Raw genomic sequence first — 230,686 nt, forward strand, 5'->3', positions numbered from 1 at the left:
CGGGACGGGCGTCGGCTCCGACGGCGGACTCGGCGGCCTGGACGACGGCGGACTCCCGCTGGGCGGGATCACCCCCAGCGGCTTCAACGGCGGCACCGGAACCGGCGGGACCGGCAGCCTGCCGCTCGGTGACGAGCTCGCGGCCGACCCTGGCACCTGGTCGGACACCCTGCCCGCCGACTTCCCCGGCAGCACGGGCACCGGCGGCGTGGGCAGCCTGGGCGCGGACGACGGGCTCGGCGCCGGTGACGGGCTGGGCGCGGGTGACGGCCTCGGCGCCGGCCTGGGCAGTGGCCTCGGCGACCCGGCCGCCTTCCCCGGCGGGCTGTCGACCGAGTCCGGCCTGCCCGAGGGCGTATCGGGCTCGGCCTTCCCCGGTGGGACCGACACCGCCGGCAGCGGTGCCGACGGCGGGATGCCGTACATGCCCGGCATGGGCGGCTCGGGTGCCTCCGGTGCTGGTGCGGGCGGTGAGCGCAGCGACGCCTCCGGCCTGCTCGACAGCAACGGCGAGCCCTGGACCGGGTCGCCCGACACCGGCGACGAGGTCGGCTCGCCGCTGGGCACGGACGCCGGCGGCGAAGGACTGGGCGGACTCCCGCTGGGCGAGAGCGGCACCGCCTTCCCCGGCGGGACGGACACCGCCGACGGTGCGGCCGGCGACGGCGCTGCCGGTGACGGGATGCCGTACATGCCCGGCATGGGTGGCTCGGGTGCGTCGGGCGCGGGCGCGGGTGGCGAGCGCAGCGACGCCTCCGGCCTGCTCGACAACGAGGGCGAGCCGTGGACCGGCTCCCCGGACGCGGGCGACGAGGTCGGCTCGCCGCTGGGCGCGGACTCGGGCGGCGAAGGGCTCGGTCTTCCGCTGGAGGGCGAGGGCGAGGGCGAGAGCGAGGGCGGGCTGCCGACGGCGACCGGCGCCGAGGGCGCCGAGGAGGCCGGTGACGGGATGCCGTACCTCCCGGGCACGGGCGGTTCGGGCGCACCGGGCGCGGGCGCGGCCGGCGAGCGCAGCGATGCCTCGGGCCTGCTGGACAGCAACGGCGAGCCGTGGACCGGCGGGCCGGAGGCGGGCGAGGAGGCCGGCTCGCCGCTGGGCGCGGAGACCGGAGGCGTGGGACTCGCCTTCCCGGAAGGCGGGACGGCGGCCACGGCCGAACCCTCCGCCGAGGACGGCGGGATGCCGTTCCTGCCCGGCACCGGAGCCGCCGGCGGTACCGCCGCCGAAGCCGGGGCCGAGCGCAGCGATGCCTCCGGCCTCCTGGACACCGACGACGACGCCTGGAGCGGCGAGATCGACGCCCCCGACGGTGCGGAGGCGGTCAACAGCACCGACCACCCCGGCTCCGAGCCGGCCGCCGCCGAGGCCGCGTTGGGCGAGGTACTCCTGCTGCAGGCGGCCGTCGCGGCGACCCCCGTCGGGACCACCACCGGACCGGAGGTCCTCCCGGACGAGGAGGAGACCGCGCTGCTCCCCGACGACCGGGTGGCGGTGATCGTCCAGGAGAGCGGTGGCGAGCACGACGAGACCTCCGGCTGGGACCTGGCCGGTGAGGCCCTCGTACCCCTGCTCTGGGGCCTGACCGGCGAGGACGAGCGCGAGGTCAAGGTCACCGGCTACGGCACGGAGGAGGACGAGACCTGGTCCGAGTACGGCTCGGCCGCGACCACCGCCGGTGCCGCACTCCGCACCGAGCCGGACGAGGACGCCCCGGCCTGGGCGACCTGGCGGCCCAACCGCACTCCGCTGCCCGGGAGTTCGGGCGCAGCCGGATCGGCCTTCCCGGGCGGCGCGCCGCTGTCCTGCGCGGCGGGCTCCTTCGAGGAGTTGGAGGAGGAACCGGCGGCGGACGAGGAGGAGCCGGAGGAGGCCGGAGCCGGCCGCAGCATCGCCGACCTGCTGGTCCAGGACGGCGACACCTGGGGAAGCACGAGCGGGGCGGACGACCGCGCCGCCTTCTGACGGCACCGTCCAGACACTCGAACACGCGAAAGGGAACGCGGCCGGATGAGCAGCACACCGTACGACCAGGGCATCGAGGACCTCCTCGCGCTCTATCAGCAGCAGCGCGCCGAGGTGGCCGAGACCCGGCGCCGGATCAACGAGGTGACCGGAACCGCGACGGCCCCACGGCAGACCGTGAAGGTGACGGTCGGCGCCCAGGGCGACGTGACGGCGATCGAGTTCCCGACCGGGGCCTACCGCCGGATGGCGCCGAAGGAGCTGGCGGACGCGATGCTCGCCGTCATCGCCCAGGCCCGCGAGAAGGCGATGGAGCAGGTGGCCGAGCTGACCGAGCTCGGCCTGCCGTCCGGAGTCAGCCCGGCCGACCTGCTGCAGGGCAAGGCCGACCCGACCGTGCTGCTCCCGGAGACACCCGCCATGCCCGACTCGGTCCGCGACTACATCGACAGCGGCCGCCCCGACGGCCCGCGCGGCACCTCGCGGTGACGCGTCGCGCCCCATCCCCATCCCCTTCCCTTGCCGCATCCGTCCAAGGAGGTTGCCTTGCCCAGTAATTCGTTCTCGGTGAACACCGACGGCCTGCACAACCAGATCCCCTACATGCAGGAGTTGGCCGAACAGGTCCGGGGCATCGGAACCGGTCTCCAGGCGCGGATCGAGGAGTTGGGGGACTGCTGGGGCGACGACGACACCGGCCAGCAGTTCTACAACCAGTACGCCACCCCCCGGGACCAGATCCTGGAGGGAGTGAGCGGTACCGGCGACGTGCTGGACAGCACGGCCGACGGCATCAAGACGATGGCGACCCAGTACCAGCAGCTGGAGGACGAGAACGTCTTCGCCGTCCGGCAGTTGCAGCCCGGCGACAACAGCGGCCCCGACGACCCGGACGGGCCCGGCCGGGGGTACGAACACGAGTGAGCATCAATCTGCCCCCCGAGCTGGACTGGGTCGCCAAACTCGCCGTCGGCCAGAACTGGCCGCAGGGCGACGAGGACAAGATGCTGGCGCTGGGCGACGCCTGGAACGATGCCGCACAGCAGTTGGCGAACGTCACCAGCTCCATCGACCCGGCGACGAGCGGCGTGCTGTCGAACCTGGGCGGCTCCGTCGCCGACCAGTTCGAGTCATTCGTCCAGCAGTTGCAGTCCAACATCCCGGCCATGTCCCAGACTTCGGGACAGTTGGGTGATTCGGCGCGCAACACCGGGGTGCAGATCGAGTATGCGAAGTACATGATCCTGGCCCAACTCGTCTGGTTGGCAGCCGAGATCGTGCAGTTGATGTTCTGGGCCCCGGAGGCGGTCCCGGTCGCGGTCACCTCGGCGCGGCTGATCGTGCAGCTGATCCTGCGCCGGCTGTTCACGTCCATCGTCAGCGGCATCGCTTTCATGGTCGGCATGGACGTGGTGATTCAGAGCATTCAGATGCTCAAGGGCGACCGCACCCAGTGGAGCCTGCAGAACACCCTGTCGGCACTGGAGAGCGGGGCGATCGGCGGGGCGATCGGCGGGGTCTTCTCGGGCGCGGGTGAGGCGTTCGTCCCCAAGTTCGCCGGCTCGCTGCTGGGAAAGGCCGCGATCGGCGGCGTGACCGGAGTCGTCAGCACGGTCGCCATGGACGGAATCTTCGGCGGCAACGGCGACTTCGGCGCGTCGCTGAGCGCGGGCATCGTCGGAGCGGTCACCGGGGGCGGCGGCGGAAAGCGCCGCTTCGGCGGGGGCGACGACACCGAGGTCGACGACCTCGACCTGCACCTGCCGGACGAGCCGGACCTGGACCTGAAGCTGCCCGACCTCGGCGACGTCCGGTCCCCTGCGGCCCAGGACATCGGCGGCAGCCTGCTGCACAGCGACGCCCCGGAGGACTTCCCCGACACGTTCTCCGACAGTGCCTCCAGCAACGACTCCAGCACCGTCTCCGACCCGGCCCGCACCGACGTCGCCGACGACGAGTCGGACACCGTCGAGCACGGCGCGGGCGCGGTGTCGACCGTGCCCGCCGTCAGCACGTCGTCGGTCTCGGCTCCCGCCCGAACTGTCACCAGTACCGAGGGCACCGGCAACGCCGAGGGCACGGGCCACGTGCAGACCGAGACCGGGACCCCGACCCAGACCGTGACGCAGACTCAGACAGTGAGCAGCACGGGACAGCCGGCCCCGATCAGCGAAGCCCACAACTCCACTGTCGACGGGAACGAGACGGTTTCGAGCTCGCCGGTCCAGCAGACGGTTTCCACGCCGACGCCCGTCCACCAGCAGGTTGGTGGCTCCGACGTGGAACAGCAGCCGGAACCGGTGGAGTCGCAGTCGTCCCTGCCGAGCAACCTGCCGACGGAGTCGACGTCCACGCCGCCCACCTCCGTCGCCACGGGGCAGGGCCTCCCGGGCCCGACGGTCGAGCACCAGAGTCCGCCCGAGACGGCCCTGCCCGTCCAAGGCGTGACGCCACAGCCGACGCACACCGTCACCGAGTCCCCGGCACCGAACCAGTCCACGAGTCAGCCGTCGACGAACCAGGGGCAGCCGGTCCTCACCGGCGGCGATCAGACTCGGTCGAACTCGAACCTGACCTCCGCCCCGACCTCGTCCACGGAACCAGTCGTCCACACGGAGACGCCACCGACGACGGTGACGACCGAGTCGACCCCGCATGTGCCCACGTCCACGTCCACGACGACGACCGCGACCGAGGCCGTGCCTCCGGTTGTCCAGACGCACGAGTCGACGGTTTCGGACGTCACCACCAACCACAGCGAGCCGCCCGTCGTCGAAGAGCAGTCGACGACCCCGCTGCCGACGACCCCGCTGCCGAAGACCACGCCGCCGACCAACGCCACGTCGCCGAGTTCTCCGCAACACCCGCTGACCACCGACTCGTCGGCGACGCCGGGAGGCGGCACGCCGCTGCGGGAGGCCTCGTCCTCCACCACGCCCCCGGACACGCACGTGGTCGACAACGATCCGCTGCCGACGACCGAGTCCGACAGCACCGTCACCCCGCAGACCGAGACCGCACTCCCCAAGGAGTCCGAGTCCTCGGCGATCCAGCCCGCCACCACCCCGGTCACCGGCCAGGGGATACCACCGAAGCCGACCAGGGCTGCCCCGGTCCCCCCGGTCACCCACTCGTCCGAGCAGTCGTCCGTGGAGCCGACCGAGCAGGTGACCGAGTCGGTCACTCCGGTCGACCCCAAGCCGTCGACCGAGGCCGTCACCGTCACGACGGTCACCGATCCGCCCCCTGTCACGGACAGGACCGCGTCGGCCGAGCACGAGGCTCCGACCACCACCACGCAGACGTCGACCTCCGCCCCCACCAAGGTCGATGAGCCACCCGTCGATCCCGTCGACCAGCACACCGCCACCACGGAGCCGGTGGACAAGCCCGTCGTCAAGCCCGTCGAACCGGTCGTCAAGCCGACCGAGCCCACCGTCCCACCGACACCCGTTGTCCAGCACGCCACCACCGCCACCGATACGACGGCGACCACGCCCACCGTCGCTCCCACGCACACTACGGATCCCACACACACCACGGATCCCACCGACCCCGTTGTGCGCGTGCCCGTGGCCACGCACACGCCGCCCGAACCGATCTGGGCCACGCACCATCTCCACGACCCCGCCTTCGCGCCGCACGACCCCCCGCCTCCGGGCAGCGTGCGCCGGCCGCCGGTCCGCATCACCCAGGACCGGCACCTGGGCGCCTCGGACCTGGTGGTCAGCCTGCACGGCGGGGACGACGCCGTGGTCCGCCGAATCGGGGACCTCTTCGGCAACGCCCTCGGCGACGACCGGGCGGGGCAGACCATCGCCGGCCACTTCTTCGGCGACGCCAACGTCAAGCCCCGGCTGTCCTCGCTGTCGCGCGGCGACGTCGTCTCCGCGCCGTTCAAGGCCAAGGGGTGGTCCGGCAAGGTCACCATGAAGGTGGAGGTGGACGAGCACCTCTACCTCGCCGATACGAAGAAGAACATCGAGTTCGAGGGCGGGACCGAGCAGCAGATCGTCCTCGGCCGGACCGGCGACAGCCGCTGGCGGTTCTTCGGCGGGCTGTCGACCAAGTTCAAGTTCGCGCACCACGGCGGCGACCTGACGATCCCGCCGACCTACACCTACGACCGGATGACGGGCAACCTGCGGACCGGCGGTGGGCGCACCATCGCGCGCGGCAAGACCACCGAGGCGGGCTCGCTCTTCGGGGCGGGCTTTCGGCTGACCCTCGACTTCTCCGACGTCACCCGCCACGGATCGCACTTCGAGATGGGCCCGGACGGCAGTTCGCACTCGATGGACATCGGCGCCACGGTGGCCGTCCCCAAGCGGGACACCTCGGATGCGACCGGTGTGGCCACGCCGCCGGCCAAGCGGTTCGCGCCGCCGCAGCGGATCGTGGACAGCCACCGGATCGGCGGCTCGGACATCGTCCTCGACGTCTCGGCCGACCGGCGTGCCACCCCGGGCGGTCCGATCACCACCCGGGGGGTCGACTCGGTGCTGTCCGACGTCGACCAGGAGGGCCGCCGGGTCTTCGGCTCCGGCTGGCCGTCCGTCCGGAAGCAACTGGGCTCCGACCTCGACCTCGGGGAACTCCAGTACCGGCTCAAGGGATTGATGTCCGGCGACCGGATCCGGATCGAGGTCCCCGGCGCCGCCGGCATCCGGAACGTGGTGGAGATCCACGCCTCCGTGCGGACCATGCAGCACTCGGGCAACACCGAGACGACCGAGTTCAACGTCGGTACCGGGGTGATCCGCTCCGAGACCGGTCAGCGCACCCGGAGCCATCTGCTGCAGTTCTCGACCACCGGCAACGGCACCAAGTGGCTGCCGGGACTGTTCGGCGGCACCGCCTCCGAGCAGCGCGGCAGGGACGCGGTGAGCCTGTCGGGCGCGACCAAGGAGGTGACGGTCACCACCAAGCTCAAGGCCCCGGGGGCGGTCTTCGACGGCGAGAGCACCCTCCACCTGGACTTCAAGCAGATGTTCGGCAATCGGGTGATCCGGCAGGGGCAGCCGACCTCGCACGTCGACTTCACCACCCTGGTCGAGCAGAAGGAGGCCCGGGACCTCGCCACCAGTCCGAACCCCGAGCCGGCCCGCAAGACCTGGGCGGCCGGCAGCACGGTCGCCGCCCCGCCCGACCACGTCTTCGGCGCCCCGCGCCCCACCGCCCCGCGCCCCACCGCTGCACGCCCCACCGCTGCACGCCCCGGCGGAGCCGCGACGGGGGCACGCGGCACCGGCGGTCGGTCGACCGGCCCGGGGGGGAGCCGACGGAGCGACGGGCCGACCGGCCTGGGCGACACCGTCACCACGCGAGACCTGGGCGACGTCACCGCCCTCCACAACGAGCTGGACCGGATCGGTCGGCAGCAGCTGGGCAGCGACTGGGAGGACATCCGCGAGGACGTCTTCGACACCTTCAGTCACACCATGCTCGCCTCGCACCTCACCTCGATGACGCGCGGACTGACCCTGGAGACGCCCGAGCTGAAGTCGGCGCTGCTCAAGCACGGGATCAAGGTGTCGGCGACCGCGCGGGTCGTCGAGATGGAGTACCGGCGGAACGAGGCGAAGAGCGAGCTCAACCCGGTCCAGGAGAGCAGTACCTTCGAGTCCGACCGCACGGTGTTCTCGAAGAACCACGCCGGTACCGGGACGGGCGGCGGCGAGGTGGACCTGGACCACGGCGGCGGCGATGTGATGGACATCCAGGGCTCCTACAGCCACCAGCGGCGCAACCGCATCGGCTGGCGCTCCGGCGCGAACGGCAAGGTCTATGCGAACGGCAAGTACAACCAGCCGCAGGCCATCTTCCGGTCCAAGGTCGAGATCGACCTGAGGCTCAGCCGGGGCGACGACAGCGTGGACGCGACGGTGCCGATGGACGCGGAGTTCAGCCTGGACTCCCGGGACACCCTCGCGCACCAGCTGCAATCGGAGGGCCCGGCCGTCTTCACCCGCCCGAACCCGACGCCCGTAGCGGCGACCGCCCACCCCGCCACCGCCGCCCACAACGCCACCACCGGTACCACTGGTGGTACCGGGACCACCGCGCACGGCGGCGCCACCGGCACCGATCCCGCCGATCCGGCGCAGCCGCACGACCCGAACGCGCCCACCACCGCCGCGGTCACCCCCGCCGCTGGGCCTCCCGCGCCCTTCGCCGCGCGGACACCGCCGCCGACGACCCACACCGCGCCGGACCGGATCCGGGTCAACGGCCGGATGGGTGCCTCGGACGTCCTGCACAGCCTCGGTCCGAACGACACCAGGCTGCTGCACGAGGTGGAGCGCACCATCGTCCAGCGCTTCGGCGGCAAGCTCCCGGACGACCTGCACATGCAACTGCGGCAGGACCTGGACCCGTTCGCGCTCAAGGGGCGGCTGTCCCAGCTGTCGCGCGGCGGCGCCATCACGGTGAAGGTGGACACGGGCGGCGTGCCGGGCCTGCGCGGCACGATCACGGTCCGGGCGCGGCTGCGCAACTTCACTCACCAGGAGACCGTCGACAGCTTCGAGTTCGAGCTGGGCAGCCAGTACCGGACCACCACCGGCATCTCGCGCGACCACCGCGACCGCAATATCTTCGGCATCCCGGTCAAGGTCAAGGTTCCGCACACCCAGATCAGCGCGTCCTACACCCGGACCCTCGACTCCGCGCGCAGCCTGACGGCCGATCAGGCGGGCTCCACCGCGAGCCGTGGCAAGACCACCGAGCCGGCGGGCCTGTTCACCGGGGACGTCGACTTCACCGTGGACTTCGACCTGAAGAAGGGGCTCAGCACGCTGGAGGGCGGCCCCACCACGGTGACCCTCGACCACACCACCGTCGCCGTGCCGCTGCGCGACGCACCCGCGCCGGGCGCCACCACGGTCAAGCCGGTGGCCAGGCCGACCGCCGTGCCGAGCCGGATCGAGTCCACCCAGCGGCTGGGCTCCTCGGACATCGTCACCAACGTCTTCCCGGTGCACGCCGCCACCGACGGCCGGACGCCGTTGGAGGTGACGGTGGACCAGGTGTCCGCCACCGGACGAAGCGCCCTCGGCGGCGACTGGCCGGGCATCCGGCAGAAGATCATCGCCGCACTGGACGGCGACAAGCTGCTGCCGATGCTGAAGCCGATGATGTCCGGCGACGAGATCGTCATCCAGCACGGTCGCAGCGAGGTCCGGATCAGCTCGTCCGTGGACCGGCTGAAGCAGACCGGCGAGACCGCGCAGACCGAGTTCAACATCGGCACCGGAAACCAGCGGTCCTACGCCCGCGCGGAGGACGACGACAGCGGGGCCAACGGCAGCCGGAGCCACACCGTCGCGGCCTCGGCGCTGGCCACGACCAACCCGTTTCCCGACGGCGTCGCCCTGGTCGCGGGCGGCGGCGGCAGCCACGGGTGGGGCCACGACGACACCCGGGCCATGGCCGACTCGGCGTCCACCGGCATGGCGACCAAGACCAAGCTGGAAGGGATCACCGCGACCGGCCAGGCCCAGCTGCGCTTCACGATGACCCGCAAGCCGCTGGTGGGCATCGGCGGCAAGGACCGGATCGTGCCGGAGCCGATGTCCCAGGCCTTCAAGGACCGGCTGGGCGCGGGCGCGCAGGGCTTCGGCGGGGACGGACGCGCCCCGCAGCCGGTGCGGGTACTGCCGCCCGACGCCCCGCTGCAGGACCGCTTCTCGGCCTCGGCCGCTGCGACCGGCAAGCAACTCGGGGACCTGGGAAGGAACTTCTCCCGCCAGGTGAGCAGCGTGGTGTACGGCGACCACAGCAGCGTGATCCGCTCCATCCGCCGCCTCGGCACCCCGAAGCGGACGTCCGCAGTGACCGAGATCGGCTTCGAGGCCACCCTCCAGCGCTCGGAGGCGCGCCCGACGACCGGGGACCAGCCGACCGAGTTCGTCGCCCGGCCGGCTCCGGCCGGACCGCAGCCGACCGTCCGCGCCCCGGGCGGCGTCGTGGTCACGGGGGACCACACGCCGCCGACGGACGTCCCGGTCCGGGTGCCGCCGTCACGGGTCTGGGACGGCGGTCTGCGCGACATCGACGTCACCCGCTGGGTCGGCGACAGCTCCGGCATCCAGGACATCCTGCGGGTACGTGGCCCCAAGTTCTTCGGCGCGCGGACCTGGGCCCGGATGAACGACCTGAGCCGCCGGACCGTCGGCCACAGCCAGCTGTCCGCCGACTTCAACGCCGCGACCCGGGGCAACGACCTGAGCACGCCCACGCCCGGACACCAGTTCCCGGCGTCCAAGACCCAGGTGGCAGCGTCGGTGAAGCTGGTCAGCCTGGAGTACCAGACCAGCGACTCCAAGGTCGAGCTTGCCCCGTCCAACGAGACCGGCGGAGCGGTGCGTCACACCGCGCTGGACTGGAGCACCTGGAGCGGCCAGGCCCAACTCGGCTTCCAGGCCGACGCCGGCACGGCCGAGGCGACCACCCTCGGGACCGCCGGCATCCAGCACCGGGGCCGCACCGGCTTCACCTCCGACGAGGGCGGCCGGGTGATCGCGAGTGCGAAGTTCAACACCCCGATGGCCCGCTTCACCGGCCACGCCGAGGTGACCCTGACCTTCCGGGACGGTGACCGACAGGTCCAGGAGAAGGGCATCGTCCCGGTCACCATCGACATCCCGGAACACGAGACGACCTCCGGCCTGGTGAGCAGCGACCACTACCTCCGCTTCACCCCGGCGGGCCGCGATGGCACCCCCGTCCCCCTGGTCCGTACCCCGGCGCCCGCCGCCGGCGTTACGGCCACCACGCACGGCAGCGCCGTCGTGAACTCCACGCACGGCACGGACCCCTCGACCACGGGTACTGTTCCGGATTCGAGTGCGGTGACGACGTCGAGTTCGGTCAAGCCGCTGTCTGCCGCTGATGTTACGGTCACCACGCATGACACTGCCGTCGTGAACTCCACGCGCGACACGGACCCTTCGACCACGGGCACTGTTCCGGATTCGAGCGTGGGTACGACGTCGAGTTCGGTCAAGCCGCTGTCTGCCGCTGACGTTACGGTCACCACACATGACACTGCCGTCGTGAACTCCACGCACGGCACGGACCCTTCGACCACGGGTACTGTTCCGGATTCGAGCGTGGGTACGACGTCGAGTTCGGTCAAGCCGCCGTCTGCCGCTGACGTTACGGTCACCACACATGACACTGCCGTCGTGAACTCCACGCACGGCACGGACATCTCGACGGACGCCGAGAGTCGGGCCACGAGCACTGTTCAGGATTCGAGCGCGGGCCCGAAGCCGAGTTCGGTCAAGCCGGTGCCCTCGTCCCCGAAGGTGCCCGCAGGGGAGGTGCCCGCAGGGAAGGGGCCTGCCGGTGGGTCGCACGAGGCGTCGCCCCACTCCTTCGCCCCCGTCGACAGATACGTGGACCGGAGCTGGTCCCAGGGCGTAGCAGGGGATGGCTTCTGCCTTCTCAACTCGATCCACGTCAGCGACCGCGACTGGGTCGAGACCAGGGACGGCTACAACAATCTGAGCACCGCTGCGACGCCCCCGGCCCAGCGGCTACGGGCAGTGGTCCTCGACTATCTCGACCGCACGCCGGTCAGGGAACTGCCGGCGGAGATCCAGGCGTCCGTGCGCCTGCACAGGAACGATTCCGAGGGGATCGACGGTCTGAGCGACAGGGAGCTGATCAACCGGATCGTGGCGACGGACTCCCACCCAGGCCTGACGGAGGGGTGGTTCCGCGAGGGGCTGCGGTCCCTCCCGCACAACCAACTGGTCGACCGGGTCGTGCGGTCGCGGCCTCTCACCGAAGACGACCGGGTGGCTCTCCGCAGGCTCGCGGAGCGTTGGAACAACACCTGGTCGACCGACCAGGCCGACGCCTTCCCGTCGCTGGCCGCCCATGCCCTGGGCATCCGGCTGGCCATCTACCGGGACCAACAGGATGCCGAGGGCCTGAGGCATTTGAATGCCGTCGGTCCGGAGAACGGGCATGAGATCTCGGTACTCCACAACGGGTTCAACCACTACGACGCCATTGTCCGGCCCCGTACAGCGAGCCGGAGCACCACGACCGACGCACCGACGGTGCCGAAGCCGACCACCAGCAGGCCCAGCACCAGCACGCCCAGCACCAGCACGCCCAGCACCAGCACCGCCCGCCAGCGGCCGCAGCAGAACGGCAACCGCGTGGCCGTGTCCGGCCGCCCGTACCAGCGGCCGGTACCACCCCACCGGCCGACGCTCGATCCACTGCCCGAGAACCAGGGCGAGTCCTCGTACGAGATGGAGGACATGCCCTACACCGGCAAGGGCAAGGAGCCGATGTACAGCAGCCAGCCCCTGGCCACGCCTCCCCGCATCCAAGCCGTCACCGAGACGCCGAACCGTGGGACCACTTCGACGTCGACCAGTGTCCCGGCGAACCGGCCGGTTGACCGGCCGGTGACGCCGAAGCTGCCTCCGGAGATCGTCAAGACCGACACCGTCACCGGGACGACGAGCCAGGAGAGCACCTCCACATCGACCGACGTTCCGGCGACCCATCAGGCAGACATCCCCGAGCCCGTCCCGACGCCGGCCCGTGATCCGCTGCACGATGCCGTCACCCCGCCGCTGCCCCCGGTGACCACCAACACCGGCACGACAACCCTGACCACCCACACCGCGCCGCCCACCCGGACCACTGACGATCAGAGCCCTGTCGAACCCGTCGAGCCCGTCGAACCCGTCGAACCGTCATCCGCTCCGACCGTCCCCACGCCGTTGGTCCAGCCCCTGGCCCCGGTGAACCAGCCGCACCAGGTCACGCCGCCGGTCACCCCCACCCATCGCTCGGAAAGTCTCACCGACAGCCCGGAGTTGTCACCGACCCCGCAGTTCATCACCCTCGCGCACACGGCCCCGAGCTCTCCGGTCGGCTATGGCGGCCCGGGGGAGTGGGGGCCGCCGGCCTCCCACAGCGGGCCTGCCTCGCCCACCTCGCATCACGCCCCGCCACCGGCAACGCACCTCGGCCACGACGACGTGCTCGACCAACTGGTGATCCCCTCCCCACACGAATCCGCCCCGGTGGTCGACCAGGTCGTGCACCAGGAGGTGGAATTCGAGGAGGGATCCACCGATCTGACTGAGGATCAGCTCGCGTCGATCCGCACGGCGGCCGCGCAGGTCGCCGTATCGAGCGTGCAGAGCGTCCGCAGCGGTGGAGACACACCCGACGTCGTCATCGAGGGCCACGCCGTCGTCGAGCAGAACGGCCTACCGCACTTCGGCCGGTCGATGCAGCTGGGCCGGAGCCGGGCCCAGTCCGTGGCCGAGTCGTTCACCAGCGCCCTCAGCACCCACCTGACGGACCTGCAGACCGCGACCGGCGGGGGCCCGCCCGTCGCGGCCGACGACATCAACGTGATCGTCCGCTCACGCGGCAGCCAGCCACCCCCGTCCACCTCGACACCACCGCCGCGCACGCCCAGCCCCGACCGCGTCACCATCAACGTCGAGCTACCACCGCTACCCCCGTCCCCGGATACAACCGAGGACGCTGTCTGAGTTGGGTCCCCTCGGTCGCCACAGCATCCGGCTTCCACAGCCGTCACTCAGCGAAAACGCCGATCGCGGATCGGAGTCGCTCACTGAACAATCCCCCTGCCAGGGTGATAGCTCGATCGGCAAGCATCATCTGGAGTTGACGGCGTCAGTACACAAAGGGGGCGGCTTGGGCAAATGTCAGCAAAATGGGCTACGCGGTCTCTGGCCAGCTGTTATGAGGCCTCGTAATTCGAGGGTGACCTGGGATGATCGCGCGTATCGTGATCGCTGACCACGGCCTACTGGCCCTCAGTACGAAAGTTGGCAGCTTCGTGAATTCGTCCTCTTCCTATCTGCCGAGCACCAGGCGAGCCCTCGCGACCATGGTTGCGCTCAGCGTGCTGATGGCCGTCGCCGGCGCCATCCAGCCCATCGCAGCATCGGCGACGACGCAGGGGCAGGCCTCCAGCTCCACTCAAGGCGTGTCCGCCACGACCTCGCCCGACCTCACCGACGGTGACCTCACCGGCGACGGTATACCGGTACCTGGTCACCATCGGCGCACAGAACGGCCTTCCCTCGGGCCTGTGGCTGGCACAGGGCGCGGGCAACGGGCACGTGGCGGTGTCGCCGATCGACATCGGCATCAACGGCAACGGGTTCAGCTCCACGGGCTCGCCGTCCGACTTTGACGGGGCCACCGTCATCACCGGACGCTTTACCGCCGGCACCAACCAGGACGTCCTGCTCTACTACCCGGCCGGCATTCACGCTGGATCCGGTGAGATTCTGCGCGGCAATGGCAACGCCTCCGCGCTTACCCCCGGCGGTGCGCCCGTTCTTTCGGAGGGCTCGCTCTCGAACTTCAACGGCGACAACCCCACTCAGGTCGTCAACGGTGGCAACACCTCCGGAAAGAACACTGGCCTCCCGGACCTGCTCGGCATCCTGGGGGACAGCGCCAACGGGTACGGTCTCGACCTCTACAGCGCGGGCGCTCCCGGAACCTATGGGTATCCCGTCACACTGACCGTCAACACGCCCGACGGAACAGCTGACTGGAACAACTGGACCATTGCCGCCACCCAGTTGCCGACCACCGGCGGCGGCACCAGCACCGCGATGTTCCTGTGGAAGAAGTCCACCGGAGCACTGGACCTTTGGGAGAACCTCGCGGCCAACACCAGCACCGGTACGCTCACCTACGACGCCTACCCGGTCGCCACCCGCTGGAACACCGGCGCAACCATCACCCTTCAGGCCGCTGACATCAACAATGACGGAGTCCCGGACCTGTGGACCGTCGGCGCGGGCCGGAAGGTCACTGCCAACCTCTTCAGCCACCTCTCGGCGACCAAGTCGGCCACGCTGAACAAGGCCACGGAGACCCTCGGCTGAGCCGGCCACCGCGCGGGGGCCTCGGCCTCCGGCGGTCCAAGGAATTCATCGAGGCCCCGGGAGGACGCCCGGCTCAGTGACGACAGTTGCGCCGCCACTGCGTGTTGTCGCTTGAGCAACTGGTGACGTCAGTTGGACAAGGTGCGGGCGGGGCAGCTGTGTGGCTGCCCCGCTCCCGTCGGCACAAGGCTTGCCCTGGTGACGGGATGGAAGGACCGTTCCTGCCGGGTCCGCGATGCCGCCCTGGACATCGCTACCCCAGCAAAGAGCGGGAAAGGGGCCGGCCTGCCCCTGCTCACGGGGAGTCGGTGCTGTCGGCGATGGCGACCAGGGCTGTGCCGCGCGCGGTGGGGCAGCACCAGTAGACCCGTGGGGCGCGGTGTTCGACGACTGCGGGGTGGAAGTGACCGGGGCAGGTCGGGAAGGGGAGCGGGCCGAGTGCCTCCTGGACCGCGTCGGCCATTGTGTTCGCGCAGGTGGCCGCGCGCACGTCGGGGGTGTCCCGGTCGAGGAGGAAGAACTGGAACTCCTCGCCGCCCGCGCGCCCGGTCACGGACACCTCCTGCGGACGGGGGACGTCCGGGTCCACGGGCAGGCCCAGGGCGCGGATCGCGACCCGCTGCTCCTCGGTGCCGTCGAACGGCTCCACCGAGGTGATCTCCAACGGGACCGGGGTCAGGCCCCGGAGGGACTGGAGTACTTCCTGGAGGAGCCGCTGCGCCTGGGGCACGAACCCGGCCGGGGCACTGGAAGACAACGAAGGTACCTCCGATGGTGAGCTTGGCCCTTCCGGGCACCCCGGCGGCCTGTACCGGGAACTGAGCCCATCATCCCAGCTGTGGTTGGTACGGGCCTCGGAGGCCGCCCTGGCAGCGCCTCCACCAGAACACGTGGTCGGATGATGCGCCGGGGGAGCACGGCGCGCGGTCGGGTTGACGCCCTCTTCTGATTCTCGTCGTTGCGGCGCTACGGTGCGCGGCATCCCGGTACGGTCCGGGGGAGCGAAAGGTGATCACCATGAAGCTCAAGTTCATCGGCACCACGTCCGAGGACGGCAACTGCCCGACGCTGTACGAGATCGAGGGCGACACCGAGCGAGTGGTCGTCCAGGGCGACATCCTCGACGACCCCGAAGCACTCGCACAGCTCCGGAACGTCCTGCCCAGGGAGACCTTCGTGATCGTCCCGAAGGCCCTGCTCACCCGTTTCGCCTCCAAGGAGTAGCCGCGTGGCCCAGTTCATCGACGCCAACGCCATCACCGAGTTCTTTCGCACCGGATTCCAGCACAGCGCCTGGAGGCTGGAGGCTCGTCGGGAGTACCAGGTTGACTACGAGAGCGACCGGTACAAGACGTTCCTGCGCGGCGAGGACCCGGGGATCGCGGGACGCGAGAGGTGGCTCGGCACGATTCGCGCGATCACGGAGCGCGGCCTGCGAGTCGAGCGTGTTCGCCTCGTCGACGAACCACCGACCGACTACCAGCGGTTTCTCCTCTGGGGGACCGGGCACACGGTCGAGGCCGGCGAGGACATCAGGTACCTGACGCGCGCTCGGTCCGAAGAGGTGGGACTGCCTGCCCGCGACTTCTGGTTGTTCGACTCGCGTGTGCTTGGTCGGTTTCGCTATGAGGGTGATCACTCGCTCGGCATGGAGCTGACCGAGGATCCCTCGGAGGTGCTGGTGGGATGTCAGATCCGTGACGCCGCGTGGCACTACGCGATCCGCTACGAGGAGTTCAAAGCGCGGGTACCTTCCCGAGTGTGACGACTGACTTTCAGCGTGCTCGGGAGTCCCTCGGTGCGCGGCTGCGGGAGCTGCGCACCGAGGCCGGCCTCAGCGGGCGTGAGATGGGGCGCCGCCTGGAGTGGCCCCCGTCGAAGGTTTCCAAGCTGGAGACCGGCAAGCAGACGCCCGCCCCGTCCGACCTTGAGGCGTGGGCGCGGGCCGTCGGGAACGCGGATGCCGGCGCCGAGCTTAAGGGGCGTCTGCGCGGGCTGGAGACAAGCTATCGGTCCTGGCGCAGGCAGCTCACCACAGGCCATCGGGCCCGCCAGGACGAAGCGCTGGTTGAGCAGCGTGCGGCTGGGACGATCCGCGCATACGAGTCGTCCGTTGTCCCGGGGATCTTCCAGACCCCCGACTACGCTCGTCATCTGCTGATCCACAACGCTGAGCTGCGTCAGACGCCACGGGACACGGAGGCGGCGGTTCGCGCCAGGATGAAGCGGCAGGAACTGCTGTACGAACCGAACCACATGTTCCGGGCTCTGATCTGGGAGGGCGCGCTGCGGGTCCTGCCATGCCCGGTCGACGTCATGATGGGCCAGTTGGACCGCCTGGCCGGCCTGATCGGCATGAGCACGGTGACATTGGGAATCGTGCCGTTCGGCGCATCCATGACTGTCACGCCGCGACATGGATTCTGGATCTATGACGAACGCCTTGTGATCGTGGAGACGATCAACGCTGAGATGTGGTTGGACGACTCGGACGACATCGCGCTGTACGGACGCGTCTGGGACCGCCTCGACCAGGTGGCCGTGTACGGCCGTGCTGCACAGCGTCTGATCTCCCTGGCGCGGTCCGGCTTGGAGACATTGTGAGCAATCCGGCGAAGCACTCGGGACTGGATTCGAAATTCCGAGAAGCACTGAAGTTTTGGAGAAGCACTCGGCTCTAACGTGCTGCGTATGGCAGATTCCCAGTCTCCAAACCTCGGCAGGCGGCTGTGGCCCGCGCTCGGATGGGTCGTCCTGCTCACTGCAGGGAAGGGCGTGGCAGTCGCGGTCACGCTCCGGAGCACGGCCGATCAGAGAAGGGGTCGACATGCTTCAAGCCACCGCCGACACGTCCGCGACTGAACCAGAATCCCGCTTGCTGCCGTCGCAGAAGTTCCGGCTGACCGTCGCCCGAAACGACATGGCGCAGGCCGAGGCGCTGCTCGCGGGGCTGCCCTCGCGGGAGGACCTCCTGCACACGACCGGGGCCCTCGTCGCCTCGCTCTACAACGTCCTGCAGATCGTCGAGGACCTGGCCGCCGGGGAGGAGTCGTGATCCCTTTCGCGGAGCACCGTCCGGCGTCCGTCTACGAGAGCACGTGGCTGGAGTACGTGCGGCTGATGACCGCCGCCAGTTACGGGAAGCTGACACCGCCAGGGGTGGCGCGGCTCGACGAGATATATGCCGCAGCGCCCGAGATCCTCGCCGCCGGGCGTGACATCGACTTCGGGCCGAGGTGCAGCAGATGACCGAGCAGTCGGCCGTGAGCGACGACAGCGTGACCGGAACCAGTCCGGAGACAGCGCCGGGGATCTGCTGCGAGTGCGGCGAGCGCACCGACCACGGTCGGGTCCTCGGCGACGTCGACCAGGGGTCCGGAGCAGGCTGGACGGTGCTGATCTGCCCGCCCTGCGACCTGGAGCCGAAGCCGCGCCCCGGCCGGGGCCGGAGCCGGTCGCTCTGAAGTGACCGCGCAACGAGCAGGGCATGGTCGCGGCGATCAGCCGGGCCGCCGACCGGCGCGACACCGTCGTGCCCGACGAGCTCGACCTCATCGGCGGCATCCTGACCTTCCCTGCACCCCGCCAGCCGCAGTCGACGCCTACCGCTCCGCCGGGGAAGCAGAGCGGGCCTACGGCGACGAAGCCGGGGCGCACACCAATCTCGCCCTGACCCGGATCGCCGACGGCGACCTGGACGGCGCGGTCGAGGAGGTTCACGCGGTTCTCGACTTGCCGGCCGCCCAGCGTAGCCACGGGATCGTCGTCAGCGTCCAACGGGTCCACCGAGCGCTGACCGCCCCCCGGGTACGCATGGCCGAGCCCGCTCGGGACCTGCGGGCCGAGATCGAGCTGTTCACCAACAACCCCATTCCCGCCCTCCCGCGCTAGAGTCCGGAGTCATGTACCCCGTCCTGCGCACGTCAGCGCGCCTGCGACTGTCCGAGTTCTCCGTCTCGGACGCCGCAGCCGTGCAAGCCGTCTACGGCAGCCCGGCGGTGACCGAGCATCTGTCGTTCGAGGCGCGTTCACCGGAGCAGGTCACCGCCCTGGTGAACGGCTGGACGGCCACGGCTGGACAAGAACCGCGTACCGAGTACGCCCTGGCCGTGCGCGAGGCTGACCGAGGACCGCTGATCGGTGTGCTGCGCCTGGCCACCGACCCGCATCAGCAGCGTGCCGCCACCGTCGGGTTCGCGCTGCGCCCCGATGCCTGGGGCAAGGGACTCGGCACCGAGACACTGCGCCTCGGCCTTGCCCTCGCATTCGAGGACCTGGGGCTGCACCGGGTCTGGGCGGCGCGGGCCCCGCTCAACACGGCGTCGGAGAAGACGCTGCTCGCGGCGGGGTTCCAGCAGGAGGGCGTCATCCGCGAGCACGTCCACACCAGAGGCGCGTGGCGGGACTCCGTGGTCTACGGCATCGTGGAATCCGAATGGATCGTCGGCCGGTAACCGCGTCCGGATGGAGTGATGCCGCCATGCCGAGCCGGATCGACTACTACGACGACCCCGCCGCCCCCGCTGCGAACAGCAGGGTTCCGGCCGTCAATGTCATCGTCACCGACAATCGGGGACGCATCCTGATGATCCGTCGGACCGACAACGGTAACTGGGCCGTGCCCGGGGGCGCGATCGACCTCGGCGAGTCCATGGTCCAGGCCGCAGTACGGGAGACGCTGGAGGAGACCGGCGTCGAGTGCGCGATCACCGGGCTGGCCGGCGTCTACACCGATCCCAGGCACGTGATCCACTACACCAGCGACGACGAGGTCCGTCAGGAGTTCTCCCTCGTCCTGACCGCCCGGCCCACCGGTGGGGCGCCTCGCACCAGTGGGGAGTCCAGCCAGGTGCGCTGGGTGGAACCCGATGACCTGCCCGGCCTCACCATGGACCGCTCCATGCGCCTGCGGCTGGAGCACCACCTCCGCAGCGACGGGCACCCCCACCTCGGTTGACCCACAGCCAGCCTGAGGACCAGGGAACGGAGCAGACGCGTGGGCAGGATCGAGTACCTCAACGACCCCGGCGCCCCCAGGGCCAACACCCTCATCCCGGCCAGCAACCTGCTGGTGGTCAACGACGGCGGCGAGATCCTGCTCCAGCGGCGCCGGGACACCGGCCAGTGGGCGCTGCCCGGGGGCGCTCAGGACATCGGCGAGACCGCAGGTCAGTGCGCGGTACGCGAGTGCCTGGAGGAGACCGGGGTCCTTGCCGAGGTCACCGGCTTCCTCGGGGTCTACTCCGACCCTCACCACATCGTTGCCTACACCGACGGCGAGATCCGCCAGCAGTACGAGAACGCCTACATCGGCAGGCCGCTGGGTGGCGAACCGACCGTCAACGACGAGGCGGACGGCGTGCGCTGGGTGCACCCCGAGCACCTGGGCGCCCTCGACATCCACCCGAGCATGCGCCGGCAGATCGGCGACTACCTCAGCGGGAACTACCCCTACCTCGGCTGAGCGGCCCGCGCCCGGCCCGCGCCCGGCCCGCACCCAGCGTGATGCTCTGTGTGCGAGGCACTGTTGGGTTGATGATCACCTGTGCGTCTTCTGTCAGCCCCTTCCTGGCCGTGCTCTCCGGGCAGCGTCGATCTTGTCCAGACAAGTTCGTAAAGAAATGGGTAGGTGTATGGGCTCCTCGGAAGCTTCTTCCCAGCTCGGCCGTCGTAGGTTCCTCCAGCTCGGAGGGGGTGGCGCGGCTGCTGCCGCCGGGCTGACGATGTTTCCGCCCGCCATCGCCAAGGCGATGGCGATGCCGGCGATCTCGCGCACAAAGTCGATCAAGGACGTCCAGCACGTCGTGATCCTGATGCAGGAGAACCGCTCCTTCGACCACTACTTCGGCACCCTGCGCGGGGTGCGCGGCTACGCGGACCCGCGTCCCGACCTGCTGCCCAGCGGCAAGCCGGTGTTCCACCAGCCGACCGCGTCCATCAAGATGCCGCGCTACCAGGGCCGCAATCTGCCGGCCGGCGAGACGGAGGTGCTGCCCTGGTACATCAACCCGAGCGTCACCACCGAGTACACCGCCGGCACCGACCACGGCTGGGCCAGTGGCCACCAGGCGTGGAACGACGGCCGCTGGGACTCCTGGGTCACCCAGAAGCAGGACGTCCTGACGATGGGCTACCTCAAGCGCCAGGACCTCCAGTACCACTTCGCCCTGGCGGAGGCCTTCACCATCGGCGACGCCTACCACTGTTCGGTGCACGCCGACACCCTCCCCAACCGGATCTGTCTGTGGACCGGCACCACGGACCCGCGCAACGTCTACGGGAAGACCAAGCTCAACGGCCCCGCCACGGACGAGCGCGACGGGACCGACGGCTACACCTGGACCACCTACGCCGAGCAGCTGGAGCAGGCCGGCGTCAGCTGGAAGGTCTACCAGGGCGGCAGCGGCGTCGCCGGGCAGCCCACGGACAACTTCACCGACAACTCGTTGATGATGTTCCACAACTTCCAGCCCGACGACGGGGCCGACCCCAACAGCCCGCTGGTGCAGAAGGGCGCGTCCGACCACACCCTGGTCGAGTTCGCCGACGACGTGAAGAACGGCACCCTGCCGCAGGTCACCTGGATCGTCCCGCCGGCGATGTACTCCGAGCACCCGTCCTCCTCGCCCACCAACGGCGCGTACTACATCAACCTGGTGCTGGAGGCCCTGACTTCCGACCCCAAGGTGTGGGGGAGCACGGTCCTGCTGCTCGACTACGACGAGAACGACGGACTGTTCGACCACGTCGTCCCGCCGGTGCCGACGCTGAACAGCACGCCCAACGGCGAGGGCATGGTCTCCGGCTCGCTGGTGGCCAGCCTGGCCGACGAGTTCATGGACATGGACAACTTCCCCTGGACCAGCCCGGCCGGAACGCTCGGCCCCGGGGGACTGCAGCCGATCGGCCTCGGCCCGCGCGTGCCGATGATCGCCATCTCGCCCTGGTCGCGCGGCGGTTACGTCTGCTCGGAGACCTTCGACCACACCTCGGTGCTGCGCTTCCTGGAGAAGCGCTTCGGCGTCCGCTCGCCTTACATCAGCGACTGGCGCCGCTCCGTCTGCGGTGACCTGACCTCGATGTTCGACTTCGAGTGCAAGTCCAATGCCGCGCCCCCGCAGTTCAAGGTCCCCGCCCCGATCTCCAGCCAGGGCCTGCCCTACAGCGTCGGGATGCCGCAGGCGATGCCGGTGCAGGAGACCGGCACCCGTCCGGCCCGTCCACTCGGCTACCGGGCGCTGGTCAACGAGGGCACGCGCAGCGCCGGTGCGCTGCACCTGACGCTGCAGAACCACGGGCGGATCGGCGCGGCCTTCCACATCGCCGACCGGATCAACACGTCCGCCGCGCCCCGTCGTTACACCGTCGCCGGCGGCGACGCGCTGCGGGACGTGTGGAACCTGGCCCCCGGTGCCGGCTACCAGCTCGCCGCCTACGGGCCGAACGGCAGCTACTACGAGTTCCAGGGCCAGGAGGGCGACGGCCTGCTGGTGGAGTTCGACCACCAGGGCAAGGACCATGTCCGGGTGCGCATTCAGAACCTCGGCAAGGGTCGGCGCACGGTGCAGCTCGCCAACGCCTACCAGCGGGGCGGGAAGGCGCAGGCCACCCGGGTGCTCCGGGGCCACGACAGCATCGAGTACACCTGGCAGACCGGTGGCCAGGGCAACTGGTACGACGTCAGGGTGACGGCGCTGGACGGCGCTTCGTTCGTCCGCCGCTACGCCGGACACCTGGAGAACGGCGAGGCCAGCATCAGCGACCCGGGCCCGCTGCAGAAGTGACGCCTGGTCACCTGCCACCCGGGTGACCACCGGGCCGATGCGGGCCTGTCGCCGCGCTGTGGGGGTGCGGCGGCAGGCCCGTCGGCGTTCGGCGGCCGGTGGGGGTGGGCGTGGGCGACGTCGGGGTGGGGCTCCTGCGCTGCGGAGGCCGCATGCAGTACTGTGGTGGCCAGAACAGCGAACGCTGATCGCAGTAGATGTGGGCGCGAGGCGCCGGCACCCGGGACGAGAGCTGAGGACACGACCGTGGCACTGCTGGGAACGCTGCTGAGGAACAAGCGCGCGGGCGAGGCTCGACTGGCCTGGAACCGCCCGGCCCTGGCCGGACTCGGGACGCTCGATCTGAGCAGCCCCGAGTTCGAGCACGAGCGCCGGCTGGCACTGTCCCACGCCGGTCGCCGCGTCGGCGGGGAGGACCGCTCGCCCGCTCTGGGTTGGCGCGCGGTGCCGGCGGAGACCGCCCAGCTGCTGCTGGTCGTCGAGGATGCGGACTCGCCCACCAAGTTCCCGATCGTTCACTGCCTCGCGCTGCTCGAACCCGGTCTCGGCGCGCTGCCCGCCGACGCCCTGCGTGCCGACGCGCCGGCCCCGGGGGTCCGGGTGCTCCGTTCGGAGGTGGGGCGCGGCTACCGGGGCCCGGGGCCGATCAAGGGCCACGGTCCGCACCGCTACGTCTTCCAGCTGTTCGCCCTGGCGACCCCGGTCGCACCGGCCGCCGGTGGCGGGGACCTGGAGTCGGCCAGGCCCCGGGCGGTGCTGGACGCGATCGCCGGCCCCGTCCTCGCCCGGGGCCGACTGGACGGCTTCTACACCCGCTGACATCGAAGGTCAATGCCCCGCCAGGATTCCCGAATCCTGGCGGGGCATTTGTTTGTTGTGCGATCAACTGATGTGCGATCAGACCATCCGTACCACAATTGACCTTCCGCGAGTTGCTCGTTGACTCGTTAGTTTGTGTACACCAATACTGGGCGCACCGAACGGAGGGAACTGATGGACGACGCCGTGAACGGCTGTGCCCGGGCAATGCCGTGCGCCCTCGGGCCGACCGGTCCGTTCAGCCTGCGCTGAGCCCGGCGCCGGGCCCGTCCCGCGCCGAACCGGCCGACCACACCGTGCCGCTCCACCGGACCCACCGGCTCACCGCCGGTCGGCTCCGGTCGGCTCCGGTCGGTCGCGGGCCTCGACGGCTGCCCCGGCGTGGGCCGCGCCCTCGTCGGAGCCGGGCCGGTCACCGTCGCTTCCCCCGGTTCCGTCCGATTTTCCGTATCCAGTAACGCATGCACCTCGAAACCGATTGAGAGCCGATGACCATCACCAGCGAGCTGACCTCCATGCCTGCCCCGGCCGCACCGCTCGACCTGTCGCCGCCGTCCCGGGCCACGGCCGTGTCGCGTTCGGACATCCGCGCCATCACCAGCGTCGAGGTGAACGGTGAGACCCACCTGCTGGGCGAGCACCGCGACTTCCGCCGGAACCAGGCGCTGTCCGCGTTCCTGCCCGAGCACGGCCGGTTCTCGCCGGCCTGGGTCCGGCTGCGCAACGGCGAGCGCCTCGAAGTCCACCAGCACCCGACCAAGTCGATGGTCATGGTCTGCCGTGGCTCGGTGCGCTTCATCGGCGACGACGAGCGGCAGTTGACCGAGGGCGACACCGTCTGCATCCCGGCCGGGGCCCGGCACGGCTTCGCGACCGCGCCGGGAGAGGAGTTCCACGGCCTGTCGGTCCAGTTCGAGGGGGCCGGCCTCTACGAGGACGAGACCGCCCCCCGGGTGCGGTACGCCGACGCGGGCTCCGCCGCCGGTGCCGGTGCCGAGCGGGGCTCCTTCGCGGAGCTGCAGCGGCTCGGCGCGGAGCGGCTGCGCCGCTATGCCGAGCGGCACCCGCTGTTCCGGCCCTTCGACGACGGCCGGATCGCGAACGACCCGCGGATGCGCGAGCGCTTCCTCTCGGCGCTCTACGTCTGGTCGGTCTACTTCCAGCGGATGCTCTACGCCCGGCAGTCGGTCTGCACCGACCCGGTGCTGCGCGAGCTCTACGCCGACCACCTGCGCGAGGAGTTCGGCCACGACGTGCTGCTGCGCGAGCGGCACGGGGTCACCGAGACGGTCTACGACCCGGCGCTGGAGGCGGCCGGGAACTGGTTCCTGATGCAGATGCACGGCGCGGACGAGGCCGCGAAGATCGTGATCGTGCACCTGGTGGTGGAGTCCAGCTGCCAGGTCTTCGGCGAGCGCACCGCCCCCGCCTTCGCCGACCGCACGGCCGACACCACCTCCTACTTCGAGCTGCACGCCGAGGTGGACGAGGACCACAGCGAGCTGGGCATGGACCACCTGCGCAGCCTCGCCCCGGAGCAGTTCCCGGCGCTGATGCGGGTCTGCAACCAGGCCTGGGACCAGCTGGAGCTCGCCCACGAGCGCATCGCCGCGTACCTGCTCGGCTGAGCCCGCCGGAGCCGCGACCTCGGACCGGCGGCAGCCGGCGAGGTCGACGGCCCGGCGCCGCCCGGCACCGCGTCGGCAGGACCGCCCCGGCGCCGCGCCGTCAGGACCGCCCGGAGGACCCGCGCCGACGCGCGGCCTCCGGGCGTCGGCGTCCGCGCCGCCGGCGGGATCGGCGGCTCAGGCGGCGTGCTGCCCCTGCGGTCCGCCGAACTCGCGCAGCGCCCCGGCCACGATCTCGTCCAGCCGCGCGTGGTGCGCCCCGCGCCAGTAGACCTGCCCGCAGTCCTCGCACTGGGCGAAGGCGTCGTAGGAGTGCTCGGTGCCGTGCTCGATCCGCTCCTGCACCGCCGTCTTCTCGGCGTCCCGCAGCAGCCCGTTGCAGGCGGTGCAGCGGGTCCACGGCGCCAGCGGGGGAGCGAAGCGCGACAGCACGTCCCGCAGCTGCTCCGCCGGGCGGTGGCTGTAGATGTACGCGCCGGCCCAGAGTTCGCGGCGGCGCAGCAGGCCCCGGTCCCGGGAGAGCATCACCCGCTGCTCGGCGGCGGAGCGGGCGGCCAGCGCCGCGTCGCCGATGTCGGGGTTCTCGTAGCCGGCGTCGATGCCCAGCAGTCGCAAGCGCCGTACCAGGGTGCCGAGATGGATGTCGAGCAGGAAGCGGGCCGGCCCGGGCAGCGGCTGCGGCCGGACCACGCCGTGCACGGTCACCGCCTCGCCGGCGGCGGGGATGTGACCGGTCTGCACCTCGCGTCCGTCCACGACCAGTCGGCCGACCTCGGTGAGCGGGACCCCGATGGACTCCACCACATGTCCGAGCGTCGAGACGCCGTCGGTGCGCACCGGGCCGAATCCGCTCCGCCGCTTGGCGGGGACGAAGACGTGCAACTCGGGGGCGAGGCTGAGGGAGATCTCCGGTCTGTCCACCGGCCCAGGATGCCAGGGCCCGGTGACGGGGGCCAACGGATTGTCCGGGCGCCGGTCCGCGGCGGCTGCCGCCGATCGGCGGAGCAGCGGACTCCTTCGGGTGGCGTTGCCGCCGGGGTGGAACGGGCGGACGCGGCGCTCGTTGCACCGGACATGATTAACTTCGGGCGGGGTGTCCCCTCCGCCGATCTCATCGATGTCGCCGGACTGGCGCAGGCCGCGGGCGCTGCGTCGACCGCCAACGCGGACGCCTCCTTCGGTTACGGCTCCCCGGCCGGCTACCAGCCGCTGCGCGAGTGGATCGCGGCGCGGCACGGTGTGGACGCCGGTTCGGTGCTGGTCACCCCGGGCGCGATGCAGGCCGTCGCGCTGGCGGTGGACCTGCTGGTGGGCGGGGAGGACGACACGGCCGGCGAGGTGCTGGTGGACCGGCCGACCTACGACATGGTGCTGAGGGCCCTGGCGGCCCGCCCGGTGACGGTCCGACAACTGGCGCTCGGACGCGAGTGGGTGGAGCCGGTGGCGGCACCGGGGGCGGCGGCGGTCCGGCGCTGCGTCTACGCGGTGCCCACCTTCCGGAACCCGGACGGGGCCACCATGGCGCTGCCCGAGCGGGAGCTGCTGCTGGAGCGGGCCGCGCTGGAGGGCAGCGCCGTCATCGAGGACGACCCCTACCAGGAGCTGCGGTTCGACGGTCCGGCGCTGCCGCCGCTGTGGCGGCTCGGCGGCCTGGAGCAGGTGGTGCACGTCTCCTCGTTCTCCAAGACCGTCTGCCCCGGGCTGCGGGTCGGCTACGTGATCGCGGACGAGACCCGGATCGAGGGACTGATCGCGGCGGCCAACCGCACCTACATCACCCCGAGCATGTTCGCCCAGGCCGTCGTCCACCGCTATCTGCTGGACGGCGGGCTGGACGCGCCGCTCCAGCGGATGCGGACGGAGCTGGCGGCTCGGGCGGAGCTGCTCTGCGAGCTGCTGTCGGAGCAGCTGCCGCAGGCTCGGTTCGAGCGCCCGCAGGGCGGCTACTTCGTCTGGCTGCGGCTGCCGTCCACGCTCACCGCGAGCACGCTGGCCGCGGCGGCCCAGCGGCACGGGGTGGTGGTGGCGCCGGGCTCCGGCTTCCTGGTCGACGGCGGCGGCGAGCACTGCGTACGTTTGTGCTTCGCGGCGGAGCCGCCGAACCGGATCGCCGAGGGCGTCCGCCGACTCGCGGCCGCGGCCCGGGAGGCCGACACCCGGGAGGCCGACACCCGGGAGAGCGGCGCGCCCGGTGGGTCACAGCAGGCAGCGGGCCGTCCACAGCTCGGGGAAGAAGCGGTGCTCGCTGACCCGGCGTAGCCAGGCCACGCCGCTGCTGCCGCCGGTTCCGGGCTTGCTCCCGATCGTCCGCTCCACGGTGAGCAGGTGCAGGGCGCGCCAGCGGGACATCCCCTCGGCCAGGTCGACCAGGCCCTCGGCCAGTTGGAACAGCGGATCGGCAGGGGAGAGCTCGCGGTAGACCTCGGCCCAGGCGCGCTCGACCGTCGGGCAGTCGGGTCGGGGTCCGGCCGGGTCGCGCAGCAGGGTGCCGGGGTCGATCTCCGCGCCCTGCCGGGCGAGCAGCGCGACGGCCGCGTCGTAGACGCTGGGCGCCCGCAGCGCCTGCTCGACCTGCGCGCGGACCGCCGGCACCCCGTCGTGCGGCGCGGCCAGGGCGGGCTGCTTGTTGCCGAGGGCGTACTCGACCATGCGGTACATGTAGGACTGCAGTCCGGAGGCGTCGCCGAGGTGGTCGCGGAAGGCGTTGAACTCGGTCGGCGCGAGCGTGCCGAGCACGTCCCAGGTGCCGGTGAGCAGTTCGACCACGCGCCGCAGCCGGCGCAGCGACCAGACCGCCGCGCCGATCCGGTCCTCGTCCAACTCGGCCCGGATCCGGCGGAGTTCCTCGTAGATCAGCTTGAACAGCAACTCCTTGACCTGGCCCATGACATAGAACGGCAGTTCGGCGGGGGCATCCGAGCGCGGCTGCTGGAGCGAGAGCAGCACGTCGATGCTCTGGTAGTCGATGTAGGGGGTGCTCGGCCCCTCGAAGCTCAGCACCGGGCAGCCGCCGGTGGACGCGGCCCGCGCCGAGCGCTCGGCGTCGCTGGAGCGGCCGAGGTCGGGCGCGGGGAGGGTGGACGTCCGGGGCGTGGGCTGGGTCATCGGGATTCCTCGTCGGCGGCGTCGAGCGGCCAGCGCGAGCTGGCGGCCTGGAACAGTTCGGTGAACAGCGGATCGGGCACGCCGCCCTGGGCGTAGCGGGAGCCGAAGCGCTCGCGGTAGCAGCCGAAGAGCTGCGGGTCTCCGTGCAGGAAGAGCACGTCGTGGAAGGCCATGTGACGTATGGCCAGCATCGGCAGCGGTGCGCGGGAGACCGGGAAGTCCGGGTTGCGGGGCGCGCGGTCGTTGCAGCGAGGATGGAACTGGCCCAGCATCAGGCCACGGGCCACCAGGTCCGGTTTGGCCGTCAGCTGCAGCCGGTCGAGCTGGGTGTGCCGGTCGGGGGTGAGCCCGTCCAGGACGACCACCAGCGCGCGCAGGGTCGGGTTGGGCGCGCCCCAGTCACCGGGTTCGAAGACCTCCACCATCCGGTCGACCACGGCGCGCAACTCCTCCGGCGTGGCGGCGCCGCCGACCGGCCAGCGCTCCAGCCGGAGCGAGCCCCCGGCCAGTGAGGGTTCCACGAACGGGCAGACCGATCCCTCACGGCCGATCTGCGGGTGCGGTTGGGCGACGTACTCATGGAGCCAGGCGAGGGCTTCGTCCGCCACCGTTTCGATGTTGACTGACGGCATGTCGGTCCCGCTTTCGTCGGATCGGGCTTGTCCCCCCAACCCCCGGATCGAGAACCCTCCTTCGGCCTGTTGTGCTCAGGCGCTCACCAGGTCACCGGCAACTGCTGCGGTCCGCGCAGGATGTCTGCGGTCCGCCAGGCCAACTGATCGTCGGGGACCGCCAGTCGGGCGGTCGGCAACCGGGTGAGCAGCGTGCCGACGAGGGTGCGCAGCTCCATGTCCCCCAGCGCCGACGCCGGGCAGCGGTGCGGGCCGTGGCCGTAGGCCAGGTGCTGGTTGCCGTGCCGTCGGAGGTCGATCCGGGCCGGGTCGGGGAAGGCCCGCTCGTCCCGGTTGGCCGAGGCGTAGGAGACGTAGACCGCTTCGCCCCGGCGCACGGTGACACCGCCGACCGTGACGTCCTCGGTGGCGATCCTCTCGACGCCGAGTCCGGCCAACCGTGGCGTGTAGCGCAGCAGTTCGTCGACCGCCGCCGGCCAGGCCGCCGGCCGTCCGCGCAGCCGGGCGGCCAGGTCGGGGCGGCTCAGCAGGATGTACAGCAGGTTGCCGCCCTGGTTCCGGATCCCGTGCCAGGCGGCCTGGGTGACGTGGTACGCGGCGGCCACCACCTCCTGGTCGGTGAGCTCGGCGTCCGCCCCGGCCAGGGCCGTGATCAGCCCTCCGGGGCGGACGCCGGGGGCCTCGGGCCGCACCGCGCGCGCCGTCGAGACCAGCTCCTGGAAGAGCTCCCGCAACGCGTCCTGGGCCGACCGGGCCTCTTCCGGGGCCGAGCGGATGGAGAAGACCGTCTCGAAGCGGTCGCACAGCTGCCGGTCCCGGTACTGCTCGGGCACGCCGACGAGGCGGCCGGCCAGCTCCAGGGCGTAGGGCGAGACCAGGTCCGCGACCAGGTCGGCGGGCGGCCCCTGGGCGAGGACGGCGTCCATCAGCGAGTCGCAGATCCGGACCGAGACCCGCCCCAGCACCTCGATCCGGGCCGGGGTGAGCACCTTCGCCAACTGCCGGCGGATCCGGGTGTGGGCGTCGCCGTCCTGGTAGGTGAGGTCCCCGTCGAGCAGCAGGCGCAGCTGGGTCAGCCGGGTGGCGTCGGCCTCGCGCACCGCCGCGCGGCTGAACCGTGGGTCGCCGGTGACCGCCTTCACCTCGTCGTAGTGGGTGAACACCCAGGCGGGCTCACCGCCTTGGGGAAGTGCCACGCGCACCGGGCACTCCTCGCCGAGGAGTTCGGCCATCATCGGGTGGAACTCCACGCCCCTGAGGTCGACTCGGGGCCAGGTCCTGACGTCCCTCACCTGCTGTGGCATGCGGCCGGTCCTCCTGGCCTGGGAGATTCACTGGTGTCGGCCAGCGGCGGGCACACCGAACAGTCGTGCACGAATCACCGCATCGCGGGCCTTGTACCGATCATCACGTCCGTCCCCGCCACCCCACCAGTCCAGTGGTCCATCCGAGCCGTCAGCCCCGAGGGCTCGCGGCGCTGCCGGCGGCGGCCGGGCCGATGTCCGCGGGCAGTAGCGCCGCGACCCGGGCCACGGCCTCCTCGGCGCTGCCGAAGGTCTCCCGTTCGCGGCCGGAGCGGTGATGGACGACGTGGTGCCGCCCGTCCCGGAGCGGCTCGATCAGCGGCGTGAGCCTGAGGTGCGGATATTCGACGCAGCCGCTGAGCCACAGGCTGAAATGGCTGGTGACGGGGAACAGCCGGCGCAGCCGTGGTTCGGTGTAGCCGGCGATGAGCAGCGGGAGCTGGTGCGACCAGACGGGGAAGTGGCGTGCCCGCACTTCGTTCATCCGCCACTTGACTGCCACCGCCTCGGCCGGACCGCGCCCCATCGCCGCCCGGAGATCGCCGGATTCGAGAAACGGGCAGAGGGTGTGCACGGTGGCGAAGGAGGCTCCGCTCCGCCAGGCATGTGCGACCTGCGCCACCTGTCGGAGGTCGGCCATCGGCCCCTGAACACGCTCCCCGCCCCTGGACCACAGGGAGATGTCGAACGGCAGCACCGTCGACCCCTCCCGTAGGGCGAGGAAGCGCTCGCCGGTGACCCGGCCGTCCACCTCGGTCCGCACCCCCGCCCCCTCCTGCACCACTGGCCCGAGATCAACCCCGAGCTCCGCAGCGGCTCCAGTCAGTGCGGTCGCCAGCTGCGATGGGTGCTCTTTTGCTGCGCCAGCCTCGTTCGAATCCATCGCAGCAGTGTGACGCCCTTCAGGCAGCGGCGTGGGGCGAGAAGGAGAAGCGCGAGGACTCGTCGTCGAGGGCGATGTTCAGTGTGGCTTCCATTGCCTTCGCCAAACGGGCGAGCAGTGGCAGCGTGGGTACCATGCCACCGCTCTCGATGTTGGAGATCTGCGGCTGCGTCATGCCGGCCCGCCTCGCCACCTCCGCCTGCGACAGGCCCAGCGCGGTTCGCCGGTCGAAGACCGCCTGGCCGAGCGCGAAGGCGTATCCAGCCTCGACATAGGCGGCGGACTCCTCCACCTGCTCACCGAGCAGCGCGCGCGTACGTCGAGTTCTCCACTCCGAGTGATTCAATGCTCCTCCGTCTCGGCTCGATCGTACGCGTGGGCTGCGGCAGAGTGCTCCGCCTCGCACACCTTCTGTGCGAGCTTGGCGCGGTCGACCTCTTCGGTCTCTCTTATCCGTGTCTTTCGGAAGACGGTCAGGAGCACGACGCGCTGGTCGGGTGCGAGCCAGTACGTCAGCCGTACGGCTGTGCCGTCAAGACTGAAGCGCAACTCGCGCACCTTGCCGCCCAGGTGACGGGAGTAGGGCTCGCCCAGGGTCGTAGCACGTGCGGCGAGCATGTCAGCGGCGCGCTCGGCCTTGTCGTAGTGGGCATCCGGGAGTAACTCCAGCCACTGCCGGACCTCAGGCTCGATTTCGATCGTCCAGAGCATGCTCACAGTGGTGACTATACAGATATCTGTATGAGCGGGCATTGCCCGGAGGGCCGGTCAGGAAACTTCGCGGAGAAGGTGGCGGAGGAAGCATCCGGGCGCCGGCAGTCAGCTGTCCGGGCCGGTGAGGTGGGCGAAGACGACGACGTTGCCGAGGTAGCCGGTGGCCTTGGTGTAGCCGCCGCCGCAGGTGATCACCCGGAGCTCCGGGTAGGTGGTGCGGCCGTAGACCACGCGGTTGGGGAAGGACTTCGCGGAGTAGACGTCGATCGCGTCCACCGAGAAGACCGCGGTGCGGTGGTCGCTGCGCTCGATCTCGATCGACTCGCCGATCTGCAGCGAGCCCAGGCCGTAGAAGACGGCCGGGCCGTGGGCGTTGTCGACATGGCCGGCGATGACCGCCGGGCCCGGCGAGCCCGGGGCGGGCCCGCCGGCGTACCAGCCGGCCAGATTGCTCCTGTCGTCGGGAGGCGTGGTCAGTCGGCCTTCGGGACCGAGGCCGAGCCGGTCCAGCGGTGCGTCGACGCCGATCGAGGGGATCTTGATCCGGGTCGGCGCCGAGACGGACATCGCCGGAGCGCCCGGGATGTCCGCCATCTCCTCGCCCGCGACGTAGTCGGCGGCGGACGGCTGGGGCGGTGCTCCGGCGGCCATCCCGTGGCTGATGAACGCCAGTCCGGCGATCAGCAGGACGGCCGCGCCCGTCCGGCGGGGACTGCTCCGGGTGCCGGGATCAGCCCCCATCGTTGCTGCGCCGGCGCCGCAGCACCAGCCCGCCGGCCCCGGCGACCAGGGCCGCGCCCAGCGCCACCTGGGTGGTGTCGCCGCCGGTGATGCTGCCGCCGAGGCCGGTCCTGGCCGTGCCCTGGGGCATGGTGTAGCCGTCGTCGGTGGCGGTGATGGTCAGCCGGCCCTCGAAGCCGGAGTTGCTGTCACCCGACGCGCAGGCGCCGGTGACCGAGTAGCTGCCGCTCTGCAGCGTGCTGCTGATGGTTGCCGAGCCGCTGAAGAAGCCGGGCTGGCCGTTCATCGGCTGGAGGTCCACCGGCCCGTCGAACGCGGTCGCCGAACGCCAGGTCGGGGCGGGGCTGGAGTAGGCGGAGCAGTCGAGCTGGATGGTCACGGTGTCGCCCGGATGCACGGTCGAGGGCGAGAGTCTGACGTTCGCGCCGCTGCCTTTCCCTCCGTCCTTTCCCCCTCCGTCGTCGGAGACCAGGGTCGGGGGCGGGGCGGCGAAGGCCGGCGCGGCGGCGGCTGTCAGGGCCGCGAGCGCGATTCCGGCCGCGGAGGCGATGGACAGTACGGGGCGCATGGGGCACCTCTCCGATGTCCGGTGCGGACCGCGGGCGGGGGAGCCCGGGTGCGTGGGACACACCGAGACGATCGGGCCTATTCGTCACCGTTCGTATTCGATCGTAATCCTGTGCGAGCGGGCTGCACCCGGATGGCGGACACCTCGGCGTGTCCGGGTTCCGCTGCCCCGGTCGGTCGGGTCGACCCGCTAACCTGCCGCGTCGCACCGGATCCGGTCGGATCCGGGGCGGGCGGGACCGACTCGCACGCGACCCCGGGTGACTGTTTCCGGACGCTTGTTCGTGCATCCAGGATCCGGCTCGAACAAGGGATCGGGGTCCGGGCGCACCGGCCCCGCCGGTGACGGGTCCGGGTGTCCGGCGGCGTTCCGTGCTTCGCTGCGGTGCTGCTGGGGACGGGTCCGGGCGGGCGGCTCCGAATGTCCGCGACCTCTCCCCGGTCGGCCCTGGTCGGTCCGGTCGGCGCGGTCGGACCCCTGCTCGGGTCTTCCCGTGCCGGGGCCGTCCTCGGCGTTCCGGCTGGGCGTCGGGCCGGGGGTCCGGCAAACCCGCGCGGCTCGGGTTGGCCGGTTGTGTGCGAACGGCGAGCGAGTGGTTGCGTGCTGCAACTGGGGATCGTTAGCGTGCGCATGATGGCTCGGCCGCACGGGACGCGGCCTGGGCCGCGTCCCGTTTCTGCGGGACCGACGAACCGGAGAGGAAGCCGCCCTCATGTGCGGAATCACCGGATGGGTCGCCTACGACCGAAACCTCGGCGGTGAGCGCGGCACGCTCGCCGCGATGACCGAGACCATGGCCTGCCGGGGCCCCGATGCAGCCGGCCTGTGGCTGGACCCGCATGTGGCCTTCGGCCACCGCCGACTGGCGGTGATCGACATATCCGGCGGCGCCCAGCCCATGGCCGTCGAGCACGACGGCCGCACCCTGCTGGTCACCACCTACAGCGGTGAGATCTACAACTACCGCGAGCTGCGCGCCGAGTTGGAGGCCCACGGGCACACCTTCAGGACCAGCAGCGACACCGAGGTGGCCCTCCACGCCTACCTCCAGTGGGGCGAGGACTTCACCGCCCGGCTCAACGGCATGTACGCCTTCGCACTCTGGGACCCGCGCACCGAGGAACTGCTGCTGGTCCGCGACCGGATGGGGATCAAGCCGCTCTACTACTGGCCCACCCGGGACGGCGTGCTGTTCGGCTCCGAGCCCAAGGCCATCCTGGCCCACCCCGAGGTCCGCGCCGCCGTCGACGCCGAGGGCATAGCCGAGCTGCTGGCCTTCACCAAGACCCCCGGCCACGCCGTCTACCGGGGCATGTTCGAGCTGAAGCCCGGACACACCCTCCGCGTTCGCCGCGGCAGCATCACCGAGCGCCGCTACTGGGCCCTGGAGGCCCGCGAGCACACCGACGACCTGGACACCACCATCGCCAGGGTGCGCGAACTGCTCGACGACATCGTCGACCGGCAGCTCGTCGCCGACGTCCCGCTGTGCACGCTGCTCTCCGGGGGCCTCGACTCCTCCGTGGTCACCGCGCTGGCCGCGAAGTCGTTGACGGCGGACGGCCGGGGCCCGGTGCGCTCCTTCGCGGTCGACTTCGTCGGCCAGACCGAGAACTTCCAGGCCGACGCGCTCCGGCCGACCCCGGACGGCCCCTACGCCCGGGCCCTGGCCGCGCACGTCGGCTCCGACCACCGCGACATCGTGCTGGACACCGCGCAGCTGATGGACCGGGCCAACCGGGAGCGGGTCCTCTTCGCCCGCGACCTGCCGTACGGGATCGGGGACATCGACACCTCGCTCTACCTGCTCTTCAAGGCTATCCGCGAGGAGTCGACCGTCGCCCTGTCCGGCGAGTCCGCGGACGAGGTCTTCGGCGGCTACAGCTGGTTCCACGACGAGAAGATCGTCCACACCGACGCCTTCCCCTGGCTGGCCGCCACCCGGGGCGCCTTCAGCGGCTCCGACATCGGAACGGACCGCGAGGCGCTGCTCGCACCGGGGCTGCTGGCCAAGGCCGACATCCCCGGCTACCAGGACCGGCGTTACCAGGAGGCGCTGGCGCAGGTGCCCCGGCTGCCCGGGGAGGAGGGCCTGGAGCGGCGGATGCGCGAGATCAGCTACCTGCACCTGACCCGCTTCGTCCAGTTCCTGCTCGACCGCAAGGACCGGGCCAGCATGGCGACCGGACTGGAGGTCCGCGTCCCGTTCTGCGACCACCGGCTGGTCGAGTACGTCTTCAACGTGCCGTGGGCGATGAAGACCTTCGACGGCCGGGAGAAGTCGCTGCTCCGGGCGGCGGCCAGGGACGTGTTGCCCGACTCCGTCGCCAACCGGGTCAAGAGCCCCTACCCCGTGACCCAGGACCCCCGGTACGCCGAGGCCGTGCGCGCCCAGCTGCGCGTCGTGCTCGACGACCCGGACAGCCCGGTGCTGCCGCTGATCGACGTCGCCGCCACCGCCCGGGCGGTCGACGAGGCACCCGGCTCCGACCTGCGCACGTCCGGCGAGATCGTCATGGCGCTGGACTCCTGGCTGCGCAACTACGACGTCAGCCTGGACATCTGACAGCTGACAGCTGAGAGCTAGTCACCGACTGATGCGGCCCGGCGGGCGACGCCGGCGCTCCGCCGCTGGGCGACGATGCTGGACAGGCCAGGGCCTGCCAGCGACCTCGTCCGGGCCGCGATCAGGGTGCGCAGGCCCTGCTCGGCCGTGGCGTCGGCGGGCGTGACCACGACCAGCCGCTGGTCGGAACCGTCGAGTGCGGCCATGGTGTCGTAGCAGACGGCCAGTTCGCCGACGAGGTCGTGCCGGATCCGCTTGCTCCCGTGGGCCCGCTCCTCGACCGTGTGGTCCTCCCACCAGGCCGCGAACTCCGGGCTTTCGGACCGGAGTTCCGCGATCAGGGCGAGCAGCTCCTGGTCGTCACGGTGGCGGGCGAGGTTGGTCCGGAGATTGCCGACCGTCTCGCGGGCGATCCGCGCCCAGTCCAACTGGGTCGAGCGCACGTCCGGATCGGCGAAGAGCAGCCGGGCGACATTGTCCGCGCCGGGTGCCGTGCCGAAGGCCGCACCGAACAACGCCGACGCCGCACGGTTGTGGGCCAGGACGTCGAAGCGGAAGTCGATGACATAGGCGGGCAGCAGCGGCATGCCGTCGAGCAGGGTCCGCAACGAACGCCCCACCGGTGCCGGGACATGCCGCTCGGTCGGCGCCTCACCGCGCGCGATCAGGTGCAGGTGCTGCCGCTCCGCAGGCGACAGGCGCAGCGCCGCAGCGACGCTGTCGAGCACGGTGACGCCGGGCGTGCCGACCCGCCCCTGCTCCAGTCGGATGTACCAGTCGACTCATCGACTACGCCCGCATGACGGTGAACGCCCGCCGCTGACCGGCTGCGCCGCGCCCCGCTGCTCGTAGGCTGTCCGGGTGGGTACCGGAACAGCAGCAGGGCGGAGCGTGACGGAGCCGGCGAACAGCTGGCGCTGCACCGGGGCGCAGTGGACGGCGGACGGCCCGGGGCTGGGCTGGACCTCGCCCCGGCACGGGGAGCGGCAGTCGCCGCTGCTGCTTCCCGGCGGGCCGCTGGCCTTCGCCGTCACCGGCGGGCGCCGGTGCGTCGGCGTGCCGCGTGCCGGGCGGCGCGTCGACTGCCCCACCGGCACGGAGATCCCGCCGAGCGCCGCGAATCCGCTCTGCCCGGCCTGCGCGGCGGTGGACCGACGGCACTCGGTCGCCGCCGACACCGCGCTGGACGACCCCCAGCCGTACCGCCTCTACCTGGCCTGGTTCGGTCCCGGCCTGGTCAAGATCGGCATCACCGCCGCCGGGCGCGGCGACCGACGGTTGCTCGGCCAGGGCGCGCTCGTCCACACCTGGCTCGGCGAGGGCGCGCTGCCCGGCGTCCGCCGGGCCGAACGCGTCCTCGGCACGGCCCTCGGCCTGCCGGACCGGATGGCCCATGCGGCCAAGGCCGCCGCGCGGAGCGCCGCCCCTCTTCCTGCCGCTGCTGCTGCCATCGTCGGAGCTCCCGACCCGGCCGCTTCCACTCCGGCCGCTTCCACTCCGGCCACTCCCGACCCGGCCGCTTCCGACCCGGCCGCTTCCGACCCGGCCGCTTCCGACCCGGCCGCTTCCGCCCCGGTCAGCCCCGACCCGGCCGCCGCCGAGCTGCAGGTCGTGCACCGCGCCGCGCACGGCCACGCCGCCTGGCCCGACACCGTGGCCAGGCTGCCCTTCACCGCCCACGACCACACCGCTGCCTACCACTTCGACCGCGCCCGGCCGCCCCGGCCGGACCGGCTGATCGGTCGGCTGGCACCGGGCGCGACCGTGGCCGGGACGCTGGCCGCGATCGTCGGTCCGGACGCCTACCTCCGCCCGCCCGGCATCGGCCCGCTGCTGCTGGTGGACCTGCGCCTGCTGGCCGGCTGGCAGCTCACCCGCACCGACCCCGCCGCCCCGACCACGGCCCCGACCGTCCCTTTCCCGTACCCCGCCGTTCGCGACGAGCCCCCGGCGCTCTTCTGATCGGCCGTCAGTCGGTGGGCGTGAGGCGCAGGTCGGTGTAGGGGACGGTGTCGCCCGGCAGGAGGTAGGTCTCCACCTCGGCGAATCCCCGGGAGAGCGCGAAGCGCAGCCCGTCCGGGTTGGTGGCCAGGACCACCGTCTCGATCACCCGGGCGCCCAAAAGTCGGGCCTGCTCCAAGCACTGGGCGTAGATCAGCTCGCCGAAGCCCTGGCGGCGGTGGGCGGGCAGGACCCGGGCGATGACCGTCGCCGTCTCGCTCCCCGCCTCGGGCGGTCGGAGCGTCGAGCAGCCGATGAGGGTGTCGCCGAGGTGGGCGACCGCCAACCGGTGGCGCCCGGAGCGTTCGCGCACCTGGTCCAGCGAGAGCACGTCGGTGGGGATGATCACGTTGTGCACGTGCTGCCACTCCCGGAGCCCGGCGTCGCCGGCTGCCGGGCTGATGCGAAGATCCGTCATGGCAGCATCGGACCGTGCGCGCGGTCGGCACGTCAACCGGATTGTGGCGGCAGGAGGGCGGGGCCATGGCGCGGAACGGTCGGCGGTCGCGGCGGCTGGTGGTCGGAACCGAAGAGCTGTGGTGGTTCCTCGGCCATCGGCACCGGGAGAGCGAGGGACCACCGGTGGACTGCTGCGAGCTGCTGACCGTCCGTCGGCGCGCGGACCACGGCGGACGGCTGGTCGTGGCCTTCCCCGCCGGCCCGGGACGGCTGGTGCCGGACGGTTTCCTGCCCGGGGGCACGGTGGGCCTGCTCGGCGGGGAGCCGGTGAACCTGCACCGGCCGGGCGTGGTGCGGGCGCTGGTGGACGCCGCGCTGGCGCGCGGTTGGGATCCGGGCAGCCGCGCCGTGCTGGAGCTCGACGGCTGGGGGCTGCTGCCGACGACGGGCCGACCGGACGGGCCGACCCGGTAGCCCGGGTCGGGCTACCGGGTCGGGGACGATCAGCTGTGCCGGCCTCGGCGGCGGACCAGTACCCGGGTGCCGAGGCCGCCCAGCAGCAGGGCGCCGGCCGTGCCGAGCAGCAGCCCGGTGCCGTTCTGGCCGGTGTCCGGGAGGGTCTCGCCGCCGCTGGGGTAGGGGCGCGGCCGGTGGGTGGTGTGGCTGGGCCCGGGGCTCACCGAGTGCGTCGGGGAGTGCGAGGGGGTGGGCGTCGTCGAGCGGGAGGGCGTCGGCGTCGGCGTCGTGCAGTCCGGCAGGTCGCCGTTGAAGGGGTAGGCGTGCAGTTCGTAGCCGCCGACGCCCTCCTGGATCAGGCTGCCGGCCAGGTAGACCCGTCCGTTGATGCCTGCGGTGCCCAGCGTGGTGACCCCGTCCGGCCTGCCGGCCAGGATCGATCCCTGGAACTGGGAGCCGCCGGTGATGCGGACGGTGGCCGCGTTGGGGAAGTTCCACAGCAGCTTGGGCCCCAGCTCCGTCAGCTGGTCGCCCGGCTGGCCGGTCCCGGTGTAGGTCTTGATCACCGGGTCGGTCGTCTGCATGTTGACGATCACGGTGGCGCCGGTCGGGATGCCGGTGAAGACGAGGCCGATCTGGTGCTCGCTCGTGCCCAGGCTCTGGTCGACGTTGAAGACCTGGCGGCTGCTGTGGCCGTCGCCGTTGAAGGTCGCCTCGCTGTTGGTGATCGTGACGGTACCGGTGGCCTCGGCCTTGCCGGTGCAGGCGGAGAGCGCTTCGATGACCGGCCGCAGGTGGGTGTAGCGGGCGGCTGCGGCGGGGTTGTGGAGGTGCTGCCCGTCCGGGGTCATGGTGACGATGCCGGTGGTGGTGCCGCCGTAGGGGAAGTCGCCCCAGGCGGTGGTGGTCGCGTCGGAGCCGCCGACCAGCACGTGGTTGTTTGGCGCGACATCGACGTTGCCGCCGACGACCACGAAGTCCGATCCGGTGGGCGGTGGCACCCGCGAACCCACGCCGACCACGGACATGTTGAAGGCGCCACCGCCCTCGGACTTGTCCACGCTGAAGTTGCCGAGGGTGACGACCCGACCCTCGACCTCGGCGGCCCGGCCCACCACGGAGTAGTCACCGCCGACGAAGACATTGATGTTGGAGTCGCGCCCGGCGAAGTTGCCGTTGTTGGGGGGCGGGTAGTTGGACGGGCACTCGGGCCCGCCACAGGGGCCGAGCGGCGCCGGCATCGGCGCCGCCGCAGCCGGTGTCCAGGCCGCCGCGAACAGGGCGGCAGCCACTCCGGCCACCAGTGCGGACCTGCGCAGATCCCGCATTCCTCAGCCTCCACAGTTTGCCGTCCGGGCCGACGCGGAAGCGTCGGCGGCCAGGGCGGCCGCGCGGCCGGCTCCGGCCATACCGACGTCAGCAAAGCAACTGGCCGCCCGGCAGCGACGTCACCGCGCCGTCCGGGGCGGGATCTCCCCCCGAACGGCGCACCGGTGCCCGGAACGGGCGCGCGGGTCCGCGGCGCACCGGTCAGCGCGCGGAGCGGGCGCCGGCCGCCGCCGGGAGCGGCTCCGGCCCGGCGGCGGCCGGCGGGACCGGCGTCCGCATCGCGTCCAACCGCCGCAGGCTGAAGTGGCGTTGAGCCACCGAGAGGCCGGCGACCGCGGCGCCGAGCAGCAGCCAGCCGACCGGTCCTGCGGTCATCACCGCACCGGTCAGCAGCAGCGGCCCGGCGGACTTCTGCACGGACTGGGACATGCCGGCCACACCCAGGTAGGACGCTCGCGCCTGCTGGGGTGCGAGCGAGACCGCGAGCTCCCAGGAGGTCACCGACCGCAGCAGCTCCGCTGCGGTGACCAGCACTGCCGTGGCGAGCAGCGCGGCGGAGGCGGTCCAGGCGCCGCCGCCGGTCGCGGTGGCCAGGAGCGTGCAGAAGGCGAGCGTGGTCACCCCGTAGACCACGACCGCCGTGGCGGCCTGACGCGGAGTCCGGACCCTTGCCGAGAACCGCAGTTGCAGCAGCACCACCAGCACGGTGTTGAGCACCAGGAAGGTCGGGACGACGGCGCGCGGGGCCGAGGTGTGGTGCACCAGCCACAGCGGCAGCCCGACGTTGAGGACCGAGTCGTCCAGGTTCATCGGCGCGTCCAGCAGGACGAACAGCAGGTAGCGGCGGTCGCGCCACGGGCTCGGCGCGGGCGGCCCGGCTGCGGCGGCGGGAGCCGTCGCGGGCTGCGGCGGCGTCGCCGGTCCAGAGGCGTGCGGTTCCCGGGTGCGCCGGACCAGCAGGGCAGCGGCGAGGAAGGACAGCGCATCGGTCAGGATCAGCGCGTCGTAGGCGTCGCGGGTGCCCACGGCCAGTCCGACGGCGGCGATGCCGGCGCCGAGGGCGTAACCGGCGTTGGCCGAGCTGCGTGACAGCGCCTGGTAGGTGGAGCGCTGCTCGCCCGCCGCCCGCGTGGCGAAGAGCATCTCCAGGGTCTTGGCCGCCCGGTCGCCCAGGTAGGTGGCGGCCACCACCGGCAGCAGCAGCCCGAAGCCGTTGCAGACCAGCAGCAGGCAGAGGGTCACCAGCCGCAGCAGGTGGCAGCCGATCAGCAGGGTGCGGACAGGCAGGTGTCCGGCCAGTCGGCCCGCCAGCGGGGAGCCGGCGATGCCGGCCACACCGGCCGCGCCGAGCAGCAGGCCCAGCTGCCGCGCGTCCAGGCCGGCCACGAAGGTGAAGTAGAGGACCGAGGCCGCGCCCCAGACACCCGAACCGGTCCGGTCCAGGAACTGGGCGAGCAGCATGATCCTCGCGTCCCGCCCGCCCGGCGGTCGGCGCAGCTGCGCCACCAGGCCGTTCCTGCCCGTCCGGGACTGCCGGCTCACTGTCCGACGCCGCATGGCCGACCTCCGATCCGCTGCTGAGGTATCTCGACATCAAGAGATTCGGGGGGTAGCCTGCCGAAGATGAATCTTGATGTCAAGAAACTTGATGTCAACAGTCCTTCTGGCCTGCGGCGAACGCTGTCGCTGTGCACCTACTCGCTGGTAACTTGTAGCCATGACCGACACCCGAGAGTCGGACGGCCACCCGTCCATCGCCGAACTCCTGCCCGCCACCGTGCCGATGGTGCGGACGCTCAACCTGGAGTTCCTGGAGTGCACCGCCGAGCGCGCGGTGCTGCTCCTGCCCGACCAGCCTGAGTTCCACAACCACCTCGCCGCTCCGCACGCCGGAGCGATGTTCACCCTCGCCGAGTCGGCCAGCGGGGCGATCGTCCTGGCCGCGTTCGGCGACCAGCTCGGCCGTGCGGTGCCGCTCGCGGTCAGCGCCGAGATCGCCTACCGCAAGCTCGCGCGCGGACCGGTCACCGCCACGGCCGTGATCGGCCGCCCGGCAGCGGACGTGGTCGCGGAGCTGGACCAGGGCCTCCGGCCCGAGTTCCCGGTCGCGGTCACCCTCACCCGTGGGGACGGGGCGGTGACGGCGGAGATGACCGTGGTCTGGACGCTGCGCCCGCAGAGCTGACCCGGCGCCGCGCCCGCCGCGCGCTGTCGTCCGCGCCCCGCGCTGTGACGCGGGGCGCGGGGCGCGGACACAGGGGGTGTGACGTTGCTCAGCCGATCTCGTACTCGAACCAGAGCCGGTGGGTGCCGTCGGTGTCGACCGACAGGCCGCCGGCGCCGGTGATGCCGGCCAGCTCCCCGGTGCCGCTGCCGGGCACGATGGTGAAGAACTCCGCCGAACGGTCACTGCCGGAAGTCGTCGCCGAGTGGGCGAAGTTCAGGGTGCCCTCCAGGCCGTTGACCGAGCCCTCGAAGGACTCCATCGCCACGTAGGTGCCGCAGCCGCTCTCCTGGTCGAAGGCTGCGGTGAACAGGGTCGAGGCCCGCCCGGTGATCTCGCCCTCGAAGGCCTTCTCCATCGTCGCCACGCCGACCGGAGTCCCGGTGGCGACGGCCGGCTTGGGCTCCAGCTCGGTGGGGACGAAGGACTTCACGGTGAACGTTCCGGCGGCTCTCATGCCGTAGATCGTAACGGTGCGAACCGACCGGTTGCGGCAACTCACCGGGCGCGAAAAGCCGGTGGCGCGCCGTCGGACCGTGGTCGACGGGGCGCGCTCAGCCCACCCCGGCCACCCTGCCCTCCGCGCCCGCGCGGGGCATCCCGTCGACGCTCAGGCAGATGCCGAAGACCCGGTCGTAGCCGGTCCAACCGTTGACGCGGCCACGATTGTTGCTGATCTGCACCCGCCGGCGGGCCGGGTCCACCGCCGAGACCAGGTGCAGGTAGACGGTCCCGGCCACGCGGGCGAGGACGATGTCGCCGACCACGACCCGCGCCGGGTCGGCCGGCGCCACCACGACCTCCTGCCGACTGCGGATCAGCGGCACCATCGACGATCCGCTCGGCCGGAAGGCGACGGTCGCGCCCCCGGCCACCCGCTGCGCCAACGCGTCCAACATGCCCATCCGCCGATCCTGCCCGATCCGGCCCGCTCACCGCGACGCGATTTCCGCCGAGGACGGCGACGGTCGGCTTCGGTCGGCGACGGTCGGCGTCGGACTACGATCCGGGGGTGGAGCAGCGGATCGGGATCATAGGTATCGGGCGGATGGGGACTCCCATCGCCGCCCGGTTCGTCGACGGCGGGCTGGCAGTGGCCGTTCACGACGTTCGGGCCGAACGCGAACAGGCCGCGCGGGACTGCGGCGCCGAGTGGCGGCCCTCGGCGTGCGCGGTGGCGGCCGACGCGGAGGTGCTGATCACCGTGCTTCCCGGGCCGGCCGAGGTGGCGGCGGCCGTGACCGAGGAGGTGCTCGCGGCCCTGGCTCCCGGGGCGACCTGGATCGACATGTCCAGCAATGCGCCCGCCGCTGCCGCGCCGCTCCGCGAACGGGCGTCGGCGCGCGGGATCGGGGTGCTGGAGGCGCCGATCGGCGGCAGCCCGGCCGACGCGGCGAGCGGCTCGCTGCGGCTGTTCGTGGGCGGGGACGGCGAGTTGCTCGCCCGCCACCGGGCGCTGCTGGAGCTGGTCGCGGACCCTCGGCGGATCGCCCTGGTCGGCGGCCCCGGCGCGGGCTACACGGTCAAGCTGCTGATCAACCTGCTCTGGTTCGGCCAGGCGGCGGCCACCGCCGAGGCCCTGCTGCTGGGACAGCGGGCCGGTGTCGACCTCAACGTGCTGCGCGACACCCTCGCCGAGAGCGCGGCCGGCAGCGACTTCATCCGCCGCGACCTGTCGTCCCTGTTCGCCGGCGACTACCTCGCCTCCTACCCGCTGGACCGCATCCACGACCAGCTCGCGGTGGTGGCCTCGATGGCTGCCGAACTCGCGACGCCGCACACCATCACCGAGCGGGTACGCGGTCTCCATCAGGAGGCACTTGAGCGCTACGGCCCGGTCGACGGCGAACTCCTCGCGGTCGCCCTGCTGGAGGAGCAGGCGGGCACCCGGCTGCGCGGCTGAGCACACGTGCGAACGGCCGGTGCTGACCGGAAAACAGTGGCAGAATTCCGTCAGCGAACGATGAACTCACCCTGCGGCAAGAGGAGTTCCCACCGTGGCCGGCTCATCCGCACAGCTCTTCGCGCAGATCTCCGACGCCCTTCCGCCCGCCAGGGGCGGGATCTCGCTGCGCCGGGCCGTCGTCCTGGGCGGCAGCGTCGCCGGGCTGATGGCCGCGCGGGTGCTCAGCGAGCACGCCGAGGAGGTGGTGATCGTCGAGCGCGACGGCACGGCCGGTACCGGCGGCCCGCGCCCCGGGGTGCCGCAGGGCAGCCAGGTGCACGCGCTGCTCCCGGCCGGCGTGGTCCAACTGGAGCGCTGGTTCCCGGGGTTCGCCGCCGAGGCGGTGGCCGCCGGAGCGGTGACCCCGCCCCGGGACGGCTCCCGCGAGTGGTTCTACACCGACGGGCGACGGTGGGTCACCGCGCCGATCGACCAGGACTGGACGGTCCTGGTCAGCACCCGTCCCTTTCTGGAGGCCCTGATCCACCGCCGCACCCTCGCGGTCGGGAACATACGCCGGGTCACCGGCCTGGCCGAGGGACTCGACTTCGACGGGGACCGGGTGGTCGGCGCCCGGTACACCCCGTTGGGCTCGGACCAGCAGGTCACTCTGGAGGCCGAGTTGGTGGTCGACGCGATGGGCCGCTCCAGCCGGCTCGGCGACTGGCTGGACGAGAGCGGCTGGGAGCGTCCGCCGATGCGACGGATGCCGATCAAGTTGAACTACGCCACCTCCGTCTTCCAGCACGACGGCGCGGTAAGCGAGGCCTGGAACGTGGTCTCGACCGCCGCCGCCGACCCGGCCGCTGGCAGCCCGCCCCGGATCGGCGGGGTGATCCTGGTCGAGGACCACCGCTGGATGGTGCTGGTGGCCGGCTACGCCGACGACCGCCCCAGCCGGGACGCGGTGGAGTTCGGCAGGCGCTGCCGCGAGGACTTCCCCCAGGTGTTCGGCGACATCGCCGAGCGTGCCAAGCAGGTGAGCGAGGTGGTGACGTACCATCAGGCCGACAGCAGGCGGCGGGACTTCCACGAGCTCCGACGGTTCCCGGCGGGGCTGGTCGCGACCGGTGACGCGGTGGCCTCGTTCAACCCCGTCTACGGCCAGGGCATGACCTCGGCCATGCTGCACGCCTCCTGCCTGTCGGCCTACCTGCACGCCCCGCGCACCTCCCTCCGCGAACCGGCGAGCGGCTACTTCGAGCAGGTGAAGGTGGTCGTCGACGCCGCCTGGCAGGTCTCGACCTTCGCCGACCTGGAACTGCCGCACGTGGACGGGCCCTACCCGCGCGGCTACCGACTCATCCGGTGGGTGGGTCGGCTGCTCTTCGAGCTCGCGGTCACCGACGCCGTCATCAGCGAGCGGGTGGCCCGCACCACGACCATGCTCGCCCACCCCGACTCCCTGGCCAGCCCCCGGCTCCTGGCGCGCGCCCTCCGCCTCCGGCTCTTCCGCCGCGCGCCTGCCGCGCCCGCCGCCGATCCCGATGCCTCGGCGGCGTAGGCGCAGCAGAGGCAGGTGAAGGGTGGTGCGACCGGGATCTGAGATGCTCGGGGGATGACGGAGCACCAGGCGGAACACGGATATCTGCTCGACAACCAGCAGTCGCAGGCGGTGATCCGCTTCGGTGCCCTGGGCGAGCTGTTCGACCCGGTGACCTTCAGGCATGTGGACCGGCTGGGCATCGGCGCCGGAATGCGCTGCTGGGAGGTCGGGGCGGGCGGCCCCAGCGTGCCGGCCGGGCTGGCCCGGCGGGTGGGCCCGGGCGGGTTCGTGCTGGCCACCGACATCGACCCGTCCTGGACCGCGCCGGAGGAGGACGCCGGGGCCGGGACGGTCGAGGTGCTGCGGCACGACGTCGCCGCCGACCCGCCGCCCTCCGGCGGCTTCGACCTGGTCCACGCCCGGCTGGTGCTGGTCCATGTCGCCGACCGGGAGGAGGCCCTGCGCCGGATGGTGCAGGCGCTGCGTCCCGGCGGCTGGCTGCTGCTGGAGGACGCCGATCCGGGGCTGCAGCCGCTGCTCTGCCCGGACGAGTCCGGACCGGAGCAGCGGCTGGCCAACCGGCTGCGCTCGGGCTTCCGCGCGCTGATGGCCGAGCGCGGCGCGGACCTCGCCTACGGGCGAACCCTGCCCCGGGTACTGCGGGAGTCCGGCCTGGAGGAGGTCCAGGCCGACGCCTACTTCCCGATCACGTCACCGGCCTGCACCGTGCTGGAGGCGGCGACGGTCCGGCAGATCCGGTCCCGGCTGGTGGCGGCGGGCCTGGCCACGGAGGAGGAGGTGGACCGCCACCTGGCGAGCGTCGAGACCGGGCGGCTGGACCTGGCGACCGCCCCGTTGGTCTCCGCCTGGGGCCGTCGCCCGTCGGCGTAGCCGCGCGGACGCCGGACCCGCGCGCCGGGCCCGCGCGCCGGGCCCGGACGCCGGGCCCGGACGCCGGGCCCGGACGTCGGGTGCAGCCCAGCGTGACCAGCCGGGCCCCCGCCGTCGGCCTCGATCACCGTGCCGGTCGGATTGGCGCCGCCACCCAGCGGCTGGTGAGCGACCCGGGGCCGGCGGCGACGACCGGCCGGTTCTTCGACCGCACCCGGGACACCCGCGCCGCCGCCCAGGCGTACGACCCCCGGGCCCGCGCCGAGCTCTGGAACCGGAGCCTCGCGCTGGTCGGCCACGCCGATCTGGACTGGGCGGAGAGGTCAGCCGTAGACGCGGACGTAGTCGGCGGCGAAGGTGATCGGCGCGCTGCCGGTCGGGGCCGGGTGGTACTCACCCGCGCTGACCGAGAGGCTGAGGATCAGGTACGCGGACCAGTTGGCGCCGACGCCGGTGCCGTCCGAGTAGACCTTGGTGCCGTTGACGTACCAGCTGACCGAGTTGGCGCCGTAGTAGGTGCCGATGGTCACCCACTTGCCCGGGGCGATCGCGTTGGCGTCGGTGTAGTAGTCCTGCGCGGGGTTCACATGGTTGGTGAGCTCCAGCAGGTTCGGGTTGTCGGGGTGGTACTCGAAGGAGTCGATCTCGCCGTTGCCGTTCTTCCAGGTCCACAGCGCGGGCCAGGCGCCGGCGGCGGTCGGCAGCTGCACCCGGGTCTCGACGTACTCGCCGGTCTTGACCTGGAAGCCCTGGGTCGAGCCCTCGGTGGTGAGCAGACCGGTGTTCCAGGCCGTCTTGCCGTTCTCCAGGACATGGGTGGAGGGCGTCGCGGTGAAGGTGGCGACGCCGTTGGCGACGCTCACGGCCGAGGGGTCCAGCCAGTCGAGCTTGTTGTCGTTCGGGTTGTGGTTGCCGTACTGGAACGAGGTGGTGGTGTCGCCGACCCAGGTCGATCCCCAGGCGATCGGGCTGCTGAAGTCGTCGGACCAGATCAGCTTCTGGCCCGCGACGGGCGAGCCGGAGGTCGCGGTCGCCGGGGGAGTGGCGGGCGCACTCGGGGTGGGCGTGGGCGTGGGGGTGGGCGTGGCCGGCGCGGTCGGCTTGGTGGTCGCGGCGGGCGCGACGGTCAGGGTGTGCGAGGCCAGGTTGTGCCAGGCGCCCGCAGTGTCCTGCCAGAAGCCGAACTCGGTGTAGGAGCCGGCGGGCAGGGTGCGGCTGCCGGTGGTGATCGAGACGCCGGCCGGGCAGATCCGGACGTTCGAGGCCGAGCCGGGGAAGTCCAGGTTGTCGCCGGCCTTGTCGCGAACGCCGACGCCCAGCGTCTTCGCGGTGAAGCAGGACTTGGCGTGAACGGTGAGGCCCGCGGTGGTGGCGACGCCGGCCGTCATCGACGTCGGGGTGAGCCGGTCCTGGGTGACGGTGGGGGCGGACGCGGTGGCGGCGACGGCCTGTCCGGCCAGCGGGACGGCGATCAGTGCGGCAGCGCCGGCGGTGGCACAGAGGCGCGCGGGTATGGCAGGGAGACGCATGTCGGTGTTCCTCGTGACACGCCTGCGAGGTGAGCTGTCGGGTTCGGGCCTGAGGAAGCCCGGCCGCCGGTGGTGCGGCTTCACCCCGAGCCGTGGGCCGCGGCGCCCTGCGGGCGGTGCGGCGACGGCGACTTACCTGGTTCCCCCGCTCCTGTCCGATTCGGTGCTCGACAGCCCGCCGGCGGGTGGACAGGATTCGGCGTCCCGGCGGCGTGGTCCGCCCACGGCGGAGTATGCAGGGTAGGCAGACGAGTCCCGCCCGGACAATGGGTTGTGCCCGGTCTCACATCGGGACGGACCGGGGCGGATCGGACGAACCACGCGGATCGGTGAACCCTTGTACGAGCATGTCGTCGGTCCGGTCGGACAGTTGGACATCCTAGTGACGTGCGCCCGTCATTGGCCTAGATTCCGATGGGCATGAACGCACGGCGGCGCCTCGGGAGAGTGCCGCCGACCGCACCCCATCGAGCACCAAGGGAGCCGTCACCATGGCCGACACCGCACCGTCCGCCCCGCTGTCCGGTCCGCCGCCCGCGCCGGCGGTCGGATTACCCGTGATCACGCCGACCCGGGTGGTCTGCGGGATCCTCCTCCTCGCTCCCTTCGTGGCCCTGTTCTGGGTCAACTCCTATGCCAGGCTGCGGCCCGCGTTCATCGGGATCCCGTTCTTCTACTGGTACCAACTGCTCTGGGTGATCGTTTCGGGCGTCTTCACCGGCGGCGCCTACCTGCTGATCCGCCGCGAGGAGGCCCGCCGCCGGGCGGACCCGCCCCCAGGGGCCGGCAACGGCAGCAGCGGCGCCGACGGCGGCACCGACGGCGCGCCGACCGAGGGGGCCGGACGATGAGCCGACTCACCATCTCGGCGGCCGGGCACACCAACGCCGTCTCGCTGACCGTCTTCATCGTGCTCTTCCTCGTGGTCACCGTCGTCGGCTTCCTCGCCGCCCGCTGGCGCCGGGCCGAGAACCCGCTCCACCTGGACGAGTGGGGCCTCGGCGGACGCGGCTTCGGCACGATCGTCAGCTGGTTCCTGCTCGGCGGCGACCTCTACACCGCCTACACCTTCATCGCCGTCCCCGCCCTGGTCTACGGCGTCGGCGCGGCCGGCTTCTACGCGGTGCCCTACACCATCCTCGCCTGGCCGCTGGTGTTCCTCTTCCTGCCAAGGCTCTGGTCGGTGGCGCGCAGCAAGGGGTACGTCACCCTGGCCGACTTCGCCCGGGGACGCTACGGCTCGCGCTACCTGGCGCTCGCCGTCGCACTGACCGGGATCCTGGCGACGATGCCCTACATCGCACTGCAGCTCGTGGGCATCCAGGCCGTGCTGGACACGATGGACATCGGCGGCTCCAGCGGCTTCGCCAAGGACCTGCCGCTGCTGCTGGCCTTCGCCGTGCTCGCCGCCTACACCTACTCCTCGGGGCTGCGCGCCCCCGCGCTGATCGCGTTCGTCAAGGACACCCTGGTCTACATCGTGGTCCTGGTCGCGGTGATCTACATCCCGATCCGGCTCGGCGGCTACGGCCAGATCTTCCACGAGTCCGCCGCGGCCCTGGCCAAGACCAGCCCCGCCACCGGAAAGCCGCGCGGTTCGCTGGTCACCGGACCGAGCGCGCAATGGGCCTACGCCACCCTGGCGATGGGTTCGGCGATGGCGCTGTTCCTCTACCCGCACTCGGCGACGGGGCTGCTGGCCGCCAAGAGCCGGAACACGGTCCGCCGCAATCTGGCGCTGCTCCCGGCCTACTCGCTGATGCTGGGACTGCTGTCGCTGCTCGGCTTCATGGCCATCGCGGCCGGCATCGGCAAGGGCGTGACCGGCTACAACGCCCAGTTGGCGGTGCCGCAGCTGTTCGCCAGGATGTTCCCCTCCTGGTTCGCCGGGGTGGCCTTCGCCGCCATCGGCATCGGGGCGCTGGTCCCGGCGGCGATCATGTCCATCGCCGCCGCCAACCTGTTCACCCGCAACGTCTACCGGGAGTTCCTGAAGCCGGACGCCACCGCCGCCCAGCAGACCCAGGTCGCGAAGCTCGCCTCGCTGGTGGTGAAGCTCGGCGCCCTGGGCTTCGTGCTCGGGATCGACAAGCAGTTCTCGATCAACCTGCAACTGCTCGGCGGCATCTGGATCCTGCAGACGTTCCCGGCGATCGTCAGCGGGCTGTTCTCCAAGTGGCTCCACCCCTGGGCACTGCTGGCCGGCTGGGCCGCCGGCATGGCCTACGGGACCTGGACCGCCTACGGCGTGGCCGCCGCCGGGAAGCCGCACTCGCACTTCGGCGGCAGCTCGGCCACCATCCCGCTGATCGGCCAGATCGGCTACGTCGGGGTGACGGCCTTCGTGCTGAACCTCGCCGTCGCGGTGGTCGGCACCCTGCTGCTCCGCGCGTTCAAGGCGCCCGGGGGGCGGGACGAGACCGTTCCGGCCGACTACCAGCTGGGCCTGGCCCCGGAGCCCGCATCACCGGTCGGCTGATCCCGCGCCGCCCGTCCCCGCCGTGTCGGCGCGGGCCGGGCGGCGCGGGCGGTCAGGCCGCGTCGGCGCCGACGCGCGGGCGGAGCCGGTTGCCCACGGCCACCAGGATCAGGGTGAAGACCACGAACACCACCGTGACGATCACCGACCAGGTGGTGACATGGGCGTAGCCGCCGGGCTCGCGCGGGTCCAGGAAGTCGTACGGGTACCAGCCGACCATCGGGCCGCGCAGCAGGGACACGGCCAGGTACGCCAGCGGGAAGACCAGCCAGGAGGAGGCGCGGCCGAGGGCGATCCGGGCCTTCGGCGGCAGCAGCAGCCAGTCCAGCAGGAGGGCGACCGGCATCACCCCGTGCACCACGTCGTTCTGCCAGACGATGGTCTGCGCGTCGATGGTGTTCGACAGCAGCGTCCAGAACACCAGCCCGGTGATGATCAGGTAGAGCGCGGACGCGCCGCGCAGCAGGTCGGGCACCCCGGGTCGGCCGCGCAGCAGGGCGACTCCGCCGGTCAGCAGCACGGCCGCGCCGAAGAGGTTCGACAGGTTGGTGAAGTAGAAGATGAAGTTGCCGCCGTCGTGGTCGTGGACGTCCCGGTCCAGCCCGACGGCCAGGGCGATCAGCGCCAGCAGTCCGAGCGCGATCCGGAGTACGCCGACGAGTGTGTGGTTACGTGCCATGGGGGCAAGGTACAGACCGTCGCCGCCGGGCGCTACCAGTAAGTAACGTGGCTGCCGGTGCCCTCCTCGGGGCGGGGGCACAAAAATCCCACAAGATTGCCCGCTAGGGTGCGGCCGACGTGTGCGGGTCGTCGCGGTGGTCCAGAGACGGGTGGGCAATGCAGCAGGAACGGGTTCTCGGGGGTCGGTACGTGCTGGAGCGCCTGCTGGGGCGCGGCGGCATGGCCGAGGTCCACCTGGCGCAGGACACCCGGCTCGACCGCCCGGTCGCGGTCAAGGTGATGGGTCCGGGGATGGCGGACGACCCCACCTATCTGGCGCGCTTCCGGCGGGAGGCGCAGTCCACGGCCTCGCTCAACCACCCCGCCGTCGTCGCCGTCTTCGACAGCGGCGAGGACACGGTCGACGGCGCGCTGCTGCCGTACCTGGTCATGGAGTACATCCACGGCACCACCCTGCTCGACCTGCTGCGCCTCGGCCAGGGGCAGCAGGGGACTGCCGGGCAGCCGCCCGCCACCGGGCTGCCGGTGCGGCGGGCCCTGGAGCTGACCCACACGGTGCTGGACGGCCTCGCCCACGCGCATGCCCAGGGCATCATCCACCGGGACATCAAGCCGGCCAACGTGATGGTGACCGAGGACGGCGCGGTCAAGCTGATGGACTTCGGCATCGCGCGCCCCGTGCAGGACCGGGGGATGACACTGACCGATCCGGCCATGGTGATCGGGACCGCCGACTACCTCTCGCCGGAGGCGGCGCGCGGCGAGAGCGTGGACGCCCGCGCGGACCTCTACTCCGTCGCCTGCCTGCTCTTCGAACTGCTCACCGGTCGGCCCCCGTTCGTGGGGGAGTCGGCGCTGGCGGTGGGCTGGCAGCAGATCTCGGCGGAGCCGCAGCCGCCTTCGGCGTTCGCACCCGCCGTCCCGCGCTCCTGCGACGGTTTGGTGCTGCGGGCCCTGGCCAAGGACCGGGAGCTGCGCTTCGCCGACGCGGCGGCCATGCGCACGGCGGTGGAGCAGGAGTTGCGGCAGCTGGACGCGGCCTCGGCGGCCACCGGTACGGTCGGCGGTCCGGCAGTGACCGAGGTGCCGGCCGGCGGCCCGACCGTCCAGTTGGGCGCCCGGGCGGCGGGGCGCGGCGCGGCCCGGGCGGCCGAGCGCGAGGAGCGGGCCGCAAGCCGCCGGACACCCCGGCGCCGGACCCGCCGGGTGCTGCTCGCGGTGGCCGGTGCGGTCGTGCTGATCTCCGGGGTCGCGGCCTACCAGGTCGCCGGCTCCGGGGGCGGATCTGCCCCCGGGGCCGGCTCCGGAGCCAAGTCCGGTTCGGCCGTCGGCGGCTCGGTGGCGGGCGCGGTCACCGGCACCCACCATGAGCTGGCGCCCGATCTGACCGGCCGCTCGCTGGCCGGCAGTCGGGCCGTGCTGCGCGAGCACGGCCTGCGGGTGGCCGGCGTCGGCCTCGGCGGCTGCCCGGGGACCTCGGTCGCCGCGCATCGGGTCTGCGCCCAGGTTCCGAAGCCGGGCACGGTCGTCGACGACGGCGCCGGAGTGCAGATCACCCTCTCCACCGGGCCCGGCGCGGCCACCGGCTGACGGTCGCCCTGGACTCGATTGTCCTGGACTCGGTTGTCCTCGGCTCAGTTGTCCTCGGCCATGGCGCGGACCAGGCTGGCCGGTCGCATGTCGGTCCAGTTGGCCTCGACGTGGTCGAGGCAGGCCTGGCGTCCGTCGGGGCCGTGGGCCACCGTCCAGCCGGCCGGGACCTCGGCGAAGGCGGGCCAGAGCGAGTGCTGGTTCTCCTCGTTCACCAGCACCAGGTAGGTGCCGTCTGCGTCCTCGAAGGGGTTTGCCATGAGTGCTTCCTCTCTCAACGGTGTCTCGGTCGGCGCGGTCTCAGCGTAGCCGCCATCGACCGACCATGATCGACTGCGGCGAACGAGGGGCCGCCGCCGGGCGTCGGCCGGGTGAACTTCTCGGTGGGACCGCCGGTTCGGTCGCAGCGCCGGTTCGGTCGCAGCGCCGGTTCGGTCGCGGCGACGGTTCGGCCGGAGCGACGGTTCGGCCGGAGCGACGGTTCGCTCAGAACGCCAGTGACTCGACTCGGCGCACCGCGGCCCCGGCGGCCACCTCGGCCATCTGCTCGGGACATCGGAACGCCTCGCGCGGGACCACCAGATCGGGCTGATGGCAGGTCAATTCGTGCTCGGCGGCCAGCCGGTCCCGCCCGCCGCCGCTGATGTTGAGCAGAACCCGGCCGTCGACGTCGATCCGGCCCCCGCGCACCGCGTCCCGCAGCGCGGCCAGGGCGACGCCGGCGGCCGGCTCGATGTCGATCCCCTCCAGCTCGCGGAAGGTCTCCATGGCCGCGCGGGCCGCCGCGGCGTCGGCGACGAGGACCTGCCCGGCGCTCTGGGTCAGCGCCTCGCAGAGGCCGCCGCCCACGTCGTAGGGCGGCCGACGGTTGGTCAGCTCCGGTGCGAAGGCCCGCCCGCAGGACTCCCGCTGCTCCTGCTGCTCCCGCTCGGAGTCGCGCTCCCAGGGCCGGACCCCGGAGTTCCAGGCCTGATGGACCGGTGCGTAGCAGGAGTTCTGGGCAAGGATCAGCTGCGGTAGTCCCGAGGGCTGTTGATCAGCTGCGGTGCCGGCGCTGATCCGCAGTGCGGCCTCGTGGACGGCGATGGCCCCGGCCCCGCTGCCGATGGCCTGGACGTAGTAGGCCGGGAGCCCGCCCATCGCCTCCACCGCGGAGAGCAGCACGGTGGCCAGGCCGTCGCGGCGGCCGACATTGCGGGTGCCGCCCTCGGCGGTGAACCCGGGCAGCCGGGCCAAGGCGTCGCCTAGGGCGATGGCGTCGGCGTAGTCCGCGCCGTCGACCGCGACGATGCGGACCAGGTCGGAGGCGGGGGCGAGGGTCCGCAGCCGGGGCAGCGCGGCGGCCGGTACGACGATCGCCACCGGCACCCGCTGCCGGGCGCAGAGCTCGGCGAAGGCGGCGGCGGTGTTCCCGGCCGAGGTCACCACCAGCGTGCCGGCGTCCTCGGGGAGCCGGCCGAGCACCGTGGCGGCTTCGAGCTCCTTGAACGTACCGGTCGTCAGATCGCCGCCCTGCTCCGGCCAGTAGCCGTTGAAGGCGATCCAGAGTTCGCTCAGACCCAGGAAGCCGGCGAGGCGTCGGCTGCGGTAGACCGTCGACCGCCCGGTGCCGGGCAGTGTGCGGCGCACCGGGAGCCAGTCGCGGTAGCGGAAGACGCCGCTCTCCCGGTCGTCGGGGGCGAGCGCCTCGGTGCGGTAGTCGGTCTTCCACAGGCCGGGGTCGTGCGGCTCGGGGCAGCCGAGGGTGACCCCGTCGTCGGATTGCCGGTGTCCGCAGACGGAGCAGACGAGGCGGTAGTGGGCGGCGTCGGGCGCATCAGCGTGCATGGGGGCCGGTTCGCTCTCGGTGTGGTCGGTACATCGGATCCCGCTGCTGCGCGTCCCGTCCGGCGGGAGCGGCGACCGGCTGACTTCCACGAATGCACTGTCAATCCGGCTCGGCGGCGGACGGGTTGGGAGCTGCTGGTACTGGGGCGGCATGCCGCCGAAGCGCCCCGGAACGGGAGTCGCCTGCTTGGAGGCTGGTGTCCGGCCAGGAACGGGAGACCGCGAAAAAGCGAACGCGAGATGAATTCACCATTCATAGTGGTGGCGAATTCCGCAACGCCGGTGACTGCCTTCCTCCGGCGTGTACTTGGCTGACGAACCTGCTGCTAGCCTGCTCCCGGCGACGGCCGGATCATGGTCGGACGCTGCGGCAACGGCGTTTTCCCATAAGGATTCTGAGTCTATTTCCGCAATCATGGGAACACGCACGGTAAACGAACGAGTCGGGGAGGGGACAGGTATGGACCTGGAACAGGAGGGTCTCCACCCGTCATTGTCGGCGCCGGTCAGCGAGTCCATGAATTTCCTCAACGAGGTCGCGCAACGCTTTCCCGGGGCCGTGTCGCTGGCGGCCGGCCGGCCGTTCGAGGGCTACTTCGACCTCGATGACGTCCACCGCTACCTGGAGACCTACCGGCGCCACCTGAGCGAGCGGCTGGACGGCGACGAGGCCGCGGTGCGCCGCACGATCCTGCAGTACGGGCGGACCAAGGGGATCATCCACGAGCTGATCGCGGAGCACCTCAGGGTGGACGAGGGCATCGTCGTGGACCCGGAGGCGGTGGTGGTCACGGTCGGCTGCCAGGAGGCGCTGTACCTGACGCTGCGTGCGCTCCGCGCCGACGACCGGGACGTGCTGCTCGCGGTGGCGCCGAGCTATGTCGGGGTCCATGGCGCCGCCCAGCTGGTGGACCTGCCGGTGCTGCCGGTCAGGGAGTCGCCGGAGGGCGTCGACCTGGACGACCTGGTGGCCGTCGTCCGGCAGGCGAAGGCCGCCGGGCTGCGCCCCCGCGCCTGCTACGTGATCCCCGACTTCGCCAATCCGAGCGGGATCAGACTCACTCGGGAGGTCAGGGAGCGGATGCTCCGGATCGCCGCCGACGAGGGCTTCCTGGTACTGGAGGACAACCCGTACGGGCTGCTCGGCGACCCCTCCGGGCCGCCGACCATGAAGTCGCTCGACACCGACGGACAGGTCGTCTACCTCGGCTCCTTCGCCAAGACCGGCCTGCCCGGGGCCCGGGTCGGCTACGTGGTCGCCGACCAGCGCGTGACCGGCGCGACTACCGGGCAGGACCTGCTCGCCGACCAACTGGCCAAGATCAAGAGCATGCTGACGGTGAACACCTCGCCGATCGCGCAGGCGGTCATCGGCGGCAAGCTGCTGGAGCACGGGTACAGCCTCCGGGACGCCAACTCCCGCGAGATCGCCACCTACCGGGCCAACCTGGAGCAGGTGCTGGCCGGGCTGGAGAAGCGGTTCGGCGGCCCCGACTTCCCCGGGGTCAGCTGGAACAGCCCCACCGGCGGCTTCTTCCTGCTGCTGACCGTCCCCTTCCCGGCCGGGGACGAGCTGTTGGAGCTCAGCGCCGCCCGGCACCGGGTGCTGTGGACCCCGGTGCACCACTTCTACGCGGACGGACAGCCGCGCTACGTCATCCGGCTCTCCTTCAGCCACCTGCTGACGGACGAGATCGAGGACGGCCTGGACCGGCTCGCGGACTTCGTCCGGGAGCAGTCGGCCGCGCACCGCGAGCAATAGTCCGGCGGCTGCGCCTGCCGTCCGCCCCACCGACCGATCTCCCATGCACCGGTTCTGAGCATTCGTCATGTAAGGAGGGCCGACGCGCCCATGGAGCACTGCACACCGCTGGTCCGTAGCAAGCCGAGGAGCTGGGGGTGGACGTACCGATGACGACCATCCCGACCCCTGCCGTCCCGACCCCTGCGATCCTCCCGCCCCCTGCCATCGCAGCCGCCGCGGTCGCGTCCCCGGCACGGAACGCCGCCGCGCGGCGCGGACTGCCCCCGGAGGCGGACGCCGCACGGATCATCGGAGTGGGCACGGCGGTCCCCGCCGAGTCCTACTCGCAGCAGGACATCCTGGACGCCTTCGGCGTCGAGGACCCGCGGATCCGCTCGATCTTCCTGAACAGCGCGATCGACCGCAGGCACCTCACCCTGCCGCCGCTGCGCCCGGACGGCACCCGCGCCCTGGAGGACCAGGGCCAACTGCTCGCCAAGCACAAGGCCCAGGCCGTCGACATGGGCGTGCGGGCGATCGAGGAGTGCCTCAAGCGCACCGGACTCGACCTCGCGGACATCGGCTACCTCTGCTGCGTCACCACGACCGGCTTCCTCACCCCCGGCCTCAGCGCGCTGATCATCCGCGAGCTGGGCATCGACCCGCACAGCAGCCGCCTCGACGTGGTCGGCATGGGCTGCAACGCCGGACTCAACGCACTCAACGCCGTGGCCGGCTGGGCCCGGGCGCATCCGGGCCAACCCGCGCTGATGGTGTGCGCCGAGGCCTGCTCCGCCGCCTACGTCTTCGACGGCACGATGCGCACCTCCGTGGTCAACAGCCTGTTCGGGGACGGCGCCGCCGCCGTGGCGGTACTGGCGGGGGAGTCGGACCTCCCGCTGCCCCGCGCCGAGGGCCCCCGGCTGCTGCGCTTCGCCAGCTACATCATCACCGACGCCCTCGAAGCCATGCGCTACGACTGGGACAGCGCGCAGGACCGGTTCAGCTTCTTCCTCGACCCGGCCGTGCCCTATGTCGTCGGCGCGCACGCCGAGATCGTGGTCGACCGGCTGCTGGCCGGGACCGGGCTGCGGCGCAGCGACATCGCCCACTGGCTGGTGCACTCGGGCGGCAAGAAGGTCATCGACGCCGTCGGCGTCAATCTGGGATTGACCCGCCACGATGTGCGCCACACCACAAGCGTTCTGCGGGACTTCGGGAACCTTTCGAGCGGTTCGTTCCTCTTCTCCTACCGACGGCTGCTGGAGGAACGCGCCGCCGAACCGGGCGACTACTGCGTGCTGATGACGATGGGCCCCGGATCCACCATCGAGACCGCCCTGGCCCGCTGGTGAACGCCCGACCCGAGCAGTCCGCCCGACCCGAGCAAGAAGGCGAGCCCACGATGAACCACTCCGGCACGACCACCACCATCACCGCCGCGGCCCCCGCGCTGCTGGTCGGGATCGACGGCGCGGCGGCGCTGTCCGCGGCGACCGTCGCCGCCGTCAACGGCCTGTGCGACCTGGCCGAGGACGCCGCCGCCCGAGGCCCGGTGCTGCTCCGGCTCACCGGGGCCCCGCCGCCGCGGCCTCCGCCGCCGTCGGGGGCGCCGCCGTCGGGGCCGGCGTACCGCCGCTCACGCTGGTCAACAAGTGGGAGCGCGCGCTGCGTCGGCTGGAGCGGCTGAACCTGCCGGTCGTCGCGGTGGTGACCGGCGACTGCGGCGGCGTCGCGCTGGAGGCGCTGCTCACCGCGGACTTCCGGATCGCCGAGCCCGGCAGCCGGCTGCTGCCGCCGACCGGTCCGGGCGGAGTCTGGCCCGGCATGGCGCTCTACCGGCTGACCAACCAGCTCGGGGTGGCGGCGACCCGCCGCGCCGTCCTCTTCGGCGCATCGGTCCCGGCGGAGCAGGCGCTGCAGTGGAACCTGCTGGACCTTCTCGTCGACGACCCCGGTTCGGAGCTGCCGGACGAGGCGGCGGCCGTGCTCGCGGCGGCCGGCCCCGGTCTGGCGGTCCGTCGGCAGTTGATGCTCGATGCCACCACCACCAGCTTCGAGGAGGCCCTCGGCCGGCACCTCGCCGCCTGCGACCGCGTGCTGCGCCGCACCGACGCCGGGGCCGCCTCGTGACCGCCACCGCCACCGCCACCGCCGCCGCCAGCACCACTGCCGCCGCGCGGGCGGTGGCCGAGTCCGCCGAGCGGACCGACGCCCTGCTGGCCACCCTGCCCCTGCCCAGCGCGCGTTCGGCAGCTCAGCAGGCCCTCGCCGTCGAGGCCCAGAACGAGGCGCGGACGCTCCGCAGCCGCTTCCTCAAACTCCACGGCCCGGACCTCTACCAGCAGCTGACCGACGGCCTGGCCCTCGACCTGCGGCTGCCCGAACTGGTGGCCGGTGCGGCCGTCGCCTGCCCCGGGCTGGTCCCCTCGGCCGAGCGGATGGCCGAGGAGCAGTCCCGCCCCCAGGCCGACAAGGAGGGCCTGGAGATCGACCAGGGTCTCTTCCTGCGGCAGATACTGGGCTCGCCGGTCTCCGGCCCGCACCTGGTCGACGCGATGGCGCTGCCCACCGAGCGGGCCCTGCGGCTCCTGCCGGAGTTCCGCCGCACCGGCCTGCTGGAGCTCCGCTCCGTACGGCTGGAGCGGCAGGGCAGCGCGGCCCATCTGACGATGTGCCGCGAGGACAGCCTCAACGCCGAGGACAACCAGCAGGTCGACGACATGGAGACGGCGGTCGACCTGGCCCTGCTCGACCCGGCCGTCGGCGTGGGCGTGCTGCGCGGCGGCGTGATGACCCATCCCCGCTACCGGGGCCGACGGGTCTTCAGTGCCGGGATCAACCTCAAGAGCCTGCACGCCGGGCAGATCTCGCTGGTCGACTTCCTGCTGCGCCGCGAACTCGGCTACATCAACAAACTGCTCCGGGGCGTCCGGGTGGACCACGCCGGCTCCTGGCACACGCCGGTCATCGAGAAGCCCTGGGTGGCCGCGGTCGACACCTTCGCGATAGGCGGCGGCGCCCAGCTGCTCATGGTCTTCGACCGGGTACTGGCCGCCGCCGACTCCTACGTCAGCCTGCCCGCCGCCCAGGAGGGCATCGTCCCCGGCGCCGGGAACCTCCGCCTCGGCCGGCTGGCCGGGGGGCGGATCTCCCGCCAGGCGGTGCTCTGGGGCCGTCGGATCCACGCCACCGAGCCCGACGCCCGGTTCCTGCTCGACGAGGTCGTCGAACCGGACCGGCTGGACGGCGCGGTGGAGGAGTCGCTGGAACGCCTGGACAGCCAGGCGGTGACCACCAACCGCCGGATGCTCAACCTGGCCGAGGAGCCGCCCGAGCACTTCCGGCACTACATGGCGGAGTTCGCCCTCCAGCAGGCGCTCCGGCTGTACAGCCAGGACGTGATCGGCAAGGTGGGCCGCTTCGCGACGGCCTCCGCCGCCGCCCGCACCTGACCGGAGCCCGACCCCCTCAGAACAGGCAGGGACAGAGCATGGTGAAGGACCTGACCGCAGTCCGCTACGAGAAGGACGGCCGCGTCGCCCGGGTGACGCTCGACCGGCCCGCTTCGCTCAATGCGATGGACCTGCGGATGCACGAGGAGCTCGGGCGGGTCTGGGACGACTTCGAGGCCGACGACGAGCTCTGGCTCGCCGTGCTCACCGGCGCCGGCGACCGGGCCTTCTCCGCCGGGCAGGACCTCAAGGAGCTCGCCGCGCGGAACCGCTCCGACTCGGCCGCGCCCTCGACCTTCGGCAGCGAGGGCAAGCCCGGCTGGCCCCGGCTGACCGAGCGCTTCGACCTGGCCAAGCCGGTGATCGCCCGGGTCAACGGCCACGCCTTCGGCGGCGGCTTCGAACTGGCCCTCGCCTGCGACGTGATCGTGGCCGCCGACACGGCCACCTTCGCCCTGCCGGAGGCCAAGCTCGGCCTGATCGCCGGAGCCGGCGGGGTGTTCCGGCTGGCCCGCCAGGCGCCGCACCGGGTGGCTCTCGGCCATCTGATCACCGGCCGTCCGATGACGGCGGCCCGCGCCTACGAGCTCGGGCTGGTCAACGAGGTCGTTCCGGCCGAGGAACTCGACGCCTGCGTCGACGGCTGGGTGGCGGACGTGCTGCGCTGCGCCCCGCTGGCGGTGCGCGCGATCAAGGAGGCCGTGGCGACCGCCGCCACCGCCCCGCTGGAGCAGGCGTTCCGGACCCGCTACCGATGGGAGGAGCGGCGGATGCACAGCGCGGACGCACTGGAGGGGCCGCGCGCCTTCGTCGAGAAGCGTCCCCCGCAGTGGCAGGGCCGCTGACCTCGGCCCCGCCCGCTCCCGGGTGACGGACGGTCAGGGCTGCGTCACTCAGTGAACTCCCCCCTGCTGTCCCATGTTTATGCAGTCTTTGGGCTCCGTTCACCCCTGGGCCCTCGGCTATGGCTTTGCCTCGGGCAGCGTGGCCCGAAGACATGATCTTCGATCTGTCGCATCGCAACCCAGCAGGTATCCCTCGGACCGTGAGCGGGCGGGGTCGATCCGTCGACCCCGCCGAACCGCCGCGTCCACGGGTCGACGAACCGGAGCACGAAGATGACGGACACCCAGACCGCCACCGCCACCTGGCCGCTGACGGCCGGACAGTCCGGAATGTGGTTCGCACAGCAGCTCGATCCCGCGAACCCGGCCTACCAGATCGCCGAATGCCTCGAGATCCACGGGCCGGTGGACCTGACGCTGCTGGAGCAGGCGGTGCGGCAGTCGGTCGCCGAGGCGGAGACGCTCAGGCTGCGCTTCGACCAGGTCGGCGCCGAGGTGCGGCAGACCGTCGGACCGCTGCCCGACTGGACGGTGCACCTGGTCGACGTCGGCGCTGAGCCCGACCCCTGGCAGGCCGTCCGCGCCTGGACCGACGCGGACCTCGCCCGTCCGCTGGACCTGGACCGGGACCAGCTCTTCACCGTCGCCTTCCTCCCGGCCGGACCCGACCGGCTCTTCTACTACCAGCGCGCCCACCACCTCGCGATCGACGGCTACAGCGGTTCGCTGGTGGCCGCACGGGTCGCCGAGGTCTACAGCGCGCTGGTCGAGGGCCGGAGCACCGGCCGGCCGTTGCCGTCCTTCCGGAACCTGGTCGAGGCGGACGCGGCCTACCGTGCCTCCGAGCAGTGCGCCGAGGACCGCCGCTACTGGGGCGAGCGCTTCGCCGACCGGCCCGAGGCGACCGGCCTGGCCGGCCGGTCCGCCGCGCCCGCGGCCGACTGCCTCCGCCGCACGGTCGACCTGGACGCCGAGGCCGCAGCGCGGCTCCGTGCCGCCGCCCGACGGCTGGGGACCAGCCTGCCGGTCCTGGTCATGGCCGCGACCGCGCTCTACACCCACGGGCTGACCGGCGCCGAGGACATCGTCCTGGGCATGCCGGTCACCGCCCGCACCACCCGGCTCCTGCGCGCCACCCCGGGCATGGCCGCCAACGTCCTGCCGATCCGGCTGACAGTGCGTCCGGAATCCGGCCTGGCGGAGCTGACCCGGCAGACCAGTGCGACCATGCGGCAGGCGCTGCGGCACCAGCGCTACCGCTACGAGGACCTGCAACGCGACCTGAACCTCGTCCGGACCGGTGGCGCCCGACTCTTCGGAACCACGGTCAATGTGATGGCCTTCGACTACGACCTGCGCTTCGCCGGCCACCGCTGCACCAACCACAACCTCTCCAACGGCTCCGTCGACGACCTGTCCTTCGCGCTCTACGACCGCCAGGACGGGGCCGGCCTGCACCTGGCCGTCGACGCCAACCCGGCGCTCTACGACGAGGACGCGACCGCCGGCCACGCCGGGCGCTTCGCCCGGCTGCTGGAGACCCTGGCCTCGCCGGACGCGGAGAACCGCGACCCCCGTCGTCCGGTCGCCCGGATCGACCTCCTCACCCCGGAGGAGCGCCGCCGGGCCCTGGCCGAGGCCGAGGGCGCAGTCCGTCCGATCGCCGCCCGCACCCTGCCGGAGCTGTTCGCCGCCCAGGTGGCACGCACCCCCGACGCGACCGCGCTGGTCTCCGAGGCGGAGGCCGGAATCGGCTACGCCGAGCTGGACGCCCGGGCGAACCGGCTGGCCCACCTGCTGGTCCGGCGCGGCATCGGCCCGGAGTCGCTGGTCGCCGTCGCCCTGCCGCGCTCCGTCGACCTGATCGTGGCCCTGCTCGGCGTGCTGAAGGCCGGCGGCGCGTATGTGCCGGTGGACCTCGCCAATCCGGCCGAGCGGATCGGCCACCTGCTGCAGGACTCCCGGCCCGCACTGCTCCTCGGCAGCCGGGAGGCGACCCTCGACCTACCCGGGGGCGAACTGCCGCCGAGCCTGCTCCTGGACGCCCCGGAGACCCTGGCCGCGCTCGCGCTGGAACCGGCCACCGACCTCCGGGACACGGAGCGCACCGCGCCGCTGCTGCCGCAGCACCCCGCCTACGTGATCTACACCTCCGGCTCCACCGGACGCCCCAAGGGCGTGGTCGTCCCGCACCAGGGCCTGACCAACTACCTGACCCGGGTCGGCGAGGCCTACCCCGAGGTCGCCGGCAGCACCCTGATGCACGCCTCGGTCTCCTTCGACGCCGGGGTGACCGCGCTCTACGGCGCGCTCACCCACGGCGGCCGGGTGTACCTGGCGGCCCTGGACGAGGACCTGCCCCGGCTGCTCGGCGACCAGCGGCTGACCTTCCTCAAGGCCACGCCGTCCCACCTCGCACTGCTGGACGCGCTGCCCGACGAGTGCGCCCCCACCGGCCGGATGATGGTCGGCGGCGAGGCACTCAACGCCGCCCAGCTGCAGACCTGGCGGCGGCGCCACCCGAACGTGCCGATGGTGAACCACTACGGACCCACCGAGACCACCGTCGGCTGTGCCGACCACCTGACGGTCGCCGCCGACGAGGGCGGCGACGGCATCGTCCCGATCGGCCGACCGATGTGGAACACCGCCCTCCGGGTGCTGGACCCGGCGCTGCGCCCGGTCCCCGTCGGCACGGTCGGCGAACTCTACGTCGCCGGAGCCCAGTTGGCCCGGGGCTACCTCGACCGGCCCGGCCTGACCGCCGCCCGGTTCGTCGCCGACCCCTTCGGCGGCGCCGGGACCCGGATGTACCGCACCGGCGACGTCGTCCGCCGCAACCGGGACGGGGAGATCGAGTTCCTGGGCCGCGCCGACGACCAGGTCAAGATCCGTGGCTACCGGATCGAGCTGGGCGAGGTCGAATCCGCCCTGGCGGCGCTGCCCGACGTCGCCCAGGCCGCCGTCCTGGTCCAGCCGGAGCCCCAGCGCGACGGCGCGGCCCCGTCCGCCGGCGGCGGACGCCTGGTCGGCTACGTCGTCCCCGCCGTGGGAGCCGCCACCGACACCGACGAACTGCCCGCCGCCGTCAGGTCAGCGCTGGCCGAGCGCCTGCCCGCGCACATGGTGCCCGCCGCCGTGGTCGTGCTGTCGGCCCTCCCGCTGACCGCCGGCGGAAAGCTCGACCGCCGTGCCCTGCCCGCCCCCGACTTCGCCGCCGCCACCGGCCGCCGCCCTGCCACCGCTCACGAGGAACTGCTCTGCGCGGCCTTCGCCGAGGTGCTCGGCCTGCCCGAGGTCGGGGCCGACGACTCCTTCTTCGAACTCGGCGGTCACTCGCTGCTGGCCATGGCCCTGGTCGAACGGCTCCGGAGCCAGAGCGTGGCGATCGACGTCCGCATGCTCTTCGCCGCGCCGACCGTCGCCGAGCTCGCCGAACTCACCGACCCCACCGAGCACACTGGCGCGGCAGGCGCGGCCGGGCTCCGGGAGACGCCGGTCCCGCCCAACCGCATCCCCGCCGACGCGACCGCGCTCACCCCCGACCTGCTGCCCCTGGTCGACCTCACCCCGGCCGAGATCGAGCGGATCGTCGCCGCAGTCCCCGGCGGCGCCGCCGGAATCGCCGACATCTATCCCCTGGCGCCGCTCCAGGAGGGCATCTTCTTCCACCACCTGATGCGGCGCGCCGAGGGCGGCGAAGCCTACGTCGTCCCCGCCGTACTCGGCTTCGACACCGAGGAACGGCTCCACTCCTTCCTCACCGCGCTGCAGACCGTGGTCGACCGCCACGACGTGCTCCGCACCGCCGTGATGTGGGAAGGGCTGCGCGAACCCGTCCAGGTGGTGCTGCGCCACGCCCCGCTGCCGGTGCGGGAGCTCGCCCTCGAACCCGGCGTCTCCGGCCCGGCCGCCGTCGCCGCGCTGAAGGCGCACTGCGACACCCCCATGGACATCCAGCAGGCGCCGCTGGTCCGTGCCTGCACGGCCATCGAGCCGGAGACCGGCCTGGCTCTGCTACTGCTCCAGTTCCACGACCTGGTCCGCGACCACACCACGATGGAGGTCGTGCTCGACGAGATCCGCGCCCTGCTGAACGGAGACGCGGACCAGCTGCCGGCACCGCTCCCGTTCCGCGACTTCGTGGCCCGGGCCCGGAGCCGCTCCCAGGACGGGCAGGACGAGAAGTACTTCGCCGAACTGCTGGCCGGCATCGACGAACCGACGGCCCCCTTCGGCCTGGTCGACATCCACGCCGGAAGCTCGGCCCCCGCCGAGGCGAAGCTCTCGGTCGACGACCGGCTGGCGGAGCGCGTCCGGGCACAGGCCCGCCGCCACGGCGTCAGCGCGGCCACCCTCTTCCACACCGCCTGGGCACGGGTCGTGGCCGCCACCGCCAACCGTGAGGACGTGGTCTTCGGCACCGTCCTGTTCGGCCGGATGCAGGCCGGAGCCAGCGCGGACCGTGCCCTCGGCCTGTTCATCAACACCCTCCCGGTACGGGTCGGCACCACCGGAGTCGGGGCGCTGGACGCGGTCCGGGACATGCAGGGCCAGCTCACCCGTCTGCTGGCACACGAGCACGCCCCGCTGGCCCTGGCCCAGCGGGCCGGCGGCCTGCCGCCGCAGACGCCGCTGTTCACCTCGCTGCTCAACTTCCGGCACACCCCCGGCGGCGGCGTCACCCCCGACGTCGGCCTCCCGGGCACCGAGGTGCTCCACGCAGAAGAGCGCAGCTACTACCCGCTCACCGTCTCCGTCGACGACACCGGCGCGGGCTTCGTCGTGACCGCCCACACCGCCACACCGGTCGACCCACGGCAGGTCTGTGCGCTGTTGCAGAACACCCTGGCCGGCTTGGTCACCGCCCTGGAGTCGGCCCCGCAGACGCCGCTCGCCCGGCTGGACGTACTGGACGGTGCTGAGCGGTCGCGGATCGTCGGTGAGTGGAACGACACGGCGCATGAGGTGCCGTCCGGGACGTTGCCGGAGTTGTTCGAGGCGCAGGTGGTGCGGACGCCGGATGCGGTGGCGGTGGTCCTCGACGGCGTCGAGCTGACCTACCGCCAGCTGAACGCCCGGGCGAACAGGCTGGCCCGGCTGCTGGTGACGCAGGGAGCGGGGCCGGAGTCGCTGGTGGCGGTACTGATGGAGCGCTCCGTCGAACTGGTCGTGTCGCTGCTGGCGGTACTCAAGGCGGGTGCCGCCTACCTGCCGGTCGATCCCGACTACCCGGCCACCCGCATCGCCCAGGTGCTGACCGAGGCGCAGCCGACCGTGCTGCTCTCGACGCTCGCCTGCGTGGACGGCGCCGAGACCGTCGCCGGCGTTCCGGTCCTGGCGCTGGACGCCCCGACCGTCGCCGCTTCGGTCGCCGAGCTGGGGGTGGCGGATCTGGGGGATGGGGAGCGGCGTGGAGCCCTGTTGTCGTCGCATCCGGCGTATGTGATTTTCACGTCGGGTTCGACGGGGCGTCCGAAGGGTGTGGTGGTTGCGCATGCGGGTGTGGTGAATCGTTTGGCGTGGATGCAGGGTGTTTATGGTCTGGTGGCGTCGGATCGGGTGTTGCAGAAGACGCCGTTCGGTTTTGATGTGTCGGTGTGGGAGTTCTTCTGGCCGTTGCTGGAGGGTGCCGCGTTGGTGGTGGCGCGTCCGGGTGGTCATCGGGATCCGGCGTATCTGGCTGATCTGATTCGGCGGGAGAAGGTCTCCGTCACTCACTTCGTTCCGTCGATGCTGCGGGTGTTCCTGGCGGAGCGGGCTGCTGCCGACTGTGGTGGGTTGCGGTTGGTGTTCTGCAGTGGTGAGGCGTTGTCGGGGGATTTGCGGGACGGTTGTGTGCGGGTGCTGGGGGTGTCGTTGCACAATTTGTACGGGCCGACGGAGGCGTCGGTGGATGTGACGGCGTGGTCGTGTGCGGGTGATGTGGCGGGGTCGGTGGTGCCGATCGGTGCGCCGGTGTGGAACACGCGGGTGTATGTGCTGGATGCGGCGCTGCAGCCGGTGCCGGTGGGTGTCGCGGGTGAGCTGTATTTGGCGGGTGTGCAGTTGGCGCGGGGGTATCTGGGGCGTCCTGGGTTGTCGGCGGAGCGGTTTGTGGCGGATCCGTTCGGTGTGTCGGGGTCGCGGATGTATCGGACCGGGGATGTGGTTCGGTGGCGTGGGGACGGGAATCTGGAGTACCTGGGTCGTGCGGATGACCAGGTGAAGTTGCGTGGGTTCCGGATCGAGCTGGGTGAGGTTCAGGCCGCGCTGGCAGCGTGCGCGGGGGTTGCGGGTGCTGCTGTGGTGGTGCGTGAGGACGTGGCGGGTGATCCGCGCCTGGTCGGCTACGCCGTCGCGGCCACGGGAACGTCGCTGGACACGGCGGTGCTGCGTGGACGTCTGGCGGAGGTGCTGCCGGAGTACATGGTGCCGTCGGCGATCGTGGTCCTGGAGGCGCTGCCGCTCACGGTGAACGGGAAGCTCGACCGCCGTGCTCTGCCCGAGCCCGAGTTCACCGTCGCGCCCGCGCTCCGTGGTCCGGCGTCGCTCCGGGAAGAGCTGCTTTGCGAGGCGTTCGCACAGGTGCTGGGCCTGCCCACGGTCGGCGTCGACGACAACTTCTTCGCTCTGGGTGGCCATTCGCTGCTCGCGACGCGGCTCATCGGCCGGCTCCGCACGGTGCTGGGTGTGGAGGTGCCGATCCGGGCGCTGTTCGAAGCTCCCACGGTCGCCGCACTTGCCGTCCGATTGGACGGCTCGGTGCGGACGCGCCCGGCGCTGGTCGCGGCCTCGCGTCGGCCGTCGCCCTCGGAACCAGAGCTGCTGTCGTTCGCGCAGCAGCGGCTCTGGTTCCTGGGTGAGCTGGAGGGCCCCAGCGCGACCTACAACCTGCCCTTGGTCCTGCGGCTGGACGGCGCGCTTGACGTGGCGGCCCTGAGCGCGGCTCTGGTCGATGTGGTGGGTCGGCACGAGGTGCTGCGGACGGTGTTCACGGCCGTCGATGGCCAGCCGGTCCAGGTGGTTCAGGATGCGGCATCGATCGGCTCGCTGTTGACCGTCGTGGACCTGGCAGACGAGGGGCCCGAGGCCGTCGCGGGGGCGGTGGCCGGAGCAGCGGGGTACATCTTCGACCTGAGTGACGAAGTGCCCATGCGGGCATGGCTGTTCGAAGAAGGCCACCAGCGGCACGTGCTCGTGCTGGTGGTGCATCACATCGCGGGTGATGGTTGGTCGATGAATCCGCTGGCACGGGACGTGTCGGCAGCGTACGAAGCTCGACGGGTAGACCGCTCGCCGGAGTGGTCGTCGTTGCCGGTGCAGTACGGGGATTATGCGCTGTGGCAGCGTGGGTTGTTGGGTGATGCGGCTGATCCGGGGAGTCTGCTGTCGGAGCAGTTGGGTTACTGGCGTGGGGTGTTGGCGGGTGTGCCGGAGGAGTTGGTGCTTCCGGTGGATCGGTTGCGTCCGGCGGTGGCAAGTCACCGGGGTGGGACGGTCGGTTTCTCGGTGCCGGCTGGGTTGCATGAGCGGTTGGTGGGGTTGGCTCGTGCTGAGGGTGTGACGGTGTTCATGGTGTTGCAGGCCGCGTTGGCGGTGCTGCTGTCGCGTCTGGGTGCGGGGACGGACATTCCGATCGGCTCGCCGGTGGCGGGGCGCACGGATGAGGCGTTGGACGATCTGGTCGGGTTCTTCGTCAATACCCTCGTTCTGCGGACGGATGTGTCGGGTTCTCCGTCGTTCGTGGAGTTGCTGGGTCGGGTGCGGGAGGTGGGTCTGGGTGCGTTCGCGCATCAGGATGTGCCGTTCGAGCGTCTGGTGGAGGATCTGGCGCCGGCGCGTTCCATGTCCCGCCACCCGCTGTTCCAGGTGATGTTGACCCTGCAGAACAATGCTCGGGCGGTGCTGGACCTGCCGGGTCTCGATGTGAACGTGTTGCCCTCGGGTGACCTGGCGGCGCGGTTCGATCTGGCGTTCACGTTGGCCGAGGTTGTCGGTGATGGTGGTGTGCCGGCCGGGTTGGAGGGTTCGCTGACGTTTGCCCGGGATCTGTTTGATGTGGGTTCGGTGGAGCTGTTGGTTGAGCGGTTCGTGCGGGTGCTGGGTGCGGTGGTGGGTGCGCCGGAGCGGTCGGTGGATCGGGTCGAGGTGCTGGGTGCGGCTGAGCGGTCGCGGATTGTCGGTGAGTGGAACGACACGGTGCATGAGGTGCCGTCCGGGACGTTGCCGGAGTTGTTCGAGGCGCAGGTGGTGCGGACGCCGGATGCGGTGGCGGTGGTTTTCGAGGGTGTCTCGGTCAGTTATGCGGAGTTGAATGCGCGGGCGAATCGTCTGGCGCGGTTGCTGGTTCGTCGTGGGGTGGGGCCGGAGTTCCTGGTTGCCGTGCTGATGGAGCGGTCGGTGGAGATGGTCGTCGCGCTGCTGGCGGTACTCAAGGCGGGTGCCGCCTACCTGCCGGTCGATCCCGACTACCCGGCCACCCGCATCGCCCAGGTACTGACCGAGGCGCAGCCGGTGATCGTCCTGTCGACAGCGGAGTGCGCGAGTCGACTCGGGGAGACCCTCGACTTCCGTCTGCTGATGGTCGATGCCGTTGACACGGAGCCTGCGGCGAGTGCAGCCGATCTCACCACCGACGAGCGTAACGGCCTGTTGCTTCCGGAACATCCGGCGTATGTGATTTTTACGTCGGGTTCGACGGGGCGTCCGAAGGGTGTGGTGGTTGCGCATGCGGGTGTGGTGAATCGGTTGGCGTGGATGCAGGGTGTTTATGGTCTGGTGGCGTCGGATCGGGTGTTGCAGAAGACGCCGTTCGGTTTTGATGTGTCGGTGTGGGAGTTCTTCTGGCCGTTGTTGGAGGGTGCTGCGTTGGTGGTGGCGCGTCCGGGTGGTCATCGGGATCCGGCGTATCTGGCTGATCTGATTCGGCGGGAGCGGGTGACGGTCACTCATTTCGTTCCGTCGATGCTGCGGGTGTTCCTGGCGGAGCGGGCTGCTGCCGACTGTGGTGGGTTGCGGTTGGTGTTCTGCAGTGGTGAGGCGTTGTCGGGGGATTTGCGGGACGGTTGTGTGCGGGTGCTGGGGGTGTCGTTGCACAATTTGTACGGGCCGACGGAGGCGTCGGTGGATGTGACGGCGTGGTCGTGTGCGGGTGATGTGGCGGGGTCGGTGGTGCCGATCGGTGCGCCGGTGTGGAACACGCGGGTGTATGTGCTGGATGCGGCGCTGCAGCCGGTGCCGGTGGGTGTCGCGGGTGAGCTGTATTTGGCGGGTGTGCAGTTGGCGCGGGGGTATCTGGGGCGTCCTGGGTTGTCGGCGGAGCGGTTTGTGGCGGATCCGTTCGGTGTGTCGGGGTCGCGGATGTATCGGACCGGGGATGTGGTTCGGTGGCGTGGGGACGGGAACCTGGAGTACCTGGGTCGTGCGGATGACCAGGTGAAGTTGCGTGGGTTCCGGATCGAGCTGGGTGAGGTTCAGGCCGCGCTGGCAGCGTGCGCGGGGGTTGCGGGCGCTGCTGTGGTGGTGCGTGAGGACGTGGCGGGTGATCCGCGCCTGGTCGGCTACGCCGTCGCGACCGGGGCAGCTGCATCGTTGGATCCGGCCGAACTGCGGGCGACTGTCGCCCGTTCACTGCCGGAGTACATGGTGCCGTCGGCGATCGTGGTCCTGGACGAGCTGCCGCTCACGGTGAACGGGAAGCTCGACCGCCGTGCTCTGCCCGAGCCGGAGGTTGTGCTGTCGTTGGCGCGGGTGCCTCGTTCGGCGCGGGAGGAGGTGCTTGCGGCGCTGTTTGCCGAGGTGCTGGGTGTGTCGCGTGTCGGGTTGGACGACAACTTCTTTGCTCTGGGCGGTCATTCGCTGCTGGCGACGCGGTTGGTGAGTCGGATCCGTTCGGTGCTGGGTGTGGAGGTGTCGATCCGGGCGCTGTTCGAGGCTCCGACGGTGGGTGCGCTCGCGGGGAGCCTGGAGCGGTCGGGCCGTGTGCGCCCGGCACTGACTGCGCTGCCGCGATCCGTGTCCGGGGTGGTGCCGGTGTCGTTCGCGCAGCAGCGGCTGTGGTTCCTGGGCGAGTTGGAGGGGGCGAACTCCCTCTACAACATCCCGCTCACTCTCGGGTTGACCGGGCCGCTGGACACGTCCGCGCTGGCTGCAGCGCTGCTCGACGTCGTGGGCCGGCACGAGGTCCTGCGCACCGTCTTCCCCGCCGTCGACGGACAACCGCACCAGCAGATTCTGTCCATGGACACGGTAGGACCGCTGCTGTCGGTGATCGACGCCGAAGGGCTGGACGCATCGGCCGTTGCGGATCTCGTGGCCTCGGCGTCCGGGCATGCCTTCGACCTGGCGGTGGAGCTGCCGTTGCGGGCGTGGCTCTTCCGGATGGCACCGGAGGAGCACGTCCTGCTGGTGGTGGTGCATCACATCGCGGGTGACGGCTGGTCAATGAATCCGCTGGCACGGGACGTGTCGGCCGCGTACGCAGCACGGACAGCGGGCTCGGCTCCGGAGTGGGCCCCGTTGCCGGTGCAGTACACAGACTACGCAGGCTGGCAGCGGGAGTTGCTGGGCGCGGCCGACGCGTCGGAAAGTCTCCTCTCGGAGCAGTTGTCGTACTGGCGTGGGGTGTTGGCGGGTGTGCCGGAGGAGTTGGTGCTTCCGGTGGATCGGTTGCGTCCGGCGGTGGCTAGTCACCGGGGTGAGACGGTCGGGTTCTCTGTGCCGGTTGAGTTGCATGAGCGGTTGGTGGGGTTGGCTCGTGCTGAGGGTGTGACGGTGTTCATGGTGTTGCAGGCCGCGTTGGCGGTGCTGCTGTCGCGTCTGGGTGCGGGGACGGACATCCCGATCGGCTCGCCCGTGGCGGGACGCACGGACGAGGCGTTGGACGACCTGGTGGGGTTCTTCGTCAATACCTTGGTGCTGCGGACGGATGTGTCGGGTTCTCCGTCGTTCGTGGAGTTGCTGGGTCGGGTGCGGGAGGTGGGTCTGGGTGCGTTCGCGCATCAGGATGTGCCGTTCGAGCGTCTGGTGGAGGATCTGGCGCCGGCGCGTTCCATGTCCCGCCACCCGCTGTTCCAGGTGATGCTGACCCTGCAGAACAACGCCCAGGCAGCACTTGACCTGCCCGGCGTGGATGCTGTGCTGCTCCGGGCCGATGAGGCCCCGGCCAAGTTCGATCTGGCGTTCACGTTGGCCGAGGTTGTCGGTGACGGCGGCGCGCCGGCCGGGTTGGAGGGTTCGCTGACGTTTGCCCGGGATCTGTTTGATGTGGGTTCGGTGGAGCTGTTGGTTGAGCGGTTCGTGCGGGTGCTGGGTGCGGTGGTGGGTGCGCCGGAGCGGTCGGTGGATCGGGTCGAGGTGCTGGGTGCGGCTGAGCGGTCGCGGATTGTCGGTGAGTGGAACGACACGGTGCATGAGGTGCCGTCCGGGACGTTGCCGGAGTTGTTCGAGGCGCAGGTGGTGCGGACGCCGGATGCGGTGGCGGTGGTCTTCGAGGGTGTCTCGGTCAGTTATGCGCAGTTGAATGCGCGGGCGAATCGTCTGGCGCGGTTGCTGGTTCGTCGTGGGGTGGGGCCGGAGTCCCTGGTTGCCGTGCTGATGGAGCGGTCGGTGGAGATGGTCGTCGCGCTGCTGGCGGTCATGAAGGCCGGCGGCGCCTACCTGCCGGTCGATCCCGACTACCCCACCACCCGCATCGCCGGGATGGTGAGCGATGCCAGGCCGGCGGCACTACTGGCGACGTGTCACTGCGCCCAGGCGCTCGCTGACCTGCCGGAGGACCTGCCGTGGCTGCTGGTCGACGAGCCCACGCTACTGGCAGAGACGGGCGAGCTGGGTGCAGCCGATCTCACCGCCGACGAGCGTAACGGCCTGTTGCTTCCGGATCATCCGGCGTATGTGATTTTTACGTCGGGTTCGACGGGGCGTCCGAAGGGTGTGGTGGTTGCGCATGCGGGTGTGGTGAATCGTTTGGCGTGGATGCAGGGTGTTTATGGTCTGGTGGCGTCGGATCGGGTGTTGCAGAAGACGCCGTTCGGTTTTGATGTGTCGGTGTGGGAGTTCTTCTGGCCGTTGCTGGAGGGTGCTGCGTTGGTGGTGGCGCGTCCGGGTGGTCATCGGGATCCGGCGTATCTGGCTGATCTGATTCGGCGGGAGCGGGTGACGGTCACTCATTTCGTTCCGTCGATGCTGCGGGTGTTTTTGGCGGAGCGGGCTGCTGCCGACTGTGGTGGGTTGCGGTTGGTGTTCTGCAGTGGTGAGGCGTTGTCGGGGGATTTGCGGGACGGTTGTGTGCGGGTGCTGGGGGTGTCGTTGCACAATTTGTACGGGCCGACGGAGGCGTCGGTGGATGTGACGGCGTGGTCGTGTGCGGGTGATGTGGCGGGGTCGGTGGTGCCGATCGGTGCGCCGGTGTGGAACACGCGGGTGTATGTGCTGGATGCGGCGCTGCAGCCGGTGCCGGTGGGTGTCGCGGGCGAGCTGTATTTGGCGGGTGTGCAGTTGGCGCGCGGCTACCTCGGGCGTCCGGGGTTGTCGGCGGAGCGGTTTGTGGCGGATCCGTTCGGTGTGTCGGGGTCGCGGATGTATCGGACCGGGGATGTGGTTCGGTGGCGTGGGGACGGGAATCTGGAGTACCTGGGTCGTGCGGATGACCAGGTGAAGTTGCGTGGGTTCCGGATCGAGCTGGGTGAGGTTCAGGCCGCGTTGGCAGCGTGCGCGGGGGTTGCGGGTGCTGCTGTGGTGGTGCGTGGGGACGTGGCGGGTGATCCGCGCCTGGTCGGCTACGCCGTCGCGGCCACGGGAACGTCGCTGGACACGGCGGTGCTGCGTGGACGTCTGGCGGAGGTGCTGCCGGAGTACATGGTGCCTTCGGCGATCGTGGTCCTGGAGGCGCTGCCGCTCACGGTGAACGGGAAGCTCGACCGCCGTGCTCTGCCCGAGCCGGAGGTTGTTGTGTCGTTGGTGCGGGTGCCTCGTTCGGCGCGGGAGGAGGTGCTTGCGGCGCTGTTTACCGAGGTGCTGGGTGTGTCGCGTGTCGGGTTGGACGACAACTTCTTTGCTCTGGGCGGTCATTCGCTGCTGGCGACGCGGTTGGTGAGTCGGATCCGTTCGGTGCTGGGTGTGGAGGTGTCGATCCGGGCGCTGTTCGAGGCTCCGACGGTGGGTGCGCTCGCGGGGAGCCTGGAGCGGTCGGGCCGTGTGCGCCCGGCACTGACTGCGCTGCCGCGATCCGTGTCCGGGGTGGCGCCGGTGTCGTTCGCGCAGCAGCGGCTGTGGTTCCTGGGCGAGCTGGAGGGGGCGAACTCCCTCTACAACATCCCGCTCACTCTCGGGTTGACCGGACCGCTGGACACGTCCGCGCTGGCTGCGGCGCTGCTCGACGTCGTGGGCCGGCACGAGGTCCTGCGCACCGTCTTCCCCGCCGTCGACGGACAACCGCACCAGCGTCTGTTGGACGTGACTGAGGTTGGCCGGCTTCTGTCGGTCGTCGACGCGGAAGGGTTCGACGACCAGAAGATCGAGGCGGCGGTCGCCGGGGCGGCTGAGCATGCATTCGACATCAGCTCCGAGGTGCCGCTGCACGCCTGGCTCTTCCGACGCTCGGCAGCAGAGCACGTACTGCTTCTGGTGGTGCATCACATCGCCGGTGACGGATGGTCATTGGTGCCCCTGGCCCGTGACGTGTCGGCCGCGTACGAGGCCCGAGCTGAGAATCGCTCCCCGGAATGGTCGCCGTTGTCGGTGCAGTACGCGGACTACGCAGGCTGGCAGCGGGTGCTGCTGGGCGACGAGGGCGACCCCGAGAGTGTCCTGTCGGAGCAGTTGGCTTACTGGCATGGAGTGTTGGCGGATCTGCCGGAGGAGTTGGCGCTTCCGGTGGACCGGCTGCGTCCGGCGGTGACAAGCCACCAGGGTGGGACGGTCGGCTTCTCGGTGTCGACTGAGCTGCACGAGCGTGTGGTCGGCTTGGCTCGTGCTGAGGGTGTGACGGTGTTCATGGTGTTGCAGGCCGCGTTGGCGGTGCTGCTGTCGCGTCTGGGTGCGGGGACGGACATCCCGATCGGCTCGCCCGTGGCGGGGCGTACGGATGAGGCGTTGGACGACCTGGTCGGGTTCTTCGTCAACACTCTCGTCCTGCGGACGGATGTGTCGGGCTCTCCGTCGTTCGTGGAGCTGTTGCGTCGGGTGCGCGAGGCCGACCTGGGGGCGTACGCGCATCAGGATGTGCCGTTCGAGCGTCTGGTGGAGGACCTTGCCCCGGCGCGTTCCATGTCCCGCCACCCCCTGTTCCAGGTGATGCTGAGCCTGCAGAACAACACCCAGGCGGTACTCGACCTGTCGGAGCTGGAAGCGACCGTCCTTTCGCCGGGGCAGGCGCCGGCCAAGTTCGATCTGGCCGTCACCCTGACCGAACTCCTTGGCCCGGACGGGTCGCCGGCCGGACTCGACGGCAGCCTCACCTTTGCCCTGGATCTGTTCGACGCCGTGACTGCTGATGGGTTGGCGGAGCGGTTTGTGCGGGTGTTGGAGGGTGTGGTTGCTGATCCGGTCGGGTTGGTGGATCGGGTGGATGTTTTGGGTGTGGTGGAGCGTGAGGTGCTGCTGTGTGGTTGGAATGACACGGTGGTGGGGTTGCCTGCGTTGGGGTTGGCGGAGTTGTTTGCGGTGCAGGTGGGGCGGGTGCCTGATGCGGTGGCGGTGGTGTGTGGGGATGTTGAGCTGAGTTTTGCGGAGTTGGATGCGCGGGTGGGGGTGTTGGCGCGGCGGTTGGTGGGGCTGGGGGTGGGTCCTGAGGTTGGTGTGGCGGTGTTGGTTGGGCGTTCTGTCGAGTTGGTGGTGGCGCTGCTGGCGGTGGTGCGGGCGGGGGGTTTCTATGTGCCGTTGGATGTGCGGTATCCGGTGGCGCATCGTGCGTTGATTGTGGCGGAGACGGGTGCGGGGGTGGTGTTGACGGATGGTGTGCTGCGGTCGCAGGCGGAGGGTTTGGGTCTGTCGGTCGTGGTGGTGGGCGAGGGTGAGGGCGAGGATTCCGGTGGGGAGGGGGATGGTGCTGGGTTGCCGTTGGTGGTGTCTGGTGCGGGTGTGGAGCGGTTGGCGTATGTGATGTATACGTCGGGGTCGACGGGGCGGCCCAAGGGTGTGGCGGTGTCGCAGCGTGATGTGGTTGCGTTGGCGTTGGATCGTCGGTTTGCGGGTGGGGCGATGGATCGGGTGCTGGTGCACTCGCCGCACTCCTTCGACGCCTCCACCTTCGAGCTGTGGGTACCACTGCTGACGGGTGGCCGACTGGTGGTGGCACCTCCCGGTGAGCTCAGCGTGGCGGTGATGGGCCGCCTGGTGTCCGAGCACGGAGTGACCGGGATGTTCCTGACCTCCGGACTCTTCGTTCTGCTGGCCGAGGAGGATCCCGCCTGCTTCGCCGGCGTGCAGGAGGTGTGGACCGGTGGCGACGCGGCGTCGCCGACCGCGTTCGCCCGGGTCCGCGAGGCGTGTCCCGACCTGCGTCTGATCAACGTCTACGGCCCGACCGAGACGACGACCTTCGCAATGGCCCACACGGTCACGGCCCTGCCCTCGAAGGATGTCGGTCGTGGTGTGCTGCCGATCGGTCGTCCGTTGGACAACACGTTGGTGTATGTGCTGGATGCCGGGTTGGGGCCGGTGCCGGTGGGTGGTGTGGGTGAGTTGTATGTGGCTGGTGCGGGTGTGGCTCGGGGGTATTTGGGTCGGCCGGGGTTGTCGGCGGAGCGTTTTGTGGCGGATCTGTTCGGTGGGGCGGGGTCGCGGATGTACCGGACCGGGGATCTGGTGCGTTGGAATGCGGATGGTGAGGTGGAGTTCGTCGGTCGGGCCGACGACCAGGTGAAGCTGCGAGGTTTCCGGATCGAACTGGGCGAGGTGGAGGCCGCACTTGCTGCGTATCCTGGCGTCTCCCACGCGGTGGCCGTGGTTCGGGAGGATGTCCCGGGCGACAAGCGCCTGGTCGGGTATGTGCTGGATTCGTCGACGGGAGAGCCCCTCGACGCGGCCGCTCTGCGTGCGGCCCTCGCCCGTTCGCTGCCGGAGTACATGGTGCCGTCGGCGATCGTGGTTCTGGACGAACTGCCGCTCACGGTGAACGGGAAGCTCGACCGCCGTGCTCTGCCGGTGCCGGCGCTGGAGGCAGCCACGGCGTCAGGTCGGATTCCGCGTACCGCGCGGGAGGAGGTGCTGGCAGCACTTTTCGCCGGAGTCCTCGGCGTCTCCACCGTGGGACTGGACGACAACTTCTTTGCTCTGGGCGGTCATTCACTGCTGGCGACGCGGCTGGTGAGTCGGATCCGCTCGGTACTGGGCGTCGAGCTGCCGATCCGGGCGCTGTTCGAGGCCCCGACCGTTGCCGCGCTGGCCGAGCGACTGGACGGCAGTGGTCGCGTCCGGCCGCTGCTGGTGACCGGGGACCGAGCGGTGACGACCGCCGAGCCGCTGCCGGTGTCGTTCGCGCAGCAGCGGCTCTGGTTCCTAGGCGAGCTGGAGGGTCCCAGCGCCGTCTACAACATTCCCCTGGCGCTCCGAGTGTCAGGTGCTCTGGACTCCGAAGCACTGAGTCAGGCTCTCCGGGACGTGGTCGGTAGGCACGAGGTACTGCGTACCGTCTACCAGTCCGTCGACGGCAGTCCGTCCCAGCACGTGCTGGACCTGGACGAGGTGGGTCCGCTGCTGTCGGTAGTGGATGCCCAGGGGCTGGACGCACCGGCCGTTGCGGAGCTCGTGGCCTCGGCGTCCGGGCATGCCTTCGACCTGGCGGTGGAGCTGCCGTTGCGGGCGTGGCTCTTCCGGACGGCACCGGAGGAGCACGTCCTGCTGGTAGTGGTGCATCACATTGCGGGTGATGGTTGGTCGTTGGGTCCGTTGGCGCGGGATGTGTCGGTTGCGTATGCGGCGCGTGCGGCGGGTTCGGTGCCGGGGTGGTCGTCGTTGCCGGTGCAGTACGGGGATTATGCGCTGTGGCAGCGTGGGTTGTTGGGTGATGCGGCTGATCCGGGGAGTGTTCTGTCGGAGCAGTTGGCTTACTGGCGTGGGGTGTTGGCGGGTGTGCCGGAGGAGTTGGTGCTTCCGGTGGATCGGTTGCGTCCGGCGGTGGCTAGCCACCGGGGTGGGACGGTCGGCTTCTCGGTCTCGACTGAGCTGCACGAGCGGTTGGTCGGCTTGGCTCGTGCTGAGGGTGTGACGGTGTTCATGGTGTTGCAGGCCGCGTTGGCGGTGCTGCTGTCGCGTCTGGGTGCGGGGACGGACATCCCGATCGGCTCGCCCGTGGCGGGACGCACGGACGAGGCCTTGGACGACCTGGTCGGGTTCTTCGTCAACACCCTTGTCCTGCGGACGGACGTGTCGGGCTCTCCGTCGTTCGTGGAGCTGTTGCGTCGGGTGCGCGAGGCCGACCTGGGTGCGTTCGCGCATCAGGACGTGCCGTTCGAGCGTCTGGTGGAGGACCTGGCGCCGGCGCGTTCGATGTCTCGCCACCCGCTGTTTCAGGTGATGTTGACCCTGCAGAACAATGCCCGGGCGGTGCTGGATCTGCCGGGCCTTCAGGTGGAGGCGGTGCCGTCGGGTGACCTGGCGGCGCGGTTCGACCTGGCGTTCACGTTGGCCGAGACCGTCGGTGACGGCGGCGCGCCGGCCGGGTTGGAGGGCTCGCTGACGTTTGCCCGGGATCTGTTCGATGTGGGTTCGGTGGAGCTGCTTGTTGAGCGGTTCGTGCGGGTGCTGGGTGCGGTGGTGGGTGCGCCGGAGGGGTCGGTGGATCGGGTTGACGTGCTGGACAGTATTGAGCGGTCGCGGATTGTCGGTGAGTGGAACGACACGGCGCATGAGGTGCCGTCCGGGGCGTTGCCGGAGTTGTTCGAGGCGCAGGTGGTGCGGACGCCGGATGCGGTGGCGGTGGTTGATGTTGTGGGGGCGTTGTCGTACGGGGAGTTGAATGCGCGGGCGAATCGGTTGGCGCGGTTGTTGGTGGGTCGGGGGGTGGGTCCGGAGTCGTTGGTCGGGGTGCTGATGGGGCGCTCGGTCGATCTGGTGGTGGCGTTGCTGGCGGTGTTGAAGGCCGGTGGTGCGTACGTGCCGATCGACCCGGACTACCCGGCCGACCGCATCGCCTACATGCTCGACGACGCTCAACCGGTGCTGCTGCTGACGACGAGTGGGTGTGTGGAGGTTGACACACCCCCGTGTGTCGGGGGGCCGACGCTGCTGCTCGATGACGCGGGCGTGACCGACCTGCTCTCGGCTTTCAGCGCGGAGGATCTGACTTCTGCCGATCGCGGGGGTGTGCTGCGTTCCGACCATCCGGCGTATGTGATTTATACGTCGGGGTCGACGGGGCGGCCGAAGGGTGTGGTGGTGGCGCATGGGGGGTTGGTGAACTATGTGGCGCGGTGTGTGGTGGTGTATCCGGAGTTGGGTGGGAGCACGTTGTTGCATGCGTCGATTTCGTTCGATGCGGGTGTGACGGGGTTGTACGGGGCGTTGGTGTGTGGTGGTCGGGTGTTTGTGGGGGCGGTGGATGAGGGGTTGCCGGGGTTGTTGGGTGGGGAGCGGTTGTCGTTCCTGAAGGCGACGCCGAGTCATCTGTCGTTCATGGGTGGGTTGGCGGGGGAGTGTGCGCCGGTCGGTCGGATGATGGTGGGTGGTGAGGCGTTGGGTGCGGTGCAGGCGGGGCAGTGGCGTGCGGCGCATCCGGGGGTGGAGGTGGTGAACCATTACGGGCCGACCGAGGTGACGGTGGGTTGTACGGATTTCGTGGTGGGTGGGGTGGCGGAGTTCGGTGGTGGTTCGGTGCCGATCGGTCGGCCGATGTGGAATACGCGGGCGTATGTGCTGGATGCCGGGTTGGGGCCGGTGCCGGTGGGTGTGGCGGGGGAGTTGTACTTCGCGGGGGCGCAGTTGGCGCGGGGGTATCTGGGTCGTCCGGGGTTGTCGGCGGAGCGTTTTGTGGCGGATCCGTTCGGTGCGGCGGGGGCGCGGATGTATCGGACGGGTGATGTGGCGCGGTGGCGGGCGGACGGGAACCTGGAGTACCTGGGTCGGGCGGACGACCAGGTGAAGCTGCGGGGCTACCGGATCGAGCTGGGTGAGGTCGAGGCGGCGCTGGCGGGCTGCGCGGGTGTGGCACACGCGGTGGTGGTCCTGCGTGAGGACGTGCCGGGTGACCCGCGCCTGGTCGGCTACGCCGTCGCACAGGCCGGCACCGATCTGGACCCGGTGGAGTTGCGTGTGGCTGTCGGTGGTTCGTTGCCGGAGTACATGGTGCCGTCGGCGATCGTGGTCCTGGATGCGTTGCCGTTGACGGTGAACGGGAAGTTGGACCGTCGGGCGTTGCCGGTTCCGGTGGTGGACGCGGGGGGTGTGTATCGGGGTCCGTCGTCGGTGCGGGAGGAGGTGTTGTGCGAGGTTTTCGCGGAGGTGTTGGGCGTTGCCCGGGTGGGGGTGGATGACGATTTCTTCGCTCTGGGTGGGCATTCGCTGCTGGCGGTGTCGTTGGTGGAGCGGTTGCGGGTTCGTGGGGTGGGGGTGAGTGTGCGGGCGTTGTTCTCCTCGCCGACGGTGGCGGGGTTGGCGGCGGCGTCGGTGTCGGCGGGTGTGGTGGTCCCGGCGAACGGCATCCCGGCCGGTGCGGCTGCGATAGTGCCGCAGATGCTGCCGCTGGTGGACCTGACCGTCGAGGAGCTGGCGGGGATCACGGCGGCCTTCCCCGGTGGCGCGGCCAATATCGCGGACGTCTATCCGTTGGCGCCGTTGCAGGAGGGGATCTTCTTCCATCATCTGATGGCGGAGGGTGGTGATGGTCAGGACGTGTATGTGTTGCCGACGGTGCTGACGTTCGACGGCCGGGCGCGGTTGGATGCGTTCCTGGGTGCGTTGCAGTTGGTGGTGGATCGGCATGACATTCTGCGGACGGGTGTGTTCTGGCACGGGTTGCGGGAGCCGGTCCAGGTCGTCGCCCGCCGGGCCACCCTCCCCGTCGAAGAGATCGACCTTCAGACGTCCCCAGCCGCGGGCGGCTCGGGGCTCGATGCTGTGGCTCGCCTGCTGGCCGCCTGCCCGGCCTCGATGGATCTGACCCTCGCCCCTCTCCTGCGGGCGCGGATCGCGGCGGAGCCGGGGTCCGATCGGTGGCTGCTCCTGCTGCAGCGGCACCACCTGGTCACCGACCACACGGCGCTGGAAATCCTGCTCCAGGAGATCCGCGCGCTGCTGACAGGCCGCGCGGCTGAGCTGCCGACGCCGCTGCCGTTCCGTGACTTCGTTGCTCAGGCGCGGCTCGGTGTCTCGCGTGAGGAGCACGAGCGCTACTTCGCCGGCCTGCTCGGCGACGTCAGCGAGCCGACCGCCCCGTTCGGGCTGCTGGATGTGCGCGGCACGGCCGCGCAGGTGGTGGAGGCAAAGCGTCCGCTCGACGTCGAGCTTGTGGCCCGGGTGCGTGAGCAGGCGCGACGGCAGGGCGTGAGTGCGGCGACGCTGTTCCACGTCGCCTGGGCGCGCGTGGTGGCCGCCACGTCCAACCGCGACGACGCCGTGTTCGGCACCCTGCTCTTCGGGCGGATGAATGCGGGCAGTGGTGCGGACCGGGTGCCGGGACTGTTCATCAACACCCTGCCGGCCCGCGTGCCGACCGCAGGGGTGACGGTGGAGGACGCGGTGCGGGCCATGCGCGCGCAGCTCGCCGAGCTGCTGGTGCACGAGCACGCCCCGCTCGCCCTCGCGCAGAAGGCGAGCGGCATCGGCGGCTCCGCCCCGCTCTTCACCGCTCTCCTGAACTACCGCCACAACCAGCCGGGCACAGGAACCGACGATGCGCCCGGAACCGGCGATGCGTCCGGAACCGCCCTGGCCGGCATCGAGGTCCAGCACGGCCAGGACCGGACGAACTATCCGCTGACGATGTCGATCGACGACGACGGCACGGCTCTCGACATCACCGTCCAGGCGGTCACGCCGATCGATCCGGTATTGGTCTGCTCCCTGGTGCACACCAGCATGGAGGGGCTGATCGGCGCATTGGAGACGGCTCCACAGACGCCGCTGGACCGGATCGGCGTGCTCACGGAGGACCAGCACCGGACGATCCTGACCGACTGGAACGACACGGCGGCCGAGAGCCCGGCCGGGACCCTGCCGGAGCTGTTCGAGGCCCAGGCCGCGCGGACCCCGGAGGCGGTCGCGCTGGTCCAGGACGGCATCGAGCTCACCTACGCGGAGTTGAACGCCCGGGCCAACAGGTTGGCGCGGCTGCTGGTGCAGCGCGGCGTAGGACCGGATGTGTTGGTCCCGCTGCTGATGCAGCGCTCCGTGGACCTGGTCGTCGCGCTGCTGGCGGTGATGAAGGCCGGTGGCGCCTACGTTCCCATCGACTCCCGGGCGCCGGGCAGCCGGATGGGCGTGGTCTACCAGGACACCGGTGCTGCGCTGCTGCTGGTGGACGGCGCCACCCGGGGGCACGAGTTCGTCCGTGCGGTCGCCGCCGCCGGGGCGGAGGTCCTGCTGGTGGACGCGGAGGCCGGGACCGGCGGCGCGGAGAACCTGGCCGTGGCCAGCCACCCGGACCAGCGCGCCTATGTGATGTACACCTCCGGCTCCACCGGCGTGCCGAAGGGCATCGCCATCACCCATCGCGGGGTGGTGGACCTGGTCTCGGACCGCTGCTGGCGGGAGCCGGATCCGCAGCGCGTGCTGTTCCAGGCGCCGCACGCCTTCGACGCGTCGGTCTACGAGCTGTGGGTCCCGCTGACGGTCGGCGGCCGGGTCGTGGTGGCGCCGGAGGGCCGGCTCGACGCTGCGGGCATCCGGGCACTGCGGGCCCGGCACGGACTGACCCACATCCACCTCACCGCCGGACTCTTCCGGCTCCTGGCCGAGGACGACCCGACCGCCTTCGCCGGCGTCGAGGAGGTCAGCACCGGCGGCGACATCGTGCCCGCCTCCGCCGTCCGCCGACTGCTGGAGGCCTGCCCCGGGATCGTCGTCCGTAACACCTACGGTCCGACCGAGACGACGCTGTGCGCGACCCAGGTACCGGTGGTCGACGGAGACGGGGTCCCGACGGTGCTGCCGATCGGTCGGCCGATGGACAACACTCGTACCTACGTGCTGGACGCGGCGCTGTCTCCGGTACCGCCCGGCACCGAGGGGGAGCTCTACATAGCCGGGACCGGGCTGGCGCGGGGCTACCTCAACCGGCCGGACCTGACCGCCCAACGGTTCGTCGCCGACCCCTTCGGGGCCATGGGGTCGCGGATGTACCGCACGGGGGACCTGGCCCGCTGGACTGCCGACGGATCCCTGGAATTCGTCGGCCGGGCCGACGACCAGGTCAAGATCCGAGGGTTCCGGATCGAACTCGGCGAGGTCGAGGCAGTGCTGGGCCTGCATCCCGCAGTCGCGCACGCGACCGTCCTGGCCCGTGAGGACCGTCCGGGCGACAAGCGGCTGGTGGCCTACGCCGTCCTGGCCGACTCGCCGGCCTCGGCCGATTCACCCGATTCACCCGATTCACCCGACGCGCCCGCCTCGGCCGAGGGCCCGGTCACCGCCGACCGGCTGAGGCGGCACATCGCGGCCTCGCTGCCGGACTACATGGTCCCGACGGCGGTGGTGCTGCTGGACGTCCTCCCGGTCACGCCGAACGGGAAGGTGGACCGGAAGGCCCTGCCGGCCCCCGACGTCACGGTGACCGTCTCCGACCGGGCGCCGTCGACGCCGCAGGAGGAACTCCTCTGCGAGGTGTTCGCCCAGGTGCTCGGCCTACCGAAGGTCGGGGTCGACGACGACTTCTTCGCTCTGGGCGGGCATTCACTGCTGGCGACCCGCCTGGTCAGCCGGGTCCGCGCGCAGCTGAAGGTGGAGCTGCCGATCCAGGTCCTGTTCGAGGCGCCGACCGTGGCCGCACTGGCCGAACGACTTGCTTCTATGAAAAAGGCCAGGCCCGCGTTCCGGCCGATGCCCAGGCAGAGGGAGTTCTGATGATTCCGGTTTCTTATGCGCAGCAGCGGCTGTGGTTCCTGGGCGAGCTGGACGGCCCGAGTGCCGTCTACAACATCCCGCTGGCGCTGCGGTTGACCGGTGTCCTGGACTCGGAGGCCCTGGCCGCAGCACTGCAGGACGTGGTGGACCGGCACGAGGTGCTGCGTACGGTCTTCCCCGCAGTGGAGGGCATGCCGCACCAGCACATCCTGGAGCCGGACGCGGTCGGTCCGCTGCTGACGGTCGTCGAGGCCGGCGGGCTCGACCCGGCGGAGGTGGCTTCGGCGGTGGCCGAGGCGTCGGGCCACGTCTTCGACCTGGCCGCCGAAGTCCCTTTGCGAGCCTGGCTGTTCCGCACGGCCGCCGAGGAGCACGTGCTGTTGCTGGTGGTCCATCACATCGCGGGCGACGGTTGGTCGATGGGGCCGCTGGCCCGTGACGTGTCGGCGGCGTACGCGGCCCGGCTGGAGGGGCGTGCCCCCAGTTGGGTGCCGCTGCCGGGGCAGTACGCCGACTATGCGCTGTGGCAGGCGGAGCTGTTGGGCGAGGAGGACGACCCGGAGAGCCTCCTGTCCGAGCAGTTGGCCTACTGGCGGACCACGCTGGCTGATCTGCCGGAGGAGTTGGCCCTGCCGGGCGCCCGGCCTCGTCCGGCGGTGGCCAGCCATCGCGGCGGGACGGTCGAATTCGCGATCCCGGCCGAGCTGCACGCGCGGTTGGCCGGCTTGGCGCGGGCCGAGGGCGTGACGCTGTTCATGGTGCTGCAGGCAGCGCTGGCGGTACTGCTGTCACGTCTCGGCGCGGGCACGGACATTCCCATCGGCACGCCGGTTGCCGGGCGGGTCGACGAGGCGTTGGACGACCTGGTCGGGTTCTTCGTCAACAGCCTGGTCCTGCGGGCCGACCTGTCCGGCTCCCCGACCTTCACCCAGCTGCTGCAGCGGGTGCGCAAGGCGGGGCTCGGGGCCCTGGCCCACCAGGACGTGCCCTTCGAGCGCCTGGTGGAGACGCTGGCACCGACGCGTTCGATGTCCCGCCACCCACTCTTCCAGGTCATCCTGTCGCTCCAGAACAACGCCCAGGTCCAGCTGGACCTGCCTGGCCTCCGGGCGGTCCCGCTCGCTGCGGGGCAGGCCCCGGCCAAGTTCGACCTGGCCGTCACGCTGGCCGAGAGCTTCGGCGCGGACGGGTCGCCGGCCGGCCTGGGCGGAAGTCTGACCTTTGCCCTGGACCTGTTCGACGCGGCGGATGTGGAGTTGCTCGCGGAGCGGTTTGTGCGGGTGTTGGAGGGTGTGGTTGCTGATCCGGTCGGGTTGGTGGATCGGGTGGATGTTTTGGGTGTGGTGGAGCGTGAGGTGCTGCTGTGTGGTTGGAATGACACGGTGGTGGGGTTGCCTGCGTTGGGGTTGGCGGAGTTGTTTGCGGTGCAGGTGGGGCGGGTGCCTGATGCGGTGGCGGTGGTGTGTGGGGATGTTGAGCTGAGTTTTGCGGAGTTGGATGCGCGGGTGGGGTGTTGGCGCGGCGGTTGGTGGGGCTGGGGGTGGGTCCTGAGGTTGGTGTGGCGGTGTTGGTTGGGCGTTCTGTCGAGTTGGTGGTGGCGCTGCTGGCGGTGGTGCGGGCGGGGGGTTTCTATGTGCCGTTGGATGTGCGGTATCCGGTGGCGCATCGTGCGTTGATTGTGGCGGAGACGGGTGCGGGGGTGGTGTTGACGGATGGTGTGCTGCGGTCGCAGGCGGAGGGTTTGGGTCTGTCGGTCGTGGTGGTGGGCGAGGGTGAGGGCGAGGATTCCGGTGGGGAGGGGGATGGTGCTGGGTTGCCGTTGGTGGTGTCTGGTGCGGGTGTGGAGCGGTTGGCGTATGTGATGTATACGTCGGGGTCGACGGGGCGGCCCAAGGGTGTGGCGGTGTCGCAGCGTGATGTGGTTGCGTTGGCGTTGGATCGTCGGTTTGCGGGTGGGGCGATGGATCGGGTGCTGGTCCACTCGCCGCACTCCTTCGACGCCTCCACCTTCGAGCTGTGGGTACCACTGCTGACGGGGCGTCAGGCCATTGTCGCGCCCGCCGAGGAGCTCACCGCCGACGGCCTGGCGCAGCTTGTCTCGGCCCACGGAGTGACCGGGCTGTGGCTCACGGCCGGGCTGTTCGGATTCTTCGCGGAGGAGGATCCCGCCTGCTTCGCCGGTGTGCGGGAGGTGTGGACCGGCGGCGATGTCGTGTCGCCGGCCATGGTGGCACGGGTGCTGGACGCCTGCCCGGGAACAAACGTCGTCAATGGCTACGGACCGACGGAGACCACCACCTTTGCGCTCACCCACACTGCGACCGCCCTTGCCCAGGGCGATGTCGGTCGTGGTGTGCTGCCGATCGGTCGTCCGTTGGACAACACGTTGGTGTATGTGCTGGATGCCGGGTTGGGGCCGGTGCCGGTGGGTGGTGTGGGTGAGTTGTATGTGGCTGGTGCGGGTGTGGCTCGGGGGTATTTGGGTCGGCCGGGGTTGTCGGCGGAGCGTTTTGTGGCGGATCCGTTCGGTGGGGCGGGGTCGCGGATGTACCGGACCGGGGATCTGGTGCGTTGGAATGCGGATGGTGAGGTGGAGTTCGTCGGTCGGGCCGACGACCAGGTGAAGCTGCGCGGTTTCCGGATCGAACTGGGCGAGGTGGAGGCCGCACTCACGACCGACCCGGCAGTAGCGCGCGCGGTGGCCCTGGTGCGGGAGGACGCGCCGGGTGACAAGCGCCTGGTCGGGTACCTGGTCGCAGTCGACGCCGGCTCCCTGGACACGGCCGCGCTGCTGCGACGGCTGGCGGATGCGCTGCCGGAGTACCTGGTGCCGTCCGCCCTGGTGGTGCTGGACGCGCTACCGCTGACGGCCAACGGCAAGGTGGACCGCCGGGCGCTGCCGGTCCCGGAGCTGCGCGGGAGCGGCGAGGAGTTCCGGGAGCCGTCCTCCGTCCGGGAGGAACTGCTCTGCGAGGTCTTCGCGCAGGTGCTGGGCGTGGCGCGGGTGGGGGTGGACGACAACTTCTTTGCTCTGGGCGGGCATTCGCTGCTGGCGACACGGCTGGTGAGTCGGGTACGTGCGGTACTGGGCGTCGAGCTGTCGATCCGCACCCTGTTCGAGGCCCCCACGGTCGCGGCCCTGGCCGTCCGGCTGGACGTCGGCGACCGCGTACGTCGGCCGCTGCTTGCGACGCCGCATCCGGCGGCGGCCGCCGTGCCCGTGTCATTCGCGCAGCAGCGACTCTGGTTCCTCGGCGAGTTGGAAGGTCCGAGCGCCGCCTACAACATTCCCATGGTGCTGCGATTGGGCGGTCGTCTGGATGTCGCGGCGCTGGGCGCAGCGCTGATGGATGTGGTGGGTCGGCACGAGGTGCTGCGGACGGTGTTCGCTGCGGTCGACGGGCAGCCGCACCAGCTGGTTCGGGACGTGGAGTCGGTCGGTTCCCTGATGACGGTGGTGGACCTGGAGGGCGCGCGGCCCGAGGTCCTGGCGGAGGCAGTGGCCGAGGCGGCGGGGTACGTCTTCGATCTGGGCGTCGAGGCGCCGCTGCGGGCGCAGCTGTTCCGTGTCGATCCGGAACAGCATGTGCTGGTGCTGGTGGTGCATCACATTGCGGGTGATGGTTGGTCGTTGGGTCCGTTGGCGCGGGATGTGTCGGTTGCGTATGCGGCGCGTGCGGCGGGTGTGGTGCCGGGGTGGTCGTCGTTGCCGGTGCAGTACGGGGATTATGCGTTGTGGCAGCGTGGGTTGTTGGGTGATGCGGCTGATCCGGGGAGTGTTCTGTCGGAGCAGTTGGGGTACTGGCGTGGGGTGTTGGCGGGTGTGCCGGAGGAGTTGGTGCTTCCGGTGGATCGGTTGCGTCCGGCGGTGGCAAGTCATCGGGGTGGGACGGTCGGCTTCTCGGTGCCGGTTGAGTTGCACGAGCGGTTGGTCGGCTTGGCTCGTGCTGAGGGTGTGACGGTGTTCATGGTGTTGCAGGCCGCGTTGGCGGTGCTGCTGTCGCGTCTGGGTGCGGGGACGGACATCCCGATCGGTTCGCCGGTGGCGGGTCGTACGGACGAGGCGTTGGACGACCTGGTGGGGTTCTTCGTCAATACCTTGGTGCTGCGGACGGATGTGTCGGGTTCTCCGTCGTTCGTGGAGTTGCTGGGTCGGGTGCGGGAGGTGGGTCTGGGTGCGTTCGCGCATCAGGATGTGCCGTTCGAGCGTCTGGTGGAGGACCTGGCGCCGGCGCGTTCCATGTCCCGCCACCCGCTGTTCCAGGTGATGTTGACCCTGCAGAACAATGCCCGGGCGGTGCTGGACCTGCCGGGCCTCGATGTGGACGCGTTGCCCTCGGGTGACCTGGCGGCGCGGTTCGACCTGGCGTTCACGCTGAGTGAGGATTTCGGCGCTGGCGGCATGCCGGCTGGGCTGCGTGGGACATTGACGTTTGCCCGGGATCTGTTCGATGTGGGTTCGGTGGAGCTGTTGGTTGAGCGGTTCGTGCGGGTGCTGGGTGTAGTGGTGGGTGCGCCGGAGCGGTCGGTGGATCGGGTCGAGGTGCTGGGTGCGGCTGAGCGGTCGCGGATCGTCGGTGAGTGGAACGACACGGCGCATGAGGTGCCGTCCGGGGCGTTGCCGGAGTTGTTCGAGGCGCAGGTGGTGCGGACGCCGGATGCGGTGGCGGTGGTTGATGTTGTGGGGGCGTTGTCGTACGGGGAGTTGAATGCGCGGGCGAATCGGTTGGCGCGGTTGTTGGTGGGTCGGGGGGTGGGTCCGGAGTCGTTGGTCGGGGTGCTGATGGGGCGCTCGGTCGATCTGGTGGTGGCGTTGCTGGCGGTGTTGAAGGCCGGTGGTGCGTATGTGCCGATCGACCCGGACTACCCGGCCGACCGCATCGCCTACATGCTCGACGACGCCCAGCCTGCGGTGGTGCTGACCACGGTTGACTGCGCTGGGATCCTTGCAGGCCTGCCAGGGGTGCAGGCGCTGTCGGTCGACGACCCCGGGGTGGTGGATTCCCTGGCGGAGTTGGGTGCGGGCGACCTCACCGATGTGGAGCGGCACGGGCCGTTGGACGCTCGTCATCCGGCGTATGTGATTTATACGTCGGGGTCGACGGGGCGGCCGAAGGGTGTGGTGGTGGCGCATGGGGGGTTGGTGAACTATGTGGCGCGGTGTGTGGTGGTGTATCCGGAGTTGGGTGGGAGCACGTTGTTGCATGCGTCGATTTCGTTCGATGCGGGTGTGACGGGGTTGTACGGGGCGTTGGTGTGTGGTGGTCGGGTGTTTGTGGGGGCGGTGGATGAGGGGTTGCCGGGGTTGTTGGGTGGGGAGCGGTTGTCGTTCCTGAAGGCGACGCCGAGTCATCTGTCGTTCATGGGTGGGTTGGCGGGGGAGTGTGCGCCGGTCGGTCGGATGATGGTGGGTGGTGAGGCGTTGGGTGCGGTGCAGGCGGGGCAGTGGCGTGCGGCGCATCCGGGGGTGGAGGTGGTGAACCATTACGGGCCGACCGAGGTGACGGTGGGTTGTACGGATTTCGTGGTGGGTGGGGTGGCGGAGTTCGGTGGTGGTTCGGTGCCGATCGGTCGGCCGATGTGGAATACGCGGGCGTATGTGCTGGATGCCGGGTTGGGGCCGGTGCCGGTGGGTGTTGCGGGGGAGTTGTACTTCGCGGGGGCGCAGTTGGCGCGGGGGTATCTGGGTCGTCCGGGCCTGAGCGCTGAGCGGTTCGTGGCGGATCCGTTCGACGTGTCGGGGGCGCGGATGTACCGGACGGGTGATGTGGCGCGGTGGCGGGCGGACGGGAACCTGGAGTACCTGGGTCGGGCGGACGACCAGGTGAAGCTGCGTGGCTACCGGATCGAGCTGGGTGAGGTCGAGGCGGCGCTGGCGGGCTGCGCGGGTGTGGCACACGCGGTGGTGGTCCTGCGTGAGGACGTGCCGGGTGACCCGCGCCTGGTCGGCTACGCCGTCGCACAGGCCGGCACCGATCTGGACCCGGTGGAGTTGCGTGTGGCTGTCGGTGGCTCGTTGCCGGAGTACATGGTGCCGTCGGTGATCGTGGTCCTGGATGCGTTGCCGTTGACGGTGAACGGGAAGTTGGACCGTCGGGCGTTGCCGGTTCCGGTGGTGGACGCGGGGGGTGTGTATCGGGGTCCGTCGTCGGTGCGGGAGGAGGTGTTGTGCGAGGTTTTCGCGGAGGTGTTGGGTGTTGCCCGGGTGGGGGTGGATGACGATTTCTTCGCCCTGGGCGGGCATTCGCTGCTGGCGGTGTCGTTGGTGGAGCGGTTGCGGGTTCGTGGGGTGGGGGTGAGTGTGCGGGCGTTGTTCTCCTCGCCGACGGTGGCGGGGTTGGCGGCGGCGTCGGTGTCGGCGGGTGTGGTGGTCCCGGCCAACGGCATTCCGGCCGGTGCGGCTGCGATAGTGCCGCAGATGCTGCCGCTGGTGGACCTGACCGTCGAGGAGCTGGCGGGGATCACGGCCGCCTTCCCCGGTGGCGCGGCCAATATCGCGGACGTCTATCCGTTGGCGCCGTTGCAGGAGGGGATCTTCTTCCATCATCTGATGGCGGAGGGTGGTGATGGTCAGGACGTGTATGTGCTGCCGACGGTGCTGACCTTCGACGGTCGGGCGCGGTTGGATGCGTTCCTGGGTGCGTTGCAGTTGGTGGTGGATCGGCACGACATTCTGCGGACGGGTGTGTTCTGGCACGGGTTGCGTGAGCCGGTCCAGGTCGTCGCCCGCCGGGCCACCCTCCCCGTCGAAGAGATCGACCTGGATACCTTCCTCGGTGGTGTCCCGGAGGCTGGGTCCGAGGGCGATCGCCCGCCTCTCGATGCGGTGGCGCGGCTGCTGGCTGCACCGCGCTCGTCGATGGACCTGACCCGTGCGCCCCTGCTGCGGGCGCGGATCGCGGCGGAGCCGGGGTCCGAGCGGTGGCTGCTCCTGCTGCAGCGGCACCACCTCGTCAGTGATCACACGGCGTTGGACGTGCTGATGGCGGAGATTCGAGCGATCCTGGTCGGCCGCGCGGCTGAGCTGCCGACGCCGCTGCCGTTCCGTGACTTCGTTGCCCAGGCCCGGCTCGGCGTCTCGCGTGAGGAGCACGAGCGCTACTTCGCCGGCCTGCTCGGCGACGTCGACGAGCCGACGGCTCCGTTCGGACTGCTGGATGTGCGTGGGGACGGTTCCCGGGTGGCCGAGGCGCGGCGGCCGTTGGACGCGGAGCTTGCGGCGCGGCTGCGCGAGCAGGCCCGACGGCTGGGGGTGAGCCCGGCGACGCTGTTCCACGTGGCCTGGGCGCGCGTGGTGGCCGCCACGTCCAACCGCGACGACGTCGTCTTCGGGACGATTCTGTTCGGGCGGATGAATGCGGGTAGCGGTGCGGACCGGGTGCCGGGGCTGTTCATCAACACTCTGCCGGTTCGGGTGCCGACGGCCGGGGTGGGTGTGGAGGACGCGGTGCGTGCCATGCGCGCGCAGCTGGCCGAGCTGCTGGTGCACGAGCACGCCCCGCTCGCCCTGGCCCAGCGCGCCAGCGGCATCGGCGGCACCGCCCCGCTCTTCACCACCCTGCTCAACTACCGCCATCACCAGCTGTCTCCGGGCACCGACACTGCGGCTGAGGCCACACTGCCCGGTATCGAGGCCAGGCACGGTCGGGACCGCACCAACTACCCGCTGAACATGTCGGTCGACGACAACGGCACCGGATTCACCCTGACCGTGCAGGTGGTCGACCCGGTCGCCCCTGAGCTGGTCTGCGACCTCGCCGCCACCGCCCTTGCGGGGCTGGTCGGCGCGTTGGAGGCAGCTTCACCCACGCCGCTCGACCGGATCGGCGTGCTGACGGACGACCAGCGCCGGATGATCCTGACCGACTGGAACGACACGGCGGCCGAGATCCCTGCGGCCACACTGCCGGAGCTCTTCGAGGCCCAGGTCGTGCGGACGCCGGACGCGGTCGCCCTCGTACTGGAGGACGACGAGTTCACCTACGCCGAGCTGAATGCGCGCGCCAACCGGCTGGCGCGGCTGCTGGTGCAGCGCGGCGTGGGGCCGGAGTCGCTGGTCGCGGTGGCCATGGAGCGCTCGGCCGAGATGGTGGTCGCGCTGTTGGCCGTGCTCAAGGCCGGCGGCGCCTACGTCCCCGTCGACCCCGACTACCCGGCCGATCGGATTGCCGTCGTGCTGGCGGATGCCCGGCCCTCGCTGCTGCTGGCGACGGTCGAGTGCGCCGCCGCTGCGGGGGAGTTCACCGGGGAGCGGCTGCTGGTCGACGGTGCGGAGGCCGCCGGCCTCCTCGCCGCACTCGGGACGTCCGACCTGGCGGCCGCCGACCGGCAGTCGGCGCTGACCTCGCTCAATCCGGCGTATGTGCTGTTCACATCCGGCTCGACGGGCCGTCCCAAGGGCGTCGCGGTTCCGCACGCCGGAGTGGTCAACCTGCTGCGGCGGCTCCAGCACGACCACCGACTGAGTGCGTCGGACCGGGTACTGCAGAAGACGCCGTTCGGCTTCGACGTGTCGGTCTGGGAGTTCTTCTGGCCGCTGCTGGAGGGCGCGACGCTGGTGCTCGCGCGCCCGGGCGGGCACCGCGACCCGGCCTACCTGGCCGAGGTGATCCAGCGTCAGCGGATCACCGTCACCCACTTCATCCCCTCCATGCTCCAGGCCTTCCTCCGCGAGCCTGCCGCAGCCTCCTGCGGTGGTCTGCGCGTGGTGTTCAGCGGCGGTGAGGCGCTCACCGCCGAGCTCCGCGACGCTGTCGGCCGGGTGCTCGACGTGCCGCTGTACAACCAGTACGGGCCGACCGAGGCGTCGGTCGACGTGACGTCCTGGTCGTGCGCGGAGAGGAGCGACGGTGCGACCGTGCCGATCGGGCGACCGGTGTGGAACACCAGCGTGTATGTGCTGGACGCTGGACTCCGTCCGGTGCCGGTCGGCGTTGCGGGCGAACTGTACCTGGCCGGCGCGCAGTTGGCGCGTGGCTACCACGGCCGTCCCGGCCTGACCGCCGAGCGGTTCGTGGCGGATCCGTTCGGCCGGGTCGGGACGCGGATGTACCGCACCGGCGATCTGGCGCGGTGGCGGGCGGACGGGAACCTGGAGTACGTCGGCCGGGTCGATGAGCAGGTGAAGCTGCGGGGCTACCGGATCGAGCTGGGCGAGGTCGAGGCGGCGCTGGCGGGCTGCGCGGGTGTCGCGCATGCGGTGGTCGTGGTGCGTGAGGACGTGCCGGGTGACCGGCGGCTGGTCGGCTACGCCGTCGCGCAGGCCGGCACCGATCTGGATCCGATGGAGCTGCGGTCGGTCGTGGCGGGTGTGTTGCCGGAGTACATGGTGCCGTCGGCTGTGGTGGTGTTGGATGCGTTGCCGTTGACGGTGAACGGGAAGTTGGACCGTCGGGCGTTGCCGGTTCCGGCGATGGTGCTGTCGGACGGCGTGTTCCGGGGTCCGTCGTCGGTGCGGGAGGAGGTGTTGTGCGAGGTTTTCGCGGAGGTGCTGGGCGTTGCCCGGGTGGGGGTGGATGACGACTTCTTCGCCCTGGGTGGGCATTCGCTGCTGGCGGTGTCGTTGGTGGAGCGGTTGCGGGTTCGTGGGGTGGGGGTGAGTGTGCGGGCGTTGTTCTCCTCGCCGACGGTTGCGGGGTTGGCGGCGGCGTCGGTGTCGGCGGGTGTGGTGGTCCCGGCCAACGGCATCCCGGCCGGTGCGACTGCGATAGTGCCGCAGATGCTGCCGCTGGTGGACCTCACGGATGACGAGCTGGCCGGGATCACGGCGGCCTTCCCCGGTGGTGCGGCCAATGTCGCGGACGTCTACCCCTTGGCGCCGTTGCAGGAGGGGATCTTCTTCCACCATCTGATGGCAGCCGGAGACGGCGGTGAGGACATCTACGATCTGCCGACCGTCCTCGTCTTCGACGGCCGGGCGCGGTTGGATGCGTTCCTGGGTGCGTTGCAGTTGGTGGTGGACCGGCACGACATTCTGCGGACGGGTGTGTTCTGGCACGGGTTGCGGGAGCCGGTCCAGGTCGTCGCCCGCCGGGCCACCCTCCCCGTCGAAGAGATCGACCTGGCAGCGGCATCGGCAGTGGCCGTCGGGCAGGACCAACAGAACCATGACGCGGTGGCGCGGCTGCTGGCTGCACCGCGACCGTCGATGGACCTGACCCGTGCGCCCCTGCTGCGGGCGCGGATCGCGGCGGAGCCGGGGTCCGAGCGGTGGCTGCTCCTGCTGCAGCACCACCACCTCGTCAGCGACCACACGGCGCTGGACGTGCTGATGGCGGAGATTCGGGAGATCCTGGCCGGGCGCGCGGCTGAGCTGCCGACGCCGCTGCCGTTCCGTGACTTCGTTGCTCAGTCGCGGCTCGGCGTCTCGCGTGAGGAGCACGAGCGCTACTTCGCCGGCCTGCTCGGCGACGTCGACGAGCCGACCGCCCCGTTCGGGCTGCTGGATGTGCGCGGGGACGGCTCCCAACTGGCCGAGGCGCGGCGTCCGCTGGACGCGGAGCTTGCGGCCCGGCTGCGCGAGCAGGCCCGGAGGGTCGGGGTGAGCCCGGCGACGGTGCTCCATGTCGCCTGGGCCCGGGCGGTCGCGGCGACCTCGCACCGCGAGGACGTGGTCTTCGGCACCGTGCTCTTCGGGCGGATGAATGCGGGCAGCGGTGCGGACCGGGTGCCGGGGCTGTTCATCAACACTCTGCCGGTGCGGGTGCCGACCGCCGGGGTGGGCGTGGAGGACGCGGTGCGGGCCATGCGCGCGCAGCTGGCCGAGCTGCTGGTGCACGAGCACGCCCCGCTCGCCCTGGCCCAGCGCGCCAGCGGCATCGGCGGCACCGCCCCGCTCTTCACCGCCCTGCTCAACTACCGCCACAACAGCCGGGCCGAGGAAGCCGCCGGTGCGCCCGCGACCGGCGGCCGTTCCTCCGGGATCGAGGTACGGCACAGCCGGGAACGCACCAACTACCCGCTGACGATGTCGGTCGACGACAACGGCACCGGCTTCGTCCTCAGCGTCCAGGCGGCCGCGCCGATCGACCCGAAGTCGGTCGTGGAGGTGACCCGCACGGTGCTGGAGGGAGTGGTCTCCGCGCTGGAGTCGGCTCCGCACACACCCCTCGACCGGGTCGACGTCCTCGACCGGGACGAGCGCGAGCGGCTGACGCTTGCGTGGAACGACACCGCGACGGAGCTTCCCGCCGCCGGGCTGACGGAGCTGTTCCGGGCCCGGGCGGCACGGACTCCCGACGCGGTGGCCGTCGTCTCCGACGGCGTTGAATGGACCTTCGCCGAGCTGGACGACCGGGCCGAGCGACTCGCCCGCCACCTGTTGGAGCTGGGCGTGGGCGCGGGTGCGGAGCGCGGCGTGGCCGTACTGATGCAGCGCTCCGCCGACCTGGTCGTCGGCCTGCTGGCGGTGGTCCGGGCCGGGGGCTACTACGTCCCGCTGGACTCCCGTTACCCGGATGCTCATCGCGCGCTGATTGTCGCGGAGACCCGCGCCGACGTGGTCCTCACCGACGCCGTGCACTACGAGCAGGCGCTCGGCCTGGGCCCGGCGGTCACGGTCGTGGTCGTGGACAAGGCCGTCGCCGAGGCGCCGCCCCTGGCAGCGAACCCGGCAGACGCGGATGCGGACACTCGCGCCGACGCCGGGCGGCTTGCGTACGTGATGTACACCTCGGGCTCGACCGGGCGGCCGAAGGGCGTCGCGGTCACCCAGCGGGATGTCGCGGCACTGGCCCAGGACCGGCGCTTCGCGGGGGAGGGGCTGCGACGGGTGCTGCTGCACTCGCCGCACTCCTTCGACGCCTCCACCTTCGAGCTGTGGGTGCCGCTGCTGACCGGCGGCCGGGTGGTGGTCGCGCCCGAGGGCGAGCTGACAGCGGCCTCCCTGGAACGGACGCTGGCGGACGGCGGGGTGACCGGACTGTGGCTGACGGCGGGTCTCTTCGCCCTCGTCGCCGAGGAGTCGCCGTCCTGTTTCGCCGGCGTGCGCGAGGTCTGGACCGGCGGTGACGTGGTGTCACCGACGGCTGTCGAGCGGGTGCGTGCCGCCTGCCCGGGCATCCGGGTGGTCAACGGCTACGGCCCCACCGAGACCACCACCTTCGCGACCACCCACACCGTCGCGCCGGCGGCGGTGTCGGCGGAGCCGACCGGGTCCGCGCCGCGCGCGCTGCCGATCGGGCGTCCGCTGGACAACACCCGGGCCTACGTCCTGGACGCGGCGCTGCGCCCGGTGCCGGTGGGCTGCGCGGGTGAGCTGTACCTCGCCGGATCCGGCCTGGCCCGGGGCTACCTGGACCGCCCCGGGGCGACCGCCGAGCGCTTCGTGGCGGATCCCTTCGGCCCGGCCGGGGAACGGATGTACCGCACCGGCGACCTGGCCCGTTGGTCCGGTGACGGCGAGCTGGACTACCTCGGCCGGGCCGACGACCAGGTGAAGCTGCGCGGCTTCCGGATCGAACCGGGCGAGGTCGGGGCCGCGCTCACCGCGCTGCCCGGCGTCGCCCACGGCCTCGCCGTCGTCCGTGAGGACGTCCCCGGCCACAAGCGCCTGGTCGGCTACGTCGTGCCCACCGACGCGGCCCGCGCGGACGGTTCGCTCGACCCGGCGGCGGTGCGGGCCGGACTGGCCGCCGTGCTCCCGGAGTATCTGGTCCCGGCCGCCGTCGTGGTGCTGGAGGCGCTGCCGCTGACGGTCAACGGCAAGCCGGACCGCCGGGCGCTGCCCGCGCCCGACCTGCCCGCGCCCTCGGACCGGACGCCGCGCACACCGCAGGAGGAGGTGCTGGCCGCGCTGTTCGCCGAGGTCCTCGGACTGGAGCGGGTCGGCATCGACGACGACTTCTTCGACCTCGGCGGCCACTCCCTGCTGGCCACCCGGCTGCTCAGCCGGCTGCGCACGGTCCTGGGCGTGGAGGCGGCGCTGCGGGACCTGTTCGAGGCGCCCACGGTGGCGGGTCTGGCGGAACGGCTCCGCGACGGGGCCGGACTCGGTGACAAGTTCGCCGAGTTGATGCCACTGCGGCTGGAGGGCGACCGCGCACCGGTGTTCTGCGTGCACGCCGGGTACGGGGTCGGCCTGGGCTACAGCCGGCTGCTGCCGCACCTGCCGGGCCACCCGCTGTACGCGCTGCAGGCCCGAAGCCTGACCCGGACCGACCGGCTGCCCACGAGCGTGGAGGAGATGGCCGCCGACTACGTGGCCCTGATCCGCACGGTCCAGCCCTCGGGCCCGTACCACCTGCTGGGGCACTCCTTCGGCGGTCTGGTCGTGCATGCCATGGCCGGCCGGCTGCAGGGGCTCGGCGAGGAGGTCGCCGTGCTGGCGGTGCTGGACACCTACCCCTTCGCCGCCTATGCGGCGCCGGTGGTGGAACGCGACGAACAGGAGACCCTCGGCGTCTTCCTGGAGCTGTTCCAGGCTCCGCGCCCGAGCCCGGAGGGAGTGCCGCTCACCCGGGAGCAGGTCGTCCAGACCCTGGTCGACAGCTCCTTCTCCTCCTTCTCGGCCGAGGACCTCGCCGCGATGGGCGACGCCTGGGAGCGCCACATCCGGATGATGCGGGCCTTCACCCCGGGGCTGTACCGGGGTGACGTGCAGTTCTTCACCGCGACCCGGAAGCGCGCCGACGACGCCCCGACCGCTGCGGCCTGGAGCGGGCACGTCGACGGCCGGATCGTCGACCGGCACCTCGACGCGACGCACCACGGCCTGATGGACGCGGCGCCGATGGCCGAGATCGGCCGGGTCATCGCGGAGGAGGCCCGCCGGATGCGCGGTTAGCCGGTACCGAGCGTCCGCTCACAGCTCCCGCCCCGACCGTTCGTGGTGAATGACCGGTCGGGGCGGGAGCTCGGCGGCGGCTCAGGCGTCCTCGGTGACGACCTCGACCCGGTCGGGGTAGAAGGCGACGTGTCCGGCGATGGCGGCGACCGACGGGTACGGCTCGCGGTAGCCCCAGACGGCGTCGGCCAGTCGTCCGTTCGCCTCCGCCCCCGCCTCCGGCAGGACGATGCTCCAGTAGGAGGCGTCGCCCTTGTACGGGCAGTAGGTCCCGGTGTCGGTGGCGGTGAGCAGGGCCTGGTCGACGTCTTCGAGCGGGATGTACTGCACCGGCGGGTAGGACGCCTCGCGCAGCGTCAGTGCGCGGGTGCTGTCGGCCACCACGGTGCCGCCGACCCGGGCCACCACCCGGGCGGCGGTCGGCTCGACGGTGATCGGGTGGTCGGGTCCGGGGATTCTCGGTTCGCGCGTGGCCATCTGACTCTCCTCGGCTGCGGTCGACGTGCTGTCACTGCTTACGTGCATCTGTGCTTGCGTGCTTGCCTTCAGAAGCAGCGGTCGGACGCCGTGACTTGTTCCCGGGCGTCCCCGTTGCGGCTCAGCCCCGTGAGCGCAACTGCTTCAGCAGGGCGATGTCGCGGGTGTGCAGGGCGCCCTCGACCCGGTCCGGGGCGTCCCGGTCGTCCGGGGTCTCGATGATCAGCGGGACGCCCTCGGTGGCCGGGTGGGTGAACAGTCCGGCGAAGGGGTCCGCGCCGATGTGTCCGGCGCCGATGTTGGCATGGCGGTCCTTGCGGGCCCCGGTGACGTCCTTGGAGTCGTTGGCGTGGATCAGCCGCAGCCGTCCCGGCCCGGCGGCGGCCACCAGCTCGTCCAGCATCCCCGCGACGCCGCCGGGCGCGGCCAGGTCGTGTCCGGCCGCGAACGCGTGGCAGGTGTCCAGGCAGACGCCGACCAGCGGGTGGCGCTCCAGTGCCTCGGTGTAGTCGGCGAGGTCGCCCATCCGTGCGCAGAGCGAACTGCCCTGGCCGGCCGTGGGCTCCAGCAGCAGCCAGGGGGCGTCCGGACCGTAGCCGTCCAGCTCGTCGAGGAGCGGCAGCATCCCGTCGTGCACCTGGCGCAGCGCCTCCGCCGGGGTGCCGCAGAGCGCGGAACCGGTGTGCACCACCACGCCCTTCGCACCGATGGCGTGCGCCCGGTGCAGCGAGTGGCGCAGCGACTCGCCGGAGCGCTCACGGGTCGCGGCCGAGTCCGAGCCGAAGTTGATCAGGTACGGGGCGTGCACGTAGGCGGCGATGCCGCGCTCCGCGCAGCCCGCGCGGAAGGCCTCGTCCTGCCGGGGGTTGCCGGCCGGGGTGGCCCAGCCCCGGGGGTTGGCGACGAAGACCTGGACGCTCTCCGCGCCCACCTTGTCCGCGTAGGCCAACCCGGTGCCGGCCAGCCCTCGCCCGGCGACGGGGACATGGGCGCCGACCGGGTTGCGTGGCGTGGACGTGATCATCCCCCGAGGATCGCACATCCGCGCAGGCCGGCCCCGGGCGGCGTCCTCCGGCCCCGGGCGCTCCCGCACTCAGGCACTCAAGCTCAAGCACTCGGGCGCTCGGGCACTGCGCGGTGTCAGACCCGGACCTGGGACAGCCAGTCCAGCGTGCTGCGGGTCTCGGCGACCAGCGGGTGGTGCGGGCCGTGCAGCCGCTCGGCGTCGAGGAGGAGGCGCAGCAGTACCGCGCGGGCGCCTGCCCGGTCGCCGGTGCCGAGCAGCAGCCGTGCCGTCCGGCGGCGGATCTCCAGCGGCAGCGCGGGGTCGGCGGCCGCCTGCTGCTCGAACTGCGGCAGCAGGGCCCGGTACTCGGCCAGCGCGGGCAGCGCCTCGCCCAGCTGCTCCAGGCACTGGGCCGCCTCGTAGCGGAACCGCAGGACGACGGGGTCGGCCGGTCCGGCCTCGGCGGCGGCGTCCATGGCCAGCCTGCGCAGCTCCGGGAGCGCGGCGTGGAACTGGCCGTCCTCCATCAGCGTGGCCGCGTACTGCTTGCGCAGCATCCTGACGACGGGCGAGTCGGGGCCGTGCTCGGCCTCGGCGACCGGCACCGCGTCGCCGAGGACCTTCACGGCCTGGGTGATCCGGCCCGAGTCGAGCAGGCGCTTCACCTCGTCCACTGCGGCGGCGACCGGCAGCGGGCGGACGGCCGTGGCCGGGACGGGTGCTGGCAGGGGCGGGGCACCGGCCGCGCGGGGGTCGGGCCAGGGAGCGTGAGGGCGCCGGAACGGCCGGGTGGGGTCCATCGGCTCGGCCGGTCCGCCGAAGCCGGCCGGGCCGGCCAGCAGCGGGGCCAGGTGTCGGTAGACCTCGTGCGCGTCGGCGGGCCGGTGCTGCGGGTCCTTGGCGAGCAGCCGGAGCACCAGCGCCTCCAGGGGCTCCGGCACCTCGGGCCGGAGCCGGCGCAGCGGCAGCGGCGGCTCGTAGAGGTGGCGGTGCAGCACGCCCAGCGCCGAGCTGCCCGGGAACGGGACGCTGCCGCTGAGCAGTTCGTGCAGCACCGCGCCGAGCGCGTAGAGGTCGGTGCGCGGGCCGACCGTACCGTCCATGGCCTGCTCGGGCGCCATGTACGAAGGGCTGCCGATGGGTGAGCCGGTGCGGGTGAGCCGGGTGGTGTCCGCGTCCAGGACGGAGGCGATGCCGAGGTCCAGGACGACCAGGGTGCCGTCCGGACGGATCATCAGGTTGCGCGGCTTCAGGTCGCGGTGGACCACCGGGACCGCGTGCACCGCCGCCAGTACCGAGCAGAGCTGCGCCGCCACCGCGACCGCCCACGGCCACGGGTAGGGGTCGTGCTCGGCGAGGTGGTCGGCCAGGTCGGCGCCCGCGATGTACTGCATCACCAGGTACAGCTCGTCGCCGTCGCTGCCCGCGTCGTGGACCGTGACCAGGCCCGGGTGGTCGACCTGGGCGGTGACCCGCCACTCACGGGTGAAGCGGCGGCGCAGCTCGTCGCCGTCCTCCTCGGCCGTGGACAGCTCGGGGCGGAGCAGCTTGACGGCCACCCGCCGGCCAAGCCGGCTGTCGAAGGCCGACCAGACCTGGCCCATGCCGCCCTGTCCGATCAGCGTGGCCAGCTCGTAGCGTCCGCCGACGGTCCGTCCGCTCACTGCGCCTGCTCCTGCGCGTGCAGATAGGCGCTCAACTCGTCGAGTTCGGCCCGCACCTGATCGATGCGCCCGCCGGCCGGGGCCGCGGGCATACCCGGCGGAGCCGGGCGGGCGGGGTAGGGCGGCGGCGTGGAGGGCGGCGGCGTGGAGTACGGCGGAGTGCCCGCGTTCGGGTACTGGTACGGGCGCGGGTACGGCGCCGGGTACGGCTGCGGATAGCCGGGAACGGGGAGGTAGGCCCGCCCGCGCCGCGGGTTCTGCCAGCGCAGTTCGGCGACCAGGAAGTACAGCGGGCAGAGCAGGGCGAGCCCGAGGATGTCCATCAGGCCGACGACGGTCTGCCAGTTGTCGTCGTTGTCGGTCGTTCCGATCAGGGCGAAGCCTGCGACGGACAGCAGGGCCACGGTGCCGCACAGGGCCCAGTCCCTTGCCCGGCGGCGGACCGCCGCCACCCGGACCAGCGGCACGAAGGCCAGGCCGCCGAGGGTGAGCGGCGGCACCAGCACCAGCAGGATGCGCAGGGCCACGATCCCCACCCACGACGCCGTGCTGCGGCGCGGAGGTGGCATCGGGGTGTGGCCGGCCATGGCGTGGCTCCTGGCAGTGGGGGTGGTGCGGGCAGTGGGGTGAGCCTAGCGATTCCGCCCCCGTCCGCGCGCACCGCCTCAGGAGGGGCGGACGCTGCCGTCGGTGAGCCCGTCGTACAGGCCCTGGACGAGCTGTCCGCCGAGCGTGCCGGCCAGCCGCAGGGCCTCCTCGAAGGCAGCGAGGGTGCGGAACCGCTCGCCGTAGCGCCGCTGCTCCGCCAGCGGCAGCCGGGGGAGCTGGAGCCGGCGCACGTCCAGCCGGGTGGAGCTGGTGGTGAAGCTGCTGGCCTGCCGGTTGTTGGCGGTGCCGCGCAGGAATCCGGCCAGGAACCAGGGGTCCAGCGCCTCCGGGTCGGGGCGCAGCAGGTACACATTGCGGCCCACTGCGGCGCCCGCCGTCATGGGGTCGACGATCCGGGCCACCGCGCCCCGGCCGAGGACCGGGACGACGACGTCGCCGAGCCGGGTGAGCACGGGCTCCTCCTCGTCCCCCTCCGGCAGCACGCCCGAGGGGGGATTCCCGGCGACCACGTCGTGTTCGGTCAGCACGGCCGGGACCGGCGCGCCGCCGGGGACGCCGCCGGCCGGGACCGCACCCGCTCCGCCGGCCCGCATCAGCAGCGCGCCCGCCCGGGCGAGTTCACCGACGCTGGTCAGCGGCCAGTGCGCGGGAGCTCCGCGTTCGCCGCCGAGGGGCGCGAGTTCGACGGTGCGCTGCAGGGTGTCGGTGAGCCGTGCCCGGATCTCGTCCAGCCCACCGGCGCCTCCGCCGACCGGCGACGGCGGCAGGTGGCGGGCGGGGGCGAGGTCGACGTCGTCGTCGAGCAGGTCGATCAGCGGCAGGGTGCGGCTGATGCCGGGTCGCTCCGGCAGCGCTCCGTGCCGGTCGAAGGCGCGCCACGCCTCCAGCACGGTGGTGCGGACCGTCTGCCAGGGCAGCTTCTCCTGAGCGGTCGGCAGCTCGCCGGTGTCCACCAGCAGCAGTTGCTGCGGCTGGGGCACGCCCGCGCCGGGGCGGCGCAGCACCCACAGGTGCAGCGGGATGCCGTACGGCGGGGCGGCCCCGGCGGGCAGGGCGATGACCGCGCGCAGCGCCCCCCGGCGCAGCAGGTCGGCCCGGATCCGGCGTCCGGAGCGGCGCGAGGCGGCGGCGGGCGGCATCAGCAGCACGACCGTGCCGCCCTCGCGGGCCCGGGCCAGCGCGTGCTGCACCCACGCCAGTTCGGACTCGGTGCGCGGCGGGAACCCGTACTCCCACCGCGCGTCGTAGGCGAGTTCGTCGTGGCCCCAGTTGCGTTCGTTGAACGGCGGATGGCAGAGCACGGCGTCGGCGCCGAGGCCGGGGAAGGCGTCGGCGCGCAGGCTGTCGCCGACCCGGACGCGGACCGGGCCGTCCGTGCGGAGGGCGAGGCGGAGGGCGGTGAGCGCGGCGAGGTCCGGGTCGGCCTCTTGGCCGCAGACAGCCGCAGTGGCCTCTTGGCCGCAGACAGCCGCAGTGGCCTCTTGGCCGCAGACAGCCGCAGTGGCCTCCTGGCCGCTGACGGTCGCCGTGGCAACCAGCCCGCTGACGGCTGCCGTGGCCTCGGCCGCGACCAGCAGTCCGCCGAAGCCGCAGGCCGGGTCGAGCACGGTCCGGTCCGCGCCGGCGGCGCAGCCGCCCCCGGCGAGCTCGGCCATCAGCTCGGCGGGCTCGGCAGGCGTCAGCGTGTACTGGCGCGGCCCGGACTCCAGGTGACGCCCCAGCAGGAACTCGTACGCCGACCGGGGGCCGAGCTCCCCGGCCAGCTCGGCGCCGCTGCGCAGCAGCGGCAGCCGGGCGGGCAGCTCCTCGGCCGTCGGCACCGGCACCGGATGGCCCTCGCCCAGACGGTCGCGCAGCACCTCGGCCAGCGCCCGGGGCAGCCGGTCCGCCGGTGCCTGGCCGGTCGCCCCGGTCGCCCCGGTCGCCCCGGTCGCCCCGGTCAACTCGGCCCAGGATCCAGGCTGTTCGCGGATGAGCAGCAGCACGGCGCCGACCTGCCGCAGGGCGGCGGCAGCCCCGGCAGGGTCCTGTTCGACCTGCTGCCAGACCCGTTCGCGCAGCGGGACCAGGGTGAGCTTGCCCTGGGTGCGCAGCCACTCCTCGACCTCGTGGAGGGCGAAGGTCGGGCTGGTGTCGGTGCCGCCGACGGCCGAGGGGAAGTCCGCGTGGCGGCGGCGCCAGTTGCTGACCGCGGCGCGGCCGACCCCGGCCAGTCGGGCGATCCCGCCCGCCGTGACCTCGGTCCTGCTGTCCGGCGTCCTGTTCTCCGGCACGTGCGGGCCCTTCTGCGGCGGGGTGGGCGGCTGAACGCCGATCATACACAGTCGCCTCGACTGGGTCGCTTCACAGATTTTTGTTGTGTTGACGCGGTTCACGGCCTATAATCTTATTACCTCGCCGATCACCGGCACCCCCGTCAGTACCCAGCCCGGAAGGGGCACTTCCGCATGTCTCGACACCTTCGCCGTCCCGTCATGGCCGCCCTCTGCGCCACGGCAGTTGTCGGGCTCGCCGCCTGCTCCTCGGCCACTCAGGCGTCCACCTCCCCGGGATCCGCGACCGGCGGCGGCAGCAGCACCAAGGCCGCCGCTGCGACCGACCCCAACGCCGGCCTGCTCACCGGCACCAAGCTGGCGTCCATGCTGCTGCCCGCGAGCGCCATGCCGGGCTCGCTCAAGCCGGACCCGAGCGGCTCGGTCAACACCGGCACCGTGTTCAACGAGCCCTCCTCGGCCGCGGTCCCGGCCTCGAAGGCCTGCGCGTCGCTGGACGGGACGGCGTGGATCAACGTGGCCGGGGTCGGCAGCGGCTCCTTCGCCCAGGGCGACTTCACCGACAGCTACAGCAACCTGCTCGGGCAGGAGGTCGACGCGTACCGGGGCAGCGACGCGCAGACCGTCATGACCGACCTGCGGCACGTCTTCGCCGAGTGCGCCACCTTCCAGCTCAACCAGGGCGGCAAGAACTACACCCAGAAGCTCACCGCCAAGACCCTGCCCGGCGTCGGTGACGACACGGTCGAGGCGGTCTTCACCTCCCCCTCGTTCCTCGGCGGCACCACCCTGGTCGCCAGCCGGGTCGGGAACCTCGTGGTCACCGTCGTCTACAGCGACCAGGGCAGCACCGGCGGGGCCGCCGTGGGGCTGGCGAAGCGCATCGTCAAGAACGCCGCCGCCCACTGACTGAACGCCGCCGCCCACTGACTGCACTGCTCCGCCACCGGAGGCCGGCCGCCGGGGGCGGCACGGCAGCCCGCCCCGGACCGCCCGGCGACGCGGCCCGGGCGGGCCGGAACGAGCCGGGGCGGTCCGGGGCGCGCCGGGCGGCACCCGGAGTGCGGCGGTAAGATCCAGTCATGGGTGAGCGACTCGTCGCGCCCGGCGCGCCACAGCTCCTGCTGGAGACGGACGGCGATTCCCAACTGATCAGCCCGAGCCGCAGCTACCACGTCGGCCGCGACCCGGTGAGCGACATCGTGCTCGACGACCCCCGGGTCTCCTGGCACCACGCCGTCCTGCACGTGGGCGACGGCCACTGGGTGCTCGACGACAGCGACAGCACCAACGGCACCTTCACCGAGGGCCGTCCGGTGCACCACCTCGACGTCGGCCCCGGCAGCGTGGTCCGCTTCGGCAATCCGGCCGACGGCCCCCGGGCCGTGCTCAGCCTGCTCCCGCAGCCTTCGGACCTCACGCCCGCGCCCTCGGCGCTGACCGCCATCACCGGCTCCCGCCGCCCGCCGACCGCCATCCGCCGACTGCCCGAGCGGCTGACCCGGATCGGCCGCGCCACCGACAACGACCTAGTCGTCGACGACCTCGCGGTCTCCCGGTACCACGCCGAGCTGCGGGCCACCGGCGACGGCCGGTACGAGATCGTCGACCTGCGCAGCCACAACGGCACCTTCCTCAACGGCGCCCCGGTGGACCGCTCCCCGGTCGGCGAGGGGGACCTGATCGGCATCGGACACGCCGTGCTCTGCCTGGTCGGCGACCAGCTGCAGGAGTTCGTCGACGACGGCGCGGTCTCGCTCGACGTCCAGGACCTGCTGGTCCGGGTGGGCGGCGGCAGCGACGGCGGCGGCAGGACGCTGCTGGACCGGGTCTCCTTCCCGGTGGGGGAGAAGTGCCTGCTGGCCGTCGCCGGACCCAGCGGCGCCGGGAAGTCGACCCTGCTCAACGCCCTCACCGGGCTGCGGCCCGCCGACGAGGGCACGGTCCGCTACGACGGCCGCGACCTCTACCGCGACTACGCCGAACTCCGCAGCCGGATCGGGCTGGTCCCGCAGGACGACATCCTGCACACCCAGCTGACCGTCCGCCGGGCCCTGCGCTACGCCGCCGAGCTGCGGTTCCCCGGCGACACCGCGGAGTCCGAGCGCCGCGCCCGGGTCGAGGAGGTGATCGCCGAACTCGGCCTCGGCCCGCGCGCCGACCAGGTGATCTCCAGCCTCTCCGGCGGGCAGCGGAAGCGGGTCAGCGTCGCGCTGGAACTGCTCACCAAGCCCTCGCTGCTCTTCCTGGACGAGCCGACCTCCGGCCTCGACCCCGGCATGGACCGCTCGGTGATGCACATGCTCCGGGAGCTCGCCGACGACGGCCGGACCGTCATCGTGGTCACCCACAGCGTGCTCAGCCTGGACGTCTGCGACCGGCTGCTGCTGCTCGCCCCCGGGGGCAGGGTCGCCTACTACGGCCCGCCCGGCGAGACCCTCGGCTTCGTCGGCTTCGACGAGTGGCCGGAGGCGTTCGAGGCCTTCGAGCAGGATCCGGACCGCGACTGGGCCGGCCAGTACCGGGCGTCCGCGCCCTACCGCCGCTACATCGGCTCGGTGATGGTCCGGTCCGGCCAGGTCGGCGCCGGGCCGAGACCGGTGGTCCGGCCGCCCACGGCGCAGAGCTGGGGGTCCCAGCTCGGCACCCTGGTCCGCCGCTACGCCTCGGCGCTGGCCGCCGACCGCACCTTCCTCGCCATCATGATCGCGCTGCCCTTCGTCATGGGCGCGATGACCCACGCCCTGGCCGGCAGCCGGCTCGACCAGAACACCGCGCTGAACGCCCTCCTCATCCTGTGCGTCGGCGGCGTGCTGACCGGCGCCGCCAACGCGGTCCGCGAACTGGTCAAGGAACGGGTGATCTACCAGCGCGAGCGGGCCGTCGGGCTCTCCCGCTCCGCCTACCTCTGCTCGAAGATCGTGGTGCTCGGCACGGTGACCGTCGTCCAGGCCGTGGTTCTCACCATGGTCGGCCTCGGCGGCGTCGACCTGCGCCCCCAGGGCGGCTCCGGGGTCTTCCTGCCGCCGCTGCTGGAGATCACCCTGGCCACGGCGCTGCTGTCGTTCACCGCGATGATGCTCGGCCTGCTGATCTCCGCCCTGGTGCGCAAGGAGGAGGTGACCATGCCGCTGCTGGTGCTGGTCGCCATCGTCCAGGTGGTCTTCTGCGGCGCGCTGCTGCCGCTGAACGGCGTCCCGGGGCTGGACCAGCTGTCCTGGCTGGTGCCCGCCCGCTGGGCGCTCGGCGCGATGGCGGGCACCATCGGCCTGCACGAGATCGTCCCCGGCAGTCTCACCGCCGATCCGCTGTTCGCCCACAGCGCGGGCGTCTGGCTGCTGGACGTGGGCATGCTGGTGGTCCTGTCGCTGCTGCTGGGGTACCTGGTCCTCCGGCTGCTGCGCCGGCACGAGCCCGCGATCATGCGCCGCTAGGACGCCGCCGCACCTACCGAGAGGGTCCGCCGATGAACCCCACGGAGTTCCAGCCGACCCACGTGGTCCCGCCCTCGGGGCTGGCGACCTGGGCCGAGCCGGACCCGTCCCGGCCGTCGGCCGGGCTCGACCCGCTGCTGCCGGTGCAGGCGGTCGAGTACCAGGGGGACTGGACCCGGGTCGTCTGCGCCAACGGCTGGGGCGCGTGGGTCGACGGACGGTTGCTGGTGGCGCTCCCGCGCGGCCCCGAGGGCACGGCCTCCCCGCTCACCACCGCCACCGACCCGCGTCCGCTGCTCGCCCGGTTGGAGCAGGCGCTCGCCGGCTACCGGCGACTGCTGGACGAACTCGCCGCTGGACGGCTGGAGCTGGGGGCCTTCCAGCGGCAGGCGGCCGGCTTCCGGGTCGGGGCCGTGGTCGACGGCTCCTCCGCCTGGCTGCTCGACCTGGAGCGCGAGCGCTGGTACTACTGCGCCGGAGCCGGGCTCCAGCCCTACGCCACCGTCCAGCCGCCCCCGGGGACGGCGGCGGCGGACAGCGCTGCCGGCAGCGCGCCGGGGGAGCGGGGTGAACCCCGATGACCGTGGAGCGCCCGCAGATGGCCGGACTCCGGATCGCCGGCTACCGGCTGGAACGGGAGATCGGGCGCGGCGGGATGGCCGTCGTCTACCTCGCCGAGGACCTCGCCCTGGGCCGCCGGGTCGCGGTCAAGCTGCTCGCCCCCGAGCTCGCCCGCAACGACCTCTTCCGCAAGCGCTTCGCCCGCGAGTCCAGGGCGGCCGCCGCCATCGACCATCCGCACATCGTCCCGGTCTTCGAGGCGGGCGAGGCCGAGGGCGTCCTCTACATCGCCATGCGCTACGTCCAGGGCCGCGACCTGCGGGCGCTGCTGGACCGCGAGGGCCCGCTCCCGCTGCGGAAGACCCTGCGGATCACCGCCCAGGTCGCCTCGGCGCTGGACGCCGCCCACGCCCACGACCTGGTCCACCGGGACGTCAAGCCCGGCAACATCCTGGTCGCCGAGGGCACCGACAGCGACCACCCCGAGCACGTCTACCTCACCGACTTCGGGCTGACCAAGAAGTCGCTCTCGCTCACCGGCTTCACCACCATGGGCCAGTTCGTCGGCACGGTCGACTACGTCGCGCCGGAGCAGGTCTCCGGGCAGCCGGTCGACGGGCGCTGCGACGTCTACAGCCTGGGCTGCGTGGTCTTCGAGGCCCTGTCCGGCGCGCCGCCCTTCCGCCGCGACGACGACTTCGCGCTGCTCTGGGCGCACCTGCACGAGCCGCCGCCGGCGCTCTCGGGCCTCCGCGCGGGGCTGCCGCCGGCGCTGGACGGGGTGCTGGCGAAGGCGCTGGCCAAGGCGCCGGACGACCGCTACGACAGCTGCCTGGCGTTCGTCGCCGCGCTGCGCGAGGTGGCGGAGGCCCCCGCGCGCCCGGTGCGCTACGCACCGACCCGCGCCGACGGCCCCGCCATCGCTCCGGTCCCTGCTCCTGCTCCTGCCCCGGACCCGCCGCTGCCGCCCGCCTGGGCGCTGCCGGTCTTCGCCGTCGGCCCGGCCGGACAGCCGACCTGACTACGCCCCCGGACGCGGCCCCGGCTGCGGCCCCGCCCCGGACTGCGGCCCCGGCTGCGGCCCCGGTCCGGTCCGGCCGGCCAGGTACGGCACCAGCAGGGCGCCGAGGAAGCCGGCCACCGCTCCCCACAGCGCGCCGAAGCCGACCGTGCGCAGCAGGTCCGGGATCAGCGTCACCGAACCGCTGACCGGCACGCCGCCGCCGCTGCCGGACCCGCTTCCGCCGCCCAGCAGCCCGGCCAGGCCGCTCGTATCGCCCACGCCGAGCAGGGACAGGCCGTAGGAGGCCGAGACCCGGGTCAGCAGACCCACCAGCAGCATGGTCAGCGCCAGCGCGACCCCGGTCCGCAGCGCGTGCTGCCAGGGCCGGGGCCGGACGTGCGCGCGCAGCGCGGTCACCACGGCGGCCACCAGCAGCAGCAGGCCGGCCAGCACCGGGAGCAGCCAGACCCAGCCGTCCTGGCGGGCCAGACTGCTCAGGTCGACCGTGGTGTCGGCGGTGCGCGAGGTCTCCAGGACGGCGGCGAGCGCCTTCGGCATGGGCAGGCCGATGCTGCCGCTCACATGGCCGTGCCAGGAACCGCCCAGGCCGACGCCGAGGGCGAGCCAGGCCAGGTTCGGCACCGCGAGGAAGACCACCGCGAAGGTCTCCCGGGCCTCGCCCCGGGTGAGGGCGGTGACGATGCCGGCCACGACGCCGAGCCCGGCGCAGACGAGCAGCAGCAGCACCATCGCGGCGGCGGACGGCTGGACCGTCGCCCGTCCGCGCACCAGTCCGACCGGCAGCGGCGTCCGGCGCGAGACGGCGAAGGCCAGCAGCAGCACCACCACCAGCCAGAGCAGCCCCCAGCCCGCAGCGGCGGCCGGACCGACCCGGAAGCCGACGGTCGGCGTCACTCCGATGGCGGAGCCGATCGTGTCGGCGAGGCCGTTGCCCGTGGAGATGGTGAAGCTGTGCCGGGCCCGCCAGGCGACCAGCAGCAGTGCCGCCACCCACAGCACCGCCGTCCTGACCACCGCGCCGAGCAGCTCCGTCCAGCCGGCCACCGCCCGGAAGCGGCGGGGCCGGAGGAAGCAGCAGGCCGCCACCAGCGCGCCGACCAGGCCCACCGACAGCGGCAGGGCATCGATGCCGCCCTGGGCCTGGGCGAGGAAACCGGCGCTGCCGTCCACGTCGGCCGGGACGCCGAGCGCCATCAGCACCGTCGCCGCCAGCACGGAGGGGAAGGCACCCCGGGGCAGCGAGTCGGCCTGGGCCAGCCAGAGGCCGATCCCGGCGGTGACGGCCATGGCCAGCAGCGTCGCGACCACGGTGACCAGCGCGGCGGCCCAGCCGTACCAGGCTCCGGCCGAGGTCCCGGCCCCGGCCCGGTGCGGGGTGACATCGCTCTGCTGCACGCCGGCTCCCGTCGCTGGATGGTGGGCCTCGCCCACCGTCGGCGGACCGCTCCGGCCGGCCGACTTCAGCTTCGGCCACGCCATCGGGTTCGGCGAGCCGGGTCGGCCGGTTGCGGTTGCGGCGGGTTCCGACCCGGCGCAGACAATGGACCTACGGGCGATGGACCACAGGCGATGGACCCGCGGGGTCGACCGGGCTTCGGACCGAGCGTCCGGGCGGGGACGGCAGCGGGGGCGGCAGGCAGCGGGGGACGGCAGGGGGGCGCGTATTTCGGCGCCACGCGAGGTGGCGCGGGTCTTCCAGGCAAGTGGAGGCACGGCTCGTGAGTTCTCAGACCCCCTCGGATCCGAACTCGGACCCGAACTCGGACCCGAATGCAATCCCGCCGTCCGGGCCGCCCTCGGGCCCGCTCTCCGGCCCCGCCTCCGGGCCGCCGCCGTCGGGCCAGACCCCGCGCCCCGCATCCGGTGCGGGCTCGGGCCGGACCCCCGGCGCCGAGCAGCCCACGCAGCCGTCCGGCCCGCCGGTGCAGCCGTCCGGTCCGCCGTCGAGCCCGCCCGGCGGGCGTCGGCTGGTGACCGCCTCGGCCGACTCCCCGAGGCAGCCCTGGTGGCGCCGGGGACGCGGCATCGCCCTGGTCGGCGGCGTGGCGGCGGTCGCCGTGGTGCTCGCCGTGGTGCTGACCAACCGCACCTCCAGCCCGCCGGCGCCGGTGGCGCAGAACGTCGCCCTCCAGTCCTCGGCGGACCCGGGCCCCGACCCGTTCACCTCCACCGTCGCCAGGAGCGCCCGGCCGACGGTCGCCCCGACGCCCAGTTCCGCCGCCCCGACCGGCGGGTCCTCCGGTACGGCCGTCGTCCGCAACGGCGGCGAGGTGGGCCTCTACGGCGGCACCGAGCAGCTCTCCAGCTGCGACGTCGCCCAGCTGACGACCTATCTGAACGCCAACCCTGCCAAGGAGCAGGCCTGGGCCTCCGTGCAGGGCATCCAGCCCTCGGCCGTCCCCGGCTACCTCAGCTCGCTCACCCCGGTGGTGCTGAACGTCGACACCCGGGTCACCAACCACGGCTTCGCCGACGGCAGCGCGACCAGCTTCCAGTCGGTGCTCCAGTCCGGCACGGCGGTGCTCATCGACTCCCGGGGCCTGCCCCGGGTGCGCTGCGCCTGCGGGAACCCGCTGCTGGCGCCGCAGGCCGACAACGCCTCGACCCGGTTCACCGGCACCAGCTGGTCCGGCTTCCAGCCCGGGACCGTGGTGATCGTCGTCCCCTCGGTGACGGTGGTCAAGGTGGTCGTGCTCTACAACCCGGCGAACGGCACCTGGTTCGGCCGGCCGATGGGCGGCCACGGCGGCTCCGACCACCGGGTCCCGCCGCCGGTCACCAGTCCGGCCCCGAGCAACTCGACCTCGGGCGCGACCTCCGGCTCCGCCTCGCTGTCCCCGTCGACCTCCGGCTCGACGTCGGCGTCCGCGTCGACCTCGGGCTCCGCGTCCCACTCGCACGGCCCGTCGACCTCGACCTCGACCTCCGCGTCCCCGTCGTCGAGCTCGCCGTCGCCCTCCGCCTCCTCGGCGGCGCCCTCCTCGCCGGCCCCCTCCTCCTCTTCCGCCGTGCCGGAGGTGGTGACCCCGCCCGTGCAGTCGTCCGCCGCACCGCCCTCGGAGTCGACGGTGAACTCGGCGTCGGTCGGGACGGTCACCTCCGAGAGCCTCCCGGTGTCGGCCTCCTCGTAGCCGCGTCCACCGCTCCCGCCCTGGCGTTCGACGGCTCTTGGGCGCACGCTGAAGGGAGGGAGCGCTGAGCCGTGGCAACCATCGGAAGAACCACCCCGCCGGTCGGTCGGATGAGCCCGGCCGGCAGTGTGGTCTGGGCTCTCGTCCCGCTGCTGACCATCGGCCTGGGGACGATGGCCGCCCTCGGCTGGGCGGCCTACCGGCTGCGGTCCCGCTGGCTGACCGTGAGCGCGGTCCTCGCGCTCGTCGTGACCGTCATCGTGCTGTGGCTGTCGAACTCGGCCACCACCTCCACCGCGAACAACATCGACGGAACCCTCATCGTCGTGGTGCTGATCGCCGGTGGTCTGGGCATCACCTTCGCGGTCCGGGGGCGGCTGGTGCGCCCGGAGCCGACGCTCCTGGACGGCGGGTCCGGCCGGCTGCGCTTCTCGGTCAAGGCGCCGCCCCGTTCCAACGGCATCGATCCGGCGATCTCGCAGGCACTGGCCGGACGGCACCGCCGGCAGGACGCGCGGAAGATCGTGGAACAGGACCCGGCGCTCGCCCGGGACCTCCGCATCGGCCGCCCGGACCTACCGCGTCAGTTCGACGACGGCGGTCTCGTGGACGTCAACCACGTCCCGCTGGCGGTCATCGCCCAGCTGCCCGGGATGAGCAGGCAGGTCGCCGTGCAGATCGTCGAGGCGCGGGACCGGGCCAACGGCTTCTCCTTCGTCGAGGAGCTGACCGGCTGCACCGACCTGTCGCCCGAGCTGGCCGAGGAGCTGGCGGAACGGCTGGTCTTCCTGAGCTGACCCGGGCGGCCCGGGGCGACCGCGGCCGACGCACACCGGGCCGTCAGTCCTGGTCGAGTCCGAGGATCCGGATGAGCTCCAGGGCTTCCAGGATGATCGGCTTCATCCGGTCCGGCAGGGTGACCGATGCCTTGCCCTCGGGGACGGGCCGCCCGTTCAGCTCGTCCTCGGTGGAGGTCAGGCCCTTGACGACGAGGCTTCCGCTCTCGGTGTCGAGCCAGACAGCCGCGGGACCGCCGAGCGGGTCCCGGCCGACCAGGTGCAGGGGCACAGGGTCTCCTCGTTCGTGTCGGCTGCGCACTCGCGGTTGTGCGTTCGACGCTTCCGCAGAACGGGCAGGCCGTCAAGGGCGCGTGCGGGTAAGCCGATCCGGCTACGGCCGGTACCGGCCGACCGCTGACGCCGGGCCGGGCGCCCGGTGCTCCTGCGCGGCGATGCGAGCCAGCTTGGTGAGCATCATGCCGTTCCGGATCTTGACCGCATAGTCCACCGGCAGACCGTGCAGCCGCGTGCCCGGGCCACGGAGCGGATGCCAGTCCACCGTGAGCAGGGTGTTGTCGCCCCAGGGAAGCAGGTTCATCGCGATCCGGGCGGCGCCGAACCGTCCCGCCTTGGCCTCCAGCTCCAGGCGGCGTTCCGGCTCGCACCGGCGCACCACGCACACGTCGTCCAGGGTGAGCGCCCCGAGCCCGACCTTGAAACGGATGCAGGTGCCGGTCCCCGGCCACTCCGGGTCGACATGGAGGATCTCCTGGGTGCCGGCCACCCATTCGGAGTACCGGTAGCCGTCCGCGAGCAGCATCCACACCTCGGCGGGCGTACTCAGGATCAGACGTCGACTACGAGCCATGGGGGTGTGTCCCTTCCTCGGTTCCCCGGTGATCGGCGGTCGTGAATCCGGCGGGGCCAGTGACCGCCCGCCGCAGGGCGGACCTGCCCGGTCCGTAGACCGCCCGCCCCAGGACGCTCCGGTCGAGCAGTGCCGCCCGGGCAGCGTTGGCGCCGCACACCCCGTGCACCCCGCCTCCTGGATGTGCCGCTGCGGAGGCCAGGTACAGGCCGGCCACCGGCGTACGCGGGCCGCCGAGGCCGGAGTGCGGTCGGAAGAGCAGCTGCTGATGGATGTTGGACGTGCCGCCGCCGATGGCACCGCCGACGAGGTTCTCGTTCATCGCCTCCAGCCGGGCCGGCGTCCAGATCCGGCGTGCGCCGACCACGTCGCGGAACCCTGGCGCGAACCGCTCGACCTGGGCCTCCAGGCGGTCGGCCATCGCCCGGACCTCGTCCTCGCTCCAGCCTCCGGCGGGCTCGCCGCGACCGGCCGCGCCGCGGTGCGGCAGATGGGTGTAGGCCCAGGCGGCCTGGGTTCCCCGGGGTGAGCGTGACGGGTCGGCTGCCGTCATCTGCCCGAGGATCGCGAACAGTTCGCGAGGCATCCGGCCCGTGGCCACCCGCAGGGCGTGGTCGCTGAGGTCGTCGAGGTGGGCTCCGAGGTGGACGGCACCGGCCGGGACGGCTTCGGCTGCCGTCCAGGGAATCGGCTCCGACAGCGACCAGTCGATCTTGAACGTCGCCGGATCCCACTGGAAGGAGTCCAACTCGACGCGGTGGCGCTCCGGCAGCAGCTGCCCGTACAGGGCGGGCGCGGCGACATCGGCGAGCACCGCGCGGCCGACCCGGTAGCGCGTCCCGTCCTCCGTCCGGACGCCGACGGCTCGGTGGCCGCCGACGACGATCTCCGAGACGCGGGCGTTGCAGACCAGCGCCCCGCCCTTCGCCCGGAGGCGCCGCACCAGTGCTCCGGTGAGCTCTCCGGCTCCGCCGACCGGCACCGGCCAGCCGACCTGCTGGCCCAGCATCGCCATCATCCAGCCCATGAGCCCGCTGCCCGCAGCATCGGGAAGTAGGTCGGCGTGCACCGCGCAGCCGGCCAGCAGCAGGGCGGGGCCCTGGCCGGCGAACGCCTCCTCGGCCATCCGCCGGGCGGGCAGGGTGAGGAACCGCAGCGTCTTCAGGGCACCGGCCGACCGCAGCCTCCGGGCGAAGCGGACGAGGGCGGCAGGGGACGGCCTCGGGGAGAACAGCAGCGCCATCAGCTGATCGCCCACGGTCTCCCAGAGCCGGTACAGCTCGTTCCACGCCCTTGCGTCCGCCGCACCGAACTGGTCGGCGAGGTGCTCGACGGTCTCCGCCACCGTCGGGTACAGAGCCGCGCACCGGCCGTCGAGCAGCGGGTGCGCGATCACCGTCCCGGCCCGGCTCCAGCGCAGACCGTGGTCCTCCAGGGCGAAACCGCGCAGGACCGGGGAGACGGCAGCCAAGGGGTAGAACGAACTGAACAGGTCCGAGACGAACGCCGGGTCCAGCATCCGGTCGCTGCGGACCGCGCCGCCGGGTTCGGGCTGGGCCTCAAGGACCACCACCTGCCATCCGGCGTCGGCCAGGACGTTGGCGGCGGCCAGCCCGTTGGGGCCGGATCCGATGACGACGGCATCAAGCATGGATTCGGTTCCCGGGCTCTGTCGTGCCGGCCGCTCCTCGCGTTCCGAGGCTTGGGTCCCATCGCACAGCACCGGGCCGACGCCCACAAGCAGTGCTCGGGCATCGGAGTGACGAGCAGAGCGTGACGAGCGGCACCAGGGGGACGGAATCCGGGGCCGATCCACTAGCATGCTGGTGATCTTTGCGGTGATGGTGCGTCATCTCGGCGCGGCGTCAGTACCCTTGAGAGGCGGAGTCCCGCGTGTCCGAGAACTGGAACTGGGCGGCGTCCGACGGCAGCGCGCCCAGCAAGATCGACCTGCGCACCGACATACCCCACCCCGCCCGGATGTACGACTTCTACCTCGGCGGCAAGGACAATTTCGCCGCCGACCGGGCCGCCGCCGCGCGCGTGGTCGAGCTGCTGCCCAGCGCCCCCGCCGGTTCGCGGGCCAACCGGCGGTTCCTCGGCCGGGCCGTGCGCCACGCCGCCGGGCTGGGCATCCGCCAGTTCCTCGACATCGGCACCGGCATCCCCGCCTCGAACAACACCCACGAGGTCGCGCAGGCCGCCGCCCCCGACTCGCACGTGGTCTACGTCGACAACGACCCGATCGTCCTGGCCCACGCGCGGGCGCTGCTGACCAGCGCGCCGGAGGGGCGGACCGCCTACATCGACGCGGACTTCAACGACCCGGAATCGATCATCGGCGCGCAGCAGACCAAGGACCTGATCGACTTCTCCCGGCCGGTCGCCCTGCTGGTCGTGGCGCTGCTCCACTTCCTTCCCGACAGCGCGGACCCGGCGGCCGTCCTGGACCGCTACAAGGAGGTGCTGGCCCCCGGCAGCGCGCTGATCCTCACCCACGGCACCGGCGAGCTGATGGATCCCGAGGTCGCCGCCGCCATCTCCAGCACGTACACCCAGGCGGGCCTGAACATCGTCTCCCGCACCCGTGCCCAGGTGCAGCGCTTCTTCGACGGCTTCGACCTGGTCGAGCCCGGCGTCGTCCCGGTCCACGAGTGGCGGCCGGAGGCCGAGGAGGACTTCGCCATGACCCGCGAGGAGATCGCCGGCTACGCCGGCGTGGCCCTGAGGCGCGGCTGAGCCCCCGGCTCCGCGGCCGGGTCGCCGGGCATCGCGTCATGGGGGAAGGCGCAGCTCAGGGGTAGGGTGAGGTGTCGGCGACGGGTCGGCGGTGGACGGGTGCGGCTGCGCTGCTGCGAGGGTGAGTGATGGGTTCCGCTGCTCGGGTTGGCTGGGTCGACGCGAGTGCCGGGATCGCCGGCGACATGCTGCTGGGCGCGCTGGTGGACGCGGGGGCGTCGCTGGCGGTGGCGCAGGCGGCGGTGGACGCGGTGATCCCGGCGGGGGTACGGCTGGTGGCGTCGGAGGTGGCGCGGGCGGGGCTGCGGGCGACCAAGGTCGACGTGGAGACGCTGCTGGCGGACCACCCGCACCGCAGCTGGCGCACGATCCAGGAGCTGCTCCGCCGGGCGGAGTTGGCCGAGCCGGTGCGGGCCGCCGCGCTGGCGGTGTTCGCCCGGCTGGCGCGGGCGGAAGGCCGGGTGCACGGGGTGCCGGCCGAGGAGGTGCACTTCCACGAGGTCGGCGCCTGGGACTCGATCGCGGACGTGGTCGGGGTCTGCGCGGCGCTGGACGACCTGGGCGTCACCCGGCTCACCGCCGGTCCGGTGGCGTTGGGGTCGGGACGCGCCCGGGCCGCCCACGGGGACATCCCGGTGCCGGTGCCCGCCGTGCTCGAACTGGCCGCCGGCTGGCGGGTGCTGGCCGGCGGCGCCGGGACCGGGGAGCTGGCGACCCCGACCGGGATGGCCCTGGTCACCGCGCTCGCCGAGGAGTGCGGCGAACTGCCGCCGCTGCTGCTGGAGCGGGTCGGGGTGGGCGCCGGGACCAGGGACACGCCCGGTCGGCCCAATGTGGTGCGGGTGGTCATCGGGCGGGCCGACCTGTCGACCGCCGTCACGGCGGAGGTCGTGCTGGAGGCCAATGTCGACGACCTGGACCCGCGGCTGTGGCCGGGAGTCCTCACCGCGCTGCTGGAGGCCGGCGCCTCGGACGCCTGGCTGACGCCGATCCTGATGAAGAAGGGCCGACCGGCCCACACCCTGCAGGTGCTGGCCCCGCCCGAGCGGGTCGCGGCGCTGCGGGAGCTGGTCTTCGAGCAGACCAGCACCATCGGGGTGCGGGAGACCCCGGTCGGCAAGGTCGCGCTGGCACGGACCTGGGTGCGCTGCGCGGTACTCGGCGAGGAGGGGCTGCCGGTGAAGGTGGCGCACCGGGACGGCGTGGTCGTCCGGGCGACGCCGGAGTTCGAGGACGTCGCGGCGCTGGCCGCGCGGCGCGGTCTGCCGGTCGGGACGGTGCTGACGGCGGCGGTCGCGGCGGCGGTGGCGCGCGGACTGGTACCGGGCGCCGCGCTGCCCGCCGACCACGGGGAGCGCGGCTGAGGGTCCGCCGTGCGACCCGGCGTCAGTCGGCGTGCGGGGCGGCGATCTGGGCGGCCAGGTGGCCCGCGCCGTAGCCGTTGTCGATGTTCACCACGGCGACGCCGGGCGAGCAGGCGTTGAGCATGGCGAGCAGGGGCGCGAGGCCGCCGAAGGCCGCGCCGTAGCCCACGGAGGTCGGCACCGCGACGACCGGGGCCGAGACCAGTCCCGCCACCACGCTGGGCAGCGCGCCGTCCATGCCGGCCACGACCACCACCACCCGGGCCGCCCGCAGCCGGTCCAACTGGCCGAGGACGCGGTGGAGTCCGGCCACGCCCAGGTCCATCACCAGCTCGGTCGACCGGCCCAGGTAGCTCGCGGTGAGCTGGGCCTCGCGGGCGACCGGCAGGTCCGAGGTCCCGGCGGCGACCACCAGCACGGTGCCGCCGGTGGCGGCGGGCGGCTCCGGCGGCCAGGCCAGCAGCCGGGCGTCCCGGTCGTGGTGCGCGTCCGGCAGCTCGACCAGCAGCGCCTCGGCGTGCGCCGGGGCGGCGCGGGTGAAGAGCGTCGGGGCGCGGCGCTCGCGGACGGCCGCGCCGATCGCGGCGACCTGGTCGGGCGTCTTGCCCTCGCAGTAGACCGCCTCGGGGTAGCCGCGCCGCCGGGCCCGGTCGTGGTCGAGCTCGGCGAAGGCCGCCAGGGCGGGCGGGGGCCGCCAGACGCCGGTGTCGGCGTCGGAGGCGGAGGCGGAGGCGGAGGCGGGGATCGTCGGGTCGCTCACGCCTCGCTCCGGGCGACGAGCGGGAGGGTGAAGGCGCCGGACCGGATGCCCGCGAGGTCGACCGTCACCGTGCGGAACCCGGCCCCGCGGACCGCGTCCAGGACGCGCTCGCGCAGTTCCTCGCCCACCGCGCGGGCGATCTCCGGCACCGGGAGCTCGATCCGCGCCGTGTCGCCGTGGTGGCGGACCCGGCAGTCGGTGAAGCCGAGGCCGCGCAGCGCCTGCTCGGCCCGCTCGATCTGGCTCAGCCGGCCCGGGGTGACCTCGGTGAAGTGCGGGATGCGCGAGGCCAGGCAGGGGGCGGCCGGCTTGTCCGCGCTCGGCAGCCCCAGTGCGCGGGCGACACGGCGGACGGCGGCCTTGTCCAGACCCGCGTCCGCCAGCGGCTTGAGCACCCGGTGGGCTGCCGCGGCCCGGCTGCCGGGCCGGTCCGGACGGGCGACGTCGTCGGCGTTCTCGCCGTAGGCGACGGCGGCCAGGCCGTGCGCGGCGGCGACCTCGTCCGAGATCCGGGTGAACAGCTCGTCCTTGCAGTGGAAGCACCGGTCAGGACCGTTGGCGATGTAAGCGGGGCGTTCACCCTCATGGGTGGTCACCTCCACCACCCGGACGCCGATGTACCCGGCCACCCGGTGCGCCGCCGTCCGCTCGTCGGCCGCGAGGCTGGGCGAGACGCCCAGGACCGCGAGGACCGAGTCCGGGCCGAGGGCGCGGGCGGCCAGGGCCAGCAGCACCGAGGAGTCGACCCCGCCGGAGAAGGCCACCCCCAGCGGCGCGGCCCCCCGCAGCAGCCCGGCCACCTGCTCGACCGCGCGCGCGTCCTCGTCGGTGACCCCGGCGAGGCCGCCGGTGTGCTCGCGGGTCTGGTCGGCCATGCCGCCGCCTTCCTGAGTGGGTCCTTCGGTCCGGTTGATCACGGTGGTCCGAAATCACGGTCGGTCCGATCATTGTCGGCGTCGGCGCCACCGGCGCGGAGCTGTCGGCCCAGATTAGGCTGTGGGGGAATCCGGATGGCAAGCGGTTGCCATCTGTTGTCGCGCCCTCCGGCCAGGGAGGCTGCCAGGACGAGGAGGACGGACCGTGCCCCCGGAGTCAGCACCCCGGCCCGAGCCCTCGCCGACGCCCGCCCCCGGCGGCCGGCCGCGTCCGCCGACGATCTACGACGTCGCGCGGGCCGCCGGGGTCGCGCCGTCCACGGTCTCCCGGACGTTCTCCCGGCCGGGCCGGGTCAGCGCCGGGACGGCCGAGCGGATCCGCGCCGTGGCCGCCGAACTCGGCTACCGCACCAACCCGTTGGCCCGCGCGCTGCCGACCGGGCGGACCTCGGTGATCGCCCTGGTGGTCTCCGACATCACCAACCCCTTCTACGCCGAGATCATCCGTGGCGCGCAGTCCGCCGTGAACGAGGCGGGCTACGTCGTCCTGCTGGTCGACGCCCAGGAGTCGGACCGGCTGGAGCGCGAGGCGCTGGAGCGGGCGCTGCCGGTGGTGGAGGGGGTGGTCCTGGCCGGCTCGCGGATGTCGGACTCGGCGATCCGGATGACCGCCAAGCAACGGCCGATGGTGGTGCTCAACCGGGACGTCGCCGACCTGCCCAGCGTGCTGACCGACAACGTCCACGGGATGCGGCTGGCCGCCGGTCACCTGGCCGGGCTCGGCCACCGCTCGGTGACCTATGTGGCCGGACCCGAGGCCTCCTGGGCCGACGGGACGCGGTGGCGCGCGCTGCGCGACACGGCGGGCGGGCTGGGGCTGCGGGTGCACCGGATCGGCCCCTACCCGCCGACCGTGGCCGGCGGCACGGCCGCCGCCCGGGACCTCGGCCGCTACGGCGACCCGGCCGTCATCGCCTACAACGACCAGCTGGCGATCGGGCTGATGCGCGGGGCCCAGGCGGCCGGGCTGCGGGTCCCGCAGGACCTGAGCGTGGTCGGCTTCGACAATGTCTTCGGCGCCGAGTTGGTCACCCCCGGGCTGACCACGGTGGCCGCGCCGCTGCGCGCCCAGGGGCGCACCGCCGTGCGCAACCTGCTCGCGATGCTGGCCGGCGCGCGCCCCTACGGCGGCCCGCCGGCGGTGCTGCCCTCCCGGCTGGTGCTGCGCGGCTCCACCGCCCGGCCCGGCCGGCCGCGCCCCGGGACGGGGTGAACGGCGGGGGAGCGGATCAGCGCAGCCGGTAGAGCACCTCGCCCGCCTGCGGGACGACCATGGTGTCCGGGTCGGCGGCGAAGGCCGCCGGGTCCACCTCGGCCGGGTCCAGGTAGTTCAGGTTGGCCCCGCGCACCACGTCCTCCGGGATGCCGGTGGCCAGGGTCACCGTGACCCGGAACCGCTCGCCGTGCTCCGGGTCGTAGCTGCCCGCGCCGCGCAGATGGGTGGAGTGCGCCAGCACGCCCCAGTGCAGCCCCTTGAAGCGGTCCCACTGTGCGGTGAAGTAGTCCCGGCAGTGGTAGCCGATCTCGGCGATCTCCGGGTGCATGGCCGCGAGTTCGCGCACGTGCGGGGCGTAGAGGACGACCTCGCCGCCGTCCGCGACCACCGGCTCCAGCTTGTAGAAGCCCTTGGCGGCGGTCCAGATGTCCTCGTACTTCTCCGGCATGACCGACAGCACCCGGCGGACCGGCGCGTCCAGGTAGCGGACATGGGTCTCGGCGGAGACCTCGGCCGCCGCCGCCCAGGCGTCCTCCGGGGTGCCGAAGGCGGCCGCGTGCAGCGCGCCGGTGCCGGACTGGGCGACCACGCAGAGCGCCAGCCGCCGGGCCGGGATCATCGCGGCGGCCTCGTTGATCAGCGCCCGCACCGGGGTGATGCCCCGGGTGCCGATGATCTCCGCGCTGGTGATCAGCGCGCCCAGCCAGTGCGAGAGGTCGATGATCTCGGCCCCGGCCACCCCCGGGAAGAAGTACTTGTTGCCGCCGGAGAAGCCGACCACCTCGTGCGGGAACACCGGTCCGAGCACCAGTGCCACATCGTGCTCGACCACGGCCCGGTTCAGCCGGACGTCCACCTCCTGGTGCAGCAGCCCGCCGGACAGCTCGCCCACCCGCTCGGCCGGGACCGTGCCCAGCGAGACGAAGGTCGAGGGCTCCCACCAGGCGTGGTTCAGCACCGTCAGGCCCGGGTAGCGCCCGGCCAGGCCGCCCTCGGGGTGGCCCAGGTGCGCGGCCAGCTCCCGCTCGCCCATCGCGGCGTGGGTGCCGAGGGCGACCAGGGCGGTCAGCCGGGTCACCCGTCCGGCCAGCGCGCCGTGGACGGCCGAGAGCAGCAGCGGCAGCGGACAGCTGCGGGTGCCGTCCGGGATCACCAGGCAGACGCTGCGGCCGTCCAGGTCGACGCCGGCCAGCTGCTCGGCGACGAACGCGGTCACCTGCGCCTCGCTGAGCACGGTGCCGGGTCCGCCGATCCGCGCGGCGGCGGGCGCGGTGACGGCGGCGGGGGTGACGTCTTCGGCGGGGGTGGCTGCGGCGTGCGAGATCGTGCCCATGGCCCTCACCATGGCCGGAGCCCGGCGCCCGCCGCAAGCGCCCGGGGCAACTGGCGGCAACTGGCGGCAACCGATTGCCATGGCCACCCGGGGCTCGCAGAATCCGAACCATGTCCCGTCCCCACGCCGCACTCGCGCCGCACCCGGACCGCCTGTTCCCCTACGACCCCGCCGTGCGCGCGGTCGCCCGCCGGCTCTACCAGGCCGTGCGCGAGCTGCCGATCGTCTCCCCGCACGGCCATGTGGACGCGGCGCAGCTCGCCGCCGACACGCCGTTCGCCGACCCGGCGAGCCTGCTGGTGACGCCCGACCACTACGTCACCCGGCTGCTCCACGCCGACGGCGTGCCGCTGGACGAACTGGGGGTCGGGCGCGGCCCGTTGACCGAGCCGGAGGCGCGCGCGGTCTGGCGGCACCTGTGCGCCCGCTGGTCGCTGTTCCGGGGCACCCCGGTCCGCTACTGGTTCGAGTCCGAGCTGTCGGAGATCTTCGGCGTCACCGAGCGCCCCGACGCGGAGAACGCGGACCGGATCTACGACCAGGTGGCCGAGCGGCTGGCCGACCCGGCCTACCGCCCCCGGGCGCTGTTCCGCCGCTTCGGCATCGAGGTGCTCGCCACCACCGACGACCCGGCCGACGACCTCGCCGCCCACGCCGCGCTGGCCGCCGACCCGGACTGGACCGCCCGGGTCGTGCCGACCTTCCGCCCCGACCGCTACCTGGAGCCGGGCCGGCCGGACTGGGCCGAGGCGGTCGCCCGGCTGGGGCTGGCCGCCGACAGCGACACCGGCGACTACCCGGGCTACCTCCGGGCGCTGGAGAACCGCCGCGCCCACTTCGTCGCGCACGGCGCGACCTCCGCCGACCACAGCCACCTGGACGTCCGCACCGACCCGCTCGACCCGCAGGAGGCGGCCCGGATCTACCGCGCCGCGCTGGACGGCGTCGCGAGTGAGGCCGAGACCACCGCCTTCCGCCGGCACATGCTGCTGGAGATGGCCCGGATGTCCGCCGAGGACGGTCTGGTGATGACCCTGCACCCGGCCGTCCGACGCGGCCACCACGGCCCCACCACCGCCCGTTTCGGCGCGGACACCGGCCACGACATCCCGGTCCGGGCCGAGTTCACCGAGGCGCTGCGCCCGCTGCTGGAGCGCTACGGCACCCACCCGGGCTTCCAGCTGGTGCTGTTCACCCTGGACGAGACCGTGTTCTCGCGCGAGATCGCCCCGCTGGCCGGCTTCTACCCCTCCGTCTACGCCGGGGCGCCCTGGTGGTTCCTGGACGCGCCCGACGCCGTGCGCCGCTACCGCCGCGCGGTCACCGAGACCGCAGGCTTCGCCCGGACCTCCGGCTTCATCGACGACACCCGGGCCTTCTGCTCGATCCCGGCCCGGCACGACATGTCCCGCCGGCTCGACAGCGGGATCCTGGCCGAGTTGGTCGCCGAGCACCGGCTGGACGAGGACGAGGCGATCGAGACGGCGGTCGACCTGGTCACCGTCAACCCGCGAAGGGCGTTCAAGCTGTGAGCGACACGCCGTTCGATGCTGCGGCGGTCACGCCGCGAGGGCTGTCGCGGGCGGCGGGGGACGGCGGCCCGGCCGCGCCGGTGCGGATACTGCACCTCGGCCTCGGCAACTTCTTCCGCGCCCACCAGGCCTGGTACACCGCGCACGCGCCGGACGCCGCCGACTGGGGCATCGCCGCCTTCAGCGGCTCCCGGCCCGACCTGCCCGAGGCGCTGGCCGCGCAGGACGGCCTCTACACCCTGGTCACCCGGGGCGCCGACGGTGACCGCAGCGAGGTCCTGGCCGGGCTGTCCGCCGTCCACCCCGGCGGCGACCACGGCGCCTGGCTGGGGTACTGGCGACTGCCCGCGCTCGCGGTGGTCACCCTGACCGTCACCGAGGCCGGCTACACCCGCCGCGCCGACGGCGGGCTCGACACCGACCGGCCGGAGGTCGCCGCCGACCTCGCCGCGCTGCGCGCCGACCCGCTCGCGCCGGTCCGCACCGCCGTGGCCCGGCTGCTGGCCGGCCTCGCCGCCCGCCGCGCGGCCGGACTCGGGCCGGTCGCGCTGGTCCCCTGCGACAACCTGCCGGCCAACGGCACGGTCCTGGCCCGGCTGCTCCGCGAGGCCGCCGCGCAGGTCGGCGGCGAGCCCTTCGCCGAAGCGGTCGGGAGCGGCGCGGCCTGCGTGACCACCATGGTCGACCGGATCACCCCGGCCACCACCGACGCCGACCGGGCGGACCTCGCCGCAGCGGGCGGGATCGCGGACGCGGCGCCGGTGCTCACCGAGCCCTTCAGCGAATGGGTGCTCAGCGGCGGTTTCCCGGCCGGACGCCCGGACTGGGAGCGGGCCGGCGCCCGGCTGGTGGACGACGTCACGCCCTACGAGGAGCGCAAGCTCTGGCTGCTCAACGGCGCGCACTCGCTGCTCGCCTACGCGGGCGGCATCCGGGGCCACGCCACCGTCGCCGAGGCCGTCGCCGACCCCGAGTGCCGCCGCTGGACGGAGCAGTGGTGGACCGAGGCCGCCGCCCGGCTGCGGCTGCCCGCCGAGGAGTCGGACGCCTACCGGGCGGCGCTGCTGGAACGCTTCGGCAACCCGCGCATCCGGCACGCGCTGGCGCAGATCGCCGCCGACGGCTCGCAGAAGCTGCCGGTCCGGATCCTGCCGGTGCTGCGCCGCGAGCGGGCCGCCGGACGGATGCCGGCGGGGGCGGTACGGGTCCTGGCCGCCTGGCTGGCGCACCTGCGCGGCTTCGGCGCGCCGGTCAGGGACGCGGGCGCCGAGCCGCTGCTGCCGACCGCGCGCGGACCGCTGCCCGACGCCGTCCGGGGCGTCCTCGCCGCGCTGGACCCGGCGCTGGGCGGCGACGCGGCGCTGGCGGCGGCCGTGCTCGCGGCCGTGCGCGCCGACTTCCCGGAGGCGTGCTGACCGGCCCGGCCGGTGGGCCGCCCGGTCGCCTGGCCGCCTGGCCGCCTGGCCGGTGGGCCGGTGGGCGCGGCGGTCAGCAGCCGATCCGGCCCGCTCAGGCCGGGCGGCCGTCGAAGCGGAGCCGGACGGCCTGCTCCAGGCTGAGGCCGGTGGCCTCCTCCTCCGGCTCCAGGAACCCGTGGACCAGGGCCAGCGCGACCGGGCCGACCACGGAGCGGCGGTCGACGTGGTCGACGACGTCCGCGTCGGGGTCGCCCATCGCGCGCAGGATCGCGCCGTCGGTGGCGGCCGAGAGCGCGTCGGCGAGGTCGTCCAGGGTCAGCCCCGGGCGCAGCCGCAGCCCGCGCTCGCGGATCACCGTGGCGTAGAGCTCCTTCCAGGAGGCCAGATAGCCCTGGTAGACCCGGGAGACGGCCAGGCCGACCACCCCGTCCCCGGCGGCGGTGGTCATCAGCGCGAGGCTGAACCGGACCGAGGTCAGGCTCAACCCCTCGGCGGTGTGCCGGTAGGCGGTCTCCAGCACGGCCCGGACGAAGTCCGGCCCGTTGACCAGCAGTTCGGTGTCCCGGGCGCGCTTGGCCCGGTACCCGGGGCGGTAGTTCTCCAGCCACACCGCGAAGTTGATCAGATCGGCGATGAAGTTGGCGTGCGCGCCCCAGCGGTCCCGCAGCGTGGCCACGGTGCCCTGCCGGGGGAAGGGCGCCGGATTGCCGGACACCTCGGCGGCCACCGCCCGCTGCGACACGAAGCCGAGCAACGGCGTCTCGACGTGGGCGTGCTGCCGGGCTCCGGGGCCGAAGTGCCGCTCCAGCAGCCGCATTCCGGCACACAGGTACCCGGCGGTGACCGGGTCGTTCGCGATCCGGTAACGCCCCACCCTGGTACGCCGGTTGAGATGCCGGAGCACCCCGGACAGATCCCGGTCGTAGGGCCGGGGCAACTGCCGCTTGGTGAACTTCAGCCAGGCGGCCCGCGGTTCGTCGTCGTTTGCCATGTCTGGATGGTGACCCCGACGCCGCCGGGACGACAGCCGCGCAGCTGCGCGGAATGTCAGTCGCCGTCCAGCGCCGCGCGGACCCGGCGGGACGGGTTGATGACGTAGAGGTCCAGGATGTCCGGCGGCGCGGCGAGGCCGGGTCCGCCGGCCTCCACCCAGGCGGATATGTCGGCGGCGGCGTCGGGGTCGTTCACCAGCCCGAGCCACACCGGACGTCCGCCCGCCCGGCGTCCCTCGGGGGAGGGCTGGACGACGATGACGTTGGCGTGCTCGCAGGCGTCCAGGCAGTCCACCCGCCGGACCAGGGCCACCCCCGCCAGGGAGCTGCGCAGACCGTCCAGCTGCGCCTGGTGGTCCAGGCGCGGGACCTTGGCCGTCCCGCAGCAGCAGTCCCGACAGACCGTGACCGTGCAGCGGGCCGCGCCGGCCGACACGGCCCGGGCGTCGGAGCGGGCGTCGGAGCGGGAGAGTCGGCTCAACGGTTGTCCTTCGTGAAGTCCTTCGTGCCGGTCCGGTCCGGACGATCCTCCCAGCCCGGGGCAGGGTGGACGACGCCGGGGTGGGCCCCGTCGCGGAGGGAATCCGGTGGCGGGCGGGCGACGCGGTGGAGAGGATGGTGGGCAATGACCTCCTACCCGGAACCCGCACGCACCGACCCCGACACCACCTCCCGCGACTCGCTCCGGGGCCTGGCCGTCGGCGACGCCTTCGGCGCCCAGCACTTCGTCCCGGAGAACCTTCCGGTCCTGCGTCGGCACGAACTGCCACCGGGCCCCTGGCCCTGGACCGACGACACCGAGATGGCCTGCTCGGTCCACCGCAGCCAGGCCCGCTCCGGACGGCTGGACCAGGACGCCCTCGCCCGCTCCTTCGCCCTCCACCACGACTTCGACCGGGGCTACGGCCCGGCGATGAACCGGATGCTCCGTCTGGTCCGCCAGGGCGGCGACTGGCGCGAGCTGGCCGCCGGTCTGTTCGAAGGCCAGGGCTCCTGGGGCAACGGCGCGGCGATGCGGGTGGCCCCGCTCGGCGCCCGCCATCCCGGCGACCCCGCCCGCGCCGCGCGCGAGGCGGCGCTGTCCGCCGCCGTGACCCATACCCACCCCGAGGCGGTCGCCGGGGCCGTCGCGGTGGCGGTCGCGGCGAGCCGGGCCGCGTCCGGCCGCAGCGGCTCCGTCGAAGGCGCTGACCTGCTCGACACGGTGCTGGAGCACACCCCGCCCGGCCAGGTCCGCGACGGCGTCGCCGAGGCCCGCGCGCTGCTGGAGGAGCCGCACGTCGATCTGGCCGCCCACCGCCTCGGGAACGGCCGCCGGGTCAGCGCGGTGGACACGGTGCCGTTCACCCTCTGGTGCGCGGCCCGGAACCTGACGGACTATCGGTCGGCCCTCCTGGACACGGCCTCGGCCGGTGGCGACGTGGACACCACCTGCGCGATCGTCGGCGGCATCGTCGCCGCCCGCGTCGGCGCCGACGGCATCCCGCCCGCCTGGCGCGAGCACACCGAGCCCCTCCCGGCCTGGCTGGACGACCCCGCCGACGAGCCCTGCTGACCGCTCGACCCTTCGGCCGGGCAGGCCGCCGGGCAGCAGGCCGCCGGGCAGCAGGCCGCCGGCGCCGGGGGTCTGTCCGGCCGGCGCCGGCGGCGTATCGGGGAGCGACGGTCGGTCGCCCCAGCTCTTCGGCATCGGGTCAGGTCTTGGGCATCAGGACCGTGTCGATGATGTAGACCGTCGCGTTGGCGGTGTGGACGTCGCCGCACTGGACCGTCGCGGTGGTGTTCACCTTGAAGTTCTGGCCGGAGCCGGTGACCGTGAGGGTGCTGCCCTCCAGGGTCTTGTGGGTGCCCGCCAGCGCGCTCGGGGAGAGCTGGCCGGGCAGCACGTGATAGGTGAGGATCTTGGTGAGTTCGGCCTTGTTGGCCAGCACCGAGTTCAGCGTCGCCGTGGGGATCTTCGCGAACGCGGCGTTGTCCGGCGCGAAGACGGTGATGTTCTTGGCCGAGTTGAGGGTGTCGACCAGCCCGGCCTTCTGCACCGCTGTCACCAGGGTCGACAGCTGCGGGTTGTTGGAGGCCGCGGTGGCGACCGGATCCATGGCCATGCCGCCGAAGCTGCCGGAGCCGGTGCTGGGCACCTTGGCGCAGCCGGGGCCGAACGGTGCGGCGCTGCTGGTGGCGGTGGTTCGGACAGCGGCCGACGGAGCCGCCACCGCGGCGGCGGCGGTACTGCCGACCAGGCCGAAGGCCAGGGCGCCGGCGGCCAGGAGGGCCGCCAGTGAGGAGTTGCGCTTGCCGGTGATTGCCATCGGGAGTCACTTCCTTCGATAGTCGAGAACGGTGATGGTGGGAGAAGCGGGGGAGTCGGTCAGCCGACGGTGACCACGACGCTGTGCCAGCCCGTGGCCCCCGAGGGGAAGGGCGGGGCACTGGCCTGCGGTTGGACGGCGCCGGTGCCGTCGGTCGCGCGGACCTCCAGGGTGTGGAGGCCGGGTGCGGCGCCGGTCCAGTGGAGGGTCCACTGCCGCCAGACGTCCGGGCTGACGGCGGTGGCGAGGTCGGCCTCCGACCAGGGGCCGCCGTCCACCCGGACCTCGACGGCGGAGATGCCGCGGTGGGTCGCCCAGGCGGTGCCGGCCACGGTCACCGTCCCGGTCGGGAGCTGTGCCAGCGGGGCCGGGACCTCGATCCGGGAGGCGGTCTTCACCGTTCCGGTGCGGTCCCAGCCGCGGTGGACCCAGTACGGGTCGTAGGCGGCGAAGGTGGTGACCTCCAGGTCGGTCAGCCACTTGGTCGCCGAGGTGTAGCCGTACAGGCCGGGGACCACCGAGCGGCAGGGGAAGCCGTGGGCGACCGGCAGCGGCGCCCCGTCCATGCCGACCGCCAGCAGCGCGGTCCGGCCGTCCAGCACCAGGTCCAGCGGTGAGCCGATGGTCATGCCGTCGCTGGAGCGGCCCACGAGCTGCTGCGAACCCGGCCGGACGCCCGCCTCGCGCAGCAGCGCGGGCAGCGATGCGCCCAGCCACCGGGCGGTGCTCACATAGGGGCCGCCGACCTGGTTGGAGACGCAGGACAGGGTGTGGTCCAGCTCGACCAGCGGACGGTGCAGCAGGTCGTCGAAGGACAGCTCCAGCGGGTGGTCGACCATCCCGTGGACCCGGAGGGTCCAGTCCGCCGGGGCCACCTGGGGGAGCGTCAGGTCGATGTCGACGCGGTAGAAGTCCGCGACGGGGGTGGTGAACGGGGAGAGTCCGGCGACGTCCGGGTGCGCGGCGGCCGGGATCGGCGGCAGCGGGTGCACCGCCCTGGGCAGGTGGACGGCGGCGCGGGCGGCGGCCACGTTGTAGCGGGCGGCGGTCAGCGCCCGTCCGGCCGTCTCGGCGACGGCCGCGAACACGGCGGTGCCGACCAGCGCCAGCAGGAAGCCCCGGCGGTCCAGCGCGCCCCGGGGCGCGGCCGCCGCGGTGGCCTTCGCGGTCGTGGCGTTGGGCGTCGTGGGTGTGGCGGCATCGGCGGCCGGGCGGCCGACCGGGGCCCGCCGGATCAGCAGCCACAACGCGGCGGCGCCCACCGCGCCGGCCACCAGCGAGGGGACGAGAGAGGCCTGCCGGGAGCTCGCGGCCCAAGCGCCGACCCCGGCCAGCAGCACGAACAGGGCGAGGCCCAGCCGCCGCCACCGCAGCGCCAGCACTCCCGCCAGCAGCGCGATGACCAGCATGGTCGCGTAGATCCCGGCCAGCAGCACGGTCTTGTCGTGGGTGCCGAAGTGCTGGACGGCGAAGTCCTTCAGCCAGGTCGGGGTCAGATTGATCGCGGCAGACCCGACGGCGATCACCGGGGCACTGGAGGGCCCGGTGAAGGCCGCCGTCAGGTCGCCCGCCGCCAGAGCCGCGGCGGCCGATCCGAGACCGGTCGCGGCTCCCACAGCAGCCGTGCGCACCTTGCCCACAAAGGTGATTCGGGACCGATCGAGCTGCGGACGGGTCCGGATCGGACAAATGCGCCCAGGGGTACTGAGTTCCCTTCGGATCGGGCGTCGGGCGGGACGCCGTTCCCATGGCGGGTGGGCCCTCGGGCGTCACCCGCACCCCGAAGGGAACGCAGTTCCTTGTTCGATGGCACTGAGTGCCGTATTGTCTCCGCGTGTCGAAGTGACGCGCCCGAGGGCGCGCGGAGAGGCGTGGCATGAGCGGGAACCTGTCGGAGCGGCAGTCGATCGAGCGGGTCGGCGTCGTCGGCTGCGGGCAGATGGGGGCCGGCATCGCCGAGGTCTGCGCCCGGGCCGGAGTTGACGTCAGAGTCGCCGAGTCCGACCTCGCCGCCGCCGAACGCGGTCGCGCCCGGATCGAGGCCTCGTTCGCCAAGGCGGTCAAGCGCGGCAAGCTCGCCGAGGCCGAGGCCGAGGCGGCCTACGGCCGGATCGCCTTCAGCGCCGACCTGCAGGACCTGGCCGACCGTCAACTGGTGATCGAGGCCGTGGCCGAGCAGGAGCAGGCCAAGACCAGCGTCCTGGCCGCACTCGACCGGATCGTCACTGACCCGGAGGCGATCCTGGCCTCCAACACCTCCTCCATCCCGATCATGCGGCTGGGCACCGCCACCACCCGGCCCGGACAGGTCATCGGGATCCACTTCTTCAACCCGGTGCCGGTCCTGCCCCTGGTCGAGCTCGTGCCCTCGCTGCTCACTTCCGAGTCCACCCGCGAGCGGGCCGGGCACTTCGTCACCGAGCGGCTCGGCAAGCGCGCCGTCCCGGCCCGCGACCGGGCCGGATTCGTGGTCAACGCCCTGCTCATCCCGTACCTGCTGGCGGCCGTGCGGATGGCCGAGTCCGGCTTCGCGGCGCCCCAGGACATCGACGACGGCATGGTGCTGGGCTGCGCCCACCCCATGGGACCGCTCCGGTTGGCGGACCTGATCGGTCTGGACACCGTCCGGGCCGCCGCCGAGGCGATGTACGAGGAATTCAAGGAGCCCCTCTACACGCCGCCTGCGCTGCTGTTGCGGATGGTCGAGGCCGGCCAGCTGGGGCGCAAGAGCGGTCGTGGATTCTACGAGTACGCCACGGCCTGATCGGCCACCGAGAGCCGGAGTTGACGATGGATTCCTCGACCGCCACCGATGTGTTCCGCGAGACTTCGACCCGGGAGGCCGGGCCGCAGCAGGCCGCCCCCGCCGGAGCGCCGGTGCTGCACTACCGACGCTGCCGCTGGTGCCGGTCGGCGACCCTGCACTCACGCTTCCTCTGCCCCTCGTGCGGGGCGACCGAGTTGGACGAGGCGGTCAGCGCCGGGCTCGGCGTGGTCAGTCGGCTGGGCGCGACGCGGGGTTCGTTCCAGCTGGTGCACCGGGTGCCGCACGCCTGCGTGGTCACCCTCGACGAGGGCTTCACCATCACCGCCGTGCTGTCCGAGGACCGGCCCAGGGTGGTGCCGCTCGGCGCGCGCGTCGTCCTGCACGCCGAGGGCACCGGTCCCCGTTCGTTCGAGTTCCGGCTGGCCTGACTGCTCTGAGCCTGACTGCTCTGAGCCTGACTGCTCTGAACCTCAGCGCTTCGAGCCTCAGCGCTCTGAGCCTCAGCGCTCTGAAGTCTTATTGCTCCGGGGCCCGACCGTCCTCCGCCCGGCGCGCGGGCGCTCCCGCCGGGACGTCGGCCGCCGGTCCGCCCTTCGGCGGTGCGTCTCAGTCCGTGCGCACCGACTGGTCCGGCGACGCCGGGCAACAGGTCGTGGGCGGTGGCCCCGAGGGCGGAGCCGAGGAGGGCCGATGAACGACGGGTGTGCGAAGACCCCGCCGGAGCCGCCGATGCCGATGCCGATGCCCGATGTTGATGGTCAGGCTGTGGGGCCCGCCCGGGGCCGCGCGGGGCTGTGTCACAGGCGTCCTCGCCACGCCGGCCCTGCCCGGCCTCGGCTGACGGCTGCAAGGCATGGTTCCAGGAACGTCGAGGGGCCCCGGCCGGGTGTGCGGTCGGGGCCCTTCGGGGTTGGGCTGGGCTGGTGGTGTCAGCCCTTGCGGTTCTTGATCTCGGTGGTGAGTTGGGGCAGGACGTTGAAGAGGTCGCCGACGACGCCGTAGTCGGCGAGTTCGAAGATCGGGGCCTCGGGGTCCTTGTTGACCGCGACGATGGTCTTGGAGGTCTGCATGCCGGCCCGGTGCTGGATCGCGCCGGAGATGCCGTTGGCGATGTAGAGCTGCGGGGAGACCTGCTTGCCGGTCTGGCCGACCTGGTTGCTGTGCGGGTACCAGCCCGCGTCGACGGCCGCGCGCGAGGCGCCCACCGCGGCGCCCAGCGAGTCCGCGAGCTCCTCGACCACGCCGAAGCCCTCCGCCGCGCCCACGCCCCGGCCCCCCGAGACCACGATCGCGGCCTCGGTCAGCTCCGGACGCCCCGAGGACACCCGCGCGGTCCGCGACAGCACCCGGGTCCCGGACGCCGCCGCGGTGAACACCACCTCGACCGGCACGACCGCGCCCGCGCCCGCCACCGCCTGCGGCGCGGCCGCGTTCGGCTTGACCGTGATCACCGGCACGCCCCGCGAGACCCGCGAGAGCGTGGTGAACGACGCCGCGAACGCCGCCTGCGCGGCCAGCGGGCCCTGCTCGTCGGCGGTCACGTCGACCGCGTCGGTGATCACACCCGAGCCCAGCCGCAGCGCGAGCCGCGCCGCGACCTCCTTGCCCTCGCCCGAGGACGTCACCAGCACCGCACCGGGCTGCGCCGCGGCGGCGACCTGCGCCAGCGCGTCGACCTTCGGCACCACCAGGAAGTCCGCGAACTGCGCCGCGTCGGCGGTGTAGACCTTCTCCGCACCGTACTCGGCCAGCCTGGCGGTCAGCGCGGGGGTGTGCTCGCCGCCGCCGAGCAGGACCGCGGCCGGCTCGCCCAGACGGCGGGCCACGGTCAGCAGCTCCAGGGTCGGCTTGCGGACGGCACCGTCCGCGTGGTCCACCAGGACCAGGATCTCAGCCATGATTCAACGCTCCAGAAAGACAGAAGAAGACAGAGGGGTGGGGGTGGGGGTGGCCCGGCGGGGTCAGATGAACTTCTGCGCGGCGAGGAACGCGGCCAGCTGCAGGCCGCCCTCGCCCTCGTCCTTGACGACCGTGCCGGCCGTGCGGGCGGGGCGCGCGGTCGCGGACTGCACCGCGGTCCACGCGCCGGCCAGGCCCACCGCGTCGGCGTCGATGCCCAGGTCGTCCAGGTCCAGCGACTGCACCGGCTTCTTCTTCGCGGCCATGATGCCCTTGAACGAGGGGTAGCGGGCCTCGCCGGACTGGTCGGTCACCGACACCACTGCCGGCAGCGACGCCTCCACCAGCTCGGTGGCCGCGTCCCCGTCCCGGCGGCCGCGCACCACGCCGCCCTCGACCGTCACCTCGGACAGCAGCGTGGCCTGCGGCACGCCCAGCCGCTCGGCCAGCAGCGCCGGCACCACGCCCATCGTCCCGTCGGTCGACGCCATCCCGCACACCACCAGGTCGAACCCGGTCGCCTCCAACGCCTTCGCCAGCACCAGCGAGGTCCCCACCGCGTCACTGCCGTGGATGTCGTCGTCGTTCACGTGCACGGCCCTGTCCGCACCCATCGACAACGCCTTGCGCAGCGCGTCCTTCGCGTCGTCCGGGCCCACCGTCAGCACCGTCACCTCCGCGCCCTCGTTCGCCGCCGCGATCCGCAACGCCTGCTCGACCCCGTACTCGTCCAACTCCGAGAGGAGCCCGTCCACCGAATCCCGGTCGGTCGTCAGGTCGTCCGCGAAACGCCGCTCACCGGTCGCATCGGGCACGTACTTCACACAGACAACGATCCTCAAGCTCACGGCCTGTCTCCTGAACTGGTACTGATTGGCTGGTCACATCCGGCGCGGCCCCGAAACGACGTGCGCACCCGAGGGGCATCCGCGCCGTGGCTGGCTACCAGCACTCTAAGGGTACTCAGTGCCATTCGTAAAGGCACTGAGTGCCAATGACTTCTCGGTGCGGTAGCACCGCAATCCGATCGGCGTTCGACGATCGGTCACTGGCTCCCGGCCCCGGACCGGGTCGACCCGATCGACGTGCTGGAACGCCAGGCCGCGCACCGGGTCCCGAAACTCCGGCCGACCCGCTACGGCCGAGAGCCGAGTCGGGCTGACGTGCGCCAATCCATCCTGTGACGAACGGCTCTGACGGTGGGTCATTCCGCGGGACCGTGACCCTCCGGGGACGGGCCCCGCTCCGGTGGGGCCTGTTCGGGCGGGGCCTGCTTCGGCGGGCGTCCGCGCCGGGGGAGTTGGCCCACATTGGCCGGCAACCGGCCGGCCTGGGACAGTGATTGGCGCAGCAGGTACTCGATCTGTGCGGTGGTGCTGCGCAGTTCGTCACCGGCCCAGCGGGCCAGCGCGTCATGGACGGCGGGGTCCAGGCGCAGCAGGATCTGCTTCCGTTCACTCATCGGCGGATCCGGCCGCTGCTACTGGTAGAGGGTGCCGGTGTTGACCACCGGCTGGGTGGCCTGTTCGCTGCAGAGCACCACGAGCAGGTTGCTGACCATCACGGCCTTGCGCTCCTCGTCGAGGTCGACGATCCCTTCCTCGCTCAGCGAGTCCAGCGCCTGGCGCACCATGCCGACCGCGCCCTGCACCAGCCGCTGCCGGGCGGCGACGATCGCGTCCGCCTGCTGGCGGCGCAGCATCACCTGGGCGATCTCCGGCGCGTAGGAGAGTCGGGTGATCCGGGACTCGACCACGCTGATGCCGGCCAGGGCGACCCGGGCGCCGATTTCCGCCGAGAGCCGTGCGGTGATCTCGTCGGCGTGCTGCCGGAGCGAGATCCGGCCCTCGGTGCGGGCGTCGTAGGGGTAGCTGGTGGCGATGTGCCGGACGGCGGTCTCGGCCTGGATCCCGACGAACTGCACGAAGTCGTCGACCGAGTAGACGGCGTTCGCGGTGTCCTCGACCTGCCAGACCACCACGGCCGCGATCTCGACCGGATTGCCGTCGGCGTCGTTCACCTTGAGCGTCGCGGTCTCGTGGTTGCGCACCCGGGTGGAGACCTTCCGGCGCAGGGTGAAGGGGTTCACCCAGCGGAGTCCGGTGGTCCGCACCGTCCCGGTGTAGCGGCCGAACAGGGCGACGACCCGGGCCTGCCCGGGGGCGACCGGGGTGAGCCCGATCAGCAGCAGCGCGCCGACCACCACCAGTACGGCGCTCAGCCAGTTGTTCGAGCTGCGGAGGTCCACGCCCCAGGCGATCGACGCCAGCCCGAGGGCGAGCGGCGCCCAGCCCGGGATGTTGGCCGCGGCCCTCTCGTCGATCGGTGCCTCCGGCATCCGGACCTGTGCCGCCCGGCCGAGATCTGTACTCATCGCAGCGCCTCCTCGGGGTTCTCCGACCCTCGGGAAAACTCTAGCATTTATATATCACTTTATGGAGGGGTGCTGCGGCGACGACAGTGGCCCCGGACCGCCCGGCGAGGGGCGGTACGGGGCCACGGCGGAACTGGACGGACCAGGACCGGATCACTTCGCCGGTCGGTTGGTGGCGGCCCGCTTCGCCGCTTCCTGCTTGTTCTTCTCCTTGATCCGCACCGCTTCCTTGCGGACCTCCGACTGGGTGGCGCGCTCCTGGCGGAGCCAGGCCGGGTCCTCCGCCTTGATCGCCTCGATCTGCTCGGTGGTCAGCGCATCCTGGACGCCGCCCCGGGCCAGTCCGGAGATGGAGACACCGAGCTTCTCCGCGACGACCGGCCGCGGGTGCGGGCCGTTGCGCCGCAGGTCCGCCAGCCACTGCGGCGGGTCGAGCTGCAGGGCGTTGAGTTCATCGCGGGAGACGACACCCTCTTGGAATTCGGCAGGAGTGGACTGGAGGTGGATCCCCAGTTTCTTGGCCGCGGTCGCGGGCTTCATCGTCTGGGTGGTCTTCGGCTTGGGCGTCGTCATGATGTCAAGGGTATCCACCGAAAGCGCCCGCCCTGATCACGGCCGGTAGCCTGGCTCCGTGACAGACTCGCAGGCGACCTCCTCGTTCCGGCTCGCATTCGTTCCCGGGGTGACCCCGAGCAAGTGGGTCGGCGTCTGGCGCGAACGGCTGCCGGACGTCCCGCTCACGCTGCTCCCGCTCCCCGCCGCCGAGGGTTCGCGCACCCTGCGCGAGGGCGAGGCGGACGCCGGACTGCTCCGGCTCCCGGTCGACCGGAGCACGCTGAGCGCCATCCCGCTCTACATCGAGACCACGGTCGTCCTGGTCCCCAAGGAGCACCGGCTGACCGAGTCCGCCGAGGTGACCTTGGCCGACCTGGCCGAGGAGATCGTGCTGGACCCGCTGGACGACGTCCTGGACTGGGAGGGCGGAGCGGGTCGCCCCGGGACGCCCGCCAAGTACCGCCCCGCCACCACCGGGGACGCCGTCGAGCTGGTGGCCGCAGGGATCGGCGTCCTGATCGCGCCGCAGTCGCTGGCCCGGCTGCACCACCGTCGGGACGTGGCCTACCGCCCGCTCACCGACGCCCCGCAGTCGCAGGTGGCCCTCGCCTGGCCGGAGGACCGGACGACGGACCTGGTGGAGGAGTTCATCGGGATCGTCCGGGGCCGGACGGTCAACAGCACGCGCGGCCGGGGGGAGACCCCGCCGCAGCCGAAGAAGCAGCGCGCGGCGGACAAGGCTCGGCAGAAGGGTCAGCAGCAGGGTGCGGCCAAGGGCGCAGGCAAGGGCGCCGCAGCCGCCAAGGCCGGCAGCGGGCGCACCCGCAGCGGGACCGCCAAGCCGAAGCCGAAGTCCGGTACCGGCAGCGGGAAGAGCTCGAAGCCGCGCCGCCGCTCCTGAGCACGGCCCACCGCCGCGACGGCTGCGCCGCCGCCCGTCCCCGCTGACCGCGCCGCTGACCGCGCCGCTGACCGCGCCGCTGACCGCCCCGCTGACCGCCCCGCTGACAGCGCCGCCGACCGCGCCGCGTCGTTCGTCGCCCCGCCCGTTGCCCCGCCCGTCGCCCCGCCCTTTGCCTTGCCCGGCTCCCGCCTGCCGCCTGCCGCGCGCGCCGACGGTCGGCGGCCGACACTGGAACAACGCTGTCGGCCGCTGACGGAGGACCGCCGCGAAAGAACCGCAGCAAGAAGGACCGCCGGGGAGGAACCCGTGCGACTGCCAGGCCGAGGGGGCCGTCCCCGGGGTGTCTCGGCCGCGCTCCGGGACGCCAACGGCGACCGGACCCGCTGGGAGCGGCTGCTCGGACGGTTCCGGCTGCCGGTCCTGCTGGTCACCGTGGCGCTGCTGTACGGCACCCTCGGCTACTGGTTGATCGAGGGCCAGAGCCTGCTCGACGCCCTCTACACCACGGTGCTCACCCTCAGCACCGTCGGTGTCGGCACCGGACCCGCGCCCGGCCCCGGCGGCAAGGTCTTCACGATCTCGCTGATCTTCTTCGGGGTGGTGGCCCTGTTCACCGCGATCGGGGTCGGAGCCGAGGTCGTCGCCTCCGGGGAACTGGGACGCTGGATGCGGAGGAGCCGAATGGACCGCAGCGTGGACCATCTCAGCGGGCACTACGTGATCTGCGCCTACGGGCGGGTCGGCCGCGCGGTCGTGGCCGAGCTGCGCCGCCAGGGCCGGCCCGGCGTGGTGATCGAGTCCAAGCCGGAACTGGCCGAGGTGCTGGAGGAGCACGGAGTGCTGCACCTCGGGGGCGACGCGACCGACGAGCAGGTTCTCCGCCGGGCCGGCATCGAGCGCGCCACGGGACTGGTGTGCGCGGTGGACTCCGACGCGGCGAACGTCTTCATCACCCTCACCGCCCGGGCGCTCAACCCCGACCTGCGGATCATCGCCAGGGCTGCGGAGAGTGCGTCGGTCGACAAGCTGATGCGGGCCGGCGCCGACGAGGTGGTCTCGCCCTACGGCCTGAGCGGCCGCCGGATGGCGCTGCTCGCCCTCCAGCCCTCGGTGCTGGAGGTACTGGACCTGCTGGACCTGGGTCCCGGCATCCGGCTGGAGGAGGTGGTGGTGCGCCCCGGCTCCCGGCTGGACGGCCTGACCGTGCTGGAGGCCCGGACCCGCTTCGCCGGGGTGGCCATCCTGGCCGTGCGCGAGCCGGGGCGCGAGGTCGACGCCAACCCCGACCCGCACCTCCGGCTCACCTCCGGACACCTCATCGTCGTCCTCGGCCCCGACACCATCCTGAACCGGATGGCCGACTGAGCTCCAGGGACACCGCGCAGCGGGGGAGCGGGCGAAGCGAGGAGGACCTCCGTCAGCCGAGCGGAACCACTGCCGAGCGCGACGGGACGGCGTCGAGCGCGGCCAGCGTCGGTCCGTCGAACGCGATCGTGCCGGCGGCGACGTTCGCGGCGAGGTGCTCGGGGTCGGCGGTGCCCGGGATGAGCAGCACGTTCGGGGCGTGCTGCAGCAGCCAGGCCAGGCCGACCTGCGAGGGCGTGCTGCCCAGGGACTGCGCCGCCGAGTGGACGGCAGGCTCGTCGGTCACCTTCGGCATGGCGGGGAACGCGCCGCCGAGCGGGAAGTACGGCACCCAGGCGATCCCCTCGGCGACGCAGAGCGTGAGCAGGTCCTCGTCCTCGCGCGCCACCAGGCTGTACGCGTTCTGCACGCAGACGATGCCGGCCGGGATCGCCCGGCGAAGCCCGTCCAGGGTGACGCTGCTCAGCCCGATCGCGCCGACACTTCCCTCGTCGCGCATCGCGGTCAGCACCGCGAGCTGGTCGTCGAGGTCGACGATCTGGTCGCCTTCGGCCCGAAGTCCGGGCCCGGCGTCGAGACGGCGCAGGTTCACCACCGGGACCTGGTCGACGCCGAGGCTGCGGAGGTTGTCCTCGACGCTCGCCCGAAGCTCCTCGGGCCGCTGCGCGGGGCGCAGCGGGATGGGCTGGCCCGGGTTGGGGGTGGCTCCTACCTTGCTCACGACGAGCACGCCGTCCTCGGGGCGGAACGCCTCGCGGATCAGCTCGTTGACGAAGCCGTCGCCGTAGAACTGGGCGGTGTCGACGTGGTCGACGCCCAGCTCGACCGCACGGCGCAGCAGCGCGACGGCGGCGGGCCGGTCGCTGCGCAGGCGTTCGAGCTGCATGGCGCCGTACCCGACGCGGGAGACGGTCCGGCCGGCGAGGGGGCCGGGGCCGCCGGGGCGGCGGACTCCGGTGGCGGTGGTGTCGGTAGACATGAGTGAACTCCTGTCCTGTGGGATGATGACACAAGCGGAGGAGCCTCCGCTCAGTCGAATGTAACACTACCGGAGGTACCTCCGTTTTGAGTCCGGAGCCCACACCCCCTGGCGTCCGCACGGAACGCCCGCTCCGTGCCGACGCGCGGCGCAACCGCGAGAAGCTGGTCGCCGTCGCCCAGGCGGCCTTCGCCGCCGCGGACGACTCCGTCCCGCTGGAGGACATCGCCCGCGAGGCCGGGGTCGGCATCGGCACCCTGTATCGGCACTTTCCGACCCGGGAGGCGCTGGTCGAGGCCGTCTACGCCGCCGAGCTCGACGACATCACCAAGAGCGCCCCCGCCCTGCTCGACGAGTACCCGCCCGATGTCGCGCTCCGGGCATGGCTGGACCGCTATGCGCAGTTCGTCGCGATGAAGCGCGGGATGATCGACACCCTCCGGGCTGGTTGGGCCTCCGGACGGATGGCGACACCGACCACCCGTGAGCGCATCACCGGTGCGATCGGGACGATCCTCACGGCCGGGGCGAGCGCGGGCTCGCTCCGCCCCGACGTCGACCCGGACGACGTCACCGCGATCCTGCTCGGCGTGTTCCTGTCCACGGCGGCCAACAACGCCTCGGAGGGTGCCACTTGGCGCGGCGGCGACTCGGGGCAGACCGGCCGCATGCTCGACCTCGTCGTCGACGCCCTGCGCCCCAGGACCCACGCGTAGCGCTCCGGCCGCCCGCAGCGCCACCCGCGCTGTCCCGGGTCGCGCTGCCCGGGGCCTGCGGCCCCGCCCGCGCTCAGCCCTCTGCGCTGCCCCGGCGCGCGCTGTCCCGGTCCGCGCCGTGTTCCGCGCCCTCCTGCTCGTCCCGTTCTGCCGCCTCGGCCGGCGGTCGCATCGCCCAGCGGATGCCGCGCACCACGGCGCCACCGGCGAGCGGAGCCCCGAGGGATTCGAGAGGCAGGCGCGGCAGGGCCAGCGGCGTCCGCGCCCAGCCCGGCAGCAGGTTCACCGCCGCCGCGCAGAGCGCGGCGTACGGGGGCCTGGCGGCGAGCGGCAGTGGCGGGTGCAGCAGCAGGAAGCGCGCGGCCTCGCGCGAGGCCGGTGTGGCCCGCAGTTCGCCCCGGTACCCGTCGAGCCGTGCGGTCAGCTCCGCGACGCTGCGCGGGGCGCGCACCACCCCCAGCGCCTCGCCGATCCGCGCGGTGTCACGGACGTAGCCGTCGCACCCTGCGGCGTCCAACGGGTTGGCCCCGTAGCGCTGGTGGGATCGGAGGAAGCTGTCCACCTCCGCGAGGTGGACCCACTCCAGCAGATGCGGGTCGCCGGCGTCGTAGGGCTCTCCGTCGTCGGTGGTCCCGCGGACGCGGCCGTGCACCGCGTGCACTCGGTCGACGGCCGCCTGGGCGTCGTCGGCAGTGCCGAACGTGGTGACGGCGAGGAAGGTGCTGGTCCGCTGCAGGCGGCCCCAGGGGTCGCCCTGGTAGCCGGAGTGTGCGGCGACCGCGGCCATGGCCAGCGGGTGCAGCGACTGCAGCAGCAACGCGGCGATCCCGCCGACGAACATGGACGCGTCGGCGTGGACCGTACGGATCGGCCGCTCGGGGCCGAACCAGCGGGGCCCCGGCGTCCTGTGGATCCGGTGCTGCGTGGCAGAGCGGTCCGGTCCGGCCACCCGGCTGAAGAGGGCTTCGGCCAGCCTTCGCCGCAACACGTCCGTCGCCATCCCGACCCGGTCCATGCCCCCATTGTCGGGTCGCCGCAGACCGACGTGGTGGTGATTCCGACAAGGCACGCCTTTTGCTGCTGTCACACCGTTTCCACAAAGTCGGTCAATACCGTCGGAACGGTAGGACGTGGACGGGAATGCGTCCGGCCTTTCCGTTCCCGGAAGTTAGGGAGAAGATCATGAGCAAGTTGTCCCTGCGCAAGCACGGAGTCGCTGCCGGCGCGATCGTTCTGGCGGGCGGGCTCGCCGTCGGCGGTGCCACGGCCTATGCCGCAGCGGGCTCCCCGGCAGCCGTCCCCACCGGCACGACGGCCAGTCTCACCAGCACCACGGCGGCCGGGACCGGTCCCCTGACCTTGGCGAAGTCGGGCCATGCCCGGGTTCGGATACCGGTCGGGATCCACGGTCAGGTGACCGTGAAGAACGGCAAGACCGGGCAGTACGTCGTCCGAGAGTGGCAGCGCGGCCAGATCACCGCCGTTTCCGGCAGCACGGTCACCGTCAAGAGCACCGACGGCACCACCTGGACCTGGACCACCGCGAGCAACACGAAGATCACCCGCGACGGCAAGAAGATCGCCGAGTCGGCCCTCGCCACGGGCAACAAGGTCGAGATCCTGGGCAACCAGTCGGGCAGCGCCAACGACGCCACCCGGATCTTCGCCCCCACCGGGACTCAGGGACAGGGCGCCACCGCCTGACCGGCACAGCGGCCCGACCGGCATGGCGACCTGGCCGGTTTCTCAGCCTGACCGGTTTCGCGGCCTGGCCCGCTTCTCAGAGTGCGGGCCCCGAGGCCCGCAGTCAGGTCCCGGCCTCCGGACTCCTGGCTCCGAGTTCCGCCTCCATGGTTCTGCTTCCATGGTTCCTGTTCCAGGGAGAGGCTGGCAGACCGCAGCAGAACCGATTCTGACGCGACAACAGCTCACTGTCGTCACCCCCCGGTGGTCGCGCTGCCAAGGTCCCGCAAACGACCACGCGCATGGGCGCCCACCGGCGCGCCCTGCCCGCCGTTGCTATCGTCCCTGCCCCGCTCCTGCCTCCATCCCTGTGCACTCGCGCACTGGCGTGGTCGCCCGCCGTCCGGCTCGGTGAGGTGCGCCCCCGCATGGAACAGTTCGTAGGCCGCGAGGGATGATGTCGCGTGCCCAGCGAACAGCTCTCCGAGTCCTCACCCCCACCGCCCACACCCACACCCATATCCGCGCCGCAGCCCGATGGACCGGTGTCGTCGCCCGCCGCCACCGACCCCGCTTCCGCCGCCACGTCCGCCGCGCCGGCTTCCGCACCAGACCCCGGCCGCTGGCGCAGGATCGCGGGTACCGCGCTCGCAGACGTCACGCCACTGCGTAGCAGCGCCCACTTCCGGCGCCTCTGGTTCGGGCAGAGCGTCTCCTCCATCGGCCAGCAGATGACCGCCCTGGCCATCTCCGTCCAGGTCTACGCACTCACCAAGTCGACCTTCGCGACCGGGCTGGTCGGCCTGTGCTCGCTCGTTCCGCTGGTCGCCTTCGGCCTGTACGGCGGTGCCATCGCCGACACCATGGACCGGCGCAAGCTCGGCCTGTTCGGCGCGTCGGGGCTCGCCGTCCTCTCCGCCGGCCTGGCGATCCAGGCGTTCCTCGGCGTGCACCAGGTGGCCGTGCTGTACGCGGTGGTGGCCCTGCAAGCGGTCTGCTTCGCGCTCAACGCCCCGGCCCGGTCGTCCATGGTGCCGCGACTGGTACCGGCCGAGCAGTTGCCGGCCGCCAATGCGCTCTCCACCGTCAGCATGAACCTGGGCCTCACCGTCGGGCCGATGCTCGGCGGCGTGATGATCGGCATCTGGAGCTACCAGGCGGCCTACCTGGTCGACGCGCTCGCGTTCAGCGCATCGCTGTACGCGATGTGGCGGCTGCCCTCGATGCTCCCGGACACTGCCGCCCGCGGTGCCTCCGGTACGGGCCCGGCGGCACGTCCGCGCGCCTCCGTCCTGGACGGCCTGCGCTTCCTCCGGGATCGGCCGAACCTCCGGATGAGCTTCCTCGCGGACCTGGCCGCGATGGTCTTCGGCATGCCGCGCGCCCTGTTCCCGGCGCTGGCCGTGGTGCTCTACCACGGGGACGCCAGCACGGTCGGGCTGCTCGCCGCCGCCCCGGCCGTCGGCGCGCTGCTCGGCGCGCTGTTCTCCGGGTGGGTCGGGAGGGTCCGCAGACACGGCCTCGCCGTCGCGATCGCGGTCGCGACCTGGGGGCTCTCCATCGCCGGCTTCGGGCTGGCCCGCCACCTGTGGCTGGGCCTGCTGCTGCTCGCAGTGGCGGGGGCGTCCGACACTGTCAGCATGATCTTCCGCAACACGATCATGCAGGAGGCCGCCCCGGACGACATGCGAGGCAGGCTCCAGGGGGTCTTCGTCGTCGTGGTCGCCGGCGGGCCGCGACTCGGCGACTTCGAGTCCGGCAGTGTCGCCCAGTTGACCTCGCCGACCGTCTCCGCCGTCAGCGGCGGCCTCGCCTGCGTCGCGGCCCTGCTGCTGCTCCTCGCGCGCTACCCGGGCTTCGTTCGCTACGACGCCCACCATCCGACGCCCTGACCTGGACCTCCGCCCCGCCAGGGGTCCCACCCCGGCGGCCGAAAGGTGGGCGCCAGCACCGCCCCACGTGCTGTATTGTTCTTCCTGTGCCCGGGAGACCGGGGACAGGCCGCAAAGCCGCAAGGCAGAGCAGCCTCGGGACGTGGCGCAGCTTGGTAGCGCACCTGACTGGGGGTCAGGGGGTCGCAGGTTCAAATCCTGTCGTCCCGACAGAGGGTTTTAGCAGGTGAGAGGCCGTTTCCGCTGCAAGGCGGGAGCGGCCTTTTTTGCCTTTCTGGGGGTTGGTGGTCGCAGTGTGGTCGTGAACGTCGGTTCACGCTGCCCTTGCCGAATACCTCATCCAGGCTGGTCAGGCCGCGTGTTGGTACTCGTGGAGTATGCCGCCGAGTCGTGCTCGTCGTCGTATGTCCAGATGGGCGATTCGGCCCGGGTCTTCGATCGGAGCGGGCAGTGCGTGGAGTGGCCGGGCGTTGGCGATGCCCTGGTGTGGCCGGTGCGCGTTGTAGAACGTCTCGAACTCGCGCAGGGCGTGCAGGAGGTGGCGCTGGTCCCAGATCAGTGTGCGGTCCAGCAGTTCTCGTCTGCAGGTCTGGACCCAGCGCTCCGTGATCGAGTTCATGCGCGGTATGCGGACGCCGCTGAGCACGACTTCGATTCCCGCGTCCTTGAGCACGTCGTCGAACAGCTGGGGGAACTTCCCGTCCCGGTCCCTGATCAGGTAGCGCGCCCGGCAGCCGGAGTCCTCGAGGTCCATGACGAGGTTCTTCGCGGCTTGGACCACCCAGGACCCGGTCGGGTGCTTGGTGGCGCCCAGGATCCGGATCCGGCGGTTGGCGTGCTCGATCACGGCGAATACGTAGAGGCGGGCGCCGGTCAGTGTGACGGTCTCGAAGAAGTCGCATGCGAGGAGCGCGTCGGCTTGGGAGCGCAGGAAGTCCGCCCAGGTGCTCGATGCACGCTCGGGGGACGGCTCGATGCCGGCTTCCTTGAGGATCTCCCAGACTGTGGATGCGGCCACTTTCACTCCGAGCACGAGCAGTTCGCCGTGCAGGCGCCGGTAGCCCCAGTTCGGGTTCTCCCTGGCCAGACGAAGGACGAGGGCGCGGATCGAGTGCACGGTGCGGGGCCGGCCTCCGCGTTTGGGCCTGGACTGGGCGGCGTGTCGGCGGGCGATCAGGTTGCGGTGCCAGCGCAGTACGGTGTCGGGTCGCACCAGTAGTCGGACCCGGCGTAGTGCTTCCCGTGGAAGGCTCTGGAGAAGTGACGCGAGAAAGGCCCGGTCGATGGCGTGGAAGCGGACCTGTTGTCCGTTCAGCTGTCTTTCCAGGACGGTGATGTGATGGCGCAGAGCCAGGATCTCGATGTCCTTCTCGCGGTCGCTCATCGGCAGCAGCCGCAGCAGTGCGAACGTGTTCGTCATGCCCAGATACGCCAGTTTCAGCAGCACAACCGGTCATCATGCCGCACTCGCCGCCACCGCGCGACGGCGCCTACTCGAGCACCCGCACTCGACATCGATGGGCCATCCCACCTGCATGGATGAGGTATTCGGCAAGGGCAAGTCGGCCCAGCTGTCCTGTGCGTACTGCGCCCAGTGGCGCGCCCACTGGTCCGACGGATGGCCGGACCAGGATCTCGCTGCTCACGCTGTGGTGGTGAGGGGGATGGTGGTGTCGGTGTGTCCGTCGGGGGTTTTGACGGCGAGGGTGGGGTTGGTGGGGGTGCCGGTGAGGTCGAGGTGGAGGGTGAGGCCGGGCCAGTCGGTGAGGACGAGGTTGTGGGTGAGGTGGAGGGGTTGGGGTGGGCCGTTGCCGGTGCGGGTGGCGATGGTCTGGGTGGTGGTGAGGAGGGTGGTGCGGGTGAGGGTGTTGTCGGTGCTGTCGATGAGTTGGCGGGTGGCGGCGAAGACGTTGGGGAGCATGGTGTCGATGCTGCCGGGTTGGCCGAGGACGGCGCCGACGAGGGTGGTGTGGTGGCCGTCGACGGTGGTGGCGGCGGAGAACAGGAGGCAGCCGCCGGCCCAGTAGGTGGAGCCGGTTTTGATGCCGTTGACGCCGTCGGTGCCGAGCAGGGTGTTGTAGTTGGTGACGGTGCCGCTGGGGATGGTGGCGCTGGTTTCGTCGACGAGGTCGGCGAAGGCGGGGTCGTTCATGGCGGCTTCGCCGAGGGTGACCAGGTCGGTGGCGGTTGAGATGGAGGTGCCGAGGTAGCCGGAGGGCTGGGTGAAGCTGGTGTGGGTCATGCCCAGGGCGGTGGCGGTGGTGTTCATCCTGGCGACGAACGCGTTCTCGGTGCCGGAGTCCCAGTCGGCGAGGATCTGGGCCATGTTGTCGGCGGAGGCGAGCATGAGGGCCTGCAGGGCCTGGCGTTCGGTGAACTGCTCGCCGGTGGTGACGGGGACCAGGGACTGCTGGAGGGCTTCCTCCTGGGGGAGTTGGGCTGCTTCTGCGGGGGTGACGGTGATGCTGGGGCCTTGTTGGCCGACCGCGAGGGGGTGGTCCTTGAGGATGAGGTAGGCGGTCATGGTCTTGGTGACCGAGGCGATGGGCTGGGGTGTGCTGCTGGGGCCGCTGCTGCCTATGGTGCCCAGGCCTTCGACGGCGACGGCGGCCTGTCCGGAGGAGGGCCAGTCCAGGTCGGTGCGGCCGGGGACGGTCAGTGTGGCCGGGACGGCGAGGGTCACCCGGGGGGCCTGGGGACTGGGTGTGGAAGCGGCAGAACTGCCTGATGGTGCGGGGGTCGCGGCGGCGGCCTCGGCTGCGTGGGCCGGGGGGGAGGAGTGTGTCGTGAGCAGGCCGCCGACACCGAGGACGGCGCAGGTGAGGGCGGCTGCTATCCAGCCGTAGCGTGGTCCGCGGCGCCGGGTGGCGCGTCGGCGGCCGCCCCGGGTGCTGCCGCGTCCGCCGCTGGGGCGGTGGCTGTGGGCGGGGGCGGGTCTGGACACGCGGATTCCTCGGGGCGTGAGTGCGGCGGCGGCACGGAGAGTGTAGGGACGGACGAGGGGTCGGCGTGTGCATTCGACTGCCCGGGCCGGACCCGGCCCGGGCAGTTCGTGGGAGATCGATGCGGGTTGTGGTGTTCTGGGTTTCCGTTTCGGTATCTATCCGATGGCGATGACTGGGTGGTTGGCGGGGTTGATCCAGCGGATGATGTCGGTCATCACGGCTTCGGGCAGGGCGACGCAGCCGGCGGTGGGTCCGGCTTCGGGGCCGAGGTCGTGCAGGAAGATGCCGGCGCCGCGGGTGTGGACGGCGGGGTCCATGTTGAAGTTGATGACCAGGGCGTTGTGGTACTGGACGGGGTAGTCGGCGAGCTGCTCGCTGCCGTCGGCGCCGTCCTGGGTGAGGTGGAAGCCGCCCTGGGCGGTGGTGCGCATGGTGTTGTAGTAGGCGGAGGTGGGGTCCTCGTCCCACCAGTCCTGGCTGGTGACGACGTGGTAGGGCATCGCGGTGCCGGGGTTGGCGCCGTTGCCGAAGCCCTGGGTGATGGTGTAGGTGCCGGTGGGGGTGGTGTCGGTGCCCTGGGTCCGGGTGGCGCCGTTGGTGATGCCGTTGGCGCCGACGCGGGCGGCGGAGGTGGTGTAGAGGGCCTTCCAGGTGGTGCCGGTCTTCTGCCAGGCGGTGACGGTGGCGTAGGTGCCGTTGGCCTTGACGGTGATGACCTGGGTGGCGTTGCCGACGCTGACGGCCACGGGGAACGGTGTGGCGGGGGGCTTGGCGGCGGTGGCGACGTAGGAGCCTGCGGGCAGGTTGAGCTTCTCGCCGGGGCGGATGACGTAGGGCGAGGAGATGTGGTTGTCCTTGGCCAGGGCTATGTAGCCGCCGGGGACGTGGTCCTTGGCGGCTATGCCGGACAGGGTGTCGCCGCCGACGACGGTGTAGCTGGTGACCGGGGTGGTGCCGGTGGGGGTGGTGGCGGCCTGGGCGGCGGCGGTGCCCAGCAGGCTGGCGCCTGCCCCTGCTGCGGCGACGGCCGCGGTGGTGGCGCCCTGGCGCAGGAGCGGTGTGCGGGGCCGGGCGTGGCGTCCGGAGGACTGGGTCATGGTGTGTTCTTCCCTGGGAGTGGGCCCCGGTCGACCGGCCGGGGCCCACGTGAATTCGGTTCTTCTGGAAGGGTGTTACTGGATCTGCTGGTAGAGCGCGGTGACCTGGTTCGGAGCGAGAGCGTAGTTGAATGCTTGGACGTTGCTGATCGATCCGGGGAAGTCGGCGACGGTGCCCGGGGTGTTGCCGCCGTCGGCACCGCCGATCAGCAGCGGTCCGTTTGCCGCCCAGGGGGTGGTGTCGGTGCCGGTGCCGACCAGGGTGCCGTTGACGTACAGGCTCATGGTGCCGGTGGCGGCGCTGTAGGTGCCGACCAGGTGGTACCAGGTTCCCGCTGTCACGGCGGCGGTGCTGCTGGCGTGGTAGTAGGCGGGGGCGCCGGCGGAGTCGGTGCTCGGCACGACCAGGGCCCAGCCCTTGTAGGCGGCCGAGTACTGGAGGTAGAAGCCGCAGCGCACGCCGGTGGCGTCGCGCTGTCCGACCGCGGTGTAGTAGCCGGTGGTGCTGAACCCGGTGTTGAGCTTGGCCCAGGCGGAGACCGTGTAGCTGCCGGTGGTGTTGATGACGCCGGTGTTGGCGCTGGCGGCGTAGCCGGTTGTGCCGTCGAACGCGAGGGATTCGCCGCGGGTGGCGTCGTTGGTCCAGGTCGCTCCGGTGGCGCTGAGTGTGAGTGGGTTGTTGCCGGTGTTGGTGTTGGTGATGGCGTTGGGGGTGAGGATTTGGTTGCCGTCGTCGGTGGCGGCGGTGTCTTGGGCGACGGTCACTGCGGTGCTCGTATTGCCGTCGTTGAGATCCCAGGTGTCCTGTGGTGACAGGAGTGTGTTGGCCAGCGCGCCGAAGGCGGCGACGGAGAGGTTGGCGTGGTCGCCGCCGTCCGCGCCGGGGGCGAGCTTCTCCACACCGGGATTGCTGGTGTCGGGGACCGCGACTGCGGCGTCGTAGTCGGCGAAGTAGACCGCGGGGGTGCTCCAGGGGTTGCCGAGGTTCATGCCGCCCAGGTAGGCGTTGACGTCCATGCGGTTGGCGTCGACGGTACTCAGGGTGCAGGGGTCGTTCGGGGTTGCCCCGTCGCCGGTGAACCCGTCGCACGGGGTCAGCGAGGTGAGGACCACGGTGATGCCCCAGCCCTGGAGCTGCTGGACCAGGGCGAGGTAGCCGTTGGTCTGCAGGTCGGTGTTGCTGTCGCCGGCCAGGAGGTCTTCCAGGCCCTCACTGACGATGACGGTCTTGATGCCCGGCTGGTCCAGGACGTCGCGGTCGATGCGGGACAGGGCGGAGGGTCCGCCGACGGCGCTGCCGTCGAAGGTTTCCGGGTTGTCCGTCATGAGGTCGTTGGACTCGATGCCCTCGGCCAGCACGCCGAAGGGCTGTGCGGTGCTGGGCTCGGCGCCCGACAGCGCGTCGGAGACCCGGTCGCCGTTGGAGTTGGGCAGTGTGGTGCCGGACTGGAGCGGGTCGATCAGGTTGTCGCCGAGCACGGCCTCGGTGGGGACGTTGGCGGACTGCACGTCCAGGTCGGTGACCAGGTCGGTGAAGTTGCCGTAGGCGGCGGCGTTCGTGGTGAACGGGGTGGTGCTGGTGCTGGTGGTCAGGTCACCGGAGCCCGTGCTGGTGATGTATTCGTAGGAGCCGTTGGCGTAGGAGTGCTGCACCAGGTAGGGGACCGAGTTCGAGAGCTGGTAGGACACCAGCAGGTACTGGCCCGCGGTCACGGTGAACGGCAGCGGGTCGCTGTAGACCATCCCGCCCTGGGGCACCACGGTGCTCGGGCTGCCGCCGAATGTCAGCGTGGTGGGTGTGGCTGCCGGGACGGCGCCGATCGTGTTCGGTGTGGAGCTGAGCGCGATGGTGGCGTGGGCGATGTCCAGGGTGCTGGTGCCCAGGCTGTTGTCGAGTTTGACGCGGACGGTGGTGCCGGAGATGGAGGGCTTGAGGGCGATGCGGAACGTCTGGTCGGAGAAGTTGCTGCCGCCCAGGAGGTTGTAGTTGCCCTCGTTCGGGTTGCCCCAGGCGCCGGTCCAGGACTGCCCGGTGGGCGGGGTGGCGTAGGTGCCGTTCGCCTCGGGGGTGCCCGCGGTGGTGTTGCGTGTCGCCATGGCGAAGATGTGCAGGGCCTGCTGTCCGCCGTTGACCGACTGGCTGACGTCGGGCAGCGTCACCGAGGCGATCGTGAGTCCCGGGGTGATCGGGACGGCGAAGGGGTAGAGCTTCACGGCCTGGGTCTTCTGGCCCGTGGGGGTGTTCGAGTGCGGGAGGGAGACCGCGGCCAGCGAGGCGGGGCCGCTGACCCAGTCCGGGACAGTGAGGGTGTAGGTGCTGCTGGTGCCGTTGGTGTAGGTGATCGTGCCGGTCGGCGCGCACCAGTTCATCGGGTTGGTGCCGCTGAAGCAGTAGGAGCCGGCGAAGGGTGTGTTCGCGGGGACGTAGGGGGCGGTCGTGTCGCCGGCGATCGCGCCGGTGACGGTCGTGGTCGAGTTCGTGGACGTGGCGAGGAACACCAGCGCATTGCCGCTGCCGGTGAAGCCGACCGTCTGGTTGGCGGCCATGACGTTGTCGGCCTGGCCCGATCCGAAGGCGGGGAGCTTGATGGAGGCACCGTCGACGGTGACCCAGTTCGCGCTGTTCCAGCCCGCGTTGGCCAGGTCTGTCGCCGAGAAGCTGTTTGTGCCGTCCGCCGCGCCTTCGGACATGTTGCTGTCCGGGGAGATCGCGGTGTTGTTGTAGCAGGCGGCCAGCGATGTGCACGTACTGGCCGCGTGCCCTGCTGCCAGGAACGGGTAGCTCTGTTCAGCGGAGAGGTCGCCGGCCGCGTCCATCGAGTAGACGTACAGGGTGTGCGGGCCCGGGGAGGGCGGGGTGACCGTGATCGTGGCGGCGTTCCCGGACGCGGCCACGGTCTGGCTGGCCGGCGGGTTGCTGGTGGCCGGGGGCTGGTCGAGCCTGTAGATGAACGTCGTGGCCGTGGTGCCGTTCCCGGTGATGGAGAACGAGCCGGGCGTGCCCGCGGGGGCGCCGACGGCGGCGTTCGGCACGTCCGTGTCCGGGTTGGCGTTGTTCACAGAGGTGATCGTCGGTTGGGTCGGGGCGGCGGGCTCGACGGTGAAGTGGCAGATCGGTGACTGCGCGTAGGTCGTCGGGTCCATCCCGTCACTGATCATGACGTTCCAGTCCACGGTCTGGCTCGTGGTCAGCGAGGCGACGAAGGTGGACGGGAGGGCAACGGTCGCGTACGTCCCCGAGGCCAGGTTGTCCGCACTGGTGGCCGTGTGCAGGGTCGTGGTGCCGTTGATCCAGTACTGGAACGTGGCCTGGAGCTTGTCCCCGTTCGGGTCGGTCACCTTCGCCGTCAGGGAAGGCGGCGTCGACTCGATCGTCTTGCCCATGTACGGGCCCGGGGCCGAGGTGGAGCAGGCGGCGTCGTCCGCCCCCGCGGCCGCGGACATCGTGCTCGCGGTCGGCGGGTTGGGCGGGTTGTTGTAGAAGATCTGCAGGGTGGGGTTGTTGGTGAAGCGCTTGAACCCCAGGTCGTTCCAGGAGGACTCGTCCGAGTCCTCGCTGAGTGTCACGGTGAAGGTGGTCGAGTGCGCCTTCGCCTCGGCCCGGATCGGGGTCAGCACGTCGAAGCCGGCAGCGGGCTGGCTCTGGCTCGGGCAGTTCTGCGGGTTGTAGGAAGGGCCTACGCTCTGCGAGATGGAGTAGCTGTTGTAGCCGGGCCGGTTGCTCCAGTCGGTGCCGGACCCCATGCCCTTGGACCAGTGCAGGTTCACCGTCGCCGAAGCAGAGCAGGACGCGGAGTAGTAGTCCAGGGTGTTGACCGTGGCGCTGTTGATGTCCGCGCCCCAGATCGTCTTGGACAGGTTCCACTGGTAGACCGCGTGCTCGTCACCGGTGTTGCACTCGCCCTCCTGCCAGCCGTTGTAGCCCACTCCCAGGTATCCGCTGTCCGCCAGCGAACTGGTGCTGTTGACGAAGGAGTTGCCCGCGCATCCCTGCTTGACCTCGTCGAACATCGGCGAGCCGTAGCTGATGGGGTGCCAGTTGACCGACGGGTCGACGTACACCGGCCAGATGGTGGAGCGGGCGGACAACATCCCGGCGTCGGGGACCAGGGACACAGAGTCCGAGGTGACGCGGGTGTCCACCCGGGCGAGGCGTGCGGCCAGGCCGGGCTGCCCCGCGGAGGACGCGTCGGCTGCGACCTCCGCGCCCCGCGGCGTGTGCGGCGAGGCGGGCAGGACGGCGTTGGAGTCCCACTGCATCGGCGTGGCGCCGTCGGCGACCACGCTTCCCGAGGCATCGGTCACCTCCAGGCCGCCGTCCGGTGCCGGCGCGAGACGGCCACCGCGCACCACTGTGCCCAACCGGATCGACTTCAGCGCCGGATCGGCGGCCGCCTGCGCCGAGTAGATGACCAGGACGTCGCTCAGGCCGCCGTCGGCGGTCGCCGACACCTGAAGGTCGACGCCCGGGAGCACCGACCGGTAGGTGGCCGTCTGGCCCTCGACCGACGGCGCCGGCAGGGTCGTCGGCCACGTCAGGGTCAACGAGGTCCCGGCGGAGCGCGTCACCGCCAGCGGCCCGTTGCCGCCGGCGGAGAACTCCACCGTGCCGTAGGCGGTCGCCCCCGGCGCCCACATGCCGTCGCTGTTCCGCGCCAGGTCCAGATCGACCGGGACCCAGCCGCCCGCACGCGCAACGCGCACTGGAAGCGGGTTCGCGGACAGCATGAACTTGCCCGAGGGCTCCGCCAGCACCGCCTCGGTCGGAGTCGTCAACGCATCGACCGTCACCGCCCGACCCGTGGTCCTGGCCTGCGCGGCGGCCTGCTGCATCCGTAGCTGGTCCAGAGCAGTGATCCCGAAACCGCTGGGGACCGGGTTCAGTGCGCGGTCTGAGGCGGTCGTGCGGGCCGGCGGTTCCGCGGAACCGCTGGCGTTGAGTACGTGTGAGGTAGCGGGGACCGATGCGTACGCGGGCGCCAGCCCGACCGCGCTCACCCCCAGCACCACCAGCACCGCCAGGGACCTGCGCCCCTGGTGGTGCGCGGCACCAGCGCGTTGTCTCTTCATCATCCTGCTCTCTTCGATAGCCGCAGCGATCCGGCAGACCGAACATAGGTGCCCCTCAGAAGGGAGCGCCACCAGTCAACTGCTACGAGGGCAAAGGAATGTCGTTGCAGATCAGCACATGCTCCGATGTGTCCGTATCAATAGAAAGGTAAGGAGGTACGCGTACGCAGCTTCGCGTATGCGCCCGCTGATAGCGTCCTGGCACCCACAAGATCAGGACAGCGGCAGCAGGGGCGGACCACTTGAAGCTGACAGTACGTCGAAGCTCCGGCCGGATACCCAACCCGAGATCGGTTCTGCGGCCCGTCAACGTTTTGGTCACCATCGCCCTCGCCGCCACGGCGCTGGGGTCGAACCCCGCCTATGCTCGGGCGGGTCTGTCCCCGGCCGTGCAGCAGACCAAGTCGGTGCCTGTCTCGGCGGTCACGTCGCACTACCGAACCCCGGCGAAGCTGCCCACCTGGCAAGCCCCCAAGCCGCAGTGGCCCACGGGAACAGGAACGGTACCCGCCACGGCGACCAGTACCTCCGCAGCCCCCCAGTCGCGCCGAGTCGCGACGGCAGCAATACCCCGGTCCCACCAGGCGGGAGCACTGCCGGTCTGGCTCAGCGACTCCGGGAACTCCCCAACTGCCGCCACGGTGACGATCCTTCCGCAGACCGCGGCACACACCGCAGGCATCAACGGAGTGCTCCTCACTGTGCGCCCGTCGGCGGCACGGCCGGCGTCCACCCGCGTCACGCTCGGATACGGACAGTTCGCAAGCGCCTTCGGCGGCGACTGGGCCACCAGGCTCCGACTCGTGGAACTCCCGTCCTGTGTCCTGACGACCCCGCAGATTGCCGCGTGCCGTACCCAGACACCGCTGGCGTCGACGAACGCCTCCGCCGTCCAGCAGGTCTCTGCCGACGTGCACCTGCCCGCCGCCGCCAGCAGCACGGCGGGCGGGACCGTGGCCCGGGCCCTGTCGCGGTCGAGCGCTGCCGTGGCGTCGGGAACGATGGTCCTGGCGGCGAGCTCTTCCGCGGGCGGCGGTGGAGGCGACTTCACGGCCACGAGCCTCAAGGCGTCGGGCTCCTGGCAGGGGGGCGGCAGTTCGGACGACTTCACCTGGTCGTACCCGATCTCCCCACCGAGCGTCCCCGGGGGTCTGGCGCCGACGCTGTCGCTGGACTACGACTCGCAGTCCGTCGACGGACTGACCTCCTCTACGAACAACCAGGCCTCGGTCGTCGGCGATGGCTTCTCGCTGGGTGAGAGCTTCATCGAACGCTCGTACCAGTCCTGCCACCAGAACCCCGTGGGATCGACCCAGACCTGGGACAACTGCTGGTCGTCGAACAACCAGATGACCCTGTCCCTCAACGGCCAGACCAACGAACTGGTCAAGGACGACAGCACCGGGATCTGGCATCCGCAGAACGACTCGAACGAGAAGGTCGAGTACCTGACCGGGGCCACCAACGGGACCCAGAGCGGCGAGTACTGGCGGGTCACCACCGACGACGGCACCCAGTACACCTTCGGTCTCAACGAGCTTCCAGGCTGGGCGTCGGGTGACGCAGCCACGAACTCGGTCCTGACCGAGCCGGTGTACGCGACCGCGTCCGGGCAGCCCTGCTACAACGCCACCTGGGCGAACTCATGGTGCCAGCAGGGCTACCGGTGGATGCTCGACTACGTCAAGGACACCCACGGCAACGTGGTGTCCTACTACTACACCCCGACTACCGGCTACTACGCCCGCGATCTCGGTACCACAGCGAACACGCCCTACACCCGCGACGTGAGCCTGTGGAAGATCGAGTACGGCCAGCGCGACGGCTCCGCCTACACCACGAACCCGGCCGGACAGGTGCTGTTCACCTACAACGGCCGCTGCAACACCTCCTCGACCGGCTGCCCGACCTCGACCCTGTCCACCTCGACAGCGACGAGCTGGCCCGACGTACCCTACGACCAGTACTGCGCCAGCGGCGCGACCTGCTCCACCACCAGCCCCACCTTCTGGTCCGAGAACGAACTGACCGGCATCCAGACCCAGGCCCTGGTCGGATCGACGGAGACCAACGTGGACTCCTGGGTGTTGACCTACTCCTTCCCCGCGACCGGCGACGCGACCACGCCCTCCCTGTGGCTGTCCTCAATCACCCACAGCGGCCAGGACACCAGCGCAGGCGGCTCCAGCTCATCGATCGCCATGCCGCCGGTCACGTTCTCCGGCACGCCACTGTCGAACCGGGTGAACCTGACCGACGGCTACCCCCCGATCACCCGCTACCGCCTCAACACGATCACCACCGAGACCGATGAGATCATCAGCGTCGGCTACTCGGCCCCTGCCTGCGGCACCAGCACACCCAGCGACCCGAGCCAGAACACCAGCCTGTGCTACCCGGACTACTGGACCCCCACCGGACAAGCGAACCCGATCGAGGACTGGTTCAACAAGTACATCGTCACCGGCGTGACCGAACAGGACCAGACCGGCGGCGGCGTCACCGACGAGATCGCCACCACCTACACCCCCATCGGCGCCCCCGCCTGGCACTACAACGACAACCCGCTCACCCCGTCCAGCCAGCGTACCTGGGACCAGTGGCGCGGCTACCAGGGCATGAAGGTCATCACCGGCACCAGCCCGGACCCGGCCACCGAGACCGACTACACCTACTTCCGCGGTATGGACGGCGACACCCTGACCAGCGGCACCCGCTCGGTGTCGATTCCTGACTCACGCGGCGACCCACGGGTCACCGACTCCAACCAGTACGCTGGCCAGACCTACGAGGCCATCGTCTACAACGGCGCCGGCAGCGGCAAAGTCGTCACCGACACCATCACCGACCCCTGGACCTCAACGGCCACCGCGACCCACACGGTGACCGGACTGCCGCCGCAGCAGTCCTTCCACACTGGCACCGCCGACACCAAGGTCTACACCCCCCTGGCCTCCGGCAGCACCCGCGAGACCGAGACCGACTACACCCACGACAGCGACGGACGCGTCACCCAGGTTAACGACCAGGGCGATGTCTCCACCACCAGCGACGACCTGTGCACCACCACCACCTACGACGACAACACCACCGCCTGGATCCTGGACACCCCCGACGAAGTCCAGACCGTCTCGGTCAACTGCTCAACCACTCCGACCCTGCCGACCAACGCCGTCTCCGACACCCGCACCTACTACGACAGCTCCACCACCTTCGGCACCGCCCCCACCGTCGGCGACGCCACCATGACCCAGGCAGCCACCAGCTACACCGGCTCCGCCCCCAACTGGTCGACGATGAGCACCGCCACCGCGGACGAGTACGGCCGCCCGACCGCCGTCACCGACGCGGACAACCGCAAGACCACCACGGTCTACACACCGGCCACCGGTGCCGAGCCCACCAGCATCACGGTCACCGACCCCATGCTCCACGCGACCACCACCACCTACGACGCGTCACGTGAACTCGCAAAGTCGGTCACCAACGCCGGCGGCTACACGACCACGACGCAGTACGACGCCCTCGGCCGCACCACCGCCGTCTTCACCCCTGGCGTCACCAGCGCAACCACGCAGTACAGCTACACGGTCTCCAACAGCAGCCCCTCCATCGTCACCACCCAGACGCTCAACAACGACGCCACCACGTACCGGACCAGCGAAACCCTCTACGACTCACTACTGCGCCCGCGGGAGACACAGACCGCCACCCTCGACGGCGGCCGCGACGTCACCGACACCGTCTACAACACCCTCGGCGAGGTTGTGAAGACAACCGACCCGTACTACAACAGCAGCGCCCCCAGCACCACCCTGGTCCAGGCGCAGGACGGCAAGATCCCGTCCGAGACGGGGTACAGCTACGACGGCGCTGGCCGCAAGAGCGCCGCGATTGCCTACACGTTCGCCTCGCCGACATGGCAGACCACGTACACCTACGGCGGGAACTTCACCACCACCGTCCCCCCGGCCGGCGGCACCGCCCAGACGGTGATCACCGACGCCAGGGGCAACACCACCGACCTCTACCAGTACCACACGGGCGTGCCGGCCGACCCGGTCAACGACCCGGCCGCGGACTACTCCGACACCCACTACACCTACCGCCCCGACGGCAAGATGTCCGGCGAGCAGGACGCCGCTGGGAACTCCTGGTCGTGGACCTACGACTACCTCGGCCGCCAGACCTCGGCGACCGACCCCGACACCGGCACGAGCTCGACCACTTACGACAACGCCGGCCAGATCCTCACCACGACGGACGCCCGCGGGGACCAGACCAGCTACACCTATGACCTGGACGGCCGCAAGACCGCCGCTTACGACACCACGGGCAACGTCGCCGCCGCCAGCACCAACCAGATCGACGCGTGGACCTACGACACCCTGAAGAAGGGCTACCCCACCGGCTCCACCTCCTACAAACTCGGCACGACCAGCGCCTCGTTCACGACCGCAGTCCTGGCCTACAACAGCTTCGCTCAGCCCGTAGCATCCAAGACCACGCTGGCCAACCTCCCCTCCAACGAGGCACTGCTCGCGCCGAGCGGCGGATACACGACCAGCTACACGTACAACAGCGCCGGCCGGGTGGTCACCCAGCAGGACCCGGCCGCAGGCGGACTCCCGGCTGAGGCCGTCGGGTACGGCTACGACAACTATGGTGACCCGACCAGCACCGCCAGCTCCGGCAGCACGGCCTGGACCTACGCAGCGGCCGTCGGCTACGACGAGTACGGCCACCCCCTGCTGTACACGCTCGGCCCCACCACCAGCTGGGTCAAGCTGGGCCTGACCTACGACCCCCAGACCAACGACGTCACCAACGCCGAGACCACCGACTCCACCAGCAGTACCGTCGTTGACAACACCAGCTACACCTTCGGCAACACCACCGTCTCCAAGGGCGCAGGGCTGCTGACCTCCACCACCGACTCCCAAAGCGGTGGCACCACAGTCGACACGCAGTGCTTCACCTACGACTACGCCACCCGCCTGAACGGCGCGTGGACCGCCACCGACAACTGCGCCGCCACCCCGGCCCCCGGCAGCAGCACAACGGTCGGCGGAACCAACCCCTACTGGCAGACCTGGACCTACAACGCCGACGGCAACCGCGCCACCCAGACCGACCACGACACCACCGGCAACACCAACAACGACACCACCACCAACTACCTCTACCCCAGCCCCGGCTCCAGCACCGACCAACCGCACACCCTGACCAGCACCACAGCCACCGGCCCAGGCGCAGCGGCCAACACCGCCAGCTACACCTACGACGCCGCCGGCGACACCACCGGCATCACCGGCGGAGCCCTCGGCAACCAGACCCTCACCTGGAACGACCAGGGCAAGCTCGCCACCGACGCCACCAGCAGCGGCACCACCAACTACCTCTACGACAGCTCAGGCAACCTGGTCCTGCGCACCGACCCCAGCCAGGCCACCCTCTTCATCGGCGACACCCAGATCGACGAAGCAACCACCAACCAAGCCCTCACCGCGACCCGCTACTACTCCGTCGGCGGCACCACCATCGCCGAACGCTCCAACACCGGCGACATCCAATACCTCATCCCGAACCGCCAAGGAACCGACACCCTCGCCATCGACTACCAGACCCAGGCCGTCACCCGCCGCCAGTACACCCCCTTCGGCCAGACCCGAGGCACCGCACCCGCCACCTGGCCCGGCGACGAGGGCTATGTCGGCGGCACCAGCGACCCGACAACAGGCCTGGAAAACCTCGGCGCCCGCGAATACGACCCCGCTAGCGGACGCTTCGTCAGCATCGACGCCGTCCTGGAAACATCGGACCCAAGGCAACTGTCCGGATACGACTACGCCGGCAACGACCCCGTCACCGGCAGCGACCCCACTGGCAACATGTACGACGCCAGCACCGACACCGGCGGCGGCACCGGCGATGGACTCCTGACCGACGGCCACTTTGACCCAGTGGACATCGGTCTGCCGGGTGCGGACACCTACGCCACCCAATCCGAGGGCTCATGGCTCGACAACGCTGCCGGGGCAGCTCAAAGTGCCTTCGCTCAAGTCAACTCCATCGTCAGCATGGGCAACCCGCTTGCCCTTCTTGAAAACCGATACATCTACGCTCCGGCAACCAACTACGTTGATTCAAAGCTTCACATCGACACGACATCTGTGCAGTACCAGAACGGCCAGATGGAACTCGCCCTCCTGATGCTCGCGGCACCGGAACTGGACGAAGCCGGCCTGGACGGACTCGCCGAAGGCCCCTGCAGCTTCGCTCCCTCCACGCCCGTCCTGCTCGCCGACGGCAAGACCGAACCCATCGGGAAGCTCAAAGTCGGCGACAAAGTCGAATCCGCCAACCCCGACACAGGAAAGGAAGAAGGCGGCCGCTCCGTCCAGCACGTCTGGATCAACCACGACACCGACCTCCTCGACCTGACCGTCTCCACCGGCCCAGGCCACACCGCCGTCATCCACACCACAGCCAACCACCCCTTCTGGGACAACACCACCCACACCTGGGTGGCAGCCGGCAAGCTCACGCCCGGCCATCAACTCGCCAGCACAGGCCACCACCACCCAACAGTCGTATCCCTCAAAGTCACACCAGGAGCCGCAAACCGCTGGAACCTCACGGTCCAGCAACTCCACACGTACTATGTACTGGCCGGTACCACGCCGATCTTGGTCCATAACACGGACGCTGGGTGTGGCACAGTTGATTTGGCGCACGGGACATCGCTGAAGAATGCTCAGTCCATCAGGGCCAATGGACTGAATACTGACGCAGCTCGGGCTAATGCAAATGGTGGCAGTCTGAACCGGCCTGGATCGTTCTATACTCATCAGATATCCGGACCTACTGATGAGGGTGTCCAGTCGGCTTACGAGTGGGGCCTCCGTGTTGATCCGGAATCTCCCTCTGCTGTCCTGATTGGGCGTCTTCCAAGATCCACATTCGACAGTCTCATGGAGCAGGGGTTGGTGACGGTGCGGCCCGTGGGTGAGGGCGTCCCTGATGAGACGATCTTTCATCCAGACTCGTTCCCAATACTGAATCGAGATATGAATTGGCTGGCGATCATCAGCCCCTAACCAGCGGCGATGACTACTCGGCGGCAGTCATCAGGAAGACCGCCTGGGGTCGGATCGAACCGGCTTCAGGCGGTCGATGGGTGACCATCTGGCGCTTGAAGATGGATACACCGCTGACCGTGGGTGAGAAGCGAGAAATCATGACTGATATAGAGTCGGGATTTCAAGCGGTGCTCAGTTCATCTATGCCAGGTGAGTTGATTCTTCAGGTGAATACAGAGCGGCCTGCAATGTCCCCTGAGTATTATCCGCTGACTTTCTCGTCGTTCCGGATTGTGAATGATGAGATTGGTCCAATCGAAACGATCGAAGGACTCCCGCGCGATTGGTATGCACCTTTCCGATCGCGCCGTGATTCTGCCGAGTAGGTAGATACACGTAATCGCGAGAGGCCCCACCGGAATGGCGTTCCGGTGGGGCCTCTGGGGTGTCTGACGGCAGTAGTTGACGGCAACGTCAGCGGACGGGTGCTGCACAAGCGGGTGGTTCGTCGCCGTCGTCGGGTCGGCTGGTGGTCTTCTTGGGGTCGCGGAGGGCGTTGCCGAGGAGGTCGATGGCGTCGCGCTGGAGGCGGAGCCGGACGTGGGCGTACACCGTCGCGGTCACCCCGATGTGGGCATGGCCCAACAGTTCCTTGATGACGACGAGTTCGACGCCCTGCTCCAGGAGGAGGGTAGCCGCCGAGTGCCGGAGGTCGTGGAAGCGGATGTGGCGGAGCGTGGCCCGGCGGAGCAGGGTGTTGAAGTGCCGGGTGAGGGTGGCCCCCTCGATCGGGGAACCGTCGGGCCGGGTGAAGACGTAGCCGCTCGCCTTCCAGCCAGTGCCCGCAGCCTCGCGTTCCTGGCGCTGCCGGTCGCGGTGCTGTTCGAGGGAGCGCAGGCACTCGGTGGGCAGGGCGATGCGCCGCTCCGAGCTCTGGGTCTTGGTCGGCAGCGCGGTCAGGCCGCCGCTGTTGGTTCGCTGGAGGGTGCGGCGGATGCTGGCGGTTCCGCCGGCCAGGTCGAGGTCTTCCCAGCGCAGGCCGAGGAGTTCGCCCTTGCGCAGGCCGGTGCGCAGGGCGAGTTCGAACAACGCGCTCAGCCGGTGCCCGCTCGTGGCGGTGAGGAAGTCGCGGGCTTCCTCGGCGGTGAGGGGTTCGAAGCGGCGGGGGCGGGGTGTGCCCATGCGGACGTTGCGGGCGACGTTGCGCGGGACCTCCTCTTCGCGGACGGCGTGCTCCAGGGCGGACTTGAGCACGGAGTGCACGTAGGCCAGCGTCAGCGGGGACAGCCGCTTGCGGCAGCACTTCCCGACCGCGCAGCATTGGGGCTGGTCGCGGGTGGTGTCGAGGCCGCGTGTGCAGCACTGGCAGGTGGTGCGGAGTTGGTCGAGCCAGGTGCGGACGTCCTTGGCGGTGAGCTTGGCGAGCTTCTTCTTGCCCAGCCCGGGGAGGAGGTAGAGGCGGACGACGGCGGTGTAGCGGGTGTGGGTGTTCTCGCGGAGCCGGTGGACGGCCACGGTCTCCAGCCAGTAGGTGAGGAACGCGGCGACGCTGCCCTGCGCGGAGGGCGCGGGGACGCCGCGGTTGCTGGCGGCTATCTTCTCGGTGAGCTTGGCCAGGGCCTCTTTGCGGGTGGCGCCGTAGACGCGGACGCGCTTGCGGGTGTCGCCGACGGCCAGGACGTATCCGGCGGCTTCCCAGCGGCCGTCCTTGCGCTGGTAGACGGTGCCGTCCCCGTTGGCGCGGATACGGCGGGAGGCGGGGTTCGGGTTGGAGTCGTGGGCGGTCATCAGGAAGCCTCTTCGAGGTGGTGGTGGATGTAGGCGGTCAGGGCATGGGCGGGGATGCGGCGGGAGCGGCCGATGGTGATGGAGGCGAGCCGCCGGGTGCGGATGAGGTCGTAGACGGTGGAGCGGCTGACCTTGAGCCGGGCCATGACCTCGGGGACGGTGAGGAGTTCGTCGTCAGCCACGGGCCGCCCCCGGTTCCTGCGGGGCCAGAGCCGCTGAGAGCCGGGCCAGTTCGGGTGTGAGGCCGATCCCGGAGAACACCCAGTGCGCGAGGATCAGCGTCGACCCCTCGTCCGCCCCTGTTGTCGGAACCCGGGCCTGGGCGCGTTGCCAGGCGGCGCGGGCGTCGCGAAGGGCGGCGAGGGTGGTGGAGTACTGGCGGGTCTTGGTCGAGAAGTGGCCTCGGAAGCCCAGCATGTGCGCCCAGGTCCGCAGCTTGAGGTAGGCGAGTTCGGGGCGTGCGCCCAGGTCCCAGGCGGTGCGGATCATGCGTTCGGCGTGCGGGGGTATGTCGAACGCCTGGAGTTCGCCGATCAGGCGGAGCCGCCGGTCCAGGGTTCCGGTCGCGCCCTCGGCTCCCTTGGTGGCGTACTTGGCGATGTAGGCGGCCACGGCCCGCTCGGTAATCGGAGAGCCGCCCTCGAAGTCGTTGCCACGAATGGGACGTACATCGAGCTGCGTGCCGAAGGCGAAGGCGGACACCTCGCCGTCGAGTCGCGGCCCATCGACGCGGGTGCGCGTTACTGCGGTGTGGATGGCATCGGTGAGCAGGGCTTTGGTGGCCCAGGCAGGCGGTTCGGTCGCGCTGCCGTCGGGCCCGTCGAGGCGGATGACGGCGTGGAAGTGGACCAGGCCGCGCCGCTGGTACTCGGCGACCTTGGCGTAGGAGATCTTCGCGGTTGAGGAGAGGCTGCGTTGGGTGAGCCCGGCGGCCTTGGCGATGGCGCGGCGCAGGTGGAGCATGAAGCGGGACCACAGGGCCGGGGCGTGGGCGTTCCACAGGACCGCGCCGGGGTAGTTGTAGCGCTCGGGGTTGAGCGGTGAGCCGAGCTGTGGGTCGTCCTGGTCGTGGGCGCGTCCGCAGCGGCACCGATCTGCCTGTTTCCCGTCGCTGCTGGGGCGGTTGTGGACAGGGCCGAAGGAGGGGGCCGTGAAGGTCGCGAAGACGCGAGGGTGCCGGGTGATGCTCTCGGGGACGGCTTTGCCGCCGCGCAGTCCGGCGGCGATGAGCTGGTAGGTGTCATGGCGGTAGACCTCGGCGCAGGAGCGGCAGCGGGTGGTGCGGCGGTTGCCGCAGCGGACGAGGAGGCAGCCGGCGGGCATCTGGGCGGAGTCGAGATGGCGCAGGATCAGCCCGGTGGCGGGATCGACCTCGGTCCGGTGCCCATCGAGGCGGATCGGCCGTGAGCACCCGCCGAGCGTGGTCAACTGGCGAACAATCGCTGGCAGTTGGCCGTGGGAGGCGAGCTTCGCCAGGTCGCCAGGGTGCAGGCCGGAGGCGAAGACGTCGTGCTGGTGCTGGGGTTCTGCGGGCATGAGGGCATGGCCTCTCGGCGGGACGGCGCGCAGGGTGCCGTCGGGGAGGTGGGTGGGGGACCCCGGCAGGGGCAGGGCCGGTGGGCGGAGGTGCCTCTGCCGGGGGTGCGCTTCTGCGGGCGGGCTTGGGGCCGGATTCTTCGTGCCCCGGGTGGTGGGCCGCCGGGCATCAGGCGGCCTTGTCCAGGTCCACGCTGGTGGGCAGGCCACGGACCTGCTGGCCTGACTGGCACAGGGCTTCGCTGATCTGCCAGCAGGCTTCGGTGGTCAGGTAGACCGAGCGCATCCGCACCGGGGTGCGCATAGTGCCGATCGCGGCGACGGCGACGCCGGCGGGCAGTTCCCGATCGGCCGCGCTGACCTCCAGTTCCCGGCCGTCGGGGAAGAGGTGGAGGAAGTCCTCGACGGTGTCCACGCGGTGGCAGATCCGCGCGGACAGGTTGGTGCGCATCGCTGTCGACAGCACGTCGGCCGAGGGCTTCTGGGTGATCAGCCACAGGCGGACGCCGAACTTCGCGCCCTGGCTGGCGATGGCCAGCAGCTCGGCCTCGAACCGCTCACGGGCCTTGCGGTCGGAGTGGCGGGTGTAGTTGGCGACCTCGTCGATGACCACCAGCAGGAGCGGCAATTCCTCGCTGAAGGAGGTGATCCGGTCGGTGCGCGCGGACCAGAACAGGGCCTCGCGCCGCCGCATCTCCGCCCTGACCTCGGCCAGGACCTCGGACGCCTCGTCCGGGTGGGTCGCCGAGCAGACCCGGTGGGCTGTCCGCCACCAGGGGGCCGCCGCCGCGAGGTTGGGGTCGATCACCACCAAGTGGACATCTCGCATCAACGAGGCAGACGCCAGGAGGGTGTTGACGGTGATCGACTTCCCGGAGCGGGTCACTCCGGCGATGAGCCCGTGCGCGCCGCTGGCAAGGTTGACGCGGATGGGGGCGCCGTCCTCGTCCCACCCGAGCAGGACATCGTCTGCCGAGGTGAGCGACTCAGGTGCCACGCGCGGGGTGCCGTCCTCGTGCAGCAGGGGCGAGGGAATGAGGGTGTCGAGGGGTTCGCGGCGGAACCCCCGGGCGGTGATCGTGCCGGGCCGGGGCTGGGCGACCTTGACCCGGAGCATGCCCCAGCCGTTGCACAGGTCGTCGCGGGCGTCCTGCCAGGCTTCCAGTCCGACGCGGGGCAGAGCGTTGGCGGTGACGGTGACGCCAAAGGTGTCCGCGTGGGTGCTGATGCTCGGGATGCAGACCTTCGCGGGGACCGGTGTGCCGTCCGCGCGGAGCTGTTCCATGGCCGTCGGGGTGGTGTCCTTGACGGCCAGCTCCGCCATGGGGGCCAGCCGACGCCAGGTGCGGCGGATGCGGCGGGCCTGGCGCAGGCTGATCCGGGTCTCGGCATCGGCGCGCAGCCAGCGGACGGCCGTGAACACCACCCGCCCCAGGACCACGAGGGTCAGGGGTATGAGGAGCCACCACAGCGCGGTGGCGCGGTGCACGATCGCGGGGAGGCCGGCCATCAGGCGGCCTTCGCGGTCAGGGCGGTGGCACGGAACGCGATGCCGTGGCGGTTCTGGCCGTTGAACGTGTTCTCCCAGGCCGAGGCGGTCAGGGCGGTGAACGCAACGGTCGCGCCGGGCTTGATGCCCTTGGTGACGCCGGTCTCCGGGACGGTGACCTGGAGCATCTCGGCCCGGCCGTCCATGACGACCATGACCTCGACGACGACCAGCGGGGTACCGGTCTCCTTGTCGGTGGCGATCTCGCCGGTGGCGAAGTCCTTCACCTTGGGGCGCAGGGTGCCGAGCATGGCGTGCATAGCGGAGGTGTCGATGGGGAGCGAGCGCATGGAGGACTCCAGGTGTTCGGTGGTGCGGAACTCGACCGCTGGTGCGATCGCGTTCGAGAAACGTACCACACCCCATCCATCCCCATCCAACCCAATCCCTATCTCATCGGTTCCCACCCCATCCACGCCGCCGGTACCCTGGCTGGAACGGCCCCGCAGCCCCGGAGTCGAGGACACAGGAGAGTGGAGGTGGAGCCGTGTCGCAGCCCGACGGCACCCTGCTGAACTTCGAGCGCATCGCCGAGGACCTCAAGCAGCAGATCCGCGACAAGGCACTGCCGCCGGGAGCGCCGCTGCCCTCGCAGAGCCAGCTCATGAAGCAGTACGGGGCCTCCAGCCTGACCGTGCAGAAGGCCATGTCCCTGCTGCGGCAGGACGGCTGGGCTGTGTCCCGGCCGGGGAAGGGCGCGTTCGTCTCCCAGAAGCAGGACGCCGAGGACGCGTTCGAGCGGGTGGCCGAGGAGCTGAGGCAGCACATCCGCGCGGGCGGCTTCGCCCCGGGCAGCAAGCTCCCGCCCCCCGCAGCCCTCGCCGAGCAGTTCAGCACCTCGCTCACCGTGGTCCACGCCGCCCAGATGCAGTTGGCCAACGAGCACTGGCTGACGGAGGACGAGACCGGCCGGACCTTGGACTTCCACGTACAGCGCGCCGACCACCCGAGCATGGCCGCCCGACTCGCCGAGACCGCCCCCTCAACGGGAGGTGTCGACGGCGAGGCCGCCACGCAAGCCCGGGTCCAAGCACTGGAAGGCGCGCTCACCGGCGCCCTGGAACAGATCGCGGAACTGCGCGAACGCGTCGAGGGCCTGGAAGCGGGCAGCAAGCCCCGGAAGGCCCTCGGGCGCAAGACCAGCTGACCACTCCTCACGGCCCCGGGCGGCAGAGGCGAGGCCGCGCCGACAGCTCTCAGCCGCAGTCCCGGCACCATCCGGTGCGGCAGGGCCGGTGATCTCCCGCCCAGGCCGTGCCGTGCACCTGCCTGAAGGCGGCGTGTCCGAGGGAGGCGGTTCGGGCGGAACAGTTCGAGGTCTGGTCGGACGCAGCGATGGAGGGTTGCGTCCAAACTTTCTCTACGAGATCAAGGCGGCCCGCCACAGCGGGCCGCGCGCGTCCGGCCGCCGGGCCGCCGCACGCTCAAGGCGTCCCGCCCCGCTTAGCGGCGGCCCGCCGTCCGGACGCGCAACGGGCAGTGGCAGCAGCGCAGTATGGCGGCGCTACCTCAACCCAGGCCCTCCCTCCGAGGGACCAGGGGCCGAGCGCACGTGCGGCGCCGTCGTGGTGAGGGTGGCGGGTCGCGGGGCAGGTCCCTCGCCGATCGGCCCCCGGAGGCGTACCAGGAACCCCCGGGGGCCGCCAAGGCCGAGCGCAAGCGTGCCGGAGGCAGCCTTGGCGGCCCCCGGAGAACCCTGGTCCGGCGAAGCTGCCCGACCGACGAGGGACCCACCCCGCTCAGGCCCGCAGCCTGCCGGGGGCCGGAGCCCCTGGCCAGTCCTGTGCCCGGCACAGTAGTGGAACACCCCTTCTGTGCGGGTATCTGACGGAGAGCCGGGCCGTTTGCCCGTCCGGCGTACCGTGGTTGGTGGAGGTGGTGCAGAGATGATGACGGAGTTGGCGGACAACATCCGCAGGTACCGGCGTCGGGCCGGGCTGAGCCAGGAGGAACTGGCCCACGCAGCGGGTGTATCGCCGGGCACGGTGCGCAAGGTCGAGCAGGGCGGCACAGTCCGCATGGAGACACTTCACGCCCTTGCCCGCGCACTGCGCGTGACCACGGGAGCGTTGATGGCGTCGGACGCCCCGGAGCCTGTAGGACGCACCGAGGAGCCGAACCGCCTCAACCTGCTCCGGCTTCGTGCCACGCTCACCCCGGCTGTCGGGCTCGTCGACGGCGATGCCCAGGCCGTGGCCGAGGAACCGAGCCTGCGTGGTTTCAGCCGGACGGTGCGGGACGCGCGGGTGCTCTACTTCTCCGACAGCTACAAGAGTGTCGCCGGCCAACTGCCGGACCTGCTGCGCGACGCCGATAAGGCCGTTGCCTACTACGACAGCGGAGAGGATCACCGGCAGGCCCTGTTGGCCCGCGCTGAGACGCTGCGGCTGGCCGGCACCTACCTCACGCAGGTCAGGCAGTACGACATCGCCTACGCGGCACTGCGGAGCGCCATCGCTGACGCCCGGCAGGCCGGGGACATGCTCGCGGCGGGGTCCGGCGTCGGTGGCATGTGCTGGCTGCTGGTGCGGCAGGGCCGCTTGGAGGAGGCGGAGCGGATCGCCGCCCAGAGCATGGACGTGGTCGAGCCGAGGATCAGTGGGGCCGCGCCGGACCAGTACGCGGTGTGGGGAGGGCTGGCGATGGAGGCCGCAGCCGCAGCAGCGCGCAACAACCGCCCTGGTGAGGCCAGGGAGTACCGAAAGGCGGCGCGGGTGGCGGCAGCCGCCGTCGGCACGGCGCACCGCAACGTCTCCCGGCACTGGTCCGTCTTCGGTCCGGTGACCGTCGCCATGAAGGCACTTGAGGACTCCATGGTCGTCGGGGATGCCCGCCAGGTGGACTCTGCTGCGCTATTCGGTTATGCGGTGAGTCGGTAGCTGAGGTGGGTGAGTCTGCTGGCGCGTGACAGTGCAGGTGGGGTTCCTTCGGTGCTCCAGTGGGCGTCGAGGCGGATGACGTTGAGTGCGGCGGCGGAGAAGGCGTGCTGGAGACGGACCTTGGGCAGGCCGCGGTAACGGGCCCGGCGGATTCCGGTGACGTCCAGGGCCTGGTTGATGGTGCCCTCGATCCCGGCGCGCAGGGCGTACTTGGCTTGCCAGGTATCGGTCTTCTGCTCGGTGCGGGCGGCGGTCAGTGCCTGGTGGAGCTCGCGGGGCTGGAGCGTGAGCATGCGGGTGCCGCGTCGCGAGGCGGTGCACTGCTCGCGTGCGGGGCAGGGCCGGCAGTCGCTGCGGGCGAAGTCGACGACGATCGCGTCGTGGCCGTGCTGCCGGACCGGGTACCAGCCGCTGCTTGTCCTGCCTTCGGGGCAGCGGACCTGGCGGGCCTTCCAGTCGATGCGGAAGGCGTCCTTGGCGTAGCCGGTGTCGGCCCTGGCCTGGGGCGAGGTGTCGGGCCGGAGCGGGGTGACCATGGTGATGCCCTGCTCGGAGGCGGCCCGGACCAGCGCGGCGGAAGGGTATCCGGCGTCAAGGTAGTGCTCGCCCGGTGCCAGGCCCCGCGTCGCCAGGTTCTCCTGGACCGGCGCGGTGGCGTTCACGTCCGGCACGGTCGCGTCGGTGGTGTACACATCCGTGATCAGCCGCACCGGCAGACGCCCGGGCGACGGCTCACCACCGGCTTCGGCTTCGGCTTCGGCTTCGGCTTCGGCTTCGGCTTCGGCTTCGGCTTCGGCTTCGGCTTCGGCTTCGGCTTCGGCTTCGGCTTCGGCTTCGGCTTCGGGAGGAGCATCGCAGCTCTCTGTCAGATGGATCTTGTATCCGCACCAGAACAGGTCCTCGCCTTTCGCCGCCCAGCGCGCGTCCGGGTCGTACGGAGAGGCGAGGCGCGTATGGCCGGGCGGGACGCCGTCACTGTCGGCCTCCCGCTTGCGGATCACCTCCCGTCCCCGGGTGTCGGTGGCAACCAGGTACGTTTGCACCGTGATCCGCCGCAGCAGCGCAACGGGCTCCAGGGTCCGCAGCACCGGAGGGGCTGTCGGTGCCCACACCGCCCGCAGCAGGGCGACGGCGTCCTGCCCGAACACCGTGGCCAGCCGTTCCCGCTTGACCTGGGAGGAAGGTATCTTCCAACCGTTCACCCGCTCGCCGTAGCGCAGCGCGAGCTCGGGCACGTTCACTGCCTGGGCCAGCCAGGCCGGAGCGACCACCGCCAGCGCTTCCAGCGCCGCGCGCACCGATTCCCCAGCCAGCTCGAGGCGGTTCAGGTCACGCACCGCGCTGATCACGTGCGTGGAGTCCGTGCGCTGCTTGCCCCCGGCCCCGACCAGGCCCTGCCCGCGGCACCAGTCCAGCAGCCGGTCGAAGACCACACGCTCCATCCCGTGCTCGACCAGCCGCGCCCGGAACCGGGCCAGCACACTGTCATCGAAGCCGGTCGCGCCCAGCTCCATCCCCATCGCGTACTTCCAGTCGATCGCGCGAACCGCCATCGCCGCCGCCTGCCGATCCGTCAGGTCCTCGGCGAACTGCAACACCGTGACCAGCGACAACAAGGCCGGCGACAGCCCCGGGGCACCCCGGACCCCGAACGCACCCGCGAACGGCTCGTCCGCGAAGACCTCACCAAGCCTGTCCCGCACGCTCATCGCCAGCGACCCCTGCGGAAACGCCGACCGTGCCACCCGGACCGTATCCGCCGGAATCTCCGGCAAGCCCCTAACCTGCAACGACATCGCACCACCCCCTGCGACCCCACGACAGGACAGTGGCCGCAGAAGCGATCATCCCCTCAACCATCATGCTCATGCAGCGAATTGCGCAGCAGAGTCCAGGTGGTCCGCAAAGCGGGCGAGCAGGAGGAGTTGTCACCGAAGGCGTGGAAGCGTCTGGGCAGGCCCAGCACGAACGACGGAAACCGCTTCACCCTCGACGTGGCACGCGCCCACACGCGCAGCGGAGACCTCTCGGCGGCCATGGACGAGCTGACCCATGCCCGAGAAGCGGCACCGGAGTGGCTGAGGCATCAGAACATGGCCGCCGAAACCATGCAGGAGATCCTGGGCAAGCGCAAGCGCACCCTGACGACGGAGATGCGTGAGATGGCCGCCTACCTTGGCGTCGTCGGATAGCTGCCACGCAGCGTGGCAGTTCGCAAACCAAGCGTCGCGAACTGCCCTGCTGACTATCTGGGGTGACGATCACTCAGGGGTTACGGTCGCCGTGTCCACAACCAGCGACCAAGCCGGGGGCACACGGTGAGCAACCTCAGAAGTGACGCGGACCGCATGCGCCGCCGGGAGCTGTACGACGCGGCATCCGGAGTTGAAGGCCCGAGGCTGCTGCCGTGGACCACGCCGGAAGGGCTCCCCTGCTACCTGAGCACCGACGGCAGGGGCTACCTCTCGACACTCGCCGACGGCATCGAGACGGTCCAACTCAGCATGGGCCAAGAGCTCCTGGAACACGCGCGCGACGCCCTGGCCCCTGGGGCGCGGGCCCTGTCGGACGTCGAGTACCGCTGGCTCGCCTGCCGGCTGACCGAGGCTCTGACGGACGCGCTCAGAGTCGCGGACTCACGCGGACAGCGCATCCCCACCCAGCAGGACACGACCGAGGACGAGCGGCCCGACGAGCAGGGAGCGCACTGATGGGGACGACCACCCGCTATCGGTTCCGCGAGTACACCGTCACCACCGTCGTGGACCCGGTGGCGCTGCCGACCTTCGAGGCCGTCTGCGTCACCGGAGAAGACCAGGACTGCGGAGCCGACTCCGGCCAGATGCACACCCCCGAGGAACTGACCCGCTGGATCGCCGCGCACTGCGCGCAGACCGGACACGATTCTTACGAGCGGACCACCCGCGCCACCCTCCGTGCCGAGCCCGGAGAGTGGAAGTGAGGCCCCCGAGCGCCAACGCCTCACCGAGGTCGGCGCGGGGGGTGCCGCCGAGAGCAAGTGGTCTATACCTCTGACGGCAGTAGCGACGGCAACAACCACGGACACTAGCGCACAGCCACGGACTCCGACGGACCATCAAAACGCCACTGACCTGCGAAGAAGCAGGTAGAGCAGGCCGCCGTGCCACACGTACTATGTTGTGGCGGGCGGCATCCCGATCTTGGTCCACAACTGCAATGGTCCAGAAATTCAGGACCTCGGCGCGATGACTAGCGGAACTCAGCAAAATATCTGGACCATGAGTTCACGCGATAAGGGGCTCGCGTTCGAGGAGGAAATGGGATTCTCAAATCTTCCGGCCAATCATCAGGCATTCGACCAGTTCGAGCCTGACACGGGCAATGCAATTAGCCTCAAGGCTATGGATACGGGGCTTCCCAGCTTTCAGACTAAGGGTCAGCTGTTTCAACGCCTAAAGGGGGCGGTTGACGATGCGGCCAATTATGATGGCGTTGGTCCGTATGCATTCACTGATCCGGGAAATATTGGAAGCCGATCTGTCTATGTAATCTTCAGATCTGGCACGCTAAATGAGATGCTCCTAGAGCAGATGTCCAGAGCGGTAGACTATGCCCAAGGTCGAGGGGTTAACCTCTTCTTCGGGCAGTCGAGTGGATAGTTCGGTGAGAGGAGTGGGGCATGGGGTATGACTTCCATATCACGCGAGCTGAGCTCTGGACGGAGAGCGAGCAGCAGCCAGTCACCCGAGAGGAGTGGGAGGCCCTCGCTGAGGGGAGCGCAAAGCTGGAGCGTCAGGGTTTTGTCCGGTGGGCAGATATTGGTGTTCAGTCCGTCTATGGAATCTCAAGCTCATCGGCATCCTTTTCGTGGAGACATGGGCGTGTCGTTGTGACTGGGCACATGGACGACGCCGACTGGGCTCTGGCGGAGTCGATTGCTATTTCCTTGGGGGCCAGGCTCGTTGGAGATGATGAGTAGTCCGGAGTTGTTTGCCTGAATCACGGCGGCCCCTGCCCTTGCCGAATACCTCATCCAGGCTGGTCAGGCCGCGTGTTGGTACTGATCTTTAGTGAGGTGCTTGACGATCTGTCAGGGCTGGCATAAGTCAGGTATGGGTACTTCGAGGTCGGCCCGGATGGGGCCGGTTGATCTTGAGCGGCGGCAGATGCTGGCTGCCGAGCTGTTCGAACAGGGTGTGAAGCAGGCGGAGATCGGTCGGTTGCTGGGGGTGTCCCGGCAGGGGGTCGGGCAGTGGCATGCCGCCTGGGTGGCAGGTGGTGTGGACGCACTGGTGGGGCATGTCGGCCGGGCGGCCGCGTATCTGACGCTGGAGCAGGAGGAGGCATTGCTGGCTGAGTTGAAGAGAGGGGCGCAGGCGTTCGGCTGGGAGGACCAGCGGTGGACGTTGGCGCGGATCGCCCGGGTGATCGAGGAGCAATTCGGGCCGCGGTACTCGTTGCCGGGGGTGCAGGGGCATTGCATGATCGCGAACTGGCCCGTTTTGTCGGGCTTGGTCGTGACGTGACGTCATGAGTGGCTGGCGGATGGGGCCCTGGAGAGCAGAACAGGCACGGCGCCGGTGATCATGTGGTTGTCGAGACCCATGAGAACCGAGCGAGACCGTGCCTGCCCGAACATCATCTCCTATCCCCGCGCCGCTGGAGCCACTGGCCCACGCTGCCGTCGTTCTCAGCCATGACGAGGTCGTTGACCTGCGCCGATTCCTGGAGCGCGTGCCCGATCCGCGCGGCCTGCGCGGCCGGCGCTACCCCGCAGTCGCACTGCTGACCGCGGCAGCCGCGGCGGTGCTGGCCGGTGCACGGTCGCTGGCCGCCGTCGGCGAGTGGCTCGCCGACGCCCCACAGCAGGTGCGCGCGGCCCTCGGCCTACTGCCGGACCCGCTCACCGCATGGAACCAGGCGCCCCACGCCGGTACCGTGCGGCGCCTGCTCCACCGCGTCGACGCCGATGCCCTGGACGCCGCGATCAGCGCCTACCTGCAAGCGCGCCAGAGCGCCCGGCACCCGCGAGCGCCTGGCCGACGGGTGATCGCAGTGGACGGCAAGACCGTACGCGGCTCGCGCACCTCGACAGCCACCGCGGTCCAACTACTGGCCGCGATGGAGCACCACGGCGTGGTCCTGGCCCAGCGCCAGATCAGCTCCAAGAGCAACGAGATCCCCGCCTTCGCCCCGCTACTGGAGGAACTCGACCTCACCAACGCCGTGCTGACCACCGACGCACTACATACCCAGCACGGCCACGGCCGCTACCTGATGCGCCGCGGCGCGCACTACCTGGCCATCGTCAAGAAGAACCATCCCGGACTATACGCGCAGGTCAAAGACCTGCCATGGCGAGAGATACCGCTGGAGCACCGCACCCGCGACCGCGCCCACCACCGCGAGGAGATCCGCCGGCTGAAGGTCGCCGCCTACAGCGACATCGACTACCCCGGCGCCCGCCAGGCCATCCAGGTCGTGCGCTGGCGCCGCGACCTGGGCACCGGCAAACTCACCATCGAGCGCGTCTACCTGATCACGAGCCTGGACGTCTTCGACGCCACCCCGGCCGAACTCGCCACCTGGATCAGAGGGCACTGGGGCATCGAAAACCTCCTGCACCACGTGCGCGACCGGTGCCCTTGCCGAATACCTCATCCAGGCTGGTCAGGCCGCGTGTTGGTACTCGTGGAGTATGCCGCCGAGTCGTGCTCGTCGTCGTATGTCCAGATGGGCGATTCGGCCCGGGTCTTCGATCGGAGCGGGCAGTGCGTGGAGTGGCCGGGCGTTGGCGATGCCCTGGTGTGGCCGGTGCGCGTTGTAGAACGTCTCGAACTCGCGCAGGGCGTGCAGGAGGTGGCGCTGGTCCCAGATCAGTGTGCGGTCCAGCAGTTCTCGTCTGCAGGTCTGGACCCAGCGCTCCGTGATCGAGTTCATGCGCGGTATGCGGACGCCGCTGAGCACGACTTCGATTCCCGCGTCCTTGAGCACGTCGTCGAACAGCTGGGGGAACTTCCCGTCCCGGTCCCTGATCAGGTAGCGCGCCCGGCAGCCGGAGTCCTCGAGGTCCATGACGAGGTTCTTCGCGGCTTGGACCACCCAGGACCCGGTCGGGTGCTTGGTGGCGCCCAGGATCCGGATCCGGCGGTTGGCGTGCTCGATCACGGCGAATACGTAGAGGCGGGCGCCGGTCAGTGTGACGGTCTCGAAGAAGTCGCATGCGAGGAGCGCGTCGGCTTGGGAGCGCAGGAAGTCCGCCCAGGTGCTCGATGCACGCTCGGGGGACGGCTCGATGCCGGCTTCCTTGAGGATCTCCCAGACTGTGGATGCGGCCACTTTCACTCCGAGCACGAGCAGTTCGCCGTGCAGGCGCCGGTAGCCCCAGTTCGGGTTCTCCCTGGCCAGACGAAGGACGAGGGCGCGGATCGAGTGCACGGTGCGGGGCCGGCCTCCGCGTTTGGGCCTGGACTGGGCGGCGTGTCGGCGGGCGATCAGGTTGCGGTGCCAGCGCAGTACGGTGTCGGGTCGCACCAGTAGTCGGACCCGGCGTAGTGCTTCCCGTGGAAGGCTCTGGAGAAGTGACGCGAGAAAGGCCCGGTCGATGGCGTGGAAGCGGACCTGTTGTCCGTTCAGCTGTCTTTCCAGGACGGTGATCTGATGGCGCAGAGCCAGGATCTCGATGTCCTTCTCGCGGTCGCTCATCGGCAGCAGCCGCAGCAGTGCGAACGTGTTCGTCATGCCCAGATACGCCAGTTTCAGCAGCACGACCGGTCATCATGCCGCACTCGCCGCCACCGCGCGACGGCGCCTACTCGAGCACCCGCACTCGACATCGATGGGCCATCCCACCTGCATGGATGAGGTATTCGGCAAGGGCAACGTCTTCGCGGTGATCGAGCACGCCAACCGGCGCGTCCGGATCCTCGGTGCCACCACCGCGCCCACGGCCGACTGGACCACCCAGCTCGCCCGCAACCTCGTCATGGACCTACAGGATGCCGGCAGCAGGGCCGCGTTCATGATCCGCGACCGTGACTCCAATTCACCGCCGCCTTCGACGCCTTCCTTGCCGACGCCGGGATCCGGATCGTCCTCAGCGGTATCCAGACACCGCGGATGAACGCGGTCATGGAGCGCTGGGTGGGAGCCTGCAAGCGCGAGCTCCTGGACCGGACCTTGATCTGGAACCAGGCCCACCTCCTGCACGCACTCCGTGAGTTCGAGTATTTCTACAATGGGCACCGGCCCCACCGCACACTCTGCGGCGCCGCCCCGCTGCGTTTGCTGCCCGATCCCATCTCCGAACCCACCCGACTGGATCACTTGAGCATCCGACGGAGGGATCGACTCGGGGGAGTACTCCACGAATACCAACACGCTGCCTGACCAGGCTGGATGAGAAATCGGCACCCACAACGCCAACATGCATGGAGCAAATTGGACATATTGCAATGCATGTAGTTATCATAACTATAGTTACCGTAAGGCTGGACGACTCTGGAGGACGGTTTTGTGGTTGTGCTGCCTCGCCCAGCGGAGATGTTCGATCGTGAGCGGGAGTGGAGTGCACTGTCGGCCTTCGCCACCGATGGTGCTCCGGGTGCGACATTGGGGGTGGTCTCGGGTCGTCGGCGCCAGGGCAAGACGTTTCTGTTGCGAGCCCTGTGCCAGGCGACCGGGGGCTTTTACTTCGCGGCCGAGGAGGCGACCGATGGCGAGTCGCTGCGGCAGATCGGTGCCGCAATCGCGGATCATCTGGGGTCGCCCGCGCCGCTGTCCTTCGACAGTTGGCACCAGGTCGTGGACGCGCTGCTGTCTCTGGGGCGTGGGTACCCGGTCCCGGTGGTCATCGATGAGTTCCCCTACCTGGCCCGCGCCAATCCGCGGCTGCCCTCGATCATCCAGAACGCCCTCGCACCCCTGCGCGCGGAACGTGACCAGAGCCGGGCCCGACTGCTGCTCTGCGGGTCGGCGATGTCCTTCATGGGTCGGCTACTCAGCGGCAACGCTCCGCTCCGGGGCCGGGCGGGGCTGGAACTCATGGTGCCCACGCTCGATCACCAACTCGCCGCGCAGTTCTGGGGGGTGGATGACCCGGTCACTGCGCTGAAGGTCAATGCGATCGTCGGAGGTACCCCGGCCTACCGCCGTGAGTTCGCACGCGACGACGTCCCGGCCGGGCCCGAGGACTTCGACCCCTGGGTGCTGCGTACCGTGCTGTCGCCGACCAGTCCGCTGTTCCGCGAGGCCCGCTATCTACTGGCCGACGAGCCGGACCTGCGCGACACCGCCCTGTACCACTCAGTGCTCGCGGCGATCGCCGGAGGCAATGCCAACCGCGGCGGCATCGCCTCGTACCTGGGGCGTAAGTCCAGCGATCTCGCCCATCCGCTGACGGTCCTGGAGGACTGCGGGCTGATCACGCGCGAACCCGACGTCTTCAAGGACAACCGGACCAGCTTTCGTATCAACGAACCACTGGTCACCTTCTATCACGCCGTCATGCGCCCGATCTGGTCTGATCTGGAGCACACGCGCGACGCGGGCCGCCTGTGGGAGCGAGCGCAGCGTCGCTTCACCGGCAACATCCTGGGCCCGCACCTGGAGTATGTCTGCCGGCACTGGACACGGCACTTCGCCCCTGAGCATCTCCTGGCAGACCTGCCCAACCGGGTGGGCTCGGGGACGGTGAACGATCCGGCCCGGCGCACCAGTCACGAACTTGATGTTGTGGCCTACGGTCTGGACGACGAGAACCGCTCACCGATCCTGGCCATCGGGGAAGTGAAATGGGGTGAGGTCATGGGGCTGGGGCATCTGGAGCGCCTCGCTCGGATCCAGGCACTCTTGGTGGCCCAGGAGCGATACGGCGCCGCGGACGCGCGCCTCGTCTGCTACAGCGCTACCGGTTTCACTGACGACCTCCGCGACCGGGCAGCCACCGACGCCGGCGTCGTCCTGATCGGGGCAGCGGACCTGTATCAGTGACTGGGAGCAACAGGTCCCGAATCGCAGCCGAAAGGTCACGAAGGACGCTGAACCTGCTGGGAGCGGCGGCGAACGGTGACCTAATTGGAGGGCGATGCCCGATAGGTCCGCATTGCTGGGGGTCAGGGGGTCGCAGGTTCAAATCCTGTCGTCCCGACAGTGAACGCGAGCCCTCTGGCTTGGACATAAGTCCAGGTCAGGGGGCTTTTCGCTGCCCTCGTGCCGCTGGACCCAACCGCCGACCAGGGCCGTCCGCCACCCTGCCAGGGACCAGCCAGGGACCAACAGGGTGCGCGCAGGCGCACGCAGGTCACGACGGGAGCGTTGCGCGAATGCGCGCAGAAACCCCGCCGGAACCTGCCGACAGCCTGACTCTAGACCCTTCCGGAATGCCCCGTGGGCGGCTTCCCGGAATTGAATCGACGGGGAGCCGCGCGTCAATTCCCGTGCGAGCGGAGGCGTACGCTGTAGGGCTCATTTATTCGTCGCTGCTGGTCAGGCGGCATAGCGGTACTCGTTGATCGCGCCTCCGAGTACGCGGGTGCGCAGTAGTCGGCGGTTGTGGATGTTGGTGGCGGGTGGTGTCTGCTGCGAGGTGTCGGGCGGAAGTTGCCTGCGTGATCGGTGGGGCCTGTGCCGGTTGTAGTGGTCGGCGAACTCGGTGAGGACTTTCGTGGCGTGGGACGCGTTCATGACCAGGACGTGGTCGAGGGCTTCGCGGCGTACGGTTCCGATCACGCGTTCGCAGTGGGCGTTCATCTTGGGTGCCCGTGGGACGCTGAGGAGGACTTCGGTGTCCTCGGCGGTGAAGACGGCGTCGAAGGAGGCGGTGTACTTGGTGTCCCGGTCGCGGAGCAGGAACCGGATATGTTTGCCGTGATCGGTCAGCGCGGTGGTGAACTCGCGGGCCTGCTGGACCGCCCACTGCCCGGTGGGGTGCGCGGTGACGGGGGTGAGGTGCAGGCGCCGGGTGCCGTGTTCCAGGAAGGCCATGGCGTAGAGGCGTTGGCCCAGCGCCGTGTCGATGTGGAAGAAGTCTGCCGCGACGATGCCTTCGGCCTGGGTGGTCAGGAACTCAGTCCAGCTCGGTCCGTGGCGTCGCGGTGCCGGGTCGATACCGGCTGCATGCAGGATGTTCCACACCGTGCCCGAGGCCATCGGATGCCCCAGTCGTGCCATCTCGCCCTGGATGCGGCGGTGGCCCCATCGTGGATTCTCGTCGGCCAGGCGCAGGACCAGCTTCTTCAGGGCCGCGGACGACGGAGGGCGTCCGATGCGAGTGCGGCGCGCGCTGTAGTCCCACTTGCGGGCGATCAGTTTGCGGTGCCAGGCCAGCAGGGTGCCCGGGGTGACGGGGAAGGCGCGGGCCCAGCGCTGCCGGGGTATCAGCGAGGATAGGGCGGAGAACCAGAACCGGTCCGCCGGCTCGTAGCGCACGGGTGAAGTCAACTGCCTACGCAGCACTGCGTTCTCGTGCCGCAGGACCAGCACCTCCGCCTCCACCGATGCCTCCTGCCGGAGCAGCAGCTCCGGCAGTGCCAGTAGTCCCCGAACAGCGCGATATACCAGCGACACGATCACGGGCACAGCCTCGCAGATCCCCGAGTCGCACGTATCTCACCTGCAGCGATGACTTCTTGAGCCCCTCAGGGAATGCCGAGAGGTGAGTGTGGTCAGTCCTGCCAGGCTGCGAGGAGGTCTTCGGGTCCCCAGTGGGCGGCGAGGGGGAGGTTCGCGTCGACTCCGCAGCGCGATACCGCGACCAGGGGTGTGTCGTGGTCGGCTCCGGGGACGGCGGTGAGTTCGCGGGCCAGGGCGTCGTACTCGCGGCGGCCGAAGGGCTGGGTCTCGAGCCATTTGACGGAGCCGAGGAAGTGGATCTGTCGGGCTACGGGATCGCGGTCGGCGCCGACCAGGTCGATCTCGGGGTTGTTCTGGCGGTTCCACCATCCGCCGATGGCCTCGGTGTGCGGCCAGCGGTCGTTCGGTAGGAGTCGGAGCAGTGACTCGCGGATCACGGGTTCCACGGCTCGTCCGCGCCAGCTCGTCCAGGAGGCTTCGATCCTGCGCAGGGCCACGTCTCCGCGTCCGCGTTCGATCAGGGGGATGCCGCGTTGTAGGAAGGCCAGCCAGAAGCGGAGGTAGGGGTCGGCGACGCGGTAGCGCTTGTTCTTGGTGTCGGGCTTGGTCGACAGTGGGCTGTCGGTGGCCAGGACCCGTTTCTCCAGGAGGGTGTTGAGGATCGGTGAGAGCGTGCCGGAGGCGAGTGGGGAGGCTCCGCCGGCGCCGTTGGCGATGGCGGTGAAGGTCCGCTCGCCGCTGCCAACCACCTCCAGGACCGCGCGGGAGTGCGAGGCGTCGGGGAACTCCGCGAGCAGTGACAGCTCTCCGGCCATTAGTAGCGGTGACAGGGGATTGGCTACGGCTGCCCGCAGGAAGTCGTTCCGGCTCATTCCCGGTTCCCAGGCCTGGACGACTTCGGGGAATCCTCCTGTCACCAGGAGGGCGTCCACCGCGCCGGCGGCACCCAGTCCGGTCATCCGCGCCACGTCCGCCAGGTGCAGGGGGCGGACCGTCATCTTCGCGGCCCGACCGAAGAACGGGCGTCCGTAGGACTGGAGCGCCTCCATCACCGACATGTCACTGCCCACCAGGAGCAGCAGCACCGGCTTGGTCGCCAGGTGGCGGTCCCACACCGTCTGCAGTGCGCCTTCGAACTCGCTGTCCTGTTCGACCAGCCAGGGCACCTCGTCGATCACCGCGATGCTCGGGACGTCGTCGGGAACAGCCAGGGCCAGGGTCCGCAGCGACTGGTTCCAGTCCGAGCTCTGCAGCCCCGCGACGGCTTCCCTTCCGGGCAGGCCGGACTGGGCCAGTGTCGCGGCGAACTCGGCGCGCTCGGCCACCGGATTGCGTCCGCGCGTCGCCTGGAACACGACGTAGGGTGCCCCGGAGCGGTCGCAGAACTCCTGGACCAGACGTGACTTCCCCACCCGCCGCCGTCCTGTGACGATCACCGCGCGGCCTTGGGTCCCGCCCTGCCCCAGAGTGATCTGGCGTAGCTGGCCGTTGAGCAGCTCGAGGTCCGAGGTTCTGCCTCTGAAGTCCACTCTCGCCCCTAAAACATAGTTTCGATCATACGTAGATTGAATCTTACATAAAGCTATCGTCTATTGCGAGGGCCGACAACAGCTGAGGCTGCCGAAGCGTCTCCCGCTCGGAAACACGATTTTGGCCTGACCTGCAGGCTCCCAATGCGCCGCGTGGCCTGCACCGCGTCTGAGATGATCCCTCGATGCCGTTGTCCATCGTCACCGCGCTGGTCCGAAATCTGATCTCGATACCCGCCGCCGTGCTGCTCAGTCGCGCGGCCAAGGACGCGGAGGTGCTCGCACTGCGCTGGCGCGAGGTGTTCGCGGTCACCCCCACCACGCTGCTGGCCTGGCACCGACAACTCGTGGCCCGGAAGTGGACGTTCACCCAGCGCAACCGTCCTGGACGGCCCTCGATCTCCCCCGTGGTCAAGCAGCTGGTCCTGCGTCTGGCACGGGAGAACAGCACCTGGGGCCACAGACGGATCCAGGGCAAACTGGCTCGGCTCGGCTACGCGATCGCGCCGTCCACGGTGTGGGAAATCCTGCACGCCGCCGGCATCGACCCCGCCCCGCAGCGATCCGGCCCGACCTGGCGCCCGTTCCTCACCGCCCAGGCGCATGGCATCATCGCCGCCGACTTCCTCCACCTCGACTGCGCCATCACGCTCAAGCGCCAGTATGCCTTGGTATTCATCGAGCACGGCACTCGACGCGTCCATCTCGCCGGCATCACCGCCAACCCCAGCGCCGAATGGACCGTCCAGCAGGCCAGGAACCTCACCACAACGCTGGACCGCCGCATGGACCCGTGAACCCCGACCACTTTCGTGGCAAGGCTGCGAAGTTAGGCGATCGTGGTCCTGGTCAAGGGGTTGCGCCAGTTGAGGGCATGTCGGGACATGGAGACGGGGCCTCTGGTAGAGCGGGGGATCGACCAAGATCTTCCAGCCGCCAGAGGTCCCGTTGCCCCGTCAGTCTGCCACCGCCGCCCTCGCCCGCACCGTCACCGTCGCCGAGGGGGTCTACGCCCCGGGCCATCTGGGCGAGTTGACCCAGCACGTCCCCTTCGACCTGGTCGATGCCGTACTGGAGGAGACCGGGACGGTGGAAATGCGGCTTCGGGACCTGCCCTCGCGGGTCGGGGTGTACTTCCTCCTGGCACTGGGCCTGTTTCCGCACCTGGGCTACGCCCGGGTCCGGGGCAAACTGGTCGCCGGCCTGGCGGGACTACCGGTTCCGGACCCCTCGGAGAAAGCACTGCGCGATCTGCGCCGCCGCCTGGGCCCGGCCCCGGTCAAGGAACTGTTCGAGGTGCTGGCCGGCCCGTTGGCCCAGCCCACCACGCCCGGCGTGCGCTACCGCCGACTGCGCACCGTCGCATTCGACGGCTGCAGCTCGCCCAAGGTTCCCGACGCCGAGCGCAACCGGGACTGGCCGGGCCGGATCCGCTACCGACTGGCCTGGGCCGGCTACCCCGCACTCATGCTGATGGCCCTGGTGGAGACCGGCACCCGCGGCCTGGTCGGAGCGGTGTTCGGTCCCGCCCCGACCGGCGAACCCGCCTACGCCGGACGGCTGTTGCACCTGCCCGGCAGTGACACGCTGGTGCTGGCGGACCGCAACTTCGACGGCAACAGCCTGCTGCGGGCGATCGCCGCGACCGGCTCGCAGTTCCTGGTCCGCGGCAAGGCATCGCGCCGCCCGCCGATACTGGCCAAGCTGCCCGACGGCTCGTTCCTCTCCAAGCTCGACAACCTGCCGGTCCGCTTCATCGACGCCGACATCACCGTCACCACCGCCGACGGCCACCGGATCCGCGGCCGCTACCGACTGATCACCACCCTGCTCGACCACCGACACGACCCCGCCCCCGCCCTGATCCGCCTCTATCACGAGCGGTGGGAGATCGAATCGGCGTTCTCGGCCCTGCGCCACACCCTCATGACCGGCCGCAACCTGCGCTCTACCGACCCGGTCGGCGTCGAGCAGGAGATGCGGGCACTGCTGACGCTCTACCAGGCCCTGCGCATCGCCATGGTCGCGGCCGTGGAATCCCGGCCCGGTACCGACCCCGACCGCGCCGCCTTCACCACCGCCCTGGAATCCGCCCGCGACCTGCTCATCGCCGCCCGCGGCGTCCTGCCCGACAATCTCATCGACCCGGTCGGCGACATCGGCCGCGCCGTCCTGGCCGACCTCCTGCCCGCCCGCCGACCCCGCACCAGTACCCGCCGCGTCAAATGCCCGCTCTCGCGCTACCAGTCCCGGCCCGTGGACCCCCGCCCCGAGACCACCCAGAAGATCACCACTGTCACGATCACCGTGCACGAGCCGAACGACATACCGCCCCTGACCGGCAACCAGCCAGCCCACTCATGGAGCGCCCAAGCCCGTCGGCTCCAGGCGGACCCCGGGACGCCACCGGGGTCCGCCGCCCGCACCAGCACCCGGGAACGCGTGCTCACGCTCCTGCGAACAGATCCCCAGCGGGACTGGCGAACCCGCGACATCGCCCAGACAGTGGACATAGAGGCGACAGGGTTCGACGCCTTCCGGAAGCAGATGCTCCGCTGGAGCAAACAGGGCATGATACGCAAAACCGGCCCAGGGACCTACAGGCTCACCGAACCAACCACCAGCCCTTGACACCGCCACCAACCGCTTAACTTCGCGGCCTTGCCTCGAAAGTGGTCGGGGTCCATCGGTGATCTCGCCCTCCAGCGCGGACTCCAGCACCCGCTTGGCCAGCTGCTGCAGCAGCCCTCCCTCACCGGTCAGCTGGAGCCCGCCCGCGCGGGCCCGGTCCACCAGCTGGCTGATCAACTGCTCGTCCAGCACGTCCGCCGGCGACTCGACCGAACGGACCTCTTCAACCGCCTCAACCTTGGCAGTCACGTCGCTCATCAGTGCTACTTCCATGATCGGGAGTTACACCGAAGACCGTACAGACCCCGCGGCCGAAGGCCCCCGGCCGCCGCCGGGGGCCTTCGTGTGCTTCTGGCTCAGGACCTGATCTGGACCGCGATGGCCGCAGCCTGGTTGTCGTAGAGGTTGGCCCCGCCGGGACCGAAGGAGACCCAGTAGATGTGGCCGTTGTTGTTCATCTCGACGGAACCGCTGTGACCGTTCGCCACGATGCTGCCGGCCGAGTACCAGGTGCCGTACGTCGTGCCGGTGCCGCAGAAGGATGACTGCTGCTCCCCGGCGCTGGTGTTCACGTCCCAGTACAGGACCGCGCAGCCGCTGGCGGCGGGGCCGGCGGCGATCGCGGGAGCGGCCAGGGCGACCCCGCTGGTGAGGACGCCGGCGGCGACAGCGGTCGCGGCGAGCTTGCTGCGGATCTTCATGTTCGTACCCTTTCGTGGGGCCATGGCGGGCCACCGCGCCGGTGAGCCGGGACCAACTGCGCTGTCCCGTGCCGCGCCGGTGCCAGGCGGCGTATGAGGTGGTGGACGGCGGCGCGGCGGAGGCCGGCCACCTTGGTGCTGTGCTGTGCTGTGCTGTGCTGCGCACGGGCCGGTGACCGAGTTGCGGTTCGCGGCGAGGATGGGAGCCCGCGGCCCCGTGACCCGCTGGTTCGGCGTCCAGGCACTGGTTCTGGGTCCTGCATTCCCTTCACGGCTGGCCGGTCTGTGCGGTGATTCCAGGGAACACCAGGCCAATTGACTGGCCGAATGATTCGATTGCTTTCGAAGGAACTGGCGAAGGGGGAGCGCTTGTGATCCGGATCCGCTTGGGGGCTCAGGGCCTGGGAAGCGTCAGGTTCGCGGTCTCGCCGGTGGGCTCCGCCGGGGACCTGCTCAGCGCCATCGGCTCCAGTGCGAGCACGCTGGCACCGCCATGGCGGACCAGGACCACACACGCGCTGTCCCGGCACCGACTCGGGTTGCTGGCCGTGGTCGGCGCAGGCGGTCCTCGCGGTTACGCTCCGGACTTTCTCCGGCCTGAGCCCCATGCCTTCCAGACCGACATCGACACCGCACTGCACCAGATCGCGACGACTCCTCACGACCGGATCCGCTACGAGTTGACCGCTGCCGTCGGCGGCCACTCATGGGATCCCGACTCGAGTCGCCCGGCTCCGCGGCAGCTCCTAGGGGCCCTCGACCGCGGGGAGGACCACTTCGCGCGCCGTCTCGCCGACGAGATGGCGCGGTTCTGGCACGCGGCACTGGCGCCCTCGTGGTCGGCCGTCCGGGCCCGTTTGGAAGCCGACGTCACCGCGCGGGCCTCCGACATCGCCCACTGCGGGCTCGCCGAGACCCTCAACCGTCTGGCTCCGAACCTGGAGTGGCACGACGGCGAGCTGGTCATCCACCTCCTCCCGGGCAGCGTCCATCAGCTGACGCTGGACGCGGATGCAGTGATCATGACGCCGAGTGTCTTCGTCGACCGGGCCGTCTTCTGCGCCGCGGAGCCGCCTGGTGCGCCGGACCCACGCGCTCCGCTGATCGTCTATCCCGCCGCGAAGGCCGACTGTCTCCCGTCGGCGCAGGACCATCCGCTGATCGGTGCGATGCGGCTGAAGCTCCTGGCCGAGCTGAGCCAGCCCCGTTCCACGACGGAGATCGCCCAACGCCTCTATCTGAGCCCGGCCACCGTCTCCTACCACCTGCAAATCCTCCACCGTGCCGGGCTTGTGACCCGCACACGACGGTCCCGGCATGTCCTCTACCAGCGGCTCGGGGGCACGAAGCCCGGTACTCGTTGACCGGCCCCGGGTGGGACATGGAGACGCAGCTTCGCGAAGGATCCCGTACGTTCTCCGGACAGGCGGGACAGGCGAGTGCGACAGCGGCCCCCTCGGCAGCGAGTCGACCCACGAGCGACTCCAGCGGCAGTAGGTTCCACCCATGGATGAATTCGCCCGCCCGCGTATGGCCGCAGGCGTCCTGTTCGTCAACCCGGCCGGACACGTGCTGCTCGTCAAGCCCACCTACAAGGCGGGCATGGAGATCCCCGGCGGCTACATCCAGCCCGGCGAGTCACTGGCCGCCGCAGCCATCCGCGAAGTCCAGGAAGAACTGGGCTTCACCCCCGGCCTGGGACGGCTCCTGGTCACCGACTGGGCACCCGCGCCCACCGAGGGCGACAAGCTCCTCTTCGTCTTCGACGGCGGCATCCTCACCGACGCCGACACGCCCCGGATCAGGGTCGACGGCGTGGAGATCAGCCACTTCGCCTTCCATGACCTCAGCGTCCTCACCGACGTGCTGAACGAACGCCTGGCCCGGAGAGTCCGGGCCGCGGCCCGGGCCCGGCAGGCGGACAAGCACCTCTACCTGGAGCACGGCCTGCCTCAGGATTCCTGAGCTACCGCCGCCGGGCAAAGGGTTGGCCTCCTACGAGCACATCCGCTTTGGCCGGGTTGCCTGCGGTGCCGATCCCGCACCGTGCTCATGCCATGGCCGCGAACGCGTGCCGCACGGCCACGCGATGCTCGGTCCACCAGGCCAGGAGTCTCTCGGTGGGCAGGAACAGGTGCTCGCAGGAGCGGTCGTCGCGGTCGTAGTGGAAGGCCAGCTGCCAGAAGTCCGAACGGGCCGCCCGGCCAGTACTCGTGTGCGAGCCTGCTGTTCGGCCTCGCACACACCATCTCATCGGATACTCTTCTCCCCTCGCACACAACATATATGACGGCCACTCAGACCGGGGACAAAGGTGCTGTACGACCGCGATGCTTTTCTCGACCGGGTATCGTCGCTCGTCGGACTGGCGCTCACCCGCGAACAACGCATCAAACTCCCCCACCACGACGACATCCCCCTCCTGCTGCTCACCGGCGGCCGCGGCATGGGGAAGACCGCGGTGCTCCTTCGGCTCGCCGAGGCATACGGGGGGCGCGCTCCGCGTGCCTATCTGGACCTCGCAGCTCCTCGCCGATACTCCGCCCCGGAGAACGGGCCGGTCTCCGGCGACCCGCAGTCGCCGCTACTGCGATTACTGGACGACGCGGTCTGGGAACTGGGACTGGCTATCCGGCACACCCGGCGGGTCGCCTTCACTCGCCTGGAGCTGGGGCTGCTGGCGCTGTCCCTGTGGGAGCCGGGCGATTATCTGACGGCCGACCAGGCCCGAGGGCTGCTGGACCGGGCCCGTCCCGGTGTCCGCCGGATCCTGGAGAGCGGCCGCCACGGCGATCACGTGGACGAGTGGGTCAGCGAGGTACTGGCCGAGTTGGCCGGAAGCGTCGCGCCCTTTCCGGTGGATGCCTTCGTCAAGGCGAGCGTCAAGGTCTTCACGAAGTCCGGGGCGGAGCTCGCGCACAAACACCGGGACACGGCCCTGCACTGGTGGGCCGACCACCGGCCGGACCTGCCGGGTGACAGCTACGAGAGCCTCCTGATCACCGCGCGGGACTACCACACCGGCGGGGCCTTCCGGGAGAGCGCCGAACGCGAGCTGGTCGCGTCCTTCCTGGCCGACCTCACCGACGCGCTCGGGGCGGCAGAGCACCGCTTCAACCGCATCCGGCGCCCGCTTCTCCTGCTCGACAACCTCGATGCCGCTCCGGCAGGTCACCGTTTCCTCGATCTGGTCCTGGAGAACAGATCCTCCGGCCACGGCCGCACCCACCGCCAGGACCCCCTGGTGCTGATAGCCACCGCCGCCACCGTGCCGGGCCGCCGTTCGGCCACCACCCAGCGGATCGCCGTCACCGACTTTCCGCCCCGGTGGGAATGGAAACGGACCGGGGAGAGCCCCGACGCGGGCCTGCTGGTTGTTGCGCTGACCCCGTTGTCGGTCCGGGACACCGTTCGGATCATCGACCGGCAGCTCGACGCCCAGCTCTCCGGATCCCGGGCCGCACCCGACGACCTGTTCCCGGGCACCCTGCCCCAGATCATCCACCGCCTCAGCGCCGGGGTTCCGCTGGGCCTGAGCACGCTGGCGGCCGCAGCCGTGGCCGGACTGGTCCACGGCACGAGCGAGGCCGCGCCCGACGATGGTGCGGCGTCCCGGCCCGGACACCGGTTCGACCCGGCCTCGCTGCTGGACCTGAAGGTCGTCCACCCGGCGGCGGAGCCGGTCAGCGGACGCACCGAGTCGCCCGTCGTGTCCCACCTGCTGGAGCGACTGATCCCGGACCCGGCCACCCGGTCCCTGCTGACCACCTTCTCGCCCGCACGAAGCGTCAAAGCGGCACGAGCGCTGGCCGAACGCCATCTGGAGCCGGACACACGCGCCGACGCGGTGCTGCACATGGAAGAGGTCCTGCAGAACCAGGGCTGGCGCGCCGGTGGTGGCTACTTCGTCGGCGACCGCTTCCTGCGCACTCTGCTGCTGCGAAACCTGCGCGAGCGTAACGAGGCGAACACCGCCTACGCCGAGCCCACCTGGACCGAGGTGCAGGAAACCCTGCGCGACCACTACGGGCCGTCCGGGAGCGGCCTCCTGGTCGAGCGCGAGCCCACACGCCTGTACCACTGCCTCTGCCTGGGGCAGCCGGTCCATGTGGTGGAGCGGCTCCAGGCCAGTTTCGCGACCTCCGACGCACAGGCCTGGCTGCGGGCGCTGCGCTGGATCGCCGAGGCGCCAGGTCCGGCGGGGCCGGCGGGCAGCGACCGGCGCCGCGCCTCCGCCTTCGGCGCGGACCAGCACGACCCCGCGCTGGGGCTGGACACCGTCTCCGCCGTCCACCGCTCCGTGTACCGGCTGCTGCACGCCGCCTGGTACCTGTCTGACGTACTCGTGGCACCGGAAGAGGACGTACTGGACCAGCTCGCCAGCGAGTTGCACTTCCTGTCCACGCAGCATCGCGCGGGCGCGAGGGAGCTGTTCGAAGCACGCAGGAACTGGCCGGCCGCGCTGCGCGGCTGGCGACAGGACAGCAGTTGGCTGGACGAAGGAAGTGAGCGCAGGTGAGGACCCCGTGGTACCAGTCGGTGTGGTACTGGATCACCTTCACCCCGGCCCGCAAGGCGGGGGCCGGAACGGTGGCCGTGCTGCTGGCGGCGACGCTGGCATTCGGCGGCTACACCCTCGCCAACCCCGCGCCTCCACCGCCCCCCAACCTGTCCTGCGGCGCCGGCGTGGCCCGGCCGTCGCTGGGCAGCACCGAATGTGAGGGAGTCACCGACGGACAGTACGTCTTCGCCCCCGGGCTGAAGGCCATCGAGGGCAAGATCCTCAAGCAGAACCAGTCCGTGTCCGGCGAGCGTCCGGCCACCATCGCCCTGCTGATGCCGATGACCTCCAGCGACGGATCCGTCCAGGCGGAAATCCTGCACGCGGTCGAAGGGGCCTACGTCGCCCAGTACCGGGCGGACAATCTCGACGACAACACCGTGCCCAAGATCCGTCTGGTGCTGGCGAACCCGGGCTCGGACAGTTCCGGCTGGCTGACAGTCGACCGTGAGCTGAACGCGATGACCGGTGCGCCGGACTACCTGCGGGTGGTCGCCGGGATCGCCGACAGCACCCAGAACACCCTGGCCGAGGTGCACTGGCTCACCCACCTGCCGGACCCGATCCCGGTCGTCGGCGGGGCCATCACCGCGGACACCATCGCCAACACCGCGAGCAGCCAGCTCTTCCCGGGACTGGCCAGGGTGTCCGTGACGAACACCTCCGAGGCCGCGGCTCTCGCCCGGTTCGCCAAGGTCAATCCGAGCCAGGCCATGGTGGTCGAGGACACGCGCACCGACGACGACTACATCACCACCCTCAAAAAGGCGATCAGCAAGCAGCTGGGCGCCGGGATGGCCCAGCCCGTGCAGTTCACCTCGCCCGAGGACATCTCCCAGGACGGCGACACCGAGAACCAGTTCGACCAGAAGGTCCTCAACATCTGCATGGCCGCACCACGCTTCATCTATTTCGCCGGCCGGCACGTCCAACTGCGGCAGTTCCTCAATGCCCTGGGACAGGGATGCCCCGAACGCAAGTTCATCGTCCTCACTGGGGACGATGCCTCCCACCTCGCCAGTGACAAGCTGCTGAACCCCGCGGACTTCGGAGGGATCACCCTGGAGTACGCGGCCCTTGCCTTTCCCGACGCCTGGACCAAAGCCCCGGTGCCCGCCACCGGCGGATCGACCGCCGACTACGACGCGTTCCTCAACGCGGTCAGCGCGTCGGGCCTCACGGTCGCCCAGTCGGACCTCTCCGACGGCCAGACGATCATCGCTCACGACACGGTGTGGACGGCCGTGCAGGCGCTCGATCACGCCCACGTCAGCGGCCAGATCACGCCGCCCCCGCTGGCCGCGGTCGGCCAGGAGTGGCAGAACCTGCACGCGGAACTGCGGGTCGACGGTGCCAGCGGCTGGATCTGCCTGGACAACGGCGGCAACCCATGGGACAAAGCAGTACCCATGATCACCTACAACGGCCGTACCTCGACCTTCCTCGGCATGGCCTGGCCCACCGGTGCGCCACCGGCTGCGGACTGCACCCCGCAGGCAGGGTAGCGACTGGCACGGACGATCCGGTCAGGCGGCGACACCTACCCGCGCGTGCGTGGCAGCGCAGGCGGCAGGCCACGCAGTTCCCTGGCCAGCGCCCGCAACCAGCGCTCCCGGAAGGCCGGTTCGGCCACCATCGTGCGCACCAACGCACCGCGCACCGTACCGCTGCGACCGGCGGCGACCAGGGCCCGCGCTTCGGCCAGCGCGGCCCTGTGGTCGGCCCCGTGCTGCGGGGCCAGCGACGAGCGCTGCTCGCCGTCCGGCTCCCGCTCGCGACGGTCCTCATCCAGGTACCAGCGGGCGGGCGGAAAACTGGCGGCGGTCTTGTGCTGCACGTTGCCGAGCAGGTGCCACACGCTGGCGTCGAGTGAGACGCTGGTGACCCCTGCGGCGGGCAGGTCACAGGTCCACGGCAGGTGCTGGTGCCAGCGGTAGGTGTTCGGGCTGGTGGGCTTGCGCGAGGTGATCCCGACATAGCGCAGCTTGAGGCGGACCACCGGCCACGGCTCGCGGACCTCCTCTACCCAGTCGCGGATCACCGTGTGCAGGGTGGTGAACGTCCGGCCCATCCACACCAGGTCGACCAGCGCCAGCGGACGCCCCCGCCGCGCCAGCGCCCGGGGCTCCAGCCCGGCGGCGGCCAGGTCCTCCCGCAGACGACGCAGTTCGCGCGCTGACAGGTCAGCCCGGTCCCGCGCGCAGGAGAGCGGCAGCCGCTCCAGTCGCCCCTGCCACGACGTCCCGTCAAACGCCCCACCCAGCACATCGAACACACTGTCGGCGGAACGGCCCACAAACCGAAGGTCCGCGTCCCCACTGCGCGCGACGACTTTGCCGGCGCAGTCCGTCAACGCGTTGAGGAACCACGGGTTCGGCTCGGGGACCTCGTCCAGCAGGGTGCCCAGGCGGTCCGGGCGCAGCAGGTCCCAGCGGTAGGGCCCCGGCGGTGCGGGTGATTCAGACGGGGGCATGACGTCGAGTTCACCATCCCGCCGCAGGCCGCGCATCCCGTTTTCCAGTACGCCCCCGCATCCCGCCGAGAGCCGCGTTCGTGAGCCCGCGACAAGCGGGGTAGTCGCCGCGATGAGGTCTAGACCAGTGCCACGCTGGCGATGTGGTTGCGATCGAGGTGCCGCACTACGTCGTCAGCGTACGCGTCGAGGGTGGCGGTCGCGACCGTCGCACTGTCGTCGTCCCGCCGCAGGCCGCTCAGGGCCAGGGAGCCTGACCACCCGACCACTGAGCGCGACGGCGCAACTGCTGCCCGGGAACCGCTGGAGCAGCCCCACTGAAACCTGTCCAGCGGGGCTGCTTGCATTCCGCAGTGACGACTGCCTATCCACACCTGTACGCAGCCAGCGCTACTGAACTTGATCGGGTGATGTCGGGCTGTTCGCCGGACAGCGTGTGGGTGGCTTCGGTAGTCCTGATGGGGTGAGATATCCGCAGGGCGGCGGCTTGACCGACGCCGAGAGGGCCGCGCGAGAACAGGTCCGGCTCCAGGCCGTGACTGGCTTCGAGGCCGACGAGAAGAACCGGGAGATCGCTGCCGCGTTGCGCGTCTCGGAGCGGTCGGTGGAACGCTGGCGGCTCCGGTAGCGCGAGGAGGGCCTGGCCGGGTTGGCATCGAAGGGTTCGCCGGGCCGGCCTCGACTGTCGGAGACGCAGATAGCCCGGCTGGAGCGGGAGTTGGAGCGTGGCCCGCTGGCGCATGGGTGGGCCGACCAGCGGTGGACTCTGGCCCGGGTGAAGACGATGATCGGCCGCCTGTTCCACGTCTCGTACACCGTGGAGGGGACGTGGCGGCTGCTGCGGCGGCACGGCTGGTCCTGGCAGCAGCCCGTGCGGCGCGCGATCGAGCGTGATGACGATGCGGTGGAGCTGTGGAAGCGGGAGGTCTGGCCGCGGGTAAGAGCACCGCGGCGGTGAACAACGCCTGGGTGGTCTTCGAGGACGAAGCCGGCCAGTCGATGACACCGCCGCGCGCCAGGACCTGGGGCCGCCAGGGCATCACCCCCGTCGTCCGCGTGCGCGGACGCGGCTCGGGCCGCGTCTCCATGGCGGGCATGACCTGCTACAAGCCCGGCGAGCGGTCCCGGTTGATCTACGCGATCCGCGAGTACCGGGGTCGCAAGGACGAACCGAAGGGCTTCGGCTGGAAGGACTACTAGAGCGTGTTTAGAAAGTGCGTTCACAGCCACTCGTCGATCAGGGCGACGTTGACTGTCGCCTCGTAGCGGACGGCCAACTTGTCGTACCGAGTCGCGACCGCGCGTCGGCGCTTGAGTCGGCCGATCCCGCACTCCACCGCGTGGCGCTCGCGGTAGTCGACCTTGTCGAACGTCGGCGGTCGACCACCGGCAGAGCCCCGCTTCCTACGGTTGCGGATCTGGTCCCGCTTCTCCGGAATGGTGCAGCGTATGCCGCGCCTGCGCAGGTAGGCGCGGTTCGCCCTGGACCCGTAGGCCTTGTCCGCGCGGACCCTCCTGGGCCGGGTGCGTGGTCGACCAACTCCGGTGCGAGGCACCCTGATCAGCCCCAGGACCGTCTGAAACTGCGGGGAGTCGCCCCATTGGCCAGGAGTGATCACGATCGCCAGGGGCTTCTGCCCCTGCTCGACCGCGAGGTGGATTTTCGTCGTCAGGCCTCCGCGGGAGCGACCGAGGCCATGGTGGGCCGGCTCGGTCTCGACGCCGCCGGGAGACTCCTTCTGGAGGTCCCCCTTTTACGGGCCCCGGCCGCGTGCTGATGCGCACGGCAGACCGTCGAGTCCACGGAGACGTCCCAGGTGACCAGGCCCTTCGCATCCGCCCGGGCCCGGAGCCCGACCACCACAGCGGCCCAGGTCCCGTCACGCTGCCAGCGCCGGAACAGCCCGTACACCGACTCCCACGGCCCGTACCGCTCCGGAACGTCCCGCCACGGCGCTCCCGTGCGAGTCCGCCACCGGATCCCGTCGATCAGCTGCCGACGGGAGTACATCACGGGTCGCCCCGGCCTCACGCCCACGGGCAGCAACGGTGCCAGCACGGCCCACTGTTCGTTCGTCAGATCTCCACGTCCCACGACAAGATCATCGCAGACCTTGATCTACTTTATAAACAGACCCTAGGCCGCGTCAGCGGCAGGCCGGAGAGGGCACGGAGGGTGGCGGTGCAGGGACTCGGCCGTTCAGCGGCTCCGGTCGACGCGGTCGACGAAGTCGCCGACCGCGGTGGCGAAGGCGGCGGGCGCCTCCTGCGCGACGAAATGCCCGACGTCCGGGATCGTGACCGCGGTGACGTCGCCGGCGACCTGGCGCATCGTCCGTTCGGTGAAGGGGGCGTTGATGCCGTCGACGGCGAGCACGGGAACGGTCAGCGGCCGCGACTCGGCCAGTGCCCGCATCCGGTTGCCGCCGGTCAGGGAGGAACGGTAGAGCCCCTCGGTGCCGCGCCAGCCGCCCGGCCGCGCGTAGGTGCGGGCGAACTCGTCGAGGTCGGCCTCGGTGACCCCGCCCGGCACCATCGTCATCACCGAGACGGCCCAGTCGAGCATCACTCGCTCGCGGCCGGCCAGGAACAGCTCCGGAATTCCCGGGGCGGCCAGGAATCCCACGTGCCAGGAGCCGCCGTTCCTCACGTCGGCCAGCATCTCCCAGCCGTACCCCGGAAGGGTGGTCTCGACGCCGGTGAAGCTGAGGACGTCGCCGGGGTGCGTGGCCGCGAACGCGAAGACCGGCCCGCCGCTGATGTCCTGGCAGGTCACGTGCACGGGCCCGACGCCGAGGTGGGCGACCAGCCGGTGCAGGTCCTCCGCCATGGTGGCCAAGTCGTGGTCGCCGTCGGCGATGCCGGAGTCGCCGAAGCCGCGCAGGTCGACGGCGAACACCCGGTGGGTGGCGGCGAGCAGCGGGATGACGTCGCGGAAGGCCCACCAGGACTCTGGCCACCCGTGCACCAGCAGGATCGGGGAGCCGGTGTCGCCCGCCGAGACGTAGTGCAACGTGGTGCCGTTGACCTCGGCGGTGTGGTGCGTGACGCCCGCCACGGCGGGGGAGGCGGTCACGGAAGAGCTGGTCATGCGATGACTCCCAAGATAGACAATCAGGTTGACTCCAGTGTTAGTCAACCTGGTTGTCCAGGTCAAGGGAAGATCTAGACTGTGGTCATGTCCTCACGATCCGGCGCCGATCTCGCCCTGCTGCTCCTGGGCAGCTATCGCAATCTGGTGGACGAAGTGGTCCGGGAGCTGGCGACCCGGGGATACCCCGACGCCCGGCCGTCGCACGAGTACGCGATCCGGGCCATCCGAGCCGGCGCCGACAGCGCCTCGGACTTGGCCCGCAGACTCGCCATCACCAAGCAGGCCGCGGCGAAGACGATCGCCGCGCTCGTCGAACGCGGGTACGTCACCACCGAGACCGACCCCGCCGACAGCCGCCGCAAGAACATCCGGATCACCGATCACGGGATCGGGCTGATCACCGAGAGCACGGCGATCTTCGACGAGGTGCGGGCCCGCTGGGAAGTGCGTCTGGGCGCCGCTGAACTCGCCGAGTTGGAAACGCAGCTCGCCCAATTCGTCGGCGACTCGCCCATCAACCTCGACGCTCCGGGCTGGGCGGCGGGACAGGAACTGCGCTAGTACTACAGCCGGTTGTTCACGTGACGTGATGGCGGCTGGCTCGTTACTCCATTCGTGGGAGTGATGCTGCCGCCAGGTGCGGTGCCGACGGGCGAGTTGAGCGAGGCTGATGTCCGTTCCATGGAGGGTGAGTTGGAGGCGCTGTGTGCCTCGGTGGACGATGTGTTCGCCCGCCCGGCCTCGCGGGAGAACCTGCGGGCGATGATGCGCGGGCTGCTGGCTGAGGTGCCGCGCAAGAACCTGTGGCAGCTGGCCGAGTTCGCCGGTCACCCCAACCCCGACCGGCTGCAGGGCTTCCTGGCCAAGGCGGCGTGGGACGCGGACGAACTGCGCGACCGGGTCCGGGACTATGCCGTCGCCGCCCTGACCGCCCCGGATGCGGTACTCATCGCGGACGAGACTGGTGACATCAAGAAGGGCACCAAGAGCGCCGGGGTGCAGCGGCAGTACACCGGAACCGCAGGCCGGATCGAGAACGCCCAGGTCAGCGTCCACCTGTCCTACGGATCCAGCCGGGGTCGGACACTGATCGACCGCGAGCTCTACCTCGGGAGGACATGGGCTGGAACCACCGCCGAACATGAACGGCGCAGTGCCGAGCAGGGCATCCCGCCCGAGCGCGCCACGCAAGTGGCCACCAAGCCGGAACTGGCCCGGCGGATGGTGGAACGCGCCGTGCGGGCAGGGGTCCCGTTCTCCTACTTCCTGGCTGACGAGGTCTACGGCCAGGCCCGCGCCCTGCGTGCCTGGCTGGAGGAACAGCGCATCCGCTACGTGCTGGCCATCCCCAAGGACGAGGCGCTGCCACTGCCCGACGGGCGCACCCGCCAGGCCCGCGAACTGTACGCGGCCGTGCCCGAGGACGTCTTCGAGCGCCGTTCGTGCGCCGACGGCGCCAAGGGCCCGCGCGACTACGACTGGGCCATCGTCCAACTCGCCCACACTGATCTGGAGTTGGAGCGCCACCTGTTGATCCGGCGTTCCACCGTTCCGAACAAGGTGAACAAGAAGACCGGCGAACTGGTCCGCGAGGTCGCCTACTTCCTGTGCCACGCCGACCCCGGCACCACCCTGGCCGCCCTGGTGACCGCCGCCGGGCAGCGCTGGATGGTCGAGGAGTCCTTCCAGGTGGCCAAGGGCCAGGTCGGACTCGATGAGCACGAGGTACGCAAATGGTGCTCGTGGTACCGGCACACCACCGTATGCATGCTCGCCATGGCCTTCCTGGCCGACGTCCGGAGCCGGCTAATACCGCACCGTCCACCGACAGTCGACCCCCGACCGTGAACGAGATCCGCCGCCTGTACGACCGCATCGTCCAGGCACCAGTGCGCACCGCCCGCACCTGGCTGACCATGCACTGGCACCGCTGGCGCACCCGCCACCAAACCCGCGCCCGCCACAGCCACTACCGCACCCGAACCGCCCGCGCTCACTCACCGTAAAACCACCGGCTGTAGTACTAGCGGTCAGCCGAGGGTCGTGGTCGGCCGGCCGGCGCCGCTTTCGGGGCCGCGGAGACATCGGCGGGGTCGAGAAATTCGCTTTTGTACAACCGTTTCACGCCACCGGGATGCCGGCCCACCTGCTCAAGCTCGAGCTGGCCACCCGGACGGACCCGTCGGGGTAGTCGGGATTCCAGCTTGTTTTGGCTCCACGTGGATGGGCTCGTCGTCGTGTGGGTGGGCGTGGTGTCGTCGTAGGTTTGGAAGCACCGGGCCGGCTGGTACACCCCCCCGACAAGGTTGAATCGACGGCCCGGCCCTTTGTCCGATGCGGGGTGGAGTGAGTTGTATGGCTGATCAGCAGCCGCCCTGTGATCGTGATCATGATCTGGCTCTGCTTGCAGCCGGCCAGGAGACCGGTTTCCGGGTCACCGGCTGGTACCCGACCGCAGACGCCACCGAATCGCCTACCAGCGGCTCCGTGTCACGCCTTCCCGGCGGACTGAGACAGCTCTACCGGCTCGCGAAGGAGCGGCCGGGTGCCCCTTGGAATCCAGAACAAGATCCTGCCCGAGCCAGACCTGCACATCGACCATCTCGGGGAGAAGCTCGTCTTCGGCGTCGAGAACCAAGAGGCTTCTTCTGGTCAGTCCTGTGGACGCTTGAGGGACCTGAAGCCGATCCGACTGTCTGGTTCCGTGAATTCGACGAGGAGCCGATCGCCGAACAGGAACCGCTCAGCGGCTTCCTGATCCAGCTCTCCCCTCGAGGCCTCCATGGGCGCCGACTACCTCCCCCTGCCCCGCAAACTCACTGCACCACAGGTCGAGCAACACACCGAAGCGCTGCACCTTGTGCCCCTGCGTCCCTTCTGGCCCTGGGCACCCACCCACTTCTACGTGGCCCCTGGCCTCGTCGTGCATGTCAGCAGCGAGGACGGCGAAGCATTCGATGTCTGGGCTGGCGCCACCCACCGAAGCGCCCTGGCACCGCTGGCCTACCTCCTTATCGACTGGAACCGCTTCGATGGCTGATTGTCCCAAGAGACCAGCTGACGGTCCGCCTTGGTGATCACCTCAGTTGCCGGGTGGTCAATGGGTAGTCGGGCCGTCCGCTCCGGGTACGCCGCAGCGACGTAGCGCATGGCGGTCTGAGCGGTGATCCCGAAGAGCCGCATCAGCTTGAGGGGATCACCGGTGGCAAACGCCTCGTTGAGCATGCGGTCCTGCCGCAGGCCGACGAGCGTGACGTTCTTGGGAAGGGTCCTGCGAAGCAATGTTCTGCTGACCACCGGTTGATCTGGGTCGAGGGCCGTCTTCTGGCTGACGAGAAGGTAGGGGTTCGTCGATGCTGGCCAGCGGTGGTGGCGATGGGCGAGCCACTCGCTGGCGAGTCGGTGGGTGAATTCCTCCAGGTAGAGGGTGTGCCGCAGCAAGCCGCGGCGGACTTCGAGAGTGCCGCGAGCAAGGTTGAGATCGGGGGTCAGAACACGCGGGAGCAGATGCTGCCCACGGTGCGCCAGCCGGTCCGCGAGCTGGACCACGGCGGTCTTCGAGCAGTGGGTGGCCAGCCAGGCCACGGTGTCGTCGAGGGACAGGGTGGGCCCGGCGCCGTGCAGGGCCCAGGGCACGTGGGCGACGACCACGCCGTGCTCGGCACACGACACCCGCGGCGCGTCCGCCTCGATGAACGCCCGTACCGCCCCCAGGTCCAGGGCCCGCCAACGACGGCGGCCCTCGCCGCTGTCGTACTTGGCGCACCGCCGCTCGCAGATCCCGCAGCGTTGCCGCCGCCGCTTCACCGGGCGGGCGCGGGCCACGATCACCACGTCCCCGCCGACGGCTTCCGGACCCTCACCTTCCTCGGCCTCGACCGAATCGATCACCGCGTGTTCGACTCCGAGCAGCCGAGTCCATATGCTTGCAGATCGCACGCCGTATCCAGGTTCATCCGTTTCGTTCCTTCGCAAGTCGAAACGTACCCCGGGTACGGCGTGTTCTGCGTATCAGCCCAGGTCAGCGACCCACGGAAGCGACAGGAGAGCCGAAAAAACTGGCCGCCGCCTTGAGGATGCCGTTGGCCCGCCGTGGCTCGGCGTTCTCCCGCTCGAGCTCGCGGATCCGTCCCGCCTCGCTGCTGGTGGCACCCGGCCGTCGGCCGGCGTCGACGTCGGCCTTCTTGACCCAGTGCCGCGAGGCTTCGGGATGGATCCCGAGCAGGTCACCGACCTCCCGGATGATCCCCTGGCGGCCCGGGGTCTCGCACTGCTTGTCGACGACCATCCGCACCGCGCGCTCAATCAACTCCGGTGGGTACTTCCTCTAGGCCGCGCCACGGCTATATGTGCGAGCTCTACCGGCGGCTACGTCATTGCCCCGTTGATCGAGGGACGATCGGCAGTTGGATGAATGAGATGTGATCGGGGCCGGTATGGAGGCGGTTGTTGGCTCGGGTGTGGGTGTCGGCGTCGTAGGCGTGACGCATCCCGTGCGCGGCGCCGTCAAAGGGTTGAATGTCGACGCGCAGTCGGTGGCCTCGGCGAAGGTAGCCGGTAGTAGGGATGATCTCGACCTCGACCTGGACGATTTCGTCGGGGGTCAGGGGTGCGTGGTCTGCCTTGCGATGTGTGTGCTTGGGCGCGTAGTTGGTCGATCGGCCAGGGTCGATCTTGCGGTGCGACACTTTGAGCCATCCCTTGGTAAGCGGTGCGATGCGGTCGGGGTAGTTCATGGTGGTGATGCCGGTGAAGTCGACTTCGCGATCGTGCTCCTCGATGACGCGGATCGAGATAAACAGGTCCATGTCGAAGCTTGTTGATGACACCCAGAGCTGTGCTTTGCCGTACCCGGCGATGACTACGTCTTCGGTCAGGGGGTCGCTGATGAATGTCGCGCCAGTCGTCCGCGGATCGGTCGTCGCGACATCTGCGGAGTATGCGACGACGTCTGCGGCGGTGGGGTTGGCTGTCGTGAGGCGCCGGATGATTCCGCGCTCGGTGTCGTTCTGCCAGTCCGCGGCGGCCGCGTCGAGGAACCACCTGGTGTACTCGGTGCGGGCGATCGGCCATTCGTGTTCGTGTTGGATGTAGGAGGCACCGTTGCCCGTGCGGATCTCGAGCCGGACGGGAGGGGTGTCCATGATGCCGTTGTCGATGCCCTTGAGCCAGTGGTCGAAGAAGGCTTTGTGGCGGGCGACGGTGTCTTGGGCGTAGGACTTTTGGAACCAGTCCTCCCAGAAGTCGAGCTTCTTGTTCGGGGTGGGCGTGTTCAGGTATGCCTCGCTGCTGCCGAGCTGGTGGAAGTGGGCCGAGTGCGTGGTGGCGGCGACGGACCACAGGGGCACGGTGACCCCGGTCAGGTCGGGGCTCATGAACGCTTCGGCCCGGGGTCCGAAGATTGCGTCGGGGTCTGAGTCCTTGAAAGGGCTGTCCTTCATGGTGCGGGTGAAGTCGGCGATGTCGGGCGCGCCGACGATCGCTGGGACGAATCCGGCCTGCTTCCAGATAGGGAAGAACTGCTCGTTGAGGACCCCGCCGTTGTAGGCGACTTCCTCGTAGAGGTCCACGTCAGTCCCGATTGCGATCATGGCCTTGAGGTGCTTCGGATGCAGGCTCGCTGCGGCGTGCTGGCCGACGGCGAGGTAGGACATGCCCCAGAGGCCGACCGAGCCGTTCGACCAGGGCTGCTCGCCGGCCCATTCGATGGCGTCTCGGAAGGCCTCGGCGCCGGCTATCCCCCAGGGGGCGAGTCGGCCAGGGCTCTTCCCGGCGCCGGGCATGTCGACGCGGACGACGGCGTACCCGTCGGGCACCCAGGCGGTGGTGTTGACCGTTTCGTGATTTTCGAACTGGAGACCGGCGGGGTTGCCGAAGAAGTAGTCCTCTTCTTCCTGCTCGTGGTGCTCGAGGTCGGCGTCCGTTCCGATGGAGTGGTGGTTGAACGCCTTGCCGTAGGGGCCGCAGCTGACGATGACCGGGTAGTGGCCGGGCTCGGCAGGGCGGAACACGTCGGCGAACACGTGGGATCCGTTCTGGAGGGGGATGACGACGTCGCGGAAACGGAGGATGCCCATCGCGTTCCGGCGAAGCTCATTGCGGGCGTTCGCCGGGCTGCAGAGCTCCCGAGGCGTGTCGCCGGCGAAGACGCCGGCGCGGTTGAGTTCCTCGAAGAGTTCAAGGATGACGGGATCGTCGGTGAAGTCCTGAATCTTGTCGGTCACGTGGGTGCCGGTGTAGTCGGCGTCATGCCGGAAGTCGATTCGTCGGTCGCCGATGATGTCGTGGACCTCGGGGGCGATGTCGGCGCCGTTGTCCCGGATCCCGTCGCGGCCGAGGGAGAAGACGAGTCGCGCGATGTTGGTCAGGCCGGGATCCTTCAGCTTGCCCGGGTCTCCGTCGACGCGGGCGACGATCTGCGCGAGGTGCATCCGCGACTGTGCCGGCGCATGACCGATGGACGTGTTTCCGACCAGGAACGCGATGCGCTCGCCGGGTTCGTACTGGAACTGCCCGCGCTCATTCGTCAGGCCATGAACGGTCGGGGTCTCGTACCGCAAGCCGGCAATCGGACCGGCCAGCACACCAGTGAGCGTCATCGGGTTTCCTCCCGATCAAGGACCAGTCGTGCGCGGCTCCGCCGCATCCCGTTGCAGCGAGCATGACCGGTCAAACAGAACAACCATTCCCTGAGGGGGGAGGGTACATGCGTCTCGAGGCTTGAGGTGAATCAGAGACGTAGGAACACTGCGGCTGTGCGGTCGGCGAGGACCTGGGGGTCGGCGTCGCGATCGATCGTCAGCCGCACGAGGAACCCTTGCAGTGCGGTGAGAACCGCATCGGCAAGTGCGTCGGCCTCCCACTTCGGTGGAGCCGAAATCGAAGCATGCTCCCGACACCACGGCATGAGCAGGGCCGCTACCAGGGCACGCAACTCGAGCGTGGTCTGCTGTGCCACGTCCGCGAGCCCCGGGTCCCGCGGGGCCTCGGCCCAGATCTGCAGCAACGTCTGCGCGTGCGTCCGATCGGAGCTCGCTCGCAGAAGGTGCAGGAGCACGCTCGACGGGGTGCGTTCCAGCGGCAGCTCCGCGGTAACTGCTGCGATGAGGTCCTGGAGCGCGCTGGAGGCCGCGTAGCGGACGAGTTCAGACTTGCTCTCGAAGTTGGAGTACACGGAACCGGCTGAGGACCCCGCCTCGCGGATGATGTCCGCCATTGAGGTGCCCGAGAACCCATCGCGCGCGAAGCACCGCATCGCGGCCGCCGCGATGTCAGCGCGTCGTCGCAGGCGCGACGCCTCACTCAGTCGGGGCATGGAAGTAGCCTAACCGCCATCGAAATCTCCTGTAGCCAAACAGACTATTCATTCTGCATGGTGGCACATGCGGTTCGCGGAGGACGACGGCTGACCCTTCGTCGTCAACGATCGCAGCCCCCGAGCCCTCGTGGCGACGTACGCGGGTTCGTCGAGCCGCAATCCTGGTGCGTCGACCTGGCCAGTGTTCACATCTCAACATCGTGATGGGCGGACCAATGACATTGGGGGGATCCCTGGCGCTCACGTCAGCTACGACCTCACACCGGCCGGCGCACCGCCGAATATCGGCACCCCCCGAGCCAGCGTGTGCGCTCTTGGAGGACTTCCCGCCCTCGTCCTGCGCGGATGTTCACCGTAAGTCGTGGGGTCTGTGTCGGACAGTGCTGTGTCACTGCCAGTGATCGCCCTCTTGGGGACCATTTGGGGACCACACGCTGCGCAGGGGATGCCTGGAAGGGTCCTGGGTGCGCGTCGTGCACGAGCGCGACGTGCAGTATCGAGCAGGTCATGTGGATATAGGAAAATAGCACCTAACTGGGGGTCAGGTGGTGCTCATGGGCGAGCCGCGTCAGCACGCGGATGCGTCCGACGGGGTCCGGGGGCAGGGCGTCTGCCAGGCGCTTCGGGGAGGTCTTGACCTGCTCTGCCAGTGCGCGGATTCGTGGGCGTGCTGGAGCAGCTTGAGGTCGGTGCCGTGCAGCGTCGTGAGGCGGGGGATGCCGCGATAGGCGCGGGCGGCGGCCTCCTGGAGGTGGCTGAGGTGATGCAAGTGCAGGACATCCGGGTGGGTGCTGCGGTGGCGGGACAGGTGCGTGTGCCAGGCGTCGACCAGGTGGTGGAAGGTGGCGGGAGCCACGGCGGTGGCCTGCCGGTCGGGGGCCGTCGGGCCGCGGTCTTCGAAGGAGGGGTGGAACGGGGCCCGTTGCCCGTCCATGGACGGGCGGCCGTTGCGGTAGGCGTCGGCGGCCGGCGTGTAGTCGAAGGGCGCGATCGGCAGGCCCTGGTAGAAGGTGGCGGCGTGGCTGAACTGCCCGGCGTCGCCGAGGGATCCGCAGGCGACGACGAGGCGTGCGCCGCGCGCCGCCAGTTCCCGGTTGAGGTACTGGACAACGATGGACGAGCCGCCGCGGGGGAAGAACTGGATGGCGGTGTCGACCGTCAGCGGACTTGGCACGGGCTGCTCCTCGGCAGGAACGGATGATGGATGGTCAGATACGGGCGGGGTGTTGATGGCGGACCGCGACGGGGTGGCCCTGGCGGGCGGAGGCGAGCAGCGCCTCGGCGGCGGCCACGGCTGAGGCACCCTCGTCGGGGGTGACCAGGTCGGGGGTGGCCAGGCCGAGGAGAGCGTCGCGCATGAGTTCGTGCTCCCGGTGGAACGGCGCGGGTCCTGTCGGGACGGGCAGGCGCAGCGGTTCGCCTGCGACGACACCGGTGAAGCCGCCGCCGACGCTGGGGGCTGCGGTGTTCGGGTGGAGGCTGAGTGCGCCGGTGATGGCGTCGGCGGTCAGGACTCCGGAAGGCGTATGGACCTGCACGGTGCGGTTCTTGAAGGGGCTGATCCGGTCGATGTGGAGGTGGGCGAGTAGGCCGCCGCGCAGATGGGCGGTGGCGGTGGCGGTGTCTTCATGGCGCCTGGACAGGCTGGTGGTGGTCGCGGAGACCTGCACGATCGGATGTCCGGTGAGCCAGGCGGCGAGGTCGAGGTCGTGGACGGCGAGGTCGAGCGCGACGCCGACGTCGGTGATCCGGTCGGGGAAGGGGCCTTGGCGGCGCAGTGCGATCTGCCACACCGGCCCGAAGTCACCTGTGGCGAGGAGGCGGGCCAGCTCGGCGGTGACCGGGTTGTGCCGTTCGGTGTGGCCGACGGCGGCGGTCAGCTGTCGGTGGCGGAAGGCGTCGGCGATGCGCCAGGCCGCGGCTGCGGTTGGCGCGAGGGGTTTCTCCACCAGGGCCGGGACGCCGGCCTCTGCGAGCTGCATGGCGATGGGCTCGTGGGTGCTGGTGGGGGTGGCCACCACGCAGTAGTCCACGCCCAGTGCGAGCACCTCCTCCAAGGTGGTGCGGCTGGGCAGGTGCGGGAACGCGGCGCGGCGCTGAGGGTCGGGGTCGGCGAGCGCGACCAGGTCGATACCCGGCGGCGACGCGAGGGTGCGGGCGTGGACCGTGCCGGCCCAGCCCAGGCCGACGACGGCGACACGAATGAGTGGTTGCACGGTCGTTGCTCCTTGCGCGGAGGGGAGGCGGATGGCCGGGGCGGGTTCAGGGCTGTGCAGTGATGCGGTTCCATGCGGCGAGGCGGCTCTCGCTGGTCTCGGCCCGCAGCCAGCCAGGGATGGCGTGCGGGGTGGTGCGCAGCCAGTCGATGTAGCGGGCGATGCCGTCGGTGACCGTCACCGTGGGTTCCCAGCCGAGCGCCGCCGCCATCGCGCCGGTATCCGCGCGGCCCCCGAGCGGGTCCTGGGCGGGGCGCGGGGCGTCGACCAACTCGGTGCCGGGGAAGTGATCGCGTACGGTCTCGGCGACCTGGCGGACGCTGGTGCTGGTTCCGGTGCCCAGGTTCAGCACGCGTCCGGACGCGCCGGGAGCGAGCAGGGCCAGGGCGATGGCATGGGCTGCGTCGTCGAGGAAGAGGAAGTCGCGGACCTGCCTGCCGCCGTTGTTGAGCAGCAGCTGCTGGTCCAGGGCGGCGTACATGGAGAACTGGGCGATCACCCACGAGGGGGCCGCGGGCTTGGGCACCTGGCCCGGGCCGTAGACACTGAAGGGCCGTAGCACGGAGAAGTCGCGGCCTGCGAGCGTGAGGAGTTGGCGGGTGTGGAACTCGGCCCACACCTTGGCGGAGGCGTAGAGGTTCAAAGGCCGCACTGGCTGGTCCTCGGTGAAGACGCGCAGCTGGTCGGCGGGGATGGTGGGGTCGCCGTTGCCGTAGACCTGGGCGGTGGACAGCAGGACGAAGCGGCGCACCGAAGGGGTGGCGGCCACGGCGCGCACGACGGTGTCGGTGCCGGCCATGTTGCTGCGGAACGCGGTGGCCGGGTCGGCGGCGCAGCCGCCCACCGTGGAGTGCGCTGCGGCGTGCACGACGAAGTCCGCGCAGGCGACCATGCTCCGCACCAGCGTCTCGTCGGCCACGGAGCCGGTCGTCAGCTGCGGATCGTGGTGGCCGGTGCCCAGCAGCGCCAGTGTGGCGGGCTCGTAGGCGGACAGGTCGTCCAGGAGCAGCGTGGTTGCTCCCGCCGTCTGGAGGGTGCGGCGCAGCGCAGTGCCGATGAACCCGGCACCGCCGGTGATCAGCACGCGGGCGCCGCTCAGGCAGTTGAGCAGGGGCGAGGTCACAGCTGTCCTCCAAGAGGGTTCCGGATATGGAAGAGGGAAGGGCTACGGTCAGGTGCAGACGAAGGCGCCGGTGAGCTTGGTCAGCGCGAAGTAGTCGGATTCGTCGATCACGGCTTGGACCTTCGCGGCGACCCGCGCCTCCAGCTCTGTGAAGAACGCCTTGGGCAGGTCGCGGCCGGGGCGGCTGGCGGCGCAGCAGTAGTTGTGGCCGCGATAGAAGGCCAGGAACGGTGCTGGATCGGAGAACTGCAGCTGGTCCTGCCAGCGCACCACCTGCACGTTCGCGAAGTGCGGGCGCAGCTGGGCGGCGCCGTTGTCCAGCGAGATCCGTGCCTTCGGCGTGGAGCGAAACAGGTGCGCGGGAGCGTGCATCTCGCTCATCGCGGCGAAGTGGACGTCCCACATCTCGACCATGGTCACCGGGTCGTCGGTGGCCAGCACGAACCGGCCGCCCGGGCGCAGGACACGGCGCACCTCGGCGAACATGCGTGGCAGGTCGGCGACGTAGTGGGCCATGTAGACCGCGGTCACCCGGTCGAAGCTGTCCTCGGCGAATGCTGAGAGGTCCTGGGCGCTGCCCAGATGGAAGTCGACGGGTGTGGCGACGCCGTGCAGGCGGGAGCAGGCGGCGTCCAGCATTCCCGGGGAGATGTCGAGGGCGACGATGTGCCCGGCCGCCAGGTGCGGGCGCATGTGCTCCAGCAGGGCGCCGTTGCCGCACCCCAGGTCCAGCATCTCCTCGGTGCCGCGCAGCGCCATCGCGGCGATCAGGTGATCGTGCAGGGCCAGCGGGTCGGTCCGGTAGCGGTGATGGACCAGCTGGCTTGCCTCCAGCAGCCGGGCATCGGTGAAGTAGTGGTCCCGAGCGTCCGCCTCGGAAAGCTCGAACGGCTCCACCGGCAGGACCTGGGCCGCGAGCCGGTCCAGGCCCGGCGTGAGGAACTCCAGCCTGGGTCCGGCGGATGCGCTCGCCCTGTACGCCGCGGTCACTGCGGGCCCCACTTGGTGCCCACGTACTTGTGGGGCAGCAGATCGGCCAGGGGCACCAATGCCGGAACGCCGGCGTCGATCACTGCGACGATTCCCGGGGCACCGTGGTCGAGCAGCAGCTCCCGGCACAGCCCGCATGGCGGCACGATCCGGGCGCCGCCTTTCTCCGACGGTTTGGGGTAGCGGACCGCTGCCACCGCCACCAGCGGCGCCGTCGTGGCCAGCCGGGCGGCGGACACCGCCGAGGACTCCGCGCAGGCTGCCGCTCGGCCGACCATCGCGTCCAGGTGCAGGCCCAGGTGCACACCGCCGTCGGCGTCCAGCACCGCCGCCGCGATCTGGTGCCGCTCGGGGACGTACACCCGCGCGATCTGGGTGAACGCCGCCGCCACCAGCCGCCGCGCGACCGGGTCCGCGCACCGCACCGAGGGGTCGGCCACCGCACCGCTGACCGGGGCGGCGCTCACGCGTTCACCTCGGCGGGCACGTCGCACCAGCTGCGAGACGCCTGCGGCCCGCAGGAGTTCTGGTACTTGCCGTCGTACAGCACGATCTTCCCGACCGGCTCCCAGAACGTCACCTGCGCCAGCACCATCCCCGCGTAGACGCGCACCGGCTGCACGGCGTGCAGCTGGAAGGTGGTGTGACCCAGCGATCCGATGTCGATCAGGTCGGCGGTCATGTGCACGTACAGGCCAAGGCGGGCGGTCCCCGAGCGGGCCTTGACGATCGGCGTCAGCCGGTCGCTGCCGATCCGCTCGACGCTCGCCCCCAGATAGACCCGGTCCGCGCTCAGCACCACTCCCTCGGGCGGGATACCCAGCTCCTCGGTCGGGTTCTGCCGGTAGGGGTCCAGCACGTCGCCGGTGTACCGCAGCAAGGTGGGGCCCAGCGTCAGGTCGTAGCTGTTGGAGCTGACGTGCTCGGGGACGAACGGGGCGATGGTCAGCTCGCCCAGGTCGCGGCGGCGGACGATCTCCGCGCCGGTGAGGATGGACACAACGGTCTCCCAACAGGGTTGAAGCGGTCAGGTCAGCGGGAGCGGGCCGTCAGGTGCGCGACGGGCGCAACGGTGGCGTCGTCGAAGCGGCCGAAGTGCCCGCGGTAGGGGAGGAGGTCGCCGACCGTGGTCCAGAAGGAGACCTGGCCGATGACCATCCCGGCGTGCAGCCGGACCGGCTGCACGGCTTCGATCTCCAGCGTCCAGCGGTGGCTCGCGCCCGTGTTGCCCATATCGGCGGCGAACTGAACGAACACCCCGAGCCGGCCGAGGGAGGACCGGCCGATCAGACAGGGCACGGTGTCCACCGCTCCGATCTCCTCCACCGTGGTGCCCAGGTAGACCCGGTGCGGCTGGAGCACGATCCCGCCCGGCGGGATCACCAACTCCGCGAGCGGCTGATCACGGTGCGGATCCACCGGCTCCCCGGTATGCGTGCGCAGCACGCGCCCGAGACGGTAGTTGTAGCTGCACGGGTTGACGAAGTCCTCCCGGAAGGGCTCCAGCGTCAGCTCGCCAGCCGCACGGCGGCGCACGATTTCCGGCCCGGTCAGGATCACGCGGTCACCCGCCCGACCAGAGCCTGCGCCGCCGCCCGCAGCTCCGCGAGCGAGCCGTCGTTGCGGACCTCCGCGTCGGCGCATCCGGCCGGGATACCTCCAGACTCCTCACCGCAGGTCAGGTCGCCACGCTGCGCCCGGCGGGCCCGGCGCAGCTCCGGGTCCGCATCGACACGGACCAGCGTGAACCCCAGGTCCCGCAGGCAGTCGATGTCCGGGACCCGCAGGTCGTCGCACACCACCACCGCCTCCGGGGCGGTATCCGCGAGCTGCTCGACGCGCTGCCGGAAGTCGGCGGTCAGCGCGTCGGGGTTGATCCGGCGCAGGTGCCCGGCAAGATCCGCCAGCAGCAGACCGTCCTGGACAGCGGGGTCCGGCAGCGGGCTGCCGGCCAGCCGGTAGACCAGGGACTGCAGTTGGTACAGCGGCTCAGCCAGCCGCACCACCACGGCCTGCCGTCCGATCCGGCCGAACTCCTCCACCAGTAACCGGGCCAGGGTCGACTTGCCGGACCCGGGAATGCCGTGCAGGGCAATGCGCATCATGAACTCCACGAAGTGCATGGCGACACCACGGCCGCATCCGATGAGGGACGCCAGCACCAAGCCCCTGGGCCGCGCTGGACGTGCCTCCACTCTCAGCGCGGACCCACCTGCCCCGGAACCCGTCGAAGCGATGCGCCCGTGATGCGGCGGCGAGCAATGAATGAGCAATGCCCCGGGCTCTTCACCCGCACCCGCACCGGCCGTTAGCGTCGACCGGATAGCCGCCCGGCCTTACGGGGAAAGGAACCAAGGTGACACGGACCCCGGAGCTGACGCGCTCGCGCGAGGTACGCGGGATGAATCGCCCCGACCTGGCCCGCGCAGTCGTCCAGCGCAGCATCGATCGCGGAGGACCGGCTCTGGGAACGGGAGCTGACGGAGTCTTACGATGGGAGGACGGCCGCCGGCCTGACGACCTGGCCCAAGTCTGCCTGGCAGAGATCTTCGGCATCGACCTCGCACTGATCGACTCCCACCCCTGGCCGCAGTGGCTCCACTTCGACCCGCTCCAGCACCAGACCGATCACCCGTGGACCAGCCTCGGCGCACGCGAGGCCATCATCGAGACCGTCGGGAGTGACATGCACCGCCGGACCTTCGTCCTCAGCTCGGCCGCCATGACCTCCAGCCTCTTCGCCTGGCTCATCGCCGAACCAGCACAAGCCGAGCAGCTCACCGGCCGACGGATCGGCGAAGGCGCCGTCTCAATGATCGAACGCGAGGTGCGCCGGTTGCGGCGGGCCGACGATGTCGACGGCGGCGGGACCCTGGTCACCGGTGCCAACAACGCCCTTGCGATGGTCGCTGACCTGCTCTCCAACCGCACCTACAGCCTGGCCCATGGCCAGCGCCTCTATGCCGCTGCCGCAGACCTGGCCCGCATGCGCGCCTGGGCGGCGTTCGACGTCTACGACCGCTGCGACGACCACACCTTCAAGAGTGCCCTCCAGGCCGCCCACGCCGCCGACGACCAAGCCCTCGGCGCACACATCCTCACCTTCTGGTCAGCCGCCGCCTACAACTGCGACCGTCCCACCGACGCCGAAGCCATGGCCTGCGCCGCCCTGACCGCCGTCCGCGGTACCACCGCGCCCCGCGTCCAGGCCCTCGTCCACGCCCGCCGCGCCCGCGCCCGCTCCCACCTGGGCCACCCCGGCTGCTGGACCGACCTCGACCACGCCGAACACCTCCTGCACACCGCCGACGCCACCGGCGAGGAAGAACCCGAATGGGCCTACTGGTTCGACCACTCCGAACTCCAGGGTCTACGCGCTTCCACCCAGCTCACCATGGACCAGCCCGCCCAGGCCGAGCAGACCTTCGCCCAGGCCGCCCGCGCCTACGCCGGCGACGCCGTGCGCACGCACGCCGTCTACCTCGTGCGCCAAGCCGACGCCCAACGCCGCCAGGGTCACATCGAACAAGCATGTGGTACTGCCGGACGCGCCCTGGACCTCACCGACGAGATCAGCTCCCACCGCACCAGCGCACCCCTGCGCGACCTCGCCGCAGCCCTGCGGCCCCACCAGTACCTCACCGAAGTCCGAGACCTACGCGAACGCATCACCGCGACGACCCGCCCCCACTGACCACACCCGCGCCCCCGCACCCTGCTGGCCCAGACCCAGTGCCCGGCCCCGATAGCATCAACGACACCACTGCCGGAATCTGGAGCCACCGTGTCATCGCCACGCATCGGGGTCGTCATCGTGACCATGGGCAACCGACCCCGAGAACTCGACGCGCTCCTCGCCTCAGTCGCCACCCAGAGCGCTCCCGCCACCAGCGTCGTCCTGGTCGGCAATGCCACCCCCCTCACCGACGTCGCCGATGCCCCGAACCTCACCAAGATCCCCCTCCCGGAGAACCTCGGCTGCCCCGGCGGACGCAATGTCGGACTGGACCACCTGCTCGACACCGGCGATACGGACGTGATCATCGAGCTCGACGACGACGGACTCCTTATCGCCGACGACGTCTTCCGGAAGGTCCAGGACCTCTACCGAGCCGACCCCCGCCTCGGCATCGTCTCCTTTCGCATCGCCGACGAGCACGGCGAGACCCAGCGTCGCCACATCCCGCGCCTACGCGCCACTGACCCGATGAAGCGTGGACCAGTCACCGCATTCCTCGGTGGAGGCCATGCCCTGTCCGCAGCCATGCTGCGACAGACCGGAATCTGGGCGTCGGCGTTTTTTTTCGGGCATGAAGAGTCAGACCTGGCGTGGAGGGCGATCGACCACGACTGGACCATCCTGTACGAGCCTGAGCTGGTCCTCCAGCACCCCAAGACCTCACCCGCCCGCCATGCGACCCACTATCGCTACACCGCACGCAATCGAGTCTGGCTGGCCCGCCGCCGCCTTCCCCTCCCGCTGATCCCCATCTACCTCGGCACCTGGGCCGTCCTCACGTTGCTGCGCACCCACTCTGTCGCCAACCTGAAAGCGTGGGTCGCCGGGTTCGCCGAAGGCATGCGCGTGCCTGCGGGCGAGCGCAGCCCGATGCGTTGGCGGACCGTGTGGCGGATGACCCGACTCGGGCGCCCACCGATCATTTAGCGGGCTCACAAAGCGGCGACGGCGGCCTGGACCAGTGCGGGCCGCCTCGTCCAGGCCCCGGGCCGCTCCGTTGGCCGACGCCACCGGTCATTGAAGATCGCGGTCATCAATCCAGCTGTCCGGCCTCGGGGGGCTTGGCGGCAGTGCCTGCCAGACCGTCGCCCGCGCCTCGCTGATCGTCAGCGGTGTGGGTTCCTGAGTGAACGCGTCGACGAGCACCAAGCTCGCTGGCGGGCTGAGCTGGTCTGCCAGGCGGAAGGCTCGCCCGGCCTTCTGCTCTCTGTCTGCCCACCATCGCATCCAGCCGTAGACGGCCAGGGGGTACAGCTGGGGTTCGGATGGGCGGTCGGGAGGCCCGGTGGCGGTCATGCGCAGCGCAGGCAGGCTGTCGTCCGGGTTCCACCTGTGGGTGTGGACGGACACCAGACAGCAGTTTGGGCCGGTGACTACCGCCCCTAGGAGGCAGCCGGGATGTGTCTGCATCACCTCGCCGAGGACCGTCTCCGGTGAGAGCCGGCCTGCGGCATGGGTGACGACGATGGACGCGTTCAGCGCGACTTCCGGGTCCGCGTCCCAGACCACCGCCTCCGGGGTGTCCCGGGGCGGGCGTGCAAGGGCGAACAGGGTCAGCCCGTACTCGTCGGTGGAAAGTGTCGGCGGCGGCTGAACTCTGACCCAGTTTCGCCGGTTGAACGCTGACCCTCGGGTCGTCAGTTGATCTTCATTAGCTGGTTTCGTTGACGGCGGTGGGGACGCGGCCCAGGTCGTGGCCGCGCATGCGGTAGGAGTCGCCTTTGAGGGAGTGGACCTCGGCGTGGTGGACGAGGCGGTCGATCATGGCGGCGGCGACGGTCTCGTCGCCGAAGACCTCGCCCCAGCGGCCGAAGGGCTTGTTGCTGGTGACGATCACGCTGGCGCGTTCGTAGCGGTTGGAGATGAGTTGGAAGAAGAGGTTCGCGGCGTCGGCCTCGAAGGGGATGTAGCCGACTTCGTCGATCTATGCGGATATCGGCATAGATCGACGAACTTGGCTACCTCGAACTGGACCGCCGCGGCGCCGAGATGCTGTTCCAGGTGCTGACGGAGAGGGAGGAGAAGAACAGTGTCGCCATCGCCTCGAACGAGTCGTTCAGCGGCTGGACCAAGACCTTCACCGACCCCCGGCTCTGCGCGGCCATCGTCGACCGCCTGACCTTCAACGGCGCCATCATCGAGACCGGCACCGAGTCCTACCGCCTCGCCCAGACCAGAGCCAAACAGCAGAGCGCCGCCCACTAGAAACTCGCGCCCACCGCCTACGGACATCGGGTGTCGTTACTGCCCCTTGCTCTGCTGATTGCGCAGAACAGCAATCATCGACTCACCCCAGCCGACGTCACCGGCCAGCCGGGCCGCCTCGCGGATCTCCTCGAAACTCATCCGGGAGGCGAACTGGAACACCTCATGGATGCCGTCGCCGTTGCCCTTCCCGAGCATCGCGAAGAACCACCGGGCGGCCTGCACCAGGTCGACCTCACCAGAAGAGCCGTCACGGAACCAGCCAGCAACCTTCTGCATGGCGATGACGTCGCCGGCCTCTGCGGACTGCACCATCAATGCGGTCGCCTTGGCTTGGTCTCTGTCGCCCCCCTGCCCTTCGGCATAAAGCCACCCCAGGCAGCGCAGGCCGACGGCGCTGCCCGCCGCCGCCGAACTCTCGAACCACTGACGCGCACGCTTCGGATTTCCCTCGACCTCAAGCTCGATGCCACCAAGGATGTTGCTCGCCTCGGAATCACCAGCCGAAGCCAACTCGGCCAGTTCCGGCATCAACGCTCGGCCCAGCTTCCTCCGGTCCCGACGGCTCAGGTCACCAGGCCCGAGCAGCAGACGGGCACGGCCCTTGATGTCGCCTTCTGCCACTGACTCCGAGCCCATCGAACATCCCCTCGCTACGGCTTGCCGGACATGGCCCGGCGGATCCGGACGATATCACCGAGCCGGCATGTCGCCAGGCCGGCCCTAAGCCATGGAGCTGAGCGGATGCACCTTCACCTCATAGCCGCACCACCGGAGCCACCCAAAACCGGAACCCGGGGCCGAACCAGACCGGAAGACGAACCCCCATCAGGACCGAGTGGGGCCTACTCAGACCGGAAATCCGGGGCCAAATCAGACCATTAACGCCAGACGGCTAACCGTGCTCTCCTGCTCGGTAGGTCCGCAGGCTTCGACCTGGCGAAGAGGGGCGCGTACCCATGCCCGGTCTTTCGAGTCGGTAACGGCTATCGCGTCGCGACGATTGAGCTGTGTGCCTTGCTGGGCTTCACCTACCCGCGCTCGGCAGCGAGCAGCGAGGGTCCGAGCCCGCAGGCCCGCGCGGCATAGCCTCCAGCACAGGGGCCGCAGCCATCAGCCACGCGACCGATGGCGCGGCGCACAACATCGCCGCTGTCCCCGACTCGGCACCGTGCCTGGCCGCTCGGCTGTTCCGGCATGACGACCCGCACCCGCATGAAGGGGAACTCACCCGATGGCCGTACCCCGCCTCTACCACCCCGCACCAGACGAGCGCCCTCCTTACAAGAGGATCGCGGACAGGCTGCGCAGGGAGATTCTCACCGGCACCCACCACCCCGGCGACCAGCTCCCCTCGGCATCCACCCTGGTGCTCAGATTTGGCGTCGCCCCGATGACCGTTCGCAGCGCGATGCGCGAGCTTCGTGACGAGGGCCTCATCTACTCCGTCCAGGGGCGCGGCACCTTCGTCCGCGACCCGGGCGTCTGTTGAGCGACGTTCGTTGTGGTGATGGGTGAGCGGGTTCGCGTCAGGGTCGTGGTGATGTGGGAGAGGGCAGCCCGGGGGGGTTGCCCTTCGTCGTGTGCGGCGACAGCGTGCTCATGGTTGAACATGGGCGCGGCCCTCCCGGTGATCTCTTGGCCGAGTAGTCCGGGAGGGCCGCATCGCGCTCGGAGGCGCTGTGGTCACGGTAGAGGTATCGCCGGTTCGGGTCGAGATGCGGTTGTCGGCGGGCCGGATCGCGTGTCCGGGGTGCGGTGCGGGGCTGCGTCCGTGGGGTTGGTCCGGGCGGCGGTCGGTGCGGGATCTGCGGGGGCTGCGGCTGGAGTTGAGGCCGCGTCGGTCGCGCTGCCCGCAGTGCGGGGCTACGCATGTGTTGCTGCCGGTCACGGTGCTGCTTCGGCGTGCTGACGCGGCGGTGGTGATCGGGGCGGCGCTGGTGGCGCGGGCGGCTGGGAGCGGGCATCGGGTGATCGCGGCCGGGCTGGGGCTTCCCGATCAGACGGTGCGGGGCTGGTTGCGCCGGTTCGCCGGCCGGGCCGGGGTGGTGCGTGAGGTGTTCACAGTGCTGTTGGTGCAGGTCGCGCCTTCGGATCCGGTGCTGCCCGATCCGAGGGGCGCGCTGTTCGCGGACGGGGTCGCGGCGGTGCTTGCTGCGGCGGGCGCGGTCACCGCCAGGTGGCCGGAGATGGTCGCCTTGTCGCCGTGGCAGGTGGCGTCGGCGTTGTCGGGCGGGCGGCTGCTGGCACCGGGCTGGCCAAGATCGTCGATCAACGCGAGTCGCCCCTGATGCGGGGCCGGTGGGGCGGGCGAGGGTGGTGGGCCGGGACTGGCGGCCGCCTTCGGTCGCCGGCCCGGCTTGGTGCTCAAGGGGAGGTCGGTGCCGGTGGCATCGCAGTACGAGGAAGAGATGCGCAAGCGCGCGGAGCGGGCCCGCCTGGTGGGTCTGTTCCGTTACGGGGTGGTCCAGGACGCGCTGGACCCGGCGCTGTCGGCCAAGCAGCGCGGAGTGCTGGTGCGCGAGATCGCCGCGTTGACCCATGTCGGCCTGGACGGGGAGCCGGTGCAGGTGGCGCGGGGCACCTTGGACCGGTGGATCCGCTCCTGGCGGGTGGGCGGCTTCGAGGCGCTGGTCCCGAACGCGATGCGGGTCGCGGCCAGGACGCCGGCCGAGGTGCTGGAGTTGGCGGCGGGCTTGAAGCGGGAGAACCCCGGGCGCACGGCGGTGCAGGTCGCGCGGGTGCTGCGGGCGCACTCGGGGTGGGCGCCCTCGGAGCGCACCTTGCAGCGGCACTTCGTGCGCCTGGGCCTGGACCAGCTCGGCCAGGACCGGCCGAAGGAGGTCTTCGGCCGGTTCGAGGCCTCGCGCCCGAACGAGCTGTGGGTCGGTGACGCATTGCACGGACCGCTGGTCGCCGGGCGCAAGACGATCCTGTTCGCGTTCCTGGACGACCACTCCCGGGCGGTGATGGCGGCCCGGTTCGGCTTCGTTGAGGACACCGTGCGCCTGGCGGTCGCGCTTCGTCCCGCGTTGGCGTCCCGGGGTGTCCCCGAAGGGGTCTATCTGGACAACGGGTCGCCGTTCGTGGACTCCTGGCTGATGCGGGCCTGCGCTGTCCTGGGGGTCAAGCTGGTCCACTCGCGACCCGGTCGACCGGAGGGCCGGGGCAAGATCGAACGCTATTTCCGCACGGTTCGGGGCCAGTTCCTGATCGAGACCGCAGACCTGGCCGACCGGCCCGCCGACCAGGCCGCAGCGGCATTGGCGGAGATGAACCGGAAGTTCACGGCCTGGGTGGAGACCGAGTACCACCCGCGCAAGCACTCCGAGACCGGTCAAGGACCACTCGCCCGCTGGCAGGAGGGCTGGGAGAAGGGCCAGGGCCCGCGGCTGCCGCATCCGGACCTGCTGCGGGAGGCGTTCTTGTGGTCCGAGTGGCGCAACGTGTCCAAGACTGCGACCGTGCGCCTGCAGTCCAACTCCTACCAGGTCGAACCCGCTCTGGCGGGACGCAAGGTCGAGCTGGTCTTCGACCCCTTCGACCTGGAGAACATCGAGGTCCGCCACGGGAGCCGCAGCTTCGGCGCCGCGACGCCCTTCGAGATCCGCCGCCACTCCCACCCCAAGGCCCGCCCCGAACTCCCACCCGAACAGCCCGCCGCCGCGACCGGGGTCAACTACCTCGCCCTGCTGGACGCCGCCCACCAGGAACAACTCGCCGGACGCATCAACTACAAGGCCCTCCTCCACGAAGACAGCGACAGCGACAGCGACAGCGACAGCGACAGCGACAGCGACAGCGACAGCGACAGCGAAGGGGATCACCGTGCCGGTTGACCTGCAAGCACTGGACCGGGCCTGGGAGCTGTCGACTCGGGCGCTGGACCTGGCCGACCGTGTCTGCCAGCGCGCGAAGCTCCGTGACACCGAGTTGGCCGACCAGGCCGTGTTCACCGCCGCGCGTCTGGCCTTCGCCCTGTTCGACCGGGCCGACGCCCTGCAGCGGGCCGCGAACGCGCAGGTGACGCGGTGATCGAGCGCCTGCAGCAGTACTTCGGCTTCACCAAGATGCCGTTCGGCAAGAGCCTGGCCCCTGGGGCTCTGCACCGTCACGGCGCGCATGCTGAGGCGGTGGCCCGGATCAGCTGGGCGGTCGCGGAGCGCGCGATCGGGGTGGTCACCGGGGAGGTCGGCGCGGGCAAGACCGTCGCTGTCCGCGCCGCCCTGGCAGCTCTGGACCCGGTCCGCCATCAGGTCATCTACCTGGGCAACCCCGCCGTGGGCTCGCGCGGGATCCACCGCGCGATCGTCTCCGCGCTGGGCGGCAGCCCGCACCCGCATACTGCCGCGCTGATCCCGCAGGCCGCCGACGCGCTGGCCACCGAACGCGCCGAGCGCGGCCGCGTCCCCGTCCTGGTGCTCGACGAGGCCCACCTGCTGAGCCACGACCAGTTGGAGTCGGTGCGGATGCTCACCAACCAGGACATGGACTCCGCGTCGCCGTTCGCCTGCCTGCTGATCGGCCAGCCCACCCTGCGCAGGAGAATCAAGATGGGCACCATGGCCGCGCTGGACCAGCGGATCGCGCTGCGGTTCGCGATGCCCCCGATGACCGGCGAGGAGACCGGCAGCTACCTCAAACACCACCTCGCCCTGGCCGGCCGGTCCGACCCGCTGTTCTCCGATGACGCCGTCCAACTGATCCACACCACCGGGCGCGGACTGCCCCGCGCGGTCAACAATCTTGCCGTCCAGGCCCTGCTCGACGTCTTCGTCCAGAACAAGACCATCGTCGACGAGGCGTCAGCACGCGCCGCTGTCGCCGAAGTCACGACAGAGTGAGCATCACCGCGGCGACATGAACACAAGGGCCGGTCCGACTCCGTCGGACCGGCCCTTCCCGTCGCTGCCCAGCACCAAAACCAATGACGCCGTCATCACCACAACGAACGTCGCTCAACAGGCGTCGGGGGCGACATCTTCGCCTCGGCGTGCCTTAACCCCGACGCGCACCAGGCGCTGTGCGAGGAGATCGAGGAACTGCGCAGCCGCCTCTCCGTCCTGGAGGCGGCCGGGCGCAAAGGCCAGCTGACAGGCCGCCACAGCTCGGATGCGCTCCAGTAGATCCGAGACCCCGTCAACGGCCTCGTATCAGGCGGCGTTGGCGCCTACCCGCTCCAGCAGGTCCCGGACTTCAGCGAGCTGCCTGAACTTGTGGAATCTCGGGGCCAAATCGTGCACCAGGGTCAGGCAGCGTTGCGCCCCGATTCGATTGGCCAGGTCCCAGGACTCGGCGGTGACGGACAGAGCTTCGTCGACTTCGCCCCTCTGGAGAAGTCCACGGGCCTGGTACACCAGGAAGACGCTCTTGGTCTTGTCTCGCGCGCTGGGTAGGAGGGCGACGCCTTCGCTAATCCGCTCATGGGCCTCCTCGAACCGCCCCAGGTCCATCAGGCAGCCCCCGTGGTCCACCGCCAGGTCGGCTTCCGACATCCACGAGCACCAGGCCGGTGCCTCGTCGGACGATGGCCTCTCCAGCTCTCGTTCCGATCCCCGGAGACTGCGGTAGCAGGCCGACTGCTGGCCCAGGGCAGCGTAAGCGCGGGCTTGTCGCAGGTGGAGAAGGGACCGGGCGGTGGGGTGCCGGGCCCGGCTCAGAGCGTGCCCGAGGAGGTCGGCGGCCGTCTGCGGGCTCCCGAGCCACGTCGCCTGATACGCGAAGTCCGACACGATCCCGGCTCCGAGGTCCACGCTCCCGGAGTCGTGAGCGCTGCGCAGCGCCGCGTCCCACAGGCGACTGGCAGACGCGTGCTGCTGTTGATCGAACCGATACCACCCGTTCGTGATCCCGAGGGTGGCCGCGAGCCGGTGAAGTCGGATCTCGGTTGCCTTGTCGTACCGGCGTCCTTCGATCAGGTCCGTGACCGTTGCCAGGTGTGCGTCCAGCAGCTGCGCGGTGTGCTGCCGCTGCTCGGTCGGCATCGCCGACAGGTCCGCGCTGGTCTGCTCAAGCCAGTCCACGAGCGTCGTGTCCACGTTCCGGCCGTCCAGCGCCCCGCGAAGCCGATCTGGCTCCAGGGTGGCCCACTGCGAGGCGAGCCCGACGACGGCCGCCCCGGTGTATGCGACGAATGCTCTGCGATCCAGCACAGTTCGGTGCGCCTCTCGTAGTGCCTTGATTGTGTAGGCCGAGCCCAGAGGAAGGGGCGTCTCACGGCCCGGCAGCCACCCGGGCCACCCGAACCGCTCCACCTCCTGCTCTAGGACACCGAAAGCATCGGCAAGGAGCAGCTGGGACTCGGCGTCGGGGACAGCACGTCTGGTCTCCCACTTCCACACCCGCTGGCGGTCCGTGCCCGACCGGCGACCGCGAAGCACCGCAGCGCGTCTGACTCGGAGGGCCAGGTCGTCCTGGGACCAGCCTTCCTGCCGCCGTGCGTAGGTGAGCGGGTGGCGAATCGTGTCGTCCACTTGCCAATCCCATCATCGGCCGCGCTGTCCACGGTAGAGGTCGGAGCCCCGGGACTACACCGGGACTACACACAACGACTGTTAGCCGTGCGGAAGTTGTCGTTCACTGATCGAAGGGCGGCGCTCACTGCACGAACTCGACCGCGCAACTCCCTTCGCCTGCGGCGGCTACATGCCTTAGATGAGCGTCCACCGGTGAGTGAAAGCCTGCAAGACCGTGGAAGACCTTGGACCGAGGAGGAATCATGGCCATACGCTTCATAGGAATCGACCCCGACACCAAGGGAACGGGATCGCCGACGGTGTGGGTCGACCCCGCCACCAACGACATCGTCATCCAGGGGTGGAAGGCCAGCGAGGACATGCGCCGCCAGGTCACCGCGACCCCGGCGCCCGACCACGCGGCCGGAATCCCCGAGGGTGAGGAGGTCATCATCATCCCGGCGCGCATGGTGCCGGCCCTGCGGAAGGCTTGTGACGATGTCGAGCGGCTTCGAGTGGCCTGAGTTCTTCCAGACCGCCCGCGTCCAAGCACTCCACCTGGAGATGCGCGACGCCTACGGCGTGGCCGAAGAACTCCAAGAACTCGACCTCTGGAAGCGCACGGGGCAGGCCGACACCAACCCCGATGCCGAGGGATGGCGTCCCTGGACGACGATCGCCAGGGACGCTATCGCGCGCGGCGTCGTCCTGCGCCGGGCCCGCATTGTCTCCGAGCCCGTCACCGACTACACGCGATGGCTCCACCGGATCACCGAGACGAACCTGGCAGTGGGGGAGCTCGTCCGCTGGCTCCCCCGGGCCAAGGCATCCGACCTCTGCCTTCCCGGCAACGACTTCTGGGTGCTGGACCACCACAGCGTCTTGTTCAACCATTGGACCGGCTATGGGGATCTGGCTGATCCGGCGACCGAGCTGCGTCATGAGCCCGAGCTGATCAAGATGTGCACCGCCGCCTTCGAGGCCGTATGGGACCGGGCAACGCCTCACGAGGAGTACCAGGTCCGCTGAACCGGTCGACCAACTCATGGCACGCTCCCCACACTCCGGCGCGCAGGCCGCCCGCGACCGGATTGCCCTCGCCCTGCGGGATCTGCGCAGAGACGCCGGCCTCAGCGCCCACGAGGTCTCGCTCCGGTGCGGCTGGAGCGCGGCGAAGACGTCCCGGATGGAACACGGGAAGGTCCCACCGTCGGACACCGACATCCGGGCCTGGTGTGAGGCATGCGATCAGCCTGGTCAGGCGGCCAGCCTGATCGCGGCCAACAGGCAGGCGGACCAGTTGTACGTGGAATGGCGACGGCGGCAGCGGTCCGGGCTCCGGCATATCCAGGAGACCACTCTCACTCTGAGCGAAGAAGCCCGAGTCGAGCGCGTGTACTGCTCCAACGTGGTGCCGGGCTTCTTCCAGACCGCGGCGTACACCCGGGCCATGTTCGAGACGTTCGTCCGCTTCGAGGACATCCCGGACGACATCGACGAAGCGGTGGCATCACGCGGGGAGCGGGCCCAACTTCTATACGAGGGTGGTCGCCGGTTTGTGGTGCTGCTCGAAGAGACAGTCCTGCGATACCGGCTCTGCGGCAGGGACGCGATGGTCGAACAGCTCGAACACCTTCTTGCGGTGGCGAGCCTGCCGTCTGTGGCACTGGGTGTCATCCCCTTCACGGCAGACCGAAGGATCATGTGGCCCCTGGAGGCGTTCTACCTCTTCGACAACAGCAGGGTCGTCGTCGAGACCCTGTCGGCAGAGATCAACGTGGCTTCCTCGCAAGAGATCCGCTTGTACGAGCGTGCATTCCTGGAACTTGGAGGCATGGCCGTCTACGGTCCTGCGGCCCGCACTCTGATCCAGCAGGCGTTGGGCAGCCTGGAATGAGTCAAGTGACCGGCATTCCCGCGCAGCACGCGCACTCGTCCGGACAGCTCTCACGACCCTTGGCCAGCCACGAGCGGTTCGGTACGTGGTAGCGGGGGTAGTGAACGACCGGGCAAGATCGGGGCCATGAGGATTCTGGTGATGGGCGGAACCTGGTTCTTGGGCAAGGCCGTGGTGGAGGGTGCGCTCCTGCGCGGTTGGCAGGTCACGACCTTTAACCGGGGCCGGTCCGGCGCCGACGTACCCGGAGTGAGGGCGTGGCGTGGCGACCGAACGGACAGGGGGGATCTCGACTCCCTGGCTGCGCAGGGCCCTTGGGACGCGGTCGTGGACACCTCCGCCTCGGAGATGGCCCCGCGTGACGTGCTCCTCGGCACCCAGCTCCTGGCGGACCGCACTTCCCGATACGTCTATGTATCGACGGTGTCGGTGTACGCGGGCTGGCCGGACGAGCGGCTGACTGCCGATTCGCTGATCCTGGATGGACCGGCGGACGCGGATGAGGAATACGGGCGGATGCCAGCGGGGGCGCCAGGGCCGAACCTTCACTACGGCCGGCAGAAGGCCGGGGCCGAGCGCGCGGTGTTGGCCGCGTTCGGCGCGGACCGGTCCGCGATCCTGCGCCCGGGGGTCATTCTGGGCCCAGGCGAGTACGTCGGCCGACTGCCCTACTGGCTTCATCGTGCAGCCCTGGGTGGTCCGATCCTCGCCCCGGGGAATCCAGGACAGACGATTCAGCCGATCGACGTGCGCGATGTCGCCCAGTTCCTGCTGGATCAGGCCGCAAGCAGCGGCCCCGCCGTCCACAATCTGGCCGCCCCGATCGGCCGGGACACCATGGGCTCGTTCCTGGCCAGCTGCCTCGACATCACCGGCAGCCGTGGCGAGCTGGTGTGGGCGCCGGATGACTTCCTGGTCGAGCAGGGCGTGCGGCAGTGGACGGAGCTGCCCCTGTGGCGCACCCACGCCGGGGTGTGGCAGGTGGACGCCTCCAGCGCGGTCGAGGCTGGTTTCCAGTCGCGGCCGTTGGAAGACACTGTCCGCGACACCTGGGCGTGGCTGAGCGCGGACGGTCGCCCGGTGCCCCATCCCCGGGCGGCCGACCACGGACTGGACCCCGACAAGGAGCAGCGGCTTCTGGCTGCGATGGGGGCCTGAGTCAGGCGATGGCCGGCGGCCCGCCGACCAGCGTGGGGACGCTGTCCAATGCGAAGTCCTCCAGCTGAGCGGCCATCGCCCGCGCTGGCGGGCTGCCCCGGTACGGGGACTGGCTGAGTGCGATGCGGACGGGGACGATGCGCTGGATCAGACCGTCGACGCGTACCTCGGCGGGGACGCGGAAGACCGTCTCCAGGGACTCCGCCGCGCCGTCGAGGTCACCGAGCCGCAGCCGGGCCAGGGCCTGGTCGGCGGCGGCCTCGCCGAGGACCTTGTGCGGACGCTGCTCAGCCGTCATCGCCCAGACGACGGCCAGGGCCTCGCCGGAGGTGTCCGCCGCAGCCTGGGCATCACCGATAGCTAGCAGGGCGCTGCCCGCCGAGAGCAAGCGCCGGTGCTCGGGGAAGGCGAACTCTCCTGCCAACCCGTCATGGAGGTCGTCCCGGTGAGCACGGTCGGCTTCGGCAGCCGCCGTGAGTTCGCGTCTGGCGCTGGCCTCGTCGCCGACGTGGGCGTATGCCCTGGCTGCGATGGACGCGCGCCGGATCGCGCCGGCCCCACCGAGCGGATACGTCTGCGCCCTTTGAATGATGCGGACGGCCTGCTCGGGATACCCGTCCCAGTAGGCGAGCAGGGCAAGGGTGCAGTCTGCGAACGCCTGGAGCGGGGCATGACCGATGACCTCGCCGTGCATCCGCGACGCGCGGGCCAGTGTGGCGGCAGCCGCGCGGGAGCCGAGGTCGAAGCACACCTGAGACAGCAATGCGGACGTGACCCCGGCGGCGAAGTGCAGGTCCTGGGTCTGGGCCGGGACGGCTGTCTGGTCGAGCCTGGCAGTGATCTGGGTATGGAGGCGGCGTGCTTCCCGGTAGACAGTGACCGGCGGCTGTGTCCCGTAGGAACGGGCCAGGCGGGTCATGTGGTCCTGGATCTGTTCCAGGTCTATCGGGGAGATTCGGTGCGACGCGAAGTCGCCTGCGCGGTCTGCCGCTTCATGTGCGGTCATCAGGAGTTCGCTCTCGTCGATCTGTGGTGCTGGCTGGGCATCGTCCGGGGGTGGCGGAGCGAGCAGCTCGGAGACGGATCTGTCGAAGATCTCTTCAAGGATTCGGCCGGCCGCGCCCTGCGCGGTGGAGACTTCGCCGTTCTTCCATCGGCGCCAACGTCGTTCGTCGACGCGCTCGGAGCGGTACCGGCTGTCCCCGGTCGAGGCGGTGAGTGCCGCCGCCTTCGCATTGAACTCGATCACGAAGTCGGCATAGGCGGAGATCCGTAACTGCCTTGAGAGTAGGGAGAGCAGCGTGCGGTGGTCCTCCATGCGCTTGTCCCTTCGTCAGGCAGGACGGCACCCGCCCTGCCTCTTGAATACCCCGAAGAACGGCCGGAGCCCACGCTTTTGATCCAGATGTCCGTGAAGTGTCCGCTCGTGTCCGCCAGCCACCCGAACGAGCTGGATCTGTCCGGCGATATGGCCTGGCTGTGGCTTGCCTCCGCTGCCACGTTAGTGCCCTCCACCCGGACAGGTGATTCGAGTGGAAGAGCGTGCAAGTTAGTTGAGGTCACATCAGCTGAACCGCCACGTTGGATGCGGCACACCGCAGTCCGCGCGGGGTACCCAAGCCGCCTAACGGAAGCAGGAGAGCCATGATCGCCAGGGCCCGGTTACCGAACCGAGAACGGACGCGAGGTCGGCACGCCGCCCCGGATCCGGTCGCGGTCCTGCTCGGAGGAGCATGGATCGTCAGCGCCGGTGTACTGGTGGCGCTGCTGGGAATCCTGGTTGGCCGACCCGGTCCCTGCGACCCAGCGGCCACCGCTTGGCCCGCGGTGTCTACTCCGGATCTGCCGCTGAGCGCCTGATTGCACCGCTGTTCCTCGAATCCGTCGCAGATCCCTACCAGGAGAACTGGCATGCGCATGGTCGAGTCGAGGACGGGTCCGTTGGCCGACCCGCCCTGCATACCCGGTTTCGTCGCCTCGGGCCAGACCGGCCGCCCCATCGGGCAGGTGCCGTTGACAGACCGCCTGGGCTATGTCCTGGCCGACGACCTCGACCGCCTCTTCGGCCGAGAACCCCGCAGCCACCCTGACGCACCGCTGAGGGTCGGCCCTTCCGCGTAGGCACGGGAGCGGCTCGAATGGCTCCCGTGCCCCTGGAGGGCCGAGCCTCGTGCAATCCGGCCGCCTGCCCAAGTTGGACACCCCAAGACCCGCTGCCCGGCCTGCCAGGTACCCCCCACGCCGGGCCGGGCAGCGGAACCATCCGCCCCATCCACCCTTCGTCGGTCAGGAGAAAGCCGGTGACACCCGCCCCCTACTTCCCGCAACGAGAACCGAGCAGCACGGCGGTCCCCGCCAGCAGCACCCCGTCGCCGTTTCCCCAGCTCGCCCCCGGGGCGTTGCGCTCCTCCTTGCTGACGCCCGGGGTCCAGCTGCGCACCCCGCAGTTCTCCGCTGGACTGTGGTCGCCGGACTTCGGCGATGAGGACTTGGGTGGTCAGGCATGAACCCGCACTGGTGTCGCGGGACGCGCCATGCGCCGCAGCCGCTACATGATCTGCCAAACCAGCGTGACGTCCTGCTGGCGGAGTCCGTCGATTCGCCTGACGACCTCGCTCATCTTGGCGGGCTCATGAGCGGATTTACGGGCGTTGGTGCTGATCATACGAAGCTCACGCAAGTCGCAGAGGGTGCGGTACCCCGACCAGGACGTGATGTCGTAGCCGTACGCCTTGGCGAAGGCAGCGTAGGAGTCGCTGCCGTGGCCGAACCGGCGGGTATGGATCTCTATGGTGACCAGATCCCATTCGGGCTGGCCGAGGACAGCGCTGTCCCAGTCGCAGAGCACGGCGCCACCGGTGTGGTGCAGGGCGTTGCCGTGCTGCGGGTCGCCGTGCAGGACCGCGGGGCGAAGGTCGTAGCGCAGGGCGGCGAGATCGGAGGCCAGCTGGTCGATGCGCTTGGCCAGGAAGCGGTGGTCGGCGGTGGGGAGGGTGACGGCGGCGCTGAGCGAGTACTTGATTGCGGCGACGGCGTCGAGATTCGGCAGAGGGGTGGGCGGAAGTCCGGCGGCGTGCAGCGCGCGCAGCGGGTGGGCGAGGTCGACGGTCGGCACGGGGTCCTGAGGTTGGGGCAGGTAGGTGTAGAAGGTGCCGATGTACTGGTCGACGACGACGGGTTGCTCGATGGGGTGCAGAGGCACGGTGGGGAAGTTCTGGGCGGTGAGCCACTGGACGAGGCCGACGGTCTGGCGGACGCGGGCGTAGCTCGTGCCCCGTCGGGCGATCTTGATGACGACGGGTTCGCTGGCGAGGCGGAGTACGGCGTTGGTCTGGCCTCGCATCAGGGTGGAGCCGGCTGGGTCGAGGTTGGCTGCGGCGCACAGGCAGCGCAGGGCGTCGTGCATCTCGGGCGTGGTGTAGCCGCCGGGAGTCGGCGCTGGGGCGGTCATGGGCACCAGAGTCGCCGACTGGGCGGGGGCTTGTCACACGGGGCCGGGCGGCAGGGCCAGGATCTCGCCGAGTTCGCGGACCGGCCGGGAGGTGCGCATCGCGGGCGGGATGGCCTCGATCACGTGGCGGGCGCGGGCGCTAAGGATGGGCGTGCGGTGATCGCCGGGTACCTGGAGGTAGGTGGCGGCGGCGAGCTGGCACGCTTCGCCGGGGGAGCGTTCGGTGGCCAGGCAGATCGCGGCCTCCAGGTGGAGCAGCGCCGGGTCGATGCCGGTGTGGTCGGGGTACAGGGCGAGGGCCTGCGCTTGGGCGTCGCGGGCTTGGCGGGTCTGCCCGAGGGCGGTGTGGGCACCGCTGATGTAGAGCAGGAGCCGACGGGGCGGGAAGGCCCAGGCGTCCTGGTCGCTGCCGGCATCGCAGTGCTCCAGGAGCTGGCGGGCATGGTGGATGGCTTGGGCCGCGCCGGGGGCATCGCCGCGCTGGGCGAGGGCGCGGGCCAGGGCAGCTGCGGCGAAGGCGGCGGTGGGCGAGGGCCTGCCTCGGGTGAGATGCCCGGCCTCGCGGGCCAGGGCGACAGCAGCGTCCAGGGGGCCGTAGTAGTAGGGGAGCATGGCGGCCTGGACACGCACGCGCGCCCGCAGGGTCATGTTGCCGCTGTCGTCTGCGGCGGTGCGGGCGGTGCCGTACCAGCCATGGGCCTGGCGCAGCCTGCCCAGTTTCATGAGGGCATCGGCCACCAGGGTGCTCAGAACGGCAGTCATCTCGGACAGGCGGACCTGGTAGGTGGCGGGTTAGCGCTCGGCGGCCAGTTCGTGGACTTCGGCGAGGTCGGCAAGCAGCAGCTCCAGCATAGTCCGCGGAGCCGTGGTCATGTACTGGTGGCGGTGCCACAGCACGCGCTGGTCGAGCAGGTCCAGTTGGGCGGCCGAGACGGTCGCCGCAACGAGGGTGCGGTCCACGGCTCGGCGGGCACTTTCGACGAGCTGGTCGAAAGGATCTCCGGCCGTCACGGGAACCGGTTCGTGGGACGCTCTGAGCTTGGTGGGGACCAGGCGGCGGTCGGGAGCAGGGGCGGCTTGGCTGCGGTAGTCGCCGGCCATGCCGAGGTGCTGGGCGTCGGTCTCGTACAGGCGGCAGAGCAGGTCGATAGTGCGGGCCTGCGGTCGGCGGGTGGGGTGGGTCTCCCACAGTCTCAACTGGTCGCTGTCCGCCCGGGGACCATGGATCTGGTCGGCGACCAGGGCCCGCAGCCGCTCGGCGGCCTGCTCCAGAGTCCAGCCTCGCGCGAGGCGTTGGGCGCGCAGGGGACTGACACCGCAGCACCCGGTGATGGAATCGACGACCTGCTGGATACCCCATCCCTCGACCCGGGCACGGGCGCGCTGGCGGGCCGCACACGAGGGACGGTGTTGCCCTGCTGCCATGGCCCACCCGCCTGCTTCGGCTATCGGATGGTTGGTGATCGTAGTGAGCCGCGTCGTCCGCTGTACCGAAAACCGTGACATCTGACGAGGACACGGCAAGAGAAACCGATAGTTCTCACGGTTTCTGACGCACCGGTGGATTCTCACGGTTGTGGCGCACATCTACCCCAGCGACTCTGGCAGACGCCGCCCGCCATGGCGGTGGACGGCGCTCAACGGCAGGCCAGGGGCTCGAAGGAACCCATCGGACCCGTCCACGCCCGGGAAGGAGAGACCATGAATCAGCCAATGTCGTTAGCCCGTAACGGAGTTCGGCGATCGGCTGTCCCGATCGGGGGTGTGCGTGCCGACCTCAGCGGCCGTCTCGCCGGTGGATTACGCTGCCATCGCCTCTCGCAGCTGCCGCAAGCAGCTGCCGGCGTGGTCGCGGACGTCTGCCGGGATACCCGGGGTGCGCAGCACCCGCTGGATCTGGTGGGGCAGATGGTGGGCGAAGGCTTCATCCACTGCGGTGACCAGCCGAGTCTGGGCGGCAGCCTGTGCTCCTTGGACCAGCAGGACGCGTCCGGCGGTGACGTGCTCTATCACGCGCCACTGCGGGGTGCTGCGCATGCCCGCGGCTGGAGCCTGGTCGACGAGAGCGCCGGCGCGGTCGAGTCGGCCGGTGGCCAGCAGGCCGCGCAACCGGATCTCGTGCAGGGAGAACGGGTTGACCAGCGAGGTGTGCTCGACGGTGTCGAGCAGCCGCTGGTTGTCGAGCACGGTGGAGTCGAACAGGTCGCCCTGCCGGGCCTCGCCGGCGGCGCGGGCAAGGAGCGCCAGGGAGGCGGCCCGGTCCTGCGGGGTGCTGGCGGTGGCGAGGGACTGGCTCAGGCGGTCGACGGCTGCGGCCCGCAGACCGGCCTTGCGCAGCTCGTTGCCGTGCATCCGCAGTGCGTACGAGTGGAAAGCCGGGTCATCCAGGTGGCGGGCGATGGCCAGGCCCTTGCCGGTCCAGCGGGCCGCGGTCGGCAGTCGCTCCTCGGGCAGGATGTGCCCCAGTGCGGCTCCAAGGCCGACGCGGGCGTGGGCCAGCAGTGTCAGGACTTCCCGCTCAGTGTGGCCGTCGGCGACGCGGGCTTCCAGCCGGGCCACCAAGGGCCAGAGCTCGTCCACGGCGGCGGTGGCGTGCCCGCTCTGGCGGGCCTTCTCGGCCAGGCGTACGACGCTGGTGCCGAACTGGAGCATCGCGGTGTGGTCAGAGTCTGCGGAGTCGGTGACGCCAAGGACGTGCGGGGGCAGTCCCAGCTCTTGGGCGATCCGGCGGCGCGAGGCCACGTCGTCGAGAGTGCGCCGACCGGTCTCCAGCAGGGAGATGTACGAGGTGTCGTAGCCCAGGTGCGCGCCCAGACGGCCCTGGCTCCAGCCGTGCACGCGCCGGTGGTGACGCAAGATCTCCGCCAGGTCACGGGTGGCGAGCACCTGCTGGGCCTGTGGGGTGGCCCAGCGCCACATCAACGCCGTATTGATCCCGCTGGCCGGAGGCACCGCTGCTCAGTCCCGGCTGAGGGAGACGCCCGTATGGTCCAGGTGCTGGAACCAGGCGGCGACGGAGTCCTTGTAGCTCTGGGGCATGACCAGGCCGGGGACCTCTTCCCGGGTGAACAGGCCGATGTCGTTGTGCTCCGCGCTGAGCACCGGGGTGCTGTCGGCGCTCCGGTTGCGGCAGCCGTAGGTGACGATCAGGACGTGCCGGTTCGGGATGGGCTCGTAGACCCATACCGACAGCAGCGGGCCGGCCTCCACCTGCCAGCCGCTCTCCTCGGAGACCTCGCGCGCCACGCAGTCCTCGGGCTTCTCGCCGACCTCCAGCCGACCGCCGGGCAGCTCCCACTCGGCGCGTTCGTTGCGCAGCAGCAGGACGCGGTCTTGGGAGTCGAGGACGACGCCCTTGACCGACACGGGGTGTCGGGGCGGGATGTACGGCTGGTCCATGGTGCCCTTCACGGTCCGACGGCAGGTGGCGGCAGCGCGAACGTAGCACGCGGGCACTCGTTGCCCCATCCGTTTGCCCTATTTGTGAGTTTGACAATCTGTCACTGTACGGATCGCGGGTCGCGATCGGACAGTGGTGACTTCCACTCGGTCCGTACTCGGAGGAGAGCCATGCCCAACTCCAGCCCCTCGGCTCTCTTCCGCGACCACCTCGCGGATCCACGGCGTCCTGCGGTGCGGGCCCGGATCTCGGCACAGCTGACGGAGCAGGGTCTGGTCACGATGGACGGGCTGGAGCGCCGCGAGCAGGTCCTCGGGCTGGCCCGGGTGCTCATGAAGGTCAACCGCCACCGCGACAGTGACCCCGATGGGCTGACTGTCATCCGCGACACCGGCCGCCACCAGGACAGGCCCGGCTTCGCCGGACTGTCCAGTGCGGAACTCTTTCCACACACCGAGGGGTCGGCGCTACCGGTGCCGCCGAGGCTGATGCTGCTGGCACTGGCGCGCGCTGCGGACAGCGGCGGTGCGTGTGTTCTGGTCGACGGCCGTGCGGTGTACGACGATCTGTTGGCGGGCCACCCGGACGCTGTCGAGGTGCTGGCCGAGGACCGCGCGGGGCTGTTCGGCACCGGAAGCGGCACCTTCTCCCCCGTGTTCGCCCACCCGGGCGGCGAGCGGATACAGGTCCGTCTGCGGCTGGACGAGCTGGCCCGGTTTCACCCCCGCGTCGAGCCGTACCTTCCGGCACTGCGCGCGGCGATCGACCGCCACCGGCACGCCCTGCCGTTGCGTGCGGGGCAGGCGTACCTCCTTGACAACTACCGCTGGTTGCACGCCCGCACCGCGTTCGGAGGTGGACGGGTGGCGTACCGGGCCCTGGGCGACCCACAGGTCGGCCTCACCCTGCCCGCCGGCTTCTCCGTCGGGTCGGCACTCGCCGCCGAACCGACCGAAGCGCCTGCTCTAGTCGGCGGAGGTGCCTGGAGATGATCCCCAACTGCGTGTTGTGGGAGGGTGTCTACGGATTCCAGCCCGAGTCGATCGCCCATGTGCGCCACCAGATCCGCACCGCACTCGACGAGGCGGGCTTCGAGGCCGACGCGGTGGACACGGCCGTGCTGCTGGCCTGCGAACTGGCCACCAACGCCGTTCAGCACGGACGCGGCCGTGCCCGGCGCTGCTTCGAGGCCAGGGCAGTGGCTGCCGCCACCGGTGTATACGTCGAGGTAGCGGACGGCAACCAGCGGATGCCCTTGCCCCGCAGGGCCCGGGACGGTGACGAGAACGGGCGCGGGCTGCGGCTGCTCGCCGTCCTTGGCCACAAGTGGGGCGTCACCCTCGAATCGGGTTCTGGCAAACGGACCTGGGTCCTGGTAGCGGCTGCCCTCCCCGAGGAACTGCGCACCACCTCGCAGGCCGCGCACCGGCAGGAGGAACTGGCGTGTGCGTGAGCCAGCGCGCCGACCGGCGCCCCACCCACCTGACCGCAGATCCCCCCGGGCCGCCCCCGCTCGGCACGCGGGCGGGCAGCGACGGCACGAACACCTGCTCCAGCGACCGCACACCGGCCGTCCGGCCGGCAAACGAGGGACGACCGATGCGCGAGGTACGGCACGACACCTTCCCTGTTGACCGAGGCCAGGGCCCGCACGAACGCATCGCGCGGATCACCGACCTCGTCGCGCAGTGGAACCTGCAACTGGACGAAGAGATCACGGCCGACCTGGCCCTGTGCACCCACGAAGTTGTCTCCAACGCCGTCGACCACACGAACGGGCCCGTGGAGGTGACGGTGACCTGGATGCGCTACCAGAGGCTGCGCGTACAGGTCAGCGACTACTCGACGGCTCTGCCGAGCCTCGACATGACCAGCGACACCGCAGGCTGCCGGGGCCTTGATGTCCTGGAAGCCCTTTCTCTCGCATGGGGCTGGGAACCCAACCCCAGAGGCAAGTTCGTGTGGTTCGAGGTCGGCCTGCACCGGCTCGTCGGCGAACGGGCCCGTCTGGCCGCCCTGGTGCGCGTCGCCCGGGCTCGGGGCCACCGCAGGGTCCCTGTTCCCGACCACCCGCCGCGCGATCCGCAGGCGCTGGTCAATCGGCGGGTTGCCGCCAGCGTCACCGTCGGAGCCGACGGCTAAGGACCGTTCGCACCGCCGACGCTCATATACCTCCCGTTCTTGCCCCGTTGGAGCCGACCATGATGAACGACCCACAGCAGCAGCCCTTCCCCTCCGTGGCCCTGCGGACCGATGTTGCCCACCCTGCCCGGGTATACGACGTCTACCTCGGAGGCAAGGACAACTTCCCCGCGGACCGCGAGGCAGCACAGAAGGTCAGCGAGACCTTCCCGACCATCTCCACCACGGCCCGCGCCAACCGCGACTTCCTCCTGCGCGCCGTAAAACAGCTGGCCGGCAGCGGAGTGCGCCAGTTCCTCGACATCGGCACCGGGATCCCCACAAGCCCCGCCATCCACGAGGTCGCTCAGGGCATCGACCCCCACGCCCGCGTCGTCTACGTGGACAACGACCCCATGGTGCTCGTGCACGCGCGCGCCCTGCTCACCAGCACCACCGCCTTGGGGCGCACCGCCTACGTGGACGCCGACCTACGGCACCCCGAGACCATCCTGAACGACCCGCAACTGTGGGAGGTGCTGGACCCCGCGCTTCCGGTGGCTCTGATCTTGGGCGCCATCCTTCACTTCCTACCGGACGACCTCCAGCCCCAGGCGATCGTCAAGCAGCTCCTGGCGGCCCTGCCGCGCCAGAGCTACCTCGTGCTGAGCCACGTCACGGCCGACTTCGACTCCCAGTGGAACGAGATCGAACGGCTCTACAACGCCGAGTTCGACATACCCCTCCAGGTCCGCAGTGCCGACGAGGTCGCGCACTTCTTCACTGGCCTGGAGCTGCTGCCCCCCGGCCTGACCGTCGTCTCCCAGTGGCAGCCCGAGGGTCTGGGCCGCCTTCCCTCCGATGCATCGGTCTCCTGCGTCGGCGGCGTGGGCCGCATGCCCTGACCACCACACGAACCCGACAGCACACCGACGCGCCACCCGATCGCACCTTGAGGAGGACACGACCCATGGTTCCGAACACGCAGCACCTCACCCTGGCGACAGAGGCGGTCGAAGACCTCGTCACCAGGGCCGGAGCTGCGCGGGACCTGCGGCGGGGCCTCCTGGCCGCACCCTCCTTCGAGCACACCCCGGCTGCGGTCAAGGCCGCCGACCAGTCCAACACCGACGCCCTGCGCCGCTACCTCGACCAGCACGGATGGCCGAGCGAAGTCCACATGGGCACCGCCGCGTCCCGGGCGGCCACAGAGATCGCCCTGCGCGCGGACCGCGACCCCCTCCTGCAGCAGCGCTGCCGCGACCTGCTGGCCGAAGCAGTCGCGGACCAACGGGACTCGCCGGTGCGCTGGGCCTACCTCGTCGACCGCTGTGCCCTGAACCAGGCCGAGCCACAGATCTACGGCACCGCTTGCTACCTGCGCGAAGGAGGAGTGGCGCTGCGCGCGGTGCGCGATCCGGAGCATCTGGACGAGCGCCGCGCCACGGTCGGACTTGGACCGCACCGTGAGTACCTCGACGCGCTGGAGCGCACCTCGACCGGCCCGGCCCGGGGCCTGGCAGCCCTGCCGCCGGTGGAGCCGAGGACATCGGGAGGTCACCGGTGAGCCCCAGCAGCGTGTTGAGCAGGGAGGTGTCGACGGGACGAATACCGCGGTGGCGTGATGCCGACAGCCGCTGTCTGGCGGCCCGTACGACTTCCCAAGAACCGATCCAGGAGTTACCTGATGACCGCACCTGTTGATGCCGCCACCGATACGGCCTCGGCCGGGGAACTGCGCGACCGCATGGTCGACACGCTCCTCGACAATCACGCGATCCGCACCCCGGAGGTCGAGGCGGTGATGCGCGCCGTGCCTCGGGAACTCTTCCTGCCCGGGGTCGCGCTGACGGACGTCTACAACAGCCACGACGTGGTCCGGCTGCGATGGGACGAGAACGGCCGGTGCATCAGCTCGGCCTCCGCCCCGTGGCTGGTGGCCAGGATGCTGGAGCAGGCCCGGCTACGGCCGGGCCACCGGGTGCTGGAGATCGGCACCGCGACCGGAGTCAACAGCGCCTACTGCTCCGCCCTGGTCGGACAGGACGACCCAGCCGGCGCGGCGGGGCGTGTGGACAGCGTCGAGATCCTCCCGGACATGGCCCAGGCAGTGCGCGAAGCGCTCGACAACGCCGGGGTGCGGAACGTCAACGTCATCTTGGGCGACGGCGAACACGGCGCCCCCCAAGGCGCGCCGTTCGACGCGATCATCGTGACCGTCCAGGCCCCCGACCTGGCCACCGCATGGCTGGACCAGCTCAAGCCCGGCGGGCGACTGGTCGTCCCGCTCACGGTGCGCGG

The 230,686-nt window shown here is 70.9% G+C and carries 175 protein-coding genes, 1 tRNA gene, 10 pseudogenes and 1 riboswitch (2 of these 187 running past the window's edge); of the genes and pseudogenes, 100 read left to right on the plus strand and 86 right to left on the minus strand.

Going from position 1 to position 230,686, the window contains the following annotated elements; all coding sequences use genetic code 11:
* The 5 genes from BS75_RS45005 to BS75_RS31215 form a co-directional block, all read left to right on the plus strand.
* Positions 1-1,963, plus strand: partial view of a WXG100 family type VII secretion target gene (locus BS75_RS45005; RefSeq protein ID WP_052069827.1) — the 3' portion only. It extends 977 nt beyond the left edge of the window; only the last 1,963 of its 2,940 coding nucleotides appear in the window; its start codon lies off the left edge, out of view; its stop codon occupies positions 1,961-1,963.
* A 45-nt stretch (positions 1,964-2,008) separates the two neighbouring features.
* On the plus strand, positions 2,009-2,452 hold the full coding sequence (locus BS75_RS31200; protein WP_034090640.1) for a YbaB/EbfC family nucleoid-associated protein: 444 nt from the start codon (positions 2,009-2,011) through the stop codon (positions 2,450-2,452).
* A gap of 57 nt (positions 2,453-2,509) precedes the next feature.
* Positions 2,510-2,887 carry a WXG100 family type VII secretion target gene (locus BS75_RS31205; RefSeq protein ID WP_152646126.1) on the plus strand — a complete coding sequence of 126 codons (378 nt, stop codon included), beginning with the start codon at positions 2,510-2,512 and terminating at the stop codon, positions 2,885-2,887.
* The gene (locus BS75_RS31210; RefSeq protein WP_034090642.1) at positions 2,884-13,500 is read left to right on the plus strand and encodes a WXG100-like domain-containing protein; all 10,617 of its coding nucleotides are present in this window, start codon (positions 2,884-2,886) and stop codon (positions 13,498-13,500) included. Before BS75_RS31205 ends, BS75_RS31210 begins: the two co-directional genes overlap by 4 nt.
* Before the next feature lie 495 nt (positions 13,501-13,995).
* On the plus strand, positions 13,996-14,877 hold the full coding sequence (locus BS75_RS31215; protein WP_034090643.1) for a hypothetical protein: 882 nt from the start codon (positions 13,996-13,998) through the stop codon (positions 14,875-14,877).
* 295 nt (positions 14,878-15,172) lie between these two features.
* Here BS75_RS31215 and BS75_RS31220 read toward each other — a convergent pair whose 3' ends face one another.
* Positions 15,173-15,634 carry a hypothetical protein gene (locus tag BS75_RS31220; protein ID WP_152646127.1) on the minus strand — a complete coding sequence of 154 codons (462 nt, stop codon included), beginning with the start codon at positions 15,632-15,634 and terminating at the stop codon, positions 15,173-15,175.
* A gap of 260 nt (positions 15,635-15,894) precedes the next feature.
* Between BS75_RS31220 and BS75_RS31225 the strand changes: the two genes are divergently transcribed.
* The 14 genes from BS75_RS31225 to BS75_RS31285 all read left to right on the plus strand — a co-directional run bounded on the left by BS75_RS31225 (position 15,895) and on the right by BS75_RS31285 (position 25,108).
* Complete coding sequence (locus BS75_RS31225; RefSeq protein ID WP_034094129.1) at positions 15,895-16,101, plus strand: hypothetical protein; 207 nt, start codon at positions 15,895-15,897, stop codon at positions 16,099-16,101.
* A gap of 4 nt (positions 16,102-16,105) precedes the next feature.
* Positions 16,106-16,642 carry a DUF6879 family protein gene (locus BS75_RS31230; RefSeq protein WP_034090645.1) on the plus strand — a complete coding sequence of 179 codons (537 nt, stop codon included), beginning with the start codon at positions 16,106-16,108 and terminating at the stop codon, positions 16,640-16,642.
* Positions 16,639-17,481: a helix-turn-helix domain-containing protein gene (locus BS75_RS31235; protein ID WP_034090646.1), complete on the plus strand. Its 843-nt coding sequence runs from the start codon at positions 16,639-16,641 to the stop codon at positions 17,479-17,481. The genes BS75_RS31230 and BS75_RS31235 overlap by 4 nt, the downstream gene beginning before the upstream one ends.
* Positions 17,482-17,752: 271 nt before the next feature.
* On the plus strand, positions 17,753-17,932 hold the full coding sequence (locus BS75_RS31240) for a hypothetical protein (protein ID WP_034090647.1): 180 nt from the start codon (positions 17,753-17,755) through the stop codon (positions 17,930-17,932).
* Entirely contained in the window at positions 17,929-18,126 is a 198-nt protein-coding gene (locus BS75_RS31245; protein ID WP_034090648.1) for a hypothetical protein, read from the plus strand. Before BS75_RS31240 ends, BS75_RS31245 begins: the two co-directional genes overlap by 4 nt.
* A complete protein-coding gene (locus BS75_RS31250; RefSeq protein ID WP_034090649.1) occupies positions 18,123-18,341 on the plus strand; it encodes a hypothetical protein in 219 nt (72 codons plus the stop codon). Before BS75_RS31245 ends, BS75_RS31250 begins: the two co-directional genes overlap by 4 nt.
* A 23-nt stretch (positions 18,342-18,364) precedes the next feature.
* The gene (locus BS75_RS31255; RefSeq protein WP_034090650.1) at positions 18,365-18,550 is read left to right on the plus strand and encodes a hypothetical protein; all 186 of its coding nucleotides are present in this window, start codon (positions 18,365-18,367) and stop codon (positions 18,548-18,550) included.
* Between the two features lie 59 nt (positions 18,551-18,609).
* Positions 18,610-18,768: a hypothetical protein gene (locus BS75_RS48670; protein WP_156164307.1), complete on the plus strand. Its 159-nt coding sequence runs from the start codon at positions 18,610-18,612 to the stop codon at positions 18,766-18,768.
* Positions 18,769-18,779: 11 nt separating this feature from the next.
* Entirely contained in the window at positions 18,780-19,331 is a 552-nt protein-coding gene (locus tag BS75_RS31260) for a GNAT family N-acetyltransferase (RefSeq protein WP_034090651.1), read from the plus strand.
* 26 nt (positions 19,332-19,357) lie between these two features.
* Positions 19,358-19,834, plus strand: coding sequence for an NUDIX domain-containing protein (locus BS75_RS31265; RefSeq protein WP_034090652.1), 477 nt, complete (start codon positions 19,358-19,360; stop codon positions 19,832-19,834).
* 39 nt (positions 19,835-19,873) lie between these two features.
* Positions 19,874-20,341: an NUDIX domain-containing protein gene (locus BS75_RS31270; RefSeq protein ID WP_034090653.1), complete on the plus strand. Its 468-nt coding sequence runs from the start codon at positions 19,874-19,876 to the stop codon at positions 20,339-20,341.
* 169 nt (positions 20,342-20,510) lie between these two features.
* On the plus strand, positions 20,511-22,661 hold the full coding sequence (locus BS75_RS31275; RefSeq protein WP_034090654.1) for a phosphocholine-specific phospholipase C: 2,151 nt from the start codon (positions 20,511-20,513) through the stop codon (positions 22,659-22,661).
* A gap of 246 nt (positions 22,662-22,907) precedes the next feature.
* Entirely contained in the window at positions 22,908-23,480 is a 573-nt protein-coding gene (locus BS75_RS31280; protein ID WP_034090655.1) for a YbhB/YbcL family Raf kinase inhibitor-like protein, read from the plus strand.
* 488 nt (positions 23,481-23,968) lie between these two features.
* Positions 23,969-25,108, plus strand: a complete 1,140-nt coding sequence (locus BS75_RS31285; protein WP_231607938.1) for a cupin domain-containing protein — start codon at positions 23,969-23,971, stop codon at positions 25,106-25,108.
* A 177-nt stretch (positions 25,109-25,285) separates the two neighbouring features.
* On the opposite strand, the gene BS75_RS31290 is transcribed toward BS75_RS31285, so the two are convergent.
* Positions 25,286-26,029, minus strand: a complete 744-nt coding sequence (locus BS75_RS31290) for a Mut7-C RNAse domain-containing protein (protein ID WP_034090656.1) — start codon at positions 26,027-26,029, stop codon at positions 25,286-25,288.
* 153 nt (positions 26,030-26,182) lie between these two features.
* Between BS75_RS31290 and BS75_RS31295 the strand changes: the two genes are divergently transcribed.
* Positions 26,183-27,367, plus strand: coding sequence for an aminotransferase-like domain-containing protein (locus tag BS75_RS31295; RefSeq protein WP_052069830.1), 1,185 nt, complete (start codon positions 26,183-26,185; stop codon positions 27,365-27,367).
* Here BS75_RS31295 and BS75_RS31300 read toward each other — a convergent pair.
* From BS75_RS31300 to BS75_RS31335, 8 genes are all read right to left on the minus strand, one after another.
* A complete protein-coding gene (locus tag BS75_RS31300) occupies positions 27,305-28,213 on the minus strand; it encodes a tryptophan 2,3-dioxygenase (RefSeq protein ID WP_034090657.1) in 909 nt (302 codons plus the stop codon). The genes BS75_RS31295 and BS75_RS31300 overlap by 63 nt on opposite strands.
* Entirely contained in the window at positions 28,210-28,821 is a 612-nt protein-coding gene (locus tag BS75_RS31305; RefSeq protein WP_152646128.1) for a DUF6875 domain-containing protein, read from the minus strand. Before BS75_RS31305 ends, BS75_RS31300 begins: the two co-directional genes overlap by 4 nt.
* Before the next feature lie 107 nt (positions 28,822-28,928).
* The gene (locus BS75_RS31310) at positions 28,929-30,149 is read right to left on the minus strand and encodes a cytochrome P450 (RefSeq protein ID WP_034090658.1); all 1,221 of its coding nucleotides are present in this window, start codon (positions 30,147-30,149) and stop codon (positions 28,929-28,931) included.
* 151 nt (positions 30,150-30,300) lie between these two features.
* A complete protein-coding gene (locus tag BS75_RS31315; RefSeq protein WP_034090659.1) occupies positions 30,301-30,912 on the minus strand; it encodes a DUF6193 family natural product biosynthesis protein in 612 nt (203 codons plus the stop codon).
* A 139-nt stretch (positions 30,913-31,051) separates the two neighbouring features.
* A complete protein-coding gene (locus tag BS75_RS31320; protein ID WP_034090660.1) occupies positions 31,052-31,378 on the minus strand; it encodes a helix-turn-helix domain-containing protein in 327 nt (108 codons plus the stop codon).
* Positions 31,375-31,743 (minus strand): type II toxin-antitoxin system RelE/ParE family toxin, encoded by a 369-nt coding sequence (locus BS75_RS31325; RefSeq protein ID WP_408022602.1) that lies wholly within the window; start codon positions 31,741-31,743, stop codon positions 31,375-31,377. The genes BS75_RS31320 and BS75_RS31325 overlap by 4 nt, the downstream gene beginning before the upstream one ends.
* Before the next feature lie 108 nt (positions 31,744-31,851).
* The gene (locus BS75_RS31330) at positions 31,852-32,487 is read right to left on the minus strand and encodes a class F sortase (protein ID WP_042439906.1); all 636 of its coding nucleotides are present in this window, start codon (positions 32,485-32,487) and stop codon (positions 31,852-31,854) included.
* Complete coding sequence (locus BS75_RS31335; protein ID WP_034090662.1) at positions 32,477-33,055, minus strand: LPXTG cell wall anchor domain-containing protein; 579 nt, start codon at positions 33,053-33,055, stop codon at positions 32,477-32,479. The genes BS75_RS31330 and BS75_RS31335 overlap by 11 nt, the downstream gene beginning before the upstream one ends.
* 712 nt (positions 33,056-33,767) lie before the next feature.
* Between BS75_RS31335 and asnB the strand changes: the two genes are divergently transcribed.
* A complete protein-coding gene (gene asnB, locus BS75_RS31340; protein ID WP_034090663.1) occupies positions 33,768-35,621 on the plus strand; it encodes an asparagine synthase (glutamine-hydrolyzing) in 1,854 nt (617 codons plus the stop codon).
* A 17-nt stretch (positions 35,622-35,638) separates the two neighbouring features.
* Here the strand turns inward: asnB and BS75_RS31345 are convergent, their stop codons facing one another.
* Entirely contained in the window at positions 35,639-36,349 is a 711-nt protein-coding gene (locus BS75_RS31345) for an MmyB family transcriptional regulator (RefSeq protein WP_052069834.1), read from the minus strand.
* A 163-nt stretch (positions 36,350-36,512) separates the two neighbouring features.
* On the opposite strand from BS75_RS31345, the gene BS75_RS31350 reads away from it, so the two are divergent.
* Complete coding sequence (locus tag BS75_RS31350; RefSeq protein WP_034090664.1) at positions 36,513-37,583, plus strand: DUF2797 domain-containing protein; 1,071 nt, start codon at positions 36,513-36,515, stop codon at positions 37,581-37,583.
* 7 nt (positions 37,584-37,590) lie between these two features.
* Here BS75_RS31350 and BS75_RS31355 read toward each other — a convergent pair whose 3' ends face one another.
* A complete protein-coding gene (locus tag BS75_RS31355) occupies positions 37,591-38,040 on the minus strand; it encodes a GNAT family N-acetyltransferase (RefSeq protein ID WP_034090665.1) in 450 nt (149 codons plus the stop codon).
* A 65-nt stretch (positions 38,041-38,105) separates the two neighbouring features.
* On the opposite strand from BS75_RS31355, the gene BS75_RS31360 reads away from it, so the two are divergent.
* Positions 38,106-38,495 carry a hypothetical protein gene (locus BS75_RS31360; protein WP_042439907.1) on the plus strand — a complete coding sequence of 130 codons (390 nt, stop codon included), beginning with the start codon at positions 38,106-38,108 and terminating at the stop codon, positions 38,493-38,495.
* A gap of 29 nt (positions 38,496-38,524) precedes the next feature.
* Here the strand turns inward: BS75_RS31360 and BS75_RS31365 are convergent, their stop codons facing one another.
* Positions 38,525-39,805 carry a choice-of-anchor A family protein gene (locus BS75_RS31365; protein ID WP_052069836.1) on the minus strand — a complete coding sequence of 427 codons (1,281 nt, stop codon included), beginning with the start codon at positions 39,803-39,805 and terminating at the stop codon, positions 38,525-38,527.
* Positions 39,806-40,007: 202 nt separating this feature from the next.
* Positions 40,008-41,312 carry an MFS transporter gene (locus tag BS75_RS31370; protein WP_231607939.1) on the minus strand — a complete coding sequence of 435 codons (1,305 nt, stop codon included), beginning with the start codon at positions 41,310-41,312 and terminating at the stop codon, positions 40,008-40,010.
* 211 nt (positions 41,313-41,523) lie between these two features.
* Here BS75_RS31370 and BS75_RS31375 point away from each other — a divergent pair, with 211 nt between their 5' ends.
* A complete protein-coding gene (locus BS75_RS31375; RefSeq protein ID WP_034090666.1) occupies positions 41,524-41,991 on the plus strand; it encodes a DUF4442 domain-containing protein in 468 nt (155 codons plus the stop codon).
* An 88-nt stretch (positions 41,992-42,079) separates the two neighbouring features.
* Here the strand turns inward: BS75_RS31375 and BS75_RS31380 are convergent, their stop codons facing one another.
* Together BS75_RS31380 and BS75_RS31385 are read right to left on the minus strand one after the other, a co-directional pair.
* A complete protein-coding gene (locus tag BS75_RS31380) occupies positions 42,080-42,487 on the minus strand; it encodes a DUF3224 domain-containing protein (protein ID WP_034090667.1) in 408 nt (135 codons plus the stop codon).
* 97 nt (positions 42,488-42,584) lie between these two features.
* Positions 42,585-42,935 carry a S24/S26 family peptidase gene (locus BS75_RS31385; protein ID WP_034090668.1) on the minus strand — a complete coding sequence of 117 codons (351 nt, stop codon included), beginning with the start codon at positions 42,933-42,935 and terminating at the stop codon, positions 42,585-42,587.
* Between the two features lie 107 nt (positions 42,936-43,042).
* Here BS75_RS31385 and BS75_RS31390 point away from each other — a divergent pair, with 107 nt between their 5' ends.
* From BS75_RS31390 to BS75_RS31400, 3 genes are all read left to right on the plus strand, one after another.
* Complete coding sequence (locus tag BS75_RS31390) at positions 43,043-43,933, plus strand: NAD(P)-dependent oxidoreductase (RefSeq protein WP_267970536.1); 891 nt, start codon at positions 43,043-43,045, stop codon at positions 43,931-43,933.
* A gap of 94 nt (positions 43,934-44,027) precedes the next feature.
* Positions 44,028-45,479 carry an FAD-dependent oxidoreductase gene (locus BS75_RS31395; RefSeq protein ID WP_052069839.1) on the plus strand — a complete coding sequence of 484 codons (1,452 nt, stop codon included), beginning with the start codon at positions 44,028-44,030 and terminating at the stop codon, positions 45,477-45,479.
* 54 nt (positions 45,480-45,533) lie between these two features.
* Positions 45,534-46,352, plus strand: a complete 819-nt coding sequence (locus BS75_RS31400) for a methyltransferase domain-containing protein (RefSeq protein ID WP_034090670.1) — start codon at positions 45,534-45,536, stop codon at positions 46,350-46,352.
* A gap of 323 nt (positions 46,353-46,675) precedes the next feature.
* Here BS75_RS31400 and BS75_RS47080 read toward each other — a convergent pair whose 3' ends face one another.
* Positions 46,676-47,881, minus strand: a complete 1,206-nt coding sequence (locus BS75_RS47080) for a glycoside hydrolase family 16 protein (protein ID WP_081982754.1) — start codon at positions 47,879-47,881, stop codon at positions 46,676-46,678.
* A 5-nt stretch (positions 47,882-47,886) separates the two neighbouring features.
* A riboswitch (cyclic di-AMP (ydaO/yuaA leader) is annotated at positions 47,887-48,057 on the minus strand.
* Between the two features lie 315 nt (positions 48,058-48,372).
* Here BS75_RS47080 and BS75_RS31410 point away from each other — a divergent pair.
* Both BS75_RS31410 and mctP read left to right on the plus strand, forming a co-directional pair.
* Positions 48,373-48,732, plus strand: coding sequence for a DUF3311 domain-containing protein (locus BS75_RS31410; RefSeq protein ID WP_152646130.1), 360 nt, complete (start codon positions 48,373-48,375; stop codon positions 48,730-48,732).
* The gene (mctP, locus tag BS75_RS31415) at positions 48,729-50,360 is read left to right on the plus strand and encodes a monocarboxylate uptake permease MctP (RefSeq protein WP_034090671.1); all 1,632 of its coding nucleotides are present in this window, start codon (positions 48,729-48,731) and stop codon (positions 50,358-50,360) included. The genes BS75_RS31410 and mctP overlap by 4 nt, the downstream gene beginning before the upstream one ends.
* 52 nt (positions 50,361-50,412) lie before the next feature.
* Here the strand turns inward: mctP and BS75_RS31420 are convergent, their stop codons facing one another.
* Positions 50,413-51,039, minus strand: coding sequence for a Pr6Pr family membrane protein (locus BS75_RS31420; protein WP_034090672.1), 627 nt, complete (start codon positions 51,037-51,039; stop codon positions 50,413-50,415).
* Positions 51,040-51,230: 191 nt separating this feature from the next.
* Here BS75_RS31420 and BS75_RS31425 point away from each other — a divergent pair, with 191 nt between their 5' ends.
* Entirely contained in the window at positions 51,231-52,631 is a 1,401-nt protein-coding gene (locus BS75_RS31425) for a protein kinase domain-containing protein (RefSeq protein ID WP_052069841.1), read from the plus strand.
* 44 nt (positions 52,632-52,675) lie between these two features.
* On the opposite strand, the gene BS75_RS31430 is transcribed toward BS75_RS31425, so the two are convergent.
* Together BS75_RS31430 and BS75_RS31435 are read right to left on the minus strand one after the other, a co-directional pair.
* Positions 52,676-52,891 (minus strand): MbtH family protein, encoded by a 216-nt coding sequence (locus BS75_RS31430; protein WP_034090673.1) that lies wholly within the window; start codon positions 52,889-52,891, stop codon positions 52,676-52,678.
* 226 nt (positions 52,892-53,117) lie between these two features.
* Positions 53,118-54,458, minus strand: a complete 1,341-nt coding sequence (locus BS75_RS31435; protein ID WP_042439915.1) for a cysteate synthase — start codon at positions 54,456-54,458, stop codon at positions 53,118-53,120.
* 460 nt (positions 54,459-54,918) lie between these two features.
* Between BS75_RS31435 and BS75_RS31440 the strand changes: the two genes are divergently transcribed.
* The 9 genes and pseudogenes from BS75_RS31440 (at position 54,919) to BS75_RS43560 (ending at position 97,265) form a co-directional block, all read left to right on the plus strand.
* A complete protein-coding gene (locus tag BS75_RS31440; protein ID WP_034090674.1) occupies positions 54,919-56,220 on the plus strand; it encodes an aminotransferase-like domain-containing protein in 1,302 nt (433 codons plus the stop codon).
* A 137-nt stretch (positions 56,221-56,357) separates the two neighbouring features.
* The gene (gene dpgA, locus BS75_RS31445; protein ID WP_231607940.1) at positions 56,358-57,557 is read left to right on the plus strand and encodes a 3,5-dihydroxyphenylacetyl-CoA synthase DpgA; all 1,200 of its coding nucleotides are present in this window, start codon (positions 56,358-56,360) and stop codon (positions 57,555-57,557) included.
* Between the two features lie 50 nt (positions 57,558-57,607).
* Entirely contained in the window at positions 57,608-57,892 is a 285-nt protein-coding gene (locus tag BS75_RS50765; protein WP_231607941.1) for a hypothetical protein, read from the plus strand.
* A 2-nt stretch (positions 57,893-57,894) separates the two neighbouring features.
* Positions 57,895-58,335, plus strand: a complete 441-nt coding sequence (gene dpgB, locus BS75_RS50770; RefSeq protein ID WP_331281476.1) for an enoyl-CoA-hydratase DpgB — start codon at positions 57,895-57,897, stop codon at positions 58,333-58,335.
* Positions 58,332-59,657 carry a (3,5-dihydroxyphenyl)acetyl-CoA 1,2-dioxygenase DpgC gene (gene dpgC, locus BS75_RS31455; RefSeq protein ID WP_042439909.1) on the plus strand — a complete coding sequence of 442 codons (1,326 nt, stop codon included), beginning with the start codon at positions 58,332-58,334 and terminating at the stop codon, positions 59,655-59,657. Before dpgB ends, dpgC begins: the two co-directional genes overlap by 4 nt.
* 38 nt (positions 59,658-59,695) lie before the next feature.
* Positions 59,696-60,502, plus strand: a complete 807-nt coding sequence (gene dpgD, locus BS75_RS31460) for an enoyl-CoA-hydratase DpgD (RefSeq protein ID WP_034090675.1) — start codon at positions 59,696-59,698, stop codon at positions 60,500-60,502.
* Between the two features lie 270 nt (positions 60,503-60,772).
* Positions 60,773-83,425 (plus strand): annotated as a pseudogene (locus BS75_RS31465) (non-ribosomal peptide synthase/polyketide synthase); the annotation flags it as partial.
* 56 nt (positions 83,426-83,481) lie between these two features.
* Positions 83,482-85,158 (plus strand): condensation domain-containing protein, encoded by a 1,677-nt coding sequence (locus BS75_RS45010; RefSeq protein ID WP_052069847.1) that lies wholly within the window; start codon positions 83,482-83,484, stop codon positions 85,156-85,158.
* On the plus strand, positions 85,047-97,265 hold the full coding sequence (locus BS75_RS43560; protein WP_269330724.1) for a non-ribosomal peptide synthetase: 12,219 nt from the start codon (positions 85,047-85,049) through the stop codon (positions 97,263-97,265). Before BS75_RS45010 ends, BS75_RS43560 begins: the two co-directional genes overlap by 112 nt.
* Before the next feature lie 81 nt (positions 97,266-97,346).
* Here the strand turns inward: BS75_RS43560 and BS75_RS31475 are convergent, their stop codons facing one another.
* The 5 genes from BS75_RS31475 to BS75_RS31495 form a co-directional block, all read right to left on the minus strand.
* Positions 97,347-97,742 carry a DUF427 domain-containing protein gene (locus BS75_RS31475; protein ID WP_034090676.1) on the minus strand — a complete coding sequence of 132 codons (396 nt, stop codon included), beginning with the start codon at positions 97,740-97,742 and terminating at the stop codon, positions 97,347-97,349.
* Between the two features lie 121 nt (positions 97,743-97,863).
* Positions 97,864-98,766, minus strand: a complete 903-nt coding sequence (locus BS75_RS31480; protein WP_081982761.1) for a deoxyribonuclease IV — start codon at positions 98,764-98,766, stop codon at positions 97,864-97,866.
* Positions 98,767-98,882: 116 nt separating this feature from the next.
* Positions 98,883-100,412: a serine/threonine-protein kinase gene (locus BS75_RS31485; protein WP_034090678.1), complete on the minus strand. Its 1,530-nt coding sequence runs from the start codon at positions 100,410-100,412 to the stop codon at positions 98,883-98,885.
* Complete coding sequence (locus BS75_RS45015) at positions 100,409-100,999, minus strand: hypothetical protein (RefSeq protein WP_052069852.1); 591 nt, start codon at positions 100,997-100,999, stop codon at positions 100,409-100,411. The genes BS75_RS31485 and BS75_RS45015 overlap by 4 nt, the downstream gene beginning before the upstream one ends.
* A gap of 78 nt (positions 101,000-101,077) precedes the next feature.
* On the minus strand, positions 101,078-103,339 hold the full coding sequence (locus tag BS75_RS31495; RefSeq protein ID WP_081982763.1) for an N-6 DNA methylase: 2,262 nt from the start codon (positions 103,337-103,339) through the stop codon (positions 101,078-101,080).
* A 129-nt stretch (positions 103,340-103,468) separates the two neighbouring features.
* Here BS75_RS31495 and BS75_RS31500 point away from each other — a divergent pair, with 129 nt between their 5' ends.
* The 4 genes from BS75_RS31500 to BS75_RS31515 all read left to right on the plus strand — a co-directional run bounded on the left by BS75_RS31500 (position 103,469) and on the right by BS75_RS31515 (position 108,310).
* Complete coding sequence (locus BS75_RS31500; RefSeq protein ID WP_034090679.1) at positions 103,469-104,203, plus strand: hypothetical protein; 735 nt, start codon at positions 103,469-103,471, stop codon at positions 104,201-104,203.
* Positions 104,204-104,376: 173 nt separating this feature from the next.
* A complete protein-coding gene (locus BS75_RS31505; RefSeq protein ID WP_034090680.1) occupies positions 104,377-106,728 on the plus strand; it encodes an ABC transporter ATP-binding protein/permease in 2,352 nt (783 codons plus the stop codon).
* A 32-nt stretch (positions 106,729-106,760) separates the two neighbouring features.
* Positions 106,761-107,309 carry a hypothetical protein gene (locus tag BS75_RS31510; protein WP_034090681.1) on the plus strand — a complete coding sequence of 183 codons (549 nt, stop codon included), beginning with the start codon at positions 106,761-106,763 and terminating at the stop codon, positions 107,307-107,309.
* Entirely contained in the window at positions 107,306-108,310 is a 1,005-nt protein-coding gene (locus BS75_RS31515; protein ID WP_034090682.1) for a serine/threonine-protein kinase, read from the plus strand. The genes BS75_RS31510 and BS75_RS31515 overlap by 4 nt, the downstream gene beginning before the upstream one ends.
* Here the strand turns inward: BS75_RS31515 and BS75_RS31520 are convergent, their stop codons facing one another.
* Positions 108,311-109,708, minus strand: coding sequence for a streptophobe family protein (locus tag BS75_RS31520; RefSeq protein ID WP_042440435.1), 1,398 nt, complete (start codon positions 109,706-109,708; stop codon positions 108,311-108,313). It abuts the gene before it with no gap.
* 323 nt (positions 109,709-110,031) lie between these two features.
* Between BS75_RS31520 and BS75_RS31530 the strand changes: the two genes are divergently transcribed.
* Both BS75_RS31530 and BS75_RS45020 read left to right on the plus strand, forming a co-directional pair.
* Positions 110,032-111,444, plus strand: coding sequence for a DUF6777 domain-containing protein (locus BS75_RS31530; protein WP_152646236.1), 1,413 nt, complete (start codon positions 110,032-110,034; stop codon positions 111,442-111,444).
* 71 nt (positions 111,445-111,515) lie between these two features.
* On the plus strand, positions 111,516-112,241 hold the full coding sequence (locus BS75_RS45020; RefSeq protein WP_152646237.1) for a ComEA family DNA-binding protein: 726 nt from the start codon (positions 111,516-111,518) through the stop codon (positions 112,239-112,241).
* 43 nt (positions 112,242-112,284) lie between these two features.
* On the opposite strand, the gene BS75_RS31540 is transcribed toward BS75_RS45020, so the two are convergent.
* From BS75_RS31540 to BS75_RS31550, 3 genes are all read right to left on the minus strand, one after another.
* A complete protein-coding gene (locus tag BS75_RS31540; RefSeq protein WP_034090685.1) occupies positions 112,285-112,512 on the minus strand; it encodes a hypothetical protein in 228 nt (75 codons plus the stop codon).
* A gap of 102 nt (positions 112,513-112,614) precedes the next feature.
* On the minus strand, positions 112,615-113,091 hold the full coding sequence (locus BS75_RS31545; protein WP_052069860.1) for an SRPBCC family protein: 477 nt from the start codon (positions 113,089-113,091) through the stop codon (positions 112,615-112,617).
* Entirely contained in the window at positions 113,081-114,742 is a 1,662-nt protein-coding gene (locus tag BS75_RS31550) for a phytoene desaturase family protein (protein WP_063771599.1), read from the minus strand. The genes BS75_RS31545 and BS75_RS31550 overlap by 11 nt, the downstream gene beginning before the upstream one ends.
* 242 nt (positions 114,743-114,984) lie before the next feature.
* Between BS75_RS31550 and BS75_RS31555 the strand changes: the two genes are divergently transcribed.
* On the plus strand, positions 114,985-115,830 hold the full coding sequence (locus BS75_RS31555; protein ID WP_042440423.1) for an SAM-dependent methyltransferase: 846 nt from the start codon (positions 114,985-114,987) through the stop codon (positions 115,828-115,830).
* A 128-nt stretch (positions 115,831-115,958) separates the two neighbouring features.
* Positions 115,959-117,194 carry a nickel pincer cofactor biosynthesis protein LarC gene (gene larC, locus BS75_RS31560; RefSeq protein WP_034090686.1) on the plus strand — a complete coding sequence of 412 codons (1,236 nt, stop codon included), beginning with the start codon at positions 115,959-115,961 and terminating at the stop codon, positions 117,192-117,194.
* Between the two features lie 22 nt (positions 117,195-117,216).
* Here the strand turns inward: larC and larB are convergent, their stop codons facing one another.
* Together larB and larE are read right to left on the minus strand one after the other, a co-directional pair.
* Entirely contained in the window at positions 117,217-117,954 is a 738-nt protein-coding gene (larB, locus tag BS75_RS31565; RefSeq protein WP_231607943.1) for a nickel pincer cofactor biosynthesis protein LarB, read from the minus strand.
* Positions 117,951-118,829, minus strand: a complete 879-nt coding sequence (larE, locus tag BS75_RS31570; RefSeq protein ID WP_034090687.1) for an ATP-dependent sacrificial sulfur transferase LarE — start codon at positions 118,827-118,829, stop codon at positions 117,951-117,953. The genes larB and larE overlap by 4 nt, the downstream gene beginning before the upstream one ends.
* Positions 118,830-119,034: 205 nt before the next feature.
* On the opposite strand from larE, the gene BS75_RS31575 reads away from it, so the two are divergent.
* Complete coding sequence (locus tag BS75_RS31575; RefSeq protein ID WP_034090688.1) at positions 119,035-120,102, plus strand: LacI family DNA-binding transcriptional regulator; 1,068 nt, start codon at positions 119,035-119,037, stop codon at positions 120,100-120,102.
* 16 nt (positions 120,103-120,118) lie between these two features.
* On the opposite strand, the gene BS75_RS51665 is transcribed toward BS75_RS31575, so the two are convergent.
* On the minus strand, positions 120,119-121,438 hold the full coding sequence (locus BS75_RS51665) for a lactate racemase domain-containing protein (protein ID WP_081982765.1): 1,320 nt from the start codon (positions 121,436-121,438) through the stop codon (positions 120,119-120,121).
* A gap of 110 nt (positions 121,439-121,548) precedes the next feature.
* Here BS75_RS51665 and uxaC point away from each other — a divergent pair, with 110 nt between their 5' ends.
* Positions 121,549-122,970, plus strand: coding sequence for a glucuronate isomerase (gene uxaC / locus BS75_RS31585; RefSeq protein WP_034090689.1), 1,422 nt, complete (start codon positions 121,549-121,551; stop codon positions 122,968-122,970).
* A complete protein-coding gene (locus BS75_RS31590) occupies positions 122,967-124,385 on the plus strand; it encodes a mannitol dehydrogenase family protein (RefSeq protein ID WP_081982766.1) in 1,419 nt (472 codons plus the stop codon). The genes uxaC and BS75_RS31590 overlap by 4 nt, the downstream gene beginning before the upstream one ends.
* A gap of 94 nt (positions 124,386-124,479) precedes the next feature.
* On the opposite strand, the gene BS75_RS31595 is transcribed toward BS75_RS31590, so the two are convergent.
* Both BS75_RS31595 and BS75_RS31600 read right to left on the minus strand, forming a co-directional pair.
* Positions 124,480-125,379, minus strand: coding sequence for a hypothetical protein (locus tag BS75_RS31595; RefSeq protein WP_034090690.1), 900 nt, complete (start codon positions 125,377-125,379; stop codon positions 124,480-124,482).
* Positions 125,380-125,435: 56 nt separating this feature from the next.
* Entirely contained in the window at positions 125,436-125,861 is a 426-nt protein-coding gene (locus BS75_RS31600) for a (2Fe-2S) ferredoxin domain-containing protein (protein ID WP_231607944.1), read from the minus strand.
* A gap of 144 nt (positions 125,862-126,005) precedes the next feature.
* On the opposite strand from BS75_RS31600, the gene BS75_RS31605 reads away from it, so the two are divergent.
* On the plus strand, positions 126,006-126,935 hold the full coding sequence (locus tag BS75_RS31605; protein WP_034090691.1) for an ADP-ribosylglycohydrolase family protein: 930 nt from the start codon (positions 126,006-126,008) through the stop codon (positions 126,933-126,935).
* A gap of 139 nt (positions 126,936-127,074) precedes the next feature.
* On the opposite strand, the gene BS75_RS31610 is transcribed toward BS75_RS31605, so the two are convergent.
* Together BS75_RS31610 and BS75_RS31615 are read right to left on the minus strand one after the other, a co-directional pair.
* On the minus strand, positions 127,075-127,689 hold the full coding sequence (locus BS75_RS31610; RefSeq protein WP_034090692.1) for a fasciclin domain-containing protein: 615 nt from the start codon (positions 127,687-127,689) through the stop codon (positions 127,075-127,077).
* A gap of 59 nt (positions 127,690-127,748) precedes the next feature.
* Positions 127,749-129,305 (minus strand): molybdopterin-dependent oxidoreductase, encoded by a 1,557-nt coding sequence (locus BS75_RS31615; protein WP_231607945.1) that lies wholly within the window; start codon positions 129,303-129,305, stop codon positions 127,749-127,751.
* 260 nt (positions 129,306-129,565) lie between these two features.
* Between BS75_RS31615 and BS75_RS31620 the strand changes: the two genes are divergently transcribed.
* Entirely contained in the window at positions 129,566-130,453 is an 888-nt protein-coding gene (locus tag BS75_RS31620) for a 3-hydroxybutyryl-CoA dehydrogenase (protein WP_034090694.1), read from the plus strand.
* A gap of 26 nt (positions 130,454-130,479) precedes the next feature.
* Entirely contained in the window at positions 130,480-130,884 is a 405-nt protein-coding gene (locus BS75_RS31625) for a PhlB family protein (protein WP_034090695.1), read from the plus strand.
* A gap of 501 nt (positions 130,885-131,385) precedes the next feature.
* Here BS75_RS31625 and BS75_RS31630 read toward each other — a convergent pair.
* From BS75_RS31630 to BS75_RS31650, 5 genes are all read right to left on the minus strand, one after another.
* On the minus strand, positions 131,386-132,354 hold the full coding sequence (locus BS75_RS31630) for an electron transfer flavoprotein subunit alpha/FixB family protein (protein ID WP_034090696.1): 969 nt from the start codon (positions 132,352-132,354) through the stop codon (positions 131,386-131,388).
* Between the two features lie 63 nt (positions 132,355-132,417).
* Positions 132,418-133,203 (minus strand): electron transfer flavoprotein subunit beta/FixA family protein, encoded by a 786-nt coding sequence (locus BS75_RS31635; protein ID WP_081982768.1) that lies wholly within the window; start codon positions 133,201-133,203, stop codon positions 132,418-132,420.
* 356 nt (positions 133,204-133,559) lie between these two features.
* Positions 133,560-133,817 (minus strand): hypothetical protein, encoded by a 258-nt coding sequence (locus BS75_RS31640; protein WP_034090698.1) that lies wholly within the window; start codon positions 133,815-133,817, stop codon positions 133,560-133,562.
* A gap of 18 nt (positions 133,818-133,835) precedes the next feature.
* Entirely contained in the window at positions 133,836-134,729 is an 894-nt protein-coding gene (locus BS75_RS31645) for an SPFH domain-containing protein (protein WP_034090699.1), read from the minus strand.
* 153 nt (positions 134,730-134,882) lie between these two features.
* Positions 134,883-135,302 (minus strand): DUF5997 family protein, encoded by a 420-nt coding sequence (locus BS75_RS31650; protein WP_034090700.1) that lies wholly within the window; start codon positions 135,300-135,302, stop codon positions 134,883-134,885.
* Between the two features lie 58 nt (positions 135,303-135,360).
* On the opposite strand from BS75_RS31650, the gene BS75_RS31655 reads away from it, so the two are divergent.
* On the plus strand, positions 135,361-136,185 hold the full coding sequence (locus tag BS75_RS31655; protein ID WP_034090701.1) for a LysR family substrate-binding domain-containing protein: 825 nt from the start codon (positions 135,361-135,363) through the stop codon (positions 136,183-136,185).
* Between the two features lie 309 nt (positions 136,186-136,494).
* Positions 136,495-137,553, plus strand: coding sequence for a potassium channel family protein (locus tag BS75_RS31660; protein WP_160312316.1), 1,059 nt, complete (start codon positions 136,495-136,497; stop codon positions 137,551-137,553).
* A gap of 52 nt (positions 137,554-137,605) precedes the next feature.
* Here the strand turns inward: BS75_RS31660 and BS75_RS31665 are convergent, their stop codons facing one another.
* A complete protein-coding gene (locus tag BS75_RS31665) occupies positions 137,606-138,532 on the minus strand; it encodes an aldo/keto reductase (protein ID WP_034090702.1) in 927 nt (308 codons plus the stop codon).
* Between the two features lie 86 nt (positions 138,533-138,618).
* Between BS75_RS31665 and BS75_RS31670 the strand changes: the two genes are divergently transcribed.
* Positions 138,619-139,248: a TetR/AcrR family transcriptional regulator gene (locus BS75_RS31670; RefSeq protein ID WP_034090703.1), complete on the plus strand. Its 630-nt coding sequence runs from the start codon at positions 138,619-138,621 to the stop codon at positions 139,246-139,248.
* A 73-nt stretch (positions 139,249-139,321) separates the two neighbouring features.
* Here the strand turns inward: BS75_RS31670 and BS75_RS31675 are convergent, their stop codons facing one another.
* A complete protein-coding gene (locus tag BS75_RS31675) occupies positions 139,322-140,263 on the minus strand; it encodes an oxygenase MpaB family protein (protein ID WP_081982771.1) in 942 nt (313 codons plus the stop codon).
* 167 nt (positions 140,264-140,430) lie between these two features.
* Between BS75_RS31675 and BS75_RS45025 the strand changes: the two genes are divergently transcribed.
* The 3 genes from BS75_RS45025 (at position 140,431) to BS75_RS31690 (ending at position 143,033) form a co-directional block, all read left to right on the plus strand.
* Positions 140,431-140,952: a DUF5666 domain-containing protein gene (locus BS75_RS45025; RefSeq protein WP_052069863.1), complete on the plus strand. Its 522-nt coding sequence runs from the start codon at positions 140,431-140,433 to the stop codon at positions 140,950-140,952.
* 524 nt (positions 140,953-141,476) lie between these two features.
* Positions 141,477-142,823, plus strand: coding sequence for an MFS transporter (locus tag BS75_RS31685; RefSeq protein WP_174515094.1), 1,347 nt, complete (start codon positions 141,477-141,479; stop codon positions 142,821-142,823).
* A gap of 136 nt (positions 142,824-142,959) precedes the next feature.
* A tRNA-Pro gene (locus BS75_RS31690) sits at positions 142,960-143,033 on the plus strand.
* 139 nt (positions 143,034-143,172) lie between these two features.
* Here BS75_RS31690 and BS75_RS31695 read toward each other — a convergent pair.
* From BS75_RS31695 to BS75_RS31710, 4 genes are all read right to left on the minus strand, one after another.
* Positions 143,173-144,270 (minus strand): integrase core domain-containing protein, encoded by a 1,098-nt coding sequence (locus BS75_RS31695; RefSeq protein WP_034090704.1) that lies wholly within the window; start codon positions 144,268-144,270, stop codon positions 143,173-143,175.
* A 195-nt stretch (positions 144,271-144,465) separates the two neighbouring features.
* A complete protein-coding gene (locus tag BS75_RS31700) occupies positions 144,466-145,767 on the minus strand; it encodes a D-alanyl-D-alanine carboxypeptidase family protein (RefSeq protein ID WP_152646359.1) in 1,302 nt (433 codons plus the stop codon).
* A 156-nt stretch (positions 145,768-145,923) separates the two neighbouring features.
* Positions 145,924-146,865, minus strand: coding sequence for a L,D-transpeptidase family protein (locus BS75_RS31705; protein ID WP_052069866.1), 942 nt, complete (start codon positions 146,863-146,865; stop codon positions 145,924-145,926).
* Positions 146,866-146,940: 75 nt separating this feature from the next.
* Positions 146,941-151,938: a LamG-like jellyroll fold domain-containing protein gene (locus tag BS75_RS31710; RefSeq protein ID WP_231607946.1), complete on the minus strand. Its 4,998-nt coding sequence runs from the start codon at positions 151,936-151,938 to the stop codon at positions 146,941-146,943.
* Between the two features lie 800 nt (positions 151,939-152,738).
* On the opposite strand from BS75_RS31710, the gene BS75_RS51670 reads away from it, so the two are divergent.
* On the plus strand, positions 152,739-159,035 hold the full coding sequence (locus BS75_RS51670) for a polymorphic toxin-type HINT domain-containing protein (protein WP_152646358.1): 6,297 nt from the start codon (positions 152,739-152,741) through the stop codon (positions 159,033-159,035).
* 80 nt (positions 159,036-159,115) lie between these two features.
* A complete protein-coding gene (locus tag BS75_RS48675) occupies positions 159,116-159,403 on the plus strand; it encodes a hypothetical protein (protein WP_152646357.1) in 288 nt (95 codons plus the stop codon).
* An 88-nt stretch (positions 159,404-159,491) separates the two neighbouring features.
* Here the strand turns inward: BS75_RS48675 and BS75_RS31720 are convergent, their stop codons facing one another.
* The 5 genes from BS75_RS31720 to BS75_RS31740 all read right to left on the minus strand — a co-directional run bounded on the left by BS75_RS31720 (position 159,492) and on the right by BS75_RS31740 (position 164,180).
* Positions 159,492-160,805: a tyrosine-type recombinase/integrase gene (locus BS75_RS31720; RefSeq protein WP_152646356.1), complete on the minus strand. Its 1,314-nt coding sequence runs from the start codon at positions 160,803-160,805 to the stop codon at positions 159,492-159,494.
* Positions 160,805-160,987, minus strand: coding sequence for a helix-turn-helix domain-containing protein (locus BS75_RS31725; RefSeq protein ID WP_034090706.1), 183 nt, complete (start codon positions 160,985-160,987; stop codon positions 160,805-160,807). Before BS75_RS31725 ends, BS75_RS31720 begins: the two co-directional genes overlap by 1 nt.
* Positions 160,980-162,341: a replication initiator gene (locus BS75_RS31730; RefSeq protein WP_231607947.1), complete on the minus strand. Its 1,362-nt coding sequence runs from the start codon at positions 162,339-162,341 to the stop codon at positions 160,980-160,982. The genes BS75_RS31725 and BS75_RS31730 overlap by 8 nt, the downstream gene beginning before the upstream one ends.
* A gap of 169 nt (positions 162,342-162,510) precedes the next feature.
* Complete coding sequence (locus tag BS75_RS31735; RefSeq protein ID WP_034090707.1) at positions 162,511-163,851, minus strand: FtsK/SpoIIIE domain-containing protein; 1,341 nt, start codon at positions 163,849-163,851, stop codon at positions 162,511-162,513.
* Positions 163,851-164,180: an SCO3933 family regulatory protein gene (locus tag BS75_RS31740; RefSeq protein ID WP_034094166.1), complete on the minus strand. Its 330-nt coding sequence runs from the start codon at positions 164,178-164,180 to the stop codon at positions 163,851-163,853. The genes BS75_RS31735 and BS75_RS31740 overlap by 1 nt, the downstream gene beginning before the upstream one ends.
* 197 nt (positions 164,181-164,377) lie before the next feature.
* On the opposite strand from BS75_RS31740, the gene BS75_RS49550 reads away from it, so the two are divergent.
* Complete coding sequence (locus tag BS75_RS49550; RefSeq protein WP_052069875.1) at positions 164,378-165,037, plus strand: GntR family transcriptional regulator; 660 nt, start codon at positions 164,378-164,380, stop codon at positions 165,035-165,037.
* A gap of 739 nt (positions 165,038-165,776) precedes the next feature.
* Positions 165,777-166,769: a helix-turn-helix domain-containing protein gene (locus BS75_RS31750; RefSeq protein ID WP_231607948.1), complete on the plus strand. Its 993-nt coding sequence runs from the start codon at positions 165,777-165,779 to the stop codon at positions 166,767-166,769.
* Here the strand turns inward: BS75_RS31750 and BS75_RS31755 are convergent.
* Positions 166,751-168,478 (minus strand): transposase, encoded by a 1,728-nt coding sequence (locus BS75_RS31755; RefSeq protein ID WP_197091972.1) that lies wholly within the window; start codon positions 168,476-168,478, stop codon positions 166,751-166,753. The two genes, BS75_RS31750 and BS75_RS31755, sit on opposite strands and share 19 nt — an antisense overlap.
* A 186-nt stretch (positions 168,479-168,664) precedes the next feature.
* On the opposite strand from BS75_RS31755, the gene BS75_RS31760 reads away from it, so the two are divergent.
* The 7 genes and pseudogenes from BS75_RS31760 to BS75_RS47090 form a co-directional block, all read left to right on the plus strand.
* Positions 168,665-168,961, plus strand: a complete 297-nt coding sequence (locus BS75_RS31760; RefSeq protein WP_034090709.1) for a hypothetical protein — start codon at positions 168,665-168,667, stop codon at positions 168,959-168,961.
* Positions 168,962-169,087: 126 nt separating this feature from the next.
* Complete coding sequence (locus BS75_RS31765; RefSeq protein ID WP_408022566.1) at positions 169,088-169,480, plus strand: hypothetical protein; 393 nt, start codon at positions 169,088-169,090, stop codon at positions 169,478-169,480.
* Positions 169,480-169,731: a DUF7848 domain-containing protein gene (locus tag BS75_RS31770; RefSeq protein WP_034090710.1), complete on the plus strand. Its 252-nt coding sequence runs from the start codon at positions 169,480-169,482 to the stop codon at positions 169,729-169,731. Before BS75_RS31765 ends, BS75_RS31770 begins: the two co-directional genes overlap by 1 nt.
* 199 nt (positions 169,732-169,930) lie before the next feature.
* Positions 169,931-170,410, plus strand: a complete 480-nt coding sequence (locus BS75_RS48680; RefSeq protein WP_152646426.1) for an endonuclease toxin domain-containing protein — start codon at positions 169,931-169,933, stop codon at positions 170,408-170,410.
* Positions 170,411-170,430: 20 nt separating this feature from the next.
* Entirely contained in the window at positions 170,431-170,730 is a 300-nt protein-coding gene (locus tag BS75_RS31775) for a hypothetical protein (RefSeq protein WP_034090711.1), read from the plus strand.
* Between the two features lie 157 nt (positions 170,731-170,887).
* A complete protein-coding gene (locus BS75_RS31780; RefSeq protein WP_052069876.1) occupies positions 170,888-171,277 on the plus strand; it encodes a helix-turn-helix domain-containing protein in 390 nt (129 codons plus the stop codon).
* 208 nt (positions 171,278-171,485) lie between these two features.
* Positions 171,486-172,379: pseudogene (locus BS75_RS47090) on the plus strand (ISAs1 family transposase); the annotation flags it as partial.
* A gap of 42 nt (positions 172,380-172,421) precedes the next feature.
* Here the strand turns inward: BS75_RS47090 and BS75_RS31790 are convergent.
* Complete coding sequence (locus tag BS75_RS31790; RefSeq protein WP_034090713.1) at positions 172,422-173,519, minus strand: helix-turn-helix domain-containing protein; 1,098 nt, start codon at positions 173,517-173,519, stop codon at positions 172,422-172,424.
* A 115-nt stretch (positions 173,520-173,634) separates the two neighbouring features.
* Here BS75_RS31790 and BS75_RS45040 point away from each other — a divergent pair.
* Together BS75_RS45040 and BS75_RS31805 are read left to right on the plus strand one after the other, a co-directional pair.
* Positions 173,635-174,140 (plus strand): annotated as a pseudogene (locus tag BS75_RS45040) (integrase core domain-containing protein); the annotation flags it as partial.
* 153 nt (positions 174,141-174,293) lie between these two features.
* A complete protein-coding gene (locus tag BS75_RS31805) occupies positions 174,294-175,742 on the plus strand; it encodes an AAA family ATPase (RefSeq protein WP_052069878.1) in 1,449 nt (482 codons plus the stop codon).
* Positions 175,743-176,237: 495 nt separating this feature from the next.
* Here BS75_RS31805 and BS75_RS31810 read toward each other — a convergent pair whose 3' ends face one another.
* Together BS75_RS31810 and BS75_RS31815 are read right to left on the minus strand one after the other, a co-directional pair.
* Complete coding sequence (locus BS75_RS31810) at positions 176,238-177,323, minus strand: integrase core domain-containing protein (RefSeq protein WP_034094172.1); 1,086 nt, start codon at positions 177,321-177,323, stop codon at positions 176,238-176,240.
* Positions 177,324-177,415: 92 nt separating this feature from the next.
* Complete coding sequence (locus tag BS75_RS31815) at positions 177,416-178,852, minus strand: ATP-binding protein (protein WP_034090716.1); 1,437 nt, start codon at positions 178,850-178,852, stop codon at positions 177,416-177,418.
* Between the two features lie 185 nt (positions 178,853-179,037).
* On the opposite strand from BS75_RS31815, the pseudogene BS75_RS31820 reads away from it, so the two are divergent.
* Positions 179,038-179,643: pseudogene (locus BS75_RS31820) on the plus strand (helix-turn-helix domain-containing protein); the annotation flags it as partial.
* Positions 179,644-179,800: 157 nt separating this feature from the next.
* Complete coding sequence (locus BS75_RS31825) at positions 179,801-181,483, plus strand: IS4 family transposase (protein ID WP_034090717.1); 1,683 nt, start codon at positions 179,801-179,803, stop codon at positions 181,481-181,483.
* Positions 181,484-181,537: 54 nt separating this feature from the next.
* On the opposite strand, the pseudogene BS75_RS50795 reads toward BS75_RS31825, so the two are convergent.
* Positions 181,538-181,741: pseudogene (locus BS75_RS50795) on the minus strand (IS256 family transposase); the annotation flags it as partial.
* A 98-nt stretch (positions 181,742-181,839) separates the two neighbouring features.
* Positions 181,840-182,184 carry a hypothetical protein gene (locus BS75_RS31830; RefSeq protein ID WP_034090718.1) on the minus strand — a complete coding sequence of 115 codons (345 nt, stop codon included), beginning with the start codon at positions 182,182-182,184 and terminating at the stop codon, positions 181,840-181,842.
* A 371-nt stretch (positions 182,185-182,555) separates the two neighbouring features.
* On the opposite strand from BS75_RS31830, the gene BS75_RS31835 reads away from it, so the two are divergent.
* Complete coding sequence (locus BS75_RS31835; protein ID WP_034090719.1) at positions 182,556-183,548, plus strand: ArsR/SmtB family transcription factor; 993 nt, start codon at positions 182,556-182,558, stop codon at positions 183,546-183,548.
* A 142-nt stretch (positions 183,549-183,690) separates the two neighbouring features.
* Entirely contained in the window at positions 183,691-184,149 is a 459-nt protein-coding gene (locus BS75_RS31840) for an NUDIX domain-containing protein (protein ID WP_034090720.1), read from the plus strand.
* A gap of 85 nt (positions 184,150-184,234) precedes the next feature.
* Here BS75_RS31840 and BS75_RS31845 read toward each other — a convergent pair whose 3' ends face one another.
* Complete coding sequence (locus BS75_RS31845) at positions 184,235-184,426, minus strand: hypothetical protein (protein ID WP_034090721.1); 192 nt, start codon at positions 184,424-184,426, stop codon at positions 184,235-184,237.
* Between the two features lie 72 nt (positions 184,427-184,498).
* On the opposite strand from BS75_RS31845, the gene BS75_RS31850 reads away from it, so the two are divergent.
* Together BS75_RS31850 and BS75_RS31855 are read left to right on the plus strand one after the other, a co-directional pair.
* Entirely contained in the window at positions 184,499-186,703 is a 2,205-nt protein-coding gene (locus BS75_RS31850) for a hypothetical protein (protein ID WP_034090722.1), read from the plus strand.
* On the plus strand, positions 186,700-188,250 hold the full coding sequence (locus tag BS75_RS31855) for a hypothetical protein (RefSeq protein ID WP_052069881.1): 1,551 nt from the start codon (positions 186,700-186,702) through the stop codon (positions 188,248-188,250). Before BS75_RS31850 ends, BS75_RS31855 begins: the two co-directional genes overlap by 4 nt.
* A 35-nt stretch (positions 188,251-188,285) precedes the next feature.
* Here BS75_RS31855 and BS75_RS49555 read toward each other — a convergent pair whose 3' ends face one another.
* Entirely contained in the window at positions 188,286-189,218 is a 933-nt protein-coding gene (locus BS75_RS49555) for a hypothetical protein (protein WP_052070743.1), read from the minus strand.
* 463 nt (positions 189,219-189,681) lie between these two features.
* On the opposite strand from BS75_RS49555, the pseudogene BS75_RS43565 reads away from it, so the two are divergent.
* Positions 189,682-190,415, plus strand: a pseudogene (locus BS75_RS43565) (IS630 family transposase); the annotation flags it as partial.
* A 23-nt stretch (positions 190,416-190,438) separates the two neighbouring features.
* Here BS75_RS43565 and BS75_RS47100 read toward each other — a convergent pair.
* Together BS75_RS47100 and BS75_RS31885 are read right to left on the minus strand one after the other, a co-directional pair.
* A protein-coding gene (locus tag BS75_RS47100) for an IS5 family transposase (protein WP_408022567.1) occupies positions 190,439-191,313 on the minus strand; the annotation gives its coding sequence in 2 pieces (ribosomal slippage) (positions 190,439-190,936 and positions 190,939-191,313; 873 coding nt in all).
* A gap of 105 nt (positions 191,314-191,418) precedes the next feature.
* Entirely contained in the window at positions 191,419-192,309 is an 891-nt protein-coding gene (locus BS75_RS31885) for an alpha/beta fold hydrolase (protein WP_034090725.1), read from the minus strand.
* An 87-nt stretch (positions 192,310-192,396) separates the two neighbouring features.
* Between BS75_RS31885 and BS75_RS31890 the strand changes: the two genes are divergently transcribed.
* From BS75_RS31890 to BS75_RS48685, 3 genes are all read left to right on the plus strand, one after another.
* A complete protein-coding gene (locus BS75_RS31890) occupies positions 192,397-192,873 on the plus strand; it encodes a MarR family winged helix-turn-helix transcriptional regulator (RefSeq protein ID WP_034090726.1) in 477 nt (158 codons plus the stop codon).
* A gap of 63 nt (positions 192,874-192,936) precedes the next feature.
* Positions 192,937-194,160, plus strand: coding sequence for an IS701 family transposase (locus BS75_RS31895; RefSeq protein WP_081982125.1), 1,224 nt, complete (start codon positions 192,937-192,939; stop codon positions 194,158-194,160).
* A gap of 934 nt (positions 194,161-195,094) precedes the next feature.
* Positions 195,095-195,352: a hypothetical protein gene (locus BS75_RS48685; protein ID WP_152646303.1), complete on the plus strand. Its 258-nt coding sequence runs from the start codon at positions 195,095-195,097 to the stop codon at positions 195,350-195,352.
* Between the two features lie 62 nt (positions 195,353-195,414).
* On the opposite strand, the pseudogene BS75_RS50800 reads toward BS75_RS48685, so the two are convergent.
* From BS75_RS50800 to BS75_RS31960, 13 genes and pseudogenes are all read right to left on the minus strand, one after another.
* A pseudogene (locus BS75_RS50800) lies at positions 195,415-195,801 on the minus strand (hypothetical protein); the annotation flags it as partial.
* A gap of 2 nt (positions 195,802-195,803) precedes the next feature.
* Positions 195,804-196,251 (minus strand): annotated as a pseudogene (locus tag BS75_RS50805) (transposase family protein); the annotation flags it as partial.
* A 112-nt stretch (positions 196,252-196,363) separates the two neighbouring features.
* A pseudogene (locus BS75_RS31910) lies at positions 196,364-196,627 on the minus strand (IS3 family transposase); the annotation flags it as partial.
* A gap of 58 nt (positions 196,628-196,685) precedes the next feature.
* The gene (locus tag BS75_RS31915) at positions 196,686-198,911 is read right to left on the minus strand and encodes a CocE/NonD family hydrolase (RefSeq protein WP_034090729.1); all 2,226 of its coding nucleotides are present in this window, start codon (positions 198,909-198,911) and stop codon (positions 196,686-196,688) included.
* A 131-nt stretch (positions 198,912-199,042) separates the two neighbouring features.
* A complete protein-coding gene (locus BS75_RS45055) occupies positions 199,043-199,627 on the minus strand; it encodes a TetR/AcrR family transcriptional regulator (RefSeq protein ID WP_052069884.1) in 585 nt (194 codons plus the stop codon).
* A 571-nt stretch (positions 199,628-200,198) separates the two neighbouring features.
* Entirely contained in the window at positions 200,199-200,804 is a 606-nt protein-coding gene (locus tag BS75_RS31925) for a glycosyltransferase (protein ID WP_034090730.1), read from the minus strand.
* Between the two features lie 34 nt (positions 200,805-200,838).
* Positions 200,839-201,846, minus strand: coding sequence for a Gfo/Idh/MocA family protein (locus tag BS75_RS31930; RefSeq protein ID WP_034090731.1), 1,008 nt, complete (start codon positions 201,844-201,846; stop codon positions 200,839-200,841).
* Positions 201,847-201,892: 46 nt separating this feature from the next.
* A complete protein-coding gene (locus BS75_RS31935; RefSeq protein ID WP_034090732.1) occupies positions 201,893-202,969 on the minus strand; it encodes an NAD-dependent epimerase/dehydratase family protein in 1,077 nt (358 codons plus the stop codon).
* Between the two features lie 48 nt (positions 202,970-203,017).
* Positions 203,018-203,959, minus strand: a complete 942-nt coding sequence (locus BS75_RS31940; protein WP_231607950.1) for a class I SAM-dependent methyltransferase — start codon at positions 203,957-203,959, stop codon at positions 203,018-203,020.
* Positions 203,956-204,426, minus strand: a complete 471-nt coding sequence (locus BS75_RS50810; protein ID WP_052069886.1) for a cytidine/deoxycytidylate deaminase family protein — start codon at positions 204,424-204,426, stop codon at positions 203,956-203,958. Before BS75_RS50810 ends, BS75_RS31940 begins: the two co-directional genes overlap by 4 nt.
* Positions 204,423-204,959 carry a dCTP deaminase gene (locus BS75_RS31950; RefSeq protein WP_231607951.1) on the minus strand — a complete coding sequence of 179 codons (537 nt, stop codon included), beginning with the start codon at positions 204,957-204,959 and terminating at the stop codon, positions 204,423-204,425. The genes BS75_RS50810 and BS75_RS31950 overlap by 4 nt, the downstream gene beginning before the upstream one ends.
* Positions 204,960-204,991: 32 nt before the next feature.
* Positions 204,992-205,519, minus strand: coding sequence for a dCTP deaminase (locus tag BS75_RS31955; protein WP_042440642.1), 528 nt, complete (start codon positions 205,517-205,519; stop codon positions 204,992-204,994).
* Positions 205,516-206,082 (minus strand): nucleoside/nucleotide kinase family protein, encoded by a 567-nt coding sequence (locus tag BS75_RS31960; protein ID WP_034094181.1) that lies wholly within the window; start codon positions 206,080-206,082, stop codon positions 205,516-205,518. The genes BS75_RS31955 and BS75_RS31960 overlap by 4 nt, the downstream gene beginning before the upstream one ends.
* Positions 206,083-206,315: 233 nt before the next feature.
* Here BS75_RS31960 and BS75_RS31965 point away from each other — a divergent pair, with 233 nt between their 5' ends.
* Both BS75_RS31965 and BS75_RS31970 read left to right on the plus strand, forming a co-directional pair.
* A complete protein-coding gene (locus BS75_RS31965; protein WP_034090734.1) occupies positions 206,316-207,653 on the plus strand; it encodes a hypothetical protein in 1,338 nt (445 codons plus the stop codon).
* 90 nt (positions 207,654-207,743) lie between these two features.
* A complete protein-coding gene (locus BS75_RS31970) occupies positions 207,744-208,625 on the plus strand; it encodes a glycosyltransferase family 2 protein (protein ID WP_034090735.1) in 882 nt (293 codons plus the stop codon).
* 87 nt (positions 208,626-208,712) lie between these two features.
* Here BS75_RS31970 and BS75_RS31975 read toward each other — a convergent pair whose 3' ends face one another.
* Together BS75_RS31975 and BS75_RS43575 are read right to left on the minus strand one after the other, a co-directional pair.
* On the minus strand, positions 208,713-209,207 hold the full coding sequence (locus tag BS75_RS31975; protein ID WP_034090736.1) for a hypothetical protein: 495 nt from the start codon (positions 209,205-209,207) through the stop codon (positions 208,713-208,715).
* A 142-nt stretch (positions 209,208-209,349) separates the two neighbouring features.
* Entirely contained in the window at positions 209,350-209,622 is a 273-nt protein-coding gene (locus tag BS75_RS43575) for an ATP-binding protein (RefSeq protein ID WP_269330733.1), read from the minus strand.
* A gap of 20 nt (positions 209,623-209,642) precedes the next feature.
* Here BS75_RS43575 and BS75_RS47105 point away from each other — a divergent pair.
* Positions 209,643-209,903 (plus strand): annotated as a pseudogene (locus tag BS75_RS47105) (ATP-binding protein); the annotation flags it as partial.
* A gap of 36 nt (positions 209,904-209,939) precedes the next feature.
* Here the strand turns inward: BS75_RS47105 and BS75_RS31985 are convergent.
* Positions 209,940-210,527: a tetratricopeptide repeat protein gene (locus BS75_RS31985; protein WP_160312328.1), complete on the minus strand. Its 588-nt coding sequence runs from the start codon at positions 210,525-210,527 to the stop codon at positions 209,940-209,942.
* 610 nt (positions 210,528-211,137) lie between these two features.
* On the opposite strand from BS75_RS31985, the gene BS75_RS31990 reads away from it, so the two are divergent.
* The 5 genes from BS75_RS31990 to BS75_RS32010 all read left to right on the plus strand — a co-directional run bounded on the left by BS75_RS31990 (position 211,138) and on the right by BS75_RS32010 (position 214,747).
* On the plus strand, positions 211,138-211,395 hold the full coding sequence (locus tag BS75_RS31990) for a GntR family transcriptional regulator (RefSeq protein ID WP_052069890.1): 258 nt from the start codon (positions 211,138-211,140) through the stop codon (positions 211,393-211,395).
* 382 nt (positions 211,396-211,777) lie between these two features.
* A complete protein-coding gene (locus tag BS75_RS31995) occupies positions 211,778-212,194 on the plus strand; it encodes a hypothetical protein (protein WP_197091886.1) in 417 nt (138 codons plus the stop codon).
* A gap of 96 nt (positions 212,195-212,290) precedes the next feature.
* Positions 212,291-213,742 (plus strand): DDE-type integrase/transposase/recombinase, encoded by a 1,452-nt coding sequence (locus tag BS75_RS32000; RefSeq protein WP_231607952.1) that lies wholly within the window; start codon positions 212,291-212,293, stop codon positions 213,740-213,742.
* Positions 213,732-213,938 carry a hypothetical protein gene (locus BS75_RS32005; RefSeq protein WP_034087040.1) on the plus strand — a complete coding sequence of 69 codons (207 nt, stop codon included), beginning with the start codon at positions 213,732-213,734 and terminating at the stop codon, positions 213,936-213,938. Before BS75_RS32000 ends, BS75_RS32005 begins: the two co-directional genes overlap by 11 nt.
* A complete protein-coding gene (locus tag BS75_RS32010; protein WP_034087041.1) occupies positions 213,935-214,747 on the plus strand; it encodes an ExeA family protein in 813 nt (270 codons plus the stop codon). The genes BS75_RS32005 and BS75_RS32010 overlap by 4 nt, the downstream gene beginning before the upstream one ends.
* Positions 214,748-215,056: 309 nt before the next feature.
* Here BS75_RS32010 and BS75_RS32015 read toward each other — a convergent pair whose 3' ends face one another.
* On the minus strand, positions 215,057-216,376 hold the full coding sequence (locus tag BS75_RS32015; protein WP_034090737.1) for a helix-turn-helix transcriptional regulator: 1,320 nt from the start codon (positions 216,374-216,376) through the stop codon (positions 215,057-215,059).
* A 245-nt stretch (positions 216,377-216,621) separates the two neighbouring features.
* On the opposite strand from BS75_RS32015, the gene BS75_RS32020 reads away from it, so the two are divergent.
* From BS75_RS32020 to BS75_RS32035, 4 genes are all read left to right on the plus strand, one after another.
* Positions 216,622-216,882, plus strand: a complete 261-nt coding sequence (locus BS75_RS32020) for a hypothetical protein (protein WP_034090738.1) — start codon at positions 216,622-216,624, stop codon at positions 216,880-216,882.
* A complete protein-coding gene (locus BS75_RS32025; protein ID WP_034090739.1) occupies positions 216,857-217,387 on the plus strand; it encodes a DUF6879 family protein in 531 nt (176 codons plus the stop codon). Before BS75_RS32020 ends, BS75_RS32025 begins: the two co-directional genes overlap by 26 nt.
* A 16-nt stretch (positions 217,388-217,403) precedes the next feature.
* Complete coding sequence (locus tag BS75_RS32030) at positions 217,404-218,255, plus strand: helix-turn-helix domain-containing protein (protein ID WP_034090740.1); 852 nt, start codon at positions 217,404-217,406, stop codon at positions 218,253-218,255.
* Between the two features lie 126 nt (positions 218,256-218,381).
* A complete protein-coding gene (locus BS75_RS32035) occupies positions 218,382-219,413 on the plus strand; it encodes an NAD-dependent epimerase/dehydratase family protein (protein WP_174515089.1) in 1,032 nt (343 codons plus the stop codon).
* 1 nt (position 219,414) lies between these two features.
* Here BS75_RS32035 and BS75_RS32040 read toward each other — a convergent pair whose 3' ends face one another.
* From BS75_RS32040 to BS75_RS32065, 7 genes are all read right to left on the minus strand, one after another.
* Positions 219,415-220,731 (minus strand): hypothetical protein, encoded by a 1,317-nt coding sequence (locus BS75_RS32040; protein WP_034090741.1) that lies wholly within the window; start codon positions 220,729-220,731, stop codon positions 219,415-219,417.
* A 996-nt stretch (positions 220,732-221,727) separates the two neighbouring features.
* Positions 221,728-221,853 carry a hypothetical protein gene (locus BS75_RS51675; RefSeq protein ID WP_267970537.1) on the minus strand — a complete coding sequence of 42 codons (126 nt, stop codon included), beginning with the start codon at positions 221,851-221,853 and terminating at the stop codon, positions 221,728-221,730.
* A 108-nt stretch (positions 221,854-221,961) separates the two neighbouring features.
* Positions 221,962-222,864 carry a phosphotransferase family protein gene (locus BS75_RS32050; RefSeq protein WP_034090743.1) on the minus strand — a complete coding sequence of 301 codons (903 nt, stop codon included), beginning with the start codon at positions 222,862-222,864 and terminating at the stop codon, positions 221,962-221,964.
* Between the two features lie 33 nt (positions 222,865-222,897).
* Positions 222,898-223,626: a hypothetical protein gene (locus tag BS75_RS50815; RefSeq protein WP_152646215.1), complete on the minus strand. Its 729-nt coding sequence runs from the start codon at positions 223,624-223,626 to the stop codon at positions 222,898-222,900.
* 30 nt (positions 223,627-223,656) lie between these two features.
* Positions 223,657-224,289 (minus strand): hypothetical protein, encoded by a 633-nt coding sequence (locus BS75_RS50820; protein ID WP_152646214.1) that lies wholly within the window; start codon positions 224,287-224,289, stop codon positions 223,657-223,659.
* A gap of 375 nt (positions 224,290-224,664) precedes the next feature.
* Positions 224,665-225,816, minus strand: a complete 1,152-nt coding sequence (locus BS75_RS45670; RefSeq protein WP_197091973.1) for a helix-turn-helix domain-containing protein — start codon at positions 225,814-225,816, stop codon at positions 224,665-224,667.
* Between the two features lie 6 nt (positions 225,817-225,822).
* Positions 225,823-226,275 (minus strand): NUDIX hydrolase, encoded by a 453-nt coding sequence (locus BS75_RS32065; RefSeq protein ID WP_231607953.1) that lies wholly within the window; start codon positions 226,273-226,275, stop codon positions 225,823-225,825.
* Positions 226,276-226,434: 159 nt separating this feature from the next.
* Between BS75_RS32065 and BS75_RS32070 the strand changes: the two genes are divergently transcribed.
* From BS75_RS32070 to fxlM, 6 genes are all read left to right on the plus strand, one after another.
* The gene (locus BS75_RS32070; RefSeq protein ID WP_052069893.1) at positions 226,435-227,256 is read left to right on the plus strand and encodes a TauD/TfdA family dioxygenase; all 822 of its coding nucleotides are present in this window, start codon (positions 226,435-226,437) and stop codon (positions 227,254-227,256) included.
* A complete protein-coding gene (locus tag BS75_RS45060) occupies positions 227,253-227,717 on the plus strand; it encodes an ATP-binding protein (protein ID WP_052069895.1) in 465 nt (154 codons plus the stop codon). The genes BS75_RS32070 and BS75_RS45060 overlap by 4 nt, the downstream gene beginning before the upstream one ends.
* Entirely contained in the window at positions 227,714-228,406 is a 693-nt protein-coding gene (locus tag BS75_RS45065; protein ID WP_052069897.1) for an ATP-binding protein, read from the plus strand. Before BS75_RS45060 ends, BS75_RS45065 begins: the two co-directional genes overlap by 4 nt.
* Positions 228,407-228,465: 59 nt before the next feature.
* On the plus strand, positions 228,466-229,290 hold the full coding sequence (locus BS75_RS32085; RefSeq protein ID WP_042440166.1) for an SAM-dependent methyltransferase: 825 nt from the start codon (positions 228,466-228,468) through the stop codon (positions 229,288-229,290).
* 65 nt (positions 229,291-229,355) lie between these two features.
* The gene (locus BS75_RS32090) at positions 229,356-229,952 is read left to right on the plus strand and encodes a DUF6624 domain-containing protein (RefSeq protein WP_052069898.1); all 597 of its coding nucleotides are present in this window, start codon (positions 229,356-229,358) and stop codon (positions 229,950-229,952) included.
* Between the two features lie 120 nt (positions 229,953-230,072).
* A protein-coding gene (fxlM, locus tag BS75_RS32095; RefSeq protein WP_034090744.1) for a methyltransferase, FxLD system crosses the window boundary here: on the plus strand, positions 230,073-230,686 show its 5' end (the start). It continues 637 nt past the right edge of the window; 614 of the gene's 1,251 nt are visible here — the first part of the coding sequence; its start codon is at positions 230,073-230,075; its stop codon lies off the right edge, out of view.

This window comes from Streptacidiphilus albus JL83, from assembly GCF_000744705.1.
Taxonomy (GTDB): Bacteria; Actinomycetota; Actinomycetes; order Streptomycetales; family Streptomycetaceae; genus Streptacidiphilus; species Streptacidiphilus albus.

Excerpts from the sequence above, each read along its gene's own strand:
- BS75_RS31400 (WP_034090670.1), top strand. The coding sequence starts at position 45,534 with ATGACGGAGCACCAGGCGGAACACGGATATCTGCTCGACAACCAGCAG.
- BS75_RS31775 (WP_034090711.1), top strand. The coding sequence starts at position 170,431 with ATGGGGTATGACTTCCATATCACGCGAGCTGAGCTCTGGACGGAGAGC.
- BS75_RS31840 (WP_034090720.1), top strand. The coding sequence starts at position 183,691 with ATGGATGAATTCGCCCGCCCGCGTATGGCCGCAGGCGTCCTGTTCGTC.
- BS75_RS31330 (WP_042439906.1), bottom strand. The coding sequence starts at position 32,487 with ATGGGGGCTGATCCCGGCACCCGGAGCAGTCCCCGCCGGACGGGCGCG.
- BS75_RS31435 (WP_042439915.1), bottom strand. The coding sequence starts at position 54,458 with ATGCACGCTGATGCGCCCGACGCCGCCCACTACCGCCTCGTCTGCTCC.
- BS75_RS31385 (WP_034090668.1), bottom strand. The coding sequence starts at position 42,935 with ATGGGCATGTTGGACGCGTTGGCGCAGCGGGTGGCCGGGGGCGCGACC.
- BS75_RS32025 (WP_034090739.1), top strand. The coding sequence starts at position 216,857 with ATGTCGAGCGGCTTCGAGTGGCCTGAGTTCTTCCAGACCGCCCGCGTC.
- BS75_RS49555 (WP_052070743.1), bottom strand. The coding sequence starts at position 189,218 with ATGCCCCCGTCTGAATCACCCGCACCGCCGGGGCCCTACCGCTGGGAC.
- BS75_RS32030 (WP_034090740.1), top strand. The coding sequence starts at position 217,404 with ATGGCACGCTCCCCACACTCCGGCGCGCAGGCCGCCCGCGACCGGATT.
- BS75_RS31705 (WP_052069866.1), bottom strand. The coding sequence starts at position 146,865 with ATGACCCAGTCCTCCGGACGCCACGCCCGGCCCCGCACACCGCTCCTG.
- BS75_RS31275 (WP_034090654.1), top strand. The coding sequence starts at position 20,511 with ATGGGCTCCTCGGAAGCTTCTTCCCAGCTCGGCCGTCGTAGGTTCCTC.
- BS75_RS31740 (WP_034094166.1), bottom strand. The coding sequence starts at position 164,180 with ATGCGCTCGCTCCCCATCGACACCTCCGCTATGCACGCCATGCTCGGC.
- BS75_RS45025 (WP_052069863.1), top strand. The coding sequence starts at position 140,431 with ATGAGCAAGTTGTCCCTGCGCAAGCACGGAGTCGCTGCCGGCGCGATC.
- BS75_RS31515 (WP_034090682.1), top strand. The coding sequence starts at position 107,306 with ATGACCGTGGAGCGCCCGCAGATGGCCGGACTCCGGATCGCCGGCTAC.
- BS75_RS31665 (WP_034090702.1), bottom strand. The coding sequence starts at position 138,532 with ATGTCTACCGACACCACCGCCACCGGAGTCCGCCGCCCCGGCGGCCCC.
- BS75_RS31960 (WP_034094181.1), bottom strand. The coding sequence starts at position 206,082 with ATGCACTTCGTGGAGTTCATGATGCGCATTGCCCTGCACGGCATTCCC.
- BS75_RS51665 (WP_081982765.1), bottom strand. The coding sequence starts at position 121,438 with ATGGGCACGATCTCGCACGCCGCAGCCACCCCCGCCGAAGACGTCACC.
- BS75_RS31730 (WP_231607947.1), bottom strand. The coding sequence starts at position 162,341 with ATGCCCGCAGAACCCCAGCACCAGCACGACGTCTTCGCCTCCGGCCTG.
- BS75_RS31310 (WP_034090658.1), bottom strand. The coding sequence starts at position 30,149 with ATGCCACAGCAGGTGAGGGACGTCAGGACCTGGCCCCGAGTCGACCTC.
- BS75_RS32040 (WP_034090741.1), bottom strand. The coding sequence starts at position 220,731 with ATGGAGGACCACCGCACGCTGCTCTCCCTACTCTCAAGGCAGTTACGG.
- BS75_RS31335 (WP_034090662.1), bottom strand. The coding sequence starts at position 33,055 with ATGCGCCCCGTACTGTCCATCGCCTCCGCGGCCGGAATCGCGCTCGCG.
- BS75_RS31550 (WP_063771599.1), bottom strand. The coding sequence starts at position 114,742 with ATGCTTGATGCCGTCGTCATCGGATCCGGCCCCAACGGGCTGGCCGCC.
- BS75_RS31410 (WP_152646130.1), top strand. The coding sequence starts at position 48,373 with ATGGCCGACACCGCACCGTCCGCCCCGCTGTCCGGTCCGCCGCCCGCG.
- BS75_RS31295 (WP_052069830.1), top strand. The coding sequence starts at position 26,183 with ATGATTAACTTCGGGCGGGGTGTCCCCTCCGCCGATCTCATCGATGTC.
- BS75_RS31495 (WP_081982763.1), bottom strand. The coding sequence starts at position 103,339 with ATGATCGGCGTTCAGCCGCCCACCCCGCCGCAGAAGGGCCCGCACGTG.
- BS75_RS31300 (WP_034090657.1), bottom strand. The coding sequence starts at position 28,213 with ATGACCCAGCCCACGCCCCGGACGTCCACCCTCCCCGCGCCCGACCTC.
- BS75_RS31440 (WP_034090674.1), top strand. The coding sequence starts at position 54,919 with ATGGACCTGGAACAGGAGGGTCTCCACCCGTCATTGTCGGCGCCGGTC.
- BS75_RS31325 (WP_408022602.1), bottom strand. The coding sequence starts at position 31,743 with ATGCTCTGGACGATCGAAATCGAGCCTGAGGTCCGGCAGTGGCTGGAG.
- dpgD (WP_034090675.1), top strand. The coding sequence starts at position 59,696 with ATGGTGAAGGACCTGACCGCAGTCCGCTACGAGAAGGACGGCCGCGTC.
- BS75_RS31780 (WP_052069876.1), top strand. The coding sequence starts at position 170,888 with ATGGGGCCGGTTGATCTTGAGCGGCGGCAGATGCTGGCTGCCGAGCTG.
- BS75_RS31595 (WP_034090690.1), bottom strand. The coding sequence starts at position 125,379 with ATGGCAAACGACGACGAACCGCGGGCCGCCTGGCTGAAGTTCACCAAG.
- BS75_RS45060 (WP_052069895.1), top strand. The coding sequence starts at position 227,253 with ATGATCCCCAACTGCGTGTTGTGGGAGGGTGTCTACGGATTCCAGCCC.
- BS75_RS45015 (WP_052069852.1), bottom strand. The coding sequence starts at position 100,999 with ATGGCCGGCCACACCCCGATGCCACCTCCGCGCCGCAGCACGGCGTCG.
- BS75_RS31620 (WP_034090694.1), top strand. The coding sequence starts at position 129,566 with ATGAGCGGGAACCTGTCGGAGCGGCAGTCGATCGAGCGGGTCGGCGTC.
- BS75_RS31640 (WP_034090698.1), bottom strand. The coding sequence starts at position 133,817 with ATGAGTGAACGGAAGCAGATCCTGCTGCGCCTGGACCCCGCCGTCCAT.
- BS75_RS50820 (WP_152646214.1), bottom strand. The coding sequence starts at position 224,289 with ATGGCAGCAGGGCAACACCGTCCCTCGTGTGCGGCCCGCCAGCGCGCC.
- BS75_RS31770 (WP_034090710.1), top strand. The coding sequence starts at position 169,480 with ATGGGGACGACCACCCGCTATCGGTTCCGCGAGTACACCGTCACCACC.
- BS75_RS32035 (WP_174515089.1), top strand. The coding sequence starts at position 218,382 with ATGAGGATTCTGGTGATGGGCGGAACCTGGTTCTTGGGCAAGGCCGTG.
- BS75_RS31260 (WP_034090651.1), top strand. The coding sequence starts at position 18,780 with ATGTACCCCGTCCTGCGCACGTCAGCGCGCCTGCGACTGTCCGAGTTC.
- BS75_RS31375 (WP_034090666.1), top strand. The coding sequence starts at position 41,524 with ATGACCGACACCCGAGAGTCGGACGGCCACCCGTCCATCGCCGAACTC.
- BS75_RS31265 (WP_034090652.1), top strand. The coding sequence starts at position 19,358 with ATGCCGAGCCGGATCGACTACTACGACGACCCCGCCGCCCCCGCTGCG.
- BS75_RS31475 (WP_034090676.1), bottom strand. The coding sequence starts at position 97,742 with ATGGCCACGCGCGAACCGAGAATCCCCGGACCCGACCACCCGATCACC.
- BS75_RS31430 (WP_034090673.1), bottom strand. The coding sequence starts at position 52,891 with ATGGCAAACCCCTTCGAGGACGCAGACGGCACCTACCTGGTGCTGGTG.
- BS75_RS50815 (WP_152646215.1), bottom strand. The coding sequence starts at position 223,626 with ATGACTGCCGTTCTGAGCACCCTGGTGGCCGATGCCCTCATGAAACTG.
- BS75_RS45055 (WP_052069884.1), bottom strand. The coding sequence starts at position 199,627 with ATGCCCCGACTGAGTGAGGCGTCGCGCCTGCGACGACGCGCTGACATC.
- BS75_RS31625 (WP_034090695.1), top strand. The coding sequence starts at position 130,480 with ATGGATTCCTCGACCGCCACCGATGTGTTCCGCGAGACTTCGACCCGG.
- BS75_RS31365 (WP_052069836.1), bottom strand. The coding sequence starts at position 39,805 with ATGCGGGATCTGCGCAGGTCCGCACTGGTGGCCGGAGTGGCTGCCGCC.
- asnB (WP_034090663.1), top strand. The coding sequence starts at position 33,768 with ATGTGCGGAATCACCGGATGGGTCGCCTACGACCGAAACCTCGGCGGT.
- larC (WP_034090686.1), top strand. The coding sequence starts at position 115,959 with ATGGGTTCCGCTGCTCGGGTTGGCTGGGTCGACGCGAGTGCCGGGATC.
- BS75_RS31500 (WP_034090679.1), top strand. The coding sequence starts at position 103,469 with ATGTCTCGACACCTTCGCCGTCCCGTCATGGCCGCCCTCTGCGCCACG.
- BS75_RS32085 (WP_042440166.1), top strand. The coding sequence starts at position 228,466 with ATGATGAACGACCCACAGCAGCAGCCCTTCCCCTCCGTGGCCCTGCGG.
- BS75_RS31915 (WP_034090729.1), bottom strand. The coding sequence starts at position 198,911 with ATGACGCTCACTGGTGTGCTGGCCGGTCCGATTGCCGGCTTGCGGTAC.
- BS75_RS31200 (WP_034090640.1), top strand. The coding sequence starts at position 2,009 with ATGAGCAGCACACCGTACGACCAGGGCATCGAGGACCTCCTCGCGCTC.
- BS75_RS32090 (WP_052069898.1), top strand. The coding sequence starts at position 229,356 with ATGGTTCCGAACACGCAGCACCTCACCCTGGCGACAGAGGCGGTCGAA.
- BS75_RS31255 (WP_034090650.1), top strand. The coding sequence starts at position 18,365 with ATGGTCGCGGCGATCAGCCGGGCCGCCGACCGGCGCGACACCGTCGTG.
- BS75_RS31890 (WP_034090726.1), top strand. The coding sequence starts at position 192,397 with ATGTCCTCACGATCCGGCGCCGATCTCGCCCTGCTGCTCCTGGGCAGC.
- BS75_RS32050 (WP_034090743.1), bottom strand. The coding sequence starts at position 222,864 with ATGACCGCCCCAGCGCCGACTCCCGGCGGCTACACCACGCCCGAGATG.
- BS75_RS31830 (WP_034090718.1), bottom strand. The coding sequence starts at position 182,184 with ATGAAGATCCGCAGCAAGCTCGCCGCGACCGCTGTCGCCGCCGGCGTC.
- BS75_RS31895 (WP_081982125.1), top strand. The coding sequence starts at position 192,937 with ATGCTGCCGCCAGGTGCGGTGCCGACGGGCGAGTTGAGCGAGGCTGAT.
- BS75_RS31605 (WP_034090691.1), top strand. The coding sequence starts at position 126,006 with ATGACCTCCTACCCGGAACCCGCACGCACCGACCCCGACACCACCTCC.
- BS75_RS31755 (WP_197091972.1), bottom strand. The coding sequence starts at position 168,478 with ATGAGCGTGCGGGACAGGCTTGGTGAGGTCTTCGCGGACGAGCCGTTC.
- BS75_RS31420 (WP_034090672.1), bottom strand. The coding sequence starts at position 51,039 with ATGGCACGTAACCACACACTCGTCGGCGTACTCCGGATCGCGCTCGGA.
- BS75_RS31510 (WP_034090681.1), top strand. The coding sequence starts at position 106,761 with ATGAACCCCACGGAGTTCCAGCCGACCCACGTGGTCCCGCCCTCGGGG.
- BS75_RS31285 (WP_231607938.1), top strand. The coding sequence starts at position 23,969 with ATGACCATCACCAGCGAGCTGACCTCCATGCCTGCCCCGGCCGCACCG.
- BS75_RS50765 (WP_231607941.1), top strand. The coding sequence starts at position 57,608 with ATGAACCACTCCGGCACGACCACCACCATCACCGCCGCGGCCCCCGCG.
- BS75_RS31630 (WP_034090696.1), bottom strand. The coding sequence starts at position 132,354 with ATGGCTGAGATCCTGGTCCTGGTGGACCACGCGGACGGTGCCGTCCGC.
- BS75_RS31645 (WP_034090699.1), bottom strand. The coding sequence starts at position 134,729 with ATGAGTACAGATCTCGGCCGGGCGGCACAGGTCCGGATGCCGGAGGCA.
- BS75_RS31610 (WP_034090692.1), bottom strand. The coding sequence starts at position 127,689 with ATGGCAATCACCGGCAAGCGCAACTCCTCACTGGCGGCCCTCCTGGCC.
- BS75_RS31750 (WP_231607948.1), top strand. The coding sequence starts at position 165,777 with ATGATGACGGAGTTGGCGGACAACATCCGCAGGTACCGGCGTCGGGCC.
- BS75_RS31355 (WP_034090665.1), bottom strand. The coding sequence starts at position 38,040 with ATGACGGATCTTCGCATCAGCCCGGCAGCCGGCGACGCCGGGCTCCGG.
- BS75_RS31545 (WP_052069860.1), bottom strand. The coding sequence starts at position 113,091 with ATGGCTCGTAGTCGACGTCTGATCCTGAGTACGCCCGCCGAGGTGTGG.
- BS75_RS31720 (WP_152646356.1), bottom strand. The coding sequence starts at position 160,805 with ATGACCGCCCACGACTCCAACCCGAACCCCGCCTCCCGCCGTATCCGC.
- BS75_RS48685 (WP_152646303.1), top strand. The coding sequence starts at position 195,095 with ATGGGCGCCGACTACCTCCCCCTGCCCCGCAAACTCACTGCACCACAG.
- BS75_RS31735 (WP_034090707.1), bottom strand. The coding sequence starts at position 163,851 with ATGGCCGGCCTCCCCGCGATCGTGCACCGCGCCACCGCGCTGTGGTGG.
- BS75_RS31990 (WP_052069890.1), top strand. The coding sequence starts at position 211,138 with ATGGCCGTACCCCGCCTCTACCACCCCGCACCAGACGAGCGCCCTCCT.
- BS75_RS31380 (WP_034090667.1), bottom strand. The coding sequence starts at position 42,487 with ATGAGAGCCGCCGGAACGTTCACCGTGAAGTCCTTCGTCCCCACCGAG.
- BS75_RS31885 (WP_034090725.1), bottom strand. The coding sequence starts at position 192,309 with ATGACCAGCTCTTCCGTGACCGCCTCCCCCGCCGTGGCGGGCGTCACG.
- uxaC (WP_034090689.1), top strand. The coding sequence starts at position 121,549 with ATGTCCCGTCCCCACGCCGCACTCGCGCCGCACCCGGACCGCCTGTTC.
- larE (WP_034090687.1), bottom strand. The coding sequence starts at position 118,829 with ATGGCCGACCAGACCCGCGAGCACACCGGCGGCCTCGCCGGGGTCACC.
- BS75_RS32070 (WP_052069893.1), top strand. The coding sequence starts at position 226,435 with ATGCCCAACTCCAGCCCCTCGGCTCTCTTCCGCGACCACCTCGCGGAT.
- BS75_RS31650 (WP_034090700.1), bottom strand. The coding sequence starts at position 135,302 with ATGACGACGCCCAAGCCGAAGACCACCCAGACGATGAAGCCCGCGACC.
- BS75_RS31505 (WP_034090680.1), top strand. The coding sequence starts at position 104,377 with ATGGGTGAGCGACTCGTCGCGCCCGGCGCGCCACAGCTCCTGCTGGAG.
- BS75_RS31225 (WP_034094129.1), top strand. The coding sequence starts at position 15,895 with ATGAAGCTCAAGTTCATCGGCACCACGTCCGAGGACGGCAACTGCCCG.
- BS75_RS31805 (WP_052069878.1), top strand. The coding sequence starts at position 174,294 with ATGTTCGATCGTGAGCGGGAGTGGAGTGCACTGTCGGCCTTCGCCACC.
- BS75_RS31710 (WP_231607946.1), bottom strand. The coding sequence starts at position 151,938 with ATGATGAAGAGACAACGCGCTGGTGCCGCGCACCACCAGGGGCGCAGG.
- BS75_RS45010 (WP_052069847.1), top strand. The coding sequence starts at position 83,482 with ATGATTCCGGTTTCTTATGCGCAGCAGCGGCTGTGGTTCCTGGGCGAG.
- BS75_RS31250 (WP_034090649.1), top strand. The coding sequence starts at position 18,123 with ATGACCGAGCAGTCGGCCGTGAGCGACGACAGCGTGACCGGAACCAGT.
- BS75_RS31360 (WP_042439907.1), top strand. The coding sequence starts at position 38,106 with ATGGCGCGGAACGGTCGGCGGTCGCGGCGGCTGGTGGTCGGAACCGAA.
- BS75_RS31480 (WP_081982761.1), bottom strand. The coding sequence starts at position 98,766 with ATGATCACGTCCACGCCACGCAACCCGGTCGGCGCCCATGTCCCCGTC.
- BS75_RS31675 (WP_081982771.1), bottom strand. The coding sequence starts at position 140,263 with ATGGACCGGGTCGGGATGGCGACGGACGTGTTGCGGCGAAGGCTGGCC.
- BS75_RS32020 (WP_034090738.1), top strand. The coding sequence starts at position 216,622 with ATGGCCATACGCTTCATAGGAATCGACCCCGACACCAAGGGAACGGGA.
- mctP (WP_034090671.1), top strand. The coding sequence starts at position 48,729 with ATGAGCCGACTCACCATCTCGGCGGCCGGGCACACCAACGCCGTCTCG.
- BS75_RS47080 (WP_081982754.1), bottom strand. The coding sequence starts at position 47,881 with ATGCGTCTCCCTGCCATACCCGCGCGCCTCTGTGCCACCGCCGGCGCT.